General features: G+C 36.9%; 212 protein-coding genes, 9 tRNA genes and 2 pseudogenes (2 of these 223 only partly in view). 132 read left to right on the top strand and 91 right to left on the bottom strand.

Annotated features, from left to right (window positions below):
- Positions 1-689: the 5' portion of an MFS transporter gene (locus B6258_RS13225; protein WP_099075633.1), read on the bottom strand. Its footprint begins 562 nt before the window's first position; the window shows 689 of its 1,251 coding nt (coding positions 1-689); it begins with the start codon at positions 687-689; its stop codon lies beyond the left edge, outside the window.
- A gap of 1,436 nt (positions 690-2,125) precedes the next feature.
- Between B6258_RS13225 and B6258_RS13220 the strand changes: the two genes are divergently transcribed.
- Both B6258_RS13220 and B6258_RS13215 read left to right on the top strand, forming a co-directional pair.
- Entirely contained in the window at positions 2,126-2,644 is a 519-nt protein-coding gene (locus B6258_RS13220) for a hypothetical protein (protein ID WP_099075712.1), read from the top strand.
- A 2-nt stretch (positions 2,645-2,646) separates the two neighbouring features.
- Positions 2,647-3,195, top strand: coding sequence for a DUF5384 family protein (locus B6258_RS13215; protein ID WP_099075632.1), 549 nt, complete (start codon positions 2,647-2,649; stop codon positions 3,193-3,195).
- Positions 3,196-3,554: 359 nt separating this feature from the next.
- Here B6258_RS13215 and arsC read toward each other — a convergent pair whose 3' ends face one another.
- Positions 3,555-3,911 (bottom strand): arsenate reductase (glutaredoxin), encoded by a 357-nt coding sequence (gene arsC / locus B6258_RS13210; protein WP_099075631.1) that lies wholly within the window; start codon positions 3,909-3,911, stop codon positions 3,555-3,557.
- Between the two features lie 8 nt (positions 3,912-3,919).
- A complete protein-coding gene (bepA, locus tag B6258_RS13205) occupies positions 3,920-5,392 on the bottom strand; it encodes a beta-barrel assembly-enhancing protease (RefSeq protein WP_099075630.1) in 1,473 nt (490 codons plus the stop codon).
- Between the two features lie 154 nt (positions 5,393-5,546).
- Between bepA and B6258_RS13200 the strand changes: the two genes are divergently transcribed.
- Entirely contained in the window at positions 5,547-6,623 is a 1,077-nt protein-coding gene (locus B6258_RS13200; RefSeq protein ID WP_099075629.1) for an AI-2E family transporter, read from the top strand.
- An 84-nt stretch (positions 6,624-6,707) separates the two neighbouring features.
- On the opposite strand, the gene bcp is transcribed toward B6258_RS13200, so the two are convergent.
- Positions 6,708-7,178, bottom strand: a complete 471-nt coding sequence (bcp, locus tag B6258_RS13195; protein WP_088495299.1) for a thioredoxin-dependent thiol peroxidase — start codon at positions 7,176-7,178, stop codon at positions 6,708-6,710.
- A gap of 18 nt (positions 7,179-7,196) precedes the next feature.
- Positions 7,197-7,754, bottom strand: a complete 558-nt coding sequence (locus tag B6258_RS13190; RefSeq protein ID WP_036912784.1) for a glycine cleavage system transcriptional repressor — start codon at positions 7,752-7,754, stop codon at positions 7,197-7,199.
- A 215-nt stretch (positions 7,755-7,969) separates the two neighbouring features.
- Here B6258_RS13190 and dapA point away from each other — a divergent pair, with 215 nt between their 5' ends.
- From dapA to purC, 4 genes are all read left to right on the top strand, one after another.
- A complete protein-coding gene (gene dapA, locus B6258_RS13185) occupies positions 7,970-8,869 on the top strand; it encodes a 4-hydroxy-tetrahydrodipicolinate synthase (RefSeq protein ID WP_099075628.1) in 900 nt (299 codons plus the stop codon).
- 16 nt (positions 8,870-8,885) lie between these two features.
- Positions 8,886-9,932 (top strand): outer membrane protein assembly factor BamC, encoded by a 1,047-nt coding sequence (gene bamC, locus B6258_RS13180; RefSeq protein WP_099075627.1) that lies wholly within the window; start codon positions 8,886-8,888, stop codon positions 9,930-9,932.
- A 288-nt stretch (positions 9,933-10,220) separates the two neighbouring features.
- The gene (locus B6258_RS13175) at positions 10,221-10,811 is read left to right on the top strand and encodes a phosphatase PAP2 family protein (protein WP_023581905.1); all 591 of its coding nucleotides are present in this window, start codon (positions 10,221-10,223) and stop codon (positions 10,809-10,811) included.
- Between the two features lie 503 nt (positions 10,812-11,314).
- Entirely contained in the window at positions 11,315-12,028 is a 714-nt protein-coding gene (gene purC / locus B6258_RS13170) for a phosphoribosylaminoimidazolesuccinocarboxamide synthase (protein WP_099075626.1), read from the top strand.
- Positions 12,029-12,194: 166 nt separating this feature from the next.
- Here purC and B6258_RS13165 read toward each other — a convergent pair whose 3' ends face one another.
- Positions 12,195-12,806: a glutathione S-transferase family protein gene (locus B6258_RS13165; RefSeq protein ID WP_099075625.1), complete on the bottom strand. Its 612-nt coding sequence runs from the start codon at positions 12,804-12,806 to the stop codon at positions 12,195-12,197.
- A gap of 98 nt (positions 12,807-12,904) precedes the next feature.
- Entirely contained in the window at positions 12,905-13,603 is a 699-nt protein-coding gene (locus tag B6258_RS13160) for a helix-turn-helix transcriptional regulator (protein ID WP_099075624.1), read from the bottom strand.
- Positions 13,604-13,868: 265 nt separating this feature from the next.
- Here B6258_RS13160 and ypfJ point away from each other — a divergent pair, with 265 nt between their 5' ends.
- The 3 genes from ypfJ (at position 13,869) to B6258_RS13145 (ending at position 17,318) form a co-directional block, all read left to right on the top strand.
- Complete coding sequence (gene ypfJ / locus B6258_RS13155) at positions 13,869-14,753, top strand: KPN_02809 family neutral zinc metallopeptidase (RefSeq protein WP_099075623.1); 885 nt, start codon at positions 13,869-13,871, stop codon at positions 14,751-14,753.
- A 61-nt stretch (positions 14,754-14,814) separates the two neighbouring features.
- Entirely contained in the window at positions 14,815-15,267 is a 453-nt protein-coding gene (locus tag B6258_RS13150; RefSeq protein ID WP_006533030.1) for a DUF441 domain-containing protein, read from the top strand.
- 2 nt (positions 15,268-15,269) lie between these two features.
- Positions 15,270-17,318 carry a tRNA(Met) cytidine acetyltransferase TmcA gene (locus tag B6258_RS13145; protein WP_099075622.1) on the top strand — a complete coding sequence of 683 codons (2,049 nt, stop codon included), beginning with the start codon at positions 15,270-15,272 and terminating at the stop codon, positions 17,316-17,318.
- On the opposite strand, the gene B6258_RS13140 is transcribed toward B6258_RS13145, so the two are convergent.
- Positions 17,281-17,490, bottom strand: coding sequence for a YpfN family protein (locus B6258_RS13140; RefSeq protein WP_099075621.1), 210 nt, complete (start codon positions 17,488-17,490; stop codon positions 17,281-17,283). The genes B6258_RS13145 and B6258_RS13140 overlap by 38 nt on opposite strands.
- A 98-nt stretch (positions 17,491-17,588) precedes the next feature.
- Here B6258_RS13140 and B6258_RS13135 point away from each other — a divergent pair, with 98 nt between their 5' ends.
- Entirely contained in the window at positions 17,589-17,972 is a 384-nt protein-coding gene (locus B6258_RS13135; protein WP_099075620.1) for a DUF454 family protein, read from the top strand.
- A gap of 17 nt (positions 17,973-17,989) precedes the next feature.
- Here B6258_RS13135 and B6258_RS13130 read toward each other — a convergent pair whose 3' ends face one another.
- From B6258_RS13130 to B6258_RS13120, 3 genes are read right to left on the bottom strand one after another with little or no spacing between them, the layout of a single operon-like run.
- On the bottom strand, positions 17,990-18,658 hold the full coding sequence (locus tag B6258_RS13130) for a M15 family metallopeptidase (protein ID WP_099075619.1): 669 nt from the start codon (positions 18,656-18,658) through the stop codon (positions 17,990-17,992).
- A complete protein-coding gene (gene dapE / locus B6258_RS13125) occupies positions 18,655-19,785 on the bottom strand; it encodes a succinyl-diaminopimelate desuccinylase (RefSeq protein WP_099075618.1) in 1,131 nt (376 codons plus the stop codon). Before dapE ends, B6258_RS13130 begins: the two co-directional genes overlap by 4 nt.
- Before the next feature lie 5 nt (positions 19,786-19,790).
- Entirely contained in the window at positions 19,791-20,162 is a 372-nt protein-coding gene (locus B6258_RS13120) for an ArsC family reductase (RefSeq protein WP_099075617.1), read from the bottom strand.
- A 206-nt stretch (positions 20,163-20,368) separates the two neighbouring features.
- On the opposite strand from B6258_RS13120, the gene B6258_RS13115 reads away from it, so the two are divergent.
- Positions 20,369-20,929 (top strand): hypothetical protein, encoded by a 561-nt coding sequence (locus B6258_RS13115; protein WP_099075616.1) that lies wholly within the window; start codon positions 20,369-20,371, stop codon positions 20,927-20,929.
- 79 nt (positions 20,930-21,008) lie between these two features.
- Here B6258_RS13115 and B6258_RS13110 read toward each other — a convergent pair whose 3' ends face one another.
- Positions 21,009-21,632 (bottom strand): response regulator, encoded by a 624-nt coding sequence (locus B6258_RS13110; RefSeq protein WP_099075615.1) that lies wholly within the window; start codon positions 21,630-21,632, stop codon positions 21,009-21,011.
- 556 nt (positions 21,633-22,188) lie between these two features.
- On the opposite strand from B6258_RS13110, the gene maeB reads away from it, so the two are divergent.
- The 5 genes from maeB to B6258_RS13085 all read left to right on the top strand — a co-directional run bounded on the left by maeB (position 22,189) and on the right by B6258_RS13085 (position 30,951).
- Positions 22,189-24,471: an NADP-dependent oxaloacetate-decarboxylating malate dehydrogenase gene (maeB, locus tag B6258_RS13105; protein ID WP_099075614.1), complete on the top strand. Its 2,283-nt coding sequence runs from the start codon at positions 22,189-22,191 to the stop codon at positions 24,469-24,471.
- Positions 24,472-24,649: 178 nt separating this feature from the next.
- A complete protein-coding gene (locus B6258_RS13100) occupies positions 24,650-25,519 on the top strand; it encodes a ChaN family lipoprotein (RefSeq protein WP_099075613.1) in 870 nt (289 codons plus the stop codon).
- Between the two features lie 45 nt (positions 25,520-25,564).
- Positions 25,565-26,347, top strand: a complete 783-nt coding sequence (locus B6258_RS13095) for an energy transducer TonB family protein (RefSeq protein ID WP_240531582.1) — start codon at positions 25,565-25,567, stop codon at positions 26,345-26,347.
- 27 nt (positions 26,348-26,374) lie between these two features.
- Positions 26,375-28,543 (top strand): S9 family peptidase, encoded by a 2,169-nt coding sequence (locus B6258_RS13090; protein WP_099075611.1) that lies wholly within the window; start codon positions 26,375-26,377, stop codon positions 28,541-28,543.
- Positions 28,544-28,707: 164 nt separating this feature from the next.
- On the top strand, positions 28,708-30,951 hold the full coding sequence (locus tag B6258_RS13085) for a TonB-dependent receptor (protein ID WP_099075610.1): 2,244 nt from the start codon (positions 28,708-28,710) through the stop codon (positions 30,949-30,951).
- 100 nt (positions 30,952-31,051) lie between these two features.
- On the opposite strand, the gene xseA is transcribed toward B6258_RS13085, so the two are convergent.
- The gene (gene xseA / locus B6258_RS13080) at positions 31,052-32,434 is read right to left on the bottom strand and encodes an exodeoxyribonuclease VII large subunit (protein ID WP_099075609.1); all 1,383 of its coding nucleotides are present in this window, start codon (positions 32,432-32,434) and stop codon (positions 31,052-31,054) included.
- Positions 32,435-32,603: 169 nt separating this feature from the next.
- On the opposite strand from xseA, the gene guaB reads away from it, so the two are divergent.
- From guaB to B6258_RS13065, 3 genes are all read left to right on the top strand, one after another.
- Positions 32,604-34,070, top strand: a complete 1,467-nt coding sequence (gene guaB / locus B6258_RS13075) for an IMP dehydrogenase (protein ID WP_099075608.1) — start codon at positions 32,604-32,606, stop codon at positions 34,068-34,070.
- A gap of 101 nt (positions 34,071-34,171) precedes the next feature.
- A complete protein-coding gene (gene guaA / locus B6258_RS13070) occupies positions 34,172-35,749 on the top strand; it encodes a glutamine-hydrolyzing GMP synthase (protein WP_099075607.1) in 1,578 nt (525 codons plus the stop codon).
- 242 nt (positions 35,750-35,991) lie between these two features.
- Entirely contained in the window at positions 35,992-36,483 is a 492-nt protein-coding gene (locus tag B6258_RS13065; RefSeq protein WP_099075606.1) for a hypothetical protein, read from the top strand.
- A gap of 60 nt (positions 36,484-36,543) precedes the next feature.
- On the opposite strand, the gene B6258_RS13060 is transcribed toward B6258_RS13065, so the two are convergent.
- Positions 36,544-37,131, bottom strand: a complete 588-nt coding sequence (locus B6258_RS13060; RefSeq protein WP_099075605.1) for a hypothetical protein — start codon at positions 37,129-37,131, stop codon at positions 36,544-36,546.
- A 143-nt stretch (positions 37,132-37,274) separates the two neighbouring features.
- On the opposite strand from B6258_RS13060, the gene B6258_RS13055 reads away from it, so the two are divergent.
- Positions 37,275-38,054, top strand: a complete 780-nt coding sequence (locus B6258_RS13055; protein ID WP_099075604.1) for a nucleotidyltransferase domain-containing protein — start codon at positions 37,275-37,277, stop codon at positions 38,052-38,054.
- Positions 38,038-39,093, top strand: a complete 1,056-nt coding sequence (locus B6258_RS13050) for a DNA polymerase beta superfamily protein (RefSeq protein ID WP_099075603.1) — start codon at positions 38,038-38,040, stop codon at positions 39,091-39,093. The genes B6258_RS13055 and B6258_RS13050 overlap by 17 nt, the downstream gene beginning before the upstream one ends.
- A gap of 125 nt (positions 39,094-39,218) precedes the next feature.
- Here B6258_RS13050 and sra read toward each other — a convergent pair whose 3' ends face one another.
- On the bottom strand, positions 39,219-39,452 hold the full coding sequence (sra, locus tag B6258_RS13045) for a stationary-phase-induced ribosome-associated protein (RefSeq protein ID WP_099075602.1): 234 nt from the start codon (positions 39,450-39,452) through the stop codon (positions 39,219-39,221).
- Positions 39,453-39,849: 397 nt separating this feature from the next.
- Complete coding sequence (gene cutA / locus B6258_RS13040; protein WP_099075601.1) at positions 39,850-40,158, bottom strand: divalent-cation tolerance protein CutA; 309 nt, start codon at positions 40,156-40,158, stop codon at positions 39,850-39,852.
- Between the two features lie 371 nt (positions 40,159-40,529).
- Between cutA and B6258_RS13035 the strand changes: the two genes are divergently transcribed.
- The 4 genes from B6258_RS13035 (at position 40,530) to B6258_RS13020 (ending at position 44,019) form a co-directional block, all read left to right on the top strand.
- The gene (locus B6258_RS13035; protein ID WP_099075600.1) at positions 40,530-41,513 is read left to right on the top strand and encodes a sugar-binding transcriptional regulator; all 984 of its coding nucleotides are present in this window, start codon (positions 40,530-40,532) and stop codon (positions 41,511-41,513) included.
- Between the two features lie 252 nt (positions 41,514-41,765).
- The gene (gene modA / locus B6258_RS13030; RefSeq protein ID WP_099075599.1) at positions 41,766-42,521 is read left to right on the top strand and encodes a molybdate ABC transporter substrate-binding protein; all 756 of its coding nucleotides are present in this window, start codon (positions 41,766-41,768) and stop codon (positions 42,519-42,521) included.
- Positions 42,522-42,622: 101 nt separating this feature from the next.
- Positions 42,623-43,399, top strand: a complete 777-nt coding sequence (locus B6258_RS13025) for an ABC transporter permease (RefSeq protein WP_099075598.1) — start codon at positions 42,623-42,625, stop codon at positions 43,397-43,399.
- A complete protein-coding gene (locus B6258_RS13020; protein WP_099075597.1) occupies positions 43,393-44,019 on the top strand; it encodes an ABC transporter ATP-binding protein in 627 nt (208 codons plus the stop codon). Before B6258_RS13025 ends, B6258_RS13020 begins: the two co-directional genes overlap by 7 nt.
- Positions 44,020-44,040: 21 nt before the next feature.
- Here the strand turns inward: B6258_RS13020 and B6258_RS13015 are convergent, their stop codons facing one another.
- From B6258_RS13015 to B6258_RS13005, 3 genes are all read right to left on the bottom strand, one after another.
- A complete protein-coding gene (locus B6258_RS13015) occupies positions 44,041-44,733 on the bottom strand; it encodes an XRE family transcriptional regulator (RefSeq protein WP_099075596.1) in 693 nt (230 codons plus the stop codon).
- A gap of 110 nt (positions 44,734-44,843) precedes the next feature.
- Complete coding sequence (locus B6258_RS13010) at positions 44,844-45,101, bottom strand: hypothetical protein (RefSeq protein ID WP_099075595.1); 258 nt, start codon at positions 45,099-45,101, stop codon at positions 44,844-44,846.
- A gap of 597 nt (positions 45,102-45,698) precedes the next feature.
- Entirely contained in the window at positions 45,699-46,487 is a 789-nt protein-coding gene (locus tag B6258_RS13005) for a glucose 1-dehydrogenase (protein ID WP_099075594.1), read from the bottom strand.
- A 252-nt stretch (positions 46,488-46,739) separates the two neighbouring features.
- On the opposite strand from B6258_RS13005, the gene B6258_RS13000 reads away from it, so the two are divergent.
- Both B6258_RS13000 and B6258_RS12995 read left to right on the top strand, forming a co-directional pair.
- Complete coding sequence (locus tag B6258_RS13000; RefSeq protein ID WP_099075593.1) at positions 46,740-47,444, top strand: RNA ligase family protein; 705 nt, start codon at positions 46,740-46,742, stop codon at positions 47,442-47,444.
- Positions 47,441-48,577, top strand: coding sequence for an AAA family ATPase (locus tag B6258_RS12995; RefSeq protein WP_099075592.1), 1,137 nt, complete (start codon positions 47,441-47,443; stop codon positions 48,575-48,577). The genes B6258_RS13000 and B6258_RS12995 overlap by 4 nt, the downstream gene beginning before the upstream one ends.
- A gap of 147 nt (positions 48,578-48,724) precedes the next feature.
- On the opposite strand, the gene B6258_RS12990 is transcribed toward B6258_RS12995, so the two are convergent.
- Positions 48,725-49,216, bottom strand: coding sequence for a DUF4822 domain-containing protein (locus B6258_RS12990; protein ID WP_099075591.1), 492 nt, complete (start codon positions 49,214-49,216; stop codon positions 48,725-48,727).
- A gap of 1,032 nt (positions 49,217-50,248) precedes the next feature.
- Here B6258_RS12990 and B6258_RS12985 point away from each other — a divergent pair.
- The 4 genes from B6258_RS12985 (at position 50,249) to B6258_RS12970 (ending at position 54,363) form a co-directional block, all read left to right on the top strand.
- On the top strand, positions 50,249-51,469 hold the full coding sequence (locus B6258_RS12985) for a PfkB family carbohydrate kinase (RefSeq protein WP_099075590.1): 1,221 nt from the start codon (positions 50,249-50,251) through the stop codon (positions 51,467-51,469).
- A gap of 27 nt (positions 51,470-51,496) precedes the next feature.
- Positions 51,497-52,234, top strand: coding sequence for a glutamine amidotransferase (locus B6258_RS12980; protein ID WP_006532984.1), 738 nt, complete (start codon positions 51,497-51,499; stop codon positions 52,232-52,234).
- A 130-nt stretch (positions 52,235-52,364) separates the two neighbouring features.
- Entirely contained in the window at positions 52,365-53,321 is a 957-nt protein-coding gene (locus tag B6258_RS12975) for a DMT family transporter (RefSeq protein WP_075674018.1), read from the top strand.
- Between the two features lie 10 nt (positions 53,322-53,331).
- Positions 53,332-54,363, top strand: a complete 1,032-nt coding sequence (locus B6258_RS12970) for a methylphosphonate esterase (protein ID WP_075674019.1) — start codon at positions 53,332-53,334, stop codon at positions 54,361-54,363.
- A 109-nt stretch (positions 54,364-54,472) separates the two neighbouring features.
- Here B6258_RS12970 and glpX read toward each other — a convergent pair whose 3' ends face one another.
- The gene (gene glpX / locus B6258_RS12965) at positions 54,473-55,453 is read right to left on the bottom strand and encodes a class II fructose-bisphosphatase (RefSeq protein ID WP_099075589.1); all 981 of its coding nucleotides are present in this window, start codon (positions 55,451-55,453) and stop codon (positions 54,473-54,475) included.
- Positions 55,454-55,659: 206 nt separating this feature from the next.
- Here glpX and B6258_RS12960 point away from each other — a divergent pair, with 206 nt between their 5' ends.
- From B6258_RS12960 to B6258_RS12900, 13 genes are all read left to right on the top strand, one after another.
- Positions 55,660-58,719 (top strand): DUF2339 domain-containing protein, encoded by a 3,060-nt coding sequence (locus B6258_RS12960; protein WP_099075588.1) that lies wholly within the window; start codon positions 55,660-55,662, stop codon positions 58,717-58,719.
- Positions 58,720-58,953: 234 nt separating this feature from the next.
- Positions 58,954-59,613, top strand: a complete 660-nt coding sequence (locus B6258_RS12955; protein ID WP_099075711.1) for a LuxR C-terminal-related transcriptional regulator — start codon at positions 58,954-58,956, stop codon at positions 59,611-59,613.
- A complete protein-coding gene (gene uvrC, locus B6258_RS12950; RefSeq protein WP_099075587.1) occupies positions 59,597-61,429 on the top strand; it encodes an excinuclease ABC subunit UvrC in 1,833 nt (610 codons plus the stop codon). The genes B6258_RS12955 and uvrC overlap by 17 nt, the downstream gene beginning before the upstream one ends.
- 55 nt (positions 61,430-61,484) lie before the next feature.
- Positions 61,485-62,033 (top strand): CDP-diacylglycerol--glycerol-3-phosphate 3-phosphatidyltransferase, encoded by a 549-nt coding sequence (gene pgsA / locus B6258_RS12945; RefSeq protein WP_075674025.1) that lies wholly within the window; start codon positions 61,485-61,487, stop codon positions 62,031-62,033.
- Between the two features lie 142 nt (positions 62,034-62,175).
- A tRNA-Gly gene (locus B6258_RS12940) sits at positions 62,176-62,251 on the top strand.
- Positions 62,252-62,276: 25 nt separating this feature from the next.
- Positions 62,277-62,350: transfer RNA gene (locus tag B6258_RS12935), tRNA-Cys, on the top strand.
- Positions 62,351-62,355: 5 nt separating this feature from the next.
- Positions 62,356-62,442: transfer RNA gene (locus tag B6258_RS12930), tRNA-Leu, on the top strand.
- A 132-nt stretch (positions 62,443-62,574) separates the two neighbouring features.
- A tRNA-Leu gene (locus B6258_RS12925) sits at positions 62,575-62,661 on the top strand.
- 170 nt (positions 62,662-62,831) lie between these two features.
- Positions 62,832-62,918, top strand: a tRNA-Leu gene (locus tag B6258_RS12920).
- A gap of 170 nt (positions 62,919-63,088) precedes the next feature.
- A tRNA-Leu gene (locus tag B6258_RS12915) sits at positions 63,089-63,175 on the top strand.
- Positions 63,176-63,345: 170 nt separating this feature from the next.
- A tRNA-Leu gene (locus B6258_RS12910) sits at positions 63,346-63,432 on the top strand.
- Between the two features lie 202 nt (positions 63,433-63,634).
- On the top strand, positions 63,635-64,300 hold the full coding sequence (locus tag B6258_RS12905) for a DUF1007 family protein (RefSeq protein ID WP_099075586.1): 666 nt from the start codon (positions 63,635-63,637) through the stop codon (positions 64,298-64,300).
- Positions 64,297-65,292, top strand: a complete 996-nt coding sequence (locus B6258_RS12900) for a nickel/cobalt transporter (RefSeq protein WP_099075585.1) — start codon at positions 64,297-64,299, stop codon at positions 65,290-65,292. Before B6258_RS12905 ends, B6258_RS12900 begins: the two co-directional genes overlap by 4 nt.
- Before the next feature lie 111 nt (positions 65,293-65,403).
- Here the strand turns inward: B6258_RS12900 and copM are convergent, their stop codons facing one another.
- Positions 65,404-65,775 (bottom strand): CopM family metallochaperone, encoded by a 372-nt coding sequence (gene copM / locus B6258_RS12895; RefSeq protein WP_099075584.1) that lies wholly within the window; start codon positions 65,773-65,775, stop codon positions 65,404-65,406.
- A gap of 290 nt (positions 65,776-66,065) precedes the next feature.
- Here copM and B6258_RS12890 point away from each other — a divergent pair, with 290 nt between their 5' ends.
- The 5 genes from B6258_RS12890 (at position 66,066) to B6258_RS12870 (ending at position 69,997) form a co-directional block, all read left to right on the top strand.
- Positions 66,066-66,851, top strand: coding sequence for a class I SAM-dependent methyltransferase (locus B6258_RS12890; RefSeq protein ID WP_240531581.1), 786 nt, complete (start codon positions 66,066-66,068; stop codon positions 66,849-66,851).
- A 227-nt stretch (positions 66,852-67,078) separates the two neighbouring features.
- Positions 67,079-67,498 carry a hypothetical protein gene (locus B6258_RS12885; protein ID WP_099075583.1) on the top strand — a complete coding sequence of 140 codons (420 nt, stop codon included), beginning with the start codon at positions 67,079-67,081 and terminating at the stop codon, positions 67,496-67,498.
- 460 nt (positions 67,499-67,958) lie between these two features.
- Positions 67,959-69,188: a sugar transporter gene (locus tag B6258_RS12880; protein WP_099075582.1), complete on the top strand. Its 1,230-nt coding sequence runs from the start codon at positions 67,959-67,961 to the stop codon at positions 69,186-69,188.
- Positions 69,189-69,322: 134 nt separating this feature from the next.
- The gene (locus B6258_RS12875) at positions 69,323-69,655 is read left to right on the top strand and encodes an SMR family transporter (RefSeq protein WP_099075581.1); all 333 of its coding nucleotides are present in this window, start codon (positions 69,323-69,325) and stop codon (positions 69,653-69,655) included.
- 33 nt (positions 69,656-69,688) lie between these two features.
- Positions 69,689-69,997, top strand: a complete 309-nt coding sequence (locus B6258_RS12870; RefSeq protein ID WP_099075580.1) for a putative hemolysin — start codon at positions 69,689-69,691, stop codon at positions 69,995-69,997.
- Positions 69,998-70,081: 84 nt separating this feature from the next.
- Here B6258_RS12870 and dsbB read toward each other — a convergent pair whose 3' ends face one another.
- Both dsbB and nhaB read right to left on the bottom strand, forming a co-directional pair.
- The gene (gene dsbB / locus B6258_RS12865) at positions 70,082-70,606 is read right to left on the bottom strand and encodes a disulfide bond formation protein DsbB (RefSeq protein ID WP_099075579.1); all 525 of its coding nucleotides are present in this window, start codon (positions 70,604-70,606) and stop codon (positions 70,082-70,084) included.
- 178 nt (positions 70,607-70,784) lie between these two features.
- Entirely contained in the window at positions 70,785-72,329 is a 1,545-nt protein-coding gene (gene nhaB, locus B6258_RS12860; RefSeq protein WP_099075709.1) for a sodium/proton antiporter NhaB, read from the bottom strand.
- A 233-nt stretch (positions 72,330-72,562) separates the two neighbouring features.
- Between nhaB and fadR the strand changes: the two genes are divergently transcribed.
- The 5 genes from fadR (at position 72,563) to B6258_RS12835 (ending at position 79,389) form a co-directional block, all read left to right on the top strand.
- Entirely contained in the window at positions 72,563-73,282 is a 720-nt protein-coding gene (fadR, locus tag B6258_RS12855; RefSeq protein ID WP_099075578.1) for a fatty acid metabolism transcriptional regulator FadR, read from the top strand.
- Positions 73,283-73,758: 476 nt separating this feature from the next.
- Complete coding sequence (locus B6258_RS12850) at positions 73,759-75,063, top strand: D-amino acid dehydrogenase (RefSeq protein WP_099075577.1); 1,305 nt, start codon at positions 73,759-73,761, stop codon at positions 75,061-75,063.
- Positions 75,064-75,076: 13 nt separating this feature from the next.
- Positions 75,077-76,189 (top strand): alanine racemase, encoded by a 1,113-nt coding sequence (gene alr, locus B6258_RS12845; protein WP_099075576.1) that lies wholly within the window; start codon positions 75,077-75,079, stop codon positions 76,187-76,189.
- Positions 76,190-76,238: 49 nt separating this feature from the next.
- Positions 76,239-78,542 carry a carbamoyltransferase HypF gene (gene hypF / locus B6258_RS12840; protein WP_099075575.1) on the top strand — a complete coding sequence of 768 codons (2,304 nt, stop codon included), beginning with the start codon at positions 76,239-76,241 and terminating at the stop codon, positions 78,540-78,542.
- Between the two features lie 94 nt (positions 78,543-78,636).
- On the top strand, positions 78,637-79,389 hold the full coding sequence (locus B6258_RS12835; RefSeq protein WP_099075574.1) for a MipA/OmpV family protein: 753 nt from the start codon (positions 78,637-78,639) through the stop codon (positions 79,387-79,389).
- A 103-nt stretch (positions 79,390-79,492) separates the two neighbouring features.
- Here B6258_RS12835 and B6258_RS12830 read toward each other — a convergent pair whose 3' ends face one another.
- Positions 79,493-80,377, bottom strand: coding sequence for a D-hexose-6-phosphate mutarotase (locus tag B6258_RS12830; protein WP_099075573.1), 885 nt, complete (start codon positions 80,375-80,377; stop codon positions 79,493-79,495).
- A gap of 114 nt (positions 80,378-80,491) precedes the next feature.
- Entirely contained in the window at positions 80,492-81,487 is a 996-nt protein-coding gene (gene gapA / locus B6258_RS12825; protein ID WP_023581959.1) for a glyceraldehyde-3-phosphate dehydrogenase, read from the bottom strand.
- Between the two features lie 343 nt (positions 81,488-81,830).
- Here gapA and msrB point away from each other — a divergent pair, with 343 nt between their 5' ends.
- Positions 81,831-82,268 carry a peptide-methionine (R)-S-oxide reductase MsrB gene (msrB, locus tag B6258_RS12820; protein ID WP_099075572.1) on the top strand — a complete coding sequence of 146 codons (438 nt, stop codon included), beginning with the start codon at positions 81,831-81,833 and terminating at the stop codon, positions 82,266-82,268.
- Between the two features lie 81 nt (positions 82,269-82,349).
- Positions 82,350-82,631, top strand: coding sequence for a YeaC family protein (locus tag B6258_RS12815; protein WP_036912841.1), 282 nt, complete (start codon positions 82,350-82,352; stop codon positions 82,629-82,631).
- Between the two features lie 106 nt (positions 82,632-82,737).
- Here B6258_RS12815 and pncA read toward each other — a convergent pair whose 3' ends face one another.
- From pncA to sppA, 3 genes are all read right to left on the bottom strand, one after another.
- Entirely contained in the window at positions 82,738-83,382 is a 645-nt protein-coding gene (pncA, locus tag B6258_RS12810; protein WP_099075571.1) for a bifunctional nicotinamidase/pyrazinamidase, read from the bottom strand.
- Positions 83,383-83,404: 22 nt separating this feature from the next.
- On the bottom strand, positions 83,405-84,427 hold the full coding sequence (gene ansA, locus B6258_RS12805; RefSeq protein WP_099075570.1) for an asparaginase: 1,023 nt from the start codon (positions 84,425-84,427) through the stop codon (positions 83,405-83,407).
- A gap of 244 nt (positions 84,428-84,671) precedes the next feature.
- Entirely contained in the window at positions 84,672-86,528 is a 1,857-nt protein-coding gene (sppA, locus tag B6258_RS12800) for a signal peptide peptidase SppA (RefSeq protein ID WP_099075569.1), read from the bottom strand.
- A 545-nt stretch (positions 86,529-87,073) separates the two neighbouring features.
- Between sppA and B6258_RS12795 the strand changes: the two genes are divergently transcribed.
- Genes B6258_RS12795 through B6258_RS12785 form a run of 3 tightly spaced genes read left to right on the top strand, consistent with a single transcriptional unit; the run spans position 87,074 to position 90,650 of the window.
- Positions 87,074-87,625, top strand: a complete 552-nt coding sequence (locus B6258_RS12795) for an NAD(P)H nitroreductase (RefSeq protein ID WP_023581966.1) — start codon at positions 87,074-87,076, stop codon at positions 87,623-87,625.
- Positions 87,626-87,640: 15 nt separating this feature from the next.
- Entirely contained in the window at positions 87,641-88,684 is a 1,044-nt protein-coding gene (selD, locus tag B6258_RS12790; protein WP_099075568.1) for a selenide, water dikinase SelD, read from the top strand.
- A gap of 4 nt (positions 88,685-88,688) precedes the next feature.
- Positions 88,689-90,650 carry a DNA topoisomerase III gene (locus B6258_RS12785; RefSeq protein ID WP_099075567.1) on the top strand — a complete coding sequence of 654 codons (1,962 nt, stop codon included), beginning with the start codon at positions 88,689-88,691 and terminating at the stop codon, positions 90,648-90,650.
- Positions 90,651-90,717: 67 nt separating this feature from the next.
- Here B6258_RS12785 and xthA read toward each other — a convergent pair whose 3' ends face one another.
- Entirely contained in the window at positions 90,718-91,524 is an 807-nt protein-coding gene (xthA, locus tag B6258_RS12780) for an exodeoxyribonuclease III (protein WP_099075566.1), read from the bottom strand.
- Positions 91,525-91,955: 431 nt separating this feature from the next.
- Between xthA and B6258_RS12775 the strand changes: the two genes are divergently transcribed.
- Positions 91,956-92,819 (top strand): helix-turn-helix domain-containing protein, encoded by an 864-nt coding sequence (locus B6258_RS12775; protein ID WP_099075565.1) that lies wholly within the window; start codon positions 91,956-91,958, stop codon positions 92,817-92,819.
- A gap of 33 nt (positions 92,820-92,852) precedes the next feature.
- On the opposite strand, the gene B6258_RS12770 is transcribed toward B6258_RS12775, so the two are convergent.
- The 3 genes from B6258_RS12770 to B6258_RS12760 all read right to left on the bottom strand — a co-directional run bounded on the left by B6258_RS12770 (position 92,853) and on the right by B6258_RS12760 (position 94,553).
- Positions 92,853-92,937: transfer RNA gene (locus tag B6258_RS12770), tRNA-Tyr, on the bottom strand.
- A 255-nt stretch (positions 92,938-93,192) separates the two neighbouring features.
- Positions 93,193-94,041 carry a formyltetrahydrofolate deformylase gene (purU, locus tag B6258_RS12765; RefSeq protein WP_069368973.1) on the bottom strand — a complete coding sequence of 283 codons (849 nt, stop codon included), beginning with the start codon at positions 94,039-94,041 and terminating at the stop codon, positions 93,193-93,195.
- Between the two features lie 38 nt (positions 94,042-94,079).
- Positions 94,080-94,553, bottom strand: coding sequence for a YchJ family protein (locus B6258_RS12760; protein WP_099075564.1), 474 nt, complete (start codon positions 94,551-94,553; stop codon positions 94,080-94,082).
- 149 nt (positions 94,554-94,702) lie between these two features.
- Between B6258_RS12760 and rssB the strand changes: the two genes are divergently transcribed.
- The 3 genes from rssB to B6258_RS12745 all read left to right on the top strand — a co-directional run bounded on the left by rssB (position 94,703) and on the right by B6258_RS12745 (position 98,025).
- On the top strand, positions 94,703-95,722 hold the full coding sequence (rssB, locus tag B6258_RS12755) for a two-component system response regulator RssB (protein WP_099075563.1): 1,020 nt from the start codon (positions 94,703-94,705) through the stop codon (positions 95,720-95,722).
- Positions 95,723-95,901: 179 nt separating this feature from the next.
- Positions 95,902-96,810: a UTP--glucose-1-phosphate uridylyltransferase GalU gene (galU, locus tag B6258_RS12750; RefSeq protein WP_099075562.1), complete on the top strand. Its 909-nt coding sequence runs from the start codon at positions 95,902-95,904 to the stop codon at positions 96,808-96,810.
- A gap of 207 nt (positions 96,811-97,017) precedes the next feature.
- Positions 97,018-98,025: an NAD-dependent epimerase gene (locus B6258_RS12745; RefSeq protein ID WP_099075561.1), complete on the top strand. Its 1,008-nt coding sequence runs from the start codon at positions 97,018-97,020 to the stop codon at positions 98,023-98,025.
- A gap of 230 nt (positions 98,026-98,255) precedes the next feature.
- Here B6258_RS12745 and hns read toward each other — a convergent pair whose 3' ends face one another.
- The gene (gene hns, locus B6258_RS12740; RefSeq protein ID WP_088495367.1) at positions 98,256-98,660 is read right to left on the bottom strand and encodes a histone-like nucleoid-structuring protein H-NS; all 405 of its coding nucleotides are present in this window, start codon (positions 98,658-98,660) and stop codon (positions 98,256-98,258) included.
- A gap of 509 nt (positions 98,661-99,169) precedes the next feature.
- On the opposite strand from hns, the gene B6258_RS12735 reads away from it, so the two are divergent.
- Entirely contained in the window at positions 99,170-99,766 is a 597-nt protein-coding gene (locus B6258_RS12735; protein WP_099075560.1) for a thymidine kinase, read from the top strand.
- A gap of 1,211 nt (positions 99,767-100,977) precedes the next feature.
- Here the strand turns inward: B6258_RS12735 and adhE are convergent.
- Entirely contained in the window at positions 100,978-103,644 is a 2,667-nt protein-coding gene (gene adhE, locus B6258_RS12730; RefSeq protein ID WP_099075559.1) for a bifunctional acetaldehyde-CoA/alcohol dehydrogenase, read from the bottom strand.
- 514 nt (positions 103,645-104,158) lie between these two features.
- Between adhE and B6258_RS12725 the strand changes: the two genes are divergently transcribed.
- Positions 104,159-104,803 carry a YchE family NAAT transporter gene (locus tag B6258_RS12725; RefSeq protein WP_088495370.1) on the top strand — a complete coding sequence of 215 codons (645 nt, stop codon included), beginning with the start codon at positions 104,159-104,161 and terminating at the stop codon, positions 104,801-104,803.
- A 110-nt stretch (positions 104,804-104,913) separates the two neighbouring features.
- On the opposite strand, the gene B6258_RS12720 is transcribed toward B6258_RS12725, so the two are convergent.
- The 5 genes from B6258_RS12720 to B6258_RS12700 all read right to left on the bottom strand — a co-directional run bounded on the left by B6258_RS12720 (position 104,914) and on the right by B6258_RS12700 (position 109,973).
- A complete protein-coding gene (locus tag B6258_RS12720) occupies positions 104,914-105,630 on the bottom strand; it encodes an ABC transporter ATP-binding protein (RefSeq protein ID WP_206073629.1) in 717 nt (238 codons plus the stop codon).
- The gene (locus B6258_RS12715; protein WP_099075557.1) at positions 105,617-106,453 is read right to left on the bottom strand and encodes an ABC transporter ATP-binding protein; all 837 of its coding nucleotides are present in this window, start codon (positions 106,451-106,453) and stop codon (positions 105,617-105,619) included. The genes B6258_RS12720 and B6258_RS12715 overlap by 14 nt, the downstream gene beginning before the upstream one ends.
- Positions 106,446-107,276 carry an ABC transporter permease gene (locus tag B6258_RS12710; protein WP_099075556.1) on the bottom strand — a complete coding sequence of 277 codons (831 nt, stop codon included), beginning with the start codon at positions 107,274-107,276 and terminating at the stop codon, positions 106,446-106,448. Before B6258_RS12710 ends, B6258_RS12715 begins: the two co-directional genes overlap by 8 nt.
- Complete coding sequence (locus B6258_RS12705) at positions 107,276-108,319, bottom strand: ABC transporter permease (RefSeq protein WP_099075555.1); 1,044 nt, start codon at positions 108,317-108,319, stop codon at positions 107,276-107,278. Before B6258_RS12705 ends, B6258_RS12710 begins: the two co-directional genes overlap by 1 nt.
- A gap of 88 nt (positions 108,320-108,407) precedes the next feature.
- On the bottom strand, positions 108,408-109,973 hold the full coding sequence (locus B6258_RS12700; RefSeq protein WP_099075554.1) for an ABC transporter substrate-binding protein: 1,566 nt from the start codon (positions 109,971-109,973) through the stop codon (positions 108,408-108,410).
- Positions 109,974-110,948: 975 nt separating this feature from the next.
- Here B6258_RS12700 and B6258_RS12695 point away from each other — a divergent pair.
- The 6 genes from B6258_RS12695 (at position 110,949) to oppF (ending at position 118,423) form a co-directional block, all read left to right on the top strand.
- Positions 110,949-112,586 (top strand): ABC transporter substrate-binding protein, encoded by a 1,638-nt coding sequence (locus B6258_RS12695; protein WP_099075553.1) that lies wholly within the window; start codon positions 110,949-110,951, stop codon positions 112,584-112,586.
- Positions 112,587-112,857: 271 nt separating this feature from the next.
- Positions 112,858-114,495, top strand: a complete 1,638-nt coding sequence (gene oppA / locus B6258_RS12690; RefSeq protein WP_099075552.1) for an oligopeptide ABC transporter substrate-binding protein OppA — start codon at positions 112,858-112,860, stop codon at positions 114,493-114,495.
- 79 nt (positions 114,496-114,574) lie between these two features.
- Positions 114,575-115,495: an oligopeptide ABC transporter permease OppB gene (gene oppB / locus B6258_RS12685; protein WP_069368989.1), complete on the top strand. Its 921-nt coding sequence runs from the start codon at positions 114,575-114,577 to the stop codon at positions 115,493-115,495.
- Positions 115,496-115,513: 18 nt separating this feature from the next.
- Positions 115,514-116,422: an oligopeptide ABC transporter permease OppC gene (gene oppC / locus B6258_RS12680; RefSeq protein WP_023581989.1), complete on the top strand. Its 909-nt coding sequence runs from the start codon at positions 115,514-115,516 to the stop codon at positions 116,420-116,422.
- Positions 116,423-116,432: 10 nt separating this feature from the next.
- Entirely contained in the window at positions 116,433-117,419 is a 987-nt protein-coding gene (gene oppD / locus B6258_RS12675; RefSeq protein WP_099075551.1) for an ABC transporter ATP-binding protein, read from the top strand.
- Positions 117,416-118,423 (top strand): murein tripeptide/oligopeptide ABC transporter ATP binding protein OppF, encoded by a 1,008-nt coding sequence (gene oppF, locus B6258_RS12670; protein ID WP_099075550.1) that lies wholly within the window; start codon positions 117,416-117,418, stop codon positions 118,421-118,423. The genes oppD and oppF overlap by 4 nt, the downstream gene beginning before the upstream one ends.
- A gap of 93 nt (positions 118,424-118,516) precedes the next feature.
- Here oppF and B6258_RS12665 read toward each other — a convergent pair whose 3' ends face one another.
- Positions 118,517-119,674, bottom strand: coding sequence for a pyridoxal phosphate-dependent aminotransferase (locus B6258_RS12665; RefSeq protein ID WP_099075549.1), 1,158 nt, complete (start codon positions 119,672-119,674; stop codon positions 118,517-118,519).
- 154 nt (positions 119,675-119,828) lie between these two features.
- Here B6258_RS12665 and B6258_RS12660 point away from each other — a divergent pair.
- The 5 genes and pseudogenes from B6258_RS12660 to B6258_RS12640 all read left to right on the top strand — a co-directional run.
- Positions 119,829-120,095 (top strand): annotated as a pseudogene (locus tag B6258_RS12660) (potassium transporter TrkG); the annotation flags it as partial.
- Between the two features lie 309 nt (positions 120,096-120,404).
- Complete coding sequence (codB, locus tag B6258_RS12655; RefSeq protein WP_099075547.1) at positions 120,405-121,655, top strand: cytosine permease; 1,251 nt, start codon at positions 120,405-120,407, stop codon at positions 121,653-121,655.
- Positions 121,645-122,922: a cytosine deaminase gene (locus B6258_RS12650; RefSeq protein ID WP_099075546.1), complete on the top strand. Its 1,278-nt coding sequence runs from the start codon at positions 121,645-121,647 to the stop codon at positions 122,920-122,922. Before codB ends, B6258_RS12650 begins: the two co-directional genes overlap by 11 nt.
- Positions 122,923-123,168: 246 nt before the next feature.
- Positions 123,169-123,387: a hypothetical protein gene (locus B6258_RS12645; protein ID WP_099075545.1), complete on the top strand. Its 219-nt coding sequence runs from the start codon at positions 123,169-123,171 to the stop codon at positions 123,385-123,387.
- Positions 123,388-123,389: 2 nt separating this feature from the next.
- Positions 123,390-123,734, top strand: a complete 345-nt coding sequence (locus B6258_RS12640; RefSeq protein WP_099075544.1) for a low molecular weight protein tyrosine phosphatase family protein — start codon at positions 123,390-123,392, stop codon at positions 123,732-123,734.
- Between the two features lie 104 nt (positions 123,735-123,838).
- On the opposite strand, the gene B6258_RS12635 is transcribed toward B6258_RS12640, so the two are convergent.
- From B6258_RS12635 to B6258_RS12620, 4 genes are all read right to left on the bottom strand, one after another.
- Entirely contained in the window at positions 123,839-124,303 is a 465-nt protein-coding gene (locus B6258_RS12635) for an HIT family protein (protein WP_099075543.1), read from the bottom strand.
- 208 nt (positions 124,304-124,511) lie between these two features.
- Positions 124,512-125,489: a porphobilinogen synthase gene (hemB, locus tag B6258_RS12630; RefSeq protein ID WP_099075542.1), complete on the bottom strand. Its 978-nt coding sequence runs from the start codon at positions 125,487-125,489 to the stop codon at positions 124,512-124,514.
- Positions 125,490-125,834: 345 nt separating this feature from the next.
- Positions 125,835-126,197, bottom strand: coding sequence for a hypothetical protein (locus tag B6258_RS12625; protein WP_023582004.1), 363 nt, complete (start codon positions 126,195-126,197; stop codon positions 125,835-125,837).
- 745 nt (positions 126,198-126,942) lie between these two features.
- Positions 126,943-127,164 carry a DUF2594 family protein gene (locus B6258_RS12620; RefSeq protein ID WP_006536484.1) on the bottom strand — a complete coding sequence of 74 codons (222 nt, stop codon included), beginning with the start codon at positions 127,162-127,164 and terminating at the stop codon, positions 126,943-126,945.
- A gap of 279 nt (positions 127,165-127,443) precedes the next feature.
- Between B6258_RS12620 and B6258_RS12615 the strand changes: the two genes are divergently transcribed.
- The 7 genes from B6258_RS12615 (at position 127,444) to B6258_RS12585 (ending at position 132,056) form a co-directional block, all read left to right on the top strand.
- Positions 127,444-128,328 (top strand): NAD(P)H-hydrate dehydratase, encoded by an 885-nt coding sequence (locus B6258_RS12615; RefSeq protein WP_099075541.1) that lies wholly within the window; start codon positions 127,444-127,446, stop codon positions 128,326-128,328.
- A 142-nt stretch (positions 128,329-128,470) separates the two neighbouring features.
- Positions 128,471-128,899, top strand: coding sequence for a universal stress protein (locus B6258_RS12610; RefSeq protein ID WP_036912874.1), 429 nt, complete (start codon positions 128,471-128,473; stop codon positions 128,897-128,899).
- Positions 128,900-129,017: 118 nt separating this feature from the next.
- On the top strand, positions 129,018-129,356 hold the full coding sequence (locus B6258_RS12605; RefSeq protein WP_099075540.1) for a hypothetical protein: 339 nt from the start codon (positions 129,018-129,020) through the stop codon (positions 129,354-129,356).
- Positions 129,357-129,422: 66 nt separating this feature from the next.
- Complete coding sequence (locus B6258_RS12600) at positions 129,423-129,860, top strand: universal stress protein (protein WP_023582008.1); 438 nt, start codon at positions 129,423-129,425, stop codon at positions 129,858-129,860.
- Between the two features lie 212 nt (positions 129,861-130,072).
- A complete protein-coding gene (locus tag B6258_RS12595; protein ID WP_099075708.1) occupies positions 130,073-130,486 on the top strand; it encodes a hypothetical protein in 414 nt (137 codons plus the stop codon).
- Between the two features lie 302 nt (positions 130,487-130,788).
- Entirely contained in the window at positions 130,789-131,592 is an 804-nt protein-coding gene (locus B6258_RS12590) for a threonine/serine exporter family protein (protein ID WP_099075539.1), read from the top strand.
- The gene (locus tag B6258_RS12585) at positions 131,583-132,056 is read left to right on the top strand and encodes a threonine/serine exporter (protein WP_206073625.1); all 474 of its coding nucleotides are present in this window, start codon (positions 131,583-131,585) and stop codon (positions 132,054-132,056) included. The genes B6258_RS12590 and B6258_RS12585 overlap by 10 nt, the downstream gene beginning before the upstream one ends.
- 4 nt (positions 132,057-132,060) lie before the next feature.
- Here the strand turns inward: B6258_RS12585 and B6258_RS12580 are convergent, their stop codons facing one another.
- On the bottom strand, positions 132,061-132,243 hold the full coding sequence (locus B6258_RS12580; protein WP_069369016.1) for a hypothetical protein: 183 nt from the start codon (positions 132,241-132,243) through the stop codon (positions 132,061-132,063).
- Positions 132,244-132,496: 253 nt separating this feature from the next.
- Here B6258_RS12580 and B6258_RS12575 point away from each other — a divergent pair, with 253 nt between their 5' ends.
- Positions 132,497-133,480 (top strand): endonuclease, encoded by a 984-nt coding sequence (locus B6258_RS12575; RefSeq protein WP_099075537.1) that lies wholly within the window; start codon positions 132,497-132,499, stop codon positions 133,478-133,480.
- Between the two features lie 15 nt (positions 133,481-133,495).
- On the opposite strand, the gene B6258_RS12570 is transcribed toward B6258_RS12575, so the two are convergent.
- Entirely contained in the window at positions 133,496-133,939 is a 444-nt protein-coding gene (locus B6258_RS12570; RefSeq protein WP_088495402.1) for a methyltransferase family protein, read from the bottom strand.
- A gap of 351 nt (positions 133,940-134,290) precedes the next feature.
- Here B6258_RS12570 and phoH point away from each other — a divergent pair, with 351 nt between their 5' ends.
- From phoH to B6258_RS12540, 6 genes are all read left to right on the top strand, one after another.
- Positions 134,291-135,076: a phosphate starvation-inducible protein PhoH gene (gene phoH / locus B6258_RS12565; RefSeq protein ID WP_099075536.1), complete on the top strand. Its 786-nt coding sequence runs from the start codon at positions 134,291-134,293 to the stop codon at positions 135,074-135,076.
- A gap of 471 nt (positions 135,077-135,547) precedes the next feature.
- A complete protein-coding gene (locus B6258_RS12560; RefSeq protein ID WP_099075535.1) occupies positions 135,548-136,138 on the top strand; it encodes a fimbrial protein in 591 nt (196 codons plus the stop codon).
- Positions 136,139-136,183: 45 nt separating this feature from the next.
- Complete coding sequence (locus B6258_RS12555) at positions 136,184-136,876, top strand: fimbrial biogenesis chaperone (RefSeq protein ID WP_099075534.1); 693 nt, start codon at positions 136,184-136,186, stop codon at positions 136,874-136,876.
- Positions 136,877-136,889: 13 nt separating this feature from the next.
- Positions 136,890-139,403 (top strand): fimbria/pilus outer membrane usher protein, encoded by a 2,514-nt coding sequence (locus tag B6258_RS12550; RefSeq protein WP_338064497.1) that lies wholly within the window; start codon positions 136,890-136,892, stop codon positions 139,401-139,403.
- 11 nt (positions 139,404-139,414) lie between these two features.
- The gene (locus tag B6258_RS12545) at positions 139,415-140,494 is read left to right on the top strand and encodes a fimbrial protein (protein WP_099075532.1); all 1,080 of its coding nucleotides are present in this window, start codon (positions 139,415-139,417) and stop codon (positions 140,492-140,494) included.
- 24 nt (positions 140,495-140,518) lie between these two features.
- Positions 140,519-141,211, top strand: coding sequence for a fimbrial biogenesis chaperone (locus tag B6258_RS12540; RefSeq protein WP_240531580.1), 693 nt, complete (start codon positions 140,519-140,521; stop codon positions 141,209-141,211).
- Between the two features lie 88 nt (positions 141,212-141,299).
- Here the strand turns inward: B6258_RS12540 and B6258_RS12535 are convergent, their stop codons facing one another.
- The 5 genes from B6258_RS12535 to B6258_RS12515 all read right to left on the bottom strand — a co-directional run bounded on the left by B6258_RS12535 (position 141,300) and on the right by B6258_RS12515 (position 146,059).
- Positions 141,300-142,145 (bottom strand): siderophore-interacting protein, encoded by an 846-nt coding sequence (locus B6258_RS12535; protein WP_099075531.1) that lies wholly within the window; start codon positions 142,143-142,145, stop codon positions 141,300-141,302.
- A gap of 392 nt (positions 142,146-142,537) precedes the next feature.
- Positions 142,538-142,921, bottom strand: coding sequence for a DUF805 domain-containing protein (locus B6258_RS12530; RefSeq protein ID WP_099075530.1), 384 nt, complete (start codon positions 142,919-142,921; stop codon positions 142,538-142,540).
- 664 nt (positions 142,922-143,585) lie between these two features.
- Positions 143,586-143,747 (bottom strand): DUF2474 domain-containing protein, encoded by a 162-nt coding sequence (locus B6258_RS12525; protein ID WP_098942608.1) that lies wholly within the window; start codon positions 143,745-143,747, stop codon positions 143,586-143,588.
- Positions 143,728-144,735, bottom strand: coding sequence for a cytochrome d ubiquinol oxidase subunit II (gene cydB / locus B6258_RS12520; RefSeq protein WP_099075529.1), 1,008 nt, complete (start codon positions 144,733-144,735; stop codon positions 143,728-143,730). The genes B6258_RS12525 and cydB overlap by 20 nt, the downstream gene beginning before the upstream one ends.
- A complete protein-coding gene (locus B6258_RS12515; RefSeq protein WP_099075528.1) occupies positions 144,725-146,059 on the bottom strand; it encodes a cytochrome ubiquinol oxidase subunit I in 1,335 nt (444 codons plus the stop codon). Before B6258_RS12515 ends, cydB begins: the two co-directional genes overlap by 11 nt.
- A 137-nt stretch (positions 146,060-146,196) precedes the next feature.
- Between B6258_RS12515 and B6258_RS12510 the strand changes: the two genes are divergently transcribed.
- Together B6258_RS12510 and B6258_RS12505 are read left to right on the top strand one after the other, a co-directional pair.
- A complete protein-coding gene (locus B6258_RS12510; protein ID WP_099075527.1) occupies positions 146,197-147,612 on the top strand; it encodes an aminotransferase-like domain-containing protein in 1,416 nt (471 codons plus the stop codon).
- 114 nt (positions 147,613-147,726) lie between these two features.
- Entirely contained in the window at positions 147,727-148,296 is a 570-nt protein-coding gene (locus B6258_RS12505) for a HutD/Ves family protein (RefSeq protein ID WP_099075526.1), read from the top strand.
- Between the two features lie 56 nt (positions 148,297-148,352).
- Here B6258_RS12505 and B6258_RS12500 read toward each other — a convergent pair whose 3' ends face one another.
- On the bottom strand, positions 148,353-148,964 hold the full coding sequence (locus B6258_RS12500) for a LysE family translocator (protein WP_099075525.1): 612 nt from the start codon (positions 148,962-148,964) through the stop codon (positions 148,353-148,355).
- Between the two features lie 161 nt (positions 148,965-149,125).
- Here B6258_RS12500 and B6258_RS12495 point away from each other — a divergent pair, with 161 nt between their 5' ends.
- On the top strand, positions 149,126-149,590 hold the full coding sequence (locus B6258_RS12495) for an Lrp/AsnC family transcriptional regulator (protein ID WP_023582027.1): 465 nt from the start codon (positions 149,126-149,128) through the stop codon (positions 149,588-149,590).
- A 152-nt stretch (positions 149,591-149,742) separates the two neighbouring features.
- On the opposite strand, the gene lhgO is transcribed toward B6258_RS12495, so the two are convergent.
- From lhgO to B6258_RS12445, 10 genes are all read right to left on the bottom strand, one after another.
- Entirely contained in the window at positions 149,743-150,945 is a 1,203-nt protein-coding gene (gene lhgO, locus B6258_RS12490) for an L-2-hydroxyglutarate oxidase (RefSeq protein WP_099075524.1), read from the bottom strand.
- A gap of 15 nt (positions 150,946-150,960) precedes the next feature.
- Positions 150,961-151,674 (bottom strand): FadR/GntR family transcriptional regulator, encoded by a 714-nt coding sequence (locus B6258_RS12485; protein ID WP_099075523.1) that lies wholly within the window; start codon positions 151,672-151,674, stop codon positions 150,961-150,963.
- On the bottom strand, positions 151,675-153,642 hold the full coding sequence (locus B6258_RS12480; RefSeq protein ID WP_099075522.1) for a TRAP transporter permease: 1,968 nt from the start codon (positions 153,640-153,642) through the stop codon (positions 151,675-151,677).
- Between the two features lie 12 nt (positions 153,643-153,654).
- The gene (locus tag B6258_RS12475; RefSeq protein WP_099075521.1) at positions 153,655-154,689 is read right to left on the bottom strand and encodes a TAXI family TRAP transporter solute-binding subunit; all 1,035 of its coding nucleotides are present in this window, start codon (positions 154,687-154,689) and stop codon (positions 153,655-153,657) included.
- Between the two features lie 403 nt (positions 154,690-155,092).
- Positions 155,093-155,605, bottom strand: coding sequence for a DedA family protein (locus B6258_RS12470; protein WP_099075520.1), 513 nt, complete (start codon positions 155,603-155,605; stop codon positions 155,093-155,095).
- Positions 155,606-155,677: 72 nt separating this feature from the next.
- Positions 155,678-156,478, bottom strand: coding sequence for an energy-coupling factor ABC transporter ATP-binding protein (locus tag B6258_RS12465; RefSeq protein ID WP_099075519.1), 801 nt, complete (start codon positions 156,476-156,478; stop codon positions 155,678-155,680).
- Positions 156,462-157,307: an energy-coupling factor ABC transporter ATP-binding protein gene (locus tag B6258_RS12460; RefSeq protein ID WP_099075518.1), complete on the bottom strand. Its 846-nt coding sequence runs from the start codon at positions 157,305-157,307 to the stop codon at positions 156,462-156,464. Before B6258_RS12460 ends, B6258_RS12465 begins: the two co-directional genes overlap by 17 nt.
- Positions 157,298-158,002 (bottom strand): energy-coupling factor transporter transmembrane component T, encoded by a 705-nt coding sequence (locus B6258_RS12455; RefSeq protein ID WP_164996169.1) that lies wholly within the window; start codon positions 158,000-158,002, stop codon positions 157,298-157,300. Before B6258_RS12455 ends, B6258_RS12460 begins: the two co-directional genes overlap by 10 nt.
- Positions 158,003-158,004: 2 nt before the next feature.
- Positions 158,005-158,586, bottom strand: coding sequence for an ECF transporter S component (locus B6258_RS12450; protein ID WP_099075517.1), 582 nt, complete (start codon positions 158,584-158,586; stop codon positions 158,005-158,007).
- Between the two features lie 78 nt (positions 158,587-158,664).
- A complete protein-coding gene (locus B6258_RS12445) occupies positions 158,665-159,093 on the bottom strand; it encodes a PPC domain-containing DNA-binding protein (protein ID WP_099075516.1) in 429 nt (142 codons plus the stop codon).
- A gap of 404 nt (positions 159,094-159,497) precedes the next feature.
- Here B6258_RS12445 and B6258_RS12440 point away from each other — a divergent pair, with 404 nt between their 5' ends.
- From B6258_RS12440 to B6258_RS12410, 7 genes are all read left to right on the top strand, one after another.
- The gene (locus B6258_RS12440; RefSeq protein WP_099075515.1) at positions 159,498-162,278 is read left to right on the top strand and encodes an SEL1-like repeat protein; all 2,781 of its coding nucleotides are present in this window, start codon (positions 159,498-159,500) and stop codon (positions 162,276-162,278) included.
- A 574-nt stretch (positions 162,279-162,852) separates the two neighbouring features.
- Entirely contained in the window at positions 162,853-163,152 is a 300-nt protein-coding gene (locus B6258_RS12435) for a helix-turn-helix domain-containing protein (protein ID WP_099075514.1), read from the top strand.
- An 87-nt stretch (positions 163,153-163,239) separates the two neighbouring features.
- A complete protein-coding gene (locus B6258_RS12430) occupies positions 163,240-163,815 on the top strand; it encodes a fimbrial protein (protein WP_099075705.1) in 576 nt (191 codons plus the stop codon).
- Positions 163,816-163,874: 59 nt separating this feature from the next.
- On the top strand, positions 163,875-164,585 hold the full coding sequence (locus tag B6258_RS12425) for a fimbria/pilus periplasmic chaperone (RefSeq protein WP_099075513.1): 711 nt from the start codon (positions 163,875-163,877) through the stop codon (positions 164,583-164,585).
- A gap of 34 nt (positions 164,586-164,619) precedes the next feature.
- Positions 164,620-167,247: a fimbria/pilus outer membrane usher protein gene (locus B6258_RS12420; RefSeq protein WP_099075512.1), complete on the top strand. Its 2,628-nt coding sequence runs from the start codon at positions 164,620-164,622 to the stop codon at positions 167,245-167,247.
- Positions 167,248-167,363: 116 nt separating this feature from the next.
- On the top strand, positions 167,364-167,825 hold the full coding sequence (locus B6258_RS12415; protein WP_240531579.1) for a fimbrial protein: 462 nt from the start codon (positions 167,364-167,366) through the stop codon (positions 167,823-167,825).
- A 29-nt stretch (positions 167,826-167,854) separates the two neighbouring features.
- Complete coding sequence (locus B6258_RS12410) at positions 167,855-168,661, top strand: hypothetical protein (RefSeq protein ID WP_240531578.1); 807 nt, start codon at positions 167,855-167,857, stop codon at positions 168,659-168,661.
- A 79-nt stretch (positions 168,662-168,740) separates the two neighbouring features.
- On the opposite strand, the gene B6258_RS12405 is transcribed toward B6258_RS12410, so the two are convergent.
- The 7 genes from B6258_RS12405 to B6258_RS12375 form a co-directional block, all read right to left on the bottom strand.
- Positions 168,741-170,123: an amidohydrolase family protein gene (locus B6258_RS12405; protein ID WP_099075510.1), complete on the bottom strand. Its 1,383-nt coding sequence runs from the start codon at positions 170,121-170,123 to the stop codon at positions 168,741-168,743.
- 63 nt (positions 170,124-170,186) lie between these two features.
- Positions 170,187-171,137, bottom strand: a complete 951-nt coding sequence (locus B6258_RS12400) for a carbamate kinase family protein (RefSeq protein WP_099075509.1) — start codon at positions 171,135-171,137, stop codon at positions 170,187-170,189.
- Positions 171,138-171,223: 86 nt separating this feature from the next.
- Complete coding sequence (locus tag B6258_RS12395) at positions 171,224-172,789, bottom strand: permease family protein (protein ID WP_099075508.1); 1,566 nt, start codon at positions 172,787-172,789, stop codon at positions 171,224-171,226.
- A gap of 107 nt (positions 172,790-172,896) precedes the next feature.
- Positions 172,897-174,312, bottom strand: coding sequence for a YlbE family protein (locus B6258_RS12390; RefSeq protein ID WP_099075507.1), 1,416 nt, complete (start codon positions 174,310-174,312; stop codon positions 172,897-172,899).
- Complete coding sequence (gene fdrA, locus B6258_RS12385) at positions 174,312-175,862, bottom strand: acyl-CoA synthetase FdrA (protein WP_099075506.1); 1,551 nt, start codon at positions 175,860-175,862, stop codon at positions 174,312-174,314. Before fdrA ends, B6258_RS12390 begins: the two co-directional genes overlap by 1 nt.
- The gene (locus B6258_RS12380) at positions 175,852-176,775 is read right to left on the bottom strand and encodes an oxamate carbamoyltransferase subunit AllH family protein (protein WP_099075505.1); all 924 of its coding nucleotides are present in this window, start codon (positions 176,773-176,775) and stop codon (positions 175,852-175,854) included. Before B6258_RS12380 ends, fdrA begins: the two co-directional genes overlap by 11 nt.
- A 22-nt stretch (positions 176,776-176,797) precedes the next feature.
- Entirely contained in the window at positions 176,798-177,403 is a 606-nt protein-coding gene (locus tag B6258_RS12375) for an ankyrin repeat domain-containing protein (RefSeq protein WP_099075504.1), read from the bottom strand.
- Between the two features lie 588 nt (positions 177,404-177,991).
- On the opposite strand from B6258_RS12375, the gene B6258_RS12370 reads away from it, so the two are divergent.
- A complete protein-coding gene (locus B6258_RS12370) occupies positions 177,992-178,933 on the top strand; it encodes a LysR substrate-binding domain-containing protein (protein WP_099075503.1) in 942 nt (313 codons plus the stop codon).
- Between the two features lie 524 nt (positions 178,934-179,457).
- Positions 179,458-179,622: a hypothetical protein gene (locus B6258_RS18080; RefSeq protein WP_164996168.1), complete on the top strand. Its 165-nt coding sequence runs from the start codon at positions 179,458-179,460 to the stop codon at positions 179,620-179,622.
- On the opposite strand, the pseudogene B6258_RS12365 reads toward B6258_RS18080, so the two are convergent.
- The 3 genes and pseudogenes from B6258_RS12365 to pth all read right to left on the bottom strand — a co-directional run.
- Positions 179,619-179,840, bottom strand: a pseudogene (locus tag B6258_RS12365) (Fic family protein); the annotation flags it as partial. The gene B6258_RS18080 and the pseudogene B6258_RS12365 sit on opposite strands and share 4 nt — an antisense overlap.
- Positions 179,841-180,225: 385 nt before the next feature.
- Positions 180,226-181,317: a redox-regulated ATPase YchF gene (gene ychF / locus B6258_RS12360; RefSeq protein ID WP_069369044.1), complete on the bottom strand. Its 1,092-nt coding sequence runs from the start codon at positions 181,315-181,317 to the stop codon at positions 180,226-180,228.
- Positions 181,318-181,505: 188 nt separating this feature from the next.
- On the bottom strand, positions 181,506-182,090 hold the full coding sequence (gene pth, locus B6258_RS12355) for an aminoacyl-tRNA hydrolase (protein WP_099075502.1): 585 nt from the start codon (positions 182,088-182,090) through the stop codon (positions 181,506-181,508).
- A 344-nt stretch (positions 182,091-182,434) separates the two neighbouring features.
- Between pth and ychH the strand changes: the two genes are divergently transcribed.
- The gene (ychH, locus tag B6258_RS12350; RefSeq protein WP_075671005.1) at positions 182,435-182,713 is read left to right on the top strand and encodes a stress-induced protein YchH; all 279 of its coding nucleotides are present in this window, start codon (positions 182,435-182,437) and stop codon (positions 182,711-182,713) included.
- 236 nt (positions 182,714-182,949) lie between these two features.
- On the opposite strand, the gene prs is transcribed toward ychH, so the two are convergent.
- The 3 genes from prs to lolB all read right to left on the bottom strand — a co-directional run bounded on the left by prs (position 182,950) and on the right by lolB (position 185,495).
- Positions 182,950-183,897 carry a ribose-phosphate diphosphokinase gene (gene prs, locus B6258_RS12345; RefSeq protein ID WP_036912921.1) on the bottom strand — a complete coding sequence of 316 codons (948 nt, stop codon included), beginning with the start codon at positions 183,895-183,897 and terminating at the stop codon, positions 182,950-182,952.
- 87 nt (positions 183,898-183,984) lie between these two features.
- Positions 183,985-184,860 carry a 4-(cytidine 5'-diphospho)-2-C-methyl-D-erythritol kinase gene (ispE, locus tag B6258_RS12340; protein ID WP_099075501.1) on the bottom strand — a complete coding sequence of 292 codons (876 nt, stop codon included), beginning with the start codon at positions 184,858-184,860 and terminating at the stop codon, positions 183,985-183,987.
- A complete protein-coding gene (gene lolB / locus B6258_RS12335; protein WP_099075500.1) occupies positions 184,857-185,495 on the bottom strand; it encodes a lipoprotein insertase outer membrane protein LolB in 639 nt (212 codons plus the stop codon). The genes ispE and lolB overlap by 4 nt, the downstream gene beginning before the upstream one ends.
- Before the next feature lie 240 nt (positions 185,496-185,735).
- Here lolB and hemA point away from each other — a divergent pair, with 240 nt between their 5' ends.
- The 8 genes from hemA (at position 185,736) to B6258_RS12295 (ending at position 192,552) form a co-directional block, all read left to right on the top strand.
- Positions 185,736-186,998 carry a glutamyl-tRNA reductase gene (hemA, locus tag B6258_RS12330; RefSeq protein WP_023582047.1) on the top strand — a complete coding sequence of 421 codons (1,263 nt, stop codon included), beginning with the start codon at positions 185,736-185,738 and terminating at the stop codon, positions 186,996-186,998.
- A gap of 28 nt (positions 186,999-187,026) precedes the next feature.
- On the top strand, positions 187,027-188,109 hold the full coding sequence (prfA, locus tag B6258_RS12325) for a peptide chain release factor 1 (protein ID WP_088495429.1): 1,083 nt from the start codon (positions 187,027-187,029) through the stop codon (positions 188,107-188,109).
- Positions 188,109-188,957, top strand: a complete 849-nt coding sequence (gene prmC / locus B6258_RS12320; protein ID WP_099075499.1) for a peptide chain release factor N(5)-glutamine methyltransferase — start codon at positions 188,109-188,111, stop codon at positions 188,955-188,957. The genes prfA and prmC overlap by 1 nt, the downstream gene beginning before the upstream one ends.
- Positions 188,941-189,750 carry an invasion regulator SirB1 gene (gene sirB1 / locus B6258_RS12315; RefSeq protein ID WP_164996174.1) on the top strand — a complete coding sequence of 270 codons (810 nt, stop codon included), beginning with the start codon at positions 188,941-188,943 and terminating at the stop codon, positions 189,748-189,750. The genes prmC and sirB1 overlap by 17 nt, the downstream gene beginning before the upstream one ends.
- A 57-nt stretch (positions 189,751-189,807) precedes the next feature.
- Positions 189,808-190,662 carry a 3-deoxy-8-phosphooctulonate synthase gene (gene kdsA / locus B6258_RS12310; protein ID WP_099075497.1) on the top strand — a complete coding sequence of 285 codons (855 nt, stop codon included), beginning with the start codon at positions 189,808-189,810 and terminating at the stop codon, positions 190,660-190,662.
- Positions 190,663-190,670: 8 nt separating this feature from the next.
- On the top strand, positions 190,671-191,600 hold the full coding sequence (gene mnmL, locus B6258_RS12305; protein WP_099075496.1) for a tRNA modification radical SAM protein MnmL/YtqA: 930 nt from the start codon (positions 190,671-190,673) through the stop codon (positions 191,598-191,600).
- Positions 191,601-191,752: 152 nt separating this feature from the next.
- A complete protein-coding gene (locus B6258_RS12300; RefSeq protein ID WP_099075495.1) occupies positions 191,753-192,031 on the top strand; it encodes a type II toxin-antitoxin system TacA family antitoxin in 279 nt (92 codons plus the stop codon).
- The gene (locus B6258_RS12295) at positions 192,028-192,552 is read left to right on the top strand and encodes a GNAT family N-acetyltransferase (RefSeq protein ID WP_099075494.1); all 525 of its coding nucleotides are present in this window, start codon (positions 192,028-192,030) and stop codon (positions 192,550-192,552) included. The genes B6258_RS12300 and B6258_RS12295 overlap by 4 nt, the downstream gene beginning before the upstream one ends.
- A gap of 75 nt (positions 192,553-192,627) precedes the next feature.
- On the opposite strand, the gene dauA is transcribed toward B6258_RS12295, so the two are convergent.
- Positions 192,628-194,328 (bottom strand): C4-dicarboxylic acid transporter DauA, encoded by a 1,701-nt coding sequence (gene dauA / locus B6258_RS12290; RefSeq protein ID WP_099075493.1) that lies wholly within the window; start codon positions 194,326-194,328, stop codon positions 192,628-192,630.
- A 579-nt stretch (positions 194,329-194,907) separates the two neighbouring features.
- Positions 194,908-194,995, bottom strand: a tRNA-Ser gene (locus tag B6258_RS12285).
- A 317-nt stretch (positions 194,996-195,312) separates the two neighbouring features.
- Between B6258_RS12285 and ghrA the strand changes: the two genes are divergently transcribed.
- From ghrA to B6258_RS12265, 4 genes are all read left to right on the top strand, one after another.
- A complete protein-coding gene (gene ghrA / locus B6258_RS12280) occupies positions 195,313-196,254 on the top strand; it encodes a glyoxylate/hydroxypyruvate reductase GhrA (protein ID WP_099075492.1) in 942 nt (313 codons plus the stop codon).
- 202 nt (positions 196,255-196,456) lie between these two features.
- Entirely contained in the window at positions 196,457-199,441 is a 2,985-nt protein-coding gene (locus B6258_RS12275) for a hypothetical protein (protein ID WP_099075491.1), read from the top strand.
- Between the two features lie 237 nt (positions 199,442-199,678).
- Positions 199,679-200,287: a 2OG-Fe(II) oxygenase gene (locus tag B6258_RS12270; protein WP_099075490.1), complete on the top strand. Its 609-nt coding sequence runs from the start codon at positions 199,679-199,681 to the stop codon at positions 200,285-200,287.
- 256 nt (positions 200,288-200,543) lie between these two features.
- The gene (locus tag B6258_RS12265; protein ID WP_099075489.1) at positions 200,544-201,125 is read left to right on the top strand and encodes a TorD/DmsD family molecular chaperone; all 582 of its coding nucleotides are present in this window, start codon (positions 200,544-200,546) and stop codon (positions 201,123-201,125) included.
- A gap of 109 nt (positions 201,126-201,234) precedes the next feature.
- On the opposite strand, the gene B6258_RS12260 is transcribed toward B6258_RS12265, so the two are convergent.
- Positions 201,235-201,789 (bottom strand): lipoprotein, encoded by a 555-nt coding sequence (locus B6258_RS12260; RefSeq protein ID WP_099075488.1) that lies wholly within the window; start codon positions 201,787-201,789, stop codon positions 201,235-201,237.
- Between the two features lie 42 nt (positions 201,790-201,831).
- Positions 201,832-203,034, bottom strand: coding sequence for a multidrug efflux MFS transporter MdtH (gene mdtH / locus B6258_RS12255; RefSeq protein WP_099075487.1), 1,203 nt, complete (start codon positions 203,032-203,034; stop codon positions 201,832-201,834).
- A 196-nt stretch (positions 203,035-203,230) separates the two neighbouring features.
- Between mdtH and rimJ the strand changes: the two genes are divergently transcribed.
- Positions 203,231-203,812: a ribosomal protein S5-alanine N-acetyltransferase gene (gene rimJ, locus B6258_RS12250; RefSeq protein WP_099075486.1), complete on the top strand. Its 582-nt coding sequence runs from the start codon at positions 203,231-203,233 to the stop codon at positions 203,810-203,812.
- 122 nt (positions 203,813-203,934) lie between these two features.
- Here rimJ and B6258_RS12245 read toward each other — a convergent pair whose 3' ends face one another.
- A complete protein-coding gene (locus B6258_RS12245) occupies positions 203,935-204,474 on the bottom strand; it encodes a GNAT family N-acetyltransferase (protein ID WP_164996167.1) in 540 nt (179 codons plus the stop codon).
- 200 nt (positions 204,475-204,674) lie between these two features.
- Between B6258_RS12245 and B6258_RS12240 the strand changes: the two genes are divergently transcribed.
- The 3 genes from B6258_RS12240 to B6258_RS12230 all read left to right on the top strand — a co-directional run bounded on the left by B6258_RS12240 (position 204,675) and on the right by B6258_RS12230 (position 208,259).
- A complete protein-coding gene (locus B6258_RS12240; RefSeq protein WP_099075484.1) occupies positions 204,675-205,271 on the top strand; it encodes a TetR/AcrR family transcriptional regulator in 597 nt (198 codons plus the stop codon).
- A gap of 144 nt (positions 205,272-205,415) precedes the next feature.
- The gene (murJ, locus tag B6258_RS12235; protein WP_099075483.1) at positions 205,416-206,951 is read left to right on the top strand and encodes a murein biosynthesis integral membrane protein MurJ; all 1,536 of its coding nucleotides are present in this window, start codon (positions 205,416-205,418) and stop codon (positions 206,949-206,951) included.
- 1,035 nt (positions 206,952-207,986) lie between these two features.
- Complete coding sequence (locus B6258_RS12230; protein ID WP_099075482.1) at positions 207,987-208,259, top strand: hypothetical protein; 273 nt, start codon at positions 207,987-207,989, stop codon at positions 208,257-208,259.
- Between the two features lie 148 nt (positions 208,260-208,407).
- On the opposite strand, the gene argS is transcribed toward B6258_RS12230, so the two are convergent.
- A complete protein-coding gene (gene argS, locus B6258_RS12225) occupies positions 208,408-210,138 on the bottom strand; it encodes an arginine--tRNA ligase (RefSeq protein ID WP_099075481.1) in 1,731 nt (576 codons plus the stop codon).
- Positions 210,139-210,310: 172 nt separating this feature from the next.
- On the opposite strand from argS, the gene B6258_RS12220 reads away from it, so the two are divergent.
- The gene (locus tag B6258_RS12220; protein WP_099075480.1) at positions 210,311-210,865 is read left to right on the top strand and encodes a VOC family protein; all 555 of its coding nucleotides are present in this window, start codon (positions 210,311-210,313) and stop codon (positions 210,863-210,865) included.
- A 154-nt stretch (positions 210,866-211,019) separates the two neighbouring features.
- The gene (cutC, locus tag B6258_RS12215) at positions 211,020-211,772 is read left to right on the top strand and encodes a copper homeostasis protein CutC (RefSeq protein ID WP_099075479.1); all 753 of its coding nucleotides are present in this window, start codon (positions 211,020-211,022) and stop codon (positions 211,770-211,772) included.
- A 49-nt stretch (positions 211,773-211,821) separates the two neighbouring features.
- Here the strand turns inward: cutC and B6258_RS12210 are convergent, their stop codons facing one another.
- The 5 genes from B6258_RS12210 to B6258_RS12190 form a co-directional block, all read right to left on the bottom strand.
- Positions 211,822-213,396, bottom strand: a complete 1,575-nt coding sequence (locus tag B6258_RS12210) for an ATP-binding cassette domain-containing protein (RefSeq protein WP_099075478.1) — start codon at positions 213,394-213,396, stop codon at positions 211,822-211,824.
- A 237-nt stretch (positions 213,397-213,633) separates the two neighbouring features.
- Positions 213,634-214,452 (bottom strand): hypothetical protein, encoded by an 819-nt coding sequence (locus B6258_RS12205; RefSeq protein ID WP_099075477.1) that lies wholly within the window; start codon positions 214,450-214,452, stop codon positions 213,634-213,636.
- A gap of 157 nt (positions 214,453-214,609) precedes the next feature.
- The gene (gene cmoB, locus B6258_RS12200) at positions 214,610-215,584 is read right to left on the bottom strand and encodes a tRNA 5-methoxyuridine(34)/uridine 5-oxyacetic acid(34) synthase CmoB (protein ID WP_099075476.1); all 975 of its coding nucleotides are present in this window, start codon (positions 215,582-215,584) and stop codon (positions 214,610-214,612) included.
- Complete coding sequence (cmoA, locus tag B6258_RS12195; protein WP_099075703.1) at positions 215,581-216,336, bottom strand: carboxy-S-adenosyl-L-methionine synthase CmoA; 756 nt, start codon at positions 216,334-216,336, stop codon at positions 215,581-215,583. Before cmoA ends, cmoB begins: the two co-directional genes overlap by 4 nt.
- Positions 216,337-216,523: 187 nt before the next feature.
- The gene (locus tag B6258_RS12190) at positions 216,524-216,922 is read right to left on the bottom strand and encodes an MAPEG family protein (protein ID WP_023582071.1); all 399 of its coding nucleotides are present in this window, start codon (positions 216,920-216,922) and stop codon (positions 216,524-216,526) included.
- 266 nt (positions 216,923-217,188) lie between these two features.
- Between B6258_RS12190 and aspS the strand changes: the two genes are divergently transcribed.
- The 6 genes from aspS (at position 217,189) to ruvB (ending at position 222,585) form a co-directional block, all read left to right on the top strand.
- Positions 217,189-218,973 carry an aspartate--tRNA ligase gene (gene aspS / locus B6258_RS12185; protein WP_099075475.1) on the top strand — a complete coding sequence of 595 codons (1,785 nt, stop codon included), beginning with the start codon at positions 217,189-217,191 and terminating at the stop codon, positions 218,971-218,973.
- Between the two features lie 3 nt (positions 218,974-218,976).
- Entirely contained in the window at positions 218,977-219,411 is a 435-nt protein-coding gene (gene nudB / locus B6258_RS12180) for a dihydroneopterin triphosphate diphosphatase (RefSeq protein ID WP_164996166.1), read from the top strand.
- A gap of 27 nt (positions 219,412-219,438) precedes the next feature.
- Positions 219,439-220,194, top strand: a complete 756-nt coding sequence (locus B6258_RS12175) for a YebC/PmpR family DNA-binding transcriptional regulator (protein WP_088495455.1) — start codon at positions 219,439-219,441, stop codon at positions 220,192-220,194.
- 125 nt (positions 220,195-220,319) lie between these two features.
- The gene (ruvC, locus tag B6258_RS12170; RefSeq protein WP_006536599.1) at positions 220,320-220,841 is read left to right on the top strand and encodes a crossover junction endodeoxyribonuclease RuvC; all 522 of its coding nucleotides are present in this window, start codon (positions 220,320-220,322) and stop codon (positions 220,839-220,841) included.
- Between the two features lie 103 nt (positions 220,842-220,944).
- Positions 220,945-221,565 carry a Holliday junction branch migration protein RuvA gene (gene ruvA, locus B6258_RS12165; protein ID WP_099075473.1) on the top strand — a complete coding sequence of 207 codons (621 nt, stop codon included), beginning with the start codon at positions 220,945-220,947 and terminating at the stop codon, positions 221,563-221,565.
- Between the two features lie 12 nt (positions 221,566-221,577).
- Positions 221,578-222,585 carry a Holliday junction branch migration DNA helicase RuvB gene (gene ruvB, locus B6258_RS12160; protein ID WP_099075472.1) on the top strand — a complete coding sequence of 336 codons (1,008 nt, stop codon included), beginning with the start codon at positions 221,578-221,580 and terminating at the stop codon, positions 222,583-222,585.
- Positions 222,586-222,685: 100 nt separating this feature from the next.
- Here ruvB and znuB read toward each other — a convergent pair whose 3' ends face one another.
- Together znuB and znuC are read right to left on the bottom strand one after the other, a co-directional pair.
- Complete coding sequence (gene znuB, locus B6258_RS12155; RefSeq protein WP_075671069.1) at positions 222,686-223,471, bottom strand: zinc ABC transporter permease subunit ZnuB; 786 nt, start codon at positions 223,469-223,471, stop codon at positions 222,686-222,688.
- Complete coding sequence (znuC, locus tag B6258_RS12150) at positions 223,464-224,189, bottom strand: zinc ABC transporter ATP-binding protein ZnuC (protein WP_099075471.1); 726 nt, start codon at positions 224,187-224,189, stop codon at positions 223,464-223,466. The genes znuB and znuC overlap by 8 nt, the downstream gene beginning before the upstream one ends.
- 74 nt (positions 224,190-224,263) lie before the next feature.
- Between znuC and znuA the strand changes: the two genes are divergently transcribed.
- The 3 genes from znuA to lpxM all read left to right on the top strand — a co-directional run bounded on the left by znuA (position 224,264) and on the right by lpxM (position 227,626).
- A complete protein-coding gene (znuA, locus tag B6258_RS12145) occupies positions 224,264-225,208 on the top strand; it encodes a zinc ABC transporter substrate-binding protein ZnuA (RefSeq protein WP_099075470.1) in 945 nt (314 codons plus the stop codon).
- 12 nt (positions 225,209-225,220) lie between these two features.
- Complete coding sequence (gene mepM, locus B6258_RS12140; RefSeq protein WP_099075469.1) at positions 225,221-226,546, top strand: murein DD-endopeptidase MepM; 1,326 nt, start codon at positions 225,221-225,223, stop codon at positions 226,544-226,546.
- Positions 226,547-226,651: 105 nt separating this feature from the next.
- The gene (gene lpxM / locus B6258_RS12135) at positions 226,652-227,626 is read left to right on the top strand and encodes a lauroyl-Kdo(2)-lipid IV(A) myristoyltransferase (protein ID WP_099075702.1); all 975 of its coding nucleotides are present in this window, start codon (positions 226,652-226,654) and stop codon (positions 227,624-227,626) included.
- Between the two features lie 80 nt (positions 227,627-227,706).
- Here the strand turns inward: lpxM and pyk are convergent, their stop codons facing one another.
- Positions 227,707-229,149 carry a pyruvate kinase gene (gene pyk / locus B6258_RS12130; protein WP_088495460.1) on the bottom strand — a complete coding sequence of 481 codons (1,443 nt, stop codon included), beginning with the start codon at positions 229,147-229,149 and terminating at the stop codon, positions 227,707-227,709.
- Positions 229,150-229,380: 231 nt separating this feature from the next.
- Complete coding sequence (locus B6258_RS12125; RefSeq protein WP_099075468.1) at positions 229,381-230,223, bottom strand: MurR/RpiR family transcriptional regulator; 843 nt, start codon at positions 230,221-230,223, stop codon at positions 229,381-229,383.
- 351 nt (positions 230,224-230,574) lie between these two features.
- Here B6258_RS12125 and zwf point away from each other — a divergent pair, with 351 nt between their 5' ends.
- Positions 230,575-230,686 carry the beginning of a glucose-6-phosphate dehydrogenase gene (gene zwf, locus B6258_RS12120; protein WP_088495462.1) on the top strand. Its footprint extends 1,364 nt past the window's final position, so 112 of the gene's 1,476 nt are visible here — the first part of the coding sequence; it begins with the start codon at positions 230,575-230,577; its stop codon lies beyond the right edge, outside the window.

Genomic DNA, 230,686 nt, shown 5'->3' with positions numbered 1-230,686 from the left:
GTATTGGTAATTTGCAGTACAGATCCTAACAATGTTGCGAAGAATAAGAAAACAACGACATTTTTCTTTTTAAATACTTGCAAGATATTAGTAATGCTAAATGCCACTTCTTCGGCTTTAGTTTCGTTTTTATCAGCCGCTTTAGTTGCAGGTAAGAACATTGCAAATACCGCTAAAACAATAGAAGCGATCGCTGCAACGAAGAGCTGGTGGTAGCTATTACCTAAACCTAAGAAGCTAATAACCCACATGGCCGCAATAAAACCAACCGTGCCGTAAACACGAATTTTAGGAAAGTAGTTATTAGGCTCCAAATGCTTTTGTTCTAACAGTTCAAAAATGATGCTGTTTGCCATTGAGATACTAGGCATAAAGAACAACAAATGTAATAAAGTTGCAAAAAATAGCGTGGTGACGGTCGTCATTTGCGACATTAACACTAATGCTAATGCAGAAAAAATATGCAGGGTAATAAACACTAATTTGCGGTTATTTATTTTATCTGCAATAAATCCCATGATAACCGGGGCGATAAGTGAGGCAAGTCCAAGAGCACTGAAAATAAGCCCAACATCACTACCTTTAAAATGCAGTTCTCCAAAGAGATACGAGGCGAACGTTACAAGCCAAGATCCCCATATAAAGAACTGGAGGAATGAGACAAGTTTTAATCTAAGTACGATATTCATCTGTTTTCCTATTAGCCTAGCAATCACCCGACACCAATAATGGTGATTGGTTAGTTTTAATTGCCCATAATGTTGGCTATAACGTTGTTTATTTCATATACATCTACAACTTCATTTCACACTGATTAATTGTTATCAAGTTAAAAAAACAACAATAAAAGAAGAGATAGAGTAAATAACAAATTGAAAGCTTATTGCTGCGTTGCAGTATTGTTTTAAATGTATACTTCTTGTTAATTTCTTTCTTGGGTGATAATGAAAAAATATTTTGGCGAGAATTTATTGTTTATCAATTCTGCTATCATATTTTCTGATGCCCATGATATGTAGGAATGCATTTGTGTAAAGAGACTTGAGTCACAATATAAATGAAACGCATGATTATTTTTTTCTTATAATTGTGAGTTTATGCGCCATGGTGTGATCTTGATAAAAGTTTTCAAAAATGACGATTTTTTACTCATAAAAAATATGAAATTGAGATGAAAAATTTTGAAAGCATAAAGCGATTAGTTTTTTTCTATTGTGGAAATAGTGAAAGTATGAGTTTCAAATAAATTAACAATTAAGAAACATTAATAACTTGGTTTTTCAATACAGCATAAAGGGAAACGGTTGCAATAGAAATGATGAGAATACAAAATAAAGAAGCATTAGAATAAGAAATTTCTAGTCCGTTGATTGGTGCTCTTATCCTTCATGCACTATAACGCTTTTGGGGATGGGATCTCCATATTTATATATTAGCTTATTAAGACGTATATTTTAATATTTGAGAAATTACCTAAATATTAAGTTTATAAACGCTTCTTTTAAAAATCACAGTCAAGTCATATAGGCATATAGGCATATAGGCATGTTGGCGTTGCATACACTTTTTCATGGCTTTATATATTTACACTGAGCTTAATAATTTAAATTCTATAAATTATAAAAAATACTACCGCCCTCGCTTTACTCGATTGGTTAAATATCTGATTATCACAAGATAAGCTTGTCATTTTCAACGATTTTATGTCGATTTAATTGTTTATCTCATAGATGTTAAGAACAAGTCAGAATAGCGTAGAACTGTTTTAAACTTTCAATATGAATTTAAGTTGGATAGGATAAAATTTTTGATGGGCTTTGTTCAGGATGAACAGGTTGTTTTAGTTATGAATAAATTAGATGTGCTTTATATATTTCAAAATGTTGAAAATGTAAATAATTATTTCTTTTAAAAATGAAATTAATTATTTATTTACTCTATTTTTATCATTTTAAGTATTTGTATTACTCTATTATTCAAGGAGGTGGTTTTTTATTTATGTCATTTTAATCTTAAAACAATGAAAAAAAAACTTACAAAAAACAGTTAATTTAAGATGACACAATTAGCGTAAGTAAATTAATTATCATATAAAATGAATTTATCTTTTATTAGTTATTTTTATATGGTGAGTATAGTGAAAAAAATCGTATTAGGTATTATTGTTTCTTCTACTTTGCTATCTGGATGTAATGTGAATACAGACCATCTTGGTGCTGATGTATATGAAACCAATCAGTTAAATAGTAAGCAAAAAACTAAAACAGTAAATATCATATCTATTCTTCCTGCTAAAGTTTCTGTAGATAATAGCGCACAAAAAGAAAGTGCAAAAAAAGCTGGGTCTATATTAGGTGCTGTTGCAGGTGCTGTGGGCGGATATAATGTAAGAGGAAAAAGTACTGCTGGTGCTATTGCTGGCGGTGTTGCGGGTGGTGTCGCTGGGAATGTGGCCGGTTCAATGGTTAGCGATAAAGTTATTGTTGAAGGTGTGAGTTTAACTTACAAAGAAGGGAATGAAGTATACACATCAACTCAAGCAGGAAAAAAATGTCAATTTAAACCTGGCATCGCTTTAATTATTACAACAAAAGAAAATGAAACTCGTATCCAACCAAATGCAGAGTGTCCTCCAGAGAAATAAAAATGAATAAAACAAATCGAGTTTTATTGATTTCGCTTTTGGCTTTTTCTTTTTCTAATTATTCTCATGCTGATTTGAACAGTCAATTACAAGCTGTTGCAGCAGCTGAAAGAGAAGGTGAATTAGCCAAAACTCAAGCTAGAGATAAATTGCAAGCAGAGGCCAAGGCAAAAGCTGAAGCTCAAGCTAGAGCCAATGCTCAAGCTAGAGAGGCTGCTCAAGCCAGAGCCAATGCTCAAGCTAAAGCGGCTGCGGCTGAAAAAGAGAAAGCATACAATGAATTCATCAAAGATAAAGCGAGAGAGCAATCTTTTGAAGATGAACTTAGAATGCTTGAGCTTGAAGAAAGAAAACTTGAGTTAGCCAGAAAGAAAGCGAGGGTTAATAGAGAAGATGATTTTATTGATCAAGAGCTAAAAAGGCAAGCTGCTCATACGGATGTAATTCAATCAGATGCTGATGCACAACGTAGTATTGCTAACGGAACTGAAAGCCTTTTGACTAAAGAAGGTGAAGCAAGGGTTAAAAAAGAGTCTGGTTTTTTTAAATAAGCTATGTTTTCCTTCTGTGAAAAACTTCTTTTTAATTGATGAGCATGGATCTTATAAGACCCATTCTGTTAAACGGGCGAGTTGACTACTCAAAATCGCCCGTTAGACATCATCAGAACGTCTTTGCGCGGCTTTAAGGACCAACCATACATAGTCAATTTAGAGCGGCTTTTATGCCGTTCTGATTCATTTTTAACAATTATTTTGTTGTGTTTAAATATACGGTTAAAGCATTAAAAGCTTATCTATACAAAAAAATGGCTAATGCCTTCTGAATAGGTTGAACTTCTTTCGACGATGCAATTTATAAATCCCCACAGTTACAAAAATAATGTAAAAGTGAGGATTTTTGATAAGGTTCAATTAAACAGTTTTTTCACTTGCTCTGGTGGACGGCCTAAACGGGCTTTATTACCAACAACCACAATAGGGCGTTCAATAAGTTTAGGGTTTTCATGCATTGCTTGAATTAATGCATCTTGTGATGTTTCATCAGCCAGTTTTAGCGTTTTATAAATTTCTTCTTTTGTACGCATTAACTCTCTTGCATCATTAAAACCTAATGCTTGAAGCAGTGTTTTAAGCTCCGCGACGGAAGGAGCTGTATCTAGATAGTGAATAACATTCGGTGTTATTTGCATTTCTTCTAGTAAATGTAAGGTTTCACGGCTTTTTGAACAGCGTGGATTGTGATAAATCGTCACTTTCTTGGTCATGTTGTCCCTTATTTAAATTGACTGTCTCTTTGCTGAATTTTTCTTAATTGGTCTATGCGAGCATCAAAGCGAGCTTGATCATTACTGCCTAATTTGACTTGTCGGCTTGCATCACCTAGATAACGAATTGCCGTTTCAAAGTCACCTCGTAGGGCCAAATCTTCTGCATAAGCGGCTAATTCATGAGCTCTATCACCTTGCTTGGCTGAATTTTCTGCCATTAATTGCCAACCAATCGGATCACTTGGATTATCAAAGGTATAACGATAAAGTAGGCGGTTAGCTTCGTTATATTGTTTATTATGCATATATGAATTAGCTAAGTTCGCAATAATCACATTGTTATTGGGCCTTTGTTTCAATGCCAGTTGTAATCTTGCAACCGCATCGCCTGCTCGGTTTTGTTCTAAATCGATATCTGTCATGGCATCAATAAGCCAAATGTTGTTCGGTTCTTTTTCTAACATTGGAGTGAGCAGTTTTCTTGCTTCATCAAATTTGCGATCACGAGAATAGATCAGTATTAACCCATAATTTGCGGCTGACTTTTCAAGAGCTGTACCTTGCTTAAACTGATCCAGTATTGTTTGCAATGCATTCTCTGATGTTGGATTTTTCGTCAGCATGGTTAAGACCCGCATTTTAGCAAACAGAAAGTCAGCTGACTGTGGAACCTGCCGAGCAGGAAATTGACTCGCTCGGCTTCTTGCATCAGATAAGCGGCTATCAGGTAAGGGATGAGTTAATAACATTTCAGGTGGTTTAGAGCTGTATCGTACCTGATCAGCAAGAATTTGCATAAAGTCAGGCATCCCTTTGGGATCAAATCCTGCACGATAGAGTGTCTGTATTCCGATACGGTCTGCTTCTTGCTCGTTCATTTGCGTGAATGTGATCATATTTTGCTGCATACCCGCCATACTTCCTGTAAAGGTTGCAAGGCCTGCATTTGGGTTTGCCATAAATATCAGGATAGAACCTAATACACCTGCAAGGGCAAGGGGCGTTGTTTTAGCCTGATCTTCAAGCATTCTCGCAAGATGTCGCTGAGTAACGTGTGTGATTTCGTGAGCCATAACAGAGGCTAATTCGCTTTCTGTTTGGCTATATCGAAAGAGTGCGGAATGCAAAACAATGTTTCCCCCAAAATAAGCAAAAGCGTTAATATTGGGGTTGTTAACTAAATAGAAGTGAAAAGGGGTTTTGACCGAGCTGGCGTTAGAAACGAGTTTTTGTCCTAAATTATTAATATAGTTAGAAAGTAATGGGTCAAAAACTAATGGTGCACTATTTCGCAGTTGGCGAGTATAGTAATCACCCATAGCGATTTCTTGATTGATGCTTAATGTTGAACCTGCGGTAGTTCCCATATCAGGTAAAGAGTCTTCAATATCAATCGCAGCCTGAGCGGGCACTACTGATGTTGATAGCAACGCAGAAACAAGAAGCGCGACTAATGGTTTTTTAAGTCTGAGTTTCATACAACTGTATCCTGATGGCTATCTTAACGAAAAATTAATAATTAATGATGTATGATAGCAAAACCTAACGTAAAATCTGTCAAAAGATTATTGCTTATGTAAATGAATACATACAGCTCTATTATTCTGATTATTATAAAGGATCTTTATTTTCATGCTGGACTTGCTTGTTCAATGGTACAAACGCCGATTTGCTGATCCACAAGTTATCGCCCTTGTGGTCATTTTGATTGCCGGCTTTTCTATTCTGTATTTTTTCAGTGGCATACTTGCTCCTTTATTAGTGGCAATTGTGCTTGCTTATCTTTTAGAGTGGCCAACTCATTTACTTGAGAAATTAGGATGTGCCCGTATATGGGCAGTATCGATAATTCTGACACTCTTTATCGGTATTAGTGCCATTGTTATTTTGATTTTAGCGCCAACTGTGTGGCAGCAAGGGATGACACTGATTTCAGATATCCCAAATATGATCAATAAGTTCAATGCCTTTGCGCATGAATTACCTGATCGTTTCCCTGCATTAATGGATGCTGGCATTGTTGATATGATGGCAGAAAACTTACGCAGTAAGTTCTCAACGGTGGCTGAATCTGTATTAAAAGTGTCTTTAGCTTCGTTAATCGGAATTATTACACTGTCGATTTATCTTATTCTGGTTCCTTTAATGACGTTCTTCTTACTTAAAGATAAGCAACAGATGCTTAATGCGGTTCGTCGTGTTTTACCAAAAAACAGAATATTAGCCGCACAAGTCTGGATTGAAGTTAACCAGCAAATTACCAATTACATTCGGGGTAAAGTCACTGAAATGATAATTGTGGGTGTTTTCACTTATTTTGTATTTGCTTTCTTTGATTTACGCTACTCGGTATTACTTGCTGTTATCGTCGGTGTTTCTGTTTTAGTTCCTTATGTTGGTGCTGTTTTAGCAACGATACCCGTTATTGTGATTGCATTATCTCAGTGGGGATTAGGCTCCGATTTTTGGGCGTTATTTATCGCTTATCTTGTTGTTCAAGGATTAGATAGCAATTTATTAGTGCCAATTTTATATTCTGAAGCTGTAAATATGCACCCTTTAGTCATTATATTGTCAGTGATTATATTCGGTGGTATGTGGGGATTTTGGGGCGTTTTCTTTGCTATTCCATTAGCAACGCTGATAAAAGCAGTGCTGCATGCATTACCTGATGAAATTGCGAATGAGCAACTTATAAAGAAAAGCTAAGTACGCATCGAATGTATTAATAAAAAAGAGATAAAAAAACAGACAGTGCAAACTGTCTGTTATCTTATCAATTCAAAGCATCTATTATGGATGTTGAGCGAGATATTCGAGAACGACTTGATGGTGATTACTGGTTTTAAAGTTATCAAATACGTGTTCGATAACACCATTTTTATCGATTAAGAATGTTGTACGATGAATCCCATCGTAAGTTTTTCCCATAAATTGCTTTTCTCCCCAGATACCAAATTCTTCTGCGATCTTATGATCTTCATCTGAAAGCAACGTGAAATTTAACATCTCTTTTTCAGCGAAACGGGAAAGTTTTTCTGATTTATCTGTGCTGATACCTAATACTTCAACTTTGGCTTTTTTTAGTGCATCCATCTCATCACGTAAGCCACAAGCTTGAGTTGTACAACCGGGTGTCATTGCTTTAGGGTAAAAATAAACAAGCACACGTTGACCAGCGAAATCAGATAAATTAATTGTTTCTCCATCTTGGTCGGGCAGACTGAATTGAGGCGCCTTTTCACCGGCTTTTAATGGGTTCATTAGGTCATTCTCCATTTTTTACTGTTTCATCATCAGACTATTTACGATACTTATTGTGCCTTGAGCGTTCAGCTCTGTACATAATTGATTAAATTTCTCATTAATAACAAGACCGTGATCATCTAATGGATTATGCGCCGTAATTTGGATTTCTAAACGGGCAGGTGAGCCATCTTCTGATGGATGTGTTTTAGATATTAATTCAGCAAGATTAAAATTATGTTGACTAAATAGATTAGTAAAGCGTTCTACAATACCGGGTGCATCTTCAATATCAACTTTTGCAGCGATTGTTGAAGGATAGGTAATCGGTGCACCATTAGTGGTTCTTTTCATTACGGTCAATAAATCTAGTTCCGCACTTTTAATGGGCAACAACGCTTCTAATTGTGCGATAGCGTTCCAGCCACCTGAAAGTAGCATGATAAACGTAAACTCTTGACCAAACATCGCAAGTCGGCTGTCCTCGATATTACATCCACATTGGCTGACTAATTGTGTAATGGTATCAACAATACCAGGACGGTCAGCACCTAATGCAGTAATGACGAGAAAATGTTTATCAGGTATGGGCAAAATAAGGTTCCTTTTGACTTTCAGTTTATTCTTAACAGGTAAACACAAATTTCGATTTCTGCCAAGATCCCTTGCTCACTATCTTCAATTATTATATCTCTTTAATTCATATCAAAGAATATTAGCAAATTTCATTAGAAACCTAGAGTTAAGTAGTTTTCAATAGAGCAATGAATGAGTACCATTGAGTATACGTCTATCTCGGAGCAATGATTATGGTGAATAACGAATTTAATTTTACAGGTAGTATGGTGGCATTGGTTACACCAATGGACGCAAAAGGCAATGTTGACCGGGTTAGTTTACGTAAATTAGTTGATTATCATGTTAATGCAGGCAGTGCCGCAATTGTTTCTGTCGGTACCACAGGAGAATCTGCAACATTAAGTCATGACGAGCATGTTGATGTTGTTCTAATGACATTAGATATGGCTGATGGACGTATTCCTGTGATTGCTGGTACGGGTGCTAATGCAACATCTGAAGCTATCTGGTTTACACAACAGTTTGAAAATAAAGGTATTGCAGGTTGTTTAAGTGTCACGCCATATTATAATAAACCTTCACAAGAAGGGTTATATCAGCACTTTAAAGCGATTTCTGAAAGCACAGCATTACCACAAATCCTGTATAATGTACCGGGTCGTACTGGATGCGATTTATTGCCTGTAACAGTTGCACGTTTAGCCAAGTTGGATAATATTGTGGCAATTAAAGAGGCGACAGGGAACTTAAGTCGTGTTAGTCAAATCCAAGAGTTGGTTAATGATGATAGTTTTATCTTATTGAGTGGCGATGACGCATCATCATTAGACTTTATGCAACTTGGCGGTCATGGTGTTATTTCGGTTACTGCTAACGTTGCTGCGTCAGAGATGGTAGAATTATGTCGATTAGCAAATGCGCGTGAGTTTGCGAAAGCTCGTGAACTTAATCGACGACTGATGGACTTACATTATCAGTTATTTGTTGAACCTAATCCAATCCCAGCTAAATGGGCGTGTCAACGTATTGGATTGATTGAAGACGCCACATTGCGCTTACCTATGACTCCGTTGACATCATCAGGTCAGCAAATTGTTGAGAAAGCGCTGTTAACAGCGGGAATACTGTAAAACTTAGGGAATTTTAATGGCAACACTATTGCATAAATCAAAGATTATGAAAGTCGCGGGTCTGTCGCTGGTGGTTTTACTGGCAGCCTGTTCAAGTGATCAGCGCTATAAACGTCAGGTCAGTGGTGATGAGTCTTATTTAGAGACGGCAGGGCTAAAGAATTTAGCGATTCCGGCGGGTATGGTGTTGCCTTTGCAAAATGGGGAATATGACATTCCAACCCCTAAAAAAACTGAACCAGTTGGTTTAGCGCTTGATATTCGTCCACCAACTCAAGCACTGAATTTGTTAAGCGGTTCACGCAGTGAAAATAATGCAGATAACAGCCGTTTGTTATTACCAAACTCACCTGAAAATACAACACTGTATGAGCAAGTTAGCGCTATCTTAAAAGAGAAAGGTGTGACGATTGTTAAAAGTGATGCTGGGCAAAAAGCGATCCATACTGATTGGATCACATGGTTACGTGCTGATGAAAACGTACCTTTCCAAACCCGTCAGCGTTTAGCAATTGCTCAGTCAGGTAATGTTATTACATTAACAGTGACTAACGAAGGTTTACGCCAAGGCGAAACTGAGATAACGGATCCGGCTGAAGTGAAGCGTTACAATATTTTAATGCTTAACGAATTGGTTGATGGCTTAAACCGTATGCGTAATTTAAGTGAAAATACGGCAAACAGTAGCTTACAAGGTATTATCGATGTCCAAAGTGGCAGTGATAATGCTGGCCTTCCAGTGATTATCGTTCGTGCACCATTTGATGTGGTTTGGGATAGATTACCTATCGCATTAGAAAGTGTTGGTATGAAGATGGGCGATCGCACACGTTCTAAAGGTTCAATTGAAGTAACCTATAAAGGAATGAGCAGCGCAAACTGGAGTGCGTTAGGTGTTGATAGACCAACTGTTGAAGAAGCTGATTATAAATTACAAGTCGGCGATTTAAATAACCGTAGTAGTTTACAATTTATCAGTGATAAAGGTAAACCATTAACACAATCACAAAATGATCAAATGGTTGCTGCACTGAAAGCTGCTTTCAGTAAGCCTGTTAAATAAGTTTTCTTTTTTAAAAATATGAGAAGCCACACAATAAATGTTGTGTGGCTTTTTTTATGATCTTAACTTAGTTGTATTACTCTACATTGAAATTTATTTATAAAAATGCAATTGGAACTATCAGATTAAGCATCATTAATTGAATGCTCTTTTAATGATTAAATTTAATTTAAGTTTATTAATAATATTAATCTTAATGCAATACGCTTAAATTTATGCAATATTGCGTCAATTCTTATTCTTAAATAAAAATAACAAAGCATTCTCTGACTATATGAAGGAGTATTTATGAGTGCAGGTGATATGATTATTCACTTGATATTAAGTGGGATACTTATTGTTGGTGTTTATCAATTTTATTTTTTTACTCAACGATATACATTGAGAGAAGTGAAAATTATTAATTCACCAATTGATGAAAAAATTCCTTTCTGGCCATGGTGGTCATGGATCTATAGCTTTTTATATTATCCTGCAATTTTATATCTCAACTGGATCATTCAAGACTCAAGACAATTTATTATGATTGTTTTTAGTTATATTGTTTTGTTAGTCATGCAAATGTTTTTCTTTGTTGTGTTCCCAGTTGCAACGCCAGCACATTGGCGAACCTTAAACCCTGGAAAAACAGCGTCAGAGAAATTTCTTAAGTTTGTTCAGTATTTTGATGACTCCTCAAACTGTTTCCCTAGTATGCACGTTTCTGTTGCAACACTCACCGCATGCCTTGCTTATGCAACTTTAGGACCATGGGTTTTCTTATTTCCATTATTTATTGCATTATCTTGCATGTTTACAAAACAACATTACTTAATTGATTTACCTGCTGGTGCTTTATTAGGCTGGTTTGCTTATGAGATCTACTGTTTTATTATTTAATTAAAATATTATGTTATTAAGAGATAACGTGAGTTCTTTAAACATAAATAATTAAAACTTGTTGATGCTAATATTGAAAACAGATTAATTTTCAATAAAAAAATTAATCTGTTTTTTTATTCTTAATTATTCAAAACAAATGTAATGTGAAACAGAACTAATGCTTACTAATAATATTATCTGAAAACAAAAATAATGTAGTGATATAATCTATAGTTACTCCTATTCTCACTTTTTGTATTTTGTATATTCTTACTTTATCAAACGATTATTTTATGGGTGATTATAACCTTGGTTGTTAGTATCATTATTCAATAGAATTAATTGAAATATGATTTCTAATCATAGTGTGGTTTTCAACAAAAAAACGTTGTGAGTAGTGCGTTGTAGACGAGATTTTTTAGTGATAGTTCTCACGTTTTAAAAGCTTTTTTATCTAATCTAGAGTAGAGTATGGGAAGCAAATTTCTTGTTAAACCTATCACATCTTTGGAGTGTGTCAGATGCAGAAAAAAGCTGAGTTGTATCGTGGAAAAGCCAAAACGGTCTATACCACTGAATCTTCTGATTTTCTTATCCTTGAATTCAGAAATGATACATCAGCGTTAGATGGCCAACGTATTGAACAGTTTGATCGTAAAGGAATGGTAAATAACAAATTTAACCATTTCATTATGAATAAACTGGAAGAAGCGGGTATCCCAACGCAGATGGAACGTTTGCTTTCTGATAATGAAGTGCTAGTAAAAAAACTCGATATGGTACCTGTCGAATGCGTTATTCGTAATCGTGCAGCAGGATCATTAGTCAAACGTTTAGGTATCGAAGAAGGTACACTTTTAAATCCACCAATCTTTGATTTATTCTTAAAAGATGATGCTCGTCATGATCCTATGGTCAATGAATCTTACTGTGAAACCTTTGATTGGGTGTCTAAAGAAAACCTCGCAGAAATGAAACGTTTGAGCTATAAAGCAAACGATGTCCTTAGCGAACTCTTTGATAAAGCAGGACTTATTTTAGTCGATTTTAAACTTGAGTTTGGTCTATTTCATGGCAAAGTTGTATTAGGTGATGAATTTTCTCCTGATGGTAGCCGTCTATGGGACAAAAATACGTTAGATAAAATGGATAAAGACCGTTTCCGTCAAAGTTTAGGCGGATTAATTGAAGCATACGAAGAAGTTGCACGTCGAATCGGTGTTTCTTTAGACTAAATACGCAAACGATTACGTCGAGTTAAACAAGATGTAATTAGAAAAGGTCAGCTTAAAAGCTGACCTTTTGTCTTAAATAATGTGTTTAAAATGGAATATATTAAATGAACATAATTAAGCAGTTATGCAGATAGCTTGATTGAATTACGTTTAATAATAAGAAAAATTATCGTAATCCTAAGCTTTCTAATAATTGTTTAATCTCATTATTAAGCGCAAGGCTATCAAGATACTGATTAATTAATGGTGTCGGTTCAATAAGTGCATATTTACATAGGAATATAAGGAAGTAACCGACATAAACATCAACGGCTGTCAGATTTTTACCACAAAGATAAGGCTTGGCGCTGACCAAGCCCGTTTCTAAGCAATGAAATGTTCGATCAAAAGAACCAAAACCAGATGATTTTTGCTGTTCTTCATTTAGTTCAATACCCAGTTCTTTCACCGTAAATGCAGATTCAATAGGGCCAGCAGTAAAAAAGAACCAACGATAATAAGCTCCACGCTCTGGTGAGTTTAGGGCAGGAGCAAACCCTTTTTCAATAAACTTATCTGCTAAATAAGCACAGATTGCCGCTGTCTCTGTAACGACGATTTCGCCATCAACTAATGCAGGTACTTTTGCCATCGGATTAATAGCAAGATATTCAGGGGCACGCATTGGTTCGCCATATTCTAATTCAACACGCTGATAAGACACATCTAACATTTTTAAGAAAAGCTCAACTGTGTTACCACGAGACATAGTATTAGTATAAAGAATAAGTTCACTCATAATGTTTCCTTACTGTGTTGATTAATATGATGTTGTTTAAGCTGATATCACTAAAAAAGAACAGCAAACAGCAAGGAAGATATTACGAAAACTGCGTGTCAATTTTTGTCAGGAGTCTCTTTCAAGATCTCTTTTTTCCAGCGTGAGAGTAAATAGCTTTTAGGGTAAGGCAAATTATCACTTAATACTTGATAAGAGATAATTCTATCGAGCCTAAAGTGGCGATAGCTTTGGCGTAATTCACACCATGCGGCAATAACTTGAGAATCTTGAAAATAACCCACAGCAATAGGCCAAATAATCCGAGTACTTAATTGTTTTTGAGCATCTTTATAATCTATTTTGGCTTTCTTTTCTTCGCGTAAACTAAAACGCATATCTTTAGCTATAGTATGATCAACTTCAATAATTTGGTTCGTGGGAACAAACAATGTATTTTGTTCAAGCAATGTTTGATGTTGAGTTGTTACCACGGCATTGATTTTATTAATTGCTCGTAATGCGGAGTGGCTTAACTCTTTATCTGTATTACTTTCTACCCAACGTAAACCCAAAATAAGCGCTTCAAGTTCATTAATATCAAAGGTTAATGGTGGCAGGAGTAAACCTGATTTTAACTGATAACCTATGCCTGCTTCACCTGTGATTTCAGCGCCTTGATTGCGTAAAGATTCAATATCACGATAAATAGATCTGACACTAATTTGTAATTTATCTGCCAGTACTTCTGCCGTGATTGGATAGCGATTCTCTTTTAAAATCTGCAATAAAGTGAGTAAACGTTGAGTTCGAGTCATTAAATTATCTATTTATTAGTGACGAAAAAGCACAAAGGCAAGAAACAAGAATTCTATAATGAAATCATTAAAAAAGCAGTTGTAACTCCTTATGATGCTTATTTTTTACTATGACAACAAGGCTCTTTTACTCTGATAGTCTCTATTATCTTGCTCTTAAAAAATAGAGAATAGAGATGACAATTTTTTGTTATTATCTCAAATCAAGTGATAAATTTATTCATAATAAAGCTAAAGTCGTCTATTTAAACAGTGGGGATAAGTTATGCGTTGGAATGATCGCCGAAGAAGTGACAATGTTGAAGATAGAAGAGGGCAATCTTCCTCCGCATCAGGCGGTGGTAATCTCCCATTAGGATTAATTGCACTTTTGTTACGCACTAAATACGGGTTTGTGGTTATTATTGTTTTAATAATAGCCAGTTTCATGGGATTCGACTTTAACTCATTAACCGGTGAGACAAATCAAGCACCACAACGTAACGAACAACAAAGTGCTCTTTATAATGAAGCTGCAGATTTCAGTAGCGTCGTTTTAGCCAGTACAGAAGATTTTTGGCAAACTATTTTTGCACAAGCAGGCAAACAATATAGTTATCCTAAACTCGTTTTATATACCAATAGCACTACAACGCAATGCGGTACTGGTACGAAAATAATGGGGCCTTTTTATTGCCCTGCGGATAGAAAGATTTATCTCGATCTCTCTTTTTATAATGAAATGAAGCATAGCCTAGGGGGCGGTGGTGAATTTGCTCAAGGTTATGTGATTTCACATGAAGTGGGGCATCATGTTCAGCATTTACTTGGTATCACTACTCAGATGCGTGAAAAACAACAGATGGCACGGTCAAAGGCCGAAGCAAATCGTTTATCCGTAAAACTAGAACTGCAAGCGGACTGCTTTGCTGGAATGTGGGGACATTTTATTGCAGGCGAAGGTCGTATTGATGAAAGCGATTTATTAACTGCGATTAAAACGGCGCAAGCGATTGGTGATGATAAGTTACAGCAACAACAGCAAGGTTATGTTGTACCAGATAGTTTCACACACGGCACCGCAGAACAACGTAAGACTTGGTTTATGAGAGGCTATAACAGTGGCAGTATCAAATCTTGCGATACATTTGCTTCTTCATCTTTGAACTAATACCATTCGTCGGTAAATAAAAAATAATTAACGCTATAAAGAGAAAGGCTTAAAAACAAACATGAGTAACGTTGATCCCTCACTATTAATTTTGCTGGTTCTCGCCGGACTTGGCATTATTAGTCATAATATGACTGTAACGTTAGCAATGCTTGCTTTGCTAGTGATTAAAATCACACCGCTAAATCAATATTTTCCTGTTGTTGAAAAATATGGCATGACCATCGGGATCTTAATTCTGACCATTGGGGTAATGACACCCATTGCTACAGGGCGTATTTCAGGGCAAGAAGTTCTTAACTCATTTTTAAACTGGAAATCACTGCTAGCAATTGCAATAGGTATTGCGGTTTCTTGGTTAGGCGCCCGAGGCGTTTCTTTAATGAATAACCAGCCTTCAACGGTTGCTGGCTTATTAGTGGGAACCGTCATTGGTGTCGCACTTTTCCGAGGAGTACCTGTTGGTCCATTAATTGCGGCCGGTATTCTTTCATTGTTAATCGGTAAATCCTAGCTGTGCCATTTTCTCATTTATCTCAATATCAGCAAAAATTAACCCAATTAGGGCAACGTCAGTTACTGCTATTAGCGGGCGATCTGACATGGCAAACGACGCAGATCCAGCAAATTACTCAATTATGCCAAGGTGATTGGATCACGATTTCTTCTCATCAACCCCATGCTATTTTGCCTGAACACGCTATTCGCCTATTAGGGCGTGAGTTTCTACATGCTGTTTTTGATGCCAATAAAGGATTTAATACTGATGCTTTAGCCATGTTAACGGGCACATTAAAAGCAGGAAGTATATTGATTTTGTGCCTACCTGATATTGAAAGTTGGGACAGTTATATGGATAGTGATAGTCAGCGTTGGAATGATGCTCAGGGGGTACTTTCAACACCAAATTTTATGGCATGGCTAAAAAATATCACTTTGAGTAATGAGCAAGTCATTGTCTGGCAGCAATCAACACCATTTCAATTACCCACATTAATTGAAAAAGCGAAATCTTGGGCGCTTCCACAAGGTAAACCAACGGCAGAACAGCAAGTCATTTTAAATAATTTGCTCTTATCGACATCTGGTGTTTGGAGTGTTATTGCACCAAGAGGCCGAGGTAAATCAGCTTTGGCGGGAATGTTTATCGAGCAATATCAAGGGAATGTACTGGTATGTGCACCGGCTAAAAACAGTACAGATGTTTTATCTTCACATACCAATAAAGCGATTTCATTTTACTCTCCTGATAATTTATTAGCGCTATGTATAAATAACAAAATTCAAAGTGATTGGCTGATTATTGATGAGGCGGCTTCTCTGCCTATTGCACAATTAGAAGCGCTATGTGGTTGTTTTTCTAATGTATTAATGACAACGACAGTACAAGGCTATGAAGGCACAGGTCGAGGTTTTATGCTGAAATTAGGAGATAACATTCCTAATTTGCTTACCTATCAATTACAAACACCGATTCGTTGGGCGAAAGATTGTCCATTAGAAAATTGGCTTAATCAGTTGTTATTGCTTGATGAGTTTGAGTACGATCCTGATTATCAGCACCAAGGTGAGGTGGATATCCACCAGCTTTCAGGAAATTGGCATAATAACATTTCACAACTACATGATTTTTATCAGTTGCTTACTAGTGCGCATTATCGAACAACGCCACTTGATCTACGTCGTTTACTGGATGGACAAAAACAGCGTTATTGGTCAGCGTCAATCAATAAAAAAATTGTGGGTGCGGTGTGGTGTATCGAAGAAGGAGGATTGTCTTTCGAACTTGCTCACGATGTCTGGCTAGGTACTCGTAGGCCTAGAGGTAATCTGGTTGCTCAATCATTAGTCACTTATGGTTTAACACCTGATGCAATGTGTTTGAACTCATTACGTATTAGCCGCATTGCGGTATTACCTCAATATCGACGCCAAAAAATTGCCGCAACGTTAATTGCTAATATTGTCAAAGTGAGTCAAAAACAGGCTATTGATTATATTTCAGTCAGTTTTGGTTATACCGAAGCGTTAGCACAGTTTTGGATACAATGTGGCTTTCAAATAGTACGTTTAGGGGTACATAAAGAGGCAAGCAGTGGATGTTACGCTGCGATGGCGATTTATCCACTAACAGAAAAAGGCGAACAGTTATTGCACTCGTCTTTGCGTGCTTTTGCTTTGCAATATCCGCAGATAAAACAGCAAACTAAGCTTTGCTTGGCGGATAATTTAATACCAAATCATACCGCTACACCACAAGACAGTTGGTTAATGATGGCGGGATTTGCATTTGCTCATCGTCCAGCACTTACTGTTTATGAGAGTGTTGCTAACTTCTTGGTCGGTTATGAGCAACACTATCCGTTATTAATGGCTTTTTTTGTGGACAATAAGTCTGTTGAACAGTGTGTGGCTGAGTTTTCTTTATCAGGAAAAAAAGTCTTAACTAAGCAATTAAGAGAGCAATGCGCACAATTAATGGCTGAAAAAGATGCTCAATTAACATCGCGTTATCAACAGTGGTTAGCTACTTATTCTCATCCTTCTTGTCTTGATTTTGTTTAGGCCAATCATCTTCATCATCCCATTTATCATTAAAATCACGATGTGGAGGCAACTTTCGCTTATTTTTAAGAAATTGCTTGGGATCGATTTTGTTCATATCTTTAATAGCGTTAATAATAATTCCTACTAAAAGAATTAAAATTACCCACCAATAGTCAGCAAGCCAGTGCATAAATAAGCCTTATATTTTAAAATTGTTGTTGAGAATGAGGATCTTTTTTATTTACTCTATAAAATAACGCAATAAAGCATAGGTTGGAAAAGCACAGCATGAAACGGATATTATTGATTATAGCAGGTTGGTTATGTGTTGGATTAGCTACATTAGGTGTTATTTTGCCTGTGTTACCTACTACACCTTTCTTATTACTTGCTGCATGGTGTTTTTCGCGTTCGTCAAAGCGTTTCCATTATTGGTTACTTTATCGCTCCTGGTTCGGTTCTTATTTACGATATTGGCAAACTTATCGCGCGATGCCTAAAGGGGCTAAACCTAAAGCTATCTTAGTGATCTTAATTACCTTTGCGATTTCACTGTGGTTAGTGTCTATGCTTTGGGTCAGAATATTATTGCTGATAATCTTAGCATGTTTGTTGATATTTATGTGGAGACTTCCTGTTAACGATCAACAAGAAGCCCCATACGAAAAATAATGTTATTCAAGCAAAATTTACTCGGGCAAAACAATGTAACGTGCAAATATCTCGTCAAGGTGAGCTAATAGCCACTGGTTACCATAAATATTCTCTTCTTCTAACACTGATTTTAGAATATCAGGTGTATAAGCAAGAGAGGCTTCATGAGAAAGAGGCCAATAACTGATATGCCATGGCTCGTAAGCAATATCGCTCTCTTTATGAGTAAAAGGGCGATAAAAATCATATGCTGACATATTCTCTGTTAACCATTCATTAAGCTCTGCGAAATAGCCACCATCTTCGTATTCCCAAGGTTCTAATTGTAATGATTGGCCTTCAGGTAAACGAAAAGGATCGTAAATATCAATCTCAGTTCCCCAATGGTGCCGACTGGCTCCGGGCAATGCTGACCATTTCAAAATCGCGACACAGCGTTCACTTTCTGATAATGCATGAATATCTAGTGGCTGGCTTTGCGCATCTAAAACAGGGCGAGTACCTTCAAATTTTCCATTCCATATTGCTAATTGGCGATTAAAATCACGAAAAGAGCTGGCAGGCATTAATTTAAAGCCAGCTTTCGTAGCTTGTTGTTGTAATGCTAAGAAAGCCTTAGTGGCATTAAATTGTAAGCGATGCTGACCGGATAAAGTGACTAAATGATCGGTAGAACGGCCAGTTAGCATTAAAGGCGTTATCATAAAATAAGTTGCTCCATAACCCGCTGATAAATTCGGCTAAGCTGTTGTAAATCCGCTGCATTAACGCACTCATTAACTTTATGAATTGTTGCGTTAACAGGACCTAATTCGACAACTTGCGCTCCCATTTGAGCAATAAATCGACCATCAGAAGTACCCCCACTGGTGGAGAGTTCTGGCTCTAAATTGGTGTAATGTTTAATGGAGTAACGGACAGCTTCAAGTAATTTTCCTTGTCCAGTAATAAAAGGCTGACCAGATAAAGACCATTCCAACTGATAACGAAGTTGGTGCTTTTGTAATAACGCTTCTGTACGTTGGCGAATTTCTTCATCTGTAATGGCAGTACTAAAGCGGAAATTAAATTGAATAAACAGCTCCCCGGGGATCACATTATTACTGCCCGTACCGGCATGAATATTGGCAATTTGCATTGTGGTCGCTGGGAAAAACTCGTTACCTTCATCCCAAACAGTATTAACAAGCTCTTGGATAAAAGGAGAAGCAAGATGAATCGGATTTTCTGCAAGGTGAGGATAAGCAACATGGCCTTGTACACCTTGAATAATTAAATTTGCTGTTATTGAGCCACGACGACCATTTTTTACCATATCACCTAAATGATGTTGGCTTGACGGTTCACCAACAAGGCAATAATCAAGGCGTTCGCCACGCGACATTAAAGATTGTACGACTTTAACCGTACCATCTGCAGCTTTAGCTTCTTCATCTGATGTAATTAAAAAAGCAAGTCGCCCACGGTGATCAGGATAAGCGCGAACAAAACGCTCAGCCGCGACAATCATGGCAGCAAGCGAGCCTTTCATATCTGCCGCGCCACGCCCATATAACATACCATCACGAATAGATGGTTCAAAAGGTGGGTTATCCCACAAATTAGGATCACCTGTTGGTACAACATCAGTATGGCCTGCAAAAGCCAGCGTTTCCCCTTCGCCACCACGGCAAGCCCAGAGATTTTCAGTTTCACCAAAAGGCATTCTTTCAATAGTAAAACCAAGGGGGGCTAGCCTATCGATAATCAATTGCTGACAACCTTGATCATCAGGGCTGATTGATGGACGAGAAATCAGTTGTTGTGCAAGCTCAATAACAGGACAGGACATAAAAATTAGGCTCCTGTAAAAGTCGAATAATGATTGACATCAAAACCAACAATAAAGCGGTTGTCTGATGACACAAGAATAGGGCGTTTAATGATGGATGGTTTATCTAACATCAGTGAAATTGCCGAGGCAACATTGGTGATTGCGTTTTTTTCTTCATCTGATAATTGACGCCAAGTTGTTCCTCTTTTATTCACAAGTGTCTGCCAATCTAAATTTTCTGTAAAGGTGCGTAATAATGCTTCCGTCAAACCCTCTTTGCGGTAATCATGAAACGCGTAAGGAATATGATTATCATCTAACCATTTACGTGCTTTTTTGATGGTATCGCAATTTTTTATGCCGTACATGGTATATGTCAGGTTTGTCGTGGACATGATATTTTCCTTATATGACAATACGTAATATTAGTATTGATGAGAATGAGTGTTATACAATTCCAAAATAACAGCTTTTGTTGTAGTGAAAAATCCTATTTACATTATAAAATATATCGGATATTAAACTGTCACGTTAGTGTAACGAATTGTGTAGCGTAGAGTAATACAAATACGAATAAAGATTTCCGTTGGTAAAAGAAAATATGAAAAGTATTTCACTGAGTCTTATATTGCTTTTACTCTCTTCTTTTAGCTGGGCTGACGAAGAAAAAGACAGCCGAAAAGTTGATGAGTATAAAATAGCCTTAGAGGCCTTTTTTAACAGTGATTATTTATTGTGTTTGGGCGAAGGGAAATGGCCTGTGTACAGCAATGAAGATGATGCACCATGGGTATTAGAAAGAATGCATGCATTAGTCGAAGCTGGATTGATTGAACAAACCGCAAATGGAGAAGAGTGGGTGTTTAATCTTAGTGAAAAAGGGCGTAAAGCTTGGCAACCTTATCAAGACTTCTGCTATGGTCACCTTTTCATTAGTCAGATAAAAGAAATCCAGCCAATAGACTCAGGTAAAAGTAAAATCTATTTCTATTATGGTGTGAGAGGCATTCCTTCATGGGCAACCAATGAAGAAATACAATCCGCCTTTAGCGAACTCGATATTGTGATTAATGGAATAAATCGAGAGCTGTATCAGCTAAATATCGAAAAATTACCCGATAACCATTTTAAAGTCTTGAGTTATCCAGTACCTATTGAGTAATAAATGACTTGATATAGACTTAAATGGAATATTAAAGCGATATATCTTATTACCCCGACCTAGTGTCGGGGTAAAACGTTTAGTACTGATGCTTAATAAGAATAAGACTGGCAGCTAAACGGGAAGTGACTTGCAGTTTCTTTAAAATATTACGAATATGAACTTTCACTGTTTCTTCAGAAATAAATAAATTCTCAGCAATTTGCTTATTTTTCATTCCAACAGACACTTCATGAAGAACATCCAACTCTCTTTTAGTCAACGCTGAAAGTGGATCAGAATAGTTTTGCCTAAGCTGAATATATTGCCACACTCGCTCACTATAGACTGGATGTCCAACAGCCGCTTTGCGTAGGCTAAGTAATAGCATGTCTAACTCACACTCTTTTAAAAGATAACCGTTTGCGCCTGCATCCAACGCAGCATAAACATCATTACGTGAATCAGAAACGGATAAAACAAGAACATAAGATGTTAAACCAGAGCGACGAAGTGTTCGAATAATATCAATACCTGAACGGCCTTGTAGATTTAAATCCATCATAATTAAATCTGGATTTAACTGTTTTGCAGCGGTTACAGCCTCTTGAGCATTGCCACTTTCGCTTACTACGACAAAATCCTTGTCTTTTTCTAACAATAGCCGTAATCCATATCTCATGATAGGGTGATCATCCACTATCATAATTGAGTAGCTAGGCATAACCCCTCTCCCTAAAAAAAAATAATAATGTGCGTAATCTTTCCAATAGCAGAAAATAAAAAAGTAAATTCCAAATGAGGAATAAAAATTAGAATCAGACATCTTATTAAAATAATAAGAAAATAAAATTGACGGTTGGCAATATTACACCAATTATTGTTACGGGTAAAAAAGAAAATAACCAAAAAGACTAACAAAAAATCTAATTCTATAAAATCTTTATAGTTACAATGAGTTGTGTGGGAGAGAGACTATATTAAAACTAATCAACAAGTGAAAATAGTTATTGTTTTTTTAAACTATATAAAAATTTTAATTATTTTAAATGTTAATTTAATATCTGGTAAATAATAAACAAATATTGTCTTTTTTCTGTTCGAGTTTATTACACTGATGAAATTAAATAGCGTTAATAATATACCTATAACTAGGTATTAATTGTTTATAATAAATCTTGTTTACTAATTTGAAAAAAGTGTCGGAGTCGTCATGATTTAACGCTCCATTACCATTATACTAACGAAGCCCTTACCCTATTGATACAAAGGATATGAAGATGGAAGACAAATTAAAACAAAGCGCTCTAGATTTTCATGAATTTCCCGTACCAGGCAAAATCACAGTAACTCCGACAAAACCACTCATCACCCAACGTGATTTAGCATTAGCTTACTCCCCGGGCGTCGCTGCTCCTTGTTTAGAAATTGCCGCAGATCCTCTGGCTGCTTATCGCTACACAGCTAAAGGTAATCTTGTAGCAGTGATCTCAAATGGTACTGCGGTACTTGGACTGGGAAATATCGGTGCCTTAGCAGGTAAGCCTGTGATGGAAGGTAAAGGCGTTTTGTTTAAGAAGTTTTCTGGCGTTGATGTTTTTGACATTGAAGTCAATGAAACAGATCCTGACAAACTCGTTGATATTATCGCATCATTAGAGCCAACATTTGGTGGTATTAACCTCGAAGATATTAAAGCCCCAGAGTGTTTCTATATTGAGAAAAAACTGCGTGAGAAAATGAATATTCCTGTATTCCATGATGATCAGCATGGTACAGCGATTATCTCTACAGCCGCTATTCTCAATGGGTTACGCATTATTAAAAAAGAGATTAGCAAAGTAAAATTAGTGGTATCAGGCGCGGGTGCCGCGTCTATTGCTTGCATGAACTTATTAGTTGCTTTAGGGCTAACACGCGAAAACATTACTGTATGTGACTCTAAAGGGGTTATTTATCGCGGCCGTGAAGCTAATATGGCAGAAACCAAAGCTGCTTATGCGATTGAAGATAATGGTACTCGTACATTAGATGATGTTATTAATAATGCTGATATTTTCTTAGGTTGTTCTGGGCCTGGCGTATTAACGCAAGAAATGGTCAAAAAAATGGCACGCGATCCACTTATTCTCGCGCTTGCAAATCCAGAACCTGAAATTTTACCACCATTAGCGAAAGCCGTTCGTTCAGATGCGATTATCTGTACAGGACGTTCTGACTACCCAAATCAGGTTAATAACGTATTGTGTTTCCCATTCATCTTCCGTGGCGCATTAGACGTTGGTGCGACAGCCATTAATGAAGAGATGAAACTTGCTTGTGTTCATGCTATTGCAGAATTAGCACTCGCTGAACAAAACGAAGAAGTTGCTTCTGCTTATGGTGATCAGGAGCTCTCTTTTGGCCCTGAATACATTATTCCAAAACCGTTTGATCCACGTTTAATTGTGAAAATTGCGCCAGCAGTTGCAAAAGCGGCGATGGATTCCGGTGTTGCAACACGTCCAATCGAAGATTTTTCTGCTTATATCGAACACCTTAATGAGTTTGTTTATAAAACGAACTTATTTATGAAACCTATTTTCTCTCAAGCGAAAAAAGAGAAAAAACGTATTGTGTTAGCAGAAGGGGAAGAAAACCGCGTACTGCATGCAACACAAGAATTAGTCACATTAGGGTTAGCCACACCTATCTTAATCGGTCGCCCTAGTGTGATTGAAATGCGTATTCAGAAAATGGGTTTACATATTAAAGCCGGTAAAGACTTTGAAGTGGTGAATAATGAAAACGATCCACGTTTCAAAGAGTATTGGCAAGAATATCACCAAATCATGAAACGTCGTGGTGTATCACAAGAGCAAGCTCGCCGTGCAATGATCGGTAATCCAACACTTATTGGTGCCATTATGGTTCGCAGAGGTGAAGCAGATGGTTTGATTTGTGGTACTGTGGGTAGCTATTCTGAACATTTTGAAATCTATAAAAATGTGTTTGGCTTACGTGAAGGAATGGAAACCGCAGGGGCAATGAATGCACTGTTATTGCCAAGTGGTAACACCTTTATTACAGACACTTACGTCAATGAAGATCCGACCGCAGAACAACTCGCAGATATTACGATTATGGCTGCTGATACTATCCGTCGCTTTGGTATTGAGCCAAAAGCAGCACTGGTTTCTCGTTCAAGCTTCGGCTCATTTGATAGCCCATCTTCAATCAAACTCAGAAAAGCATTAGAGATAATCAAACAGCGTGCACCTGAATTAGAAATTGATGGTGAAATGCATGCAGATGCAGCATTAGTGGAATCTATTCGCCGTGACATTATGCCTGATAGCCCATTAAAAGGCTCTGCAAACTTACTGGTGATGCCGACAATGGAAGCCGCGCGCATTAGTTATAACTTATTACGTGTAACTAGTTCAGATGGTGTCACTGTAGGGCCAGTATTAATGGGTGTTGCTAAACCGGCCCATATTTTGACGCCTATCGCGTCAGTACGTCGTATCGTGAATATGGTGGCATTGGCTGTAGTTGAAGCTCAGGCACAATCTCAAAGTTAATAGTTTACTGGTCAATCAATTATCTAAAGCGCCTTTCTATAAGGCGCTTTTTTATGCATTTTTAATAAGCCTAAGGATATCAAATGCAAATTAATATCAGAATGATATTGATAATGATTAACATTAATATTATTCTGGGCGCCTAAATTGATAAGTAAAAGTAACTAATAAGGTAATTATGTTTTTCTCAATATCAAAAAGGATCCTGCTATTAACTTCATTAATCACTGTTTCAGCGTGTAGTTCAATAGAACAAAAAACAGCGCCTATCACGCCTTCACTAATGATTACTTCTGCAAATATTATTGATACTCAGACAGGGCAATCTATCACGGCAGAGACACTGTTAACGCAATTAGCAAGCCAATCACGAGTGATTATTGGAGAGAAGCATGATAATCAATATCATCATGATATTGAATATTGGTTAATGACAGAACTGCCTAAAAAACGCCCTCAAGGCGCGGTTTTACTTGAGATGTTAACACCAAACCAGCAATCATTAGTTGATAACACAAAGAAACGTTATTCAGGCTCTGAATACCTACGAGATGAGCGATTAATGGCTGCATTAAAATGGAATTCAGGTTGGCCTTGGAAATGGTATGGCAATATTGTTAAAGCGGGACTAAGTGCTGATTATCCTTTACTCGCTGCAAATATTGATCGTAGTGAAATATCTAGTGCGTATAAAAATCCTCCTATTATTGATGGTATGCATTCAACTGATCCATCTGTTCGCCAACTTATTCAAAAAACCATCGAGCTTTCTCATGGCGGTGAGCTTGATAAAACACAAGCAGAAAAAATGACCGTTATTCAGCAATTGCGTGATCGAGCAATGGCTAAAAGTTTATTAGATGCTCCGGCACCTGCACTTTTAATTGCCGGTTCTTTTCATGCAACAAAAGTAATGGGTGTACCTTTACACGTTGCTGATTTAGCGCCGAATGAAAACGTAACAGTCGTGATAATGGCAGAAGAAGGCAGTGATGTTACCTCAGTTCATGCCGATTATCTTTGGATAACACCTGTCGCATTACCTTAATTTATCGATAACACGAATATGCTTATTTCCTCTTGTATGGATCAAATGCCAAAATTTCAGCTTTGTAGTTCTAAAGCATTTATTTTGGCTATCGGTGTACATGCTATTTTTGTCATGGCTTATTTTTATTTGAATAAAGAGAATACGGTATTTATACAAGAGCCCGAATTAGCTGTAATGATGAGCTTAAGTGAAAACGTACAAGCAATCAGCGATGAAAAACAGGTTGTAGGCGTCGATCAACAACTGGCAGTGGCAAGTCAAAAAAAGGTAGAGCAAGATATTGCTGAAAAACAGCCTGATCTGATTGTGAATGAAAATGCAGATATCTTGCTAGAAAAGCCTAAAAAAAGAGTCAATGTAGAGCAAACAGCTAAAGTGATACCTGTAACTGCGCCTGTAAAGCCCGCGCCTACTATTAGTGAAAATGTGTCTAGCCAATCAGCACCTTCAAGTAGTCGCTCTGCGGCGAAACAGCAATCTAATGATGTTAGTGCAAATTATGATAGCGATTCAGATAGTTCAGAAAGTGCGCTTGCATTATGGCAAGCTAAAACAAAAGGGCACCTTAATCGCTATAAAGCCTATCCTGAAGAAGCAAAAAGCAAAGGTAGAACGGGCGTTTCTAAAGTGCGCTTTATTGTTGATGAACAAGGTTATGTCATATCGAGTGAATTGATTCTCAGTAGTGGCGTGCGCTCTTTAGACAGAGAAGCACAAAGAGTACTCAAACGTGCTGAACCCTTACCTATACCGCCGATAGAGTTATTGTCGAAAGGTAAAATAATGGTTGAAATGCCAATTGAGTTTTCTAAACTAACGTTCTAACGACAGGTTAAAAGGAAATAAAACGTTATGCTAATCGCAACAAAAAAACGGATGACGTTGAAATTAACGAGTGCGATCATGGCATTGTTAATTTCAGCAACACCTGTATTGGCTCAAAATCAGAAGGACTCCCTAGTGATGCCACCAAAAGCGAATAAAGTGCCTCATGTGATGACAGATCACGGAGACACGCGCACCGACAATTATTATTGGCTACGAGATGATTCACGCAAAGATCCTAACGTGCTTGATTATCTGAATGCTGAAAATGCTTATACCGAATCAGTAATGAAAGAAGGTAAAGCCCTTGAAGAAACACTCTTCAATGAAATGGTAAGCCGTATGGCTCAAAACGATGAGTCAGTACCTTACATTTATAATGGCTATACTTATCGTACTATTTACCAAGAAGGTAAAGATTTTCCTATTTATCAGCGTAAACCAGTAAATAGCGAAGGTGAATGGGAAGTTCTCGTTGATGGAAACGAACGTGCTAAAGGGCACGAATTCTATCAATTAGGTGATCTGACAATCAGCCCAGATAACAAACGTATTGCTATTGCAGAAGATAAAGAAGGGCGCAGAAACTATAATGTCGCCTATAAAGATTTATCGGATAACGCATGGAAAGAGAATGTGTTAACCAACATCTCAGCAAATCTTGTGTGGGCAAATGATAGCAAAACACTATTTTATGTTGATAAAGATCCGCAAACACTATTGCCCTATCAAATCTATCGCCACCAATATGGCACTGATCGTAAACAAGATGTCAAAATCTTCGAAGAAAACGACGATCGCTTTTATACATGGATGGGTAAAAGCAAATCTGAAGATTACATTCTTGTCTCTATTGAAAGCTCAACAACATCAGAATCTCGTTTAATTGACGCAAATGCGCCAGAAAAACCGATGGTGATATTCTCTGCGCGTCAAGAAGGGCGTGAATATGATATCGACCATTTTAATGGTGAATTCTATATTCGTTCGAATCATGAGAGTGAATTGTTTGGCCTTTATAAAACAGCATCAATCGATAAGCCTTGGGAAACCGTCATTGCACCACAAAAAGAGGTCGATTTAGAAGGTTTTGATCTCTTTAATCGCTGGTTAATTGTGGAAGAAAGAAAGCAAGGTCTAGTGTCATTACGTCAGATTGATTGGAAAACAGGTCAATCGACGAATGTGACCTTTGACGATCCTGTTTATATGGCATGGCTAGGTTTTAACCCTCAAGCAGACAGCGAAGAGCTTCGCTTTGGTTATACTTCCATGACAACGCCTTCTTCAACTTATCAATGGAATATGCAAACACATCAAAAGCAACTGCTTAAACAGCAAGAGGTAAAAGGTTTTGAACGTGATTTGTATGAAAGTGAACGTATTTGGGTAAAAGCACAAGACGGTGTTGACGTTCCCGTATCATTGGTTTATCGCAAAGACTTATTTAAGAAAGGTGAAAATCCTATCTTAATTTATGGCTATGGCTCTTACGGTAGTAGCATTGATCCTTCGTTTAGTTCACCGCGTTTAAGCTTATTAGACAGAGGTTTTGTGTATGCCATTGTGCATGTGCGTGGTGGTGGTGAATTAGGTAAACGCTGGTATAACCAAGGTAAAATGGAACATAAAGTTAATACTTTTACAGACTTTATTGATGCCACTAAATATCTCATTGCCAAAGGTTACGGAGCACCTAAACATGTTTATGCTATGGGTGGCAGTGCGGGTGGATTACTCATGGGTGCGGTTGTGAATATGGCGCCTGAATTATACCGTGGTGTTGTATCTCAAGTCCCATTTGTGGATGTTGTGACAACCATGCTCGATGCTTCAATTCCTTTAACAACAGGGGAATATGAAGAGTGGGGAAATCCTGCGGATAAAGACGTTTATTTCCGTTTAAAATCGTATAGCCCATACGATAATGTGGTTGCTAAGGCATACCCTCATTTATTAGTCACAACAGGATTACATGATTCACAAGTGCAATATTGGGAGCCTGCAAAATGGGTTGCTAAATTACGTGAATTAAAAACAGATAATAACCTACTATTACTTGATACTAATATGAGTGCTGGTCATGGTGGTAAATCAGGACGTTTTAATCGCTTACGTGATACAGCAAAAGAATATGCTTTTATTCTGATGTTAGAACAGCCTGAAGTCTATTTTAAAGCTCAAAATATAAAATAGAATAATCGGTAATAGTAAGTCAGTTTAATAAATTAACCTGTCTCTCTTTAAGAGAGACAGGTTATTATTGAAAACGAATAAAACAATAATAATATTTTTTAGTTTAATGACTTTATATAAAGCAACGTGAGCCTATTTAAATAAAAATAAAGAATAGGTTTATTATGAAATTTACAAGGAAAATACTTAGCACTCTTATTTTATTTTCGGGTGTTAATCATCTTGTCATCGCATCTGAAACAGATAAAGCGGTTCAATTTAGTAGCTTAAAAGTTTCATCAGCACAAAAAGAAACGCCAGAACAAAAAGCACTGGGAAAACCTGGTGCTTATAGCTCTATTGGTGAAATTAACAATCTTGAATCTGTAGAACAAGCATTACGTTCAACGCCGGGAACATATACTCAAATGGATGTGAGCCAACCGGGTGTTAGTGTTAATATTCGAGGGCTTAGTGGTTTTGGTCGAGTGAATATGATGGTGGATGGTGTCACACAAACGACCTATAGCACATCTCCTAGTCAAATTAGCCATGGTGGCCAGCCATATAACCAATTTAATAGCATGCTCGACCCAAATTTTATTGTTCAAGTGGATATTTCTCGAGGTCAACAAGATGGTGAAAATAGCATTAATGCTTTGGCAGGCAGTGCGAATTTTAAAACTATTGGTGTAGAAGATGTGTTATTTAAAGGAAACTCATGGGGAGTAAGAAGTAAAGCAGCTGGTGGTACGAATGGCTTAGGTTATAACGGTATGGTTGCTTTTGCGGGGCAACGTTCATTATTTAATGATAATGGTTCAGTTGGTGCAATGTTTGCGTTAAGTGGACACAAAATAGAATCGTCTTATAAGAATGGTGCCGGATTTAATAGTGAAGAGTTTGCGACTAATAAACATTTTAATCAAAAACCACATTCAGAATTAGCGAAAATTAATATTAAGCCTAATGATTCTCATGAATTAGAATTAAGTGGTCGATTCTATAATAATAACTTTAATAGACGTAAAATTGATGCCAAAGATTATTATGCAAAATATCGCTATACACCATTAAATGATCTTTTTGATAGTGAAATTCGCTTAAGTCACAGCCAAGCATCACAAAAATTTGAAGGTGATTCTTTAATGAGCTTGCGTAATGCAAATGCAGAAAATATCTCTGATTCATTAATGGCTAAAAATACCAGTCGCTTTAATTATGGTGAATTAGATATGGCCTTTACATTAGGTTCAAAATTGATGTTTTCAGAGTATAAGCGCCAAGTGATTGCGCCTTCAACGGATCCTGAGCAAGCTCACAATATGGTTGAATATAATGTTTTTGCGCCTCAAGGAAAAAACAACTTAACCAGTTTCTTCTCTCAGATGAAATTTGAGTATGATATTTATACGCTTGATCTTAATTTAAATTATGTTGATTACAATATAAAGGGACGTAAACCTGCCTGTGATCCTAAGGCAGCATGTTTCCCTGAGGGTGAGTTTTATCTGGATCGTCATGATAGAAATTGGGATCCGGGCATGTTAATCGCAGCAGAAATTATTCCAGAATTTCAGCCATTTGTAAGCTATGCACAAACGATGAGAGCGCCGACTTCACAAGAAATCTTCTTTGCGAATGAAGGTGGTGCTTCAATGAATCCATTTTTAAAAAGTGAAAAGGCTGACACATTTCAACTTGGATTTAATAGCTACCGCCCTGATTTAATTATTGAAGGCGACAGCTTACGATTTAAAGGATTGTGGTATCACACCAAAATCAAAAACTATATTTCCAGTGATTCTTATTTGGTATGTAAAGGTGGGATCCGTTGTAAAGATGATGGTAAATTAACATTAGAAGATTACGGCAATATAGAATATGACGGCAATATTAATCTTTATTCTAATAGTATAAATCCGGTCACTTTACGTGGCTATGAATTACAAGCTAATTATGATGCTGGCGTATTTTATACCAATCTTTCTTATAGTAATCAAAGAACATCACAACCCAGTTCGATTGCAACGACAGTATTTGGTCAAACACCTGCTTCTGAATTACCACAATATTATGCCACCATTGATACGGGGGTTCGTTTCTTTGATGATCGGTCGTTAGAATTAGGCACTGTTATTCAAATGACAGGAAAGTCACGTAAAACAGCACCAAGTGGGATAGATTCTGATACGGGCAATGTACCAATGGAAGAGCAAGAAAAAACCCCAACGATCATTGACGTTTATAGTAATTATCACATTAACAAAAATATTTCTTTAAAGTTTGCGGTGCATAATTTAATGAATAAAAACTATTCTAATGCACTTGATAGAAGTAATTCAGCACCATTGATGCAAGATTCAGATACATATAGGGAAACTGCCCGCGGTAGAAGTTACCTATTTGCAGGGGAAGTGCGTTTTTAATATAACGTATGATTATATTAAAGTATAAATAATAAAAAACGGCATCAATATTATTTTGATGCCGTTTTTCTTTTGTATCGAATTAAATAAGAAGCTGGGGTTAATTGTCACTTTTAGTGGTTGTTTTACGCTTTGCTCTTATTTTTTGTGTCTTAACCACTTCACTGGTGATCCAACCATCTTCAACACGGGTTTTTAATGGATCGCCCACTTTCACTTGTTTGGTATTTTTCAGCACTTCTCCAGACTCTGTTTCGCTAATACTGTAACCGCGAGAAAGCGTTGCGAGAGGACTCACACTTTCTAAACGAGAACAGCTAATAGCAAACTGTTCACGTTGACGAGATAACTGTTGTGAAATACTTTCTCTCATACGGTAAATCAACTGCTGTTGTTGGCGAAGTAATGCCTGAATTTGGGAACTAGGATCTTGGTAACTTAGGCGTTTTTGCAGTTGTGTCTGTTGATGTTGCTTAGCTTGCAATAACCGCTGAAAACTAGAAACTAAACGCTGTTGTGTGGAAGCTAATACATTTTGCTGACGAGCAAGACGTAAATGAGGATGCTGTTGCTGTAAACGATGATGAAGTTGTGTGATTGCGCGTAATTTTTTTGCTAAATAGTAATCCATTGCCATTTCAAGGCGTTGTTGCTGCGATTGTAATTGGCGCAATAGCTCAAGTTTGTTACGACTAATAAGCTCTGCCGCAGCAGAGGGGGTTGGCGCTCTAAGGTCAGCAATAAAATCAGCAATGGTCACATCGGTTTCATGACCAACTGCACTTACAATCGGGATTTCACTGGCAAAAATCGCGCGGGCAACGCGTTCATCATTAAATGCCCAGAGATCTTCTAACGAACCGCCACCACGACCAACAATTAAAACATCACACTCTTTACGGCGGTTAGCAAGTTCGATGGCATGAACAATCTGCATAGGCGCTTCAGCACCTTGAACTGCAGTCGGGTAAATCAGGACAGGCAAAGAGGGATCACGACGGCGAAGAATATTTAAAATATCGTGCAATGCGGCACCGGTTGAAGACGTGATCACCCCAATCTGTTTAGCGGGTGATGGTAGGGGTTTTTTATGAATAGCATCAAATAACCCCTCTGCACTGAGTTTTTGTTTTAATAGCTCAAATTGTTGTTGTAAGAGTCCGTCACCTGCAGGTTGCATACTCTCAACAATCAATTGGTAATCGCCTCGTGGTTCATACAATGTAATGGTTGCGCGAACTAAAACTTGCTGTCCATGTTGAGGGCGAAAAGTGACTTTAGTATTTTGTCCACGAAACATCGCCGCTCTAATTTGGGCATGAGTATCCTTTAACGTAAAATACCAGTGGCCAGAAGAGGGTTGAGTAAAATTGGAAATTTCAGCGCTGATCCAAATGCGACCCATTTCCATCTCTAATAACTGGCGAACGGTCTTATTTAGACGGCTAACAGTAAAAATATTATTGTTTATCGGTAGTGTCATGTGAGCCAGATCAAATTTTAAAACAAAGACTTAATTGATTGATACTACCTAAGTTAGTGGCAGGATCAATAAAAATTTTGAAAAAAAGCTAGAAGCAACCGATTACGGTGTGTATAATGCCGCGGCAATATTTTCTATTTCCTAAAAGCCGCCTTGGTGAGATATTGCTATGTTACGAATTAAAAAAGAAGCACTTACATTTGATGATGTTTTGTTAGTTCCTGCACACTCCACTGTTCTTCCTAATACTGCCGACTTGTCTACTCAACTGACTGAAACCATCCGCCTAAATGTTCCTATGCTTTCTGCTGCAATGGATACTGTGACTGAAGCGCCTTTAGCTATCGCATTAGCTCAAGAAGGTGGAATTGGTTTTATCCACAAAAACATGTCTATCGAACGTCAAGCTGAAGAAGTTCGTCGTGTGAAAAAACATGAAAGTGGTGTTGTCACTGATCCTATCACCGTAACTCCAGAAACTTCTTTACGTGAAGTTCAAGCAATGACTGAACGCAATGGCTTTGCGGGTTACCCAGTTGTGACTAATGACAACGAATTAGTGGGTATTATTACGGGTCGTGATGTTCGTTTTGTTACTGATTTAGACCAACCCGTTACTGCGGTAATGACACCTAAAGATCGTTTAGTGACTGTACAAGAAGGCGAAGCACGCGATGTTGTTATGCAAAGAATGCATGAAAAACGTGTAGAGAAAGCCTTAGTGGTTGATAACCACTTTCACCTGAAAGGCATGATCACTGTAAAAGACTTCAAAAAAGCAGAACGTAAACCAAACGCATGTAAAGACGAACACGGTCGTTTACGTGTCGGTGCTGCTGTTGGTGCTGGTGCCGGTAACGAAGAGCGTGTAGCAGCATTAGTTGCCGCTGGCGTTGACGTTTTACTTATTGACTCTTCTCATGGTCACTCTGAAGGCGTATTACAGCGCATTCGTGATACTCGTGCATTATATCCAAATCTACCTATTATTGGTGGCAACGTTGCAACCGCAGAAGGTGCTTTAGCACTGGCAGATGCGGGTGTAAGTGCGGTTAAAGTAGGTATTGGCCCTGGTTCAATTTGTACAACTCGTATCGTAACGGGGGTTGGTGTACCACAAATTACTGCTATTGCAGATGCCGTTGAAGCACTGAAAGATCGCAACATTCCTGTCATTGCAGATGGTGGTATTCGTTTCTCTGGCGATATTGCAAAAGCATTAGCAGCAGGTGCAGCTTGCGTTATGGTTGGTTCAATGTTTGCAGGCACTGAAGAATCTCCGGGCGAAATCGAATTATTCCAAGGCCGTTCTTATAAATCCTATCGTGGTATGGGTTCATTAGGTGCAATGTCTAAAGGTTCATCAGATCGCTACTTCCAAACTGATAATGCAGCAGACAAATTAGTGCCAGAAGGTATCGAAGGCCGTGTTGCTTATAAAGGTTTATTGAAAACTATCGTTCACCAACAAATGGGTGGTCTACGCTCATGCATGGGCTTAACAGGCTGTGCAACAATTAAAGAGTTGAATACCAAAGCTGAATTTGTTCGTATCAGTGGTGCAGGTATTCAAGAAAGCCATGTTCATGATGTGACCATCACGAAAGAATCGCCTAACTATCGCTTAGGTATGTAATTTATTCCGAGAAAGGCTTGTTTTAGTTATTACTTTGTTTTGATTATAAATGAGCAAGCCTTTCAACTTTATGACTTTATCTGTTTTGGAATTCACCACAAATGACAGCAAATATCCATAATCATCGCATTCTTATCCTTGATTTCGGCTCACAATACACGCAACTGATCGCACGTCGTATTCGTGAAATCGGTGTCTATTGTGAACTTTGGGCATGGGATGTAACAGAAGAACAAATTCGTGAATTTAATCCTAATGGTATTATTCTGTCTGGTGGCCCTGAAAGTACGACAGAAGACAACAGCCCTCGCGCACCAGAGTACGTATTTAATGCAGGTGTTCCTGTATTAGGTATTTGCTACGGTATGCAAACAATGTCCATGCAATTGGGTGGCGACGTTGAAGTTTCTGGTGAGCGTGAGTTTGGTTATTCACAAGTTGAAATTCGTGAAACTTGTGCACTGTTCAATGATATTCAAGATTCAGTTAGTGAAGATGGTAAACCATTATTAGATGTGTGGATGAGCCATGGTGACAAAGTTACTGCTATTCCTTCAGACTTTGTAACAGTCGCCAGCACTGAAACTTGCCCATTTGCTATTATGGCGAATGAAGAGAAACGTTTTTATGGTGTTCAATTCCACCCAGAAGTCACACACACCCATCAAGGTTTAGCGATTTTAAAACGTTTTGTTTTAGATATCTGTGGTTGTGATGCGCTGTGGACTTCTGCCGCAATTATTGAAGATACTGTTGCTCGTTTAAAAGAGCAAATTGGTGATGATCACGTTATTTTAGCGTTATCAGGCGGTGTTGACTCTTCAGTGACTGCACTACTGTTAAACCGTGCGATTGGTAAGCGTTTAACATGTGTATTTGTTGATAACGGCTTATTACGTCTGAATGAAGCAGAACAAGTCATGGAAATGTTTAAAGGTAAATTTGACCTAAATATTATCCATGTTGAAGCGGAAGAACGTTTCTTAACTGCGTTGAAAGGCGAAAATGATCCTGAGAAAAAACGCAAAATCATTGGTCATACATTCATTGAAATCTTTGATGAAGAAGCCGCTAAACAGCCACAAGTTAAATGGTTAGCACAAGGTACTATCTATCCTGATGTGATTGAATCAGCCGCATCAGCAACAGGTAAAGCTCATGTGATTAAATCACACCATAACGTGGGTGGTTTACCTGAAGATATGAAGCTGGGCTTAGTTGAGCCATTAAAAGAACTGTTTAAAGATGAAGTACGTAAGATTGGTTTAGAATTAGGTTTACCATACAACATGCTTTATCGTCACCCATTCCCAGGACCAGGTTTAGGGGTTCGTGTATTAGGTGAGATCAAGAAAGAGTACTGTGATTTATTACGCCGTGCTGATGCTATCTTTATTGAAGAATTGCATAAAGCAGACCTATATAACAAAGTAAGCCAAGCATTTACCGTGTTCTTACCTGTGCGCTCAGTGGGCGTTATGGGCGACGGTCGTAAATATGACTGGGTTGTTTCATTACGTGCAGTTGAAACTGTGGACTTTATGACAGCGCATTGGGCTCATTTACCATATGACTTCTTAGGCCGTGTTTCTAACCGCATTATCAATGAAGTGAGTGGGATTTCCCGTGTTGTTTATGATATCAGCGGTAAACCACCGGCAACAATTGAGTGGGAATAAAATACCGTTTATCAGCAATAGTTGATAAAGGTTAAAAAACCAAGAGCCATCAATAAGTGAACTGCACCCCAAAAGTTGGACACCAACTTTGGGGTGTTTTTCTATGGTTAAAAGACTACAGTTCTTATACAAAGAATAGCATTAAAATCTAGCTTATTAAGCCATTTGACTATTTTAAAATTTGTTATTATTGAAAATTGTTTTTTATGAATAGCATATTTTTATAATACTGAGGATTTTTAATGCGAAACATTCTATTTATATTAATAATAATTGCTTCTTTTGGTGCTAATGCTTCTAATTGGCAATATTCTGAGAAAAAAGATGAATTAAGAGATACATCTTTTTATTTCTCTGGTAATTTATCTAGCAATATAAATAACTTGGGTTTTCCTTATGAAGAAAACCAACTGAGAATAATTTTAAGAAAACATCTAGATACACAATATGTACTTCTTGAAATGATAAATGGACAATTTTATTGTGGTGAATTAACTGAATATGAGAATTGCCAGTTTTCAATTAAATTTGATAATAATGAAATATTGAGCAAGGAGTATCTTCCTCAACAAGGAGGAGACAATATTGTTTTTGTTTTTGAACCCAAGGTCTTTTTTGAACAACTAAAAAATGCAAATAAAGCAATTATTGAACTAAATGCGTATCAAGGTGGTAAGGTCCAATATAAATTTGACTTATCAGGGTTTGATATAGAAAAATCACATTTCCAATAATATAAATAGATAAGAATAGCTTTCATGACGAATGCTATTCTTAATGTTTTAAATAAATCATTAAAACCCAATAACAATAACCTTTTTTAATTCTTTTTTAATATCCTCTTCAAACCATATACTATTATCGACGATAATGGCATTCTCGGTTTTATCCACGAGAACAATTTCAGTTTCAATATTCCGCTTATTTAATAATGCTTGTACATGCTGTAAATTACGGTGTTTACCAGTAAACCAACTTCTATTAATGGTGAGTAAATTAATAATGTCGGTATATCCGCATTCTAGCCATTGTTTTAAATTAAGTAATGCGATTTTGTTATCTTTAGAAAAAGTGGGGCGAAGAAGATAGAACTGACTATCAGCAGTTTGAGCATCATAGATTTCTTGCAGAAAATCTTCGACACTTTCTCCACTGCCAACGATATCAATTTTACCCGTAGAGGTATTCACTAAATAGGCATTTACACCAACATAACAATGCTCTAGTTGATTATAAATAATATAACGTTCAGAGTTGCAACGGATTATCCAAAAATCTTGTTTCGGCGATAACTCACAAAAATAAATAGCAAACCGTTCATCACAAAGTGATGAGTGACAGTGATTAAGAACGATATCTTGTGCTTGTTGTGAGGTGAGCATTTCAATTTATAGACCAATCAATTACACATGAAAAAATAAAAATTGGCCAAGTTTGTATTGGCGAATGTCTGTGTTATAACCATAGAATATTAGCACTAAGATGTAAATTAGCGAAAAAATAACAATAAGGAGATAAGGACATCATGCATAATGAGATATTAAAAAAACTCCCGCAAATAGAGCAAGAGTATCAAGTTAAATTACTTTATGTTGCTGAAAGTGGTAGTCGAGCTTGGGGATTTGCCTCAACAGATAGTGATTATGATGTGCGAGGTATTTTTATACGGCCTCGCAATGCTTATCTTTCTATTGATAAACCTAAAGAAACCTTCGAATGGATAGAAAATAGTTGGTTTGATGTAGGCGCTTGGGATATTACCAAGGCACTACACTTATTACGTAAATCGAACTGTATATTACTAGAATGGCTCCAATCGCCAATAATTTATCAACAATATCCGAATGTTCAAAAAGAGTTATTTGAGCTTGCAAAACTCTATTATCAACCCAAAGTGATTGTTCATCATTACAGAGGAATTGCTAAAGTTGTGAGTGGATATTCTCCTGATAATAATGCTAAAAATAAGATTAGTGCAGAGCCCATAAAATTAAAAAAATGGTTTTATATGCTACGTTCTCTTTTATCTGCTTATTGGACCGTGAAAACGGGCGATATTCCGCCTATGGAATTGGATAAGCTGATGAAAATTTTAACTGTCGAAGAACAAAAAAACATCAAAGAATTAGTGGAATTTAAATCAGATAAAAATGAACATTTTACTTGGGTTCCAAAAAATGCGATGCAACATCTAGTGATTTTTTTATGGCAAGAGACAAATGTTCAATTGACCAAAAGAGCAGTACCAGATAATGATATTTTAAATAATTGGTTTAGGAAAAAATTAGATGAAACTGACTATTGAAGATATAAAACCTTACCTTTTATTTGAAAGTATCGCTGGAAGTCGTTCGCATAATCTTGCGACGGAAACATCAGATACAGATATTAAAGGTGTCTTTTATCTTCCTAAAGATCTTTTTTATGGGCTGGAATACACACCACAAGTAAGTAATGAAACCAACGATATTGTCTATTATGAGCTTGGAAGATTTATAGAGCTATTGTGTGCATCTAATCCTAATATTTTAGAGCTACTTAATTCTCCTGAACATGTGGTTATTTATCGACATCCTTTAATGTCATTGATAAAACCAGAATGGTTTTTGTCTAAAACGTGTGTTCAAACATTTGTGCATTATGCACAAGGGCAGATTAAGAAAGCTCAAGGACTAAACAAAAAAATAGTAAATCCGGTCGAAAAAAAATTAAAAACTATTCTCGATTTTTGTTATGTCATCGAAGATGGAAAAACAATATTAATCAATGCTTGGTTAGAAAATAGAGATTGGAAACAAGAGCATATTGGGTTAACAAAGCTTACCCATGCTCAAGATATTTATGCAATTTATTATGATGATAAAATGCCTTATCAAGGAATAATAAAAAAAGAGAACGCGAATGATGTATTGCTAAGTAGTATTTCTAAAACAGCAAAACTAGAAGGCTATCTTAGCTTTAATAAAGAAGGTTATAGTGCATATTGCAAGCAATATCATGAATATTGGCAGTGGGTTGAGCAACGTAATGATGCTCGTTACCAACAAAATATCGATCATGGAAGAAATTACGATAGTAAGAATATGATGCACACCTTTAGGTTACTCTATATTGCATTAGGGATCGCAAAAGATGGGAAAGTAAAGGTTTGGTGTGATAATAGAGATGAATTATTAGCAATTAAAGCCGGTCAGTTTAGTTATGATGAATTATTAGAACGTAGTGAAATTCTGATTAAGACTATTAAGAGTGCATTTAAACTAAGCCTGTTGCCTGATGAAATTGAGCCTTCAATTGCAGAAGTTGCTCTTATAAATATAAGAAAAGAGCTCTATAAAGAGTAGAAAAATGAACTGAACGAGTGAACTAATATCCCTTACGTAACGTAAGGGATATGCTATTTTTAATATTTTAAGTATACAAATTAAATACGAAAATATTTATTAAATAGTATTTGCATATAAAAATATTAATTAGTTGCAAGATACTCTGGATAAGCATCTGTTAACTTCATATATATGTGTTTGTGCGCTGCTTTTTTTCTGAAGTCCTGTTTTAAACAGACTTTAGCTGTATTTTTTAACTCTGCAGGTACATTTTCAGCGTTTGTAGAGGCAATAATGGAAAAACGCACTTTCTTTTTAGACCGACTTAAATTATAAGGTAAACCTAAAATACGTCTTGCGACTCTGTTTGTTTTCACAACTCACTCCTTTTTGCATGTAATTTAGAGAAAGTCTATTGATTATAACAGAAAATAAAAAGAATAAGATGTTGGTAAGTTTATTAATTTAGCATTAAAGGCTATTTTCTCTATACTTTTCTAATTTTTTAAAATTACTCAGACTAAAAGATAAATATTTTCTATTTGAAATTTAATTAACCATATATATTATCGTTATTCGAAATTAAAATATTTACACTTATAAAGTGTATTTCAAATACTTGGCATAATTAAAAATAAGAAATTTATCTTAATATTAACGACGGGTTATTTGTCTCATAATTGAGATGATACAAGATACTGTAATTTACAATTAATTATCATTTTTTTGAAAAAGATATTAAAAAAGAAATCTTGTTAAAATTTTAACGTTATATTAATTCAAGGAGGTATGAATCCAATTTAAATAACCTTTAAAACCATTTTCAATCGGTATTATAATCACTTCAGGAGTATCATAAGGATGTATTTCGACAAGAGTATCAATTAATTTTTGCTGTTTACTTTTTTCGGATTTTATCATCATAAGTATTTCATTATCTTCAACAATTTCATTGTTCCAGTGATAAATAGATTTAACTTGAGGTATTAAATTTACACAAGCAGCAAGTTTGGTATTGATGAGGTAGTGAGCAATCTCATTAGCGATTTTTTCATTTGGTGCTGTTGAGTAGGCAATTATCATTGTTTTTCCTTCTAAAATTAATTTGATTTTTCATAGCAACAATAAGGCTTGGGTGATTTTAATTTTATCAAAATAAAACTTTTTAAAACTTAAAGCTAATATTTTTATTTTTAGCGAAATAAAACAGTATTTTCAAAAAAAACTTTCTCTATATGAACTGTTTACGGCATTATTAAGGGCTTTTTACGTATTATAAGGTTCTTGTAGTAAAGAAAAATATCAGGGTGCCGATATTATTAGTAGATTAATGAAATGTATCTATTTGTGTTATAAGGCTTAATTTGGCTAAAGGCATTTTTATCTTTAATAATATCTCTAATATAAAATAAACTAATTAGTCATAAGATTTATAAAAATTTGTGGGGTTTGAAATGGATAATAATTCGCTAAAAAACGCGAGTTTATTTGATAATGATCCCGTTCTCTATGCTGCGTGGCTTTACTATCAGGACGGACTCAGCCAAAGTGAAGTTGCAAATATTATGGGTGTTTCTCGTGTCACCGTCGTGAAATATTTGCATCTAGCTAGAGAAAAAGGATTCGTAAATATTAACTTGGATTCATCAGTATTTTCTACGATTGATTATGCCATTAGAATAAAAGCAAAATTCGATCTTAATAATGTGCTTATTTTACCTGATGAAGAAAAGAATAAATCGCAACATACTTTAAATATGAACAGAGAAAGATTAGCGAAAGCAGGAGCGATGTATCTTTCTCAGATAATTAATGACGATGATATTTTAGGTGTTGCTTGGGGACGAACAATTTATAAATTGGGTAATTATCTTCCACCCAAGTCATTAAAAAATATCACAGTGCTACAAATGATAGGTGCAGTAGCGCCACAGCCTGATTTTAAAACAACAGAAGCAGCCGCGTTAATCGCAAACAAGTTGTCAGGGTGCAGTATCAATTTGCATGTGCCTGCGGTGGTTTCTAGTGCGCGCCTCGCAATGGAACTTCAAGCTGAACCTATTATTAGGCGCAATTTTTCAGCGCTAAATCAGTGTAATAAAGCGCTTTTTGTGGTCGGTAATACATTGGATGATAATCCTTTGGTCACAACGGGTGTTTTAACGAGCAGTGAGATGGCCCAATATCGTGATTTGGGTGCTGTTGGTGTAATTTGTGGACGTTTTTATGATGCGCAAGGCAATCCTTTGGTTTCTGATATTGACCTCAGGATTATGGGAATAAGCCTTGCTCAATTAAGACAAATAACACAGCGACTTTTTATTGCGGGTGGTGTGGAAAATATTCAGGCAACAATAGGGGCGATAAAAGGAGGTTATGCCACTGATATTGTGATTGATGAAGTGACCGCGCTGGCATTATTAGAGCTAGATAATTAGTAATAAAATCCTCGTGAAAGCGAGGATTTGTTGGTAAAACACTATTTAAGATCTACTCAGCCCTGATAAAAATAAAGTATTCAAAGCATTTATTTTGATCAGTTTCTTTTGTAAAGCTCACACATAAAGAAAAAGATAAAAATGATAAGTTGTTAACATTTTTATCTTTTTTTATATGAGCCTATTGCCTTAAACACTTATATCATTCATTATATAAAAAATTATATAACGATAGTTAGGATCACCCTTTTTATGAAACGCCAATTGCTTGCTGGTTTAGGACTAGCGTTAGGATTAATTTGTCATAATACATTTGCAGCTGAGCTTCATCTTTATGCTGGTGCAGGATTGAAACAACCCGTAGAGCAAGTTGTGAGTGTATTTGAAAAAGAGACAGGGAACAAAGTCACTATTGAGTATGGCGGTTCAGGTCAAATATTAACACGCTTTAATTTAACTAAGCAGGGGGATTTATTCTTCCCTGGGTCACAAGATTATGTGGAAAAGTTAGATAAAGAAGGCCAAGTCATTAATCAATATTCTATTGTTCGCCATATTCCAGTTATTGCTGTACGTAAAGATAAAGTGGGTGATATTAAAACACTGGAAGATCTTGCGAATAGTTCATTAAAACTAGGTATGGGTGATGCTAAAGCTATCGCATTAGGAAAAAGTGGCGAGCAACTTATTGATGCATCAGGCGAAGGCGATAAACTACGAGATAAAGTTGTTGTACGCACTGCAACCATTAAACAATTGCTTATGTATTTATTAAATGGGGAAGTGGATGCTGCCATTATTGGATATGCAGATGCAATGAAAAATCAAGATAAACTCGTTTTACTTCCAGTTCCTGAAGGTAGTCCAGAAGAAGTGGCAACACTGGCTGTTTTAAAAACATCAGCAAATCCGAAAGAAGCACAATTACTTGCTGATTATTTTACTCGCGCTGAAGGGATAAAGGCTTTTACTGATTATGGTTTTCTTCCTGTAATTTCGAAACCATAGATTTTTTTCTCACATAAATTGTGTTTTTTCGCCACCAACTCACTGGTGGCTTTTTTCATTATTACAGCAAAATAAATATTTATCTTAAAAAAGGAAATAACGTGTTTCGATGGGCATTAATTCCACTTTTTTCATTGTTATTTCTGATCTTGGGATCGCTAATTGCACTGATATGCCAACTTTCTTATGTTGAATTGAGGCAAGTTATTACCGATCCTGAATTTCATTTCGCTATTGGTATGTCACTCAGTACAGCGTTAACTTCTTTATGTCTGGCAATTATCTTAGGTGTACCCGCCGCATGGGCAATGGCAAGAATTCCTTTTAAAGGACATCGTTTTATTGATGCGTTATTAGATCTGCCTTTAGTTACTCCTCCATTAGTTATCGGTATTGGATTATTATTATTGTTAGGAAATCAGGGACCTTTAACAGGTGTTTTTCCTGAGTTATCTCGCTCTCTTTTTTCACCATTGGGTATTATTATTGCTCAAACATATGTCGCTAGTGCGATTATTATGAGAAATAGCCTCTCTGCTTTTAAGTCTGTTGATCCCGCTTATATTCAAACTGCACAAAATTTAGGATTAACGCCAACAAAGACATTTTTCCTTATTGAAATACCACTGTGTTGGCCGGCTTTAATGAGTGGAAGCATTATTGCATTTTCTAGAGCCTTAGGTGAATTTGGCGCTACGTTAATGTTAGCTGGTGCAACAAGATTAAAAACAGAAACATTGCCTATGGCAATTTATTTAAATATCGCCAGTGGAGACTTCACTCTGGCAATAGGTTGTGCGCTTGTTCTTATCGCTATCGCGATTACTTTATTATTTGCGTTACATCGTTTACAGCGAGAAAGGAAAGGATCATGCTAGAAATTCATTCATTAACCACGGGTATATTAAAAAATGTTTCGTTGAACGTAGAAAAAGGAACATGTTTAGGAATAAGTGGTACATCTGGAAGTGGTAAAACAACACTTTTAAATGCGATTGCTGGATATACTTCATACTCTGGTGATATCTATCTTGCAGATAAAAATATAAATGAACAACCAGTATGGTTGCGCTCTTGTCGATATTTAAATCAACGGCTCTATTTATTTCCATTTATGACTGTGACACAAAATTTATGGCTAGCACAATATGGTGCAAAACAGAAACGAAGCAAGGAGAGAGAAAAGGCGATATTAGAGCAAATGGGGATTGCGCATCTCGCTACACGTTATCCTCATCAAATTTCAGGAGGGGAGCAACAACGAGTCGCATTGGCAAGAGCTCTTATTAGCCAACCCAAACTTTTACTACTGGATGAACCTTTTTCGAGTTTGGATTGGGAAACGCGTTATCAGCTTTGGGATTTAATTGATTCCTTAAAGTCTAAGGAAATAACGATGATCATGGTTACTCATGAACCTCGTGAAATCAGAGCGCTAGCAGATAAAACGGTTTTATTGTCTAAAGGACAAGTTGTTACTGAAAATTCTATACTATGAAATTATTGCTTTGCTTATTAATTACCAAGCCATTACTGACCAATGGATAATGCGACCCATAATTTTTACAGAATCCGTTTCCGCTGATTCATCAGGAAATTCGTCTTTATTATAGCTACGTATAATCAATTTACCACCTGGTTGACGATAGAGCAGTTTGATTCTAAATAAGGCATCTTGTTCAATAGCATAAATTCCACCATCAACAATACGTGTGTTGCCTGTATCGACAGTGACTGTTGAGCCATTTGGAATAACAGGTGACATACTATCGCCATAAACAGAAAAGCAAATAACGTTCTGAGAAGACGCGCCATAACGGCGTAATGTGCTCTTTGAAAATCTCAATTTATATCCATTATGATCTTCGTTAGTACAACAACCGTCACCCGCTGCGAGTTCGATACTTTTAAAATAGGGTATTTCCACCTCATCTACACCTAAAGGGGTATTACTGTCCCATTCACTCACAGGTTGCCATTCATTCTCTGGTGGAATTTCAGAAGTTGCATTCGGCTGTTCTTCACCTTCGAGTAGCCAAGCTAAATCACAATTTAATGCTTTTGCTAACTCAGGTAAAAAACGGGGACGTTTAGTTTTACCACTTTCTAACTGTTCTATGGATTGCTGTGTTGTACTCGCTAAAGTAGCGAGTTCTGATTGTGTTAAACCTAACGCAATGCGTTTATCTTTGGTACGTTTCGCAATAGACATTAGTGACTCCTAATACGTGTCCTTACATATTCAAGTACAAAGAGTATATCGTAAAAAGAAAACAAATTAAATTGTATTTTATCTTAATCATAAAATTAAGAATAGATTAATTACTTAATTTTGAAAACGTCATCTGCACTATCTGGAGGGGTGAGATAAGGGTTTTCATCAGTAATTTCAGGATCTCTCAAGACTTCTCCACAGAAAATAATAAGGTCAGGTCTTTTTTGTTTTAAGTAGTTAAGTCGTGTTGTGCATTCATCTTTAGTATAAATTGTTTCTGTAACAGGAACTGCATCACAAGAATCATTTCCACAAGGACTTACCAACAACACATAACCGACCAGCATGAGCTGTGAAGTAAACATAAAATATCCTTTTAACTATTCATGTTTGGTCATCAAAATCAGACCGCTAGATTACCTATTTGTTGATAGAAAAGCAGTTTCTATTTTTCTTAAATAGCATTAATGATGCAAAAAGGTGTATGTGATCACAATTTTCCTAGTGTTTATTTGTATTTTTTTGCAATGTGTTATAGGAGAATGACCTAAATATTAGGCAATAACACGCTGTGATATATTGTGAAAACAAATAGGATTGTTTTTAGTTTATTTAATTGTTGTAATATTGTTATTTGTAATATCAAATTGATATTTTCTATGAAAGATTAATTTAAATGATGTTTGTTAATTAGATAAATGCAGGTAAAAAAACTTATATTTAGTATTTACTTAAGACTAGGTGTTTATTGGGCTGAACTCGTCGCAATGGCATGGTGAAAAGAGAATAATTCTATTTACAAGGGAGCTCGAAAACTAGATATACCATTTATTTTAGATAGAGAGCTTATTTTTCCAGATAATTTGATTAACTCTGAAAATGTTGTGCTTTATTTAGAACGAGAGTAATTAATGATGTATCCCACTTTCTAGTAAAAAAGAAAGTGGGAACTTTATTGTCAATTAACCTTTACCAGACTGAAAAGAGGAATAAAGTGTCATTCCTCCATCAATAAAAATAGTCTGTCCTGTAATATAGGTTGATTGTTCAGATGCTAACCAAGCGGCTACATTGGCAACGACCTCTGGCTCAGCAGCATATTTCATGGGGATCATATCTTCTAATTCTTTACGAAGCGTATCATCTTGCATTTTTTCTTGGTTGATGGGGGTATTTATTGCTCCAGGACCAATTGAATTAATTCTAATACCCTTACTTGCATATTCAAGAGCGAGAGATTGAGTCAGCATTCTTACTCCACCTTTACTTGCTGCGTAACTTGCAAATGTGGGCCAAGGAATAATTTCATGAACTGAAGACATATTAATGATATTGCCTTGAATTTTATTTTCTACAAAATATCTTAGCGCGGAGCGGGCGGTAAGAAAGTAACTAGTTAAATTTACATCTATAATTTTACGCCAATCAGCTAAATCAACGGCATGAGAAGGTGTTTGTGTTTCAATACCCGCATTATTAATAAGAAGATCGAGCTTACCGAAATGGTTGATGGCACAATAAATAAAATTATGGGCAACATCTTCGTTGCTAATATCACCCCCAAAAATAATGGCTTTACCTAAATTTAATTTATTTAAATCATCGGCAAGGCATTGAGCCTCTTTTTTATCAGAATGATAGTTAATCACGACATTCATTCCTTCAGCGACTAATCGTGACACGACAGCAGCACCAATTCCTCTTGATGACCCCGTAACGACAGCGACTTTTCCTTGAAGATCATTGTACATGCTTCCTCCTATATTCGATTTGAAAATTAAGCAAAAAACAATATAAGAGATAAAAAGGATTATTTATCTAGCACTCTACTAAGCTTATGGTTAACATAGCCACTTATTTATTTTTCACTTCTCTTTATTGTAGGTTGTTATTATGTAATACACATTAAGGCACTGAAGGAATAGTGCACATACAGAAAAATTAACTTACCGAGTTTCTCTTTGAATTTGGTAGAGCTTCTGTTACTTAATGAGTATTAAATAATGAATAATCAATCACAAAAATATGATAGAACCTATCACTATCCTTTTTCACCGGGCACAACGAACGACGATCGGATAAATGCGCAATGGTGGCAGGATATTTGCCAAATAAAACAACTTATCCATACAGAAAAACTAGATGGAGAAAATAATTGCCTAAATAAAATGGGCGTTTTCGCACGTTCGCATGCGACCCCAACACAATCAGCGTGGACATCTCAATTGCGTCAGCGTTGGCAAATGATGAAAAATGATTTAGGTGAGTTAGATATTTTTGGTGAAAATCTATATGCCATTCATTCCATTGAATATGCACACCTAGAAGACTATTTTTATGTGTTTGCGGTTCGTTATAAAGATAAATGGCTAAGTTGGGAAGAAGTGCAGTTTTATGCTTCTTTGTTTGATCTTCCAACTGTGCCAGAAATTAAACTGCCTAACTGTCTGAATAAAACTGATTTTGAAGATATGATTGTTTCACAAGCTAAACAGGCAAGTTTCTTTCAATCACATGATGTTTTAACGCAAAAAACAAGCCCAATGGAAGGCATTGTTACACGAGATGCACAGTCATTTTCTTTAGATGATTTTTCACATCGTGTTTTTAAATATGTTAGAAAAGATCATGTTAAAACAGATGTCCATTGGAAAAAGAATTGGCGGCGAGCCCCTTTAATTTGGGAAAAAACACAGGAGTCTCAATGATGCTTCATAATAAATTACACACTGAAATGTCATGGGAACATCTCTGTGAGCTGTATGATGAAATGAGTGATATGGCTGGTGTTATGCAAGATCCTGTTCATCATGCAGAAGGTGATGTGGCGATACATACACAAAGAGTAATCAATTCAGTTAAATTATTGCCAGAATATAAGACGTTAACTGAAAGAGAACAGCAAATTTTATGGATCTCGGCACTACTTCATGATGTAGAAAAACGTTCGACAACTCGCGAAGAAGAGGGGCGTATTGTTTCACCGGGTCATGCACGTAAAGGTGAATTAACAACGCGTCTTTTTCTATATGAAAAAGTACCTGTAAGCTTTGCTGATAGAGAACATATTGCGGCTTTAGTTCGCTTTCATGGTTTACCGTTGTGGGTGATGGATAAACCAGATCCTAAAAAAGCACTACTCGCTGCATCATTAAGAGTTGATTGCTATTTATTGGCATTATTAGCTAAAGCTGATGTTTTAGGGCGAGATTGTGAAGATAAGCAGGCACTTTTTGATAAAATTGCATTATTTACACTTTATTGTGAAGAGCTAAATTGTTGGCGCAGCGCGGCTCCATTCCCTTCAGATGATGCTCGCTTTCACTATTTTTATACAGAAAATAGTTCAGATTGCAATTATGAGCCTTATCCTGAAAAAGGAAGTGAAGTTACGGTGTTATGCGGATTACCTGGTATGGGAAAAGATACCTTTATTCGTCAATATTGTGCGGATCTTCCGATTGTAAGTTTAGATGATCTCCGTCGCCAGCATAATATTAAGCCTGATAACAGAGATGCTAATGGTTGGATAGCTCAGCAAGCAAAAGAACAAGCTCGTATTTATTTACGAGAGCATAAACCTTTTGTTTGGAATGCCACCAATATTACAAGAAAAATGCGAGATCAACTTATCTCTTTGTTTTATCGTTATAATGCAAAAATTACATTGGTTTATATTGAAGTCCCTTATGCGCAATGGCAAAGGCAAAATAATGCGAGAAACGAAGCTGTGCCAGCTAAAGTAATGGAACGCATGTTGAGTAAATTGGAAGTACCAACACCAGAAGAAGCGCATAAAGTGATATATTGGATCGAAGGAAAATCACAAGCATTACTTTAATTTTATTACATTTTATGTTTAGTTATTGCCCGAATTATTACGTAATAAACACGTTATAAGAAAATAAAGTAAAGGCTATTTTGTAAAAACAAAATAGCCTTTTTTATTTGAGGGTAATTTATTTCTTGTTAAAACAATGAGTTAGATTTATTTTTTAACATGATGAATGATATCGAAATAAACATTGCGATCATCTGCATTTGGATAAATACGATAAGTATATTCATCATTTTTAACCGTGATATTTTCTACATCACGCGTGAATAGTGTTTTTCCTTCGGTGTCTTTTGCGACTAAAGTACGTACTTTGCCATCATCTGACATTGACCAATCGCCTTGCATTTTCTGTTTACCTTCAGGTGTAAACATAATAAAGGTGCCATTAGGATAATATTCAGCAAGGCCAAAATAGTTGCTGACTTGTGCGTTATCAGCGGTTGTTTTATTGCCTTTTTCGTCGATAGCGTCTGTTGTTATCCAAACTTTTTCTATCATGAGTTTCTCATAGTTGTTCAACTCTTTTTGAGTTTGAATAACTCCTTGAGCCTGAATATTGGCAGATGATGTTGAACTCTCTGCGGCAAAAAGAGAAAAGCTAGCGCTTAATAATGAGATTGCGATGAGTGATTTTATTTTCATTGATATATCCTTATTTTACGTTGTGCTTTTTGTTTGTCGTACATATTTTGTCTGACGTTATTAATAAAAGTAGGCATAAAAGGGGATGAATGCGAGGAAATAAGTATGTCAAAATGTTTCTAATAAAAAGGTTATTTGACAAAACTTATCAGTGTTAAATTTTTATTTTGTTTAAGTTATTGGGTTTATAATCTAATTATTTATCTTTTGTGGTTGTAATATCTAACATTAAGTGGATTGATGATATAAATAGTGTTTATGAATCATGGGTAGAAAGGGTAGGAGAGCTTCCTCATTTACAAAACAAAATCAAAGTTTGACCTATTGATGCACTAAATAGACAAAGAGTGATAGCAAATTTGTAGTAAAAGAAGTGCATAAAATTGAAAAGGGAAACAAACTATCGATATTTCCTTTATTAGAAAGGTGTTTCTAGATTATAAAATGTGATCTCTATAGCAAAAATGAAATGTGAAAATTGAGTGTGTTTTAAGCGTTGCTTTTGTATTACTTAAGTAATTTACGTTCTTTGGTAAAAAGGTGTCGTTTTCTTTGGTGTTTAATGATTAGAATTTCTTTATGGTAAATGCGTTTTAAAAATCAGTGATGATAAAAATAATTAATGCATTGCTCGATTCAATTAGATTGTGTTTTATTTAAGCATTATTATGGGTATTTTATAGAAATATAAAATGATTTTTTTGTAATGTCTTATTTATAAAAGTGAATTTTATTTTTATATGTAATTTTTTAATATTATTTTCTGTTGAAAAGCAAAAAATAGTATTAAATTTCTTTATGGTAAATAAGTTAAAACGACGTTATAAATTGATTCAATTTTTTCTAAAAAAGAAATAAACACCAAATTTATTTATTAAATAATCTTACTGTTATCATTTTTTATTTCTGTTTCTTTTTGTTTTTTATTTTTGTATTTCTGCTTTTTTTTGCTTTTAATAAATAACATATGATTGTAATCACAATCCCATAACAACTAATAAACTAAAGTTGTTGCCATAGAGGTAACATTAAATGAAAGCAGAACGTCATAAAAAAATAATTAATCTGATTAAAGGTAATGGTGCAGTAAAAGTTTCTGTTTTGGCTAAAGAACTTGATGTTACCAAAGAAACAATACGATCAGATTTAAATACACTAGCAGAAAAAGGAATTATAAAAAGATGCCATGGTGGCGCTTTTATAGAATTTGAAACATTAGATAAAGTAGCCAAGAAAGAAATTATACAATTTCTAGAATGTAATGATCAAATTGATAAAAACGATTTAGTAAACAAGACAGCAATAAATAAGGTGTGCGTACTGGGTTCATTTAATGTTGATATGATTAGTTATCTTCCTAGATTGCCAGAAGCCGGGGAATCCTTATTGTCGAATAAATTTATCTTCTCACCAGGAGGTAAAGGCTGTAACCAAGCATTGGCAGCGAGTTATGCTGATGCACAAGTGCATTTTATTACGAAGATAGGTACTGATCAATTTAGTGATTATGCAGTTAATTTTATATCGTCATCTAGAATAAAAACATCAACGATATATCAGACTGAAAATTTCCAAACCGGAACTGCATCTATTTTTGTTTCGGAAGAGAGTGGAGAGAATATTATTTCTATTTACTCTGGTTCTAATATGGATATTTCTGCGGATGAAGTGAAAATACAGAAAGATAAAATTATTGATGCGGATATAATTTTACTTCAATTAGAAACGAACATTGAAGCATTAAAAGAAATTATTGCGATTGGAAATGAAAATAATATTCCTATTATTCTCAACCCAGCACCTTATAACAAAATAGTTAATGAATTACTTCCAATGATAGATGTATTAACACCAAATGAAACGGAAGCTAGCTTATTATCTGGAATAGAAGTACTCGATTTAGGATCTGCAAAAAATGCTGCAGTTTCTATTTATCAGCAAGGCGTAAATAAGGTGGTTATTACGCTAGGTAGTAAAGGTTCGTTAGCTTATGACGGATGTAAGTATATTTACTCGCCGGCATATCCGGCAGTTGTAAAAAATACAGCAGGGGCAGGTGATGCTTTTAATGGTGCGCTCGCTGCCTCGTTGGCAAAAGGAAAGCAGTTTTCTTATGCGTTACGCTATGCATCAGCTTTTTCATCATTAGCTGTTGAGACGAGTAATGCTTCAGAAATGCCTGAAGATATTAATGTCATGCATCGCATCAATCAAACAACATATTCACAGATTGTCACCCAATCCCCTGAATAAATAATCTTTTTTGAAAGAGGCATAAAAATGAAAATCTTATTTATTGGTGAGTCATGGCACATTCATATGATCCACTCCAAAGGCTACGACAGTTTCACTTCCAGCAAATATGAAGAAGGTTCAACGTTCTTATTAAGTTGTTTAAGAGAAAAGGGTGTTGAAGTTGATTATATGCCTGCTCATACCGTTCAGGTTGCCTTTCCACAAACGGCTGAAGCGTTGGCTAAATACGATGTCATTGTTATTAGTGATATTGGTGCAAATACGTTCCTTCTGCAAAACGATACTTTCTATAACATGAAAGTTATTCCTAACGCATTAGGGTTAATTAAAGAATTCGTAGTTAATGGTGGTGGCTTATTAATGATTGGTGGTTACCTGTCATTTATGGGTATTGAAGCTAAAGCAAACTACAAAAATACATTACTTGCAGAAGTTCTGCCTGTTGAAATGTTGGATGGTGACGATCGTGTAGAAGCACCTGAAGGTGTATTTGCAAGTGCTGTAAATGCTGAGCATGCATCAGTAAAAGGTTTTGGTGAATGGCCAATGTTCCTTGGCTATAACAAAGTTTCAGCCAAAGAGAATACAGAAACTGTATTAAATATTGGTGAAGATCCATTGTTGGTATTTGGTCAGTTCGAAAAAGGAAAAACAGGCTGCTTTATGAGTGACTGTTCTCCTCACTGGGGTAGCAAAGAGTTTTTAGCATGGCCTCATTATGCAGATATGTGGGTCAACATTCTTAAACAAATCGCCCGTTAATTTGAATTAAGAATAACTGTCATAAAAAGTAAAAAAGCGCAGAGTTGCCGCTCTGCGCTAATAAAAAACCGATTACTTGAAAAATAAAAAAAGAAATCACTCATAGCCAATAATCCAAAAGGAACATCTTATGAGTACAAAAAATTTATCAACACCATTGCTGATGTTAGCAACTGTGTTAGCAGGTATGCTATCACCAATGCAGTCTGCGGTGAATGGGCAGTTAGGGCATGTTTTAAAAGATGGTAACGCCAGTGCAGTTATCTCTTTTGCCAGTGGTTTAGTGGTGATGTTTTTTATCATTATGTCAAAAAAACAGTATCGCCAGCAATTTGCTTCAATTCCAAGTTTAATTAAGACGCGCAAAATTCCATTATGGAACTGGTTTGCGGGTCTTTGTGGTGCAATGGTTGTTTTCTCTGAAGGCGCTTCCGCGAGCGCATTAGGGATTGCAACATTCCAAACAGCATTAATTTCAGCACTGTTATTATCAGGCTTATTATGTGACCGCTTTGGTGTTGGTGTTGATGAGAAAAAATATTTCACACCATATCGTGTATTAGGTGCTGTGTTAGCCGTTGTTGCCACTTTATTTGTCGTTTCTCCACAATGGCACTCAACTTCATTTATTTATTTAGCCATCTTACCTTTTCTTGCGGGTTTATTAGCCGGTTGGCAGCCTGCAGGTAACTCTAAAGTTGCAGAAGCAACAGGTTCTATGATGGTGTCTATTACTTGGAACTTCATTGTTGGCTTCACTGTTTTAACGATTGCTCTTATTGTTCGTATGGCATTAGGCCATATCACTCTTGAATTACCAGGGACTTGGTGGATGTATTTAGGTGGTCCTTTAGGACTTATGTCTATCGCATTAATGGCTATTTTAGTCCGTGGCTTAGGCTTACTGATGTTAGGTGTTGCTTCAACAGCGGGTCAATTGTTAGGTTCTGTATTAATTGACTTATTATTACCTTCATTAGGCAATACTGTTTATTTAGTGACAATCATCGGTACATTATTTGCGCTAGTGGGTGCGATTGTAACCACAATCCCTGAATTCAGAGCGACTAAGTCAGCAAAAGCGTAGGAGTATTGTAATGAAAGGTTATATTCAAACCGTAACTGGCCCCGTGAAAAAAGAAGATATGGGGCTAACATTGCCCCATGAACACCTCTTTAATGATCTCTCAGGTGTTGTTGATGAACCTTTTTATGAATTCTCGCATGTGTTAGTTGATAAAAAAGTGAGTGCAGATATTCAGTGGGGACTTAAATACGATCCATATTGCTGTTGCGATAATATGGATAAGAAACCAATCGAAGATGTTATTTTTGAATTAAATAACTTCAAAGAGTTAGGTGGCAGAACAATTGTTGATGCAACAGGCTCCTCATCAATTGGACGTGATATTAGAAAACTAAGACAAGTTGCAGAAATAACGGGCATTAACGTTGTCGCTTCTTCCGGACTTTATATTGAAAAGTTTGAAGGAGAACGACTGGCTGATGATATTGATGCAATGGCAAAAATCATTGATGATGAATTGAATGTAGGTATTGATGGTACTGATATTCGTGCAGGTATGATCGGTGAAATTGGTGTTTCTCCATTCTTTACCGATGGTGAGAAAAATAGTTTACGTGCCGCTGCTATTGCACAAAATAGTAATCCTCATGCTTCGATGAATATTCATATGCCAGGTTGGCAACGTCGTGGTGATGAAGTTTTAGATATTCTATTAACAGAAATGGGGTGTAACCCCGCTAAGATTTCATTGGCACACTCTGATCCATCAGGTAAAGATATTGATTATCAATGTAAAATGTTAGATCGCGGTGTTTGGCTTGAGTTTGATATGATTGGGCTGGATATCTCTTTCCCTAAAGAGGGGGCAGCACCAAGCGTTATGGATACCGTAGAAGCAGTCGCAACCTTAATTGAAAGAGGTTATGGTAGTCAAATTGTATTAAGCCATGATGTGTTCTTAAAACAGATGTGGGCGAAAAATGGGGGGAATGGTTGGGGATTTGTTCCTAATGTATTCCTTTCATTATTGGCTCAACGTGGCATTGATAAATCGATTATCAAAAAATTATGTGTTGAGAATCCAGCCAATTTGTTGGCTTAAATCTGAAGTGAATAAATAACAATAAATATACCCCTTGAAGTAAATTTAGCGGCACCTTAATAAAGCGCCGCTTTTTTATCTCTCAAGGAAAATAAGACAAATCGAGATATTAACGTAAATGGTAATTCTCAATATAACGTAATGAATGTGTTGAACCATTAATGACTAAAGAGTGCGTTTGTAAATATTGAGCTTGTTGATTAACACCAGATAAGAAATCACCTTTGGTAATCGCGGTTGCTGCAAACATAACATCTTGGTTACGTACTAATGTGTCTAATGATAATTTAATATTTACATCAGTACCCATTTTATGACAACGAGCAATTTCAGAAACGGCATATTCTCTATTTTCTGCACTATTCCCTTTTGCAATATCACGAGTAATTAAACGTGCTTGCATATCACCGCCTAATGCCTTAGCAATCGCTGCACTAATTACGCCTTCAGGTGCTCCACCAATACCATACATAACATCAATACTGTTATTAGGCATTGTGGCATATAAAGAGGCTAAAACATCACCATCAGGTAGGGTGATAACATTAATGCCTTTAGCGCGTAGATCTTTAATAATATCGTGGTGACGCGGTTTATCTAGAATAGCGAGAGTTAACTGCTCAATAGATTTATTCAATGTTTGTGCGATAGCATCAAGGTTATATTCGAGGCAATGGTTAAGATCAATGACACCGGCAGCTTGCTTACCTACAATTAATTTTTCCATATACATGTCGGGAGCTTGTAAAAAACTGCCTTCAAAGCCAGCGGCTAAAATTGCGAGGGAATTATTTTCACCCGTAGCGACCATGCGAGTACCGTCAATAGGGTCAACCGCAATTTCTATTTTATCGCCTTTCCCATTACCTACTTTCTCGCCAATATAGAGCATTGGCGCTTCATCTATTTCACCTTCACCAATGACAATTTCGCCATTGATATTCAGGCTATTTAAACGTTCACGCATGGCACTGACCGCAGCAGCATCTGCTGCATTTTTGTTTTGTTTTCCAATCCAAGGCATTGCTGCAATAGCTGCGGCTTCTGTTACAGAGGCGATAGCATTAGTTAATTCGTCATTTAATTTCATATTATGAGTGTGTTTTGCGATATAAATGGAAGGTTAAGATAGGCTGCCGATCATACCTTTTTTTCGAAATTATGTGCTAGGTTTAAATCAAGAGTTCTCGAAATAGATTATTTAGGAATAAACTAAGATAAATCTGTGAAAATTAAAGTATAACTAAGGTTAAGAGATTAAAACCATGTGATGCTTAACGCAAAAGGATTAGGTTTATGGACGACTTTTTGACGCTCATAGTGACAATATTTGTTGTGGTATCTTTGTATTGGCAATACCACGCTTATACAAATAGCAACTCATTGTTGCATCGAATTAGACAGCTTGAAGAAAAGCTTATTGAGCAACAAGAGAAATTATTTAAGTTATTAAATAAAGATAATGCTGTGGATATTCGCACAGAGCTTGATGCTCAGAAAAGCGAAGTTAAGGATTTATCTCGTGATATAAAAAAAGAGCCTCAACCAACAGTTTCAACCACTTCAACTTATCAATCCAAAACAGTTGAACCTATTAACACAACAGAACATGCGCAAAATAAGGCGGAGAATAAAGGTGCGTCAGTATATCAACACGCACAGGTTTCACGAGAAACGACATTTGATAAAGTTTCTCCTAAAGAAGAAAATTCAGTTGTTCAATCGTCTATGGTTAATGATATTAACCTTGAAAACAAACAACCTAATCAGGCAGAAATATCAACAACTCCTACACCGAAAGGATCTGAGCCTTATCAACCTAAGGTAGCAACAAGTCGTTTTTCTCATCGTTATCAAAAAGAAGAAAAACAAACATATATTGAATCAACATCAGATCCGCTTGTAGAGAAGAGGGCGAACGTAGCAAGCGCAAACTTGGCGGGATCTGAAATAGGTTATGTGGGAAATGCGACACCTCAAGTAAATAGGCCTGCATCGCAATATAGACCTCATTTAAACCCTCGGCCAAAACGTCAACAGAAATCGATTTTGGGACTTATTTGGAATTGGGTAGTAACAGGAAATCCACTGGCCAAAATAGGGATGTTATTACTCTTTTTCGGTCTGTCTTATTTACTTAAATACAGTATTGAGAATGAGCTTGTCTCAGCATCAACACGTTTAATGATGGCGGGAACAGGATGTTTGGCCTTATTAGGTATTGGCTGGTGGCTTAGAAAGAAAAACCTGATATATGCATTAATTTTACAAGGTGGCGGCATTGGTGGGCTTTACATTACTATTTTTGCTGCGACTAAAATTTATGACTTTATTCCTATTAGCATTGCTCTCGCTATTATGGTGTTTATCTGCTTGGTGAGTGTAAGTTTGGCAGTTATTCATCGGGCTATTAGTTTAGCTATATTAGCTTCACTTGGTGGATATTTAGCCCCTGTTTTACTATCTACTGGTGATAACAATTATGTAGGATTGTTTAGCTATTATCTTATTCTTTCAATTGGTATTCTTATTATCAGCCATTGGCAAGTTTGGCGTTTATTAAATCTTATTGGTTTTGCTTTTACTTTTGGTATCGGTTTTATATGGGCAATACCAAATTACACTCATGCCGATTATTTACCTTGTCAGCTATTTTTAATTGCAAATTGGTTGATTTTTGGTGTTGCAACGGAACTTTCAACACTAAAAAATAAACTGAAACTTAATATTCCTTTTGATGCCACATTACTATTTGGTACGCCATTAATTGGTTTTATCTTCCAGCATCGATTAGCTTCAGAATGGCCATATGGTGTTGCTATTGCTTCATCACTTTATGGATTAGCTTATTTCGCACTAACTTGGTTTGCACTTAAGCGTTATCGTGAAGAGGGTAAACTACTGGCAATTGCCTTCTTTATGCTTTCTGTCACCTTTGCCACTTTAGCTGTACCATTTGCATTCTCTGCTGAATGGACATCGATTGTATGGGCCATTGAAGGGGTGATGATCCTTGCATTTTCTGTTTTACAGCAGCAAAAGAAACCGGCAATTGCAGGGACTATTTTAGTTGCGGTTTCCTTTGTTTTATTATTAAACATGCCTATTATTTCGCTAGGCGATTGGCTAATGCTTGTAACTCAAATAATCGTTGTATTTGCCGTCGCAGTACTATGGGGGCGAGCTCAATTTACTCATCTTGATAATCGGGCTATTGGATATGTAACACTATTTATCTCTGCTGTAAGTTGGGGATATAGCGTTCTGCTTTTACAAGAATATGGCGAACATTGGCTCTTGCCAGAAGTAAAATCCATAACCTTTGCTTTTATTCTTATTAGCTGCTGGGGCATGTTCTTTGCTGGGAAGAAAACCCAATTTTCTGAGTTGGCAAGTTGCTCTATTTTATTATGGCCAATGTCTGCGCTTATTATGTTGGTGTATATCTATCTTGCAGGTTCGTTAATTGATAATTGGCTAAGTGCGATTATCTGGATTGCAATTTTTGCGAGTGGTTTCTACTTGCTTAAAGTAAATACACTATTGCCGAAACAAAGGATCAATACAGCATTGATCCACAGTATGCATCTTATCTTTATTGGCCTTTTCTTATTTACTGAAATTATTTGGTTAATAGATGTTACGTACCTTTATGTGAGCTTACATTTTGCAAGCGTTATTTTTGTTATAAGTTTATTTATCGCAATAAGCTATATACTAGCAATGAAAGTTAATTGGATAAAAGAGTACCAAAATGCTTATTGGGTAGTCACTTTACCTGTTTCGGGTTTACTGATACTTTCTTTAATCTTTGCAAACTTTAATGATGGCACTGAAAGTGGAATTAAATTTATTCCATTATTTAATTTGATGGATCTAATGGGTGTTATTGGAATATGGATTGGTTATAAATTTATTTCAGTAATAAAACAGTCATCTAAATATCAAGCATTATTGCAAAATAACTTGCCTATATTTAATTACATTATTCCTGCTATAATTTTTTGGTGGGCAAATGGTATTTTATTAAGAGGATTAGTTTTTGCAACGGATGTTGATTGGTCGAGTTATGCAATAATTAATTCCAAAGTGATCCAAACAGTATTAGCGATTATTTGGGCTATTACTGCATTGGTGACTATGGTGATGGCGACACGTAAAAAATCACGTTCACAATGGTTTATTGGTGGTGTATTGTTGGCTGTGGTTATCGCTAAACTCTTCCTAATTGATACATCATTAAGTAGTGGGTTGCTCAGAGCACTGGCCTTTATTGGTGTTGCAATACTGATTTTATTAATCGGGTATTTCTCACCATTACCACCTAAAAAAAGCCGTATAACGGAACAATTGTAGGCAAGGTTTTGTACTGAGTACTGTGAGTACTGATGGGTAAATTAAGTTTTTTTAGCCTCCTTATAAAAATAAGGAGGCTTTTTAGTATCTTTTAATTTTTGAAATAAAAAATAAATTTTTAAGATAAACTGCACGAGAAAAAGATAGAATGCTGATTGTTAATGGAATATGATATTTTTACGGTTTATTTCTGCTTTTAATTGGATGATTATTAAGTTTTTAAAGGAAAATTTATTGATAAATACATTGATAATAAGTCGAGTTGAAATATTTAGCTTGGGAATGAAAACACTGCTTAGTCAAATAAAAAAAATCAACATTCGAAAGGTGATGAATGATGAAAATGATGCATTTCGTTATTGTCGGCAGTTTTCAGTTAATCTTATTATTATTTATTCAGCACCCTCAGTTTCATTAATTGATTCTATAAAAAGAATAAAGCGATCATCTTTATCAATTAAAATTATTGTCATTTCACCAAAAACAGACTCTATATTATCAATAACACTTCTTCAATTGGGTATTGAAGGTTTTATTGTTGTTGATACTTCTTGTGAAAATATTCTGCAAGCTATCCGGCAGGTTTGTATCGGTCAACGGTATATAAGCCAAGAGTTAGCGATGGAGATCGCACTAACAAAATTACAGCAAAAATTAAATCCTTTACATCATCTGTCAGAAAGAGAATTGCAGATTATGTCGATGATCATTAGAGGAAAAAAAATCACACAAATCGCAAGTGAGTTGAATATTAATACAAAAACAGTAAATAGCTATCGTTACCGAATGTTTAGTAAACTTAAAATCTCAGGTGATGTAGAATTAACACATATAGCAATACGTTATGGGTTAATTGAGATAGAGAGTCATTTACAAAGTGGAAGACAAATTTGACGCCAAAGCATTCTTAAGCCGAGTTACAGATAAACCGGGTGTGTATCGTATGTATGATGCGACAGACACAGTAATCTATGTCGGCAAAGCGAAAGACCTGAAAAAAAGGCTTTCGAGCTATTTTCGTACACAGGTAAATAGCCGTAAGACCGAAGCGTTAGTGAAGTGTATCGCAAATATTGATGTCACGATCACCCATACAGAAACGGAAGCTTTATTGCTTGAACACAGCTACATCCAGCGCTATCAACCTCGCTATAATGTGTTGTTACGAGATGATAAATCCTATCCTTATATCTATTTAAGTGGTGATAAACATCCTAGACTTGCTAGTTATCGTGGTGCAAAACATGCTAAAGGGGAATATTTTGGACCTTTCCCTAACTCTTTTGCAGTAAGAGAAACATTGGCATTAATGCAAAAATTGTTTCCTATTCGTCAATGCGAAGACAGTGTTTATCGCAATCGTTCAAGACCGTGTTTGCAATATCAAATTGGCCGTTGTCTTGCACCTTGTGTAAAAGGCTATGTTTCTGATGAAGAATATGCCCAACAAGTTAATTATGTGCGACTTTTTCTTTCAGGTGATGATACACAAGTTATTGAAGGATTAGTTAAACGTATGGAAGAAGCAAGCCAAGAATTACGTTTTGAAGAGGCTGCTCGGATCCGTGATCAAATTCAAGCAGTAAGGCAAGTGACCGAAAAACAATTTGTCGCCAATATTGGTGATGATCTTGATGTGATCAGTGTTGCTTTTAATGGTGCGATTGCTTGTGTTTATGTTCTCTTTTTCCGTCAAGGTAAAGTGTTAGGTAGCCGGAGTTATTTTCCTAAAGTCCCTGCAAATACTTCAATCGAGGAAGTTGTTCAGACTTTTATTGGTCAATTTTATTTGCAAGGCAGTGCAATCCGTACTTTGCCAACTGAAATTTTACTCGATTTTAATTTAGAAGATAAAGCCATTCTAGCTGAATCTATCTCATCTATTGCCGGGCGAAAAATTCAAATTCAAACAAAACCGCGTGGTGATAGAGCTCGTTACTTGAAATTAGCAAGAACAAATGCAGCAACGGCATTGGCTTCAAAACAAGTCGAGCAATCGACCATTTCGCAACGTTATACCTCGTTGATGTCTCTTCTTGATATGAAAGAGATAAAACGAATGGAATGTTTTGATATTAGTCACACTATGGGGGAGCAAACTGTGGCTTCATGTGTAGTATTTGACATGAATGGCCCATTAAAATCTGAATATAGGCGCTATAATATCAGTGGTATTACTCCTGGTGATGATTATGCGGCGATGAATCAAGTGCTCACTCGACGTTATGGTAAATCATTAGAAGACAGTAAGATCCCAGATATTATTTTTATCGATGGTGGTAAAGGGCAATTAGCACAAGCAATAGAGGTATTTGATACTCTTAATGTTGATTGGGACAAATCACACCCGAAATTAATTGGTGTTGCAAAAGGGAGTGATCGTAAAGCAGGGCTTGAAACCTTGTTTTTTGTACCTGAAGGTGAGGGAATGGCACTACCTTCTGATTCACCTGCGTTACATTTGATCCAACATATTCGTGATGAATCGCATCGTCATGCAATAACAGGGCACCGTCAACGTAGAGCCAAAGTAAAAAATACCAGTTCACTAGAGTCTATTGAAGGTGTAGGGCCTAAGCGTCGTCAAATGTTGTTGAAATATATGGGAGGGCTACAAGCTTTACGAGACGCAAGTGTTGAAGAAATTGCGAAAGTCCCCACAATTTCGACTGCATTAGCAGAAAAAATATTTAATGCGTTGAAACACTAAGTGTATTGATGCACCATATTAATAACTCTCACTTTTCTAGGTCGTGTAGAACGCTATGCAACTAAATATCCCAACTTGGCTAACTCTATTTCGTGTCGCTCTAATCCCATTCTTTGTTTTGGTGTTCTATTTGCCATTCAAAGATGCTCCATTAGTCTGCGCTATTATTTTTATGGTAGCAGCTGCAACAGATTGGTTTGATGGTTTTTTAGCTCGTAGATGGAAACAAACTACCCGCTTCGGTGCTTTTCTTGACCCAGTAGCGGATAAAGTAATGGTTGCAACAGCACTTGTTTTAATTACTGAGTACTATCATGAGTGGTGGATAACCTTACCAGCAGCAACAATGATTGCTCGTGAAATTATTATTTCGTCACTAAGAGAATGGATGGCTGAATTAGGAAAACGTAACAGTGTTGCCGTTTCTTGGATAGGAAAAGTGAAGACAACCGCACAAATGGGATCGCTTGTTGTGTTATTATGGCGTCCTACTGTTGAAGCAGAGTGGTTTGGATTCGCTTTATTATATATCGCAACAGTGCTAACTTTTTGGTCAATGTTTCAATATTTGAGCGCTGCGTGGTCAGATTTGCGCGAAGGTTGATCGAAATGACTGAAAATTCACCGAACGGTCAAAAAGATGCAAATATAGTGTTGACTAGATTCAGGAAATCAGTAGAATGCAACGCATCGAAAGGCACAACGGTTTACGGAAATAAAATAAGTAAATCAGCAAGTTCGGTAAAGCGGGAATAGCTCAGTTGGTAGAGCACAACCTTGCCAAGGTTGGGGTCGCGAGTTCGAGTCTCGTTTCCCGCTCCAATCTCTTATGAGATTGAGCAGTTGAGGCGCGTTGGCAGAGTGGTCATGCAGCGGATTGCAAATCCGTGTACCTCGGTTCGATTCCGGGACGCGCCTCCATTAATGCCCAGGTGGTGAAATCGGTAGACACAAGGGATTTAAAATCCCTCGGCTGTAAGGCTGTGCGGGTTCAAGTCCCGCCCTGGGCACCATCTCTTTTAGATAAAGAGTTTGGTGCAAAAGAAAGTCCATTGTGAATGGCATTGAGAAGTCAATAAGTAATAAGTCGTCCATACCAGTATATCTCTTAGTAATAAGAATTTACGGGCGCACCATACAATTTAGCCCAGGTGGTGAAATCGGTAGACACAAGGGATTTAAAATCCCTCGGCTGTAAGGCTGTGCGGGTTCAAGTCCCGCCCTGGGCACCATATAAATAGCGGACCTCAACTTGGGTCCGTTTTTTCTTCCTCTAGCATAAGTTAGTGAAAGAAAAGTAAAAAGCTGAAGTTGGCAATTTTAGAAGTAAATGTTTTAAATTTATTTGTTATCTAACTTGTTTAATAAGCAAGTATTAAGCGTAACAAATAAATACAATTTAGCCCAGGTGGTGAAATCGGTAGACACAAGGGATTTAAAATCCCTCGGCTGTAAGGCTGTGCGGGTTCAAGTCCCGCCCTGGGCACCATATAAATAGCGGACCTCAACTTGGGTCCGTTTTTTCTTCCTCTAGCATAAGTTAGTGAAAGAAAAGTAAAAAGCTGAAGTTGGCAATTTTAGAAGTAAATGTTTTAAATTTATTTGTTATCTAACTTGTTTAATAAGCAAGTATTAAGCGTAACAAATAAATACAATTTAGCCCAGGTGGTGAAATCGGTAGACACAAGGGATTTAAAATCCCTCGGCTGTAAGGCTGTGCGGGTTCAAGTCCCGCCCTGGGCACCATATAAATAGCGGACCTCAACTTGGGTCCGTTTTTTCTTCCTCTAGCATAAGTTAGTGAAAGAAAAGTAAAAAGCTGAAGTTGGCAATTTTAGAAGTAAATGTTTTAAATTTATTTGTTATCTAACTTGTTTAATAAGCAAGTATTAAGCGTAACAAATAAATACAATTTAGCCCAGGTGGTGAAATCGGTAGACACAAGGGATTTAAAATCCCTCGGCTGTAAGGCTGTGCGGGTTCAAGTCCCGCCCTGGGCACCATATAAAGCTTAGCTGATCTCTTAGCAAGTTCGAAAAAAGAAACCACCTACAACGGGTGGTTTTTTTGTTTTTAAATTTCATTTATTAAAATATTCTTAAACGTAACGGCAATTCTATCAGTCGGTAGATAGAAATGACTATCATTTATATAAAATGAAATGTTATATTGTACCAAAATAAATATTTTTTTTGGTTTTTATCTATGCTGATATTGAAATTTAAACATTATCTCTATCGAATGTTCTCGGTATTGATGGCACTTTTTACTCTGCTCTTATCTCCCGTCGCTTTAGCGCATCCACATAGTTTTATTGAGATGCAAACCACGTTTAATACACACAATGAAAAATTAATTGGATTGAGTTTTTCTTGGGTAATGGATCCCATGACGTCAATGGATATTCTTTATGACTTACAAAATGTGAAACCAGAAAGTGAACGTTGGAAAAAACAAGCAGCAGTATTAATGACAAATATATTGGCTCAGAATTATTTCTCAGAATTATACATTGATGGAAAAAAGCAGAGTTTTAAGCGTATACCTCAAAACTATGTTCTTGAGAGAAATAAGCTACAAGTCGTTTTTAGTTTCGATATCCTCTTAATTACGCCTATTCCATTTTCTGAGCATAAATTTGAACTGTTGACTTATGATCCCACTTTCTATGTCAGCATGGCTTATTCCAATGATTCAAAAATTACGCTTCCTATAGAAATGGCTGCTGAATGTGAGCATAAATTGATAGAGCCTTTTGCTGATGAAAAGCTAAAGAATTACGCCCAAACACTTGATACCAATGAAATGCCTGATATGGATTTAAATCTAGGGTTGTCTTTTACTCAACGAGTACAGGTTATATGTAAATGAGCGTAACAAGAAAGAATTCATTTTTATTATCAATGATTTTTATATTATTAATCGTGGGGAGTCTTTTATTACTGGCGTATTTTTGGTCTGAATTAACGTATTACAATATTCATTGGCAGAAAAAGATGAATAGTGAGCTTGCTACTTTAATGCAAGATATTAGCGAGAATGACTGGAAAGTCGGTTTTATTTTAATCGGTGTAAGTTTTCTTTATGGATTGCTTCATGCTATTGGCCCTGGGCATGGAAAAGTGATTATTACTGCCTATATTTCAACACATCCAACAAAATTAAAGAAAAGTGTGTGGTTAAGTGTATTCGCATCGTTGCTTCAAGGTATGGTTGCTATTTTTATCGTGACCATTATTTTATTTTTATTTGATTTATCAAGTGTGTATTTAAGAGCAGTGAGTCGTTATCTAGAAAATGCTAGTTATCTTTTAATTTCATTATCTGGATTTATTATTTGTGTGCAAACCCTTCGTCATCTTTTACAACATAGAAAAAAACGAAATTTAAAATTCGAAAAAGCCACTCGTATAATGACCGTGCCTAAATGCCCATACAAACAGCCTATTATAATGGCAGAACATCAATGTTGTGGTCATAAACATGTTATGACATCAGAAGACTTACCTTCTCAATGGCGTTCTCAATTGGCGGTACTTTTGGCTATTGGTTGTCGCCCTTGTTCTGGGGCTTTATTAGTTTTGTTATTTTCTTATGCATTAAATATTTATTATTGGGGTGTTGTCGCCACCATCGCAATGGCAATAGGAACTGCAACAACGATCAGCCTCATTGCACTCGTTGTCTGTTATATGCGTAATTATGCATACCAGTTGTTGACTAAGAAATCTAACACCGCACTTCAATATATTGGTGTAGGAGGAAGAGTGTTGGTAGGACTGTTTTTTATTTTTTTAGGTATACTGATGTTTAATAGCTCTGTGATATTAAAGGCACATGATGTTATGCCTCTATTTCGTTAATAATTAGAATAAATTTATAAAAGAGCCTGAATATTAATAATATAGGCTCTTTTGACCTTATTTATATAACTTAGTAATACTTATCAATAACCTTGATTAGTGAAAAATAGATTATTTGTTATTTCTGTTTTTTTCTAACCATTTTTGCATTTGCTCTATTTCAGGGCCTTGTGCATCAATAATAGCCTGGGCGAGTTTACGCATTTCAGGATCAGTACCGTATTTTAACTCAATTTTAGCCATGTCAATTGCACCTAAATGGTGGGCGATCATACCATCAGCAAAAGCGACATCCGCATTATCAGTGTTCATTCCTCTTGCCATATCGGCATGCATTTTATTCATGGAATCATTGAGTTCCTTTTGCATTGGCGAACTGTTATGAGGTGTATCCGTCTTCATGTTCATATGAGCATTGTTTGCCATTGCACCAAAAGAGAGAGCACTCATTAAAATAACAGCAGTAGGTAAAATTTTTTTCATAACAGTTTCCTTTGATTTATCGTGAAATTGTTATCACTCTAAAGATTCCCCTTAGGGGAAGGTCAATGTTGTTATTCAAAGTTTAATGTTCTTTACCTTTAATGACGTAATTACAAAATAGCCTTTTTAACCTATTTTATTTCAATTGGTTATATATCAACATTCAATTTTATATCTCTTTATATATTCGGAATTTCTTTATATAAAACAGAAAATTAATGATAACTATTCCCATTTAATACGTTTTGCTATAAAGCTGTATTATTAATGCAACTTTAAGGGCGGGCAATATGGATAATCAAACTACAATGCAGTCTATATCTCAAGAACACGCAAAAGCAGGGCATACCTTTTTAGCAAGTTTGGGGAAAACACGTTTAAGACCAGGTGGTGTAGAAGCATCTGATTGGCTAATTAATAATGCACATTTTACATCATCAAGCCATGTACTTGAGATTGCTTGTAATATGGCGACAACATCAATTGAAATCGCTAAGAAATATGATTGCCATATTATTGCGGTTGACATGGATGATAATGCTTTGGCTCATGCGAAAAATAATGTTGATAACGCACAATTATCACATTTGATCCAATTAACAAAAGCCAATGCGTTATCTTTGCCTTTTCCCGATAATACGTTTGATGTTGTTATAAATGAAGCAATGTTGACAATGTATGCAGATAAAGTCAAAGCAAAGCTAGTAAAAGAATATTACCGTGTTTTAAAACCTGGTGGTTTATTATTAACTCACGATATTATGAAGAAAAAGGATGATGTTAATAGAGATAAACTAATCGGTGTAGTGAAATCAAATGTAGCACCAATGTTTAAGCAAGAGTGGCATGATTTATTTATTAATATTGGTTTCTCAGAAGTAACAATAAAATCTGGCAATATGAGTTTAATGTCACCTATCGGTTTAATTCGTGATGAAGGCTTATTTAGAGCTGCTAAGATAATTAAAAATGGGTTGGTAAATAAGCAAAATAGACCACATTTCTTATCAATGTTTCGTTTTTTTAGAGAAAATCGACATGTTTTAAATTATATTGCGTGTTGCTCTAAAAAATGATCTTATCAAGAAAAATTTATATATTATTTAATGGCATCTAAGTAAAGCTAGGTGCTTATTTTTCTATAAATAAGAATAAATAGAACTGTATACCTCCGTAATAAAATGTAAAAAACAAAAAGAATCGTAATCCAGATTGAACCTGATTTATTTTAACTATATATATTAAGAAATAAGCGTTAAAAAAGAAATATTAAAGCAGATATGATTTATATGTGGAGTTTAATATGAAACAGATACTTATTATTGCAGGAGGGATATTATCGCTAACTATTATGCTGGCTATCCTTGCTGCTATTCTAATCGTGTCTGTCATTAAAGAAAATACACCTGAGTTTTGGAGTGAAAGCCGCGAAGTGATTGAAAACTCCTCATCAACAGTACGTGAGACCCTTTCTACCATAGAATCAAAACGCGATACGCTTATGGCTATTTATCAATCTAAAGATAATAATGGAAGTTGTCAGCAGTTAGCTGAAAAGCTAAATGATGTTGAAAAAGCGCTTTCTGATGGAAAGTTAATGCTACCACGACCAGCAAAAGAACAAATATCGACCATCAAAAATGCTTTTGATGGTTCAACATCCCCCTCGAGAAATATTGCTTGCGAGCAAGCACTTCAAGTTATTAATGACTTGAGTCAATAATCTCAATATCCTTTCTATTTTTATTTATCTTTTATCCAACTGTCAGATTATTTTCGGCGATTAAATTAATATTTCTTAACTTAATTCAATGAATATGCGATATATTTTTCTTGAAAAGAGTCTATTTTTATTCTTCAACATAAAGTAGAGATAGGCCATTTATATCTACAATCTTACAATTAAAAGATTATGTTAACGTTAAAAAGAAGTTGCCAAGGGGATTTAAAGTTACGATATGAATATGCTAAAATTGATAGCTGATTCGCTTTAGCAATGAAATCTAGTGATAATTTGGTTTATTTTTTGTTTCTAACAAAATGCATTTTCATCTTTATGCTATTTTTTATTTTCAATGTAATAAATCCATTTTGGCTCAAGTAAGAAAAGTAAATCAGACAAAAGCTTCTATAAAAAAGCATGGCATATATATCAATATAATTTAAGAAAACATCGATTAATTATGAATATCGCAGCATCAAATGTAAATGAAGTTAGCCGTCAAACAGCGTGGATCAGGGTAATAATATTATCATTCGCAGCTTTCGTTTTTAATACAACAGAATTTGTTCCTGTTGCACTGTTAAGTGATATTTCTGAAAGCTTTGGTATGATCCCTGCTCAAACAGGTTTAATGATCACGATATATGCTTGGGTTGTTGCTTTAATGTCTCTGCCTTTAATGATAATGACAAGTAAAGTTGAGCGACGTAAGTTACTTATTATTTTATTTATACTCTTTATTTTAAGTCATATTTTATCTGGCGTAGCATGGGATTTTAAGTCACTGATAGCAGGGCGTATTGGTGTCGCGTTTTCTCATGCCGTATTTTGGTCTATTACCGCATCTCTAGCTATTAGAGTGGCACCTGCGGGTAAACGAGCTCAGGCATTAGGTTTATTAGCAACAGGAACAGCACTTGCAACAGTATTAGGTTTACCTATTGGTCGTGTTGTTGGACAGTGGTTAGGATGGCGTGCAACATTTATGGGCATTGGAATATTAGCCTTAATTACTATGTTTGCGTTAATGCGCTATCTACCTTTATTACCGAGTGAGCATTCAGGATCACTAAAAAGTGTGCCTATGTTATTAAAGCGTGGCCCATTGATGGGGATTTTTCTGCTAACAGTAATAGCCGTTACTGCTCACTTTACCGCATATAGCTATATCGAGCCTTTTGTGGTTGATATTGCAAATCTGGATCAGAATTTTGCTACGTTGGTGTTATTGATTTTTGGTGGAGCCGGTATCATTGGTAGCGTGTTATTTAGTCGTTATAGCACCAAAATGCCAACATCATTCTTATTTTCAGCCTTAATATTGCTTACTGTTTGTTTAAGCTTATTAATGATCAGTAGCCAGAATCTAACCGCATTTATTGTGCTGATTATATTTTGGGGTATTGGATTTATGTGCATTGGGCTAGGAATGCAGGTGAAAGTGATTGATTTAGCCCCTGATGCAACGGATATAGCGATGTCTATTTATTCTGGTATTTTTAATATCGGTATTGGTGCTGGCGCATTGATTGGTAATCAGGTTATTTTACATGCTGGTATGACAAATCTTGGCTATGCGGGAACAATATTAAGTATTATTGCAGCAGCTTGGTGTGGTTTTATCTTTAATCGTTATCGTGTGGCTATGGGGGGAGAACCCCGCCAAAAGAATCAGCTCCATCAACACTAAATAAGTATTTCCACGATATAAAGGCACTTATTCAATAGGAAGAGTGCCTTTTTTATTTGTTGTAGATGAATATCCTTAATCTCGCTTGTGATAGAATTCACAAAATTGACTTTGTATAGGATTAAGGCTAAAAAATGAATGGATTAACTTACCTAATGTTGGCAATTATATCTGAAGTGATTGCGACAACAATGCTGAAAGCTTCGGATGGTTTTAGCCGATTATATCCATCTATTGTAGTCGTCATTGGTTACTGTCTTTCTTTTTGGGCACTTTCCCAAGTGGTAAGAGTTATGCCATTAGGTATTGCTTACGCAATATGGAGTGGATTAGGGATAGTTTTAGTTTCTGTTGCAGCTGTGTTTCTCTATCAACAAAAACTCGATTTACCTGCCATTATTGGTATGACTTTAATTATTGCTGGTGTTTTAGTGATAAATCTACTTTCAAAAAGCGCTTCACACTAATAGGAATAACTGGAAGAAATTAAGGTGTCTTTGATGCAAAAGAAATTTAAAACAGCTTGTTATCTATTTATGTTAACTAGCTTTGCTTTTATTGCAGGATGCAGTAATTCAGCGCAGACACAATATTCATCTACACAAATGGTTAGTAAAAGTCGAACAATACCGACAACGAATCTTGATATTCCCTTAGAAGGATCAGCCAAGGCCACCTGTATTTTTTCAGGTGGCGTGCCTTCTTTAAACTATGAATTACATGGCGGTCAGACACCTGTGTGTCAATTTGCTAATGGTAAGCGTTGCAGTGAACAAGCTTTAATTGAAGGGGCTTGTATTCCCGGTTAAAACTTATTTGGAATTGAATGTTTAATCATCATTTATTTATTATAAAAATAGCCTTTAGTTTATCGCTAAAGGCTATTTTCTTTTTTATTCTTTTGTTTTAAAAGAACTTGTGATTTGGCTCATTAATACTAATAAGCCTACAACAAAATAAGCAGAGAAAATAATCAGCATCCATTGTGGCATTTCTAAAGTTAAGAATTGCCATTGGCTAACAGAACAATCACCAGTTGCTTGGAATACAGAAGGGAACCAATCTTGCAGGGCAAACCAAGAAGGTAAAGTGACAAAAAAATCACAGGTTGCAAAAGGTGATGGATTCAGAATAAGTTGTGTATGCTCCCAAGAAAGTTCAATTCCTCGGTATGCAGAATAAATCCATAAAAAACCACCAGCCATACGCATAAGTGCCATTTTAGGTGCGGATGCCCCAATCAATGCGGCAACTAAGATCCCTAATACCGCGATGCGTTGATAGACGCACATGACACAAGGCATTAATTCCATTCCGTACTGAAAATACAACGCAGCACCTTCAAGACCTATTGCTGTTAATGCAAGCAACAGCCATGAAAAACGGCTTTGTGACCAGTGACGAAGAGAAGTCAGCATAATAATATCCATTTAAATATTAAATAAAATAAGTGTCTATTCTGCCGAAAAATCAAGCGCAAAAAAAGTTAAAACCCGTTATTTCACAAATATTTACATTCAAGCTTCTTTTAATGAAGAAAATAGGACTTTTATCAAATAAAAGTCCTATTTATGTGGTGTAGCTGTGTATCTATTGTTATGGAATGGCAACTAAACCAATTTCATAGAACCAATGTGTCGCAGGAACAAGCCAAAATTCAACCGCCAATAAACCAAGCAATGTCATTACAATCGTATATGGCAGTGCCATTATCACCATACGGCCATATGATAAACGGATAAGTGGTGATAGTGCAGATGTTAATAAGAACAGGAATGCGGCTTGACCATTTGGCGTCGCAACAGAAGGTAAGTTTGTACCTGTATTAATAGCAACACCAATATGCTCATATTGTGATTGGCTAATTAATCCATCTTGCAATGCTGTTAAAGCTTCACTGATATAAACCGTACCCACAAACACGTTATCTGAAATAGCAGATAGTAGACCATTAAAGAGGTAAAAAAGAGACAGTTGTGATGATTCTGAAGCTTGAAGAACAAACTGAATAATAGGACCAAATAATTGTTGATCAATAATAACAGCAACAATAGAGAAGAAAACGGTCAATAATGCAGTGAAAGGCAAGGCTTCTTCAAATGCTTTACCAAGAGCATGTTCTTCTGTGATCCCACAAAAAGCGGTGGCAAGAATAATAACAGATAAACCGATAATACCGACTTCTGCTAAATGGAGCGCTAAAGCAACAATCAACCAAATACCAATTAATGCTTGGATCATCAGTTGTGCTTTTTCTTGCGAAGTACGTTTTTCACTGTTTTTCTTGTCATATTCAGTGAGAACTTTACGAACTAAATCAGGTAATTCAGCACCATAACCAAAGAGCTTAAAGCGTTCTACAAAGTAGCACACTGCAAGACCTGCAAAGAAAACAGGAATAGTGACAGGTGACATTCTGATAAAGAAGGTCACAAAATCCCACTCTAAATGTTTTGCAATAATAAGGTTTTGTGGTTCACCTACCATGGTCATTACGCCACCTAATGCAGTACCAACACCAGCATGCATCATTAAGCTACGCAAAAAAGCACGGAATTGTTCTAAAGTTTGTTTTTTTTCTGCGGTATCAATAAATCCATCATTATTTAATTCTGCACCTGATTGATTAGAAGCAAAATTATGATAAATAGAGTAGAAACCGAGAGAGACACTGATGACAACCGCGATAACGGTTAAAGCATCTAAAAAGGCAGATAAAAATGCACTTGCGAAGCAAAAAGCGATAGATAACATTCGTTTAGAACGAATGGATAACAGCAGTTTAGTAAAAGCAAACAGTAATAATTGCTTCATAAAATAGATACCTGCAACCATAAAGACAAGAAGCAAAATTACTTCAAGGTTGTTGGCAATTTCATGACCAATCTGTTTTGGGCTAGTCATACCAATGATGACGGCCTCAATAGCAAGTAATCCTCCGGGTTGTAACGGGTAACACTTTAGCGCCATAGCGAGTGTAAAAATAAATTCTACAACTAATAGCCAGCCGGCGACAAAAGGGTCAACAAAGAAAAAAATCAGTGGGTTGATAATTAAAAAAGTAAGAATAGCAAGCTTATACCAATCTGGGGAATTCCCCATAAAGTTCTTTAGTAGTGCTTGTCTTATACTCATATCCATTAGGTTTCTCATCCTCCAAATAGAGATTTTAAGCGCAATGATGCGCAATTTAACCATAGTACGCGCTAATCGCTGTGAAATTAAGCGCATTAGTAATAATAAATTGATAAAACCACATCCAGTTTTATGATGCCATTCACTATTTAATGATGGTTGAGCTATATCAAAATTACGCATTCTGATATTATCTTTACCATTATTAGCAGAAAAATCGCTTCGGAAGAAATAAAAATATGGTTATTAAGGCTCAAAGCCCCGCAGGTTTTGCGGAAGAGTATATTGTTGAAAGCATCTGGAATAATCGTTTTCCTCCTGGATCTATTCTTCCAGCGGAACGTGAGCTCTCTGAATTAATCGGTGTTACAAGAACCACACTAAGAGAAGTGTTACAACGCCTTGCTCGTGATGGTTGGTTAACAATTCAACACGGAAAGCCAACGAAGGTAAACAATTTCTGGGAAACATCTGGCCTTAATATCCTTGAAACAGTAGCTCGCCTTGATCATGATCGAGTACCACAATTAATCGATAATTTATTGGCTGTCAGAACCAATATCTCAGCTATTTTTATACGTACAGCATTCAGAAATAGCCCTGAAAAATGTATTGAAGTTTTAAACCATTCGCTTACCACTGAAAATAGCGCTGATGAGTTTAGTGAACTAGATTACAACATTTTTCGTGGATTGGCGTTTGCATCAGGTAACCCAATTTATGGCCTTATCTTAAACGGTTTAAAAGGGCTTTATACGCGCGTAGGCCGCTATTATTTCTCAAATATTCAAGCTAAAGAACTCGCGTTAGCATTCTATAAAAAACTGGCTGCATTATGTGAGCAAAAAGATGTCGAGCACGTCATGGAATGTGTCCGTCAATATGGTAAAGACAGTGGTATTATCTGGCAAAGTTTACAGTCACCATTACCGAGTGACCTAGAAGAAGTTAAACGCTAATTTCGTTTGCTGCTTTATCACAATAGAAAGAACCAGTATTCATTAATTTATGATACTGGTTTTTTTTATGCTTTTAAAAAAGCCCAACATGTCATTTTTTAGGCAATGCTTTAAATAGGTTATTTTTAGTAAAAAGAGTAACCAAAATGAGTTAATTAAAGCATTATCTTCTTAAATTAAACTATTTTTTGGACTTTAATAAAATTATAATTGCCTTTTCCTATGCTTTAAACTCTCTTAAAATTAAAATAATTTACTAATTAATATTTTTATAATTTACAGTAAAGATTATATCTTTTTGATTTTATAGCTTAATTTAAATGTTTTTTTTGAAAATCACTTGTCGAATAACAATCAAATGTGACTTAACTCTAAAATATGTCTTTTTATTGGTCTAGATGATTATTCTATATTGGCTTTTTGTGTATGGAATATTATTCTTATGTTATATCAATGTAAACTATTGGAGTCTTGCCATGAAAGTGATCATCTTAGGTGGCGGCGTTATTGGTGTGACGAGTGCGTGGTATCTTGTGCAACAAGGCCATGAAGTTATTGTTGTTGATAGACAAAATAGTGCCGCAGAAGAGACGAGTGCAGGTAATGCTGGTCAAATATCGCCAGGATATGCAACACCTTGGGGGGCGCCGGGTATCCCATTAAAAGCCGTTAAATGGATGTTTCAAAAGCACGCTCCATTAGCGATTAAACCTGATGGATCACTTTTCCAATTACGTTGGATGTGGCAAATGTTACGTAATTGTGATGCATCACATTACACCATGAATAAAAGCCGTATGGTACGTATTGCTGAATATAGCCGTGATTGTATTCGTCAGTTACGCCAAGACACAGGTATTGAATACGAAGGACGTCAAGGCGGTACTCTGCAACTTTTTCGTGATCAAAAGCAATTTGATAATGCAGCCAATGATATTGCTGTATTAAAGCAAGAGGGTGTTGCTTATGAATTGTTAACGGCAGATCAACTAAAATTAGCAGAACCCGCACTTGAGCATGTTAGTCACAAATTGACTGGTGGTTTACGTTTACCAAATGATGAAACGGGTGATTGTCAATCTTTTACGAAAAAACTCGCAAAAATGGCAGAAGATGCAGGCGTTACGTTCTTGTTTAACAAAGAAATCAAACATTTGTTATTTGATGGTGATAAAGTAGCGGGCGTTCAATGTCATGATGGATTATTAACAGCCGATCACTATGTTGTTGCCATGGGCTCTTATTCAACAGCGTTTTTGAAAAACAAAGTTGCCATTCCTGTTTATCCCCTTAAAGGTTATTCGCTTACAATGCCGATTATTGATGCTTCAAGAGCACCAGTATCCACTATTTTAGATGAAACTTATAAAATTGCGGTAACACGTTTTGATGAGCGAATTCGTGTCGGTGGAATGGCAGAAGTCGTTGGTTTTAATCTGGATATTTTAAAATCACGCTGTGAAACATTGAAAATGGTTGTACAAGATCTTTATCAAGGTGGTGGTGATATTGAGAAAGCCACATTTTGGACAGGTTTAAGACCTATGACACCCGATGGTACACCTATTGTAGGGCCTACGGCTTATCGTAATTTATCATTAAATACAGGGCATGGCACATTAGGTTGGACAATGGCATGTGGCTCTGGCCAATTATTGGCTGATCTAATTTCAGGAAATAAACCGGCTATTGCCGCTGATGATTTATCTGTGTTTCGATATATCGATGGCTTTAATACTAAATTGCTCTTACCAGGGCAAAAACTTGATGCTGCTTATTAATTGAGGAAAAACCATGTCCAGACCCACAAAAGTAACCATTAACCTCGATGCATTAAGCCATAATCTGTCTGTTATTAAAGAGAGAGTGAAAGGTAGCAAAGTGTGGTCTGTTGTGAAAGCAGATGCTTATGGACATGGATTATCCTGTGTTTGGCCTGCATTAAGTCATACTGATGGTTTTGCATTAATTGAGTTAGACAAAGCTGTCATGCTAAGAGAACAAGGATGGGTAGGGCCTATCCTTTTGCTGGAAGGTTTTTTTAAGCCAGAAGATGTTTATTTATTAGAACGCTATTCTCTGACAACCACAGTGCATTCCGATTGGCAATTTGATGCCATAGAAAATGCACAATTAGAAAGACCCATTAACATCTATCTTAAATTGAATAGTGGGATGAATCGGTTGGGCTATCGACCAGACGCCTATAAGCAAGCCATTGCTCGTGCAAAAAATATCAAAAATATTGGTTCAATTATCCAAATGTCACATTTTGCTAATGCAGATACTGGATTGAACATGAATGCACAAAAGGCCACTATTAACCAAGCAATGATAAATGAATTACCTCGGTGTTTGGCAAATTCAGCCGCAACGTTATTTGATCCTGAAACTTATCAAGATTGGGTGCGACCGGGTATTATTTTGTATGGTGTTTCGCCTTCAGGTGTTTGGCAAGATATTGCTGATTTCGATTTACAACCCGTAATGACATTTAATAGTGAAATATTAGCCATTCAACAAGTCAAAAAAGGTGAGCAAATAGGTTATGGTAGCCGATATACCGCTGAGCGTGATATGCGGATCGGTGTTGTTGCCTGTGGTTATGCCGATGGTTATCCAAGACATGCGCCAGACGGTACTCCTGTTATTGTTAATGGACATAAAACACAGTTAGTAGGGCGGATTTCTATGGATATGCTAACCATTGATGTTACCGATTTTCCTGATGTCAATTACGGTAGTTCAGTTGAATTATGGGGAGAAAAACTTCCTGTTGATGATGTTGCAGCAGCATGCGGCACTATTGGTTATGAATTACTGTGTGCAATAGCACCAAGAGTTGCTGTCGAAGTGATGATAAATTTACCTAATTCCACTTTTTCTGATCTAAATGAAAGTTGTTGATAATCACTAAACTAGAATAAGCTTAAATTTATTTTGATTTGGTGATCCTATGAGTAACGGCATTGCATTGCGTGTGAAAGGAAAGGTTCAAGGCGTTGGGTTTCGCCCATTTGTTTGGCAATTGGCCCATCGTTTTGGTTTATTAGGGCAAGTGAGCAATGATAGTTTGGGTGTATTGGTACATTTAACACCATCACCTAAAAATGCACTCTTTATAGAAGCATTAAAAGCAGAATGCCCACCATTAGCACGCATTGAACGTATAGAAGAATCACCGTATCAATGGGAGCAACTACCTACTGACTTTATTATTGTAAAAAGTGGTGGTGGCGAAATGGATACACAAGTTGTTCCTGATGCAATGACTTGCCAAGCGTGCATTGATGAATTGTTTGACCCACAAAATCGTCGTTATCATTATCCTTTTATTAACTGTACACATTGTGGTCCTCGTTTTACCATCATAAAAAAAATGCCTTATGACAGGCCTTTTACTTCAATGTCTGAATTTCCATTCTGCCCTGAATGTAAACATGAATATGAAGATCCTGCAGATAGGCGCTTTCATGCTCAGCCTAATGCCTGTCCTGTATGTGGGCCTCATATCTGGCTTGCCGATAATCAAGGTAAAGAGTTAGCAACAAAAGCGCTTGCATTAACTCAAGCTTGTGAAGCATTACTTGCTGGAAAAATTGTGGCAGTTAAAGGTATTGGTGGTTTTCATTTAGTGTGTGATGCACGTAATAATGAAAGCGTTGCATTATTGCGTGAACGCAAATACCGACCAGCAAAGCCATTAGCTGTGATGATCACAGGAATTGATCAAATTAAAGCAGATAAGCAAGATCCCGATTTTCTTCCAACCGCTATCCAAACATTGCAAAGTACGGCCGCCCCAATTGTATTAGTTCCTAAAACTGTTGCCCCTAAACTTGCGGAGCTTATTGCGCCGGGATTAACTGAAATTGGTGTTATGTTACCCGCCAATCCACTACAACATCTATTAGCGCGCGGCACGAACATTCCTCTTGTGATGACATCAGGAAATGCATCAGGTCATACACCCGCATTAAGTAATGAAGATGCTTTAATGCAATTGAAAGATATTGCAGATTTATTCTTAATGCATAATAGAGAAATTATACAAAGGGCGGATGACTCATTAGTTCGTATTGAGGGTAAACAGAGCGTGATGATCAGACGCTCTCGTGGTTATGTCCCAGATGCAATTTCACTGCCTGAAGATTTTCGAGCTCAGCCCTCAGTACTTGCTATGGGGGGCGACCTGAAAAATGTATTTTGCTTATTACGTCAACATCAAGCCATTATGGGGCCTCATTTAGGGGATCTTGATGATTTAAGCGTGCGACAACAGTTGGTAAAATCGTTGGCTCTCTTCCAACAAATTTATCGCTTCACACCGAAAGCCATTGCAATAGATGCACATCCTAACTATATCAGTCATCAGTTGGGTAAACAGTTTGCCCAAGAACAAAATATTCCTGTTATTGAAGTCTCTCATCACCATGCACATATTGTTTCTTGTCTTGCTGAACATGGTCGTACTCATCAACAAGGTGCTGTCATTGGCATTGCTCTTGATGGATTAGGTTTTGGTCAAGATGGCACGCTATGGGGAGGGGAATGTCTGCTGGTGGACTATCAACATTCAGAGCGGATAGGTGGACTTCCTGCTGTTGCGATGCCCGGAGGCAATCTTGCCTCTATTCAACCTTGGCGAAACTGGTTCGCACATTTAGCTACTTTTTCTGAAGATTGGCAAGGTAGTGTTATCGCCCAAATGATACCTAGCAATGATTTGCAGATATTAAGTAAGGCCGTAGAGCGCGGCTTAAATTCGCCTAAAGCTTCTTCTTGTGGACGTTTTTTTGATGCAGTTTCGGCATCATTAGGATTAGCGCCTAAAGAGATAAGCTGGGAAGGTGAAGCAGCTTGTTATCTACAAACAGCAGCATCAGCGTGTCATAAAGAAAAACAGGCAGAAATCATTAAGCAATATGGGCATTTGATGCCTGTAAAAAATAACGTGCTTGATTTGTGTGTTTTTTGGTCGCAGTGGGAAAGTGTAGCGTTGAATGTCAGTGAAAAAGCATGGTTGTTTCATTATTTATTAGCTGAAGGTTTAGGCAATATTGCATTGCAACATGCAGATAAATATCAGATTGATACCATTGTACTTACGGGGGGGGTGTTAAATAATACATTACTCAAACACCTGTTTAAGAAAAAATTAAACAATAAAAAAGTACTTGCTCCTATGATGTTACCTGCTGGAGACGGTGGTATTGCATTAGGGCAGGCACTGATTGCGACACATTTAATGCAAAACTAAAATGATTATAGGTAAAATAATGTCAGTTTTAGTTATTTGTGACTGAAATAGGTTTTTGGTTGCTATTTTATTAATGACAATATGGAAAATCATCGTGAGTAATAAGAAGATTATCATTTCTTTAGCCGTTATCGCAGGACTTAGCACACCAGTCGCATTTGCTGGCGAATGGTCAATAGGTGGTTCAGTCTTAGCGCAAGTCACTCCTTATAAAGGGGCTAAATCAAAAGATTATTTATTACCCGTACCTCAGGTTAACTATCAGTCAGAAAATTTCTATTTCGCAACGTTAGCAGCGGGATATTACCTGTGGAATACACCGAAAGATAAACTTTCTGTTGATTTACACTACTATCCACAAGCCTTTAAACCAAGCGATAGTGACGATGAGCAAATGAAAAAACTGAATCGTCGTCGTGACACTATGATGGGGGGCTTTACTTATAAGCACCATGAATCATGGGGTAGCTTAAGAGCAATTGTATCGGGTGATATGCTAGGCAAAAGTAACGGTATTATCGCTGATGCTGCTTATTTATATCCTTTCGAATTTGGTAACTGGTCTTTACAACCAGGTGCGGGTGTTGTTTGGGAAAACAAAAAGCAAAACCGTTATGCTTATGGAATTAGCCATGCAGAATCACAACGCAGTGGTTTAGCAGAATATACACCAAATGATAGTTGGAGACCGTATGTAGAGCTATCAGCGAACTATAAGTTTGCTGAAAAGTGGAATTTCTTTGCGATGGGACGTGTTGACCATTTACCAAGTGAAGTGAAAGACAGCCCAATGGTGAATAAATCTGTTACTGCGATTGTGTGGACAGGTGTGACTTACACATTTTAATTATAGCTAAAATTTACTAGAACTTAGCGAGATTAGCGATGATAGAAAAGCTTCAATGTAAACTTGAAGCTTTTTGTTTATTGTGTGATATGCCAGTAATACTTTATTTTTCGGTAATGTTTTTACGAACACGAACGACCAGAGATAAGCGACCGGGATGAACGTTATCTGGCTTTAAAGGTTGGTGAATACGTGCCGTTTCTACACAAGCCATTTTGCGATAGCCGCCTGTGCTCATATCTTTCATTGAACTAGCAAGCTCTGCACCGGGGTTCCAACACACAACATCACTATGATGGTAATGATGAACTTCAATTGTGCGATCCCAACCATCATCATGAATAAGATTAAAATCGTCAGGCTCTGTATAAAGCCTGTCAGTGCGTCCATTAAAGCGTAATGAGGTTTCATCAGTGTAAACCTCTTTGTCTGCCACTGTGTCAATGTAGTGGCTTCCTAAGCCACTTACAGAGACATTATCAATGTCACTCACGTTAAAATAAGAGTGAAGGGCAGCCGTCGCTTCATAATCGCCGTAAGATTCTAATTCAACCTCACAGGTTGCGCCTAATTTAAAGCGAGCAATAACAGTAAAGGGATGAGGCCAATATTTTTGTGTTTGTTGGCTCTCTTTTAATGTCATGGTGATGAGAACACCCTCTTCTTGTTCTGTATGAGCACTAAATTCCCAAGGAAGAATTCGCGCAAATCCATGGCTCGGTGTACCCGCTGAAGCAAACCAAGGCCAGCAAATAGGAATACCGCCACGAATGGCAACACCAGGCGTGAAGAGAGAGGCTTCGCTTAGCCAAAATACAGGGTGCTCTTGTGCGGGTTGCCAAGCAATTAAATGTGCGCCTTGAAGGCTGATAGCTGCGCGTACTTTAGGATGCGAAATAACAAGAATAGGAAGTTCGCCTAATTGCCGACGACTTAAGTAAGGTGATATTTGTTCAATAATCGGCAAAGAAAAAATTTTCTCATTCATTATCTTATAACCTTATGTCACTGACTATTTTAATACAATAAACTGACTGGCTAGAAAATAAAAGAGCCACCGAAAAGGTGGCTCTAAAATAAATCGTGACTTTCTAAGCTCTAATTATTTAGAGATATGAGAAATCAGATCCAGAACTTTGTTTGAATAACCAACTTCGTTATCGTACCAAGCAACTAATTTAACAAAGTTGTCGTTCAGAGCGATACCAGCTTTAGCATCAAATACTGAAGTCAGAACTTCGCCGTTGAAGTCAGTTGAAACAACTGCATCTTCAGTGTAACCCAGAACGCCTTTCAGTTCGCCTTCAGCTGCTGCTTTGATAGCGTCACAGATTTGAGCGTAAGTTGCTGGTTTTTCCAGACGTGCAGTCAGGTCAACAACAGAAACGTTAGGAGTAGGAACACGGAAAGACATACCAGTCAGTTTGCCGTTCAGTTCAGGAATAACTTTACCTACAGCTTTAGCAGCACCAGTTGATGATGGAATGATGTTTTGAGAAGCACCACGACCACCACGCCAGTCTTTTGCAGATGGGCCATCAACAGTACGTTGAGTTGCAGTTGTTGCGTGAACAGTCGTCATCAGACCTTCAACGATACCGAAGTTGTCGTTGATAACTTTAGCTAAAGGCGCTAAGCAGTTAGTAGTACAAGATGCGTTAGAAACGATATCTTGACCTGCGTATGATTTATGGTTTACGCCCATTACGAACATTGGAGTGCTGTCTTTTGAAGGACCAGTCAGAACAACTTTTTTCGCGCCAGCTTGGATGTGTTTACGAGCAGTTTCATCAGTTAAGAATAGACCAGTTGCTTCTGCAACAACGTCAGCACCGACTTCGTTCCATTTCAGATTTGCTGGATCTCTTTCTGAAGTTACGCGGATGGTTTTACCATTAACAACGAGGTGGCCATCTTTTACTTCAACAGTACCGTTGAAACGGCCATGAGTTGAATCGTATTTCAGCATGTATGCCATGTAGTCTGCGTCTAACAGATCGTTAATACCTACGATTTCGATATCTGAACGTTCTTGAGCAGCACGGAAAACGATGCGGCCGATACGACCAAAACCATTAATACCTACTTTGATAGTCATATGTATTCCACCAGCTTTAATTTAGTGAATTAAAAAGTTGCTTCTAAAGTTACCAAAACCGCGCCAATCGTCAAGCGGAATCGTGTCAATAATTGCAAAAAATCAATTAAAAAAACACTTTTCGCTTAAAGATTGGTCGTTTTAGCTAAATGTTACGCTGTGTATTATCGGGATCAACGCCAATAAATGAAGTTACCTTTACTCCGTTATGTGAAATTCATCACATTTCAAAAACTAAAGATCACTCTTGATGATTTTAGACCATATTTTCCAGATTTGTTGTTAAATCTTTGTTATCATTCACTGTTGTTTTAAAAAGCATTTTTCTGGGCAAGAGGTCGATATGGCAGATAATGAAAAGAAAGTGAATATTTCAAGTAATAACAATCACCTTGATTTATCAACACTCAACGAAATGCAACGTTATGTGACGCAACAGCAAGGCACCGAACCTCCGTTTAGTGGTAAATTATTACACAATCGTCAAACAGGAATTTATCACTGTTTATGTTGTTCTGCGCCTTTGTTTTATTCAGATACGAAATTTGATGCAGGATGTGGTTGGCCTAGCTTTTACCAACCCGTTAGCGATAGTGCGATTCGCTATGTTGATGATTTTTCTCACAATATGAAAAGAACTGAAATACGTTGCCAGCAATGTGATGCACATTTAGGCCATGTTTTTAATGATGGTCCAGCCCCAACAGGGGAGCGTTATTGTGTTAATTCAGCATCTCTTTCCTTTACGAATAGTGAAACAGGCGAAAAACAAGTCGGTTAGTTTAGTTAATTTAACAAAATAATAACAAGTGAAAAAACGATTCAGCCATTTTAAATGATTATTTAGCTTATGGAGCAATCAATGGAAGTTAATGAACTTATTTCGATGGTAACCCCTGAAATTTACCAGCGTATTTCAACCGCGGTTGAGCTAGGTAAATGGCCTGATGGCGTTGCATTGACCGATGAGCAAAAAGAACATTGCATGCAGATTGTTTTATTATGGCAGGCGAAAAATAACCACACACCTGAGCATATGACAGTAGGCACTAATGGACAAATTACCATGAAGAGCAAACAAGAATTAAAAGCTCAGTTTCAATCTGAACGTTTAGCAACGTTAACGCCAATGGATGATGATTAAAACGTGTGTTGAATGGATAGAATAAATATAAAAGGGGTTGTTTATTAACCAAACTGGTTAAAATTAGCCCCTTTTTCATTTTATGAAGATAAAGAAAATAACGAACTTATTGATTGTTACGATTAAGCCAATGTGCTGAATCAATTAATGCTGCGCCTTTTGCTCTCATCTCTTCTAGTGCTTTTTCGCTATCACCATCTTGAATATTTACACCGCGACAACCGTCTGTAATGACTGAAACCTGATATCCTAATAATAATGCATCTAGCACGGTAAATTTGACACAGTAATCTGTAGCAATGCCTAAAATATAAAGATGTTTTATATTGAGCGTCTGTAAAAGGGTATGCAAACCCGTTTGGTATTCATGGTCGTTATCAAAAAAAGCACTATAACTATCAATAAGGTGATTTTGCCCTTTGTAAATAATATGATTAATCAGTGCTTGGTTTAATTCGGGATGAAATGCAGCACCATAAGAGTTTTGTACGCAATGAATGGGCCACCAAACTTGTGGTAACCCATTAAGTATGCCGATTTCACCCACAACAGTACCTGAATTTTCAGCAAAACTTAGATGATCGGCTGGATGCCAATCTAAACTGGCGATAATAGGATTTTTAGATTGCTTGAAATCATGAATAAGTTGATTAGCTGTTTGTATCACTATGTTGCTTTCATTAACAGCTAATGCGCCACCTGTACAAAAATCGTTTTGTATATCAACCAATAACAGTGCGGAATTTTTCACCACTTTTACCTTTAGATTAAACTTAATCGTTATCGTCTAATGTCATTTCGCCGCGTAGGTTTTGTTGCATTAGTCGGCAGATTTCAGTGTAATTATATTGTTGGCTAAGGAGATAATGCAGTTTAGTTAATGTTGCCTCAAATGTCATATCAAAGCCACTGATCACACCGACTTCTGCCAATGCTTGACCTGTTGCATAACCTTCCATATTTACTCGGCCAGAAATACATTGTGTAAGGTTGATAACAACAATACCACGCTCTGTTGCTTCACGTAGGGTAGAAAGTAGTGCAGGGTGTGAGGGTGCATTACCGACACCATAAGAGCGCAATATTAAGGCTTTCACCGGTTGAACCAGGATATTTTTAACCACTTCATCTGAAAGACCCGGATAAATTGTGACAACACCAATAGGCTGAGGCGTAATATTATGTGTAATAAATTCCCCATTTCCTTTTGGAAAAGAATTAATTTTAAATTGTTTAATATTAATGCCCGCTTCTAGTAGAGGTGCGCTATTCGGCGATGCAAAGGCATTAAAACCATCAGCATGTGCTTTTACTGTGCGGTTTCCACGATACAGCGTGTTATTGAAAAATAGAGCCACTTCATTAATGGGATGATGTGCAGCGAGATAAAGCGCATTTAATAGGTTTGTTTGTCCGTCAGATCGTAAGGCTTCTAAAGGAATTTGAGAGCCAGTAACGATAATAGGCTTGCTAAGATCCTCAAACATAAAAGAGAGTGCTGATGCGGTAAATGCCATGGTATCAGTACCATGAAGAATAGCGAACCCATCATAGTTGTGATAATTTTCATTAATATCATCCGCGATAGATTGCCAATCTTCGGGGGTGATATTTGAAGAATCAATTAAAGGAAGGTGCTCTTTGATTGTAAAATCAGGCATCTCCTCACGGTGGAATTCTGGCATTTTAGCTAATTGGCGTTGCAAATGGCCTGATACAGGAATATAGCCATGTTCAGAATGTTGCATACCAATAGTACCGCCAGTATAAACAACGTAGATTGATTTCTTTTGCATCAGACAAAGCACTCTTATTAAGTTGTGAGAAATTCCTGATTATAGGGAGTTTGCAGAATAAAAAAAGGAAAGGATGCTAAAAAAGAAAATAGAGATTAATGAGTATCTACTTTAAATCATTATATTAAAAATAGCTTGAAGACAAACGAACAATAATTATTCATCAGCATATCATGCTATAAACAGTGATAAAAATAAGAGAAATACACCTGCTCTGTATGAGCAGGTGTATGAATGGAAAAGATTATTGAATATCCCCACAAGATAAACAATACGCATAGCGATTTAGCGGATCGTTCATGTTGCGATAAAACTCAGTCTGTGTTTTAACTTCTTTTAAAACAGGTGCAGGTATATATGTTTGTAACGGATCAGGGATAAGCGCTTTTGCGTTAGATGATAAGCTCATAATGATCTGTTCAGAGAGGCTTAATTCCGGTTTCATCCAATCAATAACGGGGTGCTCAATTTTTGCCATTTTAGCAACAGCATCAATTGCATCATCAAAATCACCAAATTCATCGACTAAACCAACATTTTTTGCATCTATTCCTACCCATACTCGACCTTGAGCAATACGATCAATTTGAGCCGGTGTTTTTTTACGAGATTCAGCCACTAAATTAAGAAACGTTTTATAACCACTTTCGATATTTAGCTGTAAAAGCTCGGCAAATTCTTCAGGTAGTTTATTTGTGACAGATAATCCGGCTAATGGTGAAGTTGTGACACCATCAGTATAAACACCAATAGATTCTAGGCTGTTTTCAAAGGTATTAATAACGCCAAAAATACCAATTGAGCCTGTTAATGTTGATGGGCTAGCAATAATCTTATTTGCAGGGGTTGAGATCCAATATCCACCTGATGCGGCTAAGCCCCCCATTGAAACAATCACATGTTTTTTCTGTTGTTTAAAGGCAGCAACCTCACTGCGTATTTGCTCTGATGCCGAAACACTACCTCCAGGACTATTTACACGTAATACAAGAGCCTTAATATTTGGATCTAAACGTGCTTGGCGAATTTGATTAGCAATAGTTGAACCCCCGGCAGAACCTGGGATACTTTCGCCATCAATAATGGCTCCTTGAACAACGACTACGGCAATATTACCTTCATCATTTGCAGGTAATGATGAAGTTAACGTATCAGCATAATCATAAATGCTGATATTGTTAAATTGCTGGTTCTTTTTATCCCATTGGAAGGTTTCTGTCATATCTGCTTCAAATTGAGCGTATGAGCTTACAGAATCCACTAATTTACGATTTAGCGCATAAGTTGCGTTATCCCCATCTGCATTACGTAGCTGTGTAATCATCTCTTTTGCACCGGGGAAAACATCTTCTGTGGTAATACTTCGGTTTTCTGCAACTTGCGTTAAATAAGTCGACCACAGTGAATGAACTAAACGTAGTGAAGCTTCTCGAGATTCCGCAGACATGTCATTACGCATTAAGGGTTCAACCGCAGATTTATACGTTCCTACGCGGAAAATATGAGTACTCACTTTTAAATTCTCTAACAGTGTTTTGTAATAGAGATTTTGAAAGCCAAAACCATAAACACCCACCGCACCTTGCGGTGTGAGATAAATTTTATCTGCATAAGAAGCGAGATAATATTGTGGCTGACTGTAATAACCACTCACTGCAAAAATCGGTTTGCCTGTCTTTTTAAATTCATTAAGTGCTTTACCAATATAATTTAGTGAAGGCTGATCTGCGCCTGCAAATTCATCAAGTTTGAGCACCATACCTTTAATTTTCGGATCTTGAGAGGCTTTTCGTAGCGTATCGACGACTTCAAATAATGAATTTTCTTGGAGTTGGCTACTCGAAACACCTAAAAGCTCACGTCCAACTTCTCCTAAAGGATTTTGAGTTGCAGTTTGGTCAACAATGACACCTTTAAGATCAACAAGAAGGGCGCCTTCATAATCCATCGGTTTTTGTGCTTCCTTACTAATTAAGAAAATACCAATGACCATAAAAAGAAGGAAAAAGAAAATAACGTTTAAGATTAATTTCCTGATAAAGTTAATGGCTTGCCAACTGAATTTAAATATTGCGCCGATTAACTCCATAATTTTATTCATATTATCTCCACATCATGTAAAGCTAAAATTTAATCCTAAACAGTCATGCTAGAATTATTGGTAAGCAGGTTACATCCACATAATCTCATACTATTAAAACAAAAAATGTTGTTAGCAATAGCGAGAATAGCAATAACAATAAAGGAATATTCTAATATAGCTATTATTGAATGTCTGTCATTGATTTTTAGGAAACGACTAATGATAACTTTTTGCTTAAGGTGTTATTAAGTAAACATTTATCTTACGTAAAAATAGCTAAATAATTTCACCCCAAAAGGCATCAAAGTAATATAGGAAATCGTCGAATTAAAAAGAAAAACGGGATCAAAATAAGCTTCAATTAACTTACTAAGCTAAGATTAATCATTTTATGAACAATAAATTACGATTAAATAACCACACAGCTGATTTTTAGAAAAATTCCCGCTTAAATCTGTGGATGGTGGTAATATAACAGTTTGTTATACTGCGAATTGATAAGAACTGTTCATCCTCATAAGAATGGGATCTTGCTAAAATAAAATGCTGACAGGAGAATAAAAATGGATGCATTAACACTGCTTTTGAACCGCCGTTCAGCTTCTCGACTGACTACTCCAGCCCCCGATAGTGAAGCGCTCAATACTATTTTACAAGCCGGTATGCGTGCCCCTGATCATGGTGCACTTAAGCCTTGGCATTTCGTTGTAATGCAAAATGAAGGCATTGAACGTTTTAGCCAATTACTGCATAAAGCCGCGGTTGTGGGCAATTTAGGCCCCGAAGTCGAAGAAAAAGCAAAAAATGCACCTTTTCGTGCCCCATTGATTATCACCGTTATTGCGAAAGTGAAAGATCATCCTAAAGTCCCTGAATGGGAGCAAGTTGTCGCAGCGGGTTGTAGCGTACAAGCAATGCAAATGGCTGCTGTTGCTCAAGGATTTGGGGGAATTTGGCGTTCAGGCTCTTGGACTCATGATGCAGTTGTAAGAGAAGGACTTGGCTGTGGTGAACACGATCAGATTATTGGTTTCCTTTATTTAGGTACGCCAGCCCTGAAAGCGCCAATGACGGTTTCTCCTGCTGACTTAACTGATTTTGTGACTTATTTTTAAAAAGGATGGCATGTCATGTCTGAAGCAATTCGTTTAACACAATACAGTCATGGTGCAGGTTGTGGTTGTAAAATCTCGCCAAAAGTTTTAGAAACTATTTTACACAGCGAGCAAGCTAAATTTCACGATCCTCATTTACTTGTCGGTAATGAAACTAAAGATGATGCCGCTGTTTATGATTTAGGAAATGGCACTGGTATTATCAGCACCACTGATTTCTTTATGCCAATCGTTGATAACCCTTATGATTTTGGGCGTATCGCAGCAACCAATGCAATCAGCGATATCTTTGCAATGGGCGGAAAACCTATTATGGCGATTGCTATTTTAGGCTGGCCAATTAATAAACTGGCACCGGAAATTGCACGTGAAGTGATTGAAGGTGGTCGAGCCGCTTGCCAAGAAGCCGGAATTTCATTGGCTGGCGGCCACTCAATTGATGCACCAGAACCTATTTTTGGTCTTGCTGTAACCGGTGTAGTACCTGTGCGTAAAGTGAAGAAAAACAGTGAAGCTAAAGCAGGATGTCAGCTTTTTTTAACTAAACCTTTGGGTATTGGTGTATTAACAACCGCTGAGAAGAAAGGTCTACTAAAACCAGAACACCAAGGTTTAGCGACAGAAATTATGTGCCGAATGAATAAAGCAGGTGCTGATTTTTCTGATATCGAAGGTGTTACTGCGATGACTGACGTTACAGGGTTCGGTTTATTAGGACATTTAAGTGAAATCTGTGATGGCTCGGGTGTACAAGCCACCATTCACTTCTCACAAGTACCAAGATTACCCGAAGTAGAGTCTTATATTGAACAAGGCTGTGTTCCGGGTGGTACAGGTCGTAACTTTGAAAGTTATGGTCATTTAATTGGTGAGATCACTGAAATGCAACGTAAATTACTCTGTGATCCGCAAACATCAGGTGGCTTATTATTAGCTGTATTGCCTGAAGCGATTGAACAAGTCAAAGAAGTTGCCTCACGTTTTGATATCGAATTAACTTCTATTGGTGAGCTAACTGCACCAGTAGCTGGAAAAGCGTTGATTGAAGTGACTAACTAACGTAATGAGATTATTTATTGCAGAAAAACCCAGCCTTGCTCGCGCTATTGCTGATGTATTGCCAAAGCCTCATAAACGTGGCGATGGCTTTATTCTTTGTGGTGATAACCAGTATGTGACGTGGTGTGTTGGTCACTTGCTTGAACAAGCTGAGCCGGATGCATACGACCCGCGGTACGCCCGCTGGTCGTTAGATGATTTGCCCATTATTCCTGAAAAATGGCAACTCAAGCCCCGAGCTGATGTAAAAAAACAGTTAGAAACTATCAAGACACTACTTAAGCAGGCAAAAGAAGTGATCCACGCGGGTGACCCCGATCGTGAAGGTCAGCTTTTAGTCGATGAAGTGCTTAACTATTTAAATATCAGCGAAGAACAAAGAAAACAGGCGCGTCGTTGCTTAATTAATGACTTAAACCCAGCGGCAGTGACGCGTGCTATTGATAAGCTTCGTTATAACCATGAGTTTATACCATTGTGTGTATCTGCTTTGGCGCGAGCAAGAGCAGACTGGCTTTATGGTATTAATATGACTCGAGCCTATACGCTTTTAGGTCAACGCAATGGTTATCAAGGTGTATTATCAGTAGGTCGAGTACAAACGCCGGTATTAGGCTTAGTGGTTCGGCGTGATGAAGAAATTGAAAACTTCGTTCCTAAAGATTTCTTTGAAGTTAAAGCTCATGTTGTAACACCTGCCGATGAGCGCTTTACCGCGATTTGGCAACCCAGTGAACATTGTGAACCTTGGCAAGATGAAGAAGGGCGATTATTAAATCGTAAACTTGCAGAGCATGTTGTTGAGAGAATTAAAGACAAACCTGCGAATGTAACGGATTATCAAGATAAGCAAGAATCTGAAATAGCACCACTTCCTTTTTCACTTTCTGCATTACAAATTGAAGCGGCAAAACGCTTTGGCTTAAGTGCACAACAAGTCTTAGATACGTGCCAACGTCTATATGAAACACATAAGCTCATCACTTATCCGCGTTCTGACAGTCGTTATCTACCCGATGAACATTTTGCTGGCCGCCATGCTGTGATTAATGCGATTAGTACACATGACCCAAGCCTATTACCGCAAGAGACTCTAGATATTGATAAAAAGAATCGTTGCTGGGATGACAAAAAAGTGGATGCTCACCATGCGATTATTCCAACGGCAAAAACGGGTAATATCTCATTAAGTGAAAATGAGAAAAATATTTATTATCTCGTCGCTCGACAATATCTAATGCAATTTATGCCTGATGCTGTTTATCGTAAATGCGTTATTGAACTTGATATTGAGAATGGCAAGTTTATTGCTAAAGCACGTTTTTTAGCGCAAGCAGGATGGCGAATATTATTAGGTGCGAAAGAGCAAGATGCTGAAAATGACGGTTCTGCATTGCCAATAGTGGCTAAGGGGGGTGAGTTGCTGTGTGAAAAGGGAGAGATTGTTGAAAAGCAAACGCAGCCTCCAAGACCTTTTACTGATGCAACATTGCTTTCTGCGATGACTGGAATTGCGCGCTTTGTTCAAGATAAAGAACTTAAGAAAATCCTAAGAGCAACGGATGGATTAGGTACAGAGGCGACAAGGGCGGGAATTATTGAGCTGTTATTTAAACGTGGCTTTTTGCAAAAGAAAGGGCGAGCGATTAATTCAACACCAGCAGGTAGAGCATTAATTCATGTATTGCCAGATATGGCGACTTTACCAGATATGACCGCACATTGGGAATCGATACTCACGCAAATTAGTGAGAAACAATTTAAATATCAAGATTTTATGATGCCGTTAAATAACACTTTGATAGAATTGATTACTCAAGCGAAACGTCGTCCGAATATTCAAGCTTTCAGAAATCTTCCTGCACCAGCGCATAATAAAAAGCGCAAAACAGCAACTAAAGGAAGCCACAAAGCAAGTGCGACAAAAAATAAAACGCAGAGTAAAGAAGCAACGACTGATAATTAAGCACAAATAAAAAGCACTTCCTCTATTATTGAAGGAAGTGCTTTTACTGAATTAAGATTTCATCTGATTAGATTTTAAATTCAGCCCAAACGGGGGCGTGATCAGAGGGTTTTTCCATTCCACGGATCTCATAATCAATTCCTGTTGAAATACAATTATCCGCTAAGCAGCGACTTGCTAGAAGTAAGTCAATACGTAAGCCTCGGTTATCATCGAATCCTTTAGAGCGATAGTCAAACCACGAGAATTTATCATCAGCTTCGGGATGTTGTTGGCGGAATGTATCTGTTAATCCCCAACCCATCAAGGTTGCCAGCCATTCCCGCTCTTCTGGTAGGAAAGAGCATTTACCTGTTTTTAACCAGCGTTTCATATTATTTTCGCCAATACCAATATCTTTATCTGTAGGGCTAATATTTAAATCACCCATAATAAGTACTGGAGAGGTCGGCTTTAAGCTGGTGGTTAGGTAATGCTGAAGGTCAGCATAGAATTTTTCTTTCGCTGGAAATTTAGTTTCATGATCACGGCTTTCACCTTGAGGAAAATAACCATTCATCACTGTCAATAAACCTGCTGGTGTTTCGATATCTGCCATGATCATTCGACGTTGAGCATCATCATCATCGCCAGGAAAGCCTTTACGCACTGCAACAGGTTTTTCTTTTGTGAGTAAGGCAACCCCATAATGTCCTTTTTGGCCATGATAAAAAACATGGTAACCCAAGGAACCCACTGTATCTAATGGAAACATATCATCATGAACTTTCGTTTCTTGAAGCCCAATAACATCCGGCTGATGTTTTTCTATGATAGCTTCAAGTTGGTGAGGACGAGCGCGTAAACCATTAATATTGAAAGAGACAAATTTCATGTGACCGTAACCATTTATATATTGAATAATAGGATGCCTTATACTAGCAGGATCATAAAATGAATGTAAGTAAATCACTGAAATGATGGCACAGCTTATCAAGAGAAAGATAAAATTAGATAAAAATAAAGGCTATTAAATAGAGTGTGCTGATTTAATAAAAATAATTAATTGCATAACAAAAAATATTAATTAAACAAACTGGAAACATAAACTAATCTTTGATAGAAGAATATAAGTATTATTATTCTTTATATGTGAAGAATGATGACATAATAAAAATAATATTGTAGTTATAAATTGTATTCATTAAAGGGAGGTAAAAGAATACTTTAATAAAATTAATTTTTAAATTAATTAATCACTATTTTATTCACATTAAATGAATCAATAAAATTATTTTATTCTACACAGCAAAGGAATGGTGAATTATGTTTTTTTCTCGTAAGTTAGAAGCCTTTATGGCTGTAGTCGAAAATGGCTCATTAAGTAAAGCAGCGCGGGTGATGAATCGCACGACGCCTCCCGTCGCTAAATCTATCAAAGACTTTGAAGCCGTATTAGGAAAGCGTTTATTTAAGCGAGAGAAGTTTGGCATGAGTTTAACCCAAGAAGGGCTTGAGCTTTATAATGATTTAAAATCGCTCTATCTTCAGGAAAAAGAGATAACTAAAAAACATATCTCGGGGATTATAAACAATAGCATTCATGTTTATTATGATTGGGGAAAAAGTCAGTATTTAACTCAGTTTTATCAAGCAGCAAATAAAAATTATTCCCACATAAATATAATGCGATTTTCAAGAGAAAACTTTGAAGAAATACCCGATTATGATGGTAATACATTAATATTAAGTTCTGAGAAAATTATTAGTGAAAAATTTAGCCTTCTTCATAAAATAGAAAATAAACACTTAGGTATTTGTTGTCAAAAAACGCTCATGAATAGCGTGAATAATAATCTTGATAGACTTTTAAGTGAAAATATTTGGTTATGTGATCCGGCATTATACAAAACAGCTAAGATAAAAAAATTAGAGCGTAGAATTGGGGAGAGGGGAAAGATCGTGTGCGTTAGAATAATGGATGATCTTAATTGCTGTTTACGTTTTATTCAAACGCATAACTCTCTTTTACTCACAGATGAAAATCCATTGAAAAGTGAGTATGAAGCAGACTTATGTTTTATACCATTAACTCAACCTGAAATTCAGTATAGCTGTTATATCTATAAATCTAAGTATCATTCAAGTGTATTGAATCGATTTTTGGATTTAATTGATAAAATGGAATAAAAAGAATTTTTAAAGAGTAGAACTAAGAAGAGATGGTGGTGGGAGAAGGATTCGAACCTTCGAAGTCTGTGACGGCAGATTTACAGTCTGCTCCCTTTGGCCGCTTGGGTATCCCACCAACATTAAATTGTTTTGCTGTCCGTGACAGCGGGCGCAATAATACCAAATACCTGAGAACTGTAAAGTGCTATTTTGCTAAAAACAGATTGATTGCTGTAAAAATGTGCGTATCGTTCAAGCTTTACGCGCAATCGTATTGATTTTAACCAATATCATCTCTATTAATAAGAGATAAAAAATAAACCGCGATATGTTTTATATCGCGGTTTATATTTAGATAGTCATAATGTTTGCGTTATTAGTGATAGAAAACTTATAAAATGATTGTTCTGTTACCGTAAACGAAGACACGCTGTGAAAGTACCCAATATAAAGCATGGCTAAGAACATTCTTTTCAACATCTCGACCGGCTCTCATCATATCTTCAGCAGAAAACGTATGGTCAACATTAATCACATTTTGAGTGATGATTGGGCCTTCATCTAAATTATCATTGACGTAGTGTGCTGTTGCACCAATGATTTTAACACCGCGCTCATAAGCCTGATGGTAAGGACGTGCACCAATAAAGGCAGGTAAGAAGGAGTGGTGAATATTGATAATTTGATTTGGGAAGTTTTGTACAAATGCAGGTGTTAATACACGCATGTATTTTGCGAGTACAACATAATCAGGTTTGTATTGATTAATTTGTGCAATTAACTTTTCATCATGTTGATCACGGGTTAAGCCTTCATGGCTCACAAGATGGAAAGGAATACCAAATTGTTCTACTAGATGTTTTAACGTGTCGTGATTACCAATGACGGCAGCAATTTCAACATCTAAATCACCAAATGCACTTTTCATTAATAAGTCACCCAAGCAGTGTGCTTCTTTTGTCACCATAATGACAATGCGACGACGGCCTGCGGTATTCAATTCACGTTTTGAGCCTTGTGGTAAGGCATCATCTAAATCGGCGAGAAAGGTTTCATCATTAAAGATACCTTCAAGCTCGGTGCGCATAAAAAAGCGACCTGTACGATGATCAACAAACTCACTATTTTGAACAATATTTAATTGATGTTTGTAGCAAATATTTGTGATTTTAGCGATAAGTCCTTTTGCATCAGGGCAAATAGTACGCAGTATTTTTTTTTGAGTATTTTGGTGTTGCATGTATGGATAAATCCTTTCTTTTACTTCTGTGTTTGCAGTTATTTGATGTTATTTTCACAACATTTTTTGTATTTACGTCCTGAACCACAGGGGCAGGGATCGTTTCGTCCCACTTTCGGTTTCACTCCGTCAATATAAAACCAACAGTCATCTATTTTTAGAAAACGAGAGCGTTCATGTAAGTACTGTTTATCATCGGCATTTCTTTCAATAAAGCAAGCCGAGAATTCAACATATGCCTCATTTTTATTTGTGCTCGCTTGTGATGAGATAACATTGAGTCCAAGCCATTGTGTATTTGGAAAGCCTGAAACTAATTCATTATGTAAAGATGCAACACGACAAGAGGGATGCCACGTCTTTATTAAGTAATCAGCATTATGTTTAACGAACGCACTATAACGCGAACGCATCAATGTTTCTGCTGTTGGGGCGTTTTTTTGACCTAAATGGTAAGGCTCACAGCAATCTGAGTAGAATAATTGGCTATTGCAGGGGCATAAACTCGACAAAATAATGTCCTAACTCACGTTATCAGTATGACGATTTCCCATTGATTGAAAAAAGTAGCGATTGGGAATAATTAACGTCAATGTTGAACTAAACTAATAATGTAGCGCTAATTAATCAGCATGTGAAACGATAGTTATCGGAGTCACCAATGAACAAAGCTTTAGTGGGTAAAAAAATCCTAATAATTGATGATGAGGTCGTTTTTCGCACAATGTTGACGGAATATTTCTCACATGAGAAGGCTTGTGTTTATACAACAGATAACGGTAGCCAAGCATTATCTTTACTAGAAGAGGGATTGCTTCCTGATCTTATTTTATGTGATATCCGTATGCCAGTAATGAATGGCCCCACTTTTTTGTGTCATCTTGAACAACGTAAACTGGCTATTCCTGTTATTGCTATTTCATGTACAGATAATATGGCTGAAATAGATGATATGTTGCGTTTAGGGGCACAAGAGATTTTTCTGAAGCCAATAACTCATCTTGATAAATTAAAACAAAAAGTCATTGAAGTATTATGTCCTGGTTTTTTTGAATCAGTATTAATAGAAGGTATACATTTAGAACCACTTTGGAATAGCTTACGAAAAGATACCCATTATATTCAGTCGTTCATAAAACAGATGCAACCTCAGGTTAAGCAGGTTGTTGCGGGATATTGTGTTAATTATCGTCAATTAAATGATATAGCTAAAATGGGATTGTTATTTGATATAGCGGCTTTATCAGAAGATCAAATTATTTTCTATTGTGTCGATATATCGAGAGATGATGAAAATGGGCTTCTGGTCGCTTTACTCTTACGGGTTGTTTTTAATGATGTATTAAAGTCATCAGAAAAAGTACGATCTTTGCCAAGTATGTATAATATGTTGAATAAACTAAATAAAATGCTTAATGAGATTGGAGTAAAAGGACAATTTCCTATTACACTGGGTTATTATCATACCCAGAAAAAAAATATACTATTAGCCTCGGCAGGTTTAAAAGCAGAAATAAAAACAGAAAGTAAAAAATTCGAATTAAATAGCGGTGTCCCCTTAGGGACATTGCAACTTTTATATATTAATCAAGTAAAATGTGAGGGAACAAATTGGCAATGTAAAATTTGGGATAACACAAATCAGATAAAATTAATGTTTTCCCCTATCTATAAAAGTTAAATTTAGATTAAATAAAAATAGAATATCGTGCATATATTAAACATAAATGAAGAACTATCTCAATTAACGGGTAGGGCTCTGTTTATCCTTAGATATTAGCTGGTATACTCTAGCGATTATTTTTAATTGTACCCATTGATATCTGAAAGTAGAACGGTACGAATTGCAGGAGAAGTATAATGTCATCAGCAGTGCGTAAAGTTAGAAAAGTGGTGATCCCTGTTGCTGGATTAGGAACAAGAATGCTACCTGCAACCAAGGCGATTCCAAAAGAGATGTTGCCGGTGGTTGATAAGCCTCTTATTCAATATGTAGTGAATGAATGTATTGCAGCAGGTATTAATGAAATTGTACTTGTTACACATTCATCTAAAAATTCAATTGAAAACCATTTTGATACGAGTTTTGAATTAGAAGCGATTTTAGAAAAACGAGTTAAACGCCAGTTATTAGAAGAAGTACAAGGCATCTGTCCAAGCCATGTCACTATTATGCAAACTCGTCAGGGAATAGCAAAAGGATTAGGCCATGCGATTTTATGTGCTAAACCCCTAATTGGTGATGAACCTTTCGCTGTTATCCTGCCTGATGTTATTTTAGATAGATACAGTGCTGATTTAACGAAAGTTAACTTAAAAGAGATGCTTTCTCACTTTGAACATTCAGGCGCAAGTCAAATTCTTGTTGAACCTGTTCCTGAGGATGAAGTTTCTAATTACGGTATTGTTGATTGTATGGGCGAAAACTTATGCCCAGGTGATAGCAAACCCATTACTCGTGTTGTTGAAAAACCGAAGAAAGAAGAAGCACCTTCGAATTTATCTATCGTAGGGCGTTATGTATTATCTGAAAGTATTTGGCCTCTATTAGCGAAAACTGCACCGGGTGCCGGAGATGAAATTCAGTTAACTGATGCGATTGCAATGCTCATTGAAAAAGAGCCTGTTGAAGCTTATCACCTACAAGGGAAAAGCCACGATTGTGGTAATAAATTAGGGTATATGAAAGCTTTCGTAGAGTACGGAATACAGCACGAAGAGTTTGGTGAAGATTTTGCACAATGGCTAAAATCATTAAAGATACAGTGAAATAAAGCCTATTAATAATCATTTATATGGGAAAGGCTAGATAAAGCGATTGTAAGAGATTAAGGTATGGCTCAATGCATTTAGTATTGAGCCATATTGATTTCTGTAATGTATGACGATGTTAAGCGTTATGATGTTTAATCGAGGTGATATTAAGCATGATAGCGTTGACATAAAAATAAATTATTAGGTTATTTGAGTGATAATATGAAAATATTGGTAACAGGTGCTGCGGGTTTTATTGGCTATCATATGAGTCAGCGTTTAATCGAAATGGGTTATCATGTTGTCGGAATAGATAATCTGAATGATTATTATGATGTGCGCTTAAAAGAGGCTCGATTAGCTAAATTACAACAGCTAGAAAAATTCCATTTTGAGAAACTTGATATCGTTGACTCAACGAAAGTGGCTCAATTATTTGTATCACACCAATTTGACCGAGTTATTCATTTAGCGGCTCAACCGGGTGTTCGCTATTCCATTGAAAACCCAATGGCATATATTGATGCGAATATTGTTGGTCACATGAATATATTAGAAGGATGTCGCCATAATAAAGTCGGACATCTTATCTACTCCTCTTCAAGTTCTGTTTATGGTTTGAATCAAAAACAGCCTTTCTCAACAGAAGATAGTGTTGATCACCCCGTTTCATTATATGCGGCCACAAAGAAAGCTAATGAGTTAATGTCTCATAGCTATTCACATTTATATCAATTACCAACAACGGGATTACGTTTCTTCACGGTATATGGCCCTTGGGGGCGCCCTGATATGGCATTATTTAAATTCACTAAGGCAATGCTGTCTGGTGAACCTATTGATGTTTATAACGGTGGGAATATGACACGCGATTTCACTTATGTCGATGACATTGTGGGATCCGTTGTTCGATTGCTCAATGTTGTACCAGTAATAGATAAAAATTGGACAGTAGAGAAAGGCGAAACGTCTTCAAGTTCTGCACCTTATAAAATCTATAATGTGGGCAATGGGAAACCAACCAAATTGATGGCATTCATTGAAGCGATAGAAAAGTCATTAAACATTAAAGCTAAATTGAATTTAATGCCGATGCAAGATGGTGATGTTCTTTCTACTTGTGCTGATTGCCAAGACTTGTCTGAGACAATAGGTTTCTCGCCGAATACAGAAGTAGAATATGGCGTAAAACAGTTTGTTGATTGGTATTTAAGTTATTATAAAAATTAATAATATCAGTTTAATTAAATCAAAGAAAAAAGGAGCTATAAAAGCTCCTTTTTCATTATAAATAAAAATAAATAACGCAGTTATTACATTTTTATTCTTGCTTACCCACATCTAATACAAACAACATCAGCACATATTAAAATTAAACGCTTGTTTAATTAAATAGGGTAAACAAGAAAATACCCTTTTAATTATTTAAAAGGGTATTTCAAATAGAATATTGACTTAAATTACAGCAGGAAATCGTCTAAGGATTTGCCTTCTTCATCAATAGCACGCTTGATTACAGCTGGTGTACGACCTTGGCCTGTCCAAGTTTTAGTTTCACCATTTTCATCAACGTAAGAGTATTTAGCTGGGCGAGCTGCACGTTTAGCACGGCCAGTTTTATTAACAGCACTTGCTTCAAGTAAGTCTGTTGGATCAATACCGGCTTCTTCTAACATTTCACGGTATTTTTGTAATTTCTGAACACGTTCTTCTTCAGCTGCTTTTTCTAATGAGAATTCTTCACGACGCTCATTAACGACAACTTCGAGTTTCTCAAGCATTTCTTCTAAAGTTTCTAAAGAAGTTTCTCTTGCTTGTGCACGGAGAGTACGGATGTTATTTAATATTTTTAAAGATTCGCTCATTTTCCTGGTCTCAAATAAATGTTGTTGGCTGATGTAATACTAATAATAGATTGCTATTTAAATTTCTGCAATACCTAAATACAAACCTTACGTAAAATTTCTTTTTTTTAAACTAATATCTCAACGAAAAAAATAATAAAAGTTGAGGCATCTTTAGTCAATAAAGGAAATATTAGTAAGGAAATGCATCTTTTAACTGATGATAGCGCTAATGCTAAAGAATAGAAAGCTTTGTTCATTTTTTTATAATAACGGACTTTTTTCTAAAAATGGAATCGGACTAACTTTCATACTTTAATAAAGGTATATCAAGGTGTGTTTTAATATGTTAAGTACTTATTAAAGCTATTTATTTTTTAAGCAAAAATTAGCATTAACAACGAACTTCATCTTTCGATGGTATATCCAGAATAGAAATAAAGGTAATAAATACTTGTTATGGATAACTTGTAGATTGTTTATGTTAGACTGTCGCTCGTGAAAATAAACACTATTTAAGGAGAGAGCTGATGGCTCAGCTTTACTTTTATTATTCAGCCATGAATGCTGGAAAATCAACATCTTTATTGCAATCCTCTTATAACTATAATGAACGAGGAATGCGTACATTGATTTTCACTGCGGCTATTGATACACGCTTTGCAAAGGGGAAAATTAGCTCAAGAATAGGATTAAGTGCGGATGCATTACTCTTTAGTGATGATATGAATATTCGTGACGTTATTGTTACTGAGCATAACAAACAGCCTATTCACTGTGTATTGATTGACGAGTGCCAATTTTTAAGTAAGGCACATGTCGAACAACTTTGTGAAATAACAGATGCCTATGATATTCCGGTTCTCACTTATGGGCTAAGAACGGATTTTAGAGGTGAGTTATTTACGGGCAGTGCTTATTTATTAGCATGGGCTGATAAGCTCGTAGAACTTAAAACAGTATGTTACTGCGGTAGAAAGGCAAATAAAGTATTACGTTTAGATGATAAAGGAAATGTACTGAGTGATGGTGCTCAAGTTGAAATAGGCGGAAATGAAAAATATGTTTCAGTCTGTCGTAAGCATTATACGCAGGCAACACTAAAAGGGTGTATTGAACAAGAGTAACCTTTTCAACTTCCCTCTTTTACTAATTTGTCAGAGTGAAAGAGGGGATGAAATAAGAATTCAAATAAAGTGTTATATTACGTAATACTAAAAAATGTTTATATTTTTTAAATTTTAGCCAATTTATTGGCTTTTTTTATATCAAATTGCGGTGAGTTTGATTTTCTTCTGTGAAGATATGTTATTTTTTGATAGGAAAAATTATTTATTTCATCGATTTCATTATCATTAATCAAAAAAGACATAATCAAATATACGTACGGTGTTTGTTTTGTGATGTCGATATTGTTTTTTACAAATGATAAGAGATAGGGACATTTGATTCATTTATATTATTCATAGTTTAATAAAATTGAATAAAGATAGTCATAAAATACTAAAAATATTTCTTTTATCTATGGTTAGTATAATGAAACATTTATATCAGGTTTTATAAGTGTTGGTTATAGGGTGCTTAAGTTGTTATTGAATAAATGAAGTACTTTACTTTATGCCTGTTATACGGATAAACAGGCTCCCTTCATACTCCTAAAGGAGTAATTTTCAAGTGGAATGCGCAAATAGCGACCGTTATTACGTTAGCAAGCGAGTAAGCGTCATTTTGATAATATTTTATTGAAACTCTGTTTTTTATAAATTTAATGCGCTTAGAGATATAAAATATTTATATTTCTATATTTTAATCATTAATTAATAATCAAAACGATGACATTGATTTATTTTTTGATCAGATAAGAATAAAAGTACGATTGTGGATCGTAAAGCGAATACGATGGTTTCAAATAACATTTCGTTGTGGTCACTTTATGAAGTAAATAAGGTAAGAGTGAAATAATTATACCAACTAATGAAAGAGGAGAGGAGTTTAGCGCGCCCTGTAATCGATTGTAAGGCATTTTTTATAATGCGGTAATGCAAAGGCATAACTTGAGAGATAAGTTGCTCAACGTCTTTTTTAGAGAAGATTGTGAACATATAAAGGCAGGCACTATTATTATAGTAAAAATCAAACCTATTGAATAGGTATAAACACCTATCATTTGTGGTTAAATAGTGGCTTATCACGCTTTATTCCCCCAATATCAGAAATCACTAGCAAAATGTAGATAAACAAGTGAATGACCATAAAAAACCCAGTCATATGACTGGGTTTCTATTTTAAGAATAAATAACCGAAATATTGAGGATCACACTAACACAGCGTGTTTCGATTATTTTTTACTGCTTTTCTTAACAGGTTTTGTCTCTTCTTTCACTTCAACAACCGGATGTTCATTAAATTCACGACCGTAGTAAGAATCTAATAACAGTTGTTTTAGTTCAGAGATCAGTGGGTAACGTGGGTTAGCGCCAGTACACTGATCGTCAAATGCATCTTCAGATAACTTATCAACTCTTGTTAAGAAATCACTTTCCTGAACACCCGCTTCACGAATAGAAGATGGAATTCCTAATGAAGATTTCATTTCTTCTAACCAAGCTAATAATTTCTCAATTTTAGCAGCAGTACGGTCACCTGGTGCTGAAAGTTCTAAGTGGTCAGCGATTTCTGCATAACGACGACGTGCTTGAGGGCGGTCGTATTGGCTAAATGCAGTTTGTTTTGTTGGGTTGTCATTAGCGTTATAACGAATAACGTTTGAAATTAATAACGCATTAGCTAAACCGTGAGGAATGTGGAACTCAGAGCCTAATTTATGCGCCATTGAGTGACAAACACCCAAGAATGCGTTAGCAAAAGCAATACCTGCAATGGTTGCTGCATTATGAACACGTTCACGAGCTACTGGGTTTTTAGCGCCTTCATGGTAACTTGCAGGCAGATATTCTTTCAGTAATTTTAAGGCTTGCAGTGCTTGTCCATCAGAATATTCGTTCGCTAATACAGAAACGTAGGCTTCTAATGCGTGAGTTACCGCGTCTAAACCACCAAATGCACATAGAGATTTAGGCATATTCATAACAAGGTTTGCATCAACGATAGCCATGTCTGGTGTTAATGCATAGTCTGCTAATGGGTATTTTTGACCTGTTTCGTCATCAGTTACTACCGCAAATGGTGTTACTTCAGAGCCTGTACCTGATGTTGTTGTGATAGCAACCATTTGTGCTTTCACACCCATTTTCGGGAACTTGTAAATACGTTTACGGATATCCATAAAGCGTAATGCTAATTCTTCGAAGTGAGTTTCTGGGTGCTCATACATAACCCACATGATTTTTGCAGCATCCATTGGTGAACCACCACCTAATGCGATGATCACATCAGGTTTAAAGCTATTCATCTGTTCTGCGCCTTTACGCACAACGCTTAATGTTGGATCTGCTTCAACTTCAAAGAAGACTTCTGTTTCAACACCAAATTTTTTCAGTACACGAGTCACTTCATCAACATAACCATTGTTGAATAAGAAACCATCGGTCACGATAAAGGCACGTTTTTTACCATCTGTCGCAATCTCTTCCAGTGCGATAGGTAAACAACCACGGCGGAAGTAAATAGATTTAGGAAGTTTATGCCACAACATATTTTCTGCTCTTTTCGCCACGGTTTTAGTGTTGATAAGGTGTTTTGGCCCTACGTTTTCAGAAATGGAGTTACCACCCCATGAACCACAACCTAATGTTAGAGAAGGAGCAAGTTTAAAGTTATATAAGTCACCAATACCACCTTGAGATGCTGGAGTATTGATTAAAATACGCGATGTTTTCATCTTGTCGCCGAAGTAAGCAACATGTTCAGGGCAGTTATCTTGGTCTGTATATAAGCAAGAAGTGTGACCGATACCACCCATCTCAACTAATTTTTCAGCTTTTAGCACCGCATCTTCAAATGATTGAGCATGGTACATTGCTAATAGTGGAGATAATTTTTCGTGAGCAAAAGGTTCTGCTTCTGTTGTTTCTTTTACTTCGCCAATTAAAATTTTGGTATTTACAGGGACTTCAATACCAGCCATTTCAGCAATTTTTGTTGCAGGTTGACCCACAATAGCGGCATTTAAGTTACCGTCTTTTAAGATGATATCTTGAACAGCTTTTAATTCTTTACCTGTCAGCATGTAACCGCCGTGAGTTGAGAAACGCTCACGAACTTGTTTATAAATGCTATCAACAACGATAACAGATTGTTCTGACGCACAAATTACGCCGTTATCGAAAGTTTTAGACATTAAGATTGAAGCCACTGCGCGTTTGATATCCGCAGAGTCATCAATAACAACAGGGGTATTACCCGCACCAACACCGATAGCTGGCTTACCAGAACTATACGCAGCTTTAACCATGCCTGGACCACCTGTCGCTAAGATCAGGTTAATATCATCATGGTGCATTAATGCGTTAGATAGGGCGACAGAAGGCTCATCAATCCAACCGATAATATCTTTTGGTGCGCCTGCAGCGATAGCCGCATTTAAGACGATCTCTGCAGCACGGTTTGTTGCTTCTTTTGCACGAGGGTGTGGAGAGAAGATAATACCATTACGTGTTTTTAAGCTAATTAATGCTTTAAAAATCGCAGTAGAAGTTGGGTTAGTGGTTGGTACGATACCACAGATGATCCCAATAGGTTCAGCAATGGTCATGGTACCGTAAGTCAGATCTTCAGATAAGATCCCGCAGGTTTTTTCGTCTTTATACGCATTGTAGATATACTCAGAAGCAAAGTGGTTTTTAATCACTTTATCTTCAACGATACCCATACCAGACTCTTTAACAGCTAATTTTGCAAGAGGAATACGGGCATCAGCGGCAGCTAATGCAGCAGCACGGAAAATAGCATCAACTTGTTCTTGAGAGAAGTTAGCAAATTCATGTTGAGCTTTTTTTACACGAGCAACCAAATCATTGAGTTCAGTAACGTTAGTTACAGACATAAAGAGACTCCTGATAAAATGTTAAATTTTTTAAGCAAATTAGCCGTTTTCATCATAACTAATAAGAATAGCCTAGATAGATGATAATGTACTCATTTCAGTAATAATTATTAGAGAGCATAATTTGCTTAAAAAACTTAAAAAAAACAATAATAAAGCTGAATATATTTTCGAAGTAACCCTCTTTCTTCGAATGATAACAGCTTACCATCTTTCTAATTAATTAACGTGATATATATCACAAAATTAGCAAGCTGACACCTTTCAGCATGGGTTTATATGAGAATGATTCTTATATGTAATAAATGTTCAACGATTTTTTTGTCGTACACTTTATTCCGATATAAAATTAAACCACTAGGTTTTGAATGGTTTACAAGAGAATATTTTAGGTAAAAACTTGTTAACTAATAGAATTAACTGGTTTATTGATTTAAAGTAACGCGCATTTTTGGGAGTTACTCTATCTTTTATAGAATAATTCGCATGTTTATTAGCCAAGAAGGGGCTTTTCATGGGGTCACTGCTGGATTTATCCGGTTATATTAAATTTTTTGTCGGTCTTTTTGCGATTGTAAACCCAATTGGTATTTTGCCTGTCTTTATCAGTATGACGAGTTATCAAACTGATGCAGGGCGTAACAAAACAAACTTAATTGCGAATGGCTCCGTTGCAATTATTTTGGTTTCTTCTCTGTTAATCGGTGATTCTATACTGAGTATTTTCGGTATTTCTATCGACTCGTTTCGTATAGCAGGGGGGATGCTGATTGTTACCATTGCAATGACTATGATAAATGGGCGTTTAGGGGAAGATAAACAAAACAACCAAGAACGAAACGAATCCGCAGTACGTAATAGTGTTGCTGTTGTGCCTTTAGCATTACCATTAATGGCAGGACCAGGGGCTATCAGTTCTTGTATTGTGTGGAGTTCTCGCTGGGAAGGGTTTACTAACTTTTTAGGATTAGCCGCAACTAGTATCTTTTTTGCATTTTGTTGTTGGTTGCTGTTTCGCAGTGCAACACTATTAGTGAAATATTTAGGGCAAACCGGCATTAACGTGGTTACTCGTATAATGGGCTTATTATTAATGTCGTTAGGTATTGAATTTATTGTGACCGGATTACGTTCTATTTTTCCGGGCTTATTAGTTTAAACACAGCGCAAAACAATTAAATAACGGTACGACTAAACAGTACACTTAAAAAGAGCAGTATTAATAACGCAATACTGCTCGGATCCTTTCTTTATTTATTCTCTTCTATCTTAATCAAGACGATGTATTCCTTTTGATAACGCATCCCGATCATAATGTTGTGTTAATTCACCATTTTCCATTAATGCAGCTCTATCTGACATATGTGCAATAACATCAGCATCATGGCTTACTAATAAATATGTCATATTATGCTCTTTTTTCAGTGTGTTAAGCAGATTCAAGATCTCGGCTTGTACTGACATATCTAGTGCTGAAGTTGGCTCGTCTAAAAGCAATAATTGAGGTTGTAATAAAAGGGCTCTGGCAATGGCAACGCGTTGACGTTGTCCACCAGAAAGTTGATGAGGATAACGACTTGCCACATCTGCAGGCAAACCAACTTGGGCTAATGCTTGTTCAATCGTCTCTTTATCAAAAGGAATTTGATGGATTTTTAAAGGCTCAGAAAACGCACGCTCAATACGGTGTTGAGGGTGTAAAGAGGCGTAGGGATCTTGAAATACCATTTGTATATTACGGCGTAATGTCCCTTGAAAACGTTGTTGAGGTTTAATTGTTTGCCCTAAAAGCGATATATTACCTTGCCAATGAGATAATAATCCGGCAATCACCCGTAAAACCGTCGATTTTCCGCAACCAGAACGACCTATTAAGCTAAAGGTTTCACCTTGTTGAACATGTAGGTCAATCCCTTTTACAACGTGTTTTGCTTGTTTACCTTGTTCAAATTGAACATGTAAATTATGAATATCAATTAGCATGATGCAGTCCCTTGAAATTAAGCGTTCTATCTAATACAGGCAATGGAGTGCCATAAGTGCTTGCATTAGGTCTGCATGTCCAAAGTGTACGCGTATAAGGATGTGTGGCAGTTGGTAGCGCTTTAGCATTGAGCTCGTCAACTTGTTCGCCTTGGTACATCACCATGACACGTTCACAATATTCGGCAACAAGAGGCAAATCATGGCTAATTAGCAATAAGCCCATGTTACGTTGCTCGCACTGCGTGGTAATCAGTTCAAGGATTTGATGGCGAAGTTGAGCATCAAGTGCAGATGTCGGCTCATCGGCAATTAAAATAGTTGGGTTATTAATAAGCGCAATAGCTATCATTGCTCGTTGCCCCATTCCCCCTGATAATTCACCGGGATAACGATAAATATTCTGTTCAGGTAAGCCGACAGATAGCAGTGTATCAACAATAAGTTGACGTCTATCTTGGCGCGACAGTTTTTGATGCTGTTTTACGGTTTCTTCTACTTGTTGATAAATGGTTTTTACAGGATTTAAGGCATAACGAGGATCTTGTAGAACCATTGAAATGGTATTACCTCGGATGTTATTCCATTGGCGAGATGAGAAATCCAACAGATTATTTCCCTGCAAGTTTAGTTTATCTGCGCTGACTTTTCCCGGCTGACGAACTAATCCCATTAATGCACGAGCGGTCATTGACTTGCCTGAGCCTGATTCACCGACAACCGCCAAACGCTCTTGTCCTAAAGTGAAAGAAACATTATTAACCACTCTTGCCTTTGGGAAATCGATACAGAGGTTATTTACCTCAATTAATGGTGTTTTATTCATGGGTATCTCCCAATACATCACGTAATCCATCACCCAATAAATTAAATGCTAAGCTACTGATTAAAATTGCCGTACCCGGAATAGCAGCAACCCACCATTGATCAAAAATAACAGGCATACCTTCTGCGATCATTGCTCCCCATTCCGCCATCGGTGGACGAGCACCTAATCCAAGAAAACCCAATCCTGCCGCTGCGAGGATAATCACCGCTAAGTTCAGTGCTAAACGTACAATGGCTGAAGGTAAACACAGTGGTAAAATATGTCCCCATAATAGTCGGATACCTTTAATACCCATCATTTCAGCGGCAGCAAGATAATCACTATTACGTAAATGTTGAATTTCACTGCGTGATTGCCGTGCATAAGCTGGCCATGCAGTTAAAGCCAGTGCTAATGCCCCATTTAGCAGACCCGGGCCTAACATTGCAACAAAGGCGAAAGCGAGAATAAGAGAAGGCATCGACATCACAATATCGGTGAAGCGCATTAAAATACGTTCAGTCCAACCACCGTAATATCCAGATAAAATCCCAATCAATAATCCTAAAGGTAGTGTAATAAGCGCCACCAGCCCCACTAAACCTAGCATTGGGCGAGTACCATAGATAAGGCGAGAAAGAATATCGCGCCCATAATTATCTGTGCCTAGCCAATGTTCCGCATTGGGTGCTAACAAACGTTGGGCAGCATGTTGCCAATTGGGATCATAAGGGGTTAACCAAGGTGCAAAAATAGCTATAATTAACAGTAAAATAAGCAACGATAAACCGATAAATGCGGAAGGCGAACGCGCTATTTTTCTTAAAAATAAGGATGACATTAGCGGAGCCTCGGATCAGTCAAACGAATAACGATATCGGTCATATTATTAATAAAGACAAAGCATAAACCGATAATTAAAGTACCGCCCATAATAGCTGTGGTATCACCTGCAAAAAGTGCTGTTGTGAGATATCGACCAATTCCCGGCCAAGAAAAGACCGTTTCTGTCAATACGGCGCCTTCTAACATGCCAGTGTAAGACAGGGCGATAATAGTCATTAAGACACCACGAATATTCGGCAGTACGTGATAAAAAAGAATACGCAATTCGCCAATGCCTTTTGCTCTTGCTAACGTGACATACTCTTTATTCATTTCGTTTAAGCAGGCTGAACGCGTTAAACGTGTGATAGAAGCAAGGGCAAAATAAGCTAATAAAGAAACGGGCAAAATAAGGTGTGATATTGCATTAAAAAAAGCCTCTTTATCGCCCGCTAATAATGTATCAATTAATGCAAAACCCGTTATGGGTTCAATGGTGAATTGATAGATATCGTCTAATCGTCCGGGACCTGCAGTCCATTGTAATGTGGCATAAAATATCAAGAGCAAAATCAAACCTAACCAGAAAATAGGGACTGAACTGCCTAATAACGTTAGAATCCGCAAAATAAAATCGAGGGGAGTTCCCACAAACCGCGCACATAAAACGCCGAATAAAATACCGAGACTGGCGCCAATCAGTAATGCAATAGTCGCTAATTCCAACGTAGCGGGGAAAGTTGCTAACAAATCATCAAGAACAGGTTGACCTGTTGATGTTGCTGTACCTAAATGCCCTTGTAGCAGTGCTTCCACATAGTGAAAAAACTGCATATAGATAGGTAAATCCAGTCCTAGTTCATGTTTTACTTGGTTATAGGTTTCGAGGCTTGCGTGATCACCAACAATTTGTAAGACAGGATCGACAGGTGAAAGAGCAGAAAGCGTAAATGTGATGACAAGAAGGCCTAAAAGAGTCAGCACCAGAGTCAATATTCCTTGTGCAAAGGTAATTAACTGACCTTTTAGACGAAAAGATAACGTCATAGCAGTATTCATACAGCAATACCTAGTGAAATGGCAAAAAAATAGACCATCCACAGTAACATGACTGTGGATGGTTTCAGAAAAAATATTACTTAGTGGCTTACTTAGTCACTTTGTCATAATAGACCATATCTGCATTTAGGCCTTGTGCATAACCTTTGACGTTATCGCGCATCACGATTTGATTTTTACCTTGGTCGATAAACACATAAGGTGAGCTACGTTGTAACTCTTTTTGCATTTCAGTATAGAGTGATTGACGTTTTGCTTTATCCGCTTCATTAAGTGCAGTCAATGTTTGCTGACTTAACTCAGGAATTTTCCAACCATTTAACCAAGCAACAGTATTGGATTGTCCGTCATTATAAGCAAAGGCACTGGCATTTGAGTGAGCATCAAAATAATCAGGGATCCAAAAGCGGATCGCTGCTTGATGTTGTTTAGCGCGCACACGGCTATACACTTGGCTGCCTGCAGCAGGTAATAAATCAACTTGTACACCTGCTTGAGCAAAGCTTGCTTGAATAGATTGTGCCACAGTGATGTAAGGAACTTTGTTCTCAACATCTAATGTAAAGCGTGCATTGCTGATCCCCGCTTTGGCTAAAATTTCTTTCGCTTTTTCTGGGTTAAAAGTGAATGGATTATCTTTTAGTGCCCCCGGTAAACCCACAGGTAAAAAACTTTGGTGAATAAAATACTGACCACGCATTAAATCTTCAGTAATACCTTTGTAGTCAATTAAATAGCGTGAGGCTTCCCAAAAAGCGGGGTTACTCAGTGCCGGATTTCCACTGGCGGTATTAAACGCCATATACACTTGTTCAGCAGAAGGAATATCTAAAATTTTGATCCCCGCTTTGCCTGCTAACGCGGCTGTTTGATCAGTACCCAGTTCACGCGCAATGTCTGCATCACCTTTTTCAATCAATAAGCGACGTGATGCCGGATCGGGCACGTTTTTAATAATAATATTCGCCATTTTAGGTGCGCCAGTGGGCGAGAGAGGGTTGGCTTCTAACACGATGGCTTGACGTGGTTGATAAGCGCGCATTTTGTATGCGCCACTTCCTGCTGAATTCATTTTCAGCCAGCTATTACCAAAGTCATTATTTTTAACATGAGCAGAAACCAGCTTCTCATCAACAATAGAAGCAATTGGCGTTGAAAGGATATTTAACACAACATCAGGGCTAACATCGGCAGTCCAACGTACTTCCAATTCATTATCACTGATTTTTTTCAGTAACGAACTGATATTATCTGTTTTCCAACCCAAGACATTTAGAATAAAAGCAGGTGATTTATTCATGGTGATCGCACGCTGATAAGAGAAGATAATATCTTCAGGGCGTACAGCGTTACCTGATGCAAATTTCGCATCGGGTTTAATTTTAAATACAATTGTTTTTTGTTCAGGATTCGCTTGCCAACTGTCAACTAAAATGGGTTCATTAATTTCAGGATTATCACGATTAGGTTGAACAATACGTTGATATAAACTTGGTACAGTTTGAATACTTGATAGCTCATTACTTTCAGCGGGATCAAGGCTGACAATATCATCAAGCCCTTGTACCACAATTAATGTATTAGCAGGTGTTGCTGCAAATGCCGGTACGGAAAGGGCACCCACAACGAATAATGATAATAATTTTGCTTTCATGAGACGCTCCCTGAAACGGTGTCACTAAAATCGTCATGTCAATAATTTATTAGAGCGTGTTAGCCTTTGATGGTCAATTTTTATTCGAATTAAAATGAGTAAAACGTCTTTTAATCGAACCCATAGGGTGGCTTTTAACGCTTGTTTTTATCTTAAGTGGACATTGATAATGTCAATCAATATCCGTACTCGTTGAGTCGGTTGTTTTACATGGTTTTCTTGCTGTAAAAATAAGCAGAAAAGGTTAATACGTCTAATTATTATTACGTTGTGAAATTAACTTAGGCAAAACGTGACCAATGCGCAAAGTTTTAATTACGCTTACATATAACTCTTAGTTATAAGTAACCAAAATTAATTTTGGTAGAAGAATAGTTAATCACAAGTTGAGAATGTTTCTTATCTAACACATAGAAATACAAATGAAAAATGGTTTAATTCTATTTCAATTAAACATTTAGATTAAATATTAAAAATAAATAATAAAAATGAATATTTAATAATCTATAAAGATTTTTAGATCAGAATTGTGATTCAGCCTAAAAATGAAATTATTATTATTTTAAATTAATTTCAAAGAGAAACTCTTTACAAATAAAGCATCATAAAGTTCTGCAAGTTGGACGAAATCCATCCTAATTATATTAATTCTGTGAGCGAAGTAGGTTTTCTATCTATAAAACTTGCATGATGTTAATTTAATGTTTATTTGTTGTTTTGCTTCTCTCGATATGTGTTTTTTATTTTCTCAGGATAGAACTCTAGAGGGCTCAATAAAGTTAAGTGATAAGAATACCGCATTAATTGACAAAATTTACGATAAGTGTAAAAAAGAAGAGTATTGGTATCATTTTTATCTCATTAATATCTTTAAACGTTTGAGAGCCATAAATATTACAATCAAAATTTAACAACGATACATATCGTTAATTGAGCGACCCCGCTATAAATTATTGTTTATTAGGAGAGGTACCCATGAAAAATAAAGTTACGTTAAAAACAGTGTTTCCACTCAGTATTATGTCACTTGTATTAACCTCCTTTTTTTCTCATGCCGTCACTCTTCCTGAAGACACTATTTTGGCAAAACAACAGAATATCGTGATTAATAATGGTACTGAAGTTTCATCACTTGATCCGCACAAAGTAGAAGGCGCACCAGAAACTAATATTATTTTAAATTTATTAGAGGGACTGACCTACGTTGGACCTAATGGTGAAAGTATACCCGGCGTTGCACAACGCTGGGAAACTGATGATAACAAGGTGTGGACATTCTATTTGCGAGAAGACGCAAAGTGGAGTGATGGCACACCAGTGACTGCTGAAGACTTTGTTTATAGCTGGCGTCGAGTGGTCGATCCTAAAACAGGTTCACCTTATGCCAGTTATCTCGAATATGCTTATGTTGAAAATGTTGCAGATATTCTTAGTGGCAAAAAAGCGCCCGAAACATTAGGTGTGAAAGCGATAGATCCTCATACGTTGCAAGTCAATTTAACCAAGCCAATTCCTTATTTAGTCGATATGGTCAGCCACACTCCGTTAAAGCCAGTTAAAAAAGAGATTGTTGAAAAATATGGCGTGAATTGGACTCGGCCCGAAAATTTTGTCGGTAATGGTGCTTATGTTATTGATAATTGGGTTGTAAATGAAAAGGTGACTTTAAAACGTAATCCACTTTATTGGGATAATAAAAACACCATTATTGAGCAAGCTACATTTTTACCAATTAGCTCAGAAACCAGTGATATAAATCGCTATCGTAGTGGTGAAATAGATATCACTAATAGCGCTATTCCTCCTGTTCTTTATAGAAAAATGAAGCAAGAACAGCCAGAGAATTTACATGTCACACCGTATTTATGTACTTTCTATTATGAATTAAATAATAAAAAAGCGCCTTTTGATGATCCTCGTGTTCGAGAAGCAGTGAAACTGACTCTTGATAGAGAAGTCATTGCTGAGAAAATAATGGGGCAAGGGCAAATCCCAGCTTATTCGTTTACCCCTTCTTTTATTGGTAATGGCAATTTTAAGCCACCAAAATGGGCTTACTGGACACAACAGCAACGTAATGAAAGGGCGCGTGAGTTATTAAAAGAAGCGGGATTTGATGGTCAAAATCCACTGACTTTCACTTTGCTCTACAATACGTCAGATCAAAATAAACAACAGGCAATAGCGGCAGCATCGATGTGGAAAAAAAGTATTGGTGCCAATGTGACGTTGCAAAACCAAGAGTGGAAAACCGCATTAGAAAACCGTAACCAAGGGAATTACCAAGTCGCGAGAGCAACGTGGTGTGCAGATTATAATGAACCTACCTCGTTTTTAAATTCATTTCTTTCCACAAGTAGTCTTAATACCGTCTTTTATGTAAATAATGACTACGATGAAGCATTAAATAATGCCTCAGTTGCGGTGGATAAAGGGGCTCGTCATCAACTCTATCAGCGCGCTGAAGCCTTGCTAGACAAGGACTCGGCGATAGTGCCTGTTTATTATCGTGTCAGTGTTAGATTAGTTAATCCAAAAGTAGGCGGATTTACAGGTAAAGACCCCTTTGATTATACGGACTTAAAGCGCTATTTTATAAAGGCAGATAACTAAAACTGGTAAATTATCGATATTCTATAGTTATGTGTGATTTGAATAAGTAAAAGTGGTTTAAAAAGTAGTTAAACAATAAAAAGCCACACTAAAAAGATAGCGGCATAAAAAAATTATAATGCTATCAGGCAATTAAGCACTGATAGCAAATAAGCAAGATTGATTTATTTTTTGTAAAAACAATAAGTTGTGTAAACCGTTCTAAAACACAGCTGAACATCACAGAATGGTTGTCTAACAACCAACTCACTAACTGGGAGTATTTTATAAGATGAGTAATTTAACTAAAAAGAGTGCGTTGGCGATTGCAATAAGCGCAATCTTTGGATTGTCAGCACTAACGGCTAACGCTGCTGTTGTTCCAGATGGAGTGAAATTAGCTGAAAAACAAGTGCTTGTACGTAATAACGGCTCTGAACCACAATCACTTGATCCCCATAAAATTGAAGGTGTGCCTGAATCTGCACTAGCGCGTGATCTGTTCGAAGGCGTGACGATTGTTGGCCCAGATGGTGAAATTTTACCGGGCTCTGCAACGAGTTGGGAAAATAAAGATTTTACTGTTTGGACATTCAAAATTCGTGAAGGCGCTAAATGGTCAAATGGTGAACCTGTTACAGCACAAGATTTCGTTTATAGCTGGCAACGTTTAGCGGATCCTAATACCGCATCTCCTTATGAAAGCTATCTGCAATATGCGCATATCGTGAATATTGACGATATTATTGCAGGTAAGAAAAAAGCCACAGAATTAGGTGTTAAGGCATTAGATAACAACACATTAGAAATTACTTTATCTGAAGCAGTGCCTTATTTACCAAAACTATTAGCTCACTCTTCCATGTCGCCAGTTAACCAAAAAGTGATTGAAAAATTTGGTGAAAAATGGACACAACCTGCTAACTTCGTCGGCAACGGTGCTTATAATTTAAAAGACTGGACAGTCAACGAACGTATTGTTTTAGAGCGTAGCCCAACTTATTGGGATAACAAAAGTACTGTTATTGATAAAGTGACATTCTTACCTATCTCATCAGAAGTCACTGACGTAAACCGCTATCGTGCGGGTGAAATCGACATGACATATAGCAATTTACCGATCGAACTTTTCCAAAAACTGAAAAAAGAGATCCCAGATGAATTGCGTATAAGCCCATATTTATGTACTTATTATTATGAAATTAATAATGAGAAAGCACCGTTTAACGATCCTCGTGTTCGTGAAGCACTGAAACTGTCAATGGATAGAGATATCATCACTTATAAAGTGAAAAACCAAGGTGATATCCCAGCTTACGGCTTTACCCCTCCATTTACAGATGGAATTAAAGAGAGCAAACCAGAGTGGTTTGCGACTTGGACTCAAGAACAACGCAATGAAAAAGCACGTCAATTGTTAGAAGAGGCGGGCTATAACAAAGCAAACCCACTGAAATTTAAACTTCTGTACAACACTTCTGATCTTCACAAAAAAGTGGCAATTGCGGCTTCTTCCATTTGGAAGAAAAACTTAGGTGCAGATGTCTCTCTTGAAAACCAAGAGTGGAAAACGTTCTTAGATACACGTCACCAAGGAACTTATGATGTTGCACGCGCGGGTTGGTGTGCAGATTATAACGAACCTTCCTCATTCCTGAACATGATGCTGTCTTACAGCAGTAATAACACTGTTCACTATAAAAACACAGAATTTGACGCATTGATCAAAGAATCTTTACGTGTGAAATCTGATGACGAACGTGCCGCTATTTATCAAAAAGCCGAAGGCGTATTAGATAAAGATTCAGCGATTGTTCCACTTTACTACTATGTAAACACCCGTTTAGTTAAACCTTATGTGGGTGGTTATTCAGGTAAAGATCCATTAGATAATTTACATACTAAAGACTTGTATATTATTGCTAAGTAATCGGGCGAGACCTTGTCTTTTTTAAGGCAAGGTCTTTTTATCGTCACGCCTGAATAGGTTTGTGTTATAGGAACGGGCAATGCTCAAATTTATTTTTCGTCGCTTTTTAGAAGCGATACCGACTCTATTTATTCTAATAACGATTTCGTTTTTTATGATGCGCTTAGCACCCGGCAGCCCTTTTACAGGGGAGAGGAAACTTCCACCGGAGGTCATGGCAAATATTGAAGCGAAATATCACTTAAATGATCCTATTTATAAACAATACTTCGATTATTTAATTCAATTGTCGAAAGGGGATTTAGGGCCTTCTTTTAAATATAAAGACTACAGTGTAAACACCTTAGTCGGTAAAGCATTCCCTGTTTCAGCTAAATTAGGGCTATCAGCATTTATTTTTGCTGTCATTTTAGGTGTGGGGGCAGGCGTGATAGCCGCACTGAATCAAAACACCAAATGGGATTATACCGTCATGACTTTTGCCATGACGGGGGTTGTCATACCGAGTTTCGTTGTCGCACCACTGTTGGTTCTTATTTTTGCTATTTCGCTAAGGTGGCTGCCAGCTGGTGGCTGGAATGGCGGTGCGGTGCAATATATGTTACTACCTATGATTGCACTGTCGCTTTCTTATATTGCCAGTATCTCGCGTATTACCCGTAGTTCAATGATTGAAGTTTTACACTCAAACTTTATCAGAACGGCAAAAGCGAAAGGCTTGCCGATGAAAAGAATTGTACTGCGTCATGCTTTAAAACCTGCGTTGCTACCTGTTATCTCTTATATGGGGCCTGCATTCGTCGGTATTATTACGGGCTCAATGGTTATTGAAACCATCTTTGGATTGCCGGGTATCGGACAACTTTTCGTTAATGGTGCTTTAAACCGAGATTACTCATTGGTATTAAGCTTAACCATTATCGTCGGTGCATTAACGATTTTCTTTAATGCGATTGTCGATATTTTATATGCCGTTATTGATCCGAAAATTCGTTATTAATAGATACTGGAGCGCGTTATGTTATCACTGAAGGAAAACAGCGAAGCTCTGGGGAATTTCTCGGAGCAGCTAGATATTGAAGGTCGTAGTTTATGGCAAGACGCTCGTCGTCGTTTTATGCACAATAAAGCGGCTATCACGAGCCTTGTATTACTATTCTTTATTTTATTGTTTGTCATTTTTGCCCCAATGTTATCGCCCTTTGTTTATGACGATACCGACTGGGAAATGATGTCGATGGCACCTGATTTTGCCTCTTCTCACTATTTTGGTACAGACTCATCTGGACGTGACTTATTAGTTCGTGTTGCGATTGGCGGGCGTATTTCATTAATGGTTGGTATCGCCGCCGCCTTTGTTGCTGTTATTGTCGGTACGCTGTATGGCGCAATGGCCGGCTATATTGGTGGACGTGTTGACTCTGTGATGATGCGTTTACTCGAAATCTTAAACTCATTTCCATTTATGTTCTTTGTTATCTTATTGGTGACATTCTTTGGTCAAAATATCTTACTGATTTTCGTTGCGATCGGGATGGTATCTTGGCTCGATATGGCACGTATTGTAAGGGGACAAACCTTAAGTCTAAAACGCAAAGAGTTTATTGAAGCCGCATTAGTTTGTGGTGTGTCATCACGCAATATCGTGTTAAGGCATATCGTGCCTAACGTACTGGGTGTCGTGGTGGTGTATGCCTCTTTATTAGTACCTAGTATGATTTTATTTGAATCCTTCTTAAGCTTCTTAGGGTTAGGAACACAAGAACCATTAAGTAGTTGGGGAGCACTATTAAGTGATGGTGCAAACTCAATGGAAGTTTCTCCTTGGTTGTTACTTTTCCCGGCTTCGTTCTTAGTTGTCACACTGTTTTGCTTTAACTTTATCGGTGATGGCTTACGTGACGCATTAGACCCGAAAGATCGTTAAGGAGAACAAAATGACAAATACAACAAGCAAGCCGTTATTAAGTGTTAAAGATCTCTGTGTGACTTTTGGTACACCCGATGGTGATGTTACCGCTGTTAATAAACTCAATTTTGAGTTAGCCGCCGGTGAAACCCTAGGGATTGTGGGTGAATCAGGCTCAGGTAAATCCCAATCAGCATTCGCATTAATGGGATTATTAGCGAAAAATGGTCGCACAGCGGGCAGCGCAAACTTTAATGGTCGTGAGATCTTAAATCTTCGCCAAAGTGAATTAAATAAAATGCGTGCTGAAGAAATATCCATGATATTTCAAGATCCAATGACCTCATTAAACCCCTATATGAAAGTGGGTTCACAGCTTATTGAAGTATTAATGCTTCATAAGGGCATGAGTAAAAACGATGCTTATGCAGAATCCGTGCGTATGTTAGATGCTGTAAAAATGCCAGAAGCCCATAAACGAATGAGTATGTACCCTCATGAGTTTTCAGGCGGTATGCGTCAACGCGTAATGATTGCTATGGCATTGCTTTGTAAGCCAAAACTTTTAATTGCGGATGAACCGACAACCGCACTTGATGTGACGGTTCAAGCACAGATCATGACCTTACTCAATGAGCTTAAGAATGATTTAAACACTGCGATTATTATGATCACCCATGACTTGGGGGTCGTGGCGGGTATCTGCGATAAAGTATTGGTGATGTACGCAGGACGTACCATGGAGTACGGCAAAGCGCGTGATATCTTCTATCAACCATCACATCCATACTCTATCGGATTGTTACAGGCTGTTCCTCGCTTAGACGGTGAAGATGAACGACTATCGACCATTCCGGGAAATCCGCCTAACTTATTGCGTTTACCAAAAGGCTGCCCATTCCAACCTCGTTGCCAATATGCAACAGAGCAATGCTTAACGAGTGAACCTCAATTAGAGCAATTTGCACAAGGGCGATTACGTGCCTGTTTTAAAGCGGTGGAGGAATTGGTATGACTCAAGCCATGTTACAAGATAGAAAAGTGATTCTAGAAGTGAATGACTTAAAAGTTTATTTCGATGTTCAAGATAATAAACAGTGGTTCTGGCAACCTAAAAAAAGCCTCAAAGCCGTTGATGGTGTTACATTGCGTCTATATGAAGGTGAAACATTAGGGGTTGTTGGTGAATCTGGTTGTGGTAAATCGACATTTGCGCGCGCTATTATCGGATTAGTCAAAGCCTCTGGTGGTACAGTCACTTGGTTAGGTAATGATTTACTGGGAATGGGTAATAAGCAATGGCGCGATATTCGCCAAGATATCCAGATGATTTTCCAAGATCCACTGGCTTCCTTAAACCCAAGAATGACGATTGGCGATATTATTGCTGAACCGCTTAAAACCTATCACCCTAAAATGAAACAGGCTGAAGTTGTTGAAAGAGTCAAAGCAATGATGATGCGAGTCGGATTATTGCCAAACTTAATCAACCGCTATCCTCATGAATTCTCCGGTGGACAGTGCCAACGTATCGGTATTGCTCGCGCGTTAATTCTAGAGCCTAAATTAGTCATTTGTGATGAACCCGTTTCAGCATTAGATGTATCAATTCAGGCTCAAGTAGTTAATCTGCTGAAAGATATTCAAAAAGAGATGGGATTATCTTTAATCTTCATTGCTCACGATCTGGCGGTGGTAAAACATATTTCAGATCGTGTATTGGTCATGTATTTAGGGCATGCAGTGGAATTAGGAACCTATGATGAAGTTTATCATCATCCATTACACCCTTATACCAAAGCTTTGATGTCAGCGGTACCTATTCCTGACCCCGATAAAGAGCGTAATAAGCACATTGATTTATTAGAGGGGGAATTACCTTCTCCGATTAATCCACCATCAGGTTGTATTTTCCGTACACGTTGTCCAATGGCGGATGAAGAATGTGCTAAAACGCGTCCTTTATTAGAAGGAAGCTTCCGCCATGCTGTCTCTTGCCTAAAAGTGGATCCGCTTTAATGCGATTGAATGATTAAGTAACAAAGAAAATGCCCTTGATATTATTTTCAAGGGCATTGTTTCATTAATCAATAAGATAGATGTTGAATCAGATTAAATCCAACCTTTAGCTCTAAAAGCTTTTAATGTAGAAACAAAATAGCGCATCTCTTCGGGTGTGCCTAACGTTAAGCGGCTCCAACCAAAAGCAGGAGGAAATTCGCGGCCTACCATAATATTCGCGTCTTTCATTCTATTTTGATAGGTTTTTACATCACCTTTAACTTTATGAAAAATAAAGTTTGCATGAGAAGGGGCATATTCAATATTCAGCTCTTTTAATACATCAACCACCATTTGACGTGAAACATCGATTGATTTACGACTATATTCCACAAATGCGAGGTCTTTTAAAGAAGCCAAAGCAGCAACAGCACCGGCGGTGTTGGTGTTATCAATAGAAACAAATATATCAACATCTGAAATGACTTCAGGTACTGCAACGCCATAACCTACACGAAGTCCTGCTAATGCATAAATCTTTGAGAAGGTACGTGCAACAATTAGGTTTTTATAGCCGGCTTCAACTAATGCAATCGCACTGATAAATTCAGGGGTTGAAACAAACTCAGCGTAAGCTTCATCAATAATAAAAAAGACATTTTCTTTGGCTGATTTTATCCAATTCGTCAATGCACCTGTCGGCGTTAACATCGCAGTTGGATTGTTGGGATTGCATAGATATACCATGCTAATACCCTCAAATTCTTGAGCCTTTTTCTGCATGGTTGCCAAATCAAACGCCAATGTTTGATCAACGGGCACTTTAACGATTTTTACACCTAAAGGCTCTGCATAAAGCTCAGCATAGTTAAATGTCGGATCAGGTACGATAAGTTGAACCGCTTTACCTTCTTTTTGACCTTTATTGGCGACATATTGAACTGCGGCTTGAATTGTCTCAGATGAGCCATTTCCCAAGGTGATGTGCTTGTCAGACAGTTTAAATTCGTTACCCAGCTCATTAATTAATGCGCTACGCGCATCGTCGGGATATCTAAAGGCATTAGGTAATGCATCAATAATAGCCTGTTTCGCTTTTTGTGACATACCTAATGAGTTTTCATTGAAATTAAGCAGTAACGGATTTTCTGCATTAAATACCAATTTATTTTTTAGTGTTTCATTGGCATAAGCAGAGCTAACAAATGAACTTAATGATAATCCGCCAATAACAAGGCTTGATGATGTTAAAAATGACCGACGATTCATGTTATGTTTCCCAAGTAAATTATTCTATGTTTTATTAGTTCTCATAGATTACTAAAAAAAAGATAGAAGTAAATAATTATGTTATATTTGTGATTATAAATTCACTTTGAGGGATTAAGGGAAAGCACTGTCATTGAAAAAAGAATGAGTAGGGAGAGATGATGCTCAATGGCCACAACATATTATTGTTCTCTTACTATTTTCTAGTTTTTTTGGTGGTTGTGTTGGTTCGACGTGTGGTGGAATTAAAGCTATTCGGTTTTTAATTCTCTATAAACAAAGTCGCCAAGAAATTCATCAACTAATTCATCCAAAATCAGTGAGTTCCGTTCGTGTCGGCGACAGTATTATAACTTTTCGACTCCTTAATTCCGTTTGGAGTTTCTTTGTTCTTTATACGCTACTTGTTTTATTATCTGTTTCCTTTGGGCGTAATTAAGATATGACTGAAATAAACGTTATGATTTAAAAATGAACATACTTTAAAAGATGAAGAATATTATCATTAATTTCTCTAAAGAAATTTTTTCTTAAAAATTCATTCGATAAAATCAGATAACTTCAACGACAATAACGATTTTTATCCTATTTATGTGATGAATATCAACTCGCCTTAAATAAAGCATTCCATTAATTATCGTAAACAGACAACGAAAACGTTTGCATAATATTTTTATGTCGATAGAATGCGTCAGATTTTTTGGCCTGGTGAAATTAATAGGGGGTTAAAGTGTCTCAGGACAACAATTATAGTCAGGGCCCAGTGCCCATATCCGCAAGAAAGGGTGGATTGGCGTTAACCTTTGTGATGTTGGGATTAACGTTTTTTTCAGCCAGTATGTGGACTGGCGGCGCTCTCGGTACTGGTCTTTCCTTTAATGATTTCTTCCTCGCAGTTCTAATTGGTAATCTTCTTCTTGGTATCTACACCGCATTTCTTGGTTTTATTGGTTCAAAAACAGGTCTTACTACTCATCTTCTTGCGCGTTACTCTTTCGGTATTAAAGGTTCTTGGCTTCCCTCATTTTTACTCGGTGGTACTCAGGTTGGTTGGTTTGGTGTGGGTGTGGCAATGTTTGCCATTCCAGTAGGAAAAGCAACAGGTATTGATATTAATCTCCTCATCGCCGTTTCCGGCATTTTAATGACCATCACTGTATTCTTTGGCATTTCCGCTCTCACCGTTCTCTCTATCATTGCTGTTCCAGCTATTGCTATCCTTGGAAGTTACTCTGTTTATCTTGCCATACATGATATGGGCGGACTTTCAACATTAATGGCCGTTAAACCTGCTCAACCATTAGATTTTAATTTAGCACTGGCGATGGTTGTCGGATCATTTATTAGTGCGGGAACACTTACGGCTGACTTTGTCCGTTTTGGACGGGATCCTAAAGTTGCAGTAGTTGTCGCCATTATTGCCTTCTTCTTAGGCAATACATTGATGTTTGTTTTTGGGGCAGCGGGTGCCGCTTCACTGGGAATGGCAGATATTTCGGATGTGATGATTGCGCAAGGATTATTACTTCCAGCGATTGTTGTATTAGGTTTAAATATTTGGACAACTAATGACAATGCGTTATATGCCTCTGGATTAGGTTTTGCCAATATTACGGGCTTATCAAGTAAAAAGCTTTCAGTGATAAATGGTATTGTCGGTACTCTGTGTGCATTATGGCTCTATAATAATTTTGTAGGTTGGTTAACTTTTTTATCTGCTGCAATTCCACCTGTTGGAGGCGTTATTATTGCAGATTATCTGATGAATAAAGCGCGTTATAACACTTTTAATGTTGATAAAATGCAATCAGTTAACTGGGTTGCGTTACTGGCCGTTGCAATTGGTATTATGGCTGGGCACTGGTTACCGGGTATCGTACCTGTTAATGCAGTATTAGGTGGTGCAATTAGCTACGCTGTGTTAAATCCAATATTAAATCGTCGTACAGCTCGACAAGCGGAGATAAGTCATGCTGGGTAAGAATATCGAACAAATTAATCATGCTCGTCTCGTTGGAAAAGAAGGCTTGTGGCGTATTACGCTTAAAAACAACAAAATTGAAGCGATCGAGCCACAACCTGAGAATAATTTTCATCCTGAGGCTTTAGATGCGCAAGGTGGTTTAGTTCATGCTCCTTTTGTTGAACCTCATATTCATTTAGATACAACACAAACAGCAGGGCAACCGAATTGGAATCAATCGGGAACACTATTTGAAGGTATTGAGCGTTGGGCTGAAAGAAAAGCGCTATTAACGCATGATGATGTTAAACAACGCGCATGGCAAACGCTTCAATGGCAAATTGCTAATGGTATTCAACATGTTAGAACTCATGTGGATGTTTCAGATGCATCGCTCACAGCATTAAAAGCCATGCTGGAAGTGAAAGAAGAAATTAAACCTTGGATTGATTTACAAATCGTTGCTTTTCCACAAGAAGGCATTTTATCTTATCCTAATGGTGAAACTTTATTAGAAGAAGCATTAAAATTAGGTGCTGATGTTGTAGGCGCTATACCTCACTTTGAATTTACGCGTGAATATGGTGTTGAATCACTACATAAAACCTTTGCATTAGCACAAAAATATGATCGTTTAATCGATGTTCATTGTGATGAAATTGATGATGAACAATCTCGTTTTGTTGAAACTGTTGCTGCTTTAGCACATAAAGAAAATATGGGCTCAAGAGTAACCGCAAGTCATACAACCGCAATGCATTCTTATAATGGCGCTTATACTTCGCGTTTATTCCGTTTATTAAAAATGTCGGGTATTAACTTTGTGGCGAATCCTTTAGTTAATATTCATTTGCAAGGTCGTTTTGATACTTATCCTAAGCGTCGTGGTATTACTCGCGTAAAAGAGATGCTAGAAAGTAATATCAACGTCTGCTTTGGTCATGATGATGTTTTTGATCCTTGGTATCCATTAGGCACAGCAAATATGCTCCAAGTTTTACATATGGGACTGCATGTTTGCCAACTAATGGGTTATGGTCAAATTGATAACGGATTACAGTTAATTAGCCACAACAGTGCAAAAACACTCGCTTTAACGGATTATGGTGTTGAGGTAGGAAACAGTGCAAACTTTATTATTCTGCCAGCAGATAATGGATTTGATGCCCTACGTCGCCAAGTACCCGTGCGTTATTCTGTGCGCCAAGGTAAAGTTATCGCACAAACAGAACCAGCAAAAACAGAAATTATGTTAGATAAGCCGACAATGGTTAATTATAAATAATCTGATCGCTTTTATTTTTAAATAACGAATAGGTCTAACAATGGCTTATTCGTTATTTTTTATAAACATTTAACCTCTATTTTTGTCTATTTTCCCTGCATGTTTGCACGATAAATATATATTCACTGATTTCTCTTTGTGTAAAAATAAACCATTGCAGATTTACCTGATTCAATTAAGATAAAGCACGGTTAGACCCTCTCCGTATTACTGCGGCTGCTATCCCTTTAATCTGAGAGGTTTTTTATGTCTATACAAAGAGATCGTGGTTGGCGCCAATGTGTTAACCGCAAAAATAAACATCAAGAAATGGGTTGTTCACGAGAGATGTTTAAACCAGAAAAAAAATGGTCTAATTTATATACTCGATCACTTAAAATGACCCGAGCTGCACAACTAGGAATTGAATATCCAAGAATTTCTCGTAGTCAGCGTCGATTAAATGCGTTATCTGATAGTGAGTAATAATGAATATCTTATTTATTTGCAGTAAAAATCAATGGCGAAGCCCAACCGCAGAACTGTTGTTTGCAAATAGAAAAGGCATTAATACGCTTTCAGCGGGTACGCGCAAAGATGCACAATGTGTTATTGATAACGAATTACTAAAATGGGCTGATTTAGTGCTCGTCATGGAATCTAAACATTTAAATCGATTATCTGCATATTTTCCGGCAACTATGCGCTATAAAAAAGCCTATGTATTGGGAATACCTGATAATTATCGCTTTAACGATCCGGTATTAATTGAACTCCTCGAACAGAAAGTTCAGCCTTATTTACCAATGGAAGCAAAACTTCCAACTAAGTAATATTTTAATCTTGATAAAAAAACGCCCAGCTTAAAAAAATAAACTGGGCGTTTTTTATATCTGAAAATTTCATATATGTATATGAAGAGCCGATGAGATTTTTACTATTGGCTATTTTTTCTGATCAGTGCTGCTAATTGTGCAAGCTCTTCATCATTCGCTCGTTCAAAATCGTGAGATGAAAGATAACCTGGATATTTATCAAAGAAAATTTTCTGCTTATTTTCAATGGGAGCCCATTTTGTCATATCACCTGTGCCATGCATCGGGCTCAGTTTACTATGAACATGATCAACGCCAAATCCTTCAAAAAACATGCCTGAACGCGAAACATCAGGGAATGTTTTATCTAAGATTTTTGCTACTCTTTTTGTAGCAATCACTAATAAAGCTAAGGCTTCATCACTGAGATCGAAGGCGTAACTTGGATAGTGTTTTTTAGGAATAACAACAGTAAAGCCTTTGGTGTTCGGAAATATAGACAAAAATGCAAGGTGGTGTTCGTCTTCCCAAATTTTATGGCAAGGCGCTTTTCCAGCAACAATTTGACAGAAAATACAGTTATCCATAGTAACCTCATAGCCAAAAATGAGCTGATATCTCAGCAAAATTAATGCTGAAAAGATAGCCTTATGTGTAATTTATTTCAAACTGAACTAAGTAATGACAAGAAAAATCAAAATGATAAGAATAAAAGAGATAGGCGAAAGAAAGAGGATCTTGCAAAAAACCCTTAGAGAGTTGCTGAACTTACTAAGGGTTCTGAATAGTTGTAAATTACAGTAGGTTTCTTTCCGCTAAATCAAGCGCAAAATAAGATAGAATTAAATCTGCCCCTGCGCGTTTAATTGAACCTAAAGTCTCCATTACCACACGATCTTCATCAATTGCACCCGCTAATGCCGCAAATTTAATTTGAGCATACTCACCACTGATTTGATAAGCCGCTAAAGGTAATAAAGTACGTTCACGCACATCGCGAATAATATCTAAATAAGCACCCGCTGGTTTTACCATCAGCATATCAGCACCTTCTTGCTCATCAATTAATGATTCACGGATAGCTTCACGGCGGTTCATTGGATTCATTTGATAAGTTTTACGATCACCAATTAGGCGAGAGCCTGCTGCATCACGGAAAGGACCATATAAGGCAGAAGCAAATTTAGTCGAGTAAGAAACAATACCGGTGTCGCTAAACCCTGCGTTATCAAGTGCGGCACGAATCGCGGCGACTTGACCGTCCATTGCCGCTGATGGCGCGATAAAATCAGCACCTGCTTGTGCTGCAGCAACAGCTTGAAGACCTAAATTATAGATAGTTTCGTCATTATCAACGTGTTCACCATGTAAAACACCACAGTGACCATGTGATGTGTATTCACAAAAACAGGTATCAGACATGACAATCATTTCTGGTACTGCATCTTTACAAATACGAGATATGCGAGAAACTAAGCCATCATTTTTCCAAGCATCACTTCCTGTTTCATCAAGGTGATGCGATACCCCAAAAGTCATGACCGTTTTAATGCCTGCTTTTGCAATGCGTTCAATTTCATAAGCAAGACGTTTTTCAGGAATACGAACGACACCTGGCATGCTTTTAATGGGTTGGTAATCATCAAGCCCTTCTTCTACAAATATAGGCAGTGCCAGATCATTTTTAGTTAACGTTGTTTCTTGAAAGAGCGCGCGCAGGTTTTCGGACTGGCGTAGTCTTCTTAAACGCTGGATGGATTGTTCGTTGCTCACAATATCTCCTTTTTATGGCCAGTACTAACAAGTATTTACCGAGGTATTATAAACCTTAATATCAATAGATAGAATACTCGTCATACTTCAAACTGTAGCGTTGTTTGGCCGCGTTCATTCGCACTAGTCACATACTTATGTATGCTCCTAGCGACTCATTCACTTGTCGCCTAGCTACATCTTGAATTATTTAGAGTATATAACGTTAATTAAAGAGAAAAGAGAAAAGAGAAAAGAGAAAAGAGAAAAGAGAAAAGAGGAGAGGAATAGGTGAGGGGAAAATAAAAAAGAGCAGGATAATTTCTACTCTTTATATTGATTTTTACCCATTCTTTAATGAGAAGATTATTTTTTGGGCTCTTCTAATGCTGCAACCATTTGAATTTTACAAGCCGCAACAATTTGAGTTAAACCATCTTGGAACTCTGCGCGAGAACCAATTTCAGATTTGGCTTCACGTAAAGAATTAACAACCTCAATAGCACCTTCAGTGAATTGTGCTTCAGTTGCTTCCAGTTTTGCAAAATCAAATTTCTTTGCACTCAGAGAGGCCATTGCATCTTTAGCAATTTTCTCTGCTGGCTCTTTTGTATCATAAGCTTTAATTGAGATATCTTTAAAGGTATCGCAGTAATCATCAGCCATTTTTGTTGGGTTTGCAAAAGCAACAGCTGGTAATAATAGCAGAGATAAGAGAAGTGGTTTCATTTTAGCCTCATGTTTATTTTTTAGTACATACATATTGAGTGTAACATATAAACACGAGTGACGATAAATCAGAATAAGTGTAAAAATATAAATGGTTAATATTTTTAATCCTATTGGTTTTAGCTACTTTCGTTATAATTGTGTTTAGGGACAATAAGCTAGCAATTTTTCACTTAATAAAATTTTACAATTAACAATAAATAAAATAATTTAAAATATAATAATATTAGGATTTATCTTTATTTACATTTCATTCGGTTAATTTTTATTTGCGTTAAAAATAACTAAATGTGCATTTTAAATATGAAAAAAAGAATAAAAAAGAGTGAAGTGACCATCAGTTAACATTAAGATAATTTTAATGCATTGTATTTAATAGGTTAATTTATGTTCTTGCTGGCAATGATGGCCAGATTTCTCATTCTACTATTTAATCTAAATAACATTAAAAACATTAAACAAAAAGAAGTTTTGATAGTGATTATTAGATAAAAATATCGAAGAGAAAACAAACCCATTATCATTTGGATGATGTGAAAATAATTTGAATAGAAAAATGGATGGGGAAAAGAGAAAAAAATCCCCTCTATAAGGATAGAGGGGTAGCTAAATGAATAAAGAATGGTTTATTTCGAGATTGAGTATATAGGAAAGTTGAAATAAAATTTTGTTTATTTGTGCAGCACAAAAAGTTTAGAAAATAGAATGAAAATATGTGCAGGTACTCAATTCGAAAATAAACGTATTATTGACGGTAGGCTGTCTTAATTTGGCTAATGGTATTACGAAATGTCTCTGCTTGTTTTTCATCATCAACTTCGGCAATAGCACGTTCAATATTTAAAATAACACGCCCAGCATCTGCTTGACCTAATGCTTTTAACATATAGGTGACTAGTGTTTTTAAACAAGCGACTTCTTCTGCCAATGTTTCCACATCTGCTTGTGTTTTAAACTTCTCGTTCATTATCTACGTTCCTTTGTCTTTAATTTATAAATCATATCAAGCCAGTCATTAGAATAGCAAAGTCTCAGCGAGGTATGAATAGTGATAATCAAAGCATTTTATCATATTGAAATGGTTAGCATGATAAAGAGACAGAATAGCCAGTGATCCCTTTTATTTGTTGAAATCACGCTATACTTTAAACGTCATATTTTGAACATTAATACAAACAGAATGCACTAAAGCAATCATAGCGAACAAAACAATAAGAAAAAATGCAGAAAAAGAAGGGTGAATAATATGAATGAAGAACAACTACTGCATGTCATAACACATTATCCTGCACTTTATCAGCGCAAATCAGGAAATACACATAAAGGAACATTCGGCACATTAGGCATTATAGGCAGCGCAGAAGGAATGAGCGGTGCTATTGTGTTAGCAGGTAAAAGTGCATTGAAAGCAGGATGTGGAAAGGTATTTCTTGGTTTTGCTCAGCAACAACTTCCTATCCCTTTTATTGATAGTGCACCAGAACTGATGCTTAAAACAGCACAAGTATTGATAAATCAGCAAGATATTTCTGCTTGGGCGGTTGGATGTGGATTAGGATTATCTGCAAGTTCTGAAGAGATCTTATCAATAGTTTTAGCGCAGCGTAATAACAATAGATCTTATGTTTTTGATGCGGATGCATTAGTGTTAATGGCTAAATTTAAATCAGAACTCTCACTTAATCAGCACTGTGTATTAACACCACATCCTAAAGAAGCGTCTATTTTGCTTAATTGTACGCTAAATGATATTCAAAATAATAGGGAAGAAGCGGCGAAAGAAATTGCGAAGCTTTATCATTGTTGGGCAATTATCAAAGGTCAAAATACCGTAATTACTTCTCCGAAAGGAGAAATCACAATTAATACGACTGGTAATAGTGGATTATCAACAGCAGGGAGTGGTGATGTGTTAACCGGCGTTATGGGAAGTTTTTTAGCACAAGGAATGACGATGTCTGATGCGGTAAAAAGTGCTGTTTGGATACATGGAATGTCAGCGGATATCTTAGTTAAAAAAGGCATTGGGCCAATAGGATTAACTGCATCAGAATTGATTGATACTATCCGAAATATTCGCAATCAAATATGGACGTTAACACAGCAACATAATGCAAACTGTTTTGAATAATCTCTTTTATTTTTTAGCTTAACGTATTAATAATTAAAGTAGGTTTATATTAAGATTAGGTTGTTTTTAGTTAATTCACTCACAGTAATCTTTGGGTTATTGCGGTAGGATTAAGGCAAATGGAGAGTTGAGAGGAGTTATTATGTATAAAACGATTTTAGTGCCTATTGATATTGTGGAAGAAGAGTTAACCAGTAAAGCGGTACGACATGCTGTGTATTTAGCAAAAGAAACAGGAGCTAATTTACATTTAATTCATGTTCTTCCTATCTCTTCAGCAATCATTAATGCTTATTCATTGGGTTATCCAGAAATTAAAGATAAAGCGACAGTGAAGGCAGAGAATGATATGCAGATGTTGGTAGATTCGGTAGATTTGCCTGCTGAAAAGGTCGCTTATACGGTTACTTTTGGCTCACCTCGTGATGAAATTTTAGTCACGGCAAAAGATATTCAAGCAGACTTAATTGTGATTGGCTCACGTAGACCTAATATTAGTACTCATTTATTAGGCTCAACGGCTGCGGGTGTTGTTCGCTATGCTGAAATCTCAGTGTTAGTTGTTCGTTAATATATGACTAATATGCTATGAGTATCCCTCATAGCATATTTTTTAGTTTTTTTGCGTAGCTTATCTTATTTATTCAATAAGTAGTTTATTGAATAAACAGTCTAGAAAGTGGATAAGAATGGAAAAATTTACCCAAGAACTTTTAAGGCTCGACCATTTTATTCTACGCATCTTACGCTATTATGTAATAGGCTCTATTTTCTTTTTTTTAGGATTATTACCGGGCGTATTAGGGTTTTATTTAATTGAAGGACATACCTTTATTGAATCTTCATTAAATGCAATCTCTATGCTAAGTGGTCAACCAGTGGAGCCAGCACCTGCAACCCCAACAGGGCGCTTTTTTATTGCAATCTATGGTTTATTTCTTCAGTGTGTTTTTATTTTATCAATTGGGCTTGTAGTGACACCTTTTATTCATCGACAATTGCATAAATGGCATCTTGAGGAAGATTAAATAAGCAAGCTGTGGGTTTAACGCTAAAATAATAAACAGACAATAATCTGATAATGAGGAGTTGCTATGTACAAGACAATTCTAGTACCTGTTGATATTTCAGAAGATGAGTTAACGACTAAAGCCTTACAACACGCTGTTTATATTGCCAAACTAGAAGGTGCAAAACTGCATCTTTTCCATGCTATTCCTGATATTTCACGTTTCTCTATTAGTTATAGCTACCATTATGACATGCTCAGTTCTTTTGCAAATAAAGCACTAGAACGTGTACAAGAACAACTGCAAGAATTAGCTAATGGCATTGATTTGCCAAATGAGCAAGTTGAATTTTCAGCCGTATTTGGTTCTGCAAGAGATAAAGTTTTAGAACTCGCTGAAAAAATTCATGCTGATTTGATTGTAATAGGTTCTCGTCGTCCAAGTATTTCAACACACCTATTAGGTTCAAATGCGTCAGGTATTGTCGCTTATGCCAAACAATCTGTATTAGTTGTTCGCTAAAATTTTTATAAAAATTAGAAAAAGTATGTAACCCCCTAAAATCTCTATTTAGGGGGTTTTTATTTTTTGCATTTAAGCATTGTTATTTTAAATTGATTTGTGAGTGTGATTGCTTATTAATGCGATTTTATTTTAAATACTCGGATCTTTATTGATTGAGAATGATAGTCATTCTAAAGTGGAGCGATTGTTATTAATTTGAGATGAGTATTATGTTGAATAATAAAAAATTTGTGGTTATGGATATTGAACAGTTTCCTGTTATTACAATGAAAATTTTTCCAGAAACCTTGGAAGATGCCAATAACTGGACTGCTGAAATGGATGTTGTATTAAGCGAAAAAAGAAAATTTGTTTTGATTTACCCTTCTATTAATAAAAAGGATAAAGCGCATAAAAAGGAAGATATGGAGGGGATGAAAGCGGTTAGACGTTGGCTCAAAGAGGGGAAAGCGCTTCTTAGTGAATATTGTGCTGGTATGATAATGACCGCTGATCCACAAAAAAATGACAAAGAGCAACTAGTACAACTCTCTTCTGTTATTTCTGCTGTTTATGGTGTTTCTGTATTTGTTGCAGAAACTCTGGATAAATCGTATATCCAAGCTAATGAATTGGTGAAGTAATTAAACCTGATTAATTTCCTTAATTAAATGAGTTTATAGAGCACTTGCATGAGTGCTTTTTTATTAAAACAATGATAGTTATTTGATTATGAGAGTTAAAAATAATAAAGAATAATTTATCATTGTATTGTACTTTCTTATGACAATATTTATGACCATCCATCTATAAAATTGATCTATCTACTGCCTAAAATATTTTATTTGTTCATAATAGTATTGAAAGATAATAGAGCGAGAAATGAGCTATGCTGATAAACTTTATATTAGCAATGGCTCGTTTTTGATCAAAACTAAGGCATGGTATGGATAATGAGATAATGGCAGAGTGCACTGCCATTTCACAAGATAAACAGCGTGAAATTACCAAGTTATGTATTCAAACTGCGTTGTTGCTATTGCAACATGGCGCAGAAAGTATGCTGGTTGAACAACTTTCAACCCGCCTAGGTTTAGCTTTAGGTGTACATCAAGTCGAAAGTGCAATTTCTGCTAATGCGGTTGTATTAACCACTATTGTTAATGGGCATTGCCAAACTTCAACACGAAAGATAGTCGACCGTGGCATTAATATGCATGTTGTGACGGAAGTTCAGCATATTGTTATTTTGGTTGAACATCACCTTGCCGATATTCATGAAGCAAGAAAACGCTTTGAGCACATAAAACCATTACGTTATCCACGTTGGGCGATTATTTTTATGGTTGCTTTATCTTGTGGTTGTTTCTCTAAATTAAATGGTGGTAATTGGGATGGCTTTTTAGTTTCTGCCATTGGTGGTGGCCTTGGTATGTTTGTACGCCAAGCATTAACACATCGCCAAATGAATCCATTAATTAATTTCTGTATTACGGCATTTGTGGCGACTTCAGTCTCAGGTCTATTATTAAAGCTCTCTTATTTTCAGACTACGGCGACTATTTCCATGGCTGCCAGCGTCTTATTGTTGGTTCCCGGATTTCCTTTAATTAATGCTGTTGCTGATATGTTTAAAGGGCACGTTAATACTGGCTTAGCGCGTTGGGCAATGGCAACAATGTTAACATTGGCAACCTGTTTAGGCGTTATTTTAGCCATGGCGGTATGGGGGTTAAGAGATTGGGCATAATAACGATAGTGCTTACCCTGATTGAAGATATGATTTTAGCCGCTATTCCTGCAGTGGGTTTTGCGATGGTATTTAATGTACCTTCAAGGGCACTAAAATATTGCGCACTATTAGGAGCAATAGGTCACGGCTCTCGTACTGTTTTAGTGATGAGTGGTATGAACATTGAATGGGCAAGTTTTTGTGCCGCTATTTTAGTGGGATGCATTGGTATTCAATGGTCACGCTGGTGGCTTGCTCATCCTAAAGTCTTTACTGTTGCAGCGGTTATTCCGATGTTCCCCGGAATAAATGCATATATAGCGATGATCTCAGTGGTGAAGTTAACGCAAATTGGTTATAGCGCGGAAATTTTTGAAGCTTTAGTTACTAATTTCCTTAAAGCTTCATTTATTGTCGGTGCGCTCTCTATCGGGCTATCCTTGCCGGGATTATGGTTATATCGCAAGCGTCCGAGTGTATAATGATTTATATCGCGTGTTGTAATGAGTTTAATGTAATATCCAGTTCATTTTTATCGGAAATGATAATTTGAATTCGTAATTTATTCTCAGATTCTAAACTGGCATGCGCTTTAACATCTTCGTTATTCGCATGCTTTTTTGTTATCTCGACTAATTCATCCATCAAATTCAGCATATTCTCATTCATTTTTAAATTTCTCCAAATCATTGATGGACTAAACCATAGCAAATCCCTTTTGCGTTAATGTCGAGAATAACGGCTTTTTCTATCACCATTCACGCTTATTGTTTTATTTTTCATACAAAAAATAGTGAGAAAGATTGCCCAAAATAAATAAAAAAAAGGTAAGATTAGGCTAAATAAAAATAAGATTATCAGTTGGTTATTAAAGATAATTCTTATTGGGTTTAATAAAATAAAGAGTAAGGCAGATACCACTTTGAGAAAAATATTACACTATACCGCGGTTGTGTTGGGTTTGTTTTTTATTACGCTAAATATTCAAGCACAGGCCCCTGAAAATTTTACAAAAGCGAAAGAGATAGCAAAAGAACGTATTTATTATGATCAAAATCAAAAGTCACAAGGTACTATTTATTGTGGTTGTGATTGGGAATGGGTAGGTAAATCGGGAGGACGGGTTGATTTAGCCAGTTGTGGTTATAAAGTCAGAACCCAGCAAACAAGAGCGGAACGTATTGAGTGGGAGCATATTGTTCCTGCGTGGGTTTTTGGTCATCAACGTCAATGTTGGCAAAATGGGGGCCGAACTAATTGTGTAAAAAACGACCCTGTATTTGGCAGAATTGAAGCAGATTTACACAATTTAGCGCCCTCTATTGGTGAAGTTAACGGTGATCGTAGCAACTTTAGTTTTGGGCAATTAGCGGCACAAGCGCCTTATCAATACGGTCAATGCCGTAGCCGTGTTGATTTTGCTTCACGTACTTTTGAACCTCGTAATGAAGTTAAAGGACAAGTAGCAAGGGTTTATTTCTACTTACATGATCGCTATAACCTCTCTATGTCACGTCAGCAACAACAGTTATTAATGGCTTGGGATAATGCTTATCCACCAACAGCATGGGAAAAAGAGCGTGATAATCGTATTGCTCGTATTGTTGGATATCACAATCCCTTTGTGACCGGTGAAATGAAATGGCAATTAGGGCATAAAAATGGGGGGGCTGGATTATCTGCAACAAATAGTACTCTAGTCACTAAAGCTAAAACTGAAACACCTAAACAAGTAAATGCATCACAATCTGAAGATATTAAAGGTAATGTAAATAGCAAGATCTACCATTTTGCACATTGCTCGGGTTATAAAACAATGTCAGATAAAAATGCGGTTTTGTTTAAAACAGAGAGTGAGGCTATTAAGGCAGGTTACCGTTTAGCTAATAACTGTAAACAGCCTTAATCGTAATTATTTAAATTACATCCAACGACGAACGTGGCGACAATATTGTTGCCACGCTTGAGGAAATAATTCACTTAAGATTTTCTCTTCACGTACTATCGTATAACGATCCGTAATAAAGTAAAAAGCAATTGCCGCACCCAAAAATCCCCAATTACCAAAAATAAAAAACAGCCCAATACTAATATCTAAAAAACCGAGATACATAGGATTGCGACTTATTTTATAAGGGCCACTAGTCACTAATTGCCGAGGTGTGTGATTGGGATTAGGAGACGTTTTTTGTTTAATAAAAAATGAGAGGCAATAAAAGAGCCAGATCCCAGAAGTCGTAATAGTGAGCAAACCGAGGTAAAAAAAGAAACCCATTTTGAGAGAGCCAGAGTGAAGTTCAAAACCAATAAATGGAATTAGGTTAAGTAGCAACCAATAAATAAAAGGTAATCGCAAGAAATTCATTTATTTTCCCCCAAAATAACATTTATTGTTATTTTTATGTTAAGTCTATCTCGTTATAAATCATCTCAGTATTGAAAATATTTTTCTTTTGTCATTATACTGTCATAAAGCTTCGTTAATTTTCACTTTAACTCCATGATGGGGAATATGAATGACAGAAGCAATGGAAATATCTCGTTACTTACAGAAAACCGGCAACAACCGTTCATTGATGTTTAATGTTCAGGATTGTGACCGGTTTTTTTGTTTTCTGCGACTAAACAGAGTCTGAAGGGGACTCATCGGTAAGTGAATGGAATACAAACAGAGATGTCGATGACTTTTTGAAGACTAACAAGGGTAAATACCACTATGAGTAGACAAAAAGCAGCAACACGTTTACGCCGAGAAAATAAACGCACTTCACGTAAAGAACAACGTAATGGGGCACATCGAGATAATGTTATGGTTTTACCGGGTTTTGAAGATATCAATACTATTGGTATGGCAAGAGAAAAACGTGATGAACGCATATTATCTCCTCGCAACGAAGTACAACGCCAATATATGAATGCAATTAAACATCAAGATCTTATCTTTGCCACAGGGGAAGCTGGCTGCGGTAAAACCTTTCTCAGTACTGCAATGGCTGCCGATGCCTTAATTAATAAAGAAATAGAACGTATCATAGTTACTCGACCTGTGTTGCAAGCTGATGAAGATCTCGGCTTCTTACCCGGTGATATTGCTGAAAAGTTTGCACCTTATTTTCGTCCTGTTTACGACGTATTAGTTAAACGTTTAGGGGCTTCATTCCTACAATATTGTTTACGACCTGAAATCGGTAAAGTCGAAATTGCGCCTTTCGCTTATATGCGAGGTCGTACTTTCGAAAATGCATTTGTTATTTTAGACGAAGCGCAGAATGTTACTGTAAATCAAATGAAATTATTTCTCACCAGAATGGGGGAAAATGTCACCGTTGTGGTTAATGGAGATATTACACAGTGTGATTTACCTGCTAGTGTACCATCTGGATTAGCGGATGGGCTGATTCGATTTGAGGCTAATAATCGAGTGGGTGTAATTAAATTTATGCAAGAAGATTGTGTACGTTCTACATTATGTCAGCATGTATTAGCAGCTTATAACGATTAAATAGAATCCAAGATTTGCTGTATAAAATAAATAGGCCACATATTAATGTGGCCTTTATCTTTATTAATTTTTATTTTTAGAGTTAAGTTTTTTTGGTGGGGTTTTTATTTTTTATTGATTTTTGAATATTTAATTTAAATAAATAATTCCAAAATAAATCAATTTGTTTATAGATATTCTTTTTTTGATTGGTTATTAATAGATTAATTGTTATTGTTCCTTTATTTATGGTTTTTTAATTGGATGGTAATGTTAAATATTAATACATTTATATATTAACTAAATATAATCCTAGATTTAATTTGATTTAAGTCACAAATTTAAAAAAGCGAATAAATTCATTTGTTGATTTTTTGAATTATGACTAATATCAAATTGACTAGAGTCTCCTTTCATCACCTTTAGTTAATGATGGCAATAATAGAAGCTTATTTTTGCTAATTAAATATTTGTCTATTCTTGGGGTTGTATATGCTTAAAAATAAACTCCCACTGTCATTATTATCAGTGGCTATATTGTCGACGTCGGCATTTGCTGCAACCAACAGCGCTGGTGGAATAATCTCTTTCTCCGGTGCTATTAGTGATACCACCTGTACAATTAATGGAGGAAACAGTGCGGACTTTTCTATTTTATTAGATCCTATTACCGTAACAGATGCTGGAACAACGGCGAATGCCGTTATTACCAAAAACCAAAAAGAGTTTGCTCTGACATTCTCTGATTGTGCTCCTGCATCGACACCAAGTGGAAGTAATTTAAAATTACATTTTTCATCGGCTAATACCATTTCGACAAGTGGATTATATTTAGTCAATGATACAACTAATGAAAATGATCCAACTGTTGCGAAAAACGTTGGTTTTAGTTTATCAACAACAGCAGCACCAACGGTTGCTATACCGCTAAATACAACATTTGATACGGGTATTAAAGGGGATAAAACTGCACCAGACTCAGATACTCTACGCTTAATTGCCAGTTACTATAAAACAAATGCGACAGCCGCTAAAACAGGGCCAGTACACTCTAACGTTATTTATACAGTATCTTATTTATAATATAAAAAGCCAGACCAATAGGTCTGGCTTTTTTGGGCGGTTATAATGAAAAAATTAATATTCTTTTTATTTATCTCGATGTTACCTTCGACTGTATTAGCAAATATTATTATTAATGGTACCCGCGTTATTTATTATGAAGGAACTGATAATGTTAATCTTCAATTAACCAACAACGGTGATTTAGCTTCACTCGTACAAAGTTGGATTGATGACGGAGATGTGGACTCAACACCCGAAAATGCAAACTCACCTTTTTATTTATATCCTCCAATTGTCAAAATAGCAGGAAGACAAGGACAAACTTTAAGAATAAAAAATTCTGATGAAAAACAGATAAGTAATATTGAAAAAGTCTATTATCTAAATGTATTAGATATTCCAGAAAATGCGGAAGCATTAAAAGGGAAAAGCTATCTTCAATTAGCAATGAAAACACGAATTAAAGTTTTCTATCGACCCAAAGGACTTACTGATAACCCCGAGTTTATTAATGAAAAAATCACTTATCAATTAAATGGCAATAAAGTTATAGTGAAAAATAACTCACAATATCATTTCACAATAGCATCTATTTCTACACAAGAGAAACCCCGTATTACGCTTGTCGATTCTGAAATGATCCCACCGTTATCTTCTCGTGAGTTACCTTTAATTAATAAGTTAAAAAGCAATTCCGCTGTTATTATTTATGTTGATGATTTTGGTGTTTATAAATCACAGAATATTAAACTCTAATAGAGATAACATCGTGAATAATTCAAAATATCTCTCAGTCCTTATTTTTTTAGGAATGCAAAATTACACTCAAAATCTGTATGCAGAGGGATTTGATACATCTTTATTAGTAGGAAAATCAAAGAATGGCGATATTTCACGATTTTATATTGATGATAAAATACCAGAAGGGAAGCAACTTGTTGATGTGTATGTTAACCAGGCATGGAAAGGTCAATTTGAAATCAATGTCCTAGGAAATAATGCAGGGATTAGTTTTGATTCGGATGATGTGAATAAGTTAGGTTTAAACTTGTCTTTATCAGCAAAACAGAAAATAGCACAGCAAAAAACAATTTTGTCTAATGAACTGGCGGCGGGGGTTGCTTCAACGTTAGATATTAATAGATTAAGACTCGATATCACAGCACCTCAGATTTCTGTTAAACAATCAGAAGTAGGATATGTTGACCCCAGCTATTGGGAAAAGGGTATTTCAGCCCTAATTTTGTCTTACAACTTAAATTACTATAACTATAAAGAAAAAAAAGGAAATAAGAGTAATAACGAGAGCTTTTTTGCCAATATTAACTCAGGTATTAATTTAGGCGCATGGCAGTTTAGAGACGAGTCTAACTATACTTATTATTCTCACGGTAAAAGCCAATGGAAAAACAATACTCGTTATATTTATAAAGCATTAAGTCAGATAACTGCAGGATTAACAATAGGTGATTTTTATACGCCAGCCGCACTTTTTACCAGTATTTCATTTAGGGGCGCTTCATTGGCGACTGAAATGGGAATGCTACCTAATTCAAGTCAAGGATTTGCACCTATTATTCGTGGCGTTGCACAAACAAACGCATTAGTTAGTGTTTATCAAAATGAAAACTTAGTTTTTCAAGAAAATGTGCCCCCCGGTGAGTTTTCTTTTCGTGATATTCAGCCAACGGCTGGTGGTGGCGATCTGTTAGTGGTGGTTCAAGAAGCGGATGGCAGAAAGGAGTCATTTACTGTGCCATTTTCAGCTGTTCCCGATATGCTAAAAGAAGGGGTATATCACTATAACGTGATGGTGGGGGAGTCTCGCATTAATAATACCGATTATCGACCTAAATTTGCGCAAGGTGAATTTCATTATGGTTTAAATAACCTTGTTACGCTTTATACAGGGGGAATTGCCAGTGAAGATTATTATTCGGCATTGATTGGTAGTGGTTGGAATTTCAAATTTGGGGCGATTTCTGCCGATATAACTCATGCAAGTGCAGATCTACAAACAGGCAAAAAAACAGGGCAAAGTTTTCGTCTCGCCTATAGCAAATATATGGATGCGACACTAACTAATTTAACACTAGCGGCTTATCGTTACTCTACCCGTGATTATTATAGCTTCGTGGACTCAATTTACTCTCATGATAATTATCAAGCTTGGAAAGATTATCAAAATGATCTTACTCAACAGCAGGGAAATAATAATACCGCTTCTGATTTAGATCTTACAACATTTGATGCACTACGCGGGTCTAGAGCAAAAAATACATTTACTATAAACCTTAATCAATATTTAGGCGGCCAGCGAGGCGTTATTTTCCTTTCGGGAACGCATCGAAATTATTGGAATACGGATGAGAGTAATCGAGAGTATCAACTAGGTTATTCTAATAACTATAAAGATATTGCTTATAATCTTTCGGTATCAAAATTAAGAAATTACGATAATAAAGAAGAAACTCGTTATTATTTAAATGTCAGTGTGCCCATTTCATTTTTGGATAAAAGAGCCAACATCAATACTTCGGTTTATGCCACTGATTCACGCTATCAGCAATCTACATTGAGTATGAGTGGAACTGCAGGTAAAGATGATTTGGTAAATTATACCTTAACAGGTTCGAATCAAACGGGGGGGAATAATTTAGTCGGTGTTAATGTAAGCTATCGCCATCCTTATAGCACTTTATCAGCCTCTTATACTGAGGCTAATAATTATCGCCAAGGAGGATTGGGAACGAGAGGAACTATTGTTGCTATTCCTAATCATATTGCATTTTCTGGCGATACTGGGAAAACCTATACCCTTATTGAAGCGCCAATGGCAAATAATATGATGGTAAATGGGAATAAAGCGACATTAACCAATAATCAAGGTGTTGTTTTAGTCGCGAATACAATCCCTTATCGTACTAATACTTACGTGTTAACAAATACAGAATACCCATCGAATGCCGAAGTGTTAGGAAATATTACGCATGTTACGCCTTATTTAGGTGCTGTAAATCATCTTACATTAGACACTGATCAGCGTAAAACTTTTATTATTAGAGCGTCTTTAGAAAATAATGAAAGTTTACCTTTTGGTACTGAAGTTTTAAATAATAAGAAACAGAGTATCGGTTATGTTGGGCAATCGAGTGTACTTTATTTAAAAAGTGATGCATTACCTTCTTCTATCTCGATTAAATTAAATGAAGCAGAAAAAACAGCGTGTGTGATTAATCATTTAGTTAATACGATGGATAAAAATAGTAATATCTGTCGATAAAGGGAATCGTTATGAAATCATCTACCTTTATATTTTTAATGTTATTAGGAACAATAAGTCAGCAGGCTATTGCTAATTGTAAGCCAGATAATACGATTACTGCACCCAACGTTAATTTTGATTTATCAGCGGATTTAAATAGTATTTCAACCACCACCACGAAATCGAGTAGAACAACATTTCCGGGTACATATAAATGCACAGCAAGGGGATTATTTCCTAACACTGTAGGTATTGCTTCACCTTTTAATGACGGAAGAACGGGAACAATTGGTTTTAATGGTGGTAAGCAGTTTGTCTCTATTACGTTAACGGCATTAGAAAAAGATAACGTCACGGATATTCCCACGGGAACACACCCAGCATCAGATTTAGATACTGATTTCACCTTAAAATTTACCTTATTGAGTAGTAAGCCCTCAAGTAATTACACAGAAGTTAGTGGCAGTACAATAATTGTTTCACCGGTTATTTTAGCCTCTGATGCATCAACTCTGGGGCTTGTTAAATGGTTATTAAATATTGTCACTAAGTTAATTCACTTTTTATTAACGTGGCAGTGGCCAGTTGATCAAAACGATATTTTCTTACAGCCGATGCAAATTACATATAACCCTGTGATGACAACATGTAATTTTTCTAATGCAGGTCTAATTGTTTCATTACCGCTAATTAGTGTGAAAGATGTAAAAACGGTAGATAAAGCAGGATATACTCCTTTTACATTAAACTTTACTTGCCAAGATTTTTTGAGTGGTTCAAAAGCATCACGTAATATTAAAATGTTTTTATCAAGCCAGAATTTATTAGCAACGGATAAAACTATATTAACCAACACAACAGCACAAGGTGCAGGTGGTGTCGGATTCCGTGTAGTAAAAAGTGATAACACCACAAGTCCGCTTATTTTATCTGACAATATTAATACACAAGGTAGTGCGACTAGTATTTTCAGTGTTAATCAAGGTGACGCTATATCCTCAGCGTTTTCGATAAATATGGGTGCCTATTATTATCCTTATAATATTAATAATTCAGTGACGCAAGGAAAAATAACAAGTGCAGCAACGCTTGTGATGTCTTACGATTGATAAACCATAAAAATGGAAGCAAAAATGAAAGGTACTTTAATTCTACTATTCATGTTGATGACTCATTTTACTTATGCAAGTGTGGTACTTGAGCGCACTCGTTTAATATTCTCTGCTGATAAATCGATAATATCGTTGCAAGTTTTTAATCGGAGTGAACAGCCAACATTAATCCAAAGTTGGATAGATGAAGGAGATATTGCTTCCACACCAGAAACAACAACGGCACCTTTTTTTGTTATTCCTCCTATGGTGAAAATGACCGCAAATGGAGGGTTACAATTAAAAATACAACAATTAGAAAATAGGTTACCTAAAGATAGAGAATCCGTTTTTTATTTAAATGTATTAGATATTGCACCTAAACCAGAAAATAAAGAAAACCTCAGTACATTACAATTAGCATTGCAAACACGAATCAAACTTTTTTATCGTCCAGTGAAACTTAAGTTAACTACTGAGGATGTTTTTAAACAAATAGGGATAACTCATAATGGCGAATATTTAGAAATAAATAATCCTACAGCTTATTATTTTACAATTTCTAAGATTTATTTTGATGATAAAGAAGAGTTGTTAACAAATGCCATTATGGTTGCTCCTTTTGCAAAACAGTACATTCAATATCAAAAGCAAGCTGACATAAACCAAGGAATTACTGTTATCTATGTTGATGATAATGGAAATTATCAGCAAGATAAGAAGAATATACATTAATTATATTTGTATAATAAAAAAGGCTGCATATTATTGAGGGAATTAATATGCAGCCTGTACAGCCAACGCTTAGTCTTTAATTTATCGCTTAGCTTACGTCTTCGTTATCCATAACATGGTGACGTTCAGCATGATAGCCTTCTTCGTCATAACCAAAACGCCAATAAGGAATGGCATAAATCAAGCTGCGGTCGTAACCGTTATCACGGCGAATATGACGTCTTAATGCACGAATGATTTTGTCTTCACCTGCAATCCAAAATGCCACATCTTCAGCGGGTAATTCCCACGACACAAATTCATTAATTAAGTTTTCAGTTTGTTCTTCAACCGAACCAATTAACCAGATTATCTCTAAGCCACTAGGACGTTTAATTTCTTGGCGATGTGTTTCGTCTTCTATTCGTATAACGACTTTCCCTTGAACATTAGGCTGCATGGTTTCAATTAAAGCCATTAAAGCAGGTAATGAACTGGGATCAGCAGCCATATAGTAATGTGACGCTGGTGCTAGTAAAGGATCGGGTCCACCCGGATTAGTGATCCCAATATAGTCGCCTTGCTTAGCATTTAACGCAAAATGAATAGCAGGACCTACATCGTCATGAACGGCAAATTCAATATCTAACTCTTTTTGCTCTGGGCGAATAGCACGAACACTATAAGTACGTACAATCGATCTCGGTTCTCCTTCAGGCCATTTAGGGCCTTTTTCAGAAAAGCCAGGCACTGTTGGTTTAACTTGGCCTTCTAAAGGTAAGAATATTTTTAAATGTGCCCCAGCAGTATCTGCAGGGTAAGTATCTAAATCATCACTGGTAAAGGTGATACAACGCATCCCCGGTGTAACATCAGTAATACGCTTTACTTGAACTAGGCGAGGAGGAGCTGGTTTATAAATATTTTTTTCTTGAGGTGTTTTTTGGTTACTCACGTTTTTTTACCTGACTCATTTCATTGTTTTATCGGTGTAGATATTATCATTTTCAATTAATAATGATAGTCATTATCAACATTAGCATTGATTTAGTAAAGGAATGTGTATTTTTTACTTATATAGTGTGATTAGGTTCAAACTAACCATAAAGAAAAAATTTAGGAGCAGTACAATAAGCTTGATGTAATAATTCTTTGACATTAATTAGAAAAGCCAGAGGTAAATAAAAACACTAAAGTACAATGCAGGAGGCGATGAGTGGGGGTTATTTTCTTTAAAGAAAGGCCTATTTTCAGAGAGTTGTAACAAATGCGGGAAAATTAATTAATACAGTGAGTAAACTTAATGTAGGTACACTCACTGTATTGTCATATTAATTTAGCAATAGATTAAGCTTTAGGATCTGGGCCGAATCTGTTGTCACCTTTAGTACCTTCAAGGCACATAAAGACAAAAACGATTAATCCACCAACAGCAGGAATAAATGCAAGTAAGAACATCCAACCTGATTTATCTTGATCGTGGAAACGACGAATAGTCACTGCAATACTAGGTATGATAATAGCTAAAGAATAAATACCTATAATAATACCTGCAATTGAACCTAGTGAACTCATTTCACCTGTATTCATATCTACTGATGAAATTAAAATAGCGTAGAGAACAGTAATAATAATGGTATTTACTAGAGTAAACATCCAATATTCTTTTCTACGAGCACGACCTGAAAAGTTAGCGTAATTATTTTTAATGACTTCCAAATACCAATTCATGACTTCATCCTTAATTTAGTAACAACAATACCTAAGCCTAGTGTAAGTGATCTTTCTTAGCAATTAAGATAAATCTAAATTATCAAAATATGTATTTTGAAGAGGCATCACCTCATTATCCACTCTTTTAATAGGGAGTAGATTTAATTCTTGAATTAATCATCTGGGCATATCTAAATGACACATTTGGTGTGTCTTTATAGAATAATACAGATATGAATCCTCTAGGCGACGATATCATAATTACTTTGGAAGCCTAATTCAACATTCATTCCATCTTATTTCTAGAGAAGATGGATTTTTATAGGATTGTTTATATCTTTATTTATCGAAACAAATACATAAAAAAGATTTTATCTCTTATTGTTAATCAAAAATGATGTATCTAAAGTGATTTAATTAAGGAGTTTAGTTTAAATTTAGTTAATTATGAAAGAGTAAAATATTTGCTTTGAGTTTTCTTTTATAACAAAGCAAATTATATAAATTAGCTGTTCAAGGAGCATCTAATAAGAAAAGATTAAGTTTTAAGGACATTAAACGGTAACCTAGTCTCTTAAATAAAGATAAAAGGACTGAAATAACTTCAGCCCTTTCTTTACTTTTATACGCTAGTTGACCATATTCGGCACTGGTTAATTATATTGCTGTATGTATTTTGCCTTTACTTGACTTTCATTCCGGCTAACGTCATTAAAAAACGAAAGAGGGAAGAAACAGCAAATAAGGCTAAAACACTACAAAACCAAATAGTAATCAACCATCCCCATTTTTTTAATAATGAGGGTTTAGTTTGTATTTGTGGATCAGTGATAACCTTCTTCATAATTTGTTTTTCCTCTGAAAACGTAATAACTCCAGAATGTGTAAACGAGAATAATTGGAATAATAAACAGTGCGCCAACTAGCATAAATCCTTGGCTTTCTGGTGGTGCAGAGGCTTCTACAAAACTAATTGCAGGTGGAATAATGTTAGGCCAAATACTTATCCCTAATCCGGCAAAACCTAAGAAAATTAAAGCCAGTGCACCAAAGAAAGGAAGATAATGCCCTTGTTTTTTCACTGAGCGTAAAATTAACCAAGTGCTGTACAACACGAAAAGAGGAACAGGTAAAAAGAAGAGCAGGTTTGGTAATGTGAACCAACGTTCAGCAATGGCAGGCTGTGCTAATGGTGTCCATACACTGACAGCCGCAATGACCGCAAGCATAATGAGTGTAAGAGGTTTAGCGACCTTATATAGACTTTGTTGTAAATGACCTTCGGTTTTCATAATCAACCAGCCACAGCCTAATAATGAATAGGCGATAACTAATCCAAACCCACAAAAAAGTGCAAAAGGGGATAACCAGTCAAAATAGCTACCCGCAAAGGCACGATTAACAACGGGCAAACCTTGAACAACGCTACCAACGACAACACCTTGCATAAAGGTGGCTAAGACAGAGCCAAAGATAAATGATTTATTCCAAAAGCCTTTGTGATTGGCATCGGCTTTAAAACGGAACTCAAAAGCGACACCACGGAAAATTAATGCGACAAGCATTAACGTTAAAGGCATTGCTAAAGCATCAAGAATAACTGCGTAAGCCAATGGGAAGGCACCAAATAATGCAGCCCCTCCAAGCACTAACCATGTTTCGTTACCATCCCATACAGGGGCAACGGTATTCATCATTAAGTCACGATCTTGGTCACTTTTAATAAATGGATAAAGCATACCGATACCAAGATCGAAGCCATCCATCACAATATACATTAGCGTACTAAATACGATAATGACGAACCAAATAACTGGTAAATCAATTCCCATGATGAACCTCCGATGTACCTTTGCGGATCAGTTTTAACATATAGGCATATCCAACACCGAATACAGAGCTATAAACAACTAAGAAGATCAGCAAGCTTATACTCATATGCATTTCGGCATGTGCAGATACGGCATCTCGTGTGCGCTGTATGCCATAAACAACCCAAGGTTGACGTCCTACTTCTGTTGTAAACCAACCGGCAAGAATAGCGATAAGTCCTGAAGGTGCCATTAAGAAAGTTAAGCGTAAGAAAGCGTTAGATTCATAAAGTTTCTTTTTATATCGCAGCCAAGTTCCCCATACACCCACTAAAATCATTAACATACCAAGGCCAACCATAATGCGGAAAGACCAGAAAACGATAAGTGAGTTCGGTCGGTCTTCTTTAGGAAATTCTTTTAATGCCGGAACTTGTTTTTCTAAGCTGTGAGTTAAGATCATGCTGCCAAGATAAGGAATTTCTATCTTATATTTCGTTTCTTCAGCATCCATATCAGGTACACCAAAGAGAATTAACGGTGTTGCTTCTCCTCGTTTATTTTCCCAGTGACCTTCAATAGCCGCAATTTTAGCGGGTTGATGTTTTAAGGTATTTAAACCATGGACATCACCTATAAGAGCTTGAATGGGGGCTAAAATTAAAATCATCCATAAAGACATTGAAAGCATCTTTTTCATGGCTGATGTTTTATGGCCTTTGAGTAGATGCCATGAAGCAGATGCAGCAATAAAGAAGGCTGAAGCAAGGAACGCTGCAACACCCATATGAGCAAGGCGATAAGGGAACGATGGATTGAAAATAACGGCGATCCAATCTACTGGAACGACTTGGTTATTTATAATTTCAAACCCTTGTGGTGTTTGCATCCAGCTATTTGAAGCCAAGATCCAAAACGTAGACATTAATGTCCCCAATGCCACCATACAGGTTGCGAAAAAGTGAAGTTTTTCACCTACTTTATTCCAGCCAAATAGCATCACACCTAAGAAACCCGCTTCTAAGAAAAATGCAGTCAGTACTTCATAAGTGAGTAGAGGACCTGTAATTGAGCCCGCAAAATCAGAGAAAAAGCTCCAGTTGGTTCCAAATTGATAGGCCATCACCAAACCAGAGACAACGCCCATAGCAAAGTTAACAGCGAATATTTTTGACCAAAAATGGAATAACGCTAAATAATCCTTATTGCGAGTTTTTAACCATAAACCTTCCAATACGGCTAAAAAGCTAGCCAGTCCGATAGTAATTGCGGGGAAGATAATATGAAAAGAAACTGTGAACGCAAACTGGATACGCGCCAAATCGAAGGCACTTAACCCAAGCATAAAAAACCTCGTTTTATTGATATAAAAATGTAAATAGCAGGTAAATCGTGTGGATTAGTAGACCATATGACAGTAAGCTATAATAGTGACAATAAGTTTAAAAATGACTATAACAGTTTTGAGGTGAACAGTTTTATATGACTCGATATGAACAGCTTGCAGCCCAAATACGCCAACAAATTGAAGATAATATCTGGCAATCTGGCGACCGTTTACCTTCATTGCGGGATACGGTGAAACAATCAGGTTTAAGTTTAATGACTGTTTTACAATCGTATCAGTTATTAGAAAGCCAAGGATGGATAGCAGCGCGACCACAATCAGGTTACTACGTTGCACATCGCAATAACCGTTTCGGTCAAGTGACAGCCAGCAAAGGGCTACACATGAGTGAAAATGTTGAAATAAGCACCTCTATTTTCAATGTACTTCAAGCGTGTAAAGATCCTGATATTATTCCTTTTGGTTCCGCTTTCCCTGATCCTAGTTTGTTTATTCAACCTAAATTAAGTAGCGCATTGGCTTCTGCTGCAAGACATTTAGCGCCGCAAAGTTCAGTGATCAACCTACCACCGGGAAATGAAAAGTTACGCCGTAACATTGCGCAACGCTATGCATTACAAGGAATTCATGTCTCTCCAGATGAAATTGTGATTACTGCTGGTGCCATGGAATCACTCAGTTTTAGTTTGCAAGCGGTTACCGAACCGGGTGATTGGGTTGTGATTGAATCACCTGCATTTTATGGTGCATTACAAGCAATAGAGCGTTTACGCTTAAAAGCGATTGCCATTAGAACCGATCCCGTGACAGGAATTTGTTTAGATGAACTCGAAAAAGTGGTTGAACAATACGATATTAAAGCCTGTTGGTTGATGAGTCATTGTCAAAACCCATTAGGTGGAACAATGCCTGATGAAAATAAAATAAGGCTGGTGGATATATTAGCGAAGAAACAAATAACGCTAATCGAAGATGATGTCTATGGCGAACTCTATAACAGCCAGAAAGCGCCTATGCCAGTAAAAGGTTTTGATAAAACAAATAGCGTTTTACATTGCGCTTCTTTTTCTAAATGTCTTGCGCCAGGATTTCGTGTGGGTTGGGTTGCCGCTGGGAAGCACGCAACAAAAATACAACAGTTGCAGATGATGAGCACAGTGTCTGCGAGTATGCCAACACAACAAGCAATTGCCGATTATTTGTCACAAGGTGGATATGATACGCATCTTCGCCGATTAAGATTATTGCTAGAACAAAGGCGTTATCGTATGTTGCAGGCGATACAAACGCATTTACCAGAAGATGTAAAAGTGAATATTCCATCAGGAGGCTATTTTCTCTGGTTAGAGTTTGAATCAACATTTGATGCGAATAAACTCTATCACTTTGCATTAGAAAGAGGGGTCAGTATTGCGCCGGGTTCAATGTTTTCCACCAGCTCTCAGTTTAATCATGCATTTCGTTTAAATTCTTCTTTTCAATGGAATAGTCGTACTGAAAAAGGAATGGAAATTATTGGTGAGGGATGCAGAAAATTACGACGTAAATAGCTGATGTCAGCGCACAGTTTTAAAAGTTAGCTATTGATTTATTAACGGTAATCTCCAATGATTAATCCTTAACCTCATTATCAGACTGATAGCCAGATATTGTGGGAGGATACAATGAAGCTACGTTGTTTTGATCAACAAAAGTTACCGTTTATATCATGGAATAATCAAAAAGGCACAACGCAAGAAATTGTGTGCTGGCCGGTTAATAATGATTTTTCATGGCGAGCGTGTTTAACCTCTATCGAAGATAATAGCTCATTAGGACAGTTTCCTGACATTGAACGGCAAATCGTGCTATTAGAAGGTAATGGCATCAATTTAAATAGCCCCGGTTTTTTTAGTCATTCCGTTATCGACTCTTATCAGCCTTTTGATTTTTCAGGTGATATCCATGTTAAATCTGAACTTATTAACGGTGGTGTAAAGTGCCTAAATATTATGGTGCGTCGAACATGCTGGAAAGCTGAAACGAGCTTAGTAACACAACCGCTTATTTTACCTAGTACTCATGCAGGATTAATTTACGTCACTCAAGGTGAATGGACTTTAATGGGCGCGACTTGCCAGAGTTTATCAAAAGGACAGGGAGCTTGGTGGTTACCTGATATTCGAGAAGGTGAAATAAGACCGTTAACCGTAAATTGCCAATTACTATGGGCAGATATTCGACCACTTAAATAGGGGCATTTTTGTGGTCAAATACTGACTGGAATAATAAATAGCGCTTAGGATTAAGGCTAATTTAAAGCCAGATTAACTGCTGCAAAAGTGAGTAATCCCCCGGCAATGCCATCGTTATAGCGGCGACGTTTTTCACTTAAGCCACCTTTTAAGCCAATATAAGCAAAAAAGGTGCCGAGCAGACCATAAATAATTAAGCAAGTCGTGATAAATATCCCAGATAACAGCAATGATTGTGTTGCGATATCATTATGATTATCAATAAAGTTTGGTAAAATAGCGAGATAAACTAATAGTCCTTTAGGATTTAGAAAACTGGTTAAAAAACCTTTACGAAATAGGTGTGAGGTTTTTGAGGCATCGAGGGCTAATTGGCCTTTTTTGCAGGCAGATATCAACATTTTGACTGCAAGATAACTGATATAGAACACACCAACCCATTTGAGTAAATGAAATAAAATGGGGGATGCTGATACTAAGGCGGCAAGTCCTAGCGCACTCAGTAATGCATGGGTTAAATAGCCGGATATAACACCCGAGTTGGCAATCCATGCAGATTTCATACCGCCTGATAGCCCTTGGGATGAGATAAAAAGAATATCGGGCCCAGGTGTACAGATAAGCGGTAAAACAGTCAGCGCGAATAATAATAAAGTGTTAAATTCCATCTTTTCACCTGATTGAGATAGTTTAAGAGAAATATCGTTTTTGCTGTGAAATTTAGCAGAAAGATTATATGATGTTTTCGAAAAAATCGGGTTGCTTTGTTGCTAACAAAAAGAATTAATTGGCAATAAAATTCCACAAATAGAATTAAGGTTAATCTTTGATGTCAATAAAATTAGATAAGATAGATAAACATATTTTGCAGGTGCTTCAGCGTGATGGCAAAATCCAGAACATTGAGCTGGCAAAAGAGGTTGGACTCTCACCTTCTCCTTGTCTTCGTCGTGTGCGTTTACTCGAAGAATCTGGTGTGATCACTCGTTATGTTGCTGTATTAGATGGCAGTAAGGTTGATGCAGGGTTATCTTTATTTGCAAGAATTTGGTTTAGAGCACAAGATGCAGAAACGATTGAAGAATTTGTAAAAGCTATCAAGGTATTACCGGAAGTGGTTGAGTGTCATTTAATGGCGGGTGAATGTGATGCGCTTATTCGAATTGTGACGAAAGATTTAGCAACGTATCGTCGCTTTCATGCCGATTACTTAACACAAATTCCAAGCATCCAAAGTATAAAAACAGAAGTACCAATGGAAACGGTAAAAGTGAGTTTTGCTTTACCACTTTAATATGATAACAACAACTATCTTATTTGAGATGATTTAATACACATTGCATGGCAAAGTTAGATTAAAAATGTAATAAAAAATAAAGCAAAAAAGCTGAGATAAACAAGATTGTACTCAGCTTTTTGTTATTTTTATTCGCAGCCTATTTTTTATTATAAAGAAAAATGCTCTTTTATTATTTCTCTGCCTATTTCAATAGACGCCGTTGCAGCAGGGGATGGAGCATTACAAACATGCAGTGAGCGTTTGCCTTTTACAAAATGGAAATCATCCACTAATTTCCCTTCACGAGTTAATGCTTGGGCTCGAACTCCCGCAGGACCCGGATGAATATCTGCTTCACGTAAATCAGGAATGAGTTTTTGTGCATTTGCAGTAAATAATTTACGTGAATATGAGCGACGAAGCTCTGCCATTCCTTCCCCTAAATAATTTCCAGCAATTTTCCAAAATCCTTTATAGGTGAGAACTTCAGCGAGATCTTTTAAGTTAATATCGCTTTTTTTATAACCTTCACGTTTAAAAGCCAGTACTGCATTAGGCCCAACATCGCGATGTCCGTTATACATGCGCGTAAAGTGTACACCTAAGAAGGGAAAATCAGGGTTAGGAACAGGGTAGATAAGATGGTTTACTAAGTAGTTTTTATTAGTATTAAGCATAAAATATTCACCACGAAATGGGACTATTTTCATACCTGTGTCATAACCTGCCATTTTAGCAATACGATCACTAAATAAGCCGGCGCAGTTAATCAACCACTTACCTGTAAATTGATTATTAGATGTTGTGACCTTGACGATATCATCGGTTTCACTAATTGCTGTAACCGCTTGTCCAAACGCAAATTCACCGCCTCGTGATTGAATAATTTCAACGTGTTTTGCTGCAATTTCAGGGTAATTCACAATACCTGCATCAGGAACTAATAGAGCCGCAATGCCATTGACATACGGTTCTCTGACTTTAAGCTCAGATTCCGTCATTTTGATCACTTCAAGCCCGTTTTCAATGCCACGTTGATAGATATTTTCTAACGCTTTTAACTCTTTTTCATTAGTAGCAACAATCACTTTTCCACAACGATCATAATAGAGATTGTGTTGTTGGCAAAACGCATATGTCGTCATGTTGCCTTGTTTTGCTAGCCTTGCTTTAAGACTCCCTGGTGTGTAATAAATACCTGAATGAACAACATTACTGTTATGCCCACTTTGGTGAACAGCAGGGCCTGATTCTTTATCAAGCACTAGCAATTTTAGTTCGGGTTGACTCTCTTGCAGTGCACTTGCAACCCCTAATCCGACTAATCCCGCACCAATAATAATCACGTCATAAGTCATAATATTATCCATTTTATAAATGTTAAATTAACAGGGTTCTTGTTGTAAGCGCTTTAATTTGCCACGCACATTGGTTAAATGAAGACGCATTCTATGGCTTGTTCCATCGTGATCTTGTTGGCGTATTGATTCAACAATTGCCTCATGTTCTGCAATCACTCGCTCAATTTCCGTATCTCGTCCTTTGTTTTTACTTAACGAATACATTAATACGCCAAGGTAGAGTTCGTGTAAGTTATCTAAGATCCGCACAAAAAAAGGATTATGAGAAGCAATCATAATAGAACGATGAAATTGATAGTCCTCTTTATGACCAATACTTTTATTTTGTCTTGTCGCTAAAATAAAGGCATCGTGGGCGTTTTCGATAGCGCGTAATTCTTCTGGGGTTCGACGTAAAGCGGCAATAGCTGCCGCTTCATGTTCAATGACCTCACGCATTTCAAGCAATGAATCTATCTCTTCAGGGCAAGCAATTTCCATTACAATAGGTTCATATTTGCTTAAAATGGAATGGTCTATAACACGTCGTCCACCACCTTGACGAGAGGTGATAATCCCACTTGCTTCTAAGACACCTAATGCTTCTCTGATGGGAACTCGACTGACACCAAAAGCGTCAGCAAGTACATTTTCAGAGGGCAACTTTTCACCAATAGGGTAAGTCCCGTTACTAATATTTTGCTTAATCTGTTCAAGAATTTGATGCGACGCTTTTTTGCGTGAGATCTTTTGTATCATCTAGTTTTCTCCAGATGCATGCTCCATATTGGCTAACTGTTTTTTAGACCGTAATAAATGGAATGCACCGGTTAATAGGATCAAGGCGACACCTAAAAGGTCGGTATATAAGCCCGGTTTAATCATTAGAATTGCCGCTACTGCAAATGCAATACGCTCAAACCACGTTGTTTTAATCATCCAGAAGTTTGCCGTTGCGATACTTAGTGCATAAATTCCGATTAATGCACTAATAATCATTAATCCAATAGAAAGTACACCTAAATTATCACCTTGCATCAGTAAAGCAGGGTTATAGACTAAAATAAACGGAATAATAAAACCGGGAAGTGCTAAACGAACCGCATCCCATGATGTTTGCATTGGATCAGCTCGTGCAATACTGGCTGCGGTATAACTTGCTAATGCTACAGGTGGTGTAATATTGGATAAAGCACCAAACCAGAAAACAAAGAAGTGAGCCGCTAAAGGCATTACGCCCGCTTTAATTAAGATAGGTGACACTGTAACGGCTACGACAATATATAATGCCGTTGAAGGTAAGCCCATACTTAATACAATACACACCAACATAACAACTAATAAGATCATCCATAATGTGTTATCTGTCATTGAGACAATATTAAAGGCTAATGTTGCGCCAATTCCCGTCATTGTAACAACACAGATAATGACACCAATGGCAGCACAAGCGACAGTCACTTGAACAGAGCCACGAGCCGCTTCAGCTAAGGCGTCAGCGACTTTAGTTAATGTCATACGGACTGATTTATCAGGCGTTATCCAACTTGCAACAATAATGGTCAGAATACCTAAAAAGCCCGCATAAATAGGTGTTTTACCTACTAATAAGGTGCCAATAACAATAACTAAAGGTAGTAATAATAAACCACGCGCTTTTAATACCGCTTTAACTTGTGGAATATTTTCCTTACTTAAACCTTTTAATCCTTGTTTTTTGGCTTCGATATCAATCGCCATAATTAAAGCTGCGTAATACAATAACGCTGGAATAATCGCGGCAATAACAATAGTGGTATAAGAAATACCTAAAAAGCCCGCCATAATAAACGCGGCAGCACCCATAATAGGTGGCATTATCATACCGCCTGTTGATGCTGTAGCTTCTACGGCACCCGCAAAGCGAGGCGTTAACCCAATGCTTTTCATTAAAGGAATAGTAAAAGTCCCTGTTGTTGCTACGTTGGCGACGGCACTTCCACTTAATGAACCTGTTAATGCGGATGAAATGACAGCAACTTGAGCAGGACCACCACGACGACGACCTGCAAGAGCAAGTGCTAAGTCATTAAACAGTGCTGTTGCTCCACTCACACTTAAGAATGAGCCAAAAAGAATAAAGACAACAATCGCTGTTGAGGCGGTTGAAAGGGTGATCCCAAAAATACCTTCACTGGTCATAAATAAACGGTATAACAATCTTTCTACAGAGAACCCTGCATGACCGAAAATACCCATAAAATACTGACCAAATAAAGCATAGATAATGGCAAAAGTTGCAAGCCCCGGAATGAAGTATCCAGTGGTTCTTCTTGCTGCTTCAAACAGTACAATTATTCCTAATATAGCCATGACATAATCGGTTGTATTTGGAATGCTTTTTCTGACAACGTGAAGATCAACATAATTAAAGAAAAAATATCCATAACTGATTAATGTTAAAGCAATAAAAAGATAATCCCATCCATTAAATTTAGGCGTTGAAAAACGCTTAGAGAATGGAAATAAAATAAATCCTAAAATTAAAATACCACTAAGGAAAATAGTATTACGATAAAATTCTTGAGTATTTGATAATGCGTTGGAATAAATAGCATAAAGCGAAATTAATATTGCAAGAGTTGTGGTAATTTTCAGGTAAATACCTGCAAGTTGGCGATTGCCGGAGCTTGCTTCTTTATCTAATGCAGGTGGCTCTACCGGAGTTAGGTGGTCATTGTTAGTCATAACTCACTCCTGTTATTTATTATTAGTCTGCGTTTGAGCTTCTGGTGGAATAAGATAATCAGGGATCTCTAATCCGATTTCTTTGTAGTAGCGGTAAGCCCCTAAATGTAAGGGTACAGAAACACCTTTTAATGCATTTTCTGTGGTGATGTACTTGGCTGCGCTATGAACTTGGTGAACCTCAGGAAGGTTCTCAAACATGGTTTTTGTCAACTCATAAACCAGATCATTATCAATGCTGGTGGTGGTCATTAAGATATTCGGTTGAGCAATCGTATTGACCATTTCAGTTTGACGAGGGTAGGTGTTGGTAGGAATTTCAAAACGAAACCATGAATTCGCCACATGGTTGATATCATCAAGTTGCTTATCAGTAACCTCGAGTAATTTTGCACTGACACCACTGGCGTACATATCAGTTACCGCAGAAGCGGGTACCCCAGCAGGCAATGCACCGCCATCAAGGCGACCATCTCGCATGGCCGAAACAGTGTCGCCATACCCAAGATATTCTGGAGTGATATCTTTTTTAGTTAAATTTACGCCTTGAAGAATAATAATGGTAGATTGTTCCGTACCACTAGCTTGAGGCCCCACGGAAAAGCTAGTCGCGCGAATATCTTCTAATGTGCCAGTTTTTACTTTGTTATCCATTAAAACAAAGTGTTCGACATTAGGCCATAACATAGAAATTGAACGCAGATCTTTTTCTGGTTTTCCTTCAAAATTACGCACCCCTTCATAAGCCTCTACGGCTAAAAGGCTTTGTAGTATTGAAAGTTGAGCTTCATTCTTCTGCATTAAATAGATATTTTCTATTGAGCCTGCAGAAGATTGCCCCGTTACTTGAACGCCTCTATCCTTAAGATGTGTACTCCATACGTTTGCTAAACCCACTCCCATCGGATAATACGTTCCTCCTGTTGAAGCGGTTGCTACAGAGAGAAATTGTTTATTCGCATTCTCTTTTTTGCCGATTACTGCTAATGAGACAACAGCAATAACAGCAACAATACCGATGGCAAGTTTTGTTTTTCTTATTCTCATGATGTTGTTCCTGTACATAAAAACGCAGGTGAATGTTTCACACCAACTTGTATACAACATGACAACTTTTATAGAAATAAGGAACGTTAATAAATTGTGAGGTGAGTTAATGAAATTAAAACAATAAAATAACAATTTGTGATCAGTATAGTAATTATGCAATTTTTAATCATAATTATGGTGATCGCCATAAAACACCAAAGAAAATATCAATAACTTGCTAGAGAAACGATAAAATGAGCTAAAAAATTGCCTATTTATCGATAATGAAAAATAAAATGAAAAAATAGAGGAATAATAAAATCGTTAAATAATTGGGTAAAGAAAGGAAAAATAGATCTTTTTAATGTTAAGAGAATAAGTAAAGTTTAGCAGTAATAAAGTTTAGTCGTAATTGCAGGTTTTATAGAGCAATCGAAAGTACGCCTGTCGCAATTAGCACAAACATCGCTGACCAAATTAATGCAGAAATAGCACTGGTGATGTAAATACCGCATATAGGTAGTTTTAATAAACCGGCACTAAAGGGCGTTAAATAACGAAATACAGCAAGGAATCGAGAAATAAATAAAATATAGTGAGTTTTATTTTTCAAGAGTTGCTGAACTCGATTAATTTTTGACTGATAACGCTTAATCCATGCTTTAAGTCGAGGAAAACGATAAATAGAACGGCCTAATTCATAGCTAATAATTGAGCCTAATAGTGCGCCACAACTGGTTGCCAACCAAAGAAAGATAGGAGAATAAAGAGGTAAGCAGGCACCAAAAATAAAGATCAGCATTAAAGATGCAGGAGGTAAGAATGAAGAAATACCAATGGTCGATTTACCGGCGGTGATTAATGTAATGGAGAGAAAAAGTGTAATAGGAGATAAATGACCCAATGAGTCTAATAGGGTGTGAATAATTTCCATTATATTATCTCCAACAATAAAATAAATATTAAAAATAAGCATTAAGATTATTATGAGTTAATTTTATGATTTTTATTTATTTTTAATTAACATTTCAGCCCATTCAACAGGGGTGTTTTTTATTGGTAATTTTAATTTCTGACTCAATGAGTATAACGTAGGTGCCGGTATATCTGAAAGGGATTGTAGCGTTGAGCTCATTAATACATTTTCTGGAGCACCATCAGCAATTAATTTTCCTGAAGATAAATGGATAACCCGCTGAAAATGACGTGCTGTAAAATCAAGATCATGGCTAATAGCAAGAACCGATGTACCTAATGTTTTTTGTACTTGAAGCCAGCTTTCAAAACAAGTTAGCCAATATGCATCGAAATCGCGAGTCGGTTCATCAAGCAGTAATATTTGAGGTGATAAAATACTCAAACTTGCGACGGCAACCATTCTGCGTTGACCTGCGTGTAAATCTAAAGGATGAACATCAGCGACATGACTTAAACCGCAAAGCATTAATGTTTCATCTAAACGTTTTTTAATCTCATCTTTAGAAAATTTGCGTTGTTTTAGGCCAAAAGAGACTTCTTTTTCTACTGTGTTATGAAAGATTTGTCGTTCAGGCTCTTGGAATAATACACCAATATATTGAGCACGTTGCTTTGCTTTCATTTGAGAGAGTGATTGATTGTTGAGTTTTACATCACCTGCATTGGGGGTTAATAACCCTGCAATTAATCGTAATAAGGTGGATTTACCTGCGCCATTATCGCCGACTAAAGTGATCCACTCTCCTTGATTTAATGTTAACGATAATTGAGAAATACAAGGGGGAACATCATCGCTCCAGCGATAAGTCACATTATCGAGCTGTAACATAAAACTCCTTAAAAGCATTAAGCAAGGCTTTATCGTTATTTACAATATTTTTATTCCAATAATGGTTTTCAATTAACCAATTTAAAGCTAACCATGCATCAGGAGCATTAATTGTCGTAAATAAAAAAGGGAATATATCTTCTAAGGTGCCTGTCGCTTTTGTTTTTCCTGCTTCTAACAATAAAAATTGTTCACTAAGCGTTATTGCTGGCAATAAGTTGCGTTCAAAAATAATCACACTGCATTTGTGCTCTTGTGCGTATCGTTTAATGCGCTGCTGTAATTGTTGTGTTGCATTAGGCGTTAAACGACTAAATGCTTCATCAAGCAATAATAATTTAGGGTGCATGGCAAGAGCACTTGCAATGACAACACGCTGAGCTTCTCCGCCTGAAAGTGTTGATGGGTGGCGAAAACGAAGGTTGTCACATTGTGTTAATATCATTGCTTCTTTTATGCGAAATCGAATTTCATTATCACTTAATCCTAAATTTTCAGGGCCAAAAGCAATCTCTTGCTCTACTGTAAAAGCACAACCTGAAAGTTGTAATTGAGGAGATTGTTGAACGAGTTGTCTTCCGGGGGCAAGTGACACTAATCGACTTTTATCTAAAGCAATATTTTGTACAATTCCCAAGCCTTGCACTGAGCCTGTTAACAAATCGGGATACCAACCTGCTAGTAGTTGGGCAAGAAGACTTTTTCCACTGCCATTTCCGCCCAAAACAACAAGCCATTCCCCTTGTTTTAATTGCAGATCAATAGGGCCAATAATAGGTAGCTCGTCACCTTGAGGAGTGAAACTAAATTGCTGAAGATTTAGTACCATAGCCAAATAGCTCCTTCAACAAAGATAAGCAGTAAAATAAAATAGCGTAACATCTCTTGTAGTGGTGTATCGACAGGAGGAGAAAGCGTAGTACGTTTTGCAATAATACGAAATCCTCGCATATCTAATGCAGCACTACGAATAGTTAAATCACTTAATACATGGCTAATAAGTGGCAGAATAATGGCAGGTAATGTGATGAGACGTTGCCTGAATGAACCATCAAGAGGTACACCTCGTGCTAATTGTGCTTCTCTTATATTGTGTAATTGTTGGCGCAATTGTTCTACAAGTAACAAAGGCCCAGCTAATAAATAGGAAAGGCTCATAGGGAGACGGCTAGCAAATAAGGCTCTAATAAATTGTTCGGTTGAAGTGTACTGCAACCACAATTGGGCACCACTTATTATTGCTAATAATCTTAGCCATAGCGTTATTGCTATAGTTTGTTTACTGGTATCTAAAATGCCACCTGTTAACCAATAAGCAAGCCAACCACTATGAACTAACCATAAACCTATCGCCATAGGGATCATCAACCATGCAATAAGGCGCCAACGCCAGCGAGAGGCTTTCCAAAGTAATAAGCTAATAAAAGTACCACTACTGATAATCAGCAGTGGTACGCTTAATGATAAGAAAAGTACACTAGCACTTAGCCAAAGCCATAATGCCAATGAGGTAAAGGGATGCATTATTAGCGAACCTTAGCCATTGCAGGAAAGTTGCGTTGCGTTCTTTGCGGTAATTGACGTACTAATAACCAAGCAATAATTGCTGATAATATTTTATCGGCAAGATTTGCACCTAATACAGTAATTGCAACAGATTCAATAAGTCCTTCACCAACGGCATGAAAATAAGCGACAAAGAAATCCGCACCACTGCCTGTGGCTCCACCAAATAAATAAGTACGAATCGGAACGGCGACAATCATTAACGCTAAAGTAATAATAATACCTGAGCCAATAACTCGAATTAATGATCGAAAACCACCCGCACGCGCTAATAAACCTGCACTTAATCCTATCATCATGGCAACAGGTGCAAATGCAGCAGCCATTGGACCACTAATTAATCCCCATAATAGGTTAGTTAATAATCCAGTAAATAATGCAACCCATGGTCCACCTAATAAAGCACAGATAAGCGTACCGATAGAGTCTAAAAAGATAGGAAGTTTGACCATAGAGGTGATTTGACCACCGATCATATTTATTGCAATAGAAACAACAATGAGCACAAGAGTGCGGCTCGAAATTTGAGGAGTTGTAGACATAGTTTAAAAACCTTTACAAAGGATAGTGACTATTGGTTTTATTATTTTGCGTCAATAACGCTCTTTTTAATAAAAAGGCTATTTACGCGGTGTGATGACCAACTCCTCATAACCAGAGTGTTCACAAGGCTGACGGCTAAAAGTCACTTGCTCTAACTCACCAATAACGAGCTCTAGCGTCGTGCGCACTGTACAACCTGGCATCATATGTCCACCACACATTAATCCATTTTCATCTGAGACAGCTAAATGTAAATGTTCCCCCTGAGCATCTAATGTACCAATCAGTGAAACAATCTCAAATTTACCTGTAAGATAACGATTTTCTTCGCGGCCTGCAAAGCGTAATACCACATCTGTTAAACTGCCCACACAACCTGCGATAAATGCAGATTGAAGATTATTTTCTTTTATCATGTGTCGTAACGTCATAATGACATCGTCATTAGGCAACAAACGAATCGCAATGAATCGAGCGTGAGAAGGTGTAGGCAGTGATTGAAACATGGCATTTTCCTAAATAATGAAATCGAGCGAAACTTTTCAGCCTGAAACGATCAAATGAGCAGAATAACAAGATAAAAAACGGTGTTTTTTAATAACCATTCAGTATGAAGCGTCTCTTTCTCTATTATTCATTGAAATTGCTTGATAGGGAATAGGTAGTATGAAAATTTACCAAATGTAGAATAAATTGAATATGGTATGGATTTTTTAATACTGATTAATTGATTGTTTAAAGCTAATTCAAATAATTTAAAGATAACATTTAAAGATAAAGCCTGATAATATTATTAAATAATAGAAAACAGTAAATTTATCATGTCGACTTTAAATTTGATTAGGGAAATTAAGTGGATCTTATTATTATATAATGAGATTTTTTTAAATATTTAGTTTTAAGGATGAATATGTCTCGTAAAATAAAAAGTATAATAGTATTTTTTATATTATTAGTTGTGACAATAGGTGTTTATTTTAACCAAACTAAAGTTACCCTTTCGCCTTTGCAAGACGGTTATGATTTTTATCAGAAAGGAGAATATCAAGAAGCTGTGGCGTATTTTAAACAACGCGCTGATGATGATCCACAATCTGCATTTAGCTTAGCAATGATATATTGGGAAGGCGTTGCTGTACCTGAAGATCGTCTGATTGCTCGAGAATGGTTAATTAAAGCCGCAAATTTAAAAAATAAAGATGCACTCTATAATTTAGGATATTTACGTTATCACGATTTTATTCACAGCACTTCTGATGATACCCGTGGGCTATCATCCATATCGAAAGCCGCTGAGTTAGGTTCTGTTGAGGCAAAACGCTTTTTAAAAGAAATTGAATCTGATTATGATCGGGAGCAAAAAAGCACATTGTTGTCTCTGTATGGAGAACAAACATGGCTTGAAAAAAAAGAGACAATTCGAGAGCTTGAAGCATTAGCAGAAACAGGTAATAAAGAAGCCATATATCAATATTTAAATAGTCCAGATTCAACAAAAAGATCACTTAAGACGGAAGGTTATATACATCCTTTTGTGGAAAAGAAAGATCCTAAATTAATGTATTTAAAATATACTTTAATATCAAAAAATATTCATTTACTTATTGATTCTGCGAATGCCCATTATCCTGATGCCGTTTATTTACTTTATCAAATATATCATGGTGATGTGGAAGTTAACGAGCTGAGGGAAGATGCATTTTTAGCTAAAGTTTATTTAAAATTATCTGCTGATTTAGCACATCATGATGGATTAATTGCGCTAATTAAAGAACTGTCAAGTAATTATAATAAACAATCAAAGTATTTTAGCGAGTCGCCTGAAAAATATATCAATAAATTACTTGAGGTATATCCAAACTCTCATCAAGGGATGATAGCTGTCGCTAATGTGTATTCTGATCCGGCAAGTGAATTATATAACCCTAATAAAGCATTTGAATTGCTCAATAAATCTTACGACATTCATCCTTCTGCAGAAGTGAAGCTTTTAATAGCAAATTACTATGCACACAGCATAGGAACTTCGCAAGATTTAGAAAAAGCGATTCATTTATTAAAAGAGAACATAGAAAACAAAAAATTATTAGAAGAAAGTCAGTATGCTTTAGTTAAACTCTATTTTGAATTTGATGATTCAAATTATATTGAAAAAGAGGAAGTTGTTAACATTCTTAAAGAACATGTTGAACATAATCGAAATCGAGGTCTTTTCCCAAATTATAAACTAGCACATTATTATGCAGATATTCTTTTAGAAGAAGATCCCGTTGAAAATGATGAAAGTGCTTTTTCATTGTATGAAAGGGCAAGTCATTATATTTCTAGTGCCAAAATACATGAAGCCATAGCCAGAATAAAATATAAAAATGAAATTGATGAGGATGTTTTCAGACTCATTATCGATGATTTGAGAAGTGACTTAGAATATTATTCTTTAACAGAGAAAGAGCGTAAAGAAGGGTATGATATTCTTTTAAAACAAGGAATGAATGCCGATATAGTTACAAATTTTCTATTCGAACGTGCTTTCTTCGATGAAAAGATAAAAATCGCTATCCAACCTACCTTACATGAAAATAAAGATATTTTATTTAAATATATAACAAAAAATATTATTTATGAAAGCACTCGTGATCATCTTAATAAAGATAATTTGAAAAAGTACTATAAAGATATTTTTGAATTGGCAGAGTCAGGTTACACAGAGGCAATGAAGTTTATTATCAAAAAAGAAATTGAGATTGAATCAATATTTAGTAGCCCTTTTTATGATTATCATTTTGATGAATTAACTCATATTACAAAAAATGAAAGAAATGCATGGCGCGAGAGATGTGCAGCATTAGGTGATGAAATTTGTTTAAAAGATTTATCGATTATAAATAAACCTATTAATAAATATGATGAAGATAGTACTGTTCCTTCAAAATTAAAATACTATGAATGGAATGAACGGGATAATATAAAGCTAGACAACTATGTCAATGACTTAAAGAAAAAAGATGACAATAAAAGTCTGTTGTTATTGTCGGAGTTTTACTTTAATAAAGACAGTGAAAAAAGTTTATTTTATGCTGATAAAGCCTATAAATTAGGAGTTAGCCAAGCCAGTCAATATATTTATCAATACTATTTTGAAAATCGTTGTGAAGATAAGAATAATATTAATGAAGCGAAGCGTTATTTTAAAGAATGGTTAGCGCTAAGTAAGTCTAAAAACAGTGAGTTTACGTATAATTACATTAAAGAAATTGGTGATTATCATTTAAATCCACCTTGTTCTATGGAAAGGGATTTAGATGAAGCAATTGAGTGGTATCTATTATCATTCAGTTATCCGTATGGGATAGATAGCAGTATGTATACACAACTAAATAATCTGTATACAAATGAGGTCGATAATAATGATTATGGCATGTATGGAAATATGTATCTTTCTGCATTAAAAAATCATAGTGATTATGTTTTATCAATGCAGGCTAGATTAGGAAATATGAGTTATGCAGAACCTTCATTCTTAGGTCTCTATGAAGCTTACCTGCTTAAAGGAGATATAAAAGAAGCTTATTTTTATGCCTCTTTACTGAATGTTAATGTTTCTAATGTTGCTATGTTTCATTTATTATCAGAAAGTGAACGCAATGAGATTGATACAAAAATTGATGAATATATCAATCAGAATAAATAGCATTTAAAAAAGAGTATTTAAGGCCGATGACACCCAGTAATTATTGATATTACTGGGTTTTTTATCACAAATTACACCTAACAATGATTTTTTTGTAAAAATAGAATTTTTGAATAAAAAAATTGAAATAAATGACTAAAATAGTCATTGAATTTAATAACTTATTTTACCTGTTCTGTTTTTAACCGTTTCGAAAGCTATTCTAACTATATGAATTAATTTATTTTTATTTTCATGTGGGCTTTTATTTGCTTATCACTCATATAAAGAGTACAAAAAGAAGCAAAATAAGAAATATTGTTATTTTTTGTATCAAAATGTTTCATTAATAGAAATTAAGAATAGGTTTTATCTATCCTTTTTTAATTTTTATTAATGAATGCATTATTCATTAATAAAAATTGTGATAGATATATCAATAAAATGTAAAATCTGTTTTTTTGAAGATTGTAACATTTTATTTCATCATATTTTGACTATTTACATCATCATTTCTGTTGTTTAATATTTTTCTCGTATTTTAAGTTTATATTTCTTATATAAAATTAACATAGATAATAAAAATAGAGGCGTAATGAGTCTAAATTTAGAAATAGGGAAGTTTATTCGGCATGAGAGGATAAAAAAAGGTTTAACCGAAAAAGAGTTGGCATTTTTAATATCAGTAAGTCAACAACAAATATCAAGATATGAAAGAGGAGATTCTACTTTTAGTATTGAAAATATTTTAATTTTATTAAATGCTTTAAATGTTCCTTTTAATGAATTCAATAATAAAATCATAAAACCAGAACAAACTCGGCTTTATAACTCTCTTGTTAGAGAGTTAGAACTTGATGGTGTAATTCATGTAGGCAATCTCAAAAATATATAAGTGTGTTTTTGGAAGTGCATGCTTCATTTTGAATGTGGGCACTATTTAAATGATGTTTTTAAAATTTTAATTAATGGAAATAATATTATGAGACTCAAGTTAATTGCTATTACATTACCAATCTCTTTACTTTTATCTCAAAGTATATTTGCTGATGAAAATCCAGTTCAAGAAGAATTAATTCCCGTTACTGTTGGCGGCGGAGTTGTTAATTTCACTGGTACTATTGTTAATACACCTTGTGTTGTCGATAATGATGATGCTTCACAAACTGTTAATTTAGGACAATATCGTCAAGATGCATTTACAGGTAAATCATCTGTTTCTTCTCCTGTGGGTTTTAATATTAAATTAACGGGATGTGCCGTTGAAACATTCAAAAATGTTTCTTTAACCTTTACAGGTATTACGGTTCCTGATGAAGAAAAAACACTGGCTCCAATTGCATCTCAAAGTGGAGAAACAACGGCTAATGGCGTTGGTATTCAAATTTTACAAAATAATAAATTAGTTAATGTCGATGGTTCAAAACCAACAGATATTGTTCAATTAAATGAAGGCAATAGCACTTTACGTTTTCAGGCACAATATATTGCATTAGCTGATGAAGTCTCTGCGGGATCTGCTAACGCTTCTGCTGATTTCACCATTACTTATCAATAATATTTTTTATATGGACACCCGTGTTTTTGCGGGTGTGCACAATTTATTTTGGGGTATTTATGTCTTTATTTTATAAAGGTAATTATTCTTATAAGTGGTTATTTGTACTATTTTCTTTTTTTTTATCTTCATTCTGTTTTGCTGGTGGAATTACATTAGATAGTACACGAATTATTTATCCACAAGAAAATAAACAAATTACTACAAATATTCGTAACACCTCAGATATATCAGCATTTCTTGTTCAAACATGGATTGAGGATGCTCAAGGAAATAAAGTCAGCGACTTTATTTCTACACCACCATTATTTACGAGCGCACCTAAAAATGAAAACACGATACGTTTAGTTTATGCAGGTAACAATTTGCCTATTGATAGAGAATCTTTATTCTATTTTAATGTAAAAGCAATTCCTTCCATTGACCGAAATGAATTATCTGATAAAAATGCGCTTATTTTATCGGCAGTAACACGAATTAAACTTTTTGTCCGTCCTAAAGGATTAAAAATCACACCTAGAGAGGCAATTAAACTGATTCAATTTGAAAAAATAGGAGAACGAGAAATTAAAGTATTTAACGACTCTCCTTATTATATGACATTGACTGACCTTTATTCAGATGAAAAAGAGTTACCATCAATGATGATAGCCCCGTTTAGTGATGTTGAAATTAATACACCCATTGGTTTTGATCTTAAAAGACTTAAATTTTCCTCAATTAATGATTTTGGTGGAATAACACCTTTAATGCCCGCTACTTTAAAATAGAGCATCTATTATTTTAGATGGAAAGGAAGTTTCTATGTTTATTTTAACAAAGAAAGATAAAAAAATAAGAAATAACCATTTGGGGCTTCTATGCTTGTTCATTGGTGTTTTGTTAATAGAAAACAGTCATGCAAAAGAGGGGGGAAGTTACTATTTTCCTCCTTCGTTAATATCTATTGATGCAGAACATCTTGCTGATCTCAGTATTTTTGAAAATAAAGGTTCACAATTACCAGGAAACTATCATGTTGACGTTTATTTAAATGGGGATGTTAAATATAGAAGAAATATTACTTTCTTTAAAGAACAGGATTGTTATGGAAAAGGAACTCACTTACCCACATCATCTAATGATGAAACAGGATTAATTCCACTTCTAACTAAAAATGATCTAATTGAATTAGGTATTGATCTTGATAACACTCAGCAAACACTATTAGATAATGAACAGTGTGTAAACATTGTTCAGTTAATTCCTAACGCATATACTGAATTTGATTTTTCTAAAATGAAATTAAATATCAGTATTCCTCAAATAGCATTGAAAAATAGAGCCAAAGATGAAATTCCTATGTCGCAATGGGAAAATGGAGTTAATACATTATTTACGAGTTATATAGTAGGTATAGCGGATAATCACTATAAATATGATTTTAATAAAAGCATTTATTTGAACTTGAGAAGTGGGATCAATTTAGGATCTTGGCGATATCGAGATAATCGCACTTGGACGAGTCATAAAAATAAGCATAACAAAGAAAGTCGCTGGCAGTATCTCAATAGTTATATAGAACGTGGTATTAATCTTTGGCATAGTCAATTAATTCTGGGGGATAGTGCTACGAATAATGCAATTTTTGATTCGCTATTTTTTCGGGGCATGCAAGTAAGTACAGATGAAAGTATGTATCCAACAAGCCAACAAGGATTTTCACCCGTTATTCGAGGTATTGCTAATAGCAATGCAACCATTGAAATTCGGCAAAATAACTATTTAATTTATCAGGCCAATATTGCTTCAGGAGCATTTGAAATTTCTGATTTGAACGCGATGAGTTCAGGTGGCGATTTGCATGTGAGTATTATTGAAGCTAATGGTGATATTCAATCATTTACAGTGCCTTATGCCACGGTTCCTGTTCTGTTACGAGAAGGTCGGATCCATTATAGCCTAACAACGGGTGAGCTTCGTTCAAATAATAATAACTACGACGCAAAGAAATTTGCTGAAGCAACAATGACTTGGGGAGTAAATTCACTAACAACGCTTTATAGTGGTATGCAGTATTCAACCAATTATTTTGCAACATCTGTAGGGGCTGGATTTAATTTAGGTTCTTGGGGCGCAATTTCTAGTGATATCACTCATGCGAATAGCAAACTCAGTGACGGGAGTGCTCATCAAGGACAATCATTGCGATTTTTATATGCGCGTTCGTTTCCCGAAACAGGGACTAATCTTCAATTAACCGGATATCGGTATTCAACGAAAGGTTACTATACTTTTCAAGAAGCATCATTGAATCGAATGACTGGGTGGTTATCACAAAATGAAATTTTAGATAATCAAGGTGAGATTAAAACGAATAATACGGATTATTTTAATCTTTACGATAATAAACGTGAAAGATTACAGGCTAATATTTCTCAAAAAATAGAAGGTGTTGGTTCTATTTACCTAACCGGCTCAAGACAAAGTTTCTGGGGAAAAAGAGGAAATACCATATCTGTACAAACAGGGTTGAGCAGTCAGATTTCTGGTATTAATTACACATTATCTTACGGGGTAAATAAAAGCAGTGATCAGTATGAAACTAAAACAACAGAACAGAATATATTTTTAACGCTTTCTTTGCCTTTGCAAAAATGGTTACCTCAAGATGCGCCAGTAATGTATGCCTCTTATAGTGCAAATCGTAATAGTCAAGGCGAATTTATTCAGCAAGCCAGCTTAAATGGAAGCTTTTTTCCACAACAAAACCTTAATTGGAATATTGCTCAAGGTTATTCTTCAGAGAATGGGAATGATGGTAACTTGAATATTGCTTACCAAGGTAGCTACGGGAATACACAGGTAGGTTATGGTTACGGTAAGGATTATCGCAAAGTCTCAACAGGAATTTCAGGTGGTGTGACTTTACATTCTGACGGTGTCATTTTTAGTCAGCCTCTTGGTGAGACTAATATTATTATTGCTGCGCCTGGTGCTAGTGATATACCTGTCGAGCATACTAGCGGTGTAAGAACTGATTGGTCGGGTTATACCGTAAAACCTTATGCAACGCCTTATCGTTTAAATCGAATTACATTGGATGGTAGCCGGTTAGATGAAAAAACCGAAATTGAAAATGGTGTGATTACGACGGTGCCTACTCGTGGTGCTTTTGTCAAAGCTAATTTTGTTACACATCATGGGGCACGAGCACTTGTTCATATTGTTCGAAATGGAAAAAATCTCCCTTTTGGTACCTTAGTTTCAGTAGGTGAACAACAATCAATGGTTAATGATGATGGGCTGGTGTATTTATCGGGTCTAAATTTATCAGGTAAGTTGATTGCTAAATGGGGGGATGATGAAAAAAGCCAGTGCCATGCAATATATACATTACCTGAAAATGCAAATGAACAATCATTAGTTAGATTTGAAGTCAATTGCCAATAGTTTTACAAAATAACATTTATTTATTTTAAACAATTATTTTAGTTGAAGGGCTTAATATGAATTTAATTAACAAAAAATCACTTAATTCAATCATGATAATAACGGTTTTATTCGGAATGAGTTTTCATTTAGCGATTGCAGAGAGTGCAAATGCAATTGTTAAAATAAAGGCAACGGTAGTCGCTGGTTGTACTTTTGATTCACCTAATACAGTAACTTTAGATAATATCCCAAGTTCTGAATTTAATAATAAACTAACGGGTGATTATTTAGATAATTACGCTAAAGATTTTAATTTAGTTGCCACTTGTTCAGGAACGGATAAATATAAATATACGTTTAAAATAAATGAAGCCGATGATTCTTGTATTAAGACAGATGCTGATTTTATGCGTTATTGTTTGCGGATTGATGATCAATATCTCGATTTATCGTCCACTTCAAGCAGTATAACAAGAAATAGCACCCAAGATGGTAAAACGACAACAATAATGGTTGTGCCACAGGTTGCTTCAACCGAGATCATGCCAGTAGGTGACGTAAATGGGCAAATTACCATCACCATTGAACCTATGTAATGAAACAATTAATACAAAGGTGAATGAAATTGTATAAAGTCATTGGTTTTATTGTGCTTATATTCCCACATCTTCTCTATGCGGACACAAATTGGACTTTAAAAGAAATTAGAGAAGAATATTTGAAAGAGCTCACACAAAATGGTAGAAGGACGCCTTTTAGATTTGATGTTGATTATGTCAATGATAAGGGGACTTCTGGAGGTGTGCGCTCCTCATGTTGGGGCAGTTTTCAGGAAATGAAAAATGCTTTTGATAATGACGTATATTTATATCAAGAAACATTTAATGATGGGCGTTTAAGAGTTAATGCAAGTTATACTGCAATAAATTTCTACCCTGGGGCAGGAACAGCTAAGGCATTAGCTTATTTCAGTAATATCATTAGTTTTGATGAAGATAAATGGGAGTTATATTGCACTGCCACGACGAAACAGACTGAGCCTGAGGAGTTTCGCCCCAGTGAAATTACATATACTATATTAAAACTAACGGCCTCAAGTACGGCGAGTCCTTATATTAAAGCGCCACCATTAATTGATTTAAAAACCTGCCTTCCCAATGAGAGTATTGAAGCCCCAATTCCTATTACTGTCGGTTTTATTGGATATGCAAATGAAAATCTCAAAATGACCTTAACTGTTAAATCAAATGATTTACCTAATAGTTTTGGAATTTATGTTGATAATAAAAATATTTTAAATTTATCTGATTATGTAATAAGTATTCCTGTTGGACAGAAAGAAAAAAATATAGAAAGTTATTTAAAAGGCAATTGCCCAGATATGGCTGAGGAATATCTCTGGAGTGCGGAATATATTTATAGTATTGAATAAAACACATAATATCACCCCAATCGTTATTTATACCATTGGGGTGTTTTCTATTGGAAAGCGAGTTCAATCGCAATGTTTATCACTGTTTTTGAACAGATCCGTAGGCTAAGTAGCCTTTATGGAAGGCGGCCTGTTTTGATGAAATACGTGCAACAGCTTCAGCAGAACACGAGGCATTAACTAGAACAAAACTGGCATCATCACCTTGATTGGGCCATGTTTGTTTGCCTTTTTCATCAAGCGGTAAAACATTTCCTGTCGCAATAGCGAGCGAGCGCGAAAGGGCTAATTCATCAGGGCGAGTATAAAGTTGGGCATATAAATTTGCTTTTTCTAACATATCACCAAGACCAAAGGGCGACCAGTGATCAATCACGCTATCAGTACCTGTCATGACAAAAACCCCATTTTGATGAAGTATTTTCAATGGCATGTGTAATGTGCCAATGGGCACAGTTGACGCAATAGTGATTTGTTGTTCTGCAAGCTGTTTTGCGATGTTATCGGCTTGTTCAGGAGAGAGCGTTGCTAACGCAAAAGCATGGCTGATTGTGACTTTGCCTCGTAAGCTGCGATTCTCGTCAATCGTTTTAATCATATAGTTAATAGCGGCTAGTCCAGCAGGTGTGGTTTCATGAAGATGAATATCTACACCTTTATTATGATCTAGTGCGATTTGGAACATGCTATCGAGAGATCTTTCCATCGCATGATCAACATTAGTCGGATCTAATCCCCCAACATAATGAGCACCCGCTTGCATTGCTTCTCTCATTAATGCTTCTGAGTTTGAGCGTAATAATCCATGCTGAGGAAACGCCACAATTTCACAGGTAAAATCATGTTTTCTCTCATCAAGTACTTTTTGCAAGGCTTCTAAGTTTTTCAACCCAGACACAGGTTCAATATTGCAGTGACTACGTGCAACTGTAGAGCCATGAGATTGAATTAAATTGATCAGCGCATGTGCTCTTTCTTGAGTATAAGGTTGTAACTCAGGTAACATTTTTTGCTCAAGCGCAATCATATCCACAATGGTTTTACCTTCTCTGGAGGTAGGTGCTTGCCATGCACCGCCATAAAATGTTTTATCTAAATGGATATGCATATCACGAAATGCAGGCAACATTAATTTGCCTTGTGCGCTGTAACGGTTTAAAGAGGATGCTGAAGGGGCGTTATTAGGAAGAATGCTAACGATTTTTCCATTATTAATTTCAATAGTCTGCAATGCGGTTTTAGTGCCAACAACGGTTGCATTATGATATTCAAAACCTATTTCGAGAAGGACGTTATCCAGATAATAATGGCTATCCGTTATACTTTTGATACTTGAAAGCATTTTGTCTTGTTGATCCAACATGGCAACGCTAGGCATTGCACCAAACAACGTACATGCCGTGGCGACTTTTGCACCAGAGGAAAGAAACGCTCTTCTACCTAATTTTTGTTCTGTTTTCATCGAAATTCCTTAGGATAAAGTGTGTAATTTCAGCGGATATTTTTATGTCGAAATCAGAAAAGGTTAGTCTCTAATGATGTGTGTACCTGTTTCTCCACGTAATGCAGCAGGGAGTTTTTCAGGCGTTGTGATAATCACACGTTTCCCTCCATTCGCGATAAATGAGAGGCTGGCTTCAATTTTGGGCAACATACTGCCAGCAGGAAAGTGACCCTCTTTCATATAACGTTGTATGTCTTTGATAGATGTCTCACCCAACGCTTCTTGATTAGGTTTGCCAAAATTAATGCACACTTTTTCCACGCCAGTCGTAATAATTAAAATGTCTGCGTTAAGCTCTTTTGCCAGTAAAGTTGTGGATAAATCTTTATCAATAACGGCATCAACACTTTTATAGCCATCTTCACCCTTCTTGATAACGGGGATCCCTCCGCCACCTGCAGCAATAACAACATAATTGTGTTGGATTAATGTCTTAATAGCTTTAGATTCAATGATATGCTTAGGATCAGGAGATGCCACCACACGGCGATAACCTCGGCCTGAATCTTCTATAAAATGCCAATTAGGATTCGTTTTTTGTAAAGTATCTACTTGCTCTTTTGTGAAAAACGCGCCAATAGGTTTAGCTGGTGAATTAAACTTAGGATCATTTACATCAACCTCAACTTGTGTGATGAGCGTAATTGCTTGGCGATTGTGGCGTTTGAGTAAGACATTATTGAGTGATTGCTGGATTAAATAACCAATTCCGCCTTGTGTATCGGCAACACAGTTTGCTAGCGGTGTCAGCGGTAATCCTTCTTCGGCGTGAGCGATTTCTGAACGGCGTAGGTCTAAGCCGACTTGTGGGCCATTTCCATGCGTTAACACGATATCGTAATTGCCTTCAAGCATGTCACAAACATGTTGAGCGACTTCTTGAACGGCTTTTTCTTGATCGGCAATAGATTGACTGTTGTTATCTTTAATAATGCTGTTGCCACCAATGGCAACCACCACGAGTTCTTTCATGATTTTCGTATCCTGATATTTGGCATTATGCATTTTAGAATAGAGTGGGTGTATATCGTTTATACACCCACTATTAAAGGACGATATTAATGAGAGGATTTGCTGAGTTTCTCTGCTTTCTCGATATGTTGTTTTTCTAGGGATTGACGGCTATCTAAGAAGTGTTTTAGCACAAATAAAGCGGCCATCATCAAGTAAGCATAAACAAACATTAATGTAGTACCAGTGGCAATACCCACCGCAGGAGAATGGATGATACCAAAGAATACCAGTATTGCACCTACTGCTGCGGCAACAGCACCACGTAATGGTTTGTCTAAGATTGCGAAGATGGCAATACAACCCCATAACATACTTGCTAACGGTGCGCCATTTCCTAAGTGAACAAGACCTTGGTAATAAACGCCTTTATGCAACAGTGTTTCAATACCAATTGCGCTTGCTGATGTTCCTGCTGCACTGATCACACTGTTCACCATGGTTAATGCCCAGTTTGCGATCCACGGGAATAAACAAATAAAGATAACAGGGACTTCAACTTTAGGGGTTTCTCGTACAACCTGATTAGCGGTAACAACACCGATAAAGACAAGAATAGGGACAATTGCGGTCATTGGAATAACGGCCAACATAAATGCCCCAATACCAAATAGCGGGACAATAAACATGGTGATACCTGATGCTAATGTGTATCCAATACTCGCGCCCATCGCTTTCCAACCCGCATGACCTACATAAACAGTGACAGGGAATGGATTACCTAATATTACTCCAACCGTTGATGATAAACCGTTAGCTAACATGACCTTGCGCGTATTGTATTCATCACCCGCTGCGTGAGCACTTTCGATATTTTCTAAGTCAAAGATATAGTTAGCTAACCCTAATGGCACCGCAGAAGCTAAATAAGGTAAAGCATGAGGTAAACCATTAAAGAAACTATCAATATGAATACCAGGAGGATTAAAACCAAATGATTCCATGGATGTTTTGATGGCTTCTGGGCTTTGTAGGCCAGAAACCCAAGCTAATACAGATCCTGCAATTAATAATAATAAACCCGTCGGTATACGTGCAAAAATGGGTTTTTTACCAAACCAGTTGATGAAAATTAACAGTAAAACGATAAATGAAACCGTAGGCGCTTCAAAAGCTTGTAGCATTGGGTTCATTGCAAGTAACAGTAAGCCAAGACCTGATAGACAGGATAAAAGCACTGTACGAGGGATCATCTTACGGATAGTTTCACCGAGGAAAGAACCGCCCACAAGGATCATCGCCTCAACAAAACACCAGACTAATGCGATTTGAATAGCAAATTCAGCATTCTGTGTCGTCTGGTAAACGGGCATGATAACTAAGAAAGTAACGGTGAATATAGATGGTGCACTAGGGCCGGAAGGTAATGCGGTGACATCTTGGCGACCCGTTTGTTTGATCATCTGCTGACCAAAATAGGCATAACTGACACTGGCTAATAAAACAGCAAAACCAAACGCAGGGGCAATACGACCATAAACCATTTCAGAGGGAATGCCGACAACAAAAATCAGTAACCCCATCATTGTTAGTAGATTGGTAAGGTTATTGGTCATTAAGCCAAAATAGGCGGCCAAGTCACCGCGTTTCCATTTAATACTCAGTAGACTCATCTTCATACTCCTATCCCCATCATATTTAAATGTGCAATGTTTAGGGAATATGTTGCATTATTTTTATTGCCCGACTTTAGCCGGGCATTGCTTTTGCTTAGTGGAGACTAGGCATATTTCTTAGCGTAAGACAACATTGCTTTTTCAAAGCAATCAAACGGGGGATGAACAATACCTGCACCAATCATACCTATACCGGCATCTTTATGTGCGATAGCGGTATTTATTACGGGAAGAATACCGCTAGCCGCTACTTTAGTAATATCGATGGCTGTTGGAATACCCATAAAACCAAGTAAAGGGATGGTCACATTGGGATTTTCACCTAATGTGATTTCTCGCATTTGGCGTGAAAAATCCACGGCTTCCTCTACGGTGCCGCCGACTAATGCCACGATGGCAGGTGCGGTCGCCATTGCAAAACCACCAATACCATAGGTTTCCGTAATCGCCGAGTCACCAATATCTAAACCTGAATCTTCTGGCTTATAGCCTGCAAACATAGGACCGATAACGCGTTGTGAAGGACCGGTAAACCATTGTCCTGGTAATCCACTGATACGTAATCCAAATTCGTAGCCATTGCGCGCCATTGTTGTGACAACGGTGCTGTATTCAATACCGTGGGCTGCATCCATAGAGGCTTTACACATTGCCATCCATGTTGGGCCTGAGAAATAGTCACTGCTTGCAACAAAATCAAATACTTCTTTTTGTTGTGCAACTGAAAACGAAGTTTGAATAATGCCGGTTGTTAACGCTTGAATCAGCAACGTTGTTCCTGCATTGTTTCGGTTATGACACTCATCACCCATATGTAATGCTTGGGCTAACATTAAGCGTAGGTCGATTTCACCGACAATTTTCATTGCATCACGTAGCATTGGGCCGAGCACATCACGCATCCAATTTAAGCGATCGATAACACTTTGGTCATTGGCACCCATACGCAAAATTTTTGCCATCTGCTCGCTAAGATTGGTGAAGGCACGGTTGCCATACGTTTTATTTTCAACAATATGCATAAACATAGAGGCAGACGTCACCCCCGCCATTGAGCCAACACAGTCATGTTCGTGACAGGGTGAGAATATAATTTCACCGGATGCAGCAACGCGTTCAGCATCGACTAAATCTTTTGCCAGACCTTCGAAAACCAATGCACCTGTTACCGCGCCTTTCATTGCGCCACACATGTCTTTCCACTCAACTGGTGGGCCAGCGTGTAAAATGGTGTTTTTGGTCATTCTTGGTACGACATTAATCGCTTGGTCATATCCAACGAGAACAGGCTGTGATTTAATAATACGTTCCAATGCTTGCGCATTAGCAACGTTAATTTTTTCTTGTAATGCCGCATTAGATTCAATGCTATCAAGGGCATTGATCACCGCAATATTGCCTTGGCCAGGAGGCGTCCAATTTAAATGAGTCACTGGAACATGCTGTTTTTTCAGATCATCACTGAACATTTCAATACCAATATTGATGGCATTTAAAGGTTGTTTAAATAATGAAGTCATTATGCTTTTTCTCCTTTCCAGACAAATTCACGACCCAGTAAACCAGTATTGGTACTACTACTCGCCCAAATGACTCCAGCATCAGTGAGCATTTTGACTTGGGCATCCATAGAAGGAGTATCTTGGTCAGTACCTAAAACGTAACCTAAGATCACGAGTTCACGACCGTCTTGTTGAGCGATATTTTTAGCTTCTTTAATGGCATCAATCATGACACCAACCGGATCTTCGTGAGAGCCAAAACCTAAGATAAAATCCATCATAATGACGCCAACTTCTGGATCACGAGCTTCTTGCAGTAAGCGTTCAATGCGATTTGTGGGGTCGATCATTGGGTGTGGTTTACCATTGGTAAAGTCATCATCACCAAAATCGAGGAAAGTATGAGCAATGCTTTTATTGAGATCTTTTAAGCGGAAATCAGGATTAGGTTGAATGTTACTATAAACATCATCGTACTTTTCAAGCGCACTAAACATTGCCTCATCGCAGAGTGTGCCACCACAGAATAAACCACGAATATATTTTTGTTCTGGTTTGAGGAGGGCTCTGACTTCATCAATCAAAGGGAGATTAAGAGGATGTAAGTCTAAGTCTTCTTGGCGAATACCCGTTAACAGAACGGCTTTTAAGGCTGCTTCTTTGGTGCCTTGAGCAAAGATAAGTCCAGATTTATCTTCTGGAAGCGGTTGGCTACCTAAGAAACAAACTACAACCGGCTTATGGCATTTTTCGGCTTGTTCTAACACTTTTTTCGCAACCATGGCTGCTGGTGGCTTAGAAATTAACACGATGACTTTTGTATTATCATCAGCATCCAGCATTTTGAGAGCATCAATCATCATGATGCCGCCAATTTTTTCACTCAGATCACGTCCACCAGTGCCAATAAGCTGAGAAACACCCGCACCAAACTCATGAATACGCACACTCAGTTCTTGGCTACCAGTGCCTGACGCACCAATAATACCAATATTGCCTTGGCGTACACTATTACCAAAACAGAGTGCTGTACCATTGATGATGGCCGTTCCGCAGTCAGGCCCCATCATGAGCAGGCCTTTTTGACTGGCTAATTGTTTCAGTGATAATTCATCTTCAATGGACACGTTGTCAGAAAACAGCATAACGTTGAGATCATTTTCTAATGCAATGCGTGCCTCTCGAGCCGCAAATTGACCATTGACAGAAATGACGGCTAAGTTTGCTTCTGGAATATGACTTTTAGCGGAATTAATCGTGGCGTATTTTGCTTCGTGTTGTCCACTATTTTGATTTTTCTTGACAAAAAGTGCTTCAATCGCAGCAAGTGTGATTTCATTTGCTTCATCACTTGCACCTTTTATGACAATCATTAAATCGCCATTTTTAGCGTCTTCTAATTCAGCGTTTAATAAGCCTAAATTTTTTAATACGCCTTTATTCATTTCAGTTGCCATTGCAACGAAAGCTTGTTCAACATTATCAAGTTGGTTTGCTTTTGTTGAAATCGACATCAGTGAAACTGAATCAAAATAAGTGTTCTTTTTTATGACAACTTTAATTGACATCTCTTTCTCCGAAATAATGGGTAATGAACAAGGCATCACGAATACCAAATAACATGTCGCTGCCTGAACTTGACCCGATATTTAAAATAGCTAAAACGTGTGAATAAATATTTGTCTCTTGTGCATCAACTAAACTCTGTATGAGTTGATACATATTTTCGCGATATTCTTGTTCTAAAGCCTTTTCCAAGGTGATGGCGCTAATAGGGGTCGTATTCATCGTACTTTGCATAATCCCGTGATAAAAAAAGGGAGAAAGAGAATGAATAGGGTGTTGTTCCAATAATAAAAAAGCCATTAACCCCACTAAGTAATCATCGCCTGAGGGCGTTAGCCCAATACCTAATCCAACAAATTGATGAATAATCTTTTTTAAGCTTTCATGTTCTTGATTAATTAATGAATTTATTAATTCAGAACGTAATGTATTTAACTTATTTGAAACTTGGAGATAAAAAAAATTATCTCCTCGATAATTAAAAAGAGAATGCGTGTTATCTTTCAAAATAAGATCAAGTTTATCTATCTGTGAATTTAAAAATAACAAATAATCATGACTATTTAATTTTTTCTGATGAAATTTAATGTTTTTCTTTTGCCATTTTTTACACAGTGGAAATGAGATTAAATAATTTTCTCCAATATACATTTCATTATTAGTAATCCTAACCAAATCATTTTCTTTTATATTTAAAGATGAAAATGATTTATTTATTATTCGACAACTATTTGGGGCGTTATCTAATTGGGAACAAAGCAACGTATAAAGTGTATTATTAATCGAAAAATTAATTGCTTTATTGAATACTTGTTTTATTGTTCCTGATAACGAAGGCTGATGCAAAAGTTCAAGAAAGTGTGTATCAGCCGTTAATCCATATAGTATTTGCCGATGAGATGTGTGTTTATTCACAAATCTCCTTGCTTATATTGATTTATGCACCTGCTGCAATCAGTAAATTAGCTATTTCGGTATAGCCTTTTTCTTTTGCCAGCTCTAAGGGTTTTTTACCGTATTTATCTGTCATATGAGGATTAGCACCATGTTCTAATAACAGTTTAACGATTTGTTGCTGTTTCTCTCCTCCATCATTTAATACGATAGCTTCAAGTAAAGGGGTCCAGCCGACAAAATTAGTATGATTGACATTAATCTCTGTTTTTTCTAATAACTCACGGACAATTTCAACATGACCTTTTTCACTAGCAGGTGTAATACCCACACCACCAAAACGGGTTAATAAATCTAAATTAGGATTTGCAGGTAATACAAGGCGAAGTAATGTTAAGTCATTATTCAGGCAGCTTAATAAAAAAGGATTAAAGCAGGTTTGATCTTGTTTATTAATATCTGCTCCTGCATTAATAAGAAAAGAAACACAGTCATAGTGTTTGTTTAAACTGGCATTGACAATAGCGGTACGACCTTGTCGATTGGTAATATTAATATCGACACCTTTTTCAAGACAGTTTTTTAGTATTTCTAATTGCCCTTGTTCTGCTGCATTCAAAAAGTCTTGCGCTAATGTGTTTGTTGTCATGATATTCTCCTGTATTGGTTATTTGAAATGTTATTCACCATAACCAAATAGATAAAGACAAGTTAAAGATTATTTATAATGGATAAATCATAACAACTCGTATTAATAAATAGAATCCACTTAAATTTAATTCATCAATTAGTCTATCTATTATTGAATTAAATTGCATAATGCGTCATTTTTGTGCGTGAGAGCATGATTTTTTGTCTTTTTTTGATGCGTTTTGTTTGTTTTTTAGTCTGTTTATTTGAATTGTTTTTGTCAATTCACTAATGCAATTGGGATTTAATCAAATCTGTGATAGGCCTCAAATTAAATGTTTTATAATTGTTAAATTCTTATAATTTAAAAGAGAAATAAAAGTTTTAATACATTGTTGTAAGCTTAACTCAATAAAATTAAATAAATTTTTTGTTTTTATCTTGGAGCCTTATTTTTTTACATGCTATAAAGAGTCTGTCATTAATAAGCTTGATGTATCATGCTTTTAGTGTGTCATATAATGATAAAGGGTTAAAATTTAAGATTATTAAATAGTTTTTGCTAAAGATTTAATGGGATTCTTTTTTCGAATGTAGCGGGGGGATAATGAATTCGATTTTTACCGAAGAAAATTTACTGACCTATATTACAGCGGCCAAATTTGCAAGTTTTAGTAAAGCTGCTGAAGAGTTAGGTATCACAACATCGGCGGTGAGTTATACCATCAAACGTATTGAAACTTATTTAGATGTTGCCCTTTTTATTCGAGATACCCGTAATATTGAACTGACTGAAGCGGGGTATTATTTTTACCGAAAAGCCACGGATTTAGTAAATAATTTTCACTTGATTAAAAAAGGAATTTATTCCATTGAGCAAGGTATTGAAGCCAGAGTGCGTATTTGTATTAACCAATTACTTTATACGCCATATCATACCGCGAAGTTATTACAAATTTTAAAAAAACAATTTGCAACCTGCCAAATTACCGTAAAGACAGAAGTTTATAATGGGGTTTGGGATTCAATTATTAACAATCATTCCGATATTGCGATTGGGGCTCCGGGTACATTAATGGATGGCGGCGGCATAGATTATACGGAAATTGGTGCTATCCGCTGGGAATTTGCCATCGCTTCAACACACCCATTAGCATTAATGCCAGAACCTCTCGCTGAAAGCCAATTACGTTTATATCCGAATATTATGGTTGAAGACACGGCGCATACTATTAATAAACGAGTAGGCTGGTTATTACATGGACAAGAAGCGATTCAAGTTCCCGATTTTAATACTAAATGTCAGTGTCAAATTCTAGGTGAGGGGATTGGTTTTTTGCCTGATTATATGGTGAAAGATCATGTAAAAAACGGTGTGTTAGTAACAAAAAAAATTCAAAACACAAGACAAGATTCGAATATGTTGCTGGCGATACAACATTCAGCCTCAGGGTTAGTAACACAGTGGATCAAAAAAGAGTTTACAAACAATGGGGTGCTTGCGGAATTATACAGTGATTTGTTAAGGCCTATCATAAATAATAAATAAAAGATATTCCGACGATAATACAGGTGTTAGAAAGCCTCGCAATTTATGAGCATATTGGTTCCTTTATTCTTTTGACACTTAACCTAAGAGAGTAAAAAACACAAAGCCCATATAATTTCATGTACTTTGTGTTTTTTAGCGAGACTGGATACTTAATAAGATAATGTAAAACTAAACGATAAGTTTACACATTAAACCTTAAACCTTAAACCTTAATTGATCTGTTATTTAATTGATTTTTAATGTTTTTATTTTTTATATTTGTACTCATTTAGAACAAGGTGCCTAATAAAATAGTACATATAAGATTATCAAAGTAAAACTACATCAGTATAAAACACTAATCTATTGTATAGGGTTAACATAATCTGATAGGCAGTTTGGTGCTGTGAGTTCAATTAATCAAAGCAGACGGAAATGGAACAACCTTATGCTGTAAAATTTTTAACTAGAAAAGTGATCTATGTTGCCATATAAAACAACGATGATAAAATGCACTAATACCTGTTTGAAGTGAGACTATCATGAAAAAAAATGAATTAATTCAAGTAACAAGACCAACTCGTATCCAGCTTATTCGTTCGGTAGCAACCTCTACAGCGATTGAAACAGGGCAAGAGTCTCGCCGTCTTGAAGAAGAGATGAAAGCGAAACGTGAGAAGTTTGGGCATTTAAAACTCGCGCTCTAGTTCGCTTTTAAGGCTTCATTAACCCAATATTTCATGGGTTCATAGTTAAGGTTTAGCCCTGCGTGGATTGCTGCGATGTACTGCTCGGGGTGTTGAGTCCAACTTTCGTAGTCTAACGGTTGAAATCCAGCTTGTACCGCCATCACATCAGCAAGTAAGCGCGATAAGCGCCCATTTCCTTCTCTAAACGGATGTATCAGAATTAATTCCACATGTACTACTTCTTTATCAGAGCCTTCAGCAAATTTTCCTTCGCTATTAGATACATCATATCTATTCATTTTATACTCGTGATACTTCAAGTTGTAGCGTTGTTGACTACGTTTATTCGCACTAGTCACATACTTATGTATGCTTCTAGCGACTCATTTATTTGTCGCCTAGCTGCACTTCGAATTATTTAGAGTACAAGCGGTGGCTAGGTTCAATAAAATAATAACCATCCATAAATCAAAGGATTAATTAAGAATGGGTTAAATTATAGGCTTTTATGAAACTGAATGAGACATAAAAAAAGCATAAAACCCAGTTAATGCAATGAATTTTATGCTGTTTTTTTATAAAATGATACTTTGTGAAACAGTATGAGACTAGAGTGTAGGCTTACACATTAAACAAGAAGTTCATTACATCGCCATCTTGAACGATATATTCTTTACCTTCTGCACGCATTTTGCCCGCTTCTTTCGCGCCTTGTTCACCGCCGTAAGTGATGAAATCGTTATAAGCGATAGTTTGTGCACGGATAAAGCCTTTTTCAAAGTCAGTGTGGATTTTACCTGCGGCTTGTGGTGCTGTGGCACCTACAGGGATTGTCCATGCACGTACTTCTTTAACGCCAGCCGTGAAGTAAGTTTGTAAGTTCAGTAATGCGTAACCTGCACGAATAACACGGTTTAAACCGGGCTCTTCAATGCCTAAATCTTGCATAAACTCTTCACGCTCAGCATCTTCTAACTCAGCAATATCTGCTTCGATAGCGGCACAAACAGGCACAACCACAGAGCCTTCCGCTTCGGCAATTTTACGAACGGTTTCAAGATAAGGGTTATTCTCAAAACCATCTTCATTAACGTTTGCAATATACATTGTTGGTTTTAACGTTAAGAAGCTTAAATAACGAATAGTCGCTTTTTCTTCTTCAGTTAAATCTAAAGCACGCAACATACCTGCATTTTCTAAATGCGGTAAGCATTTTTCTAATACTTCCATTTCTGCTTTAGCAACTTTATCGCCACCTTTGGCTTTTTTCTGATTACGGTGCATTGCACGTTCACAGGTATCCAAGTCAGAAAGTGCTAATTCAGTGTTGATGGTCTCGATATCTTCAGCAGGATCGACTTTACCAGCAACATGAATGATATTGTCATTTTCAAAACAACGAACCACATGGCCAATGGCTTCCGTTTCACGAATATTGGTTAGGAATTGGTTACCTAAACCTTCACCTTTAGAGGCGCCTTTGACTAAACCCGCGATATCAACGAATTCCATTGTGGTAGGTAAAATACGCTGTGGTTTAACAATTTCAGCTAATTTATCTAAGCGAGGATCAGGCATTGGCACAACACCTGTGTTTGGTTCGATAGTACAGAATGGGAAGTTGGCTGCCTCAATACCTGCCTTAGTTAAGGCATTAAACAGTGTAGATTTCCCTACGTTAGGCAGACCGACGATACCACATTTAAATCCCATAAACGTTCACCTTGTCACATAAAAACAACAGGAGGGAGTGTTCCTGTTGTGTGCTGTTAAAAAAATTTGGCGCCATTATAGAACAAATCCCTGTTTGATTAAATCATCAGGGATTAATCGCGCAAAAGAAGAGGGTGATTTACCCACTTAATAATTTGAAAGCAATTTAGTTTGCTGACTAGTACTCATTAAGCTTTAAAGCTATGTAAGCGGTTTATTGCTTTTTCATAGCCGTCACGCATCAGAATATCTGTACATGAAAGGGCTTCATCAATCGCATCATCAATGAGTTTTTGCTCACTCATTGGCGGTTTGCCTAATACAAAACCAACAACTTTATTTTTATCACCAGGATGACCAATACCAATACGTAAACGATAGAAATTGGGGTTATTGCTAAATTTACTTTGAATATCTTTTAACCCATTATGACCACCATTGCCACCACCTAACTTCATTTTGACAATACCGGGGGGTAAATCGAGTTCATCATGGGCAACTAAAATTTCATCAAGCTCAATACGATAGAAATTTGCCATTGCTTGTACGGCTTTACCACTTAAATTCATAAAAGTTGTAGGCACTAATAATCGAACATCATTACCATTCAAATTAATGCGTGCGGTGTAGCCAAAGAATTTACTCTCTTCTTTTAGAGATTGTTGATGACGTTGAGCCAATAAATCAACATACCAAGCACCCGCATTATGGCGAGTCTGGGCATAATCTGCACCGGGGTTTGCTAACCCGACGATAAGTTTAATTTTACTCACAATAGCCTTTCACTGTTATCGTCTTAAAAGAAAGGCCCTAGTTTACCTGTCTAAACTCAGAAGCACAAAATAGATTACATAGAATGTTCTTTGAAATGATAAACAGAGGAAATATCACCTTTTTGATTTAACAAAAAGAGCGAAAATGACGAAATTGGCGCTATTTTCTTCTTTCAAAAGGAAAAAACACATTTTTTGTTAAGAATTGTCAATATATTTCGGAGCGATGTGATCCCTTCGACAATAACTTCTTAGTATTTATGGCTATAATAACTACAAAGAACAAAAGGTTATTCGATGTATTTTGTTGTTGAATCGTCTGACGACGCGCTTGGAGGTGCAACATGAAATATAAACATGCATTTGCAGTTGGTAATTTATGTATGGCTACGGGAATGATTGTTATGCTCGGTAGCCTTGGTTATACGCTTCTTACTCATATTTTTCCATTAGGATTGCCTGAATTTTTATCAGATATCTCTTTAATGGGGATCTTTATTGGTGCTTTGATTTGGTTAGCTGGCGCCCGTATTGGTGGTAGAGAAACAATAGCAGAAAGATATTGGTGGTTACGTAACCATGATGAACGTTATCGTCGTCATGACAATCACCGTTATCCATAATGTTGTTATCACAAATAAATATCAGAATAGATAAAAATAACAATGAAGTTAAAAACTGATGTTAAGTGAATAATAGTTGTTATTATGCGTTGTAATCCACACCTATAGACCCGTTTAATGATAACGGGTTTTTTGTTGCCTAAAATGCTTAATCTAGAAAAAATAACAAAAAACCCGCTATAACAAATGCTATAGCGGGTTTAGTTATCTCAAATTGCAATGAATGTTATAACAAATTAATGTTCAAACATCGCAGAGATTGACTCTTCATTGCTAATACGGCGAATTGCTTCAGCCAGCATGCCAGAAAGGGTCAATGAGCGGACTTTATTTAATGCTTTGATTTCTGCTGATAACGGAATTGTATCGCAGACAACCACTTCATCAATAACAGAGCTTTTGATGTTCTCAACAGCATTACCAGAGAAGATTGGGTGAGTCGCGTAAGCAAATACACGTTTAGCACCACGTTCTTTCAGCGCTTCAGCTGCTTTACACAATGTACCGCCTGTGTCGATCATATCGTCAACAAGGATACAGTCGCGGTTAGCAACATCACCAATAATATGCATAACTTGAGAAACGTTAGCACGAGGGCGACGTTTATCAATGATAGCCATATCAGTGTCATTCAGCAGTTTAGCGATAGCACGAGCGCGAACAACACCGCCAATATCTGGAGAAACAACAATAGGGTTGTCCAAATCTTTTTGAAGCATATCTTCTAAAAGAATTGGGCTGCCGAAGACATTGTCAACCGGTACATCAAAGAACCCTTGGATTTGTTCTGCGTGTAAGTCGCAGGTTAAAACGCGGTCTACGCCTACACTAGATAAGAAATCCGCAACAACTTTTGCCGTAATAGGAACACGAGCTGAACGAACACGGCGATCCTGACGGGCATAACCGAAGTAAGGAATAACAGCAGTGATACGACCAGCGGAAGCTCGACGTAATGCGTCAACCATGACCACTAATTCCATTAAGTTATCATTAGTAGGTGCACAGGTTGATTGAATGATAAATACATCACCACCACGTACGTTTTCGTTGATTTGCACACTGACTTCACCATCGCTAAAACGACCTACAGCCGCGTCTCCTAGGCTAGTGTAGAGTCGGTTGGCAACACGTTGAGCCAGTTCCGGGGTTGCGTTACCAGCAAAAAGCTTCATATCGGGCACGAGAAAAACCTCAGGCTTGCGTCCAGAGAGAGATATTGTTGACCAGTAAAAAACGTGTTTATGAACATAAGGTTTGTAAACATCATCTTACGGGTGCAATAACACAGGTATCCTTGAGCGGAATAAATGCAGAGGAGAAATGTTGACGCCTTGCGCTACAAATCCATGCACCCACTCAGGGGCGTTAATTAACACTTCACTAGCGGCAACTTGTGAATCGAACTCACCGAACACACAAGCACCTGTCCCAGTTAAGCGTGACGGTGCATATTCTAACAGCCACGAAAGCAGATATTCAACCTCACGAAAACGTTTTCTTGCGATCATTTCACAGTCATTCTCGAACGGAGCCTTTAATAATGCGCCAAGAGAGCGAATAGGAGAATTACGTTTTAATTCTGGATCTGTGAAGATTGTCGGTGTTGGAATGGAAATTCCGGGATGTGCGACCAAATACCATTGCTCTTTTGGCTCTGCAGAGGTCAAAATTTCACCAACGCCTTCGGCGAACGCGGCATGACCTTTTACAAAAACGGGGACATCTGCACCTAAACTAACGCCTAATTCGGCTAAGGTTTCGTCGCTTAATCCCGCTTGCCAATGGTAATTAAGTGCAATTAATGTGGTTGCAGCGTTAGATGAGCCTCCACCTAAGCCTCCCCCCATTGGCAATTTTTTATCAACACTGAACTCTGCACCGTGATACCGCAAAGCAATATTATGTTGCTGGCAATAATCGCGTAGTAATTTAGCGGCTTTAATAATTAAATTATCTTTATCTTCTACGCCATCAATCGGCGTCAAGATAATTAACTGGGTATCATCACGAGGTGTAATGGTTAATGTGTCGCCATAATCTAAGAACTGAAATAATGTTTGCAGATTGTGATAACCATCGGGGCGTTTCCCCGTGATGTAGAGAAAAAGATTTAATTTGGCAGGAGAAGGCCAACTTAGTGTCATTGCTGTATATCCCAGTTATCCATTTTTAATTTGATAGTGCGTTCACCTTGTTTTAGCTCAAGGCGTTGTGGCAGGTTGGGTGTGGTATTTGAATCATAAGCTTGGTAAGTCACAATCCAATTGCCTTCAGGTGCAGGGAATGTGACAGATTTTAATAAGTGATTCGCATCTAATTCGAAATGAGTGGCATCACCCGGTAAACCAATAAGCCAAGCACGCAGATTTGTGAGTGGAATAACCATACCTGTAAGTTGGTAGATCATTTCTGCAGGGTTATCACTATAATATTTCTTACCTTTATTATCAGTAACTTCAATCAAGCCAGGCATGACGTTTAAATCAAGTTCTGTTGTACCTAAAGGGTTGGTTAACAATAAGCGATAACGTTCATCGGCTTTGTCTTGCCAATAGAATCGGGCATAGGTTTTATTGGTATCTTCAATATAGGCAAAAGCGCCTCGGGTTTCGTATTGTGAAATTTTCTTTAATGCTTGCTGGCGAGCTTGCCATTGCACATCGTTATCAGATGCTGAACCTTGGGTCTTTATCTGATTTAGATTACAGGCACTCAGCAACAACGCCGTTAGCGGGATAAGGCGCAGGAGTTGTTTGGTTGAAAAAAAGCGTGAACGCATAGCTGAGACATTCCTTTAATTCGTTATTAGTTGAAAAAAAGAGTATCATAAACCTTATGATATAACGATATTTCGTTAAATTGTGTATAGAAATCTCCTATCACTCAAGTAAGCTCTTTTATTGGATCTGTTCATCAAGTAGAATGACGGAAATAAAGAGTCCATACTAAATGCGCTGTTTTAGGTTTACACTAAGTCAAGTCGCGAGGCGGTATTTATTCATAACTCGATATAGTTGATATGACGTTATTAGCATTAGGTATTAATCATAAAACAGCCCCCGTTGCTTTACGCGAGAAAGTTTCTTTTTCTCCCGATACCATGGGTGACGCTTTAAACAACCTTTTACAGCAACCTGCTGTCAGAGGCGGTGTTGTGCTGTCTACATGTAACCGTACTGAGCTCTATCTTAGTATGGAAGACAAAGAAAATAGTCATGAGCAGCTTATTCGCTGGTTATGCCAATATCACCAAATAGAGCCAAATGAACTGAAAAGTAGTGTTTATTGGCATCAAGATAATCAAGCTGTCAGCCATTTAATGCGAGTGGCAAGTGGCTTAGATTCTCTAGTACTCGGTGAACCTCAAATTTTAGGGCAAGTTAAAAAAGCCTTTGCCGATTCTCAAAGCTATCACTCGCTCTCTTCAGAGCTGGAACGTTTGTTTCAGAAATCTTTTTCAGTTGCGAAAAGAGTGAGAACAGAGACACAAATTGGTGCTAACGCGGTTTCTGTTGCTTTTGCTGCTTGTACATTAGCGCGTCAAATCTTTGAATCGCTATCTTCTTTGACTATTTTATTGGTGGGGGCAGGCGAGACAATAGAGTTAGTCGCTCGTCATCTGCGTGAACATCAAGTCAAAAAAATCATTATTGCTAATAGAACAAAAGAGCGTGCTCAGCGTTTAGCAAATGAAGTTGATGCCGAAGTCATTACATTATCAGAGATTGATGAATGTCTTGCACAGGCTGATATTGTTATTAGTTCTACGGCAAGCCCTTTACCTATTATTGGTAAAGGAATGGTTGAAAGGGCGCTTAAAAAGCGTCGTAATCAGCCAATGTTGCTGGTGGATATTGCCGTTCCTCGTGATATTGAACAAGATGTTGAAAAGCTGAATAACGTTTATCTTTATAGCGTTGATGATTTAGAAGCGATTATTCAACATAACCGTGAACAACGCCAAGCAGCTGCAATTCAAGCAGAACATATTGTCCAGCAAGAAAGTGGGCAATTTATGGATTGGCTACGGGCACAAGGTGCTGTAGGTGCGATTCGAGAATATCGAGACAGCGCTGAAATGTTACGTGCAGAAATGACAGAGAAAGCCATCACATTGATACAAAACGGAGCGGATGCGGAAAAAGTTATCCAACAACTCTCTCATCAATTGATGAATCGTCTTATTCACACACCAACAAAATCTCTTCAACAGGCTGCCAGTGATGGTGATATTGAACGCCTGAATCTATTACGTGAAAGTTTGGGTATTACCCATAATTAACTTTGTCTAACAGGATCTTAATCTACGAATGAAGCCTTCTATTGTCGCTAAGTTGGAAGCTCTACAAGAGCGTTATGAAGAAATTCAGGCACTTCTGTCAGAAGCCGATGTTATTGCCTCTCAGGAGCGTTTTCGTGCGCTTTCAAAAGAATACTCTCAATTAACTGATGTCACGGCTTGCTTTAGCCAGTGGCGAAAAGTGCAAGACGACATCGAAGCAGCAGAAATGATGCTTGATGATCCTGAAATGAAAGAGATGGCACAAGAAGAGCTAAAAGAAGCGCAAGCATTAAATGATGATTTAGAGCAGCAGTTACAAGTGCTATTACTGCCTAAAGATCCTGATGATGAATTTAACTGTTTCCTTGAAATTCGTGCGGGAACCGGTGGAGATGAAGCCGCATTATTTGCGGGTGATTTATTCCGTATGTATAGCCGTTATGCAGAATCACGTCGCTGGCGTATTGAAGTCATGAATGCTAACGAAGGTGAGCATGGTGGCTATAAAGAAGTCATTGCAAAAGTCGTGGGTGATGGCGCTTATGGTGTATTGAAATTTGAATCAGGCGGTCACCGCGTTCAACGTGTTCCTGAAACGGAATCTCAAGGTCGCATTCATACTTCTGCTTGTACGGTTGCCGTATTAGCTGAAGTGCCAGAAGCTGAATTACCTGAAATCAGCCCAAGTGACTTACGTATAGATACATTCCGTTCTTCAGGGGCGGGTGGTCAGCACGTTAATACCACCGACTCTGCTATCCGTATTACACATATTCCAACAGGAATTGTGGTGGAATGTCAGGATGAACGTTCACAGCATAAAAACAAAGCCAAAGCGATGTCTGTATTAGGTGCACGTATTCGTGCGGCTGAAATGCAAAAGCGTCAAGAAGCAGAAGCTTCTGAACGTCGTAACTTATTGGGTTCTGGTGACCGTTCTGACCGAATTAGAACATACAACTTCCCGCAAGGTCGTGTCACTGATCACCGTATCAACCTCACGTTTTATCGCTTAGATGAAGTGATGGAAGGAAAATTAGATCCATTAATTCAGCCTATCGTGACCGAATATCAAGCGGATCAGCTTTCTGCACTTTCTGAGTTGAATTAATGAATTATGAACAATGGCTGCGTGAAGCAGCCTTGCAATTAGTTGAAAGTGACAGCCCTAAACGAGATGCTGAAATTCTACTTGGGTACGTAACACAACGTACCCGCACTTATTTAATTGCCTTTAATGAAACGGTACTTTCATCAGACGAATTGGCCCAATTATCACAATTGCTTACTCGACGTATTAAAGGTGAACCTATTGCCTATTTAGTCGGTGAAAGAGAGTTTTGGTCACTTCCATTAAAAGTTTCACCTGTAACATTAATTCCTCGCCCAGATACAGAATGCCTTGTTGAAAAAGCATTAGAAAAACTGTCATTAGAGCCAACCTGTATCCTGGATTTAGGAACCGGAACTGGCGCTATTGCACTAGCAATGGCTTCAGAACGTCCAGATTGCCATATCATAGGTGTAGACTTTCAACCAGAAGCCGTTGCATTAGCGCAAGAGAATGCGACCAACTTAGCATTAAATAACACAGAATTTATGGAAAGTTGTTGGTTTAGTTCACTCTCTGGGCATCAATTTGGTATGATAATCAGTAATCCTCCTTACATAGATGAAAATGATGAACATGTTCATCAGGGGGATGTTCGTTTTGAACCTTTAACTGCATTAGTTGCTGGCAAAAATGGTTTTGCTGATATCGAAATTATCATTGAAACGGCTCGTCAGTTTTTAACTGATAATGGCTGGGTATTATTGGAACACGGCTGGCAACAAGGTGAAGGTGTACGCAATATTTTTATTGATAAGGGTTACTGCTGTGTGGAAACTTTCCGTGATTATGGCGGTAATGAGCGAGTGACAGTAGGTCGTTGGAATTATGATAGAAACCATAGCTGATTACGAATTTAATAAAGCCCCTTTAGTTAAGGGCATGATCCTTATCTCTCAGGCTATTCGACCTGATTTTCCAACCACTTCTGTTGGTTATCAACTGGCGCAGTTAGTTGAACAAGCAGAAGCTGAAATTCCTCAACAAGGAAATACCAAAGAGCAGATAGAAGCACTGCTAAAACTGTTTTATAAGCAGTGGCACTTTAGTGGTGCAAGTGGCAAATATTGCCTGTCTGATACTTTATGGTTAGATAAAGTATTAGCAACTCATGTAGGCTCTCCCGTTTCACTGGGTTCGATTCTTATTTATATCGCGCAAGCGTTAAATTTACCGCTAGTGCCGGTTATCTTCCCTACGCAACTTATTATCAGAATAGATATTCCTAATGAACAACCGTTATTTTTAAATCCAATAAATGGTGAGTATCTATCGCAACATACCTTAGAAGTTTGGTTAAAAGGGAATGTAGGTGGTACCTCTGTATTATTAGAGGCAGACTTAGAAGAATCTGAATACAGTTCTATTATTCGTAAACTTTTGGATACATTGAAAGTTTCTTTAATGGAAGAAAAGAATATGGAGCAAGCATTAAAAGCCAGTGAAACGGTATTAATGTTTGATCCTGAAGATCCTTATGAAATACGTGATCGCGGACTTATTTTTGCTCAGTTAGAGTGTAACCATGTGGCGATTTCTGACTTAAACTATTTTGTTGAACAATGTCCTGAAGATCCTATTTCAGAGATGATCAAAATCCAAATTCATTCGATAGAACAAAATCCTATTGTTCTACATTAAAAATTTAAGAAACGTACTTAATTAACACGGTACATTACAAACAGTATAGGGATAAATATGCAACATAAAGTGGTGAATATTGGTGATATCAAGGTAGCAAACGACCTGCCATTTGTGCTTTTTGGTGGCATGAATGTATTAGAATCGCGCGATTTAGCCATGCGTATTTGTGAGCATTACGTCACTGTCACTCAAAAACTGAATATTCCTTACGTATTCAAAGCGTCTTTTGATAAAGCAAACCGTTCTTCAATCCACTCTTACCGTGGCCCAGGCTTAGAAGAAGGGATGAAAATTTTCCAAGAGTTAAAAGAAACTTTTGGCGTTAAAATTATTACTGACGTTCATGAAGCGGCGCAAGCGCAACCTGTATCCGAAGTTGTCGATGTTATCCAATTACCTGCATTTTTAGCGCGTCAAACTGATCTTGTTGAAGCGATGGCAAAAACAGGTGCAGTGATCAACGTGAAAAAACCGCAGTTTGTAAGCCCAGGCCAAATGGGGAATATCGTCGATAAATTTAAAGAAGGCGGTAACGACCAAGTTATTCTATGTGATCGCGGCAGTAACTTTGGCTACGATAACTTAGTTGTTGATATGTTAGGCTTCCATGTCATGATGCAAGCTTCTCAAGGCGCACCCGTTATTTTTGACGTTACGCACTCTCTACAGTGCCGCGACCCATTTGGCGCTGCATCAGGTGGACGCCGTGCACAAGTTGCAGAATTAGCACGCGCAGGTATGGCAGTGGGTCTTGCAGGATTATTTCTTGAAGCTCATCCAGATCCAGATAATGCGCTCTGTGATGGCCCATCAGCGTTACCACTTGCAAAATTAGAGCCTTTCTTAGCGCAAATTAAAGCGATTGATGAAGTGGTAAAAAATTTCCCAGAGTTAGATACCAGTAAATAAAATGTGTTATGCAACTGCATACGGTTGTTAATATGTTCGGCGCTGATCTTCAGCGCCGTTATCACGAAAAAATTCATAAAATCACCCTTCATGGCGGTTTTAACTGTCCTAATCGAGATGGCACATTGGGGCGGGGAGGCTGTACTTTCTGTAATGTATCTTCTTTTGCTGATGAGCAAACGCAATATCACTCCATTGAAGAACAAATTGCATTACAAGCTAAAAATATTAACCGTGCACATCGTTATCTTGCTTATTTCCAAGCCTATACCAGTACTTATGCCGAAGTAGAATACTTACGGACTTTATATGAAACCGCATTATTACAAGCGGATATGGTTGGCTTATGTGTGGGAACTCGACCAGATTGTGTCCCTGTTTGTGTATTGGATTTATTGCAAGGTTATCGTGATAAAGGCTATGAAGTATGGTTAGAACTCGGTTTGCAAACGGCTCATGATAAAACATTAAAGCACATCAATCGAGGGCATGATTTTCAGTGTTATCAAGCGACAACGCGAGAAGCTCGTCGTCGTGGCTTAAAAGTGTGTACGCACCTTATTGTCGGGTTACCACGAGAAGATCATCTGCTTAATATGCAGACATTAGAACGAGTGGTTGAAACGGGTACTGATGGGCTTAAATTACATCCTTTACATATTGTTGAAGGCAGTACGATAGCTAAAGCGTGGAAAGCAGGGCGAATAAGCGCATTAACACAAGAGCAATATGTTTATACCGCGGGTGAGATGATCCGCCATACTCCTCCTGAAATTATTTATCACCGCGTATGTGCCAGTGCCAGAAAACCGACTTTATTAGCCCCAGAATGGTGTGAAAATCACTGGTTGGGAATGAACGCACTTTATCAAGATTTATTAAAAAAGGGTGTGCAAGGAAGCGGGATTGGTAATGCATTTATTCAAAACGCTAACTAGTCTTTATTAAAAATAATAAAATTTTATGCATTCTAACTGTAAATGCGTTTTCAAAATCTATTGAAAACGCCGCTTTTTCTTGCTTAATATAAAATATCTTGTAACTTTTTTAATCATATTGTACGCTTTCAATGTGTACAAAGGAGGCTATTATGGCTCAAACACTTGTAGAAAACAGTGAGAGAGTATCAATTCGTATTACTACAGAAGATAAATCACTGCTTGTTCGTGCGGCTAGTTTGGAAAATACAAACCTAACAGAGTTCGTCCTTCGTAATATCGTACCTGTCGCTCGGCAAATTATTGAAAATAATGAGCGTTTAAAATTATCGGAAAAAGACACATTGCGTGTTATGGAACTTTTAGATAATCCGCCAAAGCCTAATGCTAAGTTACTTGCTGCGGCTTTTGCTTTACCGGACAAAGTATGACAATACCGCATTGGCATGAAGAAGCGATAAGTAAAAAGTATGATAGAAATACATTTAATTGTGGAGATGCAGTGCTTAATCAATTCCTGTATCGTCACGCAAGACAAAATCATGAAAATGGGAGTGCTAAAACCTATTTAGCTATTAATACAAATAACAATATTATTATAGGCTATTACAGCTTATGTCCCGCCTCAATTGAATTCGAACGGACTCCCGAAGTGATCGCGCGAGGCTTAGCTCGTCATGATATCCCTGTGTTTAGGCTTGCCCGTTTAGCAACTGACTTATCCGTTCAAGGAAAAGGGCTTGGAGGACAATTATTGCTTGCAGCAGGAAAACGCTGTCTTGCTGTTGCGAGTGAATTAGGCGGTGTTGCATTGCTTATAGATGCTAAAAATGAAAGAGTCGCTAATTGGTATATTAGCTATGGAGCTGTGCCATTATTAGACTCACCTCTCTCTTTATTAATTTCCTTCAAGACAATTTATACTGCACTGAGAATGGCAAACAAAATATGAATGATTAACATAGCCCTTAATTAAATAATTTAAATTAAGGGCTATATAGCTTTATATTATTTTAGAATTGAACAACTACTGAATTAATTCCAAATCATCCAATGCTTTTTGTAATGATGGATAGAAATTCAGTGTACCTTCAATTGGTGTGACTCTTGCTCTTGCCAACGTTTTTAATGGCTGGAAAGGAATATCACACACAATCACATGGGTATCATTTTTTACATCAGTAACGAAATGCTGGAACGCATGTAAGCCTCCCGCATCTAATACAGGCACGGCATCCCATTGCATAATAATGGTTTTATAACCTTTACTACGTTCGCGTAACTCATTAAAGATACGTTCAGCGGCAGCAAAGAATAATGGACCATTAACACGCACAACTAATAATTGCTTATCATCATCAGTATAAGGAGATTCAGTTATTTTGGTCATATTAGCAATACGACGCATAAATAACAGTGAAGCCAATACAATACCGATAGTAATTGCAATCACCATATCAAAGAGAACGGTGAGCGATAAGCATAATACTAAGACAATAATATCGTCTTTGGGGGCATGTCGAATAAGATCAATAACTTTACGTGCTTCGCTCATATTCCATGCCACAATTAACAGCAGTGCTGACATTGCGGCTAAAGGTAAATAAGAAAGAAAAGGCGCTAATACAAGTAAAGTTAGCAATACCAACAATGAGTGAACAATAGCTGAAACTGGCGATGTTGCACCCGCACGCACGTTAGCTGCCGAACGTGCAATAGCCGCAGTCGCTGTAATACCACCAAAGAAAGGTGCGACAATATTACCAACCCCTTGCCCCACTAATTCACCATTAGAGTGATGTTTTTTGCCTGTCATACCATCAAGTACAACCGCACATAATAACGATTCAATTGCACCTAACATTGCCATTGAAAAGGCTGCGGGTAATAAAGCAGAAACGGTACTCCAATTTAATTCAAGCGATGTACCTGAACTTGGTAAATTCCAAGGTAAAACAAACTGAGGTAAAATAGGGGGAATACCTTGCCCAGTTGTTCCATTAGGAAGCATATAGCTAAATTGCGAGCCAATTGTTGCAACATCATGACCGAACATATTCACAATACCCATTACCGCAGTACCTGCAATTAAAGCGGGTAAGTGTCCAGGTAAGCGTAAATTTAGTTTAGGCCAATAAATTAAAACAAACAGCGTTGTCAGACCAATAAGCGTATCACCAATATGAATAGTCGGTAATGCAGAGCCTAGGGCGATAACTTTATCGATATAGGTTTCTGGCACATGTGCTAATTCAAGACCAAAAAAGTCTTTTACTTGCATTGTGGCGATAGTGATGGCAATCCCCGAAGTAAATCCCAGTGTTACAGAAACAGGAATATACTCAATAAGCTTACCAAAGCGAGCTAATCCCATAACTACTAAGATCACGCCAGACATAAGCGTAGCAATTAATAAGCCACTCAAACCAAATTGTTGTGAGACTGGATAAAGGATCACAACAAAAGCGGCAGTAGGGCCTGAAACGCTGTATCGAGAGCCACCTGACACAGCAATAACTATACCGGCAATAGCTGCGGTATAAAGACCGTATTGCGGAGGAACACCGCTACCAATTGCCAAAGCCATGGCTAAAGGTATCGCGATAATTCCGACGGTGATCCCTGCAATAATATCTTTTAATAAACGCGCAAAAGAGTAAGGCTCTTTTACACATGCATCAATAAATGCACTAAAGGGGCGAACCCGGTTAACTTTATGAGTTTTCATTTAGGATTAAACCAAAATAAGAAGTCAGATGCCGAATAACGGCGATAAGGAAAAGAGAGGATATCGCTTTTATTCGCTGATAATAATGTGATACATCAAATTATTAATGCATATCTTAAAGCTTAGTAAAAATAAAATCAATTAAACTAATAAGTTAACTTAAATAGATAATGTAATGTATCTTATTGTATTTATTCTGTTGCTTGCTTGAAAATAAAGTTTAAATTTATTTTAAAATTATAAAAAGCGTTTTATTTTAGAATAAATGTCGTTTATAGATAGGGTAATAAAAACCTTTTTATGTCATAAAAATTGGATAGACATAAATAACAACTACATAAGTTATTTTGATTCATTAAAATTAATTATCAGAGATGATTAAGTGATAGGAAATTATTGAATAAAACGATTAAGCAAAAAATAAAATAAAAAATGTATTGTATACTAACAATGATGTCATCAAAAAATGAAAAGTGGTGGATATAAACAAGCTCAGTGAAGAAAAACGAGATTAGACGTGTATATTTTTCGAACCAAAAAATAAAGCCTAGCTAAAAAGCTAGGCTCTATCTTAGAATATGGCGGTGAGAGAGGGATTCGAACCCTCGATACGTTGCCGTATACACACTTTCCAGGCGTGCTCCTTCAGCCTCTCGGACATCTCACCGTATTGTCGTTGGATATGTACTTAACACCTCTCAACGGGGCGCTACTATATGGAAAAGGATCATAAGCGTCAACCGCTAAATGCATTTTTCTTTTAACTTTTGTATCAAGTAGTCAAATAAAAAACAATATGCACAAATGCTAGGCAAATTATGCAGTAAACCAATTCACGCAATAGGTTATCGTATTGAAAAAAGAATTGAGATTTTCGTTAACTGGTTAACATTCTCAACATTTTTATTAACAACTTATTCAAAGAGACTTGAAATCAGAACGTAACCCTCGCACCCTATGATAAAAATGCTGGAGGAAGGCAAAATGAATATTATTTATTATCATCCTTTTTTTGATGCAGAAACATGGATCAATGGTATGAAGGCGCGTTTGCCAAATGCCAATATCCGTATTTGGGAACCTGGCGATAATCAACCTGCTGATTACGCCATGGTTTGGCTTCCTCCTTATGAAATGCTGGCAAGTCGTAATCACCTTAAAGGTATTTTTGCATTAGGGGCAGGTGTTGATGCTATTTTAAAACAAGAACAGCAAAAGCCCGGCACATTACCAACGGGTGTTCCGGTTATGCGCTTGGAAGACACCGGAATGGGGCTTCAAATGCAAGAGTATGCTATTGCTAAAGTGATGTATTACTTTCGTCGAATGGATGATTATAAACGTCAACAATCACAACGTTTATGGAAACAGCTTCCTGCGCACTCTTATGATAATTTTGTGATTGGTGTTTTAGGTGCAGGTGCTTTAGGTGGGAGTGTTGCGATTAAACTTGCCGAACTTGGCTTTAAAGTTCGTTGCTGGAGTCGCAGTGAAAAACAAATTAAAAATGTCGAAAGTTTTCACGGAAAAGATCAGCTCAGTGGCTTTCTGAAAGAATGTAATTTGTTGATTAACTTGTTACCTTATACACCAGAAACGCATGGTATCTTAAATTTCTCACTCTTTGAGCAACTTAAACCTTCTTCTTATCTTATTAATCTTGCGCGTGGTGCGCATTTAGTTGATCAAGATTTATTAGAGGCAATCGATCAAGGGCATATTGCTGATGCTACTTTGGATGTTTTTGCTCAAGAACCCTTAGCGGGAATGCATCCATTCTGGACTCACCCTCGAATTTCGATTACACCGCACATTGCTGCGTTCACTATTCCTACTATTGCAATGGATACCATTGTTGAAAATATCCAACGAATTGAGAAAGGTGAGGCACCATTTGGAGTGGTAGACATGAAAAGTGGTTATTGATTTTGCGAGATTAGACTAAAATCTATTTTTTTAGATAAAGAGGGAAAGTATTTTATATTTTACCTCTTTATTTTTTTGTAAATAACGCAACTTTTTATTGCTTTCACATATTATAATAAAAATCTGATTATAAATTTGTATCAAATTTTATCTATTTTGCTGATCATTTCTCTATCTTCTGATAACGACAGGTGATAGTAAAATGGTAAATGAGGTTAATCGGACACAATTAGATTTCACTTTTAGCAAAATTAAAAGAGCAGAGGCAAAAAGTAATGATAGTAGTATTAGTAATATTAATACTACTCATCATGTTTACGCTACCTCAGAAAAAAAGAATTCATTTCACTATGATGGTTTCCTTAATATAAAAAAAATAGAAAACATAAAACAGATTAATGAAAATAATTATGTTTATCTAGGTTCTACTAATATGTCATTATTAAATAATATGGGGATCACTCTTGACGATGATGGTTCTCTATTGTTAATTAAAGGACGCAGTCATGATCTGTTTTCAGGTATTTATCAAAAATACGCTAATGGAGGGTTTAAATATCAAGGCTTACATATAGAAAATGAAGAAAAGAATAATATAAAATTCAAGGAATTATATGTAGATCATAATGGTGATTTAATTGGAAATAAAAGAGAGCCAATTGGTAATGATCATATAGTAGAGAATAAAACTCAATTATATAAAATTAAGTTTAATAAAATTGAAAAAGAGTATGATTTAAATGAACTTTCTTTAAATGATAATAGGGAAAAACTGATTGTTGAATATGAGGAATATATACCTAGAAATAACCAGCAACATGATCTTTCCAGTATAAATAACATACTTGAATTAAAAGAAAATAACATTATTAATATTTGTCGAGATGGACTAAATATTTCTGTAAAATTAAAAGATAATCAGTTGGTGACTAGCGGATTACCGGCGTTATTATCTTCTCAAGGAGATGAGGTAGATAACAGTCAACAAAATAATATTCAAGAGTATAAAATCAAATTACCTTTAAAAAAACAGGATAAAATATTAGCAATTAAACCTATCTTAGATGAAATTCAATTGGTGGTTGATAAAGGGGATAGAATAAAAATATATTATCTTGATCCGCTAAATATATTCGCCACTAAGCCTTATTGTTATGAGGTGACACGATTAAAGCAAGAGCCCCCATTATCTTTTTATTCTATGATTGGTGAAAATAATTATAAAAAATATCATTCTGGACAACCTTTTTCATCTCAAACAATAGGTAATTTCAGTAGCCGACATATTCCTTTTTTCTCATCTTTTATTGATAACGCTCGGCTAAATATTAATAAAGCCAAAGAGCAATATGCGCTAAAAGAATATAAAAAAATGGTGAAAAATATTGCAAAAGCTGTTGATCCTGGCTTTAGAGGGTTATTTTGTAATATAAAGCAAGTTTTCAATTCTTCTACTAATGCTTATAATAGTAAGCAAATGGCATTGCATGGTATTAAAGAGAATATAGGTAAAAGTTATAGTTTATTAAATAGAGTTGTGAAAGGCATAAGAAATGGCATAACACAAGGTGAGGTTATTTATTCATTAGTAAAAGATCTTAAAGAAAAAGAAAGTATTACAATTAATCATTATAATGACGTTCGTGCTTTTTTTGGTATCAATGCTTTTCATTTATCTAATGGTATGGGAGTTAATGCTTTTTTATTAGCCTCTTATGCAAAATCACACGCAATTACGCTATCAAAAGATAAGGATAATAAAATCACTTTCTCTTTTATCAATCATCAAAATAATCTTTTGGCAGCAGGTTTGTCAGTCGGAATTGGTGAGTATGCAAAAAAATGGGGGGAAGAAAGTATGAATTATGGGTATGTTACACCTATTATGGCAAGTGCATTATTAAGTGCGTCTTATGCTAAGAAATCTAATTTCTCATTTAGCCTTCATATTAATGATGTTTCTAATTTTATTAACAAAGGAGTTAATTTAACTGAAAATCAATTAATATCACATTCAACCCTTGAAACTCATCAAGATATGAGTATTTCTGTGGGGAGTGAAGTGAGAAGTGAAGCCAGTATTGATGTCGATGTAATGTTAACCCCAGATACTCAATTAACTGTGCCAAGAAATGCGATTGGCGTAAACTTTATTTTCAATTTATTAAAATTAAATCTAAATATAAATAAATTTATCGATTATGGTGAGTTAGATATTACTAAACAAACAAAAAAAGTAGATCTGGACTTATTAGAATTAGGTGTTGATGTTTATCGTGATTTAAAGTTTACGCCTTCTACAACAAATTCTGAACATATCGTTCAATGGTATCCATTAGCATCAGTAAAAGATTTTGAACTCATGTTGCAAAAAAGAGTAAATAGCTTATTAAGTTTTACACTTTTTGAAAATGAAAAATTAAAAAATGAAGAGGTATTAGGAAAGAGTAGAAAAGATCTTAAAGGAATTTACAAGCGAGTATTAAAAATAAATAGGCTATTAGAAAAATTCCCTGAAAAATATCAACTTTCTAATAATATTAATAAATTAGATAGTATTTATTTAAATTTATCATCAGATAAAAAGCCAATTAATAATTTAAAAGATAAGATTAATAAAAATATTATTACTACGTTATCTCAAGGTAAAGACGAGAATTTTAAAACTCAAACTCAAACTCAAACTCAAACTCAAACTCAAATAACAAAGGAAAATAGACAACATAATATTAGCCTTTTTTTATCTTCATTAAAGGGACGAAAAGAGACTTTGTCTTCTCAAGAAAAAAATAATATGAATGAAAAATTTAAACCTTACCTTATTGCAAATTATCAATTAAATGAAAAAAGTCGTTTAATTCATACTGAATTCCGAAATGAAATAAATCATCTTATAGAAGAAAATAGAGACGCTGAACAGATTAATTTAGATAAAATAAAGAAAAGTCTGGATGATTTGTATACTACATATAAACAACGATTCGCCAATGCTGAATACCAAATTACCTCTACAGATATTATGTCTGTTAGTGAGCTTTCGTATAAAAAGAAAACATTGCCGACAGGATTTATTCGACTAGGAAATAAAAAAGTAATCTCTCATTCCCAAGTTAAAGGATCCATTGACTATATATATAGTGAGGATAGGGAGCGTATTAACAAAATATCAACAAACTATTATTATTAATAGAATCATTTGGTTTGTTTATTATTAATGGAATGTAATTACTCTATTTACCTTAAATAGAGTAAAGGCATGGCTCTGTTTTTCAGTGTTAAATGTTGTTTTATTTGCTATTTTCTATTTTTATAACATTTATCGCTAATCAAGTATGATTATCGGAAAGATAAGTTTATTGATTTGTCATTTTACTTAACTTGGTGTTATAAAGTAGTTTCCCATGTTTATCAGACAATATACCTAATGAATATAGCAGAGCTTCTTGAGCAAATAGCAGAGAAAGGATGGTGTGTATGGGATGACTTCCTCACACCAGAAGCTGTTCAACAACTACGAACTTGTTTTGGAGACAATGCGCAACAAGCTCGTATTGGGCGTCATGAAAATCGACAGGCAGAAATCGCGATACGTAGTGATAAAATTAGTTGGCTAGAGCCAGAAATGGGAACTCCCGTTCAGCATTATTTAATGCAAATGGAGTCCATTCAACGTGCTGTAAATCGTGAGTTTTTTCTTGGACTTTTTGAATATGAAGCGCATTTTGCTTGTTATGAAAAAGGCGCTTTTTATAAAAAACATCTGGATGCATTTAAAGAGAATGTTACTCGACGCTTAACAACAGTATTGTATCTTAATGAAGATTGGAAAAAAGAAGATGGTGGTGAGTTAGTTATTTATGATTTGGAAGATAATGAACTTGCAACAGTGGCCCCGAAAGGTGGACGTTTGGTCGTTTTCCTTTCAGAACAATTCCCTCATGAAGTACTTCCTACTTATAAAGAGAGAATAAGTATTGCAGGGTGGTTTCGTGTGAATGGTGTAAGAGATAATTTTCTTGATATAGCCAGCTAACAAATGCAATAAAATGCTGTTGTCATAAAGTTGTTTTAATACGTTATTATAAAACTACTTTAGAAGATAAGTAGCATGGGATTAGGCGCGATTCTTATATTAAGTAAAAGACTTAATAATAAGAGCGCGCTTTTTCTGTTTTAAGTGATTAAAGATAGTAAGATTAATATTAACAATAAAAGAGAAATGACGAAAAAAGTTGATTTTCTTACCATTAAAAGCACAATAACGCGAAACTTTTTAGGATAAAAATACAATGAATGAATTTTCAATAGTTTGCCGACTTTTAGGCACATTATTTCAGCGTGATCCCAAAGATCCTATTTTATCACCAATTATTAAAATGATTGGTGAAGGGAAACTGAGCCAGTTATGGCCATTAGAGCAAGATGAGTTATTTAATACATTAAAAAATAGCGTCAAAGATTTGGCTATTGTTGAAGCTGATTATCAATCTCTTTTTGGTGGTGAAGCGCCAGCGGTGTCTGTTTATGCCCATGATTATGACGAGATCAAAGAAGACGATATTCGTCAATTCTTAGTCACAAGGGGTATGCCTGTTACTGATAATGCAACAGACAGTTTTGGTGCTTTATTACTTGCAGCTTCATGGCTTGAAGATAACTCTGCAGAAGATGAAGTATTAGCACAAATACAATTATTTGATGAATATCTACTACCTTGGGCTGGAACCTTTTTAGGTAAGGTTGAAGCTTATGCAACAAGTGGCTTTTATCGTACACTAGCGGGTATTGCACGTGGCGCATTGTCTGCATTACGGGAAGAGCTCTCTGATGATGAAGAGAGTGATGAGTCAGAAGAGACAGAAGCAGAGTAATATAACTATTTCTTTGTAATAGTATTTTATTATTCATAAAAAAGGCAAACCATTAGGTTTGCCTTTCTCATTAATGACGATAAATATTTTTAATCAACTCACGTAACTATTAGAGTTGGATCACGAATTTACCTGGTTTAACTTCAATGCCTTTAGCGAGTTTAAACGCGGCAGCTTCAGCACTGTTTTTTTCCGGATTAAGAACATAAACAGGATGGTTATCAAAGTAAGTCATGATTGTTGTATCTAAATAGGGTTTTAGTGCGACAACCACAGCATCCATTTTTTCTGGAGAGACTTTGTAGCTATCAATAGTCATTGATTTTATATAGATCGCCCCTTTATCAGCTTGATAAGAAGGCTGGCCTGATAGCGTAAGTTCAACTTTAGCGCTTGTCTTGCCAAAGAATGAATTAATTATCAGGTCGGTTGTACCAGAAAGACTAATTTTACCCGGCTCAGTACGCCCAATTTGAATAGAAAGATTACTCAATTTAATATCAGCGGATACAACGTCATTTTCACCAATATGTTTCTGGAGATTTATTTTTTGACTGATGTAGTCATTAATCAAGTTTTCACTCACATCAAATTGCTTGAGCTGATCACACCCTGTGACTAAGCTTGTTAATACTAATATCGCTGTTAGAAAAATGGCTTTCATAAACACTCCTTGATCATTGATAACTAAGAGTTTACCCGATCTTCAGGGAGTAAGCATGGCGGTTTCTATTTTTTTACGATTAAATTGACGATGTAATGCATAAAGTGTTATCAAACCTACGGTTCCTAGTAAGAACCAAGGCAATTCAGGCATATCAAATTGATTACCTAAATCATACATCCATCCACCACCGGTATATCCAATGGCACCACCAAACGCTAAGCCTAATCGGCTAAAGCCCATATAACTACCTCGAGCTCGAGGATCGGCAAGTGATGCACTTAATGTTTCGCGTGCAGGTTCTGCTGTAATAGTACCAAGATAAAATAGACCAATAATCAAGAAGATACTTTGTAATGAATGGATCATACCAACAGGGAACATGCTAATGCTCATTAAAAATAAGCCAGCCATTAAACGCTGTTCTAATTTGAAACGTTTCTCACTCCAGCGAGCAATAGGATAAAGCAATGTTAAAGAAAGCAGGGCTTCAATAGCATACATCCATTTTACTGCTGTTGGCGTACCCGCAATATCATTAACGATAATAGGAAACATCAACATGACTTGAACGGATAATACAAAATAACCTGTCAGCGTTAAGACATAACTGACAAAACGCTTATCAAGAAATACGCGTTTTAACCCTTCTTTAATTGGTGTTCGGGTTGTGGATATACGGTAAGCGGGTAATAACCAAGCATTAAATAAGGCTGCGATAACAAAAACACCCGCACCGACCCAGCAGACTAAATGAAAATCATACTGTAATAACCAGCTACCGATGAGTGCACCAATAACGGCACCAGCGCTATCTTGCATTAATAATAAAGAGTAAAAACGGCCGCGCTCATAAGGACGGGTTAATTTGATAACGAGTGCTGTGCGAGGTGGATCAAATAAAGTCCCTCCTAATGCAGATAAAATGCAAGATAACCAAAGTATCCAAGGTTGATCTGCCATTGCCATTAAAGCAAAACCTAAAGCGCGTAATAACATGCCTGTTATTATCATTGGTTTTGCACCAAAACGGTCTGCAATCGCGCCACCAAAAATGCCGAGGCCTTGTTGTACTAATTGTCTAAGCCCTAATGCAAAGCCGACAATAACACCAGCCCAACCTAATTGTTCGACGAAACGAATAGAAATTAGCGGAAAAACGACGAAAAAACCTAAGACAACTAACATATTGTCAATTAGGAGGAAGTATTTACCCAAAGTACGGGCTTGTGTTACCAGCGCCATTACTCACCATCAATAAGCAAATAATTTAATAAAATAAGGGGGGAATGAAATAATTTATTTCTTCGACTATTCTGTCTCTAAATGTGCATAATTCCTAGTAAATTAAAGATGATATTTTTTTATTAAGGTTAGTGGCAGAATAAGAAGAGTTGCTTCAGAATTAGACTTATTTATATCAAAGGATAATGAGATCGTAATGTTTGGTTATCGTGGCGGAATTCCTAAAATTCGTTTTGAAACACAAAGAATGGTAATTCGTTTAGCATATGAACGAGATGCTGAAAGATTGGCTGATTATTATACATTAAATCGTCGCTTTTTAATTCCATGGGAACCGGTAAGAGATAAAACACATTATTTATCCTCTGGTTGGGATCACCGTTTACAATATATGAACGAACTACACCGACAAGAAAGTGCTTTTCATTTTCTGCTATTAACACAAAAAGAAGATGAAATTATTGGTGTTGCTAATTACAGCAATGTTATGCGTGGCGCTTTTAATGCCTGTTTCTTGGGCTATTCAGTCGGTGAAAAATGGCAAGGACAGGGTTATATGTCGGAAGCTTTAACGGAAACACTTCGCTATATGCAACGGCAGCAAGGAATGCATCGTATTATGGCGAATTATATGCCTCATAATTTACGCAGCGGAAACCTATTAGCTAAGCATGGCTTTGAACGTGAAGGATACGCCAAAAACTATCTACAAATTAATCAAGAGTGGCGAGATCACGTACTAACTGCATTAACAACGCGAAGTTATTTTAAACGTTAATCTAGGTCACCATGGAAGAAAAGCACTGTTTATAATTATATTAAAAATGCCTTTATGTCAGTGCTTTTAGCCATTTTTTAACGGAGATAGTGATATTTAATGAGTCATCAAGTCGGTTTTCTTCAACATGTTTTTTTCAACATATAGTACCAATATTGAATATGGAAAATAGACTGTGTTAAGCGTGATGATTCTTCTTTTTCAATATAAAACCCACTCTTTTGATACAAATAAAGCGCACCTTCATGATGAATATCGACATAAAGTGATAAATACGCTTTTTTTAGAACCTCTTTACTATATTGGGTTATCCATTCAAGTATAGCGTAGGCAATACCATGCCCTTGATATGATGATAAAACGGCAATATGCACCAAATAAGCCTCATTTTTATTTGGCATATAATCAAATAAAGAAAAGAAAATATTTTGCTTAATATAATGAGTGATACCAAAACGCCAATAATCCAAGAAAGGTGTTTTAATAAAAGGATTTGAAATAAAGTCGTTTTCTTTTATCACTAAACAAAAAGTTGCAATTATCTTTCCATCATCAGTGACAACAAATTGTTGGCTATTTTTTTTACATGCTAATGAATTCCAAATAGCTTCTAGTTGCTGATGTTGGCTAGGATTAGTGCTATCAATATCAAAAGCGTTCAATTTAAAACGAAATGCTTGTGCAAATAATTGAATAATTTCAGGAATATCTGAAGGCGCTGTAACACGACACTGATAGTGTTCAATAAGTCATTGCATGATATCGTTACTCTGCAATAATAGGGTTAACTTTTTAGACTGTTTGGTCTAGTTATTTGTAGACTAATCAGTCTAATTTATTTTGTCCAGAGATTTTTAATGTTATGAACAAGACGGTGACTGAAAAACAAAAAGCGAAAATGAAGCATATTATTGATGCTGCAATACGTTGCTTTGCTATAAAAGGGTTTCACTCCACATCAACAGCAGAAATTTGTCATGAAGCAGGTATGAGTCCAGGGAATGTATTTCATTACTTTCCGAATAAAAATTCGATTATTGAGGCAATTGCATTAGAGGATACACAACTGTTTGACGATATCTTTGGTCGCTATGGAGCTGAAGAAGAGTGTATTCAAGCAATCATTGATTTAATGAAGGAAATTATAGCGCTCTATAATCATCCCGAATATGCACGTATTCGTATTGAAATTTTTGCTGAAGCATCGCGTAATGCGAGCATTCACGAGATTTTTATTGAAAATGAAAGAAACAACAAACAGCGTTTGATTGCGATGCTGAAAAACGGTATTAAAAAAGGACAGATAGACTCAACACTTGAGCCAGAGAAAATGGCAACATGGCTGTTAGTTATTGCAGATGGTTCTATGGGAAGAAATATTATCGATCCTGAATTTAATGAGGGTGAGGATCACGTTATGTTGGAAGTGATGTTGAGAAAACTGCTTACAAAGCCATAAATAGCTATTTTTTAATCGCTTTGGTTAGCTGAGGATAAGCAGAGTCAGCATATTCCTAGCTAATTGAAGATTGATTTTTCGATGTTAGAGACGGAGTATAGTCCCTTTCTTTTTATTCCATTCAACAAAAATTAGAATGACTTTATGAATTTACTTAAATCACTTGCTGCAGTGAGTTCTATGACCTTATTTTCACGGGTACTAGGATTTATTCGTGATGCAATTATTGCGCGTATTTTTGGCGCAGGTATGGCAACAGATGCCTTTTTTGTTGCTTTTAAATTACCAAACTTATTACGTCGTATTTTTGCTGAAGGGGCATTTTCTCAAGCGTTTGTTCCGATCTTGGCAGAATATAAAAATCAGCAAGGTGAGGAAGCAACGCGTACCTTTATTGCTTATGTTTCGGGCATGCTGACGCTTATTTTAGCTGTGGTCACTGTGATTGGTATTATTGCTGCACCTTGGGTGATTTATGTTACAGCTCCGGGCTTTAGTAGTTCACCTGATAAATTTCAATTAACAACCGATCTATTACGGATCACCTTTCCTTATATCTTTCTTATTTCATTAGCTTCATTGACGGGCTCTATTTTAAATACTTGGAATCGTTTTTCAGTCCCCGCCTTTGCACCGACGTTACTCAATGTCAGCATGATCTTTTTCGCTTTAGTGGTCGCACCTTATTGTAATCCTCCTATTATGGCATTGGCATGGGCGGTTGTTGCTGGGGGAATATTACAACTTGGTTATCAATTACCACATTTGAAAAAAATCGGTATGCTTGTTTTACCGCGTGTTTCATTTAGAAATAGCGGTGTTTGGCGTGTAATGAAACTGATGGGACCTGCTATTTTAGGCGTTTCTGTTAGCCAGATATCGTTAATTATCAATACTATTTTTGCTTCCTTCTTAGTTTCTGGTTCGGTTTCTTGGATGTATTATGCAGACCGTTTGATGGAATTACCGACAGGGGTACTCGGTGTTGCATTAGGTACAATCTTACTTCCTTCATTATCTAAAAGTTTTGCCAGTGGCAATACTGAAGAATATAGAAAATTAATGGATTGGGGATTAAGACTGTGCTTCTTATTAGCACTGCCTTGTACTATTGGTTTAGCGGTATTATCTGGGCCTTTAACGGCATCTTTGTTTCAGTATGGTAATTTTAATGCTCATGATGCATTGATGACACAACAAGCGTTAATCGCTTACTGTGTTGGGTTAATGGGACTGATTATCATCAAAATCTTAGCACCGGGTTTTTATTCTCGTCAGGATATTAAAACACCAGTAAAAATTGCGATTGCTACATTGATCCTCACACAATTAATGAACCTGGCGTTTGTTGGCAGTTTAAAACATGTGGGTCTTGCGCTCTCAATCGGTATTGCTGCTTGTTTTAATGCTTCTATGTTGTTTTGGCAGATCCGTAAGAAAGATATCTATCAACCTTTAGCGGGTTGGCCTGTGTTCTTATTAAAACTTGTTATTGCGCTTGCTGTAATGGGGGCTGTATTAGTTGGAATGTTGTGGATCATGCCAAGTTGGGATATCGGCAATATGCTAATGCGTATCTTACGTTTGTTGTTAGTGGTCGTCGCTGGTGCAGGCAGTTATTTTGTTGCGCTGTATGCGCTAGGGTTTAGACCTCGTCATTTCTCACTACGTGCTTTGTAACTGATAACACAAACCCCTCGCTTTTGTATAAAAGCGAGGGGTTGTAAAATTAACAATGTTTTTATCCAATGTTATTCTCCTCATTTAGCGCCTTATTTAGAACCTTCCTCTATTTTTAGACTATTTATAATGCCACATTGATCACACTTCTAGCATTTAGTTACATGGGTTTGACGATCCTTAAAAAGAGAAAAAGTGAGAAAAAAGCAAAAATCTTTTTTCTTTCTCTTTTTTTTTATTAAATTTTTTTTCCATTTTTTAAATGATTTATACAGTTTTTCGGCATTGGAAGGTGTTTTTTAATTGATATTGATAAAATTATCTAAACATTAATCATATCGAATAGCTTTAGACAATTTGTTTATTCGCAGTGGGATTCTACATAAAGTAAAAAAATAGACACTATATTCTAAGCACTTACGGTTTGACGAATTATCTTTTTTTAGATAAACTCTCTTGTGTTGTATAGGTTTAAAATTTGACACATCTGTTAAATATTTCTTACTTAATGATGAGATATTACAAATATTTCAAAATATTGCAGTGTATTTTAAAATATTTAATTTTTTTGATTTAAGACATATTATTATTTCTTTATTCAGGTAGATTAACCGTGACTGTAAAGTTATTTGCTTGTTATCGTTCAGTACTACTGAAAGTGATCATATCTATTTTGTCTGCGCTTCAAATAGGTAACACGATTGCTGGGGATAAGCAGTAAACAATAAGTCGTGTGAATAATGAAATTAATGCTAAATCTATTATTAATAGATAATTAGATTACTGAGAATTCAGTATGGTACACTAATTATTGCTTTCATTTTTTCGCCATTGTTTTCTGTTTTTCCCTCTCTTTTCTATTCCTTCCCAATATTTCTGTTTTTTTTCATTAATAGCTCAATAACTCAAATATTTCTCCATTTATTCGTTATACTCAAAACAGTTATAAATCATTAGATATTCTAGTTTAGAGACTACTAAATAATCATTTTGTGATTTTTGGTAACAATAAAAATAAGAGAGTCAGGAGCTACTATGAAAAAAGCAATTATCATTTCTGTATCATTAGCGACATTATTTCTTGCAGGTTGTACGGCTGATGGAAAACTTAATACCTCAAGACTCACTCCAGTTAACTGTATTGGTGTATTCGATAAAACTAATGAGAAGCTTGCTTTCACGGCTAAAGACGTCAATGACCGCTTATACAGTCCTAGTAAGCCAATAGATAGTGTCGATGGTTGGATTGAGGCAAAAGATATTAGAGGGCTATTGTGTCAGGATGTTATAACTGCTAACGAAGATTAATGATTAAGTCGCATTGGAAATTTGCTTGCATCATTATTGTTTGAAGTATTTTTTAGCTATATTGAATTAAAATTCAATACATAATAAAAAACCGATGGTTAATATACCATCGGTTTTTTTATCACTGCTATTTGAAAACAGAGGTGAATTACATTCTATCTACTGTTTCGATACCTAAAGTATCTAAACCTTGTTTTAAGGTTCTCGCGGTTAAACGAGCCAGTTTTAGACGACTTTGGCGAGTGTTTTCATCTTCAGCAGATAAAATAGGGCAGTTTTCATAAAAGCCAGAGAAGGCTTGTGCCAGATCGTAAAGATAAGCACACATAACGTGAGGCGTTCCTTCACGAGAAACCTGCATAATCGTCTCATCAAATTGGACTAAACGTAATGCAAGCTGTCTTTCATGAGATTGTGTCAGTGCGATAGGTTGCGTTAATGCATTTTCATCAATTTCTGCACGTTTGAAGATTGAAGCAACACGAGTATAAGCATATTGCATATAAGGTGCAGTGTTACCTTCGAAACTTAACATCAGATCCCAATCAAAGATGTAATCGGTTGTACGATTCTTAGATAAATCAGCATATTTAACAGCACCAATACCTACGACGCGAGCAACGTTATTTAATTCGTCTTTATCCATATCTGGATTTTTTTCAGCGATTAATGTACGGGCTCTTTCTTGAGCTTCATCGAGTAAGTCGGTTAAACGAATAGTGCCGCCAGAACGGGTTTTAAACGGACGACCATCTTTACCTAACATCATACCGAACATATGGTGTTCAAGTGACATTGAATCAGGGATGTAGCCAGCTTTACGGACAATCGTCCAAGCTTGCATTAAATGCTGGTGCTGACGAGAGTCGATATAATAAAGTACACGATCAGCATGTAATGTTTCGTGACGGTATTTTGCACAAGCAATATCTGTCGTTGTATATAGGTAGCCACCGTCTTTTTTCTGAACGATAACACCCATAGGTTCGCCTTCCTTGTTTTTATATTCATCAAGGAAAACAACCGTTGCACCTTCACTTTCTACTGCAAGGCCTTTTGCTTTTAAATCGGCAACAATACCTGCTAACATTGGGTTATAAAGACTCTCACCCATAATGTCATCTTCGGTTAATGTGACGTTAAGACGTTGATAAGTGACTTGGTTTTGTTGCATGGTGATATCAACTAATTTACGCCACATTGTGCGGCAGTATTCATCACCACTTTGTAATTTCACAACGTAGTTGCGGGCACGCTCTGCGAATACTTCATCTTCATCATAGTGTTTTTTCGCTTCACGATAGAACTCTTCGAGATCAGATAATGCCATATCAGCGGCATTTTCATTCTGTTTTTTCTCTAAATACGCAATCAACATACCAAATTGCGTCCCCCAATCACCGAGGTGATTAGCACGAATAACATTATGACCTAAGAAAGATAAAGTGCGCGCACTTGCATCACCGATAATGGTTGAGCGTAAGTGGCCAACGTGCATCTGTTTTGCAACGTTTGGAGATGAATAGTCGATAACAATAGTTTGAGGTTCAACGGGGGTTACGTTTAGATGTTCATCTGCTAATGCGTCTTCAGCTTGCTTTGCAACCCATTGTGGAGATAAAAAGATATTGATAAAACCCGGACCTGCGATTTCAACTTTATCTGCAACATCCGTAATATCGAGCTTTTCTAGGATCTTTTCTGCGAGTTGTCGGGGTGGGATCCCCATTTTTTTTGCAGCTCCCATGACACCATTTGCCTGATAGTCACCAAATTGTACTTTGGCTGACTGACGGACAAGAGGTTCGCTATCAGCGGGTGCGCCAGCAGCACACATTGCCACACTGATTTTTTCTGAAAGAAAAGCCTGAATATTCACCGGGTTACCTTAAATTATTGAGAAAATAAAACCTGACGACAAAAGTCTGACAGGTTTCTTATAAAGAATTAGGATTAACCTTGAATTTATAACATATTCCGGCTAGAACATGCTACCATCTCGGCCTTATCTTTAAGATTTTTTCTCTGTTTTCTCATTAAGGTTATTCAAAATGGTGTTATTTTCTTCAGTTTCTCAATTAAATGATTTAACTCACGAGATTTCTTTGTTTGAAGAAAATATGGCGCTATTTGCTGATAGTTTGGGGATAGATTTATCCGCCTATGTGACTGACCATGTATCGTTACGTTGTCACGATTTAGCGTTAGCGGAGCAGTGGCGAACAGGATTAAGCCTGTGTGGAAAGTGTATTTCTGATAATGTGATTAATGGGCGCCCAATATATCTATTTCAATTAGAAACGCCATTAACTATTTTAAATCAATCCGTTTCGATTGTTGAATTACCTTTTCCTACGAATAAAAAATATGAATACCAAGGGTGGGAGCATATTGAGCAAGTGATCTCCATTGAACCCGCTTTTCTCGTGAATAAAGTCATGTCTTTTTTGCCCCAAACGTTACCTGAGAGTGTTAGCTTAAAAATCAGCGAACCTAAAGGCGATAAAGAACGTTTACCTAATCCAACAGTGGCTATTTCTAATGGAACAGTCACAGTGAAATATCATCCTTATTCGTTACTTGAAATTGTTGAAAGTGAGTGTTGAGCGACACTTTCAGAAAATAGTTTGCTTGTGTCAGCACAAAATTCTGATAGTGGAATTGAATGAATAACGAGATTCGACAACTATTGTTAGTAATCGCTAAGAAATGATATTTATTTTCTGATTACTTTCTTTATTAAGGATGGAGAGGGATGATATGGCTACATTGGAGATTTGTTGTTTTGGCGCTGAATGTGCGTTGGTAGCAGAACGAGCAGGCGCAGACAGAATAGAGCTGTGCACGAGTCCGGCAGAAGGTGGTATTACACCAAGCTTTGGAATGCTACGACAAGTCAGAGATCTGGTTCGTATTCCCGTTCATCCTATCATTCGCCCGCGTGGTGGTGATTTTTGTTATACACAAGCTGATTTTTCAGCAATGAAAAATGATATTAGTTTGATCCGCGATATGGGGTTTTCAGGGGCAGTTGTTGGTCTTTTAAATGAAGAAGGGCACATTGATTTGCCTAAAATGGAAATTTTAATGGAGCTTGCTGGCCCATTAGCCATTACTTTTCATCGTGCTTTTGATATGTGTATTAATCCATTATTAGCGCTAGAACAACTGACTCAGCTAGGTGTGGCTCGTATTTTAACGTCAGGACAGCAGGCGAATGCAGAATTAGGTTTGCCATTATTACGAACGCTAAATGAAAAAACACAAGGCCCTATTATTATGGCGGGCGCGGGTGTAAGACTCAGTAATATCCAAAAATTCCTAGAGGCAGGATTAAAAGAAATACACAGTTCAGCAGGAAAAGTGGCACCTTCAACTATGATTTATCGTAAAGCGGGTGTAACGATGAGCTCTGATAGTGAGGTCGATGAATTTACGCATTACTGTGTGGATGAAGATACTGTTGAAGCAATGAAAGATATTATGAGTATTCATACGCCATTAGCCTCTTGATTGATAAGGATTAACTATTTTAGAACTGCGCCTTTTACGGCGCAGTGTTTTATATAATATTGCCTAATAACAGCGTATGTGTAATACCACAGTGTTCAACAAAGGCTTCATCATGCGAAACCAGTAACAATGTGCCTTGATATTCAACGAGTAGATTTTCCAATAGTTGTTTGGATTCGATATCAAGGTGATTATCTGGCTCATCAAGTAATAATACTGCAGGTGGTCTTGGGCTATGTGTTAAAGCCAATAACGTTGCTTTTAATTGCTCGCCACCACTTAGTTTTTCAAGCGGTAGTAAAGATTTATCACCTCTAATTCTCAACATCCCAAGACGTGTTCGCCATTGCTCGATAGAAATCGCGGGTTGATATTGGTGCAGTGCTTGTGCAACTGGCAATGTTTTATCAAGTAAAGCAAGATGTTGATCAAGATAACAATAATCTTTGTTGAGACGAAACTCACCAGAAAGCGGCGCAAATTGTTCGATCAAACATTTTAGTAATGTTGATTTTCCACATCCGTTTTTACCTTTAATATGCCAATGCTCGTTGCCGTAAGCTGAAAATGAAATAGGGTGCGGATAACCATATGGAAGCTGAAGATTATTAACAAATACATTTAAACGATGACCATCACTCTGATAATTTAATACCATTTTCTGCTGATGAACATGTGCTTTTTCCGCATCGACGCCCTGTTTTTGAGATTGCATATCATCAATTACGCGCTGATGTCGTTTTGCTACGGCTGATTGGCGTTGTTCTGCTCTATTTTTTTGCATATCCAGTAAAAGTAGGCATTGAGAGCCACTTTGCCTGATTGATTCGCCTTGTCGTTTTCGTTGTGCTGCTTTTTGTAATGTCGCTTGTTGCTGGCGTTTCTCATTTTTAATTTGGCTGTTTAGTCGATCACTTGCGGCTTCCAACGACGCTATTTCTGCACTTTTTTGTGTCTCATATAACGTATAATTTCCACCATATTCAGATAAACCTTTCTCAGTTAATTCAAGAATGGTATCTGTATACGAGAGCAAGTTTCGATTGTGGCTAACAATAAGAGACCCCGCTTTATGCTGAGCTAATTGTTTTATTAGCCATTGTTGTCCTTGATAATCAAGATGGTTATCGGGCTCATCTAAGAGCAGAAAACACTCTTCGCATAAAAAAGCGCGACAAAGTGCTAAGCGTGTTTGTTCTCCACCACTTAGATGCACAATAGAGGTATCTAATGCGATAGGAAGTTGTGCTGAATCTAATAAATTCTGCCACATGACAGGAAGTTGCCATTTTCCATCGAGTAACTCAATATCTTCTAAGGTGGCAATACCAGCATCAACGCGTTGGAATGCTTGATAAATGTCATAAACATCTAACGCTTGAGCAAGTGTATCGCCTTGTAATCGTGTTAATTGATCAACGTGAACAAAAGGCATATTCCAGTTAACTTGACCTGAAGTGGGTAATATTTTTTGTGCTAATAATCTTAATAGTACGGATTTCCCTTTACCGTTGTGGCCAATTAATGCATTTTGCTGGCAAGCCAGTGAGCGAGTTAATGGCGAAAAAAGAGCTTCTTGATTAAATTCGATATTAAGTTGTGAGAAGTGACAGGCTATTGTCATAGTAAGACCTCCTAAGCGAAATAGGTGGCAGACTGCCGAGATCTTTTTTAGATGCGACGAAATAAATTATTGTCTGCCAGTAACAGAAAATAAATACCGAAAAGGTATTTGAGAAATTTTCTGGCAGAATTTAGTTCATCGTAGGGAAGTGCCTTCTTAAAGGATAAATAGAAAAGGGTTTGAATTGGCTATTATAGCGGAAAACAAACCCTAATCAATAAGGGATTAACGTGGTAATTATCGAGTGGATTTTGCCTTATTATAAATGAGTTTAAATTTTATTTTTTTGTAATAAGGTAAAAGTTTATTAATCATTATAAAAAGAAAAGGAATACTATATAACAGTGTACCTAATGCCATGCCAACATGAGGAGCATTAAAATATTCACTATGAGAGGGAATTAATCCTAAATAATTTACTTCATCTAGGTATTCAGGGGTTAGACCACCGTAAGGGACGATAAAGCGGATAATCGCAATTAAGAATATACAAAATAGAAAATTGAGCGTCATATATGCAGAATTCAGGATATTTTTATTCCATGCATTTCTACTTTTTGTTTGATAGCTACCAATAAGGCGATTTGCAATAATGACAGCATAAAGCCAAAGTATAATATTCTCATCCCCCATAACAAAGCTATTAAACATAAAGGCAAATAGGCCATAAGCAGGGATAAAGAAAAATATAAGTTTAGTTCTTGCTAAAACAGCCATAAATAGGCCTGAATGAACAAGAACAAACTCAAATATAAAAATAACAGTTAAATTATAAATGGTTTGAACCTTAAATAACTCAGGATACCACCATGCAGTAATAATAAATGCGATATATAGAAATTGGGTGCTGTAATCAAATAATGAGAATAATGCACTGATCTTTCGTTGTAATGGTGTCAGTTCGATGGGGGTCTCTTCTTCTACCCAGTTTTGGCTAGAAAGAAATTGTTCCCGTTTTTCGTTTTCTTTACGTTGTTTATTAAGAACAAGAGCCTGTTGCTTTTGTTTTGCGATCCTTTTTTGTCTAGTTTGTTTGCTTTCTTTATCTATTGCCATAGCTATCTTTTATCAAGTTGTATTTATTATAAAGTTTCACAGTAGAGTCGTTAATTTCAAAAAAAACGTCAGAACTAGTCTAATAATAAAAAAGGATATCTTTATAAGATACCCTTTTCATTAAATATATTGATAATAAACTTAAAATAAAAACAAATTAAGGTTTTGTGGCAATTAATATCGCACGTTTAGGCGCAGGATAACCCTCAACAGTTTTTGTTTTATCATCAGTATCTAAGAATGCATCTAATGAATCCGTGATCATCCAATCGGTTTTACGTTGTTCTTCTAAAGAAGTGACGTTTTCATCGACAATACGCACATCTTTAAAGCCACATTTTTCTAGCCAAACCTTTAGCATTTTTGCAGATGGAATAAAGTACACGTTACGCATTTGTGCATAACGTTCACCGGGGATCAGGCATTGAAATTCATCACCTTCAACAACCAGGCTTTCTAATACTAATTCGCCACCAGAAACTAATTGGTTTTTTAATTGCCATAAATGATCAAGTGGTGAACGGCGATGGTAAAGGACACCCATTGAGAATACGGTATCGAAGGCATTTAATTCAGGCATTTGCTCAATACCAACAGGAATTAAATGTGCGCGTTGGTCATTACCTAATAATTTTCTGACAGCTTCAAATTGGCATAAGAAAAGTTGAGTCGGGTCGATCCCGACAACAAATTCTGCGCCTTCACCTAACATCCGCCACATGTGATAGCCACTACCACAACCCACATCTAATACTAAACGACCTTCAAGTGGTGAAAGATGCGGTAAAACACGATCCCATTTCCAATCAGAGCGCCATTCTGTATCGATATTGACACCATAAAGTGAAAATGGACCTTTACGCCATGGCATTAAATTTTTTAAAACATTACTTAAGCCCAGTTGTTCACCTGCACTTAATGCTGGCGTTTGCTGAGCAATCACGCCATTTTTCAAATCAATCTCAGTAGGCGTAATTTCGGGTAAACCATCAAGCATTCTTTCCCATGAGGAAAAGTGACCGTGTAACGCATTTGAGCGCCATTCTGATAATTGAGCAGGTAATGTATCTAACCAATGAAATAAGCGCTCATCTTGCGCAATAAGTTGATAAAACGAGCCAAAATTAATCATTCATTATTGCCTTTAATCGTTAAAAGAGAGCCGAAATTAAAACATTGGAACCAAACTTCTGCATGTGGAAAACCTGCATTATGTAAGCGAGTTTTATGCGTTTCAACAGAATCGGTCAGCATAACATTTTCCAACATACTACGTTTTTGGCTAATTTCTAATTCGCTGTAACCGTTAGCGCGTTTAAAATCATGGTGCATATTAAACAGTAACTCACCAATTTCTTTATCTTCAAAACTGAATTTTTCAGAAAGCACTAACACACCACCCGGATTAAGACCTTGGTAAATTCGGTTTAATAATATTTGGCGATCGTTCGGCGCTAAGAATTGTAAGGTGAAATTAAGCACGACCATTGAAGCATTATTAATTTCGATATCAAGAATATCACCTTCAATAATATCAACGGGTGTATCTGCTTTATAGGCATCAATATGGCGCTGACAGCGTTCTACCATGGCAGGTGAATTATCAACACCAATAATTTTACAGCCAACAGCATCAATATTACGACGCATGGAAAGGGTTGCTGCACCTAAAGAACAGCCTAAATCATAGACTTGGCTATTGGGCGTAACAAAGCGACCTGCAAGCATACCAATCATGGAGATGATATTAGAGTAACCCGGTACTGAGCGTTTTATCATATCAGGAAACACTTCAGCGACTTTTTCATCAAAGCGCCAGTCACCAAGGTTAGCAATAGGTGTCGCAAATAAGCTGTCTTGTTGTGATGATTTTGAATTCGACATAACTAAAATAGGTTTAAGGAATAAAAGAAGCAAGCATTCTACCAGAAGCGACGGTGCTCACAAAGTTGCATTATTTAGAAAGAAATTGGAAAAAATAAATAAACCTTTTTGAGACCTTGCCGTTATTAGACACAACAGCAAGGATGTCGGTTTTGATCATGGATGATCATGTTATTCCCGCGAGGACTTAGTAATAAAAGGAAAATATTTGTATCCAAGGAAGGAAATAAATATTAGCAATGATCATCAATACCATTGATAAGTAAGTGGCTGCCATGCCTGAACGACGCCAGCGAAGTTCACGGTGTTTTAATCCATAAGAGTGTAAAAAGCGACCAGCGATTAAAATTGAGCCACAGATGTGTACCATCCAAACAAAAGCACCATTCATCTCCATGACCAATAATAAGATCATGGAAATCGGAATATATTCTACCGCATTGCCGTGAACACGGATGGCGGTTTGTAATTCATAAAAGCCACCATCACCATAAGCAACCCGATATTGTGTTCTGAGTTTTACGACATTGAGGGACAATTTAATCAATAATAGTGCGCCCAGTACGATATAAAGCGAGCTAACCATCTTTTCTCCATTGCCAAAGCCAAAAAACGGCGAATTTAATGATAAACCTCAAAGCGACTTCTGTCGCTATAAATAATTATTATTAATTAATTGTTTGGGGATTAGCAAATCCTTGAAAAGATGTATCATATAAACTAGGTCTATACTCTTATCTCCGGGAAGAATTTTCGTTATAATGTCTGCCTTTTTTTTGACACTACTCGAAAAAGACTATTGCCAAAATTTCCGCAGCAGAAAGCACAACAAGCTGAGTAAAAGGATATTGTATGCGTACTAATTATTGTGGGCAGTTGAATAGCGCCCATGTGAGCCAAAAAGTGACTCTTTGTGGTTGGGTTAACCGTCGCCGTGACTTAGGTGGACTTATCTTTATTGATATGCGAGATCGCGAAGGTATTGTTCAAGTCTTCTTTGACCCAGAGCAGAAAGAGGCATTTTCTCAGGCTTCAGAACTGCGTAATGAATTTTGTATTCAAGTCACAGGAACAGTACGCGCTCGTCCTGATAGCCAAGTTAATAAAAATATGGCAACAGGTGAAATTGAGTTAGCGGCAGAATCTCTGTCTATTTTTAACCGTTCAGAGCCATTACCGTTAGATAGCAATCAAACAAATACTGAAGAGCGTCGTTTAACGTATCGTTATTTAGACCTACGTCGCCCTGAGATGTCAGATCGCTTAAAAACCCGTGCTAAAATTACAAGCTCTGTTCGCCGTTTTATGGATGGTGAAGGTTTCCTTGATGTTGAAACCCCAATGCTGACCAAAGCAACACCAGAAGGTGCGCGTGACTATTTAGTGCCAAGTCGTGTGCATAAAGGTAAATTCTACGCGTTACCACAATCACCACAGCTTTTTAAACAGCTGTTAATGATGTCTGGCATTGATCGTTACTATCAAATCGTAAAATGCTTCCGCGATGAAGACTTACGTGCTGACCGTCAGCCTGAATTTACACAGATCGATGTTGAAACCTCTTTCATGAGTGCAGATCAAGTGCGCGAAGTGATGGAGCGTATGATCCATGCATTATGGTTAGATATTCTTAATGTCGATTTAGGTGCATTCCCAGTAATGACTTTTGCTGAAGCAATGCGTCGTTATGGTTCAGACAAACCCGATTTACGTAACCCAATGGAACTGAAAGACATCGCTGATTTAGTCAAAGATGTTGAGTTCAGTGTATTTGCACAAGCTGCCAACGATGAAAAATGCCGTGTTATCGCATTACGTGTACCGGGTGGCGCATCATTAACCCGTAAAAATATTGACGAATATACACAATTTGTTGGTATCTACGGTGCTAAAGGCCTTGCGTGGATGAAAGTCAATGAAAGCGCGAAAGGCATTGACGGTGTACAGAGCCCAATCGCTAAATTCCTGACTAACGATGTTGTTAACGCTATTTTGGAAACAACAGGCGCAACAGATGGCGATTTAATCTTCTTTGGTGCGGGTCGTAAAGGCACAATGAGTGATGCGATGGGCGCACTGCGTCTGAAAGTCGGTCGTGATCTTGAACTGACTGATTTAAATGCATGGAAACCATTGTGGGTCATCGACTTCCCAATGTTTGAAGAAGATGAAGAAACTGGTAGCTTAAGTGCGATGCACCATCCATTCACTTCACCAAAAGACTTATCACCAGCTGAATTGACTGCACATCCAGTCGGTGCTGTGGCAAATGCTTATGATATGGTGATTAATGGTTATGAAGTGGGTGGCGGTTCAGTACGTATTCACCGTAATGAAATGCAACAAGCGGTATTTAGCATTTTAGGTATTACACCGAATGAGCAACAAGAGAAATTTGGTTTCTTATTAGATGCACTTAAATTTGGTACTCCACCACATGCAGGTTTAGCATTTGGTTTAGACCGTTTAGTGATGTTGTTAACGGGTACTGATAACATCCGTGATGTTATTGCTTTCCCTAAAACAACAGCTGCTGCGTGTTTAATGACTAATGCACCAAGCTTTGCTAATGAAGATTCTTTAAAAGAGTTAGCGATTGCCGTAACTCAAAAAGAAGTTAGCGAAGATAAAGAGTAAATGATGAAATATAAGCGCCCGATATCCGTTTTAGTTGTTATTTATGCAAAAGAGACCAAACGGGTGCTTATGCTAAAGCGTCGAGATGATCCTGATTTCTGGCAATCTGTGACTGGCAGTTTAGAAGAGGGTGAAACGCCTTTTCAAACGGCGTTGCGCGAAGTGCAAGAAGAAGTTGGAATTGATATCATAAAAGAAAATCTTGAGCTGGTGGATTGCCACCGCTCAATTCTTTTTGAAATTTTTGCACATTTTCGGCATCGTTATGCACCAGATGTTACTCATTGTCAGGAACATTGGTTTACGTTAGCACTGCCTACAGAGCGAGATATTGTGCTAACGGAGCATTCGCAATACCAATGGCTAGACGCGTCACTGGCGGCAAAATTAACAAAATCCGCCAGTAATCAGCAAGCGATTGAAGAATTTGTTATTTAATGATTAGACCACGTTTGGAGATATTTCATGGCAGGTCATAGTAAATGGGCCAATACAAAACACCGTAAAGCAGCGCAAGATGCGAAACGCGGTAAAATTTTCACTAAAATCATCCGTGAATTAGTTACAGCAGCACGTTTAGGTGGTGGTGATCCTGCAACTAACCCGCGTTTACGTGCGGCAGTTGATAAAGCATTATCGAACAACATGACTCGTGACACCTTAAATCGTGCAATTGCACGCGGTGTGGGTAATGATGACAACGATAATATGGAAACCATCATTTATGAAGGCTATGGCCCAGCAGGTACTGCTGTGATGGTTGAATGCTTAAGTGATAATCGTAACCGTACTGTTTCCGATGTTCGCCATGCATTTACCAAAACAGGTGGTAACTTAGGAACTGATGGTTCTGTATCTTATCTGTTTACCAAAAAAGGTGTCATTTCATACGCACCGGGTGTTGATGAAGATGCCGTAATGGAAGCTGCGTTAGAAGCAGGTGCTGACGACGTTGAAACTTTTGATGATGGCGCGATTGATGTTTACACTACACCAGAATCTTTTGGTGAAGTAAAAGATGCGATGGATGCAGCGGGTTTTGTGGCTGAATCAGCAGAAGTTTCAATGATCCCATCGACTAAAGCAGAATTAGATATCGAAACTGCACCAAAATTAATGCGTCTTATTGATATGTTAGAAGACAGTGATGACGTGCAAGAAGTATATCACAACGGTGATATCTCAGATGAAGTTGCAAAACAACTGGAAGATATCCTGTAATCGTTTTAACGGTTATCGAAAATAACGGTGTTTAAACGCTGTTATTAAAAGTGCGAAGAGAAGAGCAGAGCAGATTTTTTTGCTCTTTTCTCTCGCCATCGACCATATCGGCAATAGGAATTGATATGGCTATCATTCTAGGTATAGACCCCGGTTCGCGTGTTACAGGTTATGGCGTAATTCGACAGCAAGGGCGACAACTTATCTATTTGGGAAGCGGTTGTATTCGCACACAAGTTCCCGACCTTCCTAATCGACTTAAACGTATTTATGCGGGTGTTAGCGAAATCATTACTCAATTTTCGCCAGATGTGTTTGCCGTTGAGCAAGTATTTATGGCTAAAAATGCTGACTCAGCACTCAAACTTGGGCAAGCGCGTGGTGTAGCAATACTTGCAGCAGTAAACAACGATTTACCTGTTTTTGAATATGCAGCGCGTCAAGTCAAACAGACTGTTGTGGGCACGGGAGCTGCTGAAAAGAGCCAAGTACAGCATATGGTGCGTTCAATATTAAAATTATCTGCGGCACCACAATCAGATGCTGCCGACGCATTGGCGATTGCGATTACACATTGCCACTTTAACCAAAATTTATTACGTGTAGGTGATCCGCGTCTAGTTTTAACGCGAGGTCGGTTAAGATAAGTCGTTATCTTGGTAAATGTCTTTGGTTTTTCACTAGCTGGATATACGTCCAGCTTTTTTTATGTTATAAACTTGACGTAAATATATTTGCGGAGGCGTTAGGGTGATAGGTCGTATCAGAGGAATTATTCTTGAAAAACAGCCACCAGTGGTGCTAATCGAAGCAGGTAATGGTGTAGGTTATGAAATCAATATGCCAATGACCTGTTTTTATGAATTGCCTGATATTGGCCAAGAAGCCATTATCTATACGCAATTTATTGTACGTGAAGATGCACAATTACTTTATGGTTTTAACCAAAAACAAGAGCGCGCACTCTTTCGTGAATTAATTAAAGTAAATGGTGTGGGGCCTAAACTCGCTTTAGCCATTCTATCTGGCATGTCAGCTCGCCAATTTGTGACCGCCATTGAAAATGAATCTATCACTTCATTAGTGAAATTACCAGGTGTAGGTAAGAAAACAGCTGAACGTTTAGTGGTTGAAATGAAAGATCGTTTTAAAGGCCTTAATGGTGATTTATTCGAAAATAATGATATCGAGTTACCAGAAAGCACTTCACCTAAAGCGCCAAAAGCGGCAGATATTGAAGCCGAAGCCTCGGCAGCATTAATCGCATTAGGCTATAAACCACAAGAAGCTGCAAAAATGATCAGCAAAGTGGCAAAACTGGGTGCGGATAGTGAAACGCTTATCAAAGAAGCGTTGCGCGCGGCTATTTAGGAGTAACACATTGTGATTGAAGCAGATCGCCTGATTTCAGCAGAAATTCAACAACCTGAAGAAGAAATTATTGATAGGGCGATTCGCCCTAAATCTCTTGCCGAATATGTTGGGCAACCACAGGTTCGTGAACAAATGGAGATATTTATTCAGGCGGCTAAATTGCGTCATGATGCGCTTGACCATTTGCTTATTTTTGGCCCTCCCGGATTAGGTAAAACCACATTAGCAAATATCATTGCTAATGAGATGGGGGTTAATTTACGTACGACATCAGGCCCTGTACTTGAAAAAGCGGGTGATCTCGCCGCGATGCTCACTAACCTAGAGCCTCATGACGTATTATTTATTGATGAAATCCATCGTCTTTCACCCGTTGTTGAAGAAATTCTTTACCCTGCAATGGAAGATTACCAACTTGATATCATGATTGGTGAAGGGCCTGCGGCTCGTTCAATTAAAATTGACCTACCTCCATTTACCTTAGTGGGTGCAACCACAAGAGCCGGCTCTTTAACCTCTCCATTGCGTGACCGTTTTGGTATTGTTCAACGTCTTGAATTTTATAATGTTGACGATCTGCAACACATTGTGTCTCGTAGTGCCAGTTTTATGGGATTAGAGATGACAGATGAAGGCGCTCGTCAAATTGCTATGCGTTCACGAGGCACGCCACGTATTACTAACCGATTATTGCGCCGTGTGAGAGACTTTGCCCAAGTAAAAGGCAATGGTGCCATTGATGAAGAGATTGCTTCTAAAGCGCTTGATATGTTGAATGTGGATGCGGCAGGTTTTGATTATTTAGATCGTAAACTTCTTTTTGCCATCATTGATAAATTTATGGGTGGCCCAGTAGGATTAGATAACCTTGCGGCAGCGATTGGTGAAGAGCGTGAAACGATAGAAGACGTACTAGAGCCTTATTTAATCCAGCAAGGTTTTATTCAGCGGACACCAAGAGGTCGAGTGGCGACTAATCACGCCTATCGTCATTTTAATCGGATTATGGAAGATTAATTTCCTCACAATAAATCGATAATTAATCATTAAAAATAACCCTCACTAGAAATTTATAGTGAGGGTTATTTTTTGCATGAAATCTTATTTTATATTTCGATTACTGTTTAGTCGGTGCAAATAAACTCAAGATAAATAGGCAACTCGCAGCTAACACCACAGAAGGGCCAGCAGGAGTATCATAGAAAGCAGAGAAGGTTAAACCGCCTGTAATTGCCAACATACCAACAGCGATTGCAATCAGAGCCATTTGCTCTGGAGAGCGAGCAAAACGACGTGCCGTTGCGGCTGGGATGATCAGTAAAGAAGTAATGATCAGCGCACCGACAAACTTCATGGCTAAACCAATGGTTAATGCCGTGATCATCATTAACTTTAAACGCTCTCGCTGAATATTCACACCATCAACAAATGCCATATCTTGATTAATTGTCATGGAAAGCAGTGGGCGCCATGAGCGAATAATCACAAATAAAACAATCACAACACCAATAAAAATACTGATAACGTCTTGATAGTTTACAGACAGCAAATCACCAAACAGATAAGCCATTAAATCAACACGCACATTCGACATTAAACTCACAACCACAAGCCCTAAAGAAAGTGCACTGTGTGCCATGATCCCTAAAAGTGTATCGACAGAAAGTTGAGGTTTTAATTCTAGCCAAACCAATAAAATAGCGAGAAGAAGGGTGACTGCAATAACAGCATAAAAAGGCTCGATATTAAACAGTAAACCAAAAGCAACACCAAGTAGTGAAGCGTGCGCTAAGGTATCACCAAAATAAGACATACGACGCCAAACGACAAAAGAGCCCAAAGGACCCGCCGCCATTGCTAAGAGCATACCGGCAATCCAACCCGGTAACAGCAACTCAATCATGACGACACTCCTTACTATGCTGGTGGTGATGACGATAAATACCAAGTTGCTCAGCACCACGACTTCCAAACATGGCAATAAATTCAGGGTGAGAAGAAACAACGTCAGGTGTGCCTGAACAGCAAATATGGCCATTTAAACAGAGGACTTCGTCTGTTTTTGCCATCACAAGATGAAGATCATGAGAAACCATCAAGATGGCGCAACCTAATTCGTGACGAAGCTGATTAATTAAATCATAAAGTGCTAATTGACCATTAACATCAACACCTTGAGTGGGTTCATCTAAAACTAAAAGCTGGGGCTGATTAAGTAACGCTCTTGCTAATAACACTCGTTGAGACTCGCCACCCGAAAGTTTCTGCATAGGTTGATTGATTAATTTAGCCGCATTAACGCGTTCTAAAGCAGGGAGGATATCTTTATCATGAACACCTGGTTTTAGTATCATAAACCGTTTAACGGTGAGTGGCATAGTGGGATCGAGATAAAGTTTTTGTGGCACATAGCCCACTCGTAGCGCGTTTTGACGCACAACTTTTCCTGAGGTTGGATTTAATAAACCAAGAACTAAACGGATAACCGTAGATTTACCTGCACCATTAGGGCCAAGTAAAGTAAGAATACGGCCTGCCTTTAGATCAAAAGAGATATCTTTTAAAATTTCTCTTTCACCAAAAGAAACACAAACCGATTTTAAACAAATCAAGTCAGACATAAAATTAGCACTTGCAGAATCATTGAAACGTTATAATATAACACTTCCAATGATGATTCACGAGAATTCTTCCTATGTTACATAAAAACAACAAATTTGCGCACCGTTTTTTATTGAAATCATTTTTAGCGACAGCGATGATAACCTCATTCAGTGCTTCTGTGCAGGCTGATGTCGTCGTTTCCATTAGACCATTAGGATTTATTGCTGCGGCTATCGCTGATGGTGTGACTCCCACTGAGGTTTTATTGCCAGATGGCGCATCTCCACACGATTATGCATTAAAACCCTCTGATTTGAAAAAAATCACCTCCGCAGACCTGATGGTATGGGTGGGGCCTGATATGGAAGTGTTTTTAGATAAGCCATTAAACAGACTTACTGACAATCATAAGTTGGCTTTAGCGGAAACTGACGAAATAAAGTCACTTTTATTGAAAGATGATGATGACAATGTGCATAAACATGAGGAAAATCACGAACATCATTCTCACGGTGATTATAATATGCACATCTGGTTATCACCAGAGATTGCGTTGTCGTCTGCAAAACAGATCCACGAAAGGTTAATTGCACTCTATCCAGATAAAAAAGAACTTCTGGACGTAAACCTAGGTAAATTCAGCGAACAACTCAAGCAAACTGATAAGAATCTTGTTAATATTCTGTCGCCTGTGAGAAATAAGGGTTATTTTGTCTTTCATGATGCTTATGGCTACTTCGAAAAACATTATAATTTAAAGCCGTTAGGTCATTTTACGATCAACCCTGAAATACAGCCAGGTGCGCAGAAATTACATCAAATACGAACACAGTTGGTTGAGCAAAAAGCAACTTGCATTTTTGCTGAGCCACAATTTAGGCCGACAGTAATAGAAACAGTGGCGAAAGGCACTGGGGTTAAAATGGGTGTATTAGACCCCCTAGGAAGTGGGATTGCTCTGACTCAAGAGAGCTATATAAAATTCCTTACCCAACTAGCTAACCAATATGCGAGCTGCCTGAATGAAACACAATAAGGAATTAAGAACGTGCAGCAGAAGAAATCCATTGCACAGGTATATTTAAGTTTACCACTCCCACATAAGATCATGCTCGGTTCGTTAACTGCTGCAACACTGGCCGTCGCAATTTGGCGACCAGTGGTTCTTCAAAATGAGCAAAGCCGAGAAGTTCCTGTCAGCATTCAAATGCCTTCAGCAGTACAAAGTGAAAATACAGATGACATTATCACTGACAGTAGTGATCAACTTACTGACGAAGGCTTAGTCGATGCAGATGATGGCGCCGATACAAGCACTGCAGTTGCACAAGTCCCTCATACTTATATTGTCTCTGGTGGTGATTCGCTAAGTTCAATACTGACTCAGTTTGGTATTGATTCTGCTGATATTGCAACTATCTCTAATCAAAATAAAGATCTTAGAAACCTTAAAGTCGGGCAGCCTATTAGCTGGGAGCTTGATGATAATGGGTTGCTAAAAACGTTAAGTTGGGGCGTTTCTCGCCGTGAAACGCGTGTTTATACCCGTACAGAAACGGGCTTTAAAGAGACAAAAGAGTTTCAAAAAGGTGAGTGGAAAAACAGTGTTACCACTGGTGTTATTCGTGGTAGTTTCTCTGGCAGTGCAACGAATGCAGGTTTAACTAATTCAGAAGCACGTGCAGTGACTAAAGCATTGCAATGGCAGGTAGACTTTAAAAAACTACAAAGTGGCGATCAATTTGCAGCACTCTTTTCTCGCGAAGTGCTTGATGGTCGTACAGAGCAAAGTGAACTTATTGGCGTACGTTTACGCAGCGCAGGCAAAGACTACTATGCTTTCCTTGCTGAAGATGGTCGTTTTTATGATAGTCAAGCTGGTGGATTAGAACGTGGATTTATGCGATTCCCAACAGTGAAGCAGTTTAGAGTTTCCTCTCAATTTAATCCTCGTCGTATTAACCCTGTTACAGGTCGTTTAGCCGCTCATAAAGGTGTCGATTTTGCTATGCCAGTAGGGACACCTGTATTAGCAACAGGGGATGGTGAAGTTATTGTGGCAAAATACAGTGGTGCTGCAGGTAACTTTATTGCTATTCGCCATGGTAGCCAATACACAACACGTTATATGCACTTACGTCAGTTACTTGTAAAACCAGGACAGCGTGTTAAGCGTGGCGATAGAATTGCGTTATCAGGAAATACAGGGCGTTCTACGGGACCTCATTTACACTATGAAATGTGGATCAACCAACAAGCAGTTAATCCATTAACGGCAACGTTGCCTCGCGCTGACGGTTTAACAGGTAAAGATAAACAAGAATATCTTGCTAAAGTAAAAGAGATTAAACCTCAGTTAGTGCTAGCCGATTGACAATAAACACGATTTTAAAGACATAAAAGCGGATGATTGATATCATCCGTTTTTGTTTTAATGTTTTTTACGCCTATTTGGGGTATTAGTTCAGAGAGTTATCTGATGAATAAAGAAAAAGATACAGATAGCAAAGCGGGTTATGTACCCACTTTTCACCGTGCATATTTGCATCCTCGTCATTGGGGAACATGGTTAGGTGCCGGTGTATTAAGTGCATTAGCTTATATGCCAGTAAAATGGCGTGATCCATTTCTTGCTTCTATTGGTCGTTTTGTTGGACGTAAAGCGAAAAGCGCAAGACGTCGTGCAGATATCAACTTGAGATACTGTTTTCCAACATGGAATAAAACGCAACGTGAAAATGTACTCGACAGTATGTTTGAAACTGCGCCTCAATCCTTTGTGATGTTAGCCGAGCTTTGTTTAAGAGGTCCTGAGCGTATATTAAAACGCACATCTTGGCAGGGGGTAGAAATTATTGAGCGTTTTAAAGAGCAAGGTCGTAATGTCATTTTTATGGTGCCTCATGGCTGGGCGGTTGATATCCCAGCAATGTTGTTAGCATCAACAGGTCAGAAAATGGCAGCAATGTTTCATCACCAAAAAGATCCCGTTGCGGATTATTTATGGAATAAAGCACGTCACCATTTTGATGGTCGATTACATTCACGAGAAGCGGGTATTAAGCCGTTTATTTCTTCTGTGCGACAAGGTTACTGGGGCTATTATTTGCCAGATCAAGATCATGGTGCAGAGCATAGTCAATTTGTGGATTTTTTCGGTACCTATAAAGCGACATTACCCGCGATTGGACGGTTAATGAAAGTATGCCGAGCGGCTATCGTACCGTTGTTCCCAGTGTATTGTCATAAAACGCATCAGCTTAGTATTATTGTTCGTGAACCAATGGATGATATTGAAGATAAAGATGATGCGTACATTGCGCGCAGAATGAATGAAGAATTAGAAGCACTAGTAACGCCAACGCCAGAACAATATACGTGGATCTTAAAATTACTGAAGACACGCAAAGAGGGCGAAATAGAGCCTTATGCTCGTGAGAATATCTTGGACTAGTTTTTACACGAAAAATAACCAAATAAAAAACGGGCACTTTATTAAGTGCCCGTTTTGTTATTAATACTTAGCGATCAGTATTATTCAACAGTCAAAATACGACATGTATTGGTGCTACCGACGGTACCCATTTGGTCACCTTGAGTCACTAACACTAAATCACCAGAAACTAAGAAACCTTTATCTCGTAAACGACCAATGGCTTCATTAGCAGCGGCAATACCATCAGTGTGAGTGCTGCAATACACTGGTGTTACACCACGGTAAAGAGCGGTCTGATTTAATGTTTTCTCATGACGAGACATTGAGAAAATGGGCAGACCTGTACTGATACGAGACATCATGCGTGCAGTACGACCTGATTCAGTCATCGCAATAATCGCATTAACGCCTTTCATATGGTTAGCTGCATACATTGTAGACATCGCAATGGCTTCTTCCACCGTATCAAACACCATATCTAAACGGTGCTTAGAAACATTGGCGGCTGGCATTTTTTCAGCACCTAAGCAGACCTGCGCCATTGAAGCAACTGTTTCTGCTGGATATTGTCCTGCGGCGGTTTCTGCTGAGAGCATAACGGCATCAGTTCCATCCAACACGGCGTTAGCAACGTCCATGACTTCGGCGCGAGTTGGCATTGGATTTGTTATCATTGACTCCATCATTTGAGTGGCAGTGATAACGACACGATTAAGCTGGCGAGCACGACGAATTAATTTTTTCTGTACGCCAACTAGCTCAGGATCACCAATTTCAACACCTAAATCGCCACGAGCCACCATCACCACATCTGAAGCGAGAATGATTTCATCAATAATTTCATCATTAGCAACCGCTTCAGCGCGTTCTACTTTTGAAACGATTTGGCATTCACAGCCTGCATCACGGGCTAAACGGCGAGCAAGGTTAAGATCTTCGCCTGTTCTTGGGAACGAAACGGCAAGATAATCAACACCGATTTTTGCAGCAGTGATAATATCTTGCTTATCTTTTTCTGTTAATGCATCAGCAGAGAGGCCGCCACCGAGCTTATTAATGCCTTTATTGTTGGATAAAGGACCACCGACAGTCACTTCAGTAAAGACTTTTAAACCATCTACTTTGAGGACTTTTAACTGAACTCGACCATCATCAAGAAGTAAAATATCGCCCGGAACCACATCGGCGGGTAAGCCTTTATAATCAATACCCACTTGATTTTGATTACCTTCGCCTTTTTCGAGCGCCGCATCAAGTAAGAATTTATCACCGACATTCAGGAAAACTTTTCCGTCTTTAAAGGTAGATACACGGATTTTAGGGCCTTGTAAATCGCCGAGAATAGCAACATGGCGACCTAATCTTGCAGCAATTTCACGCGTACGATTAGCGCGAGCAAGATGATCTTCCGCAGAACCATGAGAGAAATTTAATCGAACAACATTTGCGCCAGCAATAATAATTTTTTCTAAGTTATTATCACGATCTGTTGCTGGGCCTAAGGTGGTAACAATTTTTGTTCTTCTGAGCCGTCTGGACATTTATTACTCCGTTGACCTTGAACGAAAGGTGTTGGCAATTGGATAAAACAGAAATCAGACTGTGTTTTACCCAATATGTTAAGTGAAACGCTTCAAGCTAATTGCAACATACACTACTGTTTTCATTATATGCGAGAGTTAGCTCGCAGATATGCTACCATTTTTCAAAAACTTATCTAGTCAGAGGCACAATTGGAAGTGTGACTGTACTGACAGAATAATTAAAAACGGTTACTTATCAAACCGTGAATCACGTAAAGCTTCTTTGACGCGCTTCAAGTTATCTCTGAATTTTGGTCCTCGACGCAAAATAAATCCTGTTGCGAGAACATCAATAATAGTGAGTTGTGCAAGGCGGGAGATCATTGGCATGTAGATATCAGTATCTTCAGGCACATCAAGCAAGATGGGAAGGGTTGCTTCAGAGGCTAAAAGAGAGCCCGGAGTCGTAATGGCAATAACAGCCGCATCGTTTTCGCGAGCGATTTTGGCAATTTCAACTAAATTTTTTGTACGTCCTGTATGTGAAATAATAACGACGACATCACCATCAGTGCTATTTATGCAACTCATACGTTGCATGACAACATCATCAAAATAAGTAACAGGGATATTAAAACGAGAAAACTTATTCATGGCATCGTGAGCAACGGCTGCTGATGCACCTAAACCAAAAAAAGAGATTTTTTTAGCTTGTGTCAAAATATCAACGGCACGATTGATCGCTGCGATATCAATATTATTTTTAACGTTTTCAAGTCCCGCCATTGCGGATTCAAAAATTTTATTGGTATAAGAAGAAACAGTATCGGAATCATCAATATTACGATTTACATAAGGCGTGCCGTTGGCAATGCTTTGTGCTAATTGTAATTTGAAATCAGGAAATCCTTTTGTTGCCATACGTCGGCAAAATCGATTGACAGTCGGTTCACTGACATCAGCCGTTTTAGCCATTAAGGCAATACTTGAATGGATAACGGTTTGTGGCGCAGTTAAAACAGCCTCCGCGACTTTTTTTTCTGATTTACTCAAGATGTCCAGATTAGACTGAACTCTTTCCAATATATTCATTAAATATACAGATCCTTGGCTTTGCCAATTTCAATAAAAGGAGAAATCTATAACGGTTTTATGAAAATATACTACGCAAAGAACAAGGCTTGCAGTGTAAACCATCGGTAAATGGGGCCTTTTTCGTTAAAGTATGACGTGTGTCTAACTTTCAAAGCTGAAAACAAGAAACAAAACTGTTGTAAAGTTACAAGAAAGGATAAAACACTAGGCATAAAATGAAGCATTACAATATGTGTGGTAAGTTAAAGACTAAAATGTGCAAGTGTATTTACTGAATACATCCAAAAGAGTACATTAATACAAAATTCTGTAACAAAATTACAAAATCTCATCATGAGGAGACGTTCTATGGCAGCGATATCGACTGCTCAGGCCTGTGATCTGGTTATCTTCGGTACGAAAGGGGATCTAGCACGCCGTAAGCTCATTCCATCATTATATCAATTGGAAAAAGCAGGAT

The sequence above is a fragment of the Proteus alimentorum genome (assembly GCF_002607735.1).
GTDB classification, from domain to species: Bacteria; Pseudomonadota; Gammaproteobacteria; order Enterobacterales; family Enterobacteriaceae; genus Proteus; species Proteus alimentorum.
Note: the sequence above shows the minus strand (reverse complement) of the source record. Positions and strands in the feature narration are given on the sequence as shown.

Bases quoted from the DNA above. Each gene is read 5' to 3' on its own strand.
- B6258_RS12275 (WP_099075491.1), top strand. From the start codon at position 196,457: ATGGTAAATGAGGTTAATCGGACACAATTAGATTTCACTTTTAGCAAA.
- B6258_RS12785 (WP_099075567.1), top strand. From the start codon at position 88,689: ATGAGATTATTTATTGCAGAAAAACCCAGCCTTGCTCGCGCTATTGCT.
- hns (WP_088495367.1), bottom strand. From the start codon at position 98,660: ATGAGCGAATCTTTAAAAATATTAAATAACATCCGTACTCTCCGTGCA.
- B6258_RS12640 (WP_099075544.1), top strand. From the start codon at position 123,390: ATGAATATCTTATTTATTTGCAGTAAAAATCAATGGCGAAGCCCAACC.
- oppC (WP_023581989.1), top strand. From the start codon at position 115,514: ATGTTATCACTGAAGGAAAACAGCGAAGCTCTGGGGAATTTCTCGGAG.
- rssB (WP_099075563.1), top strand. From the start codon at position 94,703: ATGAACAAAGCTTTAGTGGGTAAAAAAATCCTAATAATTGATGATGAG.
- B6258_RS12465 (WP_099075519.1), bottom strand. From the start codon at position 156,478: ATGTTACAGCTCGATAATGTGACTTATCGCTGGAGCGATGATGTTCCC.
- B6258_RS12635 (WP_099075543.1), bottom strand. From the start codon at position 124,303: ATGGATAACTGTATTTTCTGTCAAATTGTTGCTGGAAAAGCGCCTTGC.
- B6258_RS13050 (WP_099075603.1), top strand. From the start codon at position 38,038: ATGAAACTGACTATTGAAGATATAAAACCTTACCTTTTATTTGAAAGT.
- B6258_RS12715 (WP_099075557.1), bottom strand. From the start codon at position 106,453: ATGAATAAAACACCATTAATTGAGGTAAATAACCTCTGTATCGATTTC.
- B6258_RS13020 (WP_099075597.1), top strand. From the start codon at position 43,393: ATGCTAGAAATTCATTCATTAACCACGGGTATATTAAAAAATGTTTCG.
- cutC (WP_099075479.1), top strand. From the start codon at position 211,020: ATGGCTACATTGGAGATTTGTTGTTTTGGCGCTGAATGTGCGTTGGTA.
- bcp (WP_088495299.1), bottom strand. From the start codon at position 7,178: ATGAACCCATTAAAAGCCGGTGAAAAGGCGCCTCAATTCAGTCTGCCC.
- znuC (WP_099075471.1), bottom strand. From the start codon at position 224,189: ATGTCTGACTTGATTTGTTTAAAATCGGTTTGTGTTTCTTTTGGTGAA.
- B6258_RS13055 (WP_099075604.1), top strand. From the start codon at position 37,275: ATGCATAATGAGATATTAAAAAAACTCCCGCAAATAGAGCAAGAGTAT.
- cutA (WP_099075601.1), bottom strand. From the start codon at position 40,158: ATGATAATTGCCTACTCAACAGCACCAAATGAAAAAATCGCTAATGAG.
- fdrA (WP_099075506.1), bottom strand. From the start codon at position 175,862: ATGTCAATTAAAGTTGTCATAAAAAAGAACACTTATTTTGATTCAGTT.
- B6258_RS12500 (WP_099075525.1), bottom strand. From the start codon at position 148,964: ATGGAATTTAACACTTTATTATTATTCGCGCTGACTGTTTTACCGCTT.
- B6258_RS12295 (WP_099075494.1), top strand. From the start codon at position 192,028: ATGACAATACCGCATTGGCATGAAGAAGCGATAAGTAAAAAGTATGAT.
- B6258_RS12405 (WP_099075510.1), bottom strand. From the start codon at position 170,123: ATGAAAACAGAACAAAAATTAGGTAGAAGAGCGTTTCTTTCCTCTGGT.
- B6258_RS12415 (WP_240531579.1), top strand. From the start codon at position 167,364: ATGAGTTTTCATTTAGCGATTGCAGAGAGTGCAAATGCAATTGTTAAA.
- mdtH (WP_099075487.1), bottom strand. From the start codon at position 203,034: ATGGCGCTGGTAACACAAGCCCGTACTTTGGGTAAATACTTCCTCCTA.
- B6258_RS12190 (WP_023582071.1), bottom strand. From the start codon at position 216,922: ATGGTTAGCTCGCTTTATATCGTACTGGGCGCACTATTATTGATTAAA.
- B6258_RS12390 (WP_099075507.1), bottom strand. From the start codon at position 174,312: ATGACTTCATTATTTAAACAACCTTTAAATGCCATCAATATTGGTATT.
- B6258_RS12665 (WP_099075549.1), bottom strand. From the start codon at position 119,674: ATGAATCGTCGGTCATTTTTAACATCATCAAGCCTTGTTATTGGCGGA.
- guaB (WP_099075608.1), top strand. From the start codon at position 32,604: ATGTTACGAATTAAAAAAGAAGCACTTACATTTGATGATGTTTTGTTA.
- B6258_RS13100 (WP_099075613.1), top strand. From the start codon at position 24,650: ATGTTTTTCTCAATATCAAAAAGGATCCTGCTATTAACTTCATTAATC.
- B6258_RS12705 (WP_099075555.1), bottom strand. From the start codon at position 108,319: ATGAATACTGCTATGACGTTATCTTTTCGTCTAAAAGGTCAGTTAATT.
- B6258_RS12440 (WP_099075515.1), top strand. From the start codon at position 159,498: ATGTCTCGTAAAATAAAAAGTATAATAGTATTTTTTATATTATTAGTT.
- B6258_RS12525 (WP_098942608.1), bottom strand. From the start codon at position 143,747: ATGAAGAAGGTTATCACTGATCCACAAATACAAACTAAACCCTCATTA.
- oppB (WP_069368989.1), top strand. From the start codon at position 114,575: ATGCTCAAATTTATTTTTCGTCGCTTTTTAGAAGCGATACCGACTCTA.
- B6258_RS12870 (WP_099075580.1), top strand. From the start codon at position 69,689: ATGCAAAAGAAATTTAAAACAGCTTGTTATCTATTTATGTTAACTAGC.
- B6258_RS13115 (WP_099075616.1), top strand. From the start codon at position 20,369: ATGAAAAGTATTTCACTGAGTCTTATATTGCTTTTACTCTCTTCTTTT.
- hemA (WP_023582047.1), top strand. From the start codon at position 185,736: ATGACGTTATTAGCATTAGGTATTAATCATAAAACAGCCCCCGTTGCT.
- dapE (WP_099075618.1), bottom strand. From the start codon at position 19,785: ATGTCCTGTCCTGTTATTGAGCTTGCACAACAACTGATTTCTCGTCCA.
- B6258_RS12495 (WP_023582027.1), top strand. From the start codon at position 149,126: ATGTCAATAAAATTAGATAAGATAGATAAACATATTTTGCAGGTGCTT.
- B6258_RS12485 (WP_099075523.1), bottom strand. From the start codon at position 151,674: ATGATACAAAAGATCTCACGCAAAAAAGCGTCGCATCAAATTCTTGAA.
- B6258_RS12605 (WP_099075540.1), top strand. From the start codon at position 129,018: ATGGAAAAATTTACCCAAGAACTTTTAAGGCTCGACCATTTTATTCTA.
- lolB (WP_099075500.1), bottom strand. From the start codon at position 185,495: ATGCGTTCACGCTTTTTTTCAACCAAACAACTCCTGCGCCTTATCCCG.
- B6258_RS12885 (WP_099075583.1), top strand. From the start codon at position 67,079: ATGAAACAGATACTTATTATTGCAGGAGGGATATTATCGCTAACTATT.
- B6258_RS12475 (WP_099075521.1), bottom strand. From the start codon at position 154,689: ATGAGAATAAGAAAAACAAAACTTGCCATCGGTATTGTTGCTGTTATT.
- purC (WP_099075626.1), top strand. From the start codon at position 11,315: ATGCAGAAAAAAGCTGAGTTGTATCGTGGAAAAGCCAAAACGGTCTAT.
- aspS (WP_099075475.1), top strand. From the start codon at position 217,189: ATGCGTACTAATTATTGTGGGCAGTTGAATAGCGCCCATGTGAGCCAA.
- galU (WP_099075562.1), top strand. From the start codon at position 95,902: ATGTCATCAGCAGTGCGTAAAGTTAGAAAAGTGGTGATCCCTGTTGCT.
- xthA (WP_099075566.1), bottom strand. From the start codon at position 91,524: ATGAAATTTGTCTCTTTCAATATTAATGGTTTACGCGCTCGTCCTCAC.
- gapA (WP_023581959.1), bottom strand. From the start codon at position 81,487: ATGACTATCAAAGTAGGTATTAATGGTTTTGGTCGTATCGGCCGCATC.
- B6258_RS12220 (WP_099075480.1), top strand. From the start codon at position 210,311: ATGGTGTTATTTTCTTCAGTTTCTCAATTAAATGATTTAACTCACGAG.
- B6258_RS12375 (WP_099075504.1), bottom strand. From the start codon at position 177,403: ATGACAACAAACACATTAGCGCAAGACTTTTTGAATGCAGCAGAACAA.
- ruvC (WP_006536599.1), top strand. From the start codon at position 220,320: ATGGCTATCATTCTAGGTATAGACCCCGGTTCGCGTGTTACAGGTTAT.
- B6258_RS12300 (WP_099075495.1), top strand. From the start codon at position 191,753: ATGGCTCAAACACTTGTAGAAAACAGTGAGAGAGTATCAATTCGTATT.
- B6258_RS12540 (WP_240531580.1), top strand. From the start codon at position 140,519: ATGAAAGGTACTTTAATTCTACTATTCATGTTGATGACTCATTTTACT.
- ychH (WP_075671005.1), top strand. From the start codon at position 182,435: ATGAAATATAAACATGCATTTGCAGTTGGTAATTTATGTATGGCTACG.
- B6258_RS12970 (WP_075674019.1), top strand. From the start codon at position 53,332: ATGAAAGGTTATATTCAAACCGTAACTGGCCCCGTGAAAAAAGAAGAT.
- purU (WP_069368973.1), bottom strand. From the start codon at position 94,041: ATGCAACACCAAAATACTCAAAAAAAAATACTGCGTACTATTTGCCCT.
- selD (WP_099075568.1), top strand. From the start codon at position 87,641: ATGTCTGAAGCAATTCGTTTAACACAATACAGTCATGGTGCAGGTTGT.
- oppD (WP_099075551.1), top strand. From the start codon at position 116,433: ATGACAAATACAACAAGCAAGCCGTTATTAAGTGTTAAAGATCTCTGT.
- ychF (WP_069369044.1), bottom strand. From the start codon at position 181,317: ATGGGATTTAAATGTGGTATCGTCGGTCTGCCTAACGTAGGGAAATCT.
- B6258_RS12700 (WP_099075554.1), bottom strand. From the start codon at position 109,973: ATGAAAGCAAAATTATTATCATTATTCGTTGTGGGTGCCCTTTCCGTA.
- B6258_RS12620 (WP_006536484.1), bottom strand. From the start codon at position 127,164: ATGAACGAGAAGTTTAAAACACAAGCAGATGTGGAAACATTGGCAGAA.
- ispE (WP_099075501.1), bottom strand. From the start codon at position 184,860: ATGACACTAAGTTGGCCTTCTCCTGCCAAATTAAATCTTTTTCTCTAC.
- B6258_RS12270 (WP_099075490.1), top strand. From the start codon at position 199,679: ATGAATATAGCAGAGCTTCTTGAGCAAATAGCAGAGAAAGGATGGTGT.
- maeB (WP_099075614.1), top strand. From the start codon at position 22,189: ATGGAAGACAAATTAAAACAAAGCGCTCTAGATTTTCATGAATTTCCC.
- sppA (WP_099075569.1), bottom strand. From the start codon at position 86,528: ATGAATAAAATTATGGAGTTAATCGGCGCAATATTTAAATTCAGTTGG.
- B6258_RS12890 (WP_240531581.1), top strand. From the start codon at position 66,066: ATGGATAATCAAACTACAATGCAGTCTATATCTCAAGAACACGCAAAA.
- nhaB (WP_099075709.1), bottom strand. From the start codon at position 72,329: ATGGATATGAGTATAAGACAAGCACTACTAAAGAACTTTATGGGGAAT.
- B6258_RS12745 (WP_099075561.1), top strand. From the start codon at position 97,018: ATGAAAATATTGGTAACAGGTGCTGCGGGTTTTATTGGCTATCATATG.
- B6258_RS12425 (WP_099075513.1), top strand. From the start codon at position 163,875: ATGTCTTTATTTTATAAAGGTAATTATTCTTATAAGTGGTTATTTGTA.
- cydB (WP_099075529.1), bottom strand. From the start codon at position 144,735: ATGGGAATTGATTTACCAGTTATTTGGTTCGTCATTATCGTATTTAGT.
- lpxM (WP_099075702.1), top strand. From the start codon at position 226,652: ATGAATAAAGAAAAAGATACAGATAGCAAAGCGGGTTATGTACCCACT.
- B6258_RS12205 (WP_099075477.1), bottom strand. From the start codon at position 214,452: ATGGCAATAGATAAAGAAAGCAAACAAACTAGACAAAAAAGGATCGCA.
- B6258_RS12125 (WP_099075468.1), bottom strand. From the start codon at position 230,223: ATGAATATATTGGAAAGAGTTCAGTCTAATCTGGACATCTTGAGTAAA.
- B6258_RS12795 (WP_023581966.1), top strand. From the start codon at position 87,074: ATGGATGCATTAACACTGCTTTTGAACCGCCGTTCAGCTTCTCGACTG.
- B6258_RS12830 (WP_099075573.1), bottom strand. From the start codon at position 80,377: ATGAATGAGAAAATTTTTTCTTTGCCGATTATTGAACAAATATCACCT.
- B6258_RS12980 (WP_006532984.1), top strand. From the start codon at position 51,497: ATGAAAATCTTATTTATTGGTGAGTCATGGCACATTCATATGATCCAC.
- murJ (WP_099075483.1), top strand. From the start codon at position 205,416: ATGAATTTACTTAAATCACTTGCTGCAGTGAGTTCTATGACCTTATTT.
- B6258_RS13215 (WP_099075632.1), top strand. From the start codon at position 2,647: ATGAATAAAACAAATCGAGTTTTATTGATTTCGCTTTTGGCTTTTTCT.
- B6258_RS12725 (WP_088495370.1), top strand. From the start codon at position 104,159: ATGGGGTCACTGCTGGATTTATCCGGTTATATTAAATTTTTTGTCGGT.
- pyk (WP_088495460.1), bottom strand. From the start codon at position 229,149: ATGTCCAGACGGCTCAGAAGAACAAAAATTGTTACCACCTTAGGCCCA.
- ypfJ (WP_099075623.1), top strand. From the start codon at position 13,869: ATGCGTTGGAATGATCGCCGAAGAAGTGACAATGTTGAAGATAGAAGA.
- B6258_RS12175 (WP_088495455.1), top strand. From the start codon at position 219,439: ATGGCAGGTCATAGTAAATGGGCCAATACAAAACACCGTAAAGCAGCG.
- guaA (WP_099075607.1), top strand. From the start codon at position 34,172: ATGACAGCAAATATCCATAATCATCGCATTCTTATCCTTGATTTCGGC.
- B6258_RS12400 (WP_099075509.1), bottom strand. From the start codon at position 171,137: ATGAAAGAACTCGTGGTGGTTGCCATTGGTGGCAACAGCATTATTAAA.
- fadR (WP_099075578.1), top strand. From the start codon at position 72,563: ATGGTTATTAAGGCTCAAAGCCCCGCAGGTTTTGCGGAAGAGTATATT.
- B6258_RS12960 (WP_099075588.1), top strand. From the start codon at position 55,660: ATGGACGACTTTTTGACGCTCATAGTGACAATATTTGTTGTGGTATCT.
- B6258_RS13165 (WP_099075625.1), bottom strand. From the start codon at position 12,806: ATGAGTGAACTTATTCTTTATACTAATACTATGTCTCGTGGTAACACA.
- B6258_RS13090 (WP_099075611.1), top strand. From the start codon at position 26,375: ATGCTAATCGCAACAAAAAAACGGATGACGTTGAAATTAACGAGTGCG.
- B6258_RS13135 (WP_099075620.1), top strand. From the start codon at position 17,589: ATGAAACGGATATTATTGATTATAGCAGGTTGGTTATGTGTTGGATTA.
- B6258_RS12505 (WP_099075526.1), top strand. From the start codon at position 147,727: ATGAAGCTACGTTGTTTTGATCAACAAAAGTTACCGTTTATATCATGG.
- phoH (WP_099075536.1), top strand. From the start codon at position 134,291: ATGAGTAGACAAAAAGCAGCAACACGTTTACGCCGAGAAAATAAACGC.
- msrB (WP_099075572.1), top strand. From the start codon at position 81,831: ATGGCAGATAATGAAAAGAAAGTGAATATTTCAAGTAATAACAATCAC.
- B6258_RS12555 (WP_099075534.1), top strand. From the start codon at position 136,184: ATGAAAAAATTAATATTCTTTTTATTTATCTCGATGTTACCTTCGACT.
- B6258_RS13065 (WP_099075606.1), top strand. From the start codon at position 35,992: ATGCGAAACATTCTATTTATATTAATAATAATTGCTTCTTTTGGTGCT.
- B6258_RS12445 (WP_099075516.1), bottom strand. From the start codon at position 159,093: ATGTTTCAATCACTGCCTACACCTTCTCACGCTCGATTCATTGCGATT.
- B6258_RS18080 (WP_164996168.1), top strand. From the start codon at position 179,458: ATGAAAAAAAATGAATTAATTCAAGTAACAAGACCAACTCGTATCCAG.
- B6258_RS12880 (WP_099075582.1), top strand. From the start codon at position 67,959: ATGAATATCGCAGCATCAAATGTAAATGAAGTTAGCCGTCAAACAGCG.
- B6258_RS12710 (WP_099075556.1), bottom strand. From the start codon at position 107,276: ATGTCATCCTTATTTTTAAGAAAAATAGCGCGTTCGCCTTCCGCATTT.
- B6258_RS13005 (WP_099075594.1), bottom strand. From the start codon at position 46,487: ATGTACAATGATCTTCAAGGAAAAGTCGCTGTCGTTACGGGGTCATCA.
- B6258_RS12450 (WP_099075517.1), bottom strand. From the start codon at position 158,586: ATGTCTACAACTCCTCAAATTTCGAGCCGCACTCTTGTGCTCATTGTT.
- B6258_RS13095 (WP_240531582.1), top strand. From the start codon at position 25,565: ATGCCAAAATTTCAGCTTTGTAGTTCTAAAGCATTTATTTTGGCTATC.
- lhgO (WP_099075524.1), bottom strand. From the start codon at position 150,945: ATGGATAATATTATGACTTATGACGTGATTATTATTGGTGCGGGATTA.
- prmC (WP_099075499.1), top strand. From the start codon at position 188,109: ATGAATTATGAACAATGGCTGCGTGAAGCAGCCTTGCAATTAGTTGAA.
- B6258_RS12260 (WP_099075488.1), bottom strand. From the start codon at position 201,789: ATGAAAGCCATTTTTCTAACAGCGATATTAGTATTAACAAGCTTAGTC.
- B6258_RS12580 (WP_069369016.1), bottom strand. From the start codon at position 132,243: ATGAATGAGAATATGCTGAATTTGATGGATGAATTAGTCGAGATAACA.
- B6258_RS12990 (WP_099075591.1), bottom strand. From the start codon at position 49,216: ATGAAAATAAAATCACTCATCGCAATCTCATTATTAAGCGCTAGCTTT.
- B6258_RS12395 (WP_099075508.1), bottom strand. From the start codon at position 172,789: ATGAGTCTACTGAGTATTAAATGGAAACGCGGTGACTTGGCCGCCTAT.
- B6258_RS13015 (WP_099075596.1), bottom strand. From the start codon at position 44,733: ATGTCTATTGCGAAACGTACCAAAGATAAACGCATTGCGTTAGGTTTA.
- B6258_RS12515 (WP_099075528.1), bottom strand. From the start codon at position 146,059: ATGCTTGGGTTAAGTGCCTTCGATTTGGCGCGTATCCAGTTTGCGTTC.
- B6258_RS13200 (WP_099075629.1), top strand. From the start codon at position 5,547: ATGCTGGACTTGCTTGTTCAATGGTACAAACGCCGATTTGCTGATCCA.
- arsC (WP_099075631.1), bottom strand. From the start codon at position 3,911: ATGACCAAGAAAGTGACGATTTATCACAATCCACGCTGTTCAAAAAGC.
- ghrA (WP_099075492.1), top strand. From the start codon at position 195,313: ATGAATATTATTTATTATCATCCTTTTTTTGATGCAGAAACATGGATC.
- B6258_RS12775 (WP_099075565.1), top strand. From the start codon at position 91,956: ATGTTTTTTTCTCGTAAGTTAGAAGCCTTTATGGCTGTAGTCGAAAAT.
- B6258_RS13035 (WP_099075600.1), top strand. From the start codon at position 40,530: ATGGATAATAATTCGCTAAAAAACGCGAGTTTATTTGATAATGATCCC.
- dauA (WP_099075493.1), bottom strand. From the start codon at position 194,328: ATGAAAACTCATAAAGTTAACCGGGTTCGCCCCTTTAGTGCATTTATT.
- B6258_RS12900 (WP_099075585.1), top strand. From the start codon at position 64,297: ATGAGCGTAACAAGAAAGAATTCATTTTTATTATCAATGATTTTTATA.
- glpX (WP_099075589.1), bottom strand. From the start codon at position 55,453: ATGAAATTAAATGACGAATTAACTAATGCTATCGCCTCTGTAACAGAA.
- B6258_RS12625 (WP_023582004.1), bottom strand. From the start codon at position 126,197: ATGAAACCACTTCTCTTATCTCTGCTATTATTACCAGCTGTTGCTTTT.
- prfA (WP_088495429.1), top strand. From the start codon at position 187,027: ATGAAGCCTTCTATTGTCGCTAAGTTGGAAGCTCTACAAGAGCGTTAT.
- B6258_RS12650 (WP_099075546.1), top strand. From the start codon at position 121,645: ATGCTGGGTAAGAATATCGAACAAATTAATCATGCTCGTCTCGTTGGA.
- B6258_RS12210 (WP_099075478.1), bottom strand. From the start codon at position 213,396: ATGACAATAGCCTGTCACTTCTCACAACTTAATATCGAATTTAATCAA.
- B6258_RS12460 (WP_099075518.1), bottom strand. From the start codon at position 157,307: ATGGTACTAAATCTTCAGCAATTTAGTTTCACTCCTCAAGGTGACGAG.
- B6258_RS13000 (WP_099075593.1), top strand. From the start codon at position 46,740: ATGAATAATCAATCACAAAAATATGATAGAACCTATCACTATCCTTTT.
- B6258_RS13120 (WP_099075617.1), bottom strand. From the start codon at position 20,162: ATGTCCACGACAAACCTGACATATACCATGTACGGCATAAAAAATTGC.
- B6258_RS13160 (WP_099075624.1), bottom strand. From the start codon at position 13,603: ATGACTCGAACTCAACGTTTACTCACTTTATTGCAGATTTTAAAAGAG.
- B6258_RS12560 (WP_099075535.1), top strand. From the start codon at position 135,548: ATGCTTAAAAATAAACTCCCACTGTCATTATTATCAGTGGCTATATTG.
- B6258_RS12480 (WP_099075522.1), bottom strand. From the start codon at position 153,642: ATGACTAACAATGACCACCTAACTCCGGTAGAGCCACCTGCATTAGAT.
- znuB (WP_075671069.1), bottom strand. From the start codon at position 223,471: ATGATTGAGTTGCTGTTACCGGGTTGGATTGCCGGTATGCTCTTAGCA.
- xseA (WP_099075609.1), bottom strand. From the start codon at position 32,434: ATGACACTACCGATAAACAATAATATTTTTACTGTTAGCCGTCTAAAT.
- bamC (WP_099075627.1), top strand. From the start codon at position 8,886: ATGGCAACACTATTGCATAAATCAAAGATTATGAAAGTCGCGGGTCTG.
- B6258_RS12645 (WP_099075545.1), top strand. From the start codon at position 123,169: ATGTCTATACAAAGAGATCGTGGTTGGCGCCAATGTGTTAACCGCAAA.
- B6258_RS12420 (WP_099075512.1), top strand. From the start codon at position 164,620: ATGTTTATTTTAACAAAGAAAGATAAAAAAATAAGAAATAACCATTTG.
- dapA (WP_099075628.1), top strand. From the start codon at position 7,970: ATGGTGAATAACGAATTTAATTTTACAGGTAGTATGGTGGCATTGGTT.
- B6258_RS12695 (WP_099075553.1), top strand. From the start codon at position 110,949: ATGAAAAATAAAGTTACGTTAAAAACAGTGTTTCCACTCAGTATTATG.
- hypF (WP_099075575.1), top strand. From the start codon at position 76,239: ATGAGTAACGGCATTGCATTGCGTGTGAAAGGAAAGGTTCAAGGCGTT.
- B6258_RS12875 (WP_099075581.1), top strand. From the start codon at position 69,323: ATGAATGGATTAACTTACCTAATGTTGGCAATTATATCTGAAGTGATT.
- B6258_RS13150 (WP_006533030.1), top strand. From the start codon at position 14,815: ATGAGTAACGTTGATCCCTCACTATTAATTTTGCTGGTTCTCGCCGGA.
- ansA (WP_099075570.1), bottom strand. From the start codon at position 84,427: ATGCAAAAGAAATCAATCTACGTTGTTTATACTGGCGGTACTATTGGT.
- B6258_RS12545 (WP_099075532.1), top strand. From the start codon at position 139,415: ATGAAATCATCTACCTTTATATTTTTAATGTTATTAGGAACAATAAGT.
- copM (WP_099075584.1), bottom strand. From the start codon at position 65,775: ATGAAAAAAATTTTACCTACTGCTGTTATTTTAATGAGTGCTCTCTCT.
- B6258_RS12240 (WP_099075484.1), top strand. From the start codon at position 204,675: ATGAACAAGACGGTGACTGAAAAACAAAAAGCGAAAATGAAGCATATT.
- B6258_RS12430 (WP_099075705.1), top strand. From the start codon at position 163,240: ATGAGACTCAAGTTAATTGCTATTACATTACCAATCTCTTTACTTTTA.
- B6258_RS13220 (WP_099075712.1), top strand. From the start codon at position 2,126: ATGGTGAGTATAGTGAAAAAAATCGTATTAGGTATTATTGTTTCTTCT.
- kdsA (WP_099075497.1), top strand. From the start codon at position 189,808: ATGCAACATAAAGTGGTGAATATTGGTGATATCAAGGTAGCAAACGAC.
- B6258_RS13060 (WP_099075605.1), bottom strand. From the start codon at position 37,131: ATGCTCACCTCACAACAAGCACAAGATATCGTTCTTAATCACTGTCAC.
- cmoB (WP_099075476.1), bottom strand. From the start codon at position 215,584: ATGATTAATTTTGGCTCGTTTTATCAACTTATTGCGCAAGATGAGCGC.
- B6258_RS13085 (WP_099075610.1), top strand. From the start codon at position 28,708: ATGAAATTTACAAGGAAAATACTTAGCACTCTTATTTTATTTTCGGGT.
- oppA (WP_099075552.1), top strand. From the start codon at position 112,858: ATGAGTAATTTAACTAAAAAGAGTGCGTTGGCGATTGCAATAAGCGCA.
- B6258_RS12370 (WP_099075503.1), top strand. From the start codon at position 177,992: ATGAATTCGATTTTTACCGAAGAAAATTTACTGACCTATATTACAGCG.
- B6258_RS12735 (WP_099075560.1), top strand. From the start codon at position 99,170: ATGGCTCAGCTTTACTTTTATTATTCAGCCATGAATGCTGGAAAATCA.
- B6258_RS12615 (WP_099075541.1), top strand. From the start codon at position 127,444: ATGAATGAAGAACAACTACTGCATGTCATAACACATTATCCTGCACTT.
- bepA (WP_099075630.1), bottom strand. From the start codon at position 5,392: ATGAAACTCAGACTTAAAAAACCATTAGTCGCGCTTCTTGTTTCTGCG.
- rimJ (WP_099075486.1), top strand. From the start codon at position 203,231: ATGTTTGGTTATCGTGGCGGAATTCCTAAAATTCGTTTTGAAACACAA.
- B6258_RS12975 (WP_075674018.1), top strand. From the start codon at position 52,365: ATGAGTACAAAAAATTTATCAACACCATTGCTGATGTTAGCAACTGTG.
- modA (WP_099075599.1), top strand. From the start codon at position 41,766: ATGAAACGCCAATTGCTTGCTGGTTTAGGACTAGCGTTAGGATTAATT.
- B6258_RS12455 (WP_164996169.1), bottom strand. From the start codon at position 158,002: ATGCATCCCTTTACCTCATTGGCATTATGGCTTTGGCTAAGTGCTAGT.
- B6258_RS12230 (WP_099075482.1), top strand. From the start codon at position 207,987: ATGAAAAAAGCAATTATCATTTCTGTATCATTAGCGACATTATTTCTT.
- B6258_RS12470 (WP_099075520.1), bottom strand. From the start codon at position 155,605: ATGGAAATTATTCACACCCTATTAGACTCATTGGGTCATTTATCTCCT.
- adhE (WP_099075559.1), bottom strand. From the start codon at position 103,644: ATGTCTGTAACTAACGTTACTGAACTCAATGATTTGGTTGCTCGTGTA.
- B6258_RS12610 (WP_036912874.1), top strand. From the start codon at position 128,471: ATGTATAAAACGATTTTAGTGCCTATTGATATTGTGGAAGAAGAGTTA.
- dsbB (WP_099075579.1), bottom strand. From the start codon at position 70,606: ATGCTGACTTCTCTTCGTCACTGGTCACAAAGCCGTTTTTCATGGCTG.
- nudB (WP_164996166.1), top strand. From the start codon at position 218,977: ATGAAATATAAGCGCCCGATATCCGTTTTAGTTGTTATTTATGCAAAA.
- B6258_RS12265 (WP_099075489.1), top strand. From the start codon at position 200,544: ATGAATGAATTTTCAATAGTTTGCCGACTTTTAGGCACATTATTTCAG.
- B6258_RS12815 (WP_036912841.1), top strand. From the start codon at position 82,350: ATGGAAGTTAATGAACTTATTTCGATGGTAACCCCTGAAATTTACCAG.
- B6258_RS12850 (WP_099075577.1), top strand. From the start codon at position 73,759: ATGAAAGTGATCATCTTAGGTGGCGGCGTTATTGGTGTGACGAGTGCG.
- B6258_RS12995 (WP_099075592.1), top strand. From the start codon at position 47,441: ATGATGCTTCATAATAAATTACACACTGAAATGTCATGGGAACATCTC.
- B6258_RS13010 (WP_099075595.1), bottom strand. From the start codon at position 45,101: ATGTTTACTTCACAGCTCATGCTGGTCGGTTATGTGTTGTTGGTAAGT.
- alr (WP_099075576.1), top strand. From the start codon at position 75,077: ATGTCCAGACCCACAAAAGTAACCATTAACCTCGATGCATTAAGCCAT.
- znuA (WP_099075470.1), top strand. From the start codon at position 224,264: ATGTTACATAAAAACAACAAATTTGCGCACCGTTTTTTATTGAAATCA.
- cmoA (WP_099075703.1), bottom strand. From the start codon at position 216,336: ATGTCGAATTCAAAATCATCACAACAAGACAGCTTATTTGCGACACCT.
- B6258_RS12590 (WP_099075539.1), top strand. From the start codon at position 130,789: ATGGATAATGAGATAATGGCAGAGTGCACTGCCATTTCACAAGATAAA.
- B6258_RS12985 (WP_099075590.1), top strand. From the start codon at position 50,249: ATGAAAGCAGAACGTCATAAAAAAATAATTAATCTGATTAAAGGTAAT.
- B6258_RS12570 (WP_088495402.1), bottom strand. From the start codon at position 133,939: ATGAATTTCTTGCGATTACCTTTTATTTATTGGTTGCTACTTAACCTA.
- oppF (WP_099075550.1), top strand. From the start codon at position 117,416: ATGACTCAAGCCATGTTACAAGATAGAAAAGTGATTCTAGAAGTGAAT.
- B6258_RS13110 (WP_099075615.1), bottom strand. From the start codon at position 21,632: ATGCCTAGCTACTCAATTATGATAGTGGATGATCACCCTATCATGAGA.
- B6258_RS13130 (WP_099075619.1), bottom strand. From the start codon at position 18,658: ATGATAACGCCTTTAATGCTAACTGGCCGTTCTACCGATCATTTAGTC.
- B6258_RS12435 (WP_099075514.1), top strand. From the start codon at position 162,853: ATGAGTCTAAATTTAGAAATAGGGAAGTTTATTCGGCATGAGAGGATA.
- B6258_RS13175 (WP_023581905.1), top strand. From the start codon at position 10,221: ATGAGTGCAGGTGATATGATTATTCACTTGATATTAAGTGGGATACTT.
- B6258_RS13140 (WP_099075621.1), bottom strand. From the start codon at position 17,490: ATGCACTGGCTTGCTGACTATTGGTGGGTAATTTTAATTCTTTTAGTA.
- B6258_RS12905 (WP_099075586.1), top strand. From the start codon at position 63,635: ATGCTGATATTGAAATTTAAACATTATCTCTATCGAATGTTCTCGGTA.
- B6258_RS12600 (WP_023582008.1), top strand. From the start codon at position 129,423: ATGTACAAGACAATTCTAGTACCTGTTGATATTTCAGAAGATGAGTTA.
- B6258_RS12510 (WP_099075527.1), top strand. From the start codon at position 146,197: ATGACTCGATATGAACAGCTTGCAGCCCAAATACGCCAACAAATTGAA.
- mnmL (WP_099075496.1), top strand. From the start codon at position 190,671: ATGCAACTGCATACGGTTGTTAATATGTTCGGCGCTGATCTTCAGCGC.
- B6258_RS12530 (WP_099075530.1), bottom strand. From the start codon at position 142,921: ATGAATTGGTATTTGGAAGTCATTAAAAATAATTACGCTAACTTTTCA.
- pgsA (WP_075674025.1), top strand. From the start codon at position 61,485: ATGCAACTAAATATCCCAACTTGGCTAACTCTATTTCGTGTCGCTCTA.
- B6258_RS12595 (WP_099075708.1), top strand. From the start codon at position 130,073: ATGTTGAATAATAAAAAATTTGTGGTTATGGATATTGAACAGTTTCCT.